This is a genomic window from Saccharothrix ecbatanensis (assembly GCF_014205015.1).
Taxonomy (GTDB): Bacteria; Actinomycetota; Actinomycetes; order Mycobacteriales; family Pseudonocardiaceae; genus Actinosynnema; species Actinosynnema ecbatanense.
Map to the genome: position 1 here is coordinate 8076318 of NZ_JACHMO010000001.1, position 227039 is coordinate 8303356.

General features: G+C 70.8%; 222 protein-coding genes, 4 tRNA genes, 5 pseudogenes and 1 riboswitch (2 of these 232 cut by a window edge). Of the genes and pseudogenes, 119 read left to right on the forward strand and 112 right to left on the reverse strand.

The window, feature by feature from the left end; translation table 11 throughout:
• The 4 genes from F4560_RS46355 to F4560_RS35635 all read right to left on the reverse strand — a co-directional run.
• On the reverse strand, positions 1-314 hold the start of the coding sequence (locus F4560_RS46355; protein WP_184927489.1) for an FtsK/SpoIIIE domain-containing protein. It extends 2452 nt beyond the left edge of the window; 314 of the gene's 2766 nt are visible here — the first part of the coding sequence; the start codon lies at positions 312-314; its stop codon lies off the left edge, out of view.
• Between the two features lies 1 nt (position 315).
• Entirely contained in the window at positions 316-567 is a 252-nt protein-coding gene (locus F4560_RS35625) for a hypothetical protein (protein ID WP_184927490.1), read from the reverse strand.
• 1 nt (position 568) lies between these two features.
• A complete protein-coding gene (locus F4560_RS35630; RefSeq protein ID WP_184927491.1) occupies positions 569-829 on the reverse strand; it encodes a hypothetical protein in 261 nt (86 codons plus the stop codon).
• A 136-nt stretch (positions 830-965) separates the two neighbouring features.
• Entirely contained in the window at positions 966-2258 is a 1293-nt protein-coding gene (locus F4560_RS35635; RefSeq protein ID WP_184927492.1) for a hypothetical protein, read from the reverse strand.
• A gap of 217 nt (positions 2259-2475) precedes the next feature.
• On the opposite strand from F4560_RS35635, the gene F4560_RS35640 reads away from it, so the two are divergent.
• On the forward strand, positions 2476-2829 hold the full coding sequence (locus tag F4560_RS35640) for a hypothetical protein (protein ID WP_184927493.1): 354 nt from the start codon (positions 2476-2478) through the stop codon (positions 2827-2829).
• An 89-nt stretch (positions 2830-2918) separates the two neighbouring features.
• Here the strand turns inward: F4560_RS35640 and F4560_RS35645 are convergent, their stop codons facing one another.
• The 4 genes from F4560_RS35645 to F4560_RS35660 form a co-directional block, all read right to left on the reverse strand.
• Positions 2919-3704 (reverse strand): alpha/beta fold hydrolase, encoded by a 786-nt coding sequence (locus F4560_RS35645; protein WP_184927494.1) that lies wholly within the window; start codon positions 3702-3704, stop codon positions 2919-2921.
• On the reverse strand, positions 3705-4313 hold the full coding sequence (locus tag F4560_RS35650; RefSeq protein ID WP_184927495.1) for a DUF4232 domain-containing protein: 609 nt from the start codon (positions 4311-4313) through the stop codon (positions 3705-3707). It lies immediately after the preceding gene.
• Positions 4314-4412: 99 nt separating this feature from the next.
• The gene (locus tag F4560_RS46360; RefSeq protein WP_184927496.1) at positions 4413-5474 is read right to left on the reverse strand and encodes a gamma-glutamylcyclotransferase; all 1062 of its coding nucleotides are present in this window, start codon (positions 5472-5474) and stop codon (positions 4413-4415) included.
• A gap of 62 nt (positions 5475-5536) precedes the next feature.
• Positions 5537-5908: a winged helix-turn-helix transcriptional regulator gene (locus tag F4560_RS35660; protein WP_184927497.1), complete on the reverse strand. Its 372-nt coding sequence runs from the start codon at positions 5906-5908 to the stop codon at positions 5537-5539.
• 94 nt (positions 5909-6002) lie between these two features.
• Between F4560_RS35660 and F4560_RS35665 the strand changes: the two genes are divergently transcribed.
• Both F4560_RS35665 and F4560_RS35670 read left to right on the forward strand, forming a co-directional pair.
• Positions 6003-6806 (forward strand): SDR family oxidoreductase, encoded by an 804-nt coding sequence (locus tag F4560_RS35665; protein ID WP_184927498.1) that lies wholly within the window; start codon positions 6003-6005, stop codon positions 6804-6806.
• 46 nt (positions 6807-6852) lie between these two features.
• The gene (locus F4560_RS35670; protein WP_184927499.1) at positions 6853-7284 is read left to right on the forward strand and encodes a nitroreductase family deazaflavin-dependent oxidoreductase; all 432 of its coding nucleotides are present in this window, start codon (positions 6853-6855) and stop codon (positions 7282-7284) included.
• Positions 7285-7354: 70 nt separating this feature from the next.
• On the opposite strand, the gene F4560_RS35675 is transcribed toward F4560_RS35670, so the two are convergent.
• Positions 7355-8191 (reverse strand): PhzF family protein, encoded by an 837-nt coding sequence (locus F4560_RS35675; protein WP_184927500.1) that lies wholly within the window; start codon positions 8189-8191, stop codon positions 7355-7357.
• A 76-nt stretch (positions 8192-8267) separates the two neighbouring features.
• Here F4560_RS35675 and F4560_RS35680 point away from each other — a divergent pair, with 76 nt between their 5' ends.
• On the forward strand, positions 8268-9083 hold the full coding sequence (locus F4560_RS35680) for a LysR family transcriptional regulator (RefSeq protein WP_184927501.1): 816 nt from the start codon (positions 8268-8270) through the stop codon (positions 9081-9083).
• Positions 9084-9119: 36 nt separating this feature from the next.
• Here the strand turns inward: F4560_RS35680 and F4560_RS35685 are convergent, their stop codons facing one another.
• From F4560_RS35685 to F4560_RS35695, 3 genes are all read right to left on the reverse strand, one after another.
• Positions 9120-10502: a GTPase domain-containing protein gene (locus F4560_RS35685; protein ID WP_184927502.1), complete on the reverse strand. Its 1383-nt coding sequence runs from the start codon at positions 10500-10502 to the stop codon at positions 9120-9122.
• Positions 10502-12313: a dynamin family protein gene (locus F4560_RS35690; RefSeq protein WP_184927503.1), complete on the reverse strand. Its 1812-nt coding sequence runs from the start codon at positions 12311-12313 to the stop codon at positions 10502-10504. Before F4560_RS35690 ends, F4560_RS35685 begins: the two co-directional genes overlap by 1 nt.
• A 108-nt stretch (positions 12314-12421) precedes the next feature.
• Positions 12422-13393, reverse strand: a complete 972-nt coding sequence (locus tag F4560_RS35695; RefSeq protein WP_184927504.1) for an IniB N-terminal domain-containing protein — start codon at positions 13391-13393, stop codon at positions 12422-12424.
• Between the two features lie 263 nt (positions 13394-13656).
• On the opposite strand from F4560_RS35695, the gene F4560_RS35700 reads away from it, so the two are divergent.
• Positions 13657-14928, forward strand: a complete 1272-nt coding sequence (locus tag F4560_RS35700) for an Hsp70 family protein (protein WP_184927505.1) — start codon at positions 13657-13659, stop codon at positions 14926-14928.
• A gap of 8 nt (positions 14929-14936) precedes the next feature.
• On the forward strand, positions 14937-17345 hold the full coding sequence (locus tag F4560_RS35705; protein WP_184927506.1) for a helix-turn-helix transcriptional regulator: 2409 nt from the start codon (positions 14937-14939) through the stop codon (positions 17343-17345).
• Positions 17346-17369: 24 nt separating this feature from the next.
• Here F4560_RS35705 and F4560_RS35710 read toward each other — a convergent pair whose 3' ends face one another.
• From F4560_RS35710 to F4560_RS35725, 4 genes are all read right to left on the reverse strand, one after another.
• Positions 17370-18272 (reverse strand): VOC family protein, encoded by a 903-nt coding sequence (locus F4560_RS35710; protein ID WP_184927507.1) that lies wholly within the window; start codon positions 18270-18272, stop codon positions 17370-17372.
• The gene (locus F4560_RS35715) at positions 18265-18780 is read right to left on the reverse strand and encodes an RNA polymerase sigma factor (protein WP_184927508.1); all 516 of its coding nucleotides are present in this window, start codon (positions 18778-18780) and stop codon (positions 18265-18267) included. Before F4560_RS35715 ends, F4560_RS35710 begins: the two co-directional genes overlap by 8 nt.
• A gap of 7 nt (positions 18781-18787) precedes the next feature.
• A complete protein-coding gene (locus F4560_RS35720) occupies positions 18788-19297 on the reverse strand; it encodes a DUF2165 domain-containing protein (protein WP_312869673.1) in 510 nt (169 codons plus the stop codon).
• A 71-nt stretch (positions 19298-19368) separates the two neighbouring features.
• Positions 19369-23427: a WD40 repeat domain-containing protein gene (locus F4560_RS35725; RefSeq protein WP_184927510.1), complete on the reverse strand. Its 4059-nt coding sequence runs from the start codon at positions 23425-23427 to the stop codon at positions 19369-19371.
• A 293-nt stretch (positions 23428-23720) separates the two neighbouring features.
• On the opposite strand from F4560_RS35725, the gene F4560_RS35730 reads away from it, so the two are divergent.
• The 3 genes from F4560_RS35730 to F4560_RS35740 all read left to right on the forward strand — a co-directional run bounded on the left by F4560_RS35730 (position 23721) and on the right by F4560_RS35740 (position 26051).
• Entirely contained in the window at positions 23721-23933 is a 213-nt protein-coding gene (locus F4560_RS35730) for a hypothetical protein (protein WP_184927511.1), read from the forward strand.
• Positions 23934-24066: 133 nt separating this feature from the next.
• The gene (locus F4560_RS35735; RefSeq protein WP_184927512.1) at positions 24067-25524 is read left to right on the forward strand and encodes a DNA-3-methyladenine glycosylase 2 family protein; all 1458 of its coding nucleotides are present in this window, start codon (positions 24067-24069) and stop codon (positions 25522-25524) included.
• A 32-nt stretch (positions 25525-25556) separates the two neighbouring features.
• Positions 25557-26051, forward strand: coding sequence for a methylated-DNA--[protein]-cysteine S-methyltransferase (locus tag F4560_RS35740; RefSeq protein ID WP_184927513.1), 495 nt, complete (start codon positions 25557-25559; stop codon positions 26049-26051).
• Here the strand turns inward: F4560_RS35740 and F4560_RS35745 are convergent.
• Positions 26022-26729, reverse strand: coding sequence for a DUF2306 domain-containing protein (locus F4560_RS35745; RefSeq protein ID WP_184927514.1), 708 nt, complete (start codon positions 26727-26729; stop codon positions 26022-26024). The two genes, F4560_RS35740 and F4560_RS35745, sit on opposite strands and share 30 nt — an antisense overlap.
• A 182-nt stretch (positions 26730-26911) precedes the next feature.
• Between F4560_RS35745 and F4560_RS35750 the strand changes: the two genes are divergently transcribed.
• From F4560_RS35750 to F4560_RS35760, 3 genes are read left to right on the forward strand one after another with little or no spacing between them, the layout of a single operon-like run.
• Entirely contained in the window at positions 26912-27496 is a 585-nt protein-coding gene (locus F4560_RS35750; protein ID WP_184927515.1) for an ArsR/SmtB family transcription factor, read from the forward strand.
• 2 nt (positions 27497-27498) lie between these two features.
• Complete coding sequence (locus F4560_RS35755) at positions 27499-28209, forward strand: SRPBCC family protein (RefSeq protein WP_184927516.1); 711 nt, start codon at positions 27499-27501, stop codon at positions 28207-28209.
• Positions 28206-29018 (forward strand): alpha/beta fold hydrolase, encoded by an 813-nt coding sequence (locus F4560_RS35760; protein ID WP_184927517.1) that lies wholly within the window; start codon positions 28206-28208, stop codon positions 29016-29018. The genes F4560_RS35755 and F4560_RS35760 overlap by 4 nt, the downstream gene beginning before the upstream one ends.
• A gap of 114 nt (positions 29019-29132) precedes the next feature.
• Here F4560_RS35760 and F4560_RS35765 read toward each other — a convergent pair whose 3' ends face one another.
• Entirely contained in the window at positions 29133-29966 is an 834-nt protein-coding gene (locus F4560_RS35765) for an SAM-dependent methyltransferase (protein ID WP_184927518.1), read from the reverse strand.
• A 215-nt stretch (positions 29967-30181) separates the two neighbouring features.
• On the opposite strand from F4560_RS35765, the gene F4560_RS35770 reads away from it, so the two are divergent.
• The 3 genes from F4560_RS35770 (at position 30182) to F4560_RS35780 (ending at position 31723) form a co-directional block, all read left to right on the forward strand.
• On the forward strand, positions 30182-31057 hold the full coding sequence (locus F4560_RS35770) for a Sco1979 family transcriptional regulator (RefSeq protein ID WP_184927519.1): 876 nt from the start codon (positions 30182-30184) through the stop codon (positions 31055-31057).
• A gap of 134 nt (positions 31058-31191) precedes the next feature.
• On the forward strand, positions 31192-31431 hold the full coding sequence (locus F4560_RS35775; RefSeq protein ID WP_184927520.1) for a DUF397 domain-containing protein: 240 nt from the start codon (positions 31192-31194) through the stop codon (positions 31429-31431).
• A complete protein-coding gene (locus F4560_RS35780; protein ID WP_184927521.1) occupies positions 31415-31723 on the forward strand; it encodes a hypothetical protein in 309 nt (102 codons plus the stop codon). The genes F4560_RS35775 and F4560_RS35780 overlap by 17 nt, the downstream gene beginning before the upstream one ends.
• A gap of 240 nt (positions 31724-31963) precedes the next feature.
• Here F4560_RS35780 and F4560_RS35785 read toward each other — a convergent pair whose 3' ends face one another.
• Positions 31964-32575 carry a TetR/AcrR family transcriptional regulator C-terminal domain-containing protein gene (locus tag F4560_RS35785; protein ID WP_184927522.1) on the reverse strand — a complete coding sequence of 204 codons (612 nt, stop codon included), beginning with the start codon at positions 32573-32575 and terminating at the stop codon, positions 31964-31966.
• An 89-nt stretch (positions 32576-32664) separates the two neighbouring features.
• Between F4560_RS35785 and F4560_RS35790 the strand changes: the two genes are divergently transcribed.
• Positions 32665-33207 carry a peroxiredoxin-like family protein gene (locus F4560_RS35790; protein WP_184927523.1) on the forward strand — a complete coding sequence of 181 codons (543 nt, stop codon included), beginning with the start codon at positions 32665-32667 and terminating at the stop codon, positions 33205-33207.
• 55 nt (positions 33208-33262) lie between these two features.
• Here the strand turns inward: F4560_RS35790 and F4560_RS35795 are convergent, their stop codons facing one another.
• Positions 33263-33889, reverse strand: a complete 627-nt coding sequence (locus tag F4560_RS35795) for an MBL fold metallo-hydrolase (protein ID WP_184927524.1) — start codon at positions 33887-33889, stop codon at positions 33263-33265.
• Between the two features lie 25 nt (positions 33890-33914).
• The gene (locus tag F4560_RS35800; protein WP_184927525.1) at positions 33915-34166 is read right to left on the reverse strand and encodes a transcriptional regulator; all 252 of its coding nucleotides are present in this window, start codon (positions 34164-34166) and stop codon (positions 33915-33917) included.
• A 163-nt stretch (positions 34167-34329) separates the two neighbouring features.
• Here F4560_RS35800 and F4560_RS35805 point away from each other — a divergent pair, with 163 nt between their 5' ends.
• A complete protein-coding gene (locus F4560_RS35805) occupies positions 34330-34659 on the forward strand; it encodes a helix-turn-helix domain-containing protein (protein WP_184927526.1) in 330 nt (109 codons plus the stop codon).
• Between the two features lie 143 nt (positions 34660-34802).
• On the opposite strand, the gene F4560_RS35810 is transcribed toward F4560_RS35805, so the two are convergent.
• The 9 genes from F4560_RS35810 to F4560_RS35850 form a co-directional block, all read right to left on the reverse strand.
• Positions 34803-36038, reverse strand: a complete 1236-nt coding sequence (locus tag F4560_RS35810) for an MFS transporter (protein ID WP_184927527.1) — start codon at positions 36036-36038, stop codon at positions 34803-34805.
• Complete coding sequence (locus tag F4560_RS35815) at positions 36035-37246, reverse strand: ATP-grasp domain-containing protein (protein WP_184927528.1); 1212 nt, start codon at positions 37244-37246, stop codon at positions 36035-36037. The genes F4560_RS35810 and F4560_RS35815 overlap by 4 nt, the downstream gene beginning before the upstream one ends.
• Positions 37243-38469: an ATP-grasp domain-containing protein gene (locus tag F4560_RS35820; protein ID WP_184927529.1), complete on the reverse strand. Its 1227-nt coding sequence runs from the start codon at positions 38467-38469 to the stop codon at positions 37243-37245. The genes F4560_RS35815 and F4560_RS35820 overlap by 4 nt, the downstream gene beginning before the upstream one ends.
• Positions 38470-38483: 14 nt before the next feature.
• On the reverse strand, positions 38484-39140 hold the full coding sequence (locus F4560_RS35825; RefSeq protein WP_184927530.1) for an HAD family hydrolase: 657 nt from the start codon (positions 39138-39140) through the stop codon (positions 38484-38486).
• Positions 39134-39775, reverse strand: a complete 642-nt coding sequence (locus tag F4560_RS35830; protein ID WP_184927531.1) for a CDP-alcohol phosphatidyltransferase family protein — start codon at positions 39773-39775, stop codon at positions 39134-39136. Before F4560_RS35830 ends, F4560_RS35825 begins: the two co-directional genes overlap by 7 nt.
• On the reverse strand, positions 39772-41628 hold the full coding sequence (locus F4560_RS35835) for an aminotransferase class I/II-fold pyridoxal phosphate-dependent enzyme (protein ID WP_184927532.1): 1857 nt from the start codon (positions 41626-41628) through the stop codon (positions 39772-39774). The genes F4560_RS35830 and F4560_RS35835 overlap by 4 nt, the downstream gene beginning before the upstream one ends.
• Before the next feature lie 64 nt (positions 41629-41692).
• On the reverse strand, positions 41693-42976 hold the full coding sequence (locus F4560_RS35840; RefSeq protein ID WP_184927533.1) for an FAD-dependent oxidoreductase: 1284 nt from the start codon (positions 42974-42976) through the stop codon (positions 41693-41695).
• On the reverse strand, positions 42973-43719 hold the full coding sequence (locus F4560_RS35845; RefSeq protein WP_184927534.1) for an AAC(3) family N-acetyltransferase: 747 nt from the start codon (positions 43717-43719) through the stop codon (positions 42973-42975). Before F4560_RS35845 ends, F4560_RS35840 begins: the two co-directional genes overlap by 4 nt.
• Positions 43720-44060: 341 nt before the next feature.
• Positions 44061-44133 (reverse strand) — tRNA-Arg (locus tag F4560_RS35850).
• Between the two features lie 203 nt (positions 44134-44336).
• Between F4560_RS35850 and F4560_RS35855 the strand changes: the two genes are divergently transcribed.
• Positions 44337-45194 (forward strand): hypothetical protein, encoded by an 858-nt coding sequence (locus F4560_RS35855; RefSeq protein WP_184927535.1) that lies wholly within the window; start codon positions 44337-44339, stop codon positions 45192-45194.
• Between the two features lie 10 nt (positions 45195-45204).
• The gene (locus tag F4560_RS35860; protein ID WP_221483755.1) at positions 45205-45951 is read left to right on the forward strand and encodes an FkbM family methyltransferase; all 747 of its coding nucleotides are present in this window, start codon (positions 45205-45207) and stop codon (positions 45949-45951) included.
• Positions 45952-46033: 82 nt separating this feature from the next.
• Here F4560_RS35860 and F4560_RS35865 read toward each other — a convergent pair whose 3' ends face one another.
• Positions 46034-49213 carry a penicillin acylase family protein gene (locus tag F4560_RS35865; protein WP_184927536.1) on the reverse strand — a complete coding sequence of 1060 codons (3180 nt, stop codon included), beginning with the start codon at positions 49211-49213 and terminating at the stop codon, positions 46034-46036.
• 147 nt (positions 49214-49360) lie between these two features.
• Here F4560_RS35865 and F4560_RS35870 point away from each other — a divergent pair, with 147 nt between their 5' ends.
• Complete coding sequence (locus tag F4560_RS35870) at positions 49361-49996, forward strand: peptidoglycan recognition protein family protein (protein ID WP_184927537.1); 636 nt, start codon at positions 49361-49363, stop codon at positions 49994-49996.
• 140 nt (positions 49997-50136) lie between these two features.
• Positions 50137-50784: a response regulator gene (locus F4560_RS35875; protein ID WP_184927538.1), complete on the forward strand. Its 648-nt coding sequence runs from the start codon at positions 50137-50139 to the stop codon at positions 50782-50784.
• Positions 50785-50817: 33 nt separating this feature from the next.
• Here the strand turns inward: F4560_RS35875 and F4560_RS35880 are convergent, their stop codons facing one another.
• Positions 50818-52335, reverse strand: coding sequence for a GGDEF domain-containing protein (locus tag F4560_RS35880; RefSeq protein ID WP_184927539.1), 1518 nt, complete (start codon positions 52333-52335; stop codon positions 50818-50820).
• A gap of 73 nt (positions 52336-52408) precedes the next feature.
• Complete coding sequence (gene bluB, locus F4560_RS35885) at positions 52409-53041, reverse strand: 5,6-dimethylbenzimidazole synthase (RefSeq protein WP_184927540.1); 633 nt, start codon at positions 53039-53041, stop codon at positions 52409-52411.
• A gap of 84 nt (positions 53042-53125) precedes the next feature.
• Between bluB and F4560_RS35890 the strand changes: the two genes are divergently transcribed.
• Positions 53126-53437 (forward strand): hypothetical protein, encoded by a 312-nt coding sequence (locus tag F4560_RS35890; protein ID WP_184927541.1) that lies wholly within the window; start codon positions 53126-53128, stop codon positions 53435-53437.
• A 125-nt stretch (positions 53438-53562) separates the two neighbouring features.
• Positions 53563-54618, forward strand: coding sequence for a MerR family transcriptional regulator (locus F4560_RS35895; protein ID WP_221485113.1), 1056 nt, complete (start codon positions 53563-53565; stop codon positions 54616-54618).
• Positions 54619-54629: 11 nt separating this feature from the next.
• On the opposite strand, the gene F4560_RS35900 is transcribed toward F4560_RS35895, so the two are convergent.
• Positions 54630-55289, reverse strand: coding sequence for a histidine phosphatase family protein (locus tag F4560_RS35900; RefSeq protein ID WP_184927543.1), 660 nt, complete (start codon positions 55287-55289; stop codon positions 54630-54632).
• Positions 55290-55343: 54 nt separating this feature from the next.
• On the opposite strand from F4560_RS35900, the gene F4560_RS35905 reads away from it, so the two are divergent.
• From F4560_RS35905 to F4560_RS35930, 6 genes are read left to right on the forward strand one after another with little or no spacing between them, the layout of a single operon-like run.
• Positions 55344-55664 (forward strand): EthD family reductase, encoded by a 321-nt coding sequence (locus F4560_RS35905; protein WP_184927544.1) that lies wholly within the window; start codon positions 55344-55346, stop codon positions 55662-55664.
• The gene (locus tag F4560_RS35910) at positions 55661-56491 is read left to right on the forward strand and encodes a 3-hydroxyacyl-CoA dehydrogenase family protein (protein ID WP_184927545.1); all 831 of its coding nucleotides are present in this window, start codon (positions 55661-55663) and stop codon (positions 56489-56491) included. Before F4560_RS35905 ends, F4560_RS35910 begins: the two co-directional genes overlap by 4 nt.
• 20 nt (positions 56492-56511) lie before the next feature.
• A complete protein-coding gene (locus F4560_RS35915; protein ID WP_184927546.1) occupies positions 56512-57642 on the forward strand; it encodes a GNAT family N-acetyltransferase in 1131 nt (376 codons plus the stop codon).
• An 11-nt stretch (positions 57643-57653) separates the two neighbouring features.
• Positions 57654-58304 (forward strand): trimeric intracellular cation channel family protein, encoded by a 651-nt coding sequence (locus F4560_RS35920; RefSeq protein ID WP_184927547.1) that lies wholly within the window; start codon positions 57654-57656, stop codon positions 58302-58304.
• 51 nt (positions 58305-58355) lie between these two features.
• Entirely contained in the window at positions 58356-59045 is a 690-nt protein-coding gene (locus tag F4560_RS35925) for a response regulator transcription factor (RefSeq protein WP_184927548.1), read from the forward strand.
• Positions 59042-60439 carry a sensor histidine kinase gene (locus tag F4560_RS35930; protein ID WP_184927549.1) on the forward strand — a complete coding sequence of 466 codons (1398 nt, stop codon included), beginning with the start codon at positions 59042-59044 and terminating at the stop codon, positions 60437-60439. Before F4560_RS35925 ends, F4560_RS35930 begins: the two co-directional genes overlap by 4 nt.
• Before the next feature lie 214 nt (positions 60440-60653).
• Here the strand turns inward: F4560_RS35930 and F4560_RS35935 are convergent, their stop codons facing one another.
• From F4560_RS35935 to F4560_RS35945, 3 genes are read right to left on the reverse strand one after another with little or no spacing between them, the layout of a single operon-like run.
• Positions 60654-61499 carry a carbohydrate ABC transporter permease gene (locus F4560_RS35935; RefSeq protein WP_221483756.1) on the reverse strand — a complete coding sequence of 282 codons (846 nt, stop codon included), beginning with the start codon at positions 61497-61499 and terminating at the stop codon, positions 60654-60656.
• 59 nt (positions 61500-61558) lie between these two features.
• Positions 61559-62524, reverse strand: a complete 966-nt coding sequence (locus tag F4560_RS35940) for a carbohydrate ABC transporter permease (protein ID WP_312869674.1) — start codon at positions 62522-62524, stop codon at positions 61559-61561.
• A gap of 4 nt (positions 62525-62528) precedes the next feature.
• Positions 62529-63827 carry an ABC transporter substrate-binding protein gene (locus tag F4560_RS35945; RefSeq protein ID WP_221483757.1) on the reverse strand — a complete coding sequence of 433 codons (1299 nt, stop codon included), beginning with the start codon at positions 63825-63827 and terminating at the stop codon, positions 62529-62531.
• Between the two features lie 260 nt (positions 63828-64087).
• Between F4560_RS35945 and F4560_RS35950 the strand changes: the two genes are divergently transcribed.
• From F4560_RS35950 to F4560_RS46365, 4 genes are all read left to right on the forward strand, one after another.
• Entirely contained in the window at positions 64088-66079 is a 1992-nt protein-coding gene (locus tag F4560_RS35950) for a beta-galactosidase (protein ID WP_184927550.1), read from the forward strand.
• A gap of 1 nt (position 66080) precedes the next feature.
• A complete protein-coding gene (locus F4560_RS35955) occupies positions 66081-66878 on the forward strand; it encodes a DeoR/GlpR family DNA-binding transcription regulator (protein ID WP_184927551.1) in 798 nt (265 codons plus the stop codon).
• Positions 66875-67966, forward strand: coding sequence for a galactose-1-phosphate uridylyltransferase (gene galT / locus F4560_RS35960; protein WP_184927552.1), 1092 nt, complete (start codon positions 66875-66877; stop codon positions 67964-67966). The genes F4560_RS35955 and galT overlap by 4 nt, the downstream gene beginning before the upstream one ends.
• Positions 67967-68064: 98 nt before the next feature.
• Positions 68065-70038 carry a trypsin-like peptidase domain-containing protein gene (locus tag F4560_RS46365; protein WP_312869675.1) on the forward strand — a complete coding sequence of 658 codons (1974 nt, stop codon included), beginning with the start codon at positions 68065-68067 and terminating at the stop codon, positions 70036-70038.
• An 87-nt stretch (positions 70039-70125) separates the two neighbouring features.
• On the opposite strand, the gene F4560_RS35970 is transcribed toward F4560_RS46365, so the two are convergent.
• The 4 genes from F4560_RS35970 to F4560_RS35985 form a co-directional block, all read right to left on the reverse strand.
• Positions 70126-70545 carry an Imm1 family immunity protein gene (locus F4560_RS35970; RefSeq protein ID WP_184927553.1) on the reverse strand — a complete coding sequence of 140 codons (420 nt, stop codon included), beginning with the start codon at positions 70543-70545 and terminating at the stop codon, positions 70126-70128.
• A complete protein-coding gene (locus F4560_RS35975) occupies positions 70533-71006 on the reverse strand; it encodes a DddA-like double-stranded DNA deaminase toxin (protein ID WP_281391975.1) in 474 nt (157 codons plus the stop codon). Before F4560_RS35975 ends, F4560_RS35970 begins: the two co-directional genes overlap by 13 nt.
• A gap of 428 nt (positions 71007-71434) precedes the next feature.
• Entirely contained in the window at positions 71435-71629 is a 195-nt protein-coding gene (locus tag F4560_RS35980; RefSeq protein ID WP_184927555.1) for a DUF397 domain-containing protein, read from the reverse strand.
• Complete coding sequence (locus F4560_RS35985; protein ID WP_184927556.1) at positions 71626-72498, reverse strand: helix-turn-helix domain-containing protein; 873 nt, start codon at positions 72496-72498, stop codon at positions 71626-71628. Before F4560_RS35985 ends, F4560_RS35980 begins: the two co-directional genes overlap by 4 nt.
• A gap of 146 nt (positions 72499-72644) precedes the next feature.
• On the opposite strand from F4560_RS35985, the gene F4560_RS35990 reads away from it, so the two are divergent.
• Both F4560_RS35990 and F4560_RS35995 read left to right on the forward strand, forming a co-directional pair.
• The gene (locus F4560_RS35990) at positions 72645-72890 is read left to right on the forward strand and encodes a hypothetical protein (RefSeq protein ID WP_184927557.1); all 246 of its coding nucleotides are present in this window, start codon (positions 72645-72647) and stop codon (positions 72888-72890) included.
• Positions 72891-72979: 89 nt separating this feature from the next.
• On the forward strand, positions 72980-73486 hold the full coding sequence (locus tag F4560_RS35995; protein WP_184927558.1) for a hypothetical protein: 507 nt from the start codon (positions 72980-72982) through the stop codon (positions 73484-73486).
• A gap of 11 nt (positions 73487-73497) precedes the next feature.
• Here F4560_RS35995 and F4560_RS36000 read toward each other — a convergent pair whose 3' ends face one another.
• Genes F4560_RS36000 through F4560_RS36020 form a run of 5 tightly spaced genes read right to left on the reverse strand, consistent with a single transcriptional unit; the run spans position 73498 to position 76844 of the window.
• On the reverse strand, positions 73498-73884 hold the full coding sequence (locus tag F4560_RS36000; protein ID WP_184927559.1) for a hypothetical protein: 387 nt from the start codon (positions 73882-73884) through the stop codon (positions 73498-73500).
• Positions 73881-74942 carry a molybdopterin-dependent oxidoreductase gene (locus F4560_RS36005; protein ID WP_184927560.1) on the reverse strand — a complete coding sequence of 354 codons (1062 nt, stop codon included), beginning with the start codon at positions 74940-74942 and terminating at the stop codon, positions 73881-73883. The genes F4560_RS36000 and F4560_RS36005 overlap by 4 nt, the downstream gene beginning before the upstream one ends.
• A complete protein-coding gene (locus tag F4560_RS36010) occupies positions 74939-75541 on the reverse strand; it encodes a methyltransferase domain-containing protein (RefSeq protein WP_184927561.1) in 603 nt (200 codons plus the stop codon). Before F4560_RS36010 ends, F4560_RS36005 begins: the two co-directional genes overlap by 4 nt.
• Complete coding sequence (locus tag F4560_RS36015) at positions 75538-76212, reverse strand: TIGR04282 family arsenosugar biosynthesis glycosyltransferase (protein ID WP_376775380.1); 675 nt, start codon at positions 76210-76212, stop codon at positions 75538-75540. Before F4560_RS36015 ends, F4560_RS36010 begins: the two co-directional genes overlap by 4 nt.
• Entirely contained in the window at positions 76209-76844 is a 636-nt protein-coding gene (locus F4560_RS36020) for a glycosyltransferase family 2 protein (RefSeq protein WP_184929594.1), read from the reverse strand. The genes F4560_RS36015 and F4560_RS36020 overlap by 4 nt, the downstream gene beginning before the upstream one ends.
• 152 nt (positions 76845-76996) lie before the next feature.
• Between F4560_RS36020 and F4560_RS36025 the strand changes: the two genes are divergently transcribed.
• Genes F4560_RS36025 through F4560_RS36035 form a run of 3 tightly spaced genes read left to right on the forward strand, consistent with a single transcriptional unit; the run spans position 76997 to position 79928 of the window.
• On the forward strand, positions 76997-78205 hold the full coding sequence (locus F4560_RS36025) for a hypothetical protein (protein ID WP_312869676.1): 1209 nt from the start codon (positions 76997-76999) through the stop codon (positions 78203-78205).
• 8 nt (positions 78206-78213) lie between these two features.
• On the forward strand, positions 78214-78909 hold the full coding sequence (locus F4560_RS36030; protein WP_184927562.1) for a response regulator transcription factor: 696 nt from the start codon (positions 78214-78216) through the stop codon (positions 78907-78909).
• Positions 78909-79928 (forward strand): sensor histidine kinase, encoded by a 1020-nt coding sequence (locus F4560_RS36035; RefSeq protein WP_184927563.1) that lies wholly within the window; start codon positions 78909-78911, stop codon positions 79926-79928. The genes F4560_RS36030 and F4560_RS36035 overlap by 1 nt, the downstream gene beginning before the upstream one ends.
• Here the strand turns inward: F4560_RS36035 and F4560_RS36040 are convergent.
• The gene (locus tag F4560_RS36040) at positions 79897-80916 is read right to left on the reverse strand and encodes an NAD-dependent epimerase/dehydratase family protein (protein WP_184927564.1); all 1020 of its coding nucleotides are present in this window, start codon (positions 80914-80916) and stop codon (positions 79897-79899) included. The genes F4560_RS36035 and F4560_RS36040 overlap by 32 nt on opposite strands.
• 95 nt (positions 80917-81011) lie before the next feature.
• On the opposite strand from F4560_RS36040, the gene F4560_RS36045 reads away from it, so the two are divergent.
• Together F4560_RS36045 and F4560_RS36050 are read left to right on the forward strand one after the other, a co-directional pair.
• Positions 81012-81512: a MogA/MoaB family molybdenum cofactor biosynthesis protein gene (locus F4560_RS36045; protein ID WP_033441321.1), complete on the forward strand. Its 501-nt coding sequence runs from the start codon at positions 81012-81014 to the stop codon at positions 81510-81512.
• On the forward strand, positions 81509-81721 hold the full coding sequence (locus F4560_RS36050; protein ID WP_184929754.1) for a hypothetical protein: 213 nt from the start codon (positions 81509-81511) through the stop codon (positions 81719-81721). Before F4560_RS36045 ends, F4560_RS36050 begins: the two co-directional genes overlap by 4 nt.
• A gap of 32 nt (positions 81722-81753) precedes the next feature.
• Here F4560_RS36050 and mscL read toward each other — a convergent pair whose 3' ends face one another.
• From mscL to F4560_RS36080, 6 genes are all read right to left on the reverse strand, one after another.
• On the reverse strand, positions 81754-82146 hold the full coding sequence (gene mscL, locus F4560_RS36055) for a large-conductance mechanosensitive channel protein MscL (RefSeq protein ID WP_184927565.1): 393 nt from the start codon (positions 82144-82146) through the stop codon (positions 81754-81756).
• Positions 82147-82207: 61 nt separating this feature from the next.
• Complete coding sequence (locus F4560_RS36060; RefSeq protein WP_184927566.1) at positions 82208-83134, reverse strand: RNA polymerase subunit sigma-70; 927 nt, start codon at positions 83132-83134, stop codon at positions 82208-82210.
• Positions 83134-83553 (reverse strand): glyoxalase superfamily protein, encoded by a 420-nt coding sequence (locus F4560_RS36065; protein ID WP_184927567.1) that lies wholly within the window; start codon positions 83551-83553, stop codon positions 83134-83136. Before F4560_RS36065 ends, F4560_RS36060 begins: the two co-directional genes overlap by 1 nt.
• Before the next feature lie 730 nt (positions 83554-84283).
• Positions 84284-84793 carry an SAF domain-containing protein gene (locus F4560_RS36070; protein WP_184927568.1) on the reverse strand — a complete coding sequence of 170 codons (510 nt, stop codon included), beginning with the start codon at positions 84791-84793 and terminating at the stop codon, positions 84284-84286.
• A gap of 127 nt (positions 84794-84920) precedes the next feature.
• On the reverse strand, positions 84921-85235 hold the full coding sequence (locus F4560_RS36075; protein ID WP_184927569.1) for an FmdB family zinc ribbon protein: 315 nt from the start codon (positions 85233-85235) through the stop codon (positions 84921-84923).
• Between the two features lie 101 nt (positions 85236-85336).
• Complete coding sequence (locus F4560_RS36080; protein WP_184927570.1) at positions 85337-85900, reverse strand: 5-formyltetrahydrofolate cyclo-ligase; 564 nt, start codon at positions 85898-85900, stop codon at positions 85337-85339.
• 38 nt (positions 85901-85938) lie between these two features.
• Between F4560_RS36080 and F4560_RS36085 the strand changes: the two genes are divergently transcribed.
• The 6 genes from F4560_RS36085 to F4560_RS36110 all read left to right on the forward strand — a co-directional run bounded on the left by F4560_RS36085 (position 85939) and on the right by F4560_RS36110 (position 91278).
• Complete coding sequence (locus F4560_RS36085) at positions 85939-86820, forward strand: UTP--glucose-1-phosphate uridylyltransferase (RefSeq protein WP_184927571.1); 882 nt, start codon at positions 85939-85941, stop codon at positions 86818-86820.
• Between the two features lie 14 nt (positions 86821-86834).
• Complete coding sequence (glp, locus tag F4560_RS36090; protein WP_184927572.1) at positions 86835-88058, forward strand: molybdotransferase-like divisome protein Glp; 1224 nt, start codon at positions 86835-86837, stop codon at positions 88056-88058.
• 17 nt (positions 88059-88075) lie between these two features.
• Positions 88076-88732, forward strand: coding sequence for a GNAT family N-acetyltransferase (locus F4560_RS36095; RefSeq protein ID WP_184927573.1), 657 nt, complete (start codon positions 88076-88078; stop codon positions 88730-88732).
• A gap of 158 nt (positions 88733-88890) precedes the next feature.
• The gene (gene sepX, locus F4560_RS36100; RefSeq protein ID WP_184927574.1) at positions 88891-89601 is read left to right on the forward strand and encodes a divisome protein SepX/GlpR; all 711 of its coding nucleotides are present in this window, start codon (positions 88891-88893) and stop codon (positions 89599-89601) included.
• A gap of 71 nt (positions 89602-89672) precedes the next feature.
• Positions 89673-89745, forward strand: a tRNA-Ala gene (locus F4560_RS36105).
• A 333-nt stretch (positions 89746-90078) separates the two neighbouring features.
• Positions 90079-91278 carry a coiled-coil domain-containing protein gene (locus tag F4560_RS36110; protein ID WP_184927575.1) on the forward strand — a complete coding sequence of 400 codons (1200 nt, stop codon included), beginning with the start codon at positions 90079-90081 and terminating at the stop codon, positions 91276-91278.
• A 193-nt stretch (positions 91279-91471) separates the two neighbouring features.
• Here F4560_RS36110 and F4560_RS46795 read toward each other — a convergent pair whose 3' ends face one another.
• Positions 91472-91684 carry a hypothetical protein gene (locus tag F4560_RS46795; protein ID WP_446692420.1) on the reverse strand — a complete coding sequence of 71 codons (213 nt, stop codon included), beginning with the start codon at positions 91682-91684 and terminating at the stop codon, positions 91472-91474.
• On the opposite strand from F4560_RS46795, the gene F4560_RS36115 reads away from it, so the two are divergent.
• The 4 genes from F4560_RS36115 to F4560_RS46370 all read left to right on the forward strand — a co-directional run bounded on the left by F4560_RS36115 (position 91683) and on the right by F4560_RS46370 (position 96609).
• Positions 91683-93656, forward strand: a complete 1974-nt coding sequence (locus F4560_RS36115; protein WP_446692421.1) for a serine/threonine-protein kinase — start codon at positions 91683-91685, stop codon at positions 93654-93656. The genes F4560_RS46795 and F4560_RS36115 overlap by 2 nt on opposite strands.
• The gene (locus tag F4560_RS36120) at positions 93653-94639 is read left to right on the forward strand and encodes a PP2C family protein-serine/threonine phosphatase (protein ID WP_221483759.1); all 987 of its coding nucleotides are present in this window, start codon (positions 93653-93655) and stop codon (positions 94637-94639) included. The genes F4560_RS36115 and F4560_RS36120 overlap by 4 nt, the downstream gene beginning before the upstream one ends.
• Positions 94636-95913: a VWA domain-containing protein gene (locus F4560_RS36125; protein ID WP_184927577.1), complete on the forward strand. Its 1278-nt coding sequence runs from the start codon at positions 94636-94638 to the stop codon at positions 95911-95913. Before F4560_RS36120 ends, F4560_RS36125 begins: the two co-directional genes overlap by 4 nt.
• Positions 95914-96063: 150 nt before the next feature.
• A complete protein-coding gene (locus F4560_RS46370; protein ID WP_312869677.1) occupies positions 96064-96609 on the forward strand; it encodes an FHA domain-containing protein in 546 nt (181 codons plus the stop codon).
• A 48-nt stretch (positions 96610-96657) separates the two neighbouring features.
• Here the strand turns inward: F4560_RS46370 and F4560_RS36135 are convergent, their stop codons facing one another.
• Positions 96658-97644, reverse strand: coding sequence for a glutamate ABC transporter substrate-binding protein (locus F4560_RS36135; protein WP_184927579.1), 987 nt, complete (start codon positions 97642-97644; stop codon positions 96658-96660).
• The gene (locus F4560_RS36140) at positions 97641-98957 is read right to left on the reverse strand and encodes a GlnX family signal transduction membrane protein (protein WP_184927580.1); all 1317 of its coding nucleotides are present in this window, start codon (positions 98955-98957) and stop codon (positions 97641-97643) included. The genes F4560_RS36135 and F4560_RS36140 overlap by 4 nt, the downstream gene beginning before the upstream one ends.
• Before the next feature lie 149 nt (positions 98958-99106).
• Here F4560_RS36140 and F4560_RS36145 point away from each other — a divergent pair, with 149 nt between their 5' ends.
• The 3 genes from F4560_RS36145 (at position 99107) to F4560_RS36155 (ending at position 104010) form a co-directional block, all read left to right on the forward strand.
• Positions 99107-102076, forward strand: coding sequence for a UvrD-helicase domain-containing protein (locus F4560_RS36145; RefSeq protein ID WP_184927581.1), 2970 nt, complete (start codon positions 99107-99109; stop codon positions 102074-102076).
• 47 nt (positions 102077-102123) lie between these two features.
• Positions 102124-102543 (forward strand): VOC family protein, encoded by a 420-nt coding sequence (locus tag F4560_RS36150; protein WP_184927582.1) that lies wholly within the window; start codon positions 102124-102126, stop codon positions 102541-102543.
• Positions 102544-102696: 153 nt separating this feature from the next.
• On the forward strand, positions 102697-104010 hold the full coding sequence (locus tag F4560_RS36155) for a carbohydrate-binding protein (RefSeq protein WP_184927583.1): 1314 nt from the start codon (positions 102697-102699) through the stop codon (positions 104008-104010).
• Between the two features lie 67 nt (positions 104011-104077).
• On the opposite strand, the gene F4560_RS36160 is transcribed toward F4560_RS36155, so the two are convergent.
• The gene (locus F4560_RS36160) at positions 104078-104785 is read right to left on the reverse strand and encodes an SDR family NAD(P)-dependent oxidoreductase (protein WP_312869679.1); all 708 of its coding nucleotides are present in this window, start codon (positions 104783-104785) and stop codon (positions 104078-104080) included.
• 66 nt (positions 104786-104851) lie between these two features.
• On the opposite strand from F4560_RS36160, the gene F4560_RS36165 reads away from it, so the two are divergent.
• Complete coding sequence (locus tag F4560_RS36165) at positions 104852-105412, forward strand: TetR/AcrR family transcriptional regulator (RefSeq protein ID WP_246477927.1); 561 nt, start codon at positions 104852-104854, stop codon at positions 105410-105412.
• Between the two features lie 16 nt (positions 105413-105428).
• On the forward strand, positions 105429-107399 hold the full coding sequence (locus F4560_RS36170; RefSeq protein WP_184927585.1) for a serine/threonine-protein kinase: 1971 nt from the start codon (positions 105429-105431) through the stop codon (positions 107397-107399).
• Positions 107400-107493: 94 nt separating this feature from the next.
• On the opposite strand, the gene F4560_RS36175 is transcribed toward F4560_RS36170, so the two are convergent.
• A complete protein-coding gene (locus tag F4560_RS36175) occupies positions 107494-107886 on the reverse strand; it encodes a DUF2000 domain-containing protein (protein WP_221483761.1) in 393 nt (130 codons plus the stop codon).
• Positions 107887-107991: 105 nt separating this feature from the next.
• Between F4560_RS36175 and F4560_RS36180 the strand changes: the two genes are divergently transcribed.
• Positions 107992-108450, forward strand: a complete 459-nt coding sequence (locus tag F4560_RS36180) for an Lrp/AsnC family transcriptional regulator (RefSeq protein ID WP_184927586.1) — start codon at positions 107992-107994, stop codon at positions 108448-108450.
• Positions 108451-108573: 123 nt separating this feature from the next.
• Positions 108574-109965, forward strand: coding sequence for a stress response protein (locus tag F4560_RS36185; RefSeq protein WP_184927587.1), 1392 nt, complete (start codon positions 108574-108576; stop codon positions 109963-109965).
• Here F4560_RS36185 and F4560_RS36190 read toward each other — a convergent pair.
• Entirely contained in the window at positions 109916-111487 is a 1572-nt protein-coding gene (locus F4560_RS36190) for a dolichyl-phosphate-mannose--protein mannosyltransferase (protein WP_184927588.1), read from the reverse strand. The genes F4560_RS36185 and F4560_RS36190 overlap by 50 nt on opposite strands.
• 24 nt (positions 111488-111511) lie before the next feature.
• Here F4560_RS36190 and rsmI point away from each other — a divergent pair, with 24 nt between their 5' ends.
• The 9 genes from rsmI (at position 111512) to F4560_RS36235 (ending at position 121999) form a co-directional block, all read left to right on the forward strand.
• The gene (rsmI, locus tag F4560_RS36195; RefSeq protein ID WP_312869680.1) at positions 111512-112357 is read left to right on the forward strand and encodes a 16S rRNA (cytidine(1402)-2'-O)-methyltransferase; all 846 of its coding nucleotides are present in this window, start codon (positions 111512-111514) and stop codon (positions 112355-112357) included.
• 197 nt (positions 112358-112554) lie between these two features.
• Positions 112555-114345 carry a methionine--tRNA ligase gene (gene metG, locus F4560_RS36200; RefSeq protein WP_184927590.1) on the forward strand — a complete coding sequence of 597 codons (1791 nt, stop codon included), beginning with the start codon at positions 112555-112557 and terminating at the stop codon, positions 114343-114345.
• A gap of 10 nt (positions 114346-114355) precedes the next feature.
• Positions 114356-115192 carry a TatD family hydrolase gene (locus F4560_RS36205; protein ID WP_184927591.1) on the forward strand — a complete coding sequence of 279 codons (837 nt, stop codon included), beginning with the start codon at positions 114356-114358 and terminating at the stop codon, positions 115190-115192.
• Between the two features lie 281 nt (positions 115193-115473).
• Entirely contained in the window at positions 115474-116904 is a 1431-nt protein-coding gene (locus F4560_RS36210; protein ID WP_184927592.1) for a resuscitation-promoting factor, read from the forward strand.
• A gap of 25 nt (positions 116905-116929) precedes the next feature.
• Positions 116930-117793: a 16S rRNA (adenine(1518)-N(6)/adenine(1519)-N(6))-dimethyltransferase RsmA gene (gene rsmA / locus F4560_RS36215; RefSeq protein WP_184929599.1), complete on the forward strand. Its 864-nt coding sequence runs from the start codon at positions 116930-116932 to the stop codon at positions 117791-117793.
• Positions 117794-117879: 86 nt separating this feature from the next.
• A riboswitch (SAM riboswitch) is annotated at positions 117880-117972 on the forward strand.
• A gap of 202 nt (positions 117973-118174) precedes the next feature.
• Positions 118175-119185: a methionine ABC transporter ATP-binding protein gene (locus F4560_RS36220; protein WP_184927593.1), complete on the forward strand. Its 1011-nt coding sequence runs from the start codon at positions 118175-118177 to the stop codon at positions 119183-119185.
• Complete coding sequence (locus tag F4560_RS36225; RefSeq protein ID WP_184927594.1) at positions 119182-119865, forward strand: methionine ABC transporter permease; 684 nt, start codon at positions 119182-119184, stop codon at positions 119863-119865. Before F4560_RS36220 ends, F4560_RS36225 begins: the two co-directional genes overlap by 4 nt.
• Positions 119866-119914: 49 nt before the next feature.
• Entirely contained in the window at positions 119915-120721 is an 807-nt protein-coding gene (locus tag F4560_RS36230; RefSeq protein ID WP_184927595.1) for a MetQ/NlpA family ABC transporter substrate-binding protein, read from the forward strand.
• A gap of 312 nt (positions 120722-121033) precedes the next feature.
• Positions 121034-121999, forward strand: a complete 966-nt coding sequence (locus F4560_RS36235) for a 4-(cytidine 5'-diphospho)-2-C-methyl-D-erythritol kinase (RefSeq protein WP_184927596.1) — start codon at positions 121034-121036, stop codon at positions 121997-121999.
• A 1-nt stretch (position 122000) separates the two neighbouring features.
• Here the strand turns inward: F4560_RS36235 and F4560_RS45120 are convergent, their stop codons facing one another.
• The gene (locus tag F4560_RS45120; RefSeq protein WP_246477928.1) at positions 122001-122423 is read right to left on the reverse strand and encodes a PASTA domain-containing protein; all 423 of its coding nucleotides are present in this window, start codon (positions 122421-122423) and stop codon (positions 122001-122003) included.
• Between the two features lie 118 nt (positions 122424-122541).
• On the opposite strand from F4560_RS45120, the gene F4560_RS36245 reads away from it, so the two are divergent.
• On the forward strand, positions 122542-124320 hold the full coding sequence (locus F4560_RS36245; RefSeq protein WP_184927597.1) for an ABC-F family ATP-binding cassette domain-containing protein: 1779 nt from the start codon (positions 122542-122544) through the stop codon (positions 124318-124320).
• Positions 124321-124550: 230 nt separating this feature from the next.
• Here the strand turns inward: F4560_RS36245 and F4560_RS46375 are convergent, their stop codons facing one another.
• On the reverse strand, positions 124551-125783 hold the full coding sequence (locus F4560_RS46375; protein WP_221483762.1) for a DivIVA domain-containing protein: 1233 nt from the start codon (positions 125781-125783) through the stop codon (positions 124551-124553).
• Positions 125784-125887: 104 nt separating this feature from the next.
• Between F4560_RS46375 and F4560_RS36265 the strand changes: the two genes are divergently transcribed.
• A complete protein-coding gene (locus tag F4560_RS36265) occupies positions 125888-127537 on the forward strand; it encodes a fatty acyl-AMP ligase (RefSeq protein ID WP_184927598.1) in 1650 nt (549 codons plus the stop codon).
• Between the two features lie 61 nt (positions 127538-127598).
• Positions 127599-128390, forward strand: a complete 792-nt coding sequence (locus F4560_RS36270; RefSeq protein ID WP_246477929.1) for a DUF3626 domain-containing protein — start codon at positions 127599-127601, stop codon at positions 128388-128390.
• 52 nt (positions 128391-128442) lie between these two features.
• Here the strand turns inward: F4560_RS36270 and pth are convergent, their stop codons facing one another.
• The 8 genes from pth to F4560_RS36310 form a co-directional block, all read right to left on the reverse strand.
• Positions 128443-129012, reverse strand: coding sequence for an aminoacyl-tRNA hydrolase (pth, locus tag F4560_RS36275; RefSeq protein WP_184927599.1), 570 nt, complete (start codon positions 129010-129012; stop codon positions 128443-128445).
• Positions 129002-129514, reverse strand: a complete 513-nt coding sequence (locus F4560_RS46380) for a DivIVA domain-containing protein (RefSeq protein ID WP_184927600.1) — start codon at positions 129512-129514, stop codon at positions 129002-129004. Before F4560_RS46380 ends, pth begins: the two co-directional genes overlap by 11 nt.
• A gap of 58 nt (positions 129515-129572) precedes the next feature.
• Positions 129573-130178, reverse strand: a complete 606-nt coding sequence (locus F4560_RS36285; RefSeq protein ID WP_184927601.1) for a 50S ribosomal protein L25/general stress protein Ctc — start codon at positions 130176-130178, stop codon at positions 129573-129575.
• A 407-nt stretch (positions 130179-130585) separates the two neighbouring features.
• Entirely contained in the window at positions 130586-131557 is a 972-nt protein-coding gene (locus F4560_RS36290) for a ribose-phosphate diphosphokinase (protein WP_184929602.1), read from the reverse strand.
• Between the two features lie 14 nt (positions 131558-131571).
• Positions 131572-133050: a bifunctional UDP-N-acetylglucosamine diphosphorylase/glucosamine-1-phosphate N-acetyltransferase GlmU gene (gene glmU, locus F4560_RS36295; protein ID WP_184927602.1), complete on the reverse strand. Its 1479-nt coding sequence runs from the start codon at positions 133048-133050 to the stop codon at positions 131572-131574.
• A 67-nt stretch (positions 133051-133117) separates the two neighbouring features.
• Positions 133118-134764, reverse strand: coding sequence for a GGDEF domain-containing protein (locus F4560_RS36300; protein WP_312869681.1), 1647 nt, complete (start codon positions 134762-134764; stop codon positions 133118-133120).
• A gap of 111 nt (positions 134765-134875) precedes the next feature.
• A tRNA-Gln gene (locus F4560_RS36305) sits at positions 134876-134946 on the reverse strand.
• 321 nt (positions 134947-135267) lie between these two features.
• Positions 135268-136413, reverse strand: coding sequence for an alpha/beta hydrolase family protein (locus F4560_RS36310; protein ID WP_184927603.1), 1146 nt, complete (start codon positions 136411-136413; stop codon positions 135268-135270).
• Positions 136414-136568: 155 nt separating this feature from the next.
• On the opposite strand from F4560_RS36310, the gene F4560_RS36315 reads away from it, so the two are divergent.
• Both F4560_RS36315 and F4560_RS36320 read left to right on the forward strand, forming a co-directional pair.
• Positions 136569-137528, forward strand: coding sequence for an acyl-CoA desaturase (locus F4560_RS36315; protein WP_184927604.1), 960 nt, complete (start codon positions 136569-136571; stop codon positions 137526-137528).
• A 114-nt stretch (positions 137529-137642) separates the two neighbouring features.
• A complete protein-coding gene (locus F4560_RS36320; RefSeq protein WP_184929604.1) occupies positions 137643-138236 on the forward strand; it encodes a TetR/AcrR family transcriptional regulator in 594 nt (197 codons plus the stop codon).
• A gap of 147 nt (positions 138237-138383) precedes the next feature.
• Here the strand turns inward: F4560_RS36320 and F4560_RS36325 are convergent, their stop codons facing one another.
• Entirely contained in the window at positions 138384-139523 is a 1140-nt protein-coding gene (locus F4560_RS36325; protein WP_184927605.1) for a PQQ-dependent sugar dehydrogenase, read from the reverse strand.
• Between the two features lie 37 nt (positions 139524-139560).
• A complete protein-coding gene (locus tag F4560_RS36330) occupies positions 139561-140085 on the reverse strand; it encodes a DUF4291 domain-containing protein (RefSeq protein WP_184927606.1) in 525 nt (174 codons plus the stop codon).
• Between the two features lie 229 nt (positions 140086-140314).
• Here F4560_RS36330 and F4560_RS36335 point away from each other — a divergent pair, with 229 nt between their 5' ends.
• The 5 genes from F4560_RS36335 (at position 140315) to F4560_RS36355 (ending at position 150702) form a co-directional block, all read left to right on the forward strand.
• Entirely contained in the window at positions 140315-141952 is a 1638-nt protein-coding gene (locus F4560_RS36335) for a transposase (RefSeq protein ID WP_184927607.1), read from the forward strand.
• Between the two features lie 40 nt (positions 141953-141992).
• Entirely contained in the window at positions 141993-145556 is a 3564-nt protein-coding gene (mfd, locus tag F4560_RS36340; RefSeq protein ID WP_184927608.1) for a transcription-repair coupling factor, read from the forward strand.
• A 13-nt stretch (positions 145557-145569) separates the two neighbouring features.
• Positions 145570-146514, forward strand: coding sequence for a SurA N-terminal domain-containing protein (locus F4560_RS36345; RefSeq protein WP_184927609.1), 945 nt, complete (start codon positions 145570-145572; stop codon positions 146512-146514).
• Positions 146511-147425, forward strand: a complete 915-nt coding sequence (locus F4560_RS36350; protein WP_184927610.1) for a nucleoside triphosphate pyrophosphohydrolase — start codon at positions 146511-146513, stop codon at positions 147423-147425. Before F4560_RS36345 ends, F4560_RS36350 begins: the two co-directional genes overlap by 4 nt.
• A gap of 94 nt (positions 147426-147519) precedes the next feature.
• Complete coding sequence (locus tag F4560_RS36355; RefSeq protein ID WP_184927611.1) at positions 147520-150702, forward strand: S41 family peptidase; 3183 nt, start codon at positions 147520-147522, stop codon at positions 150700-150702.
• A gap of 205 nt (positions 150703-150907) precedes the next feature.
• Here F4560_RS36355 and F4560_RS36360 read toward each other — a convergent pair.
• Positions 150908-151293 (reverse strand): annotated as a pseudogene (locus F4560_RS36360) (FTR1 family iron permease); the annotation flags it as partial.
• Positions 151294-151445: 152 nt separating this feature from the next.
• On the opposite strand from F4560_RS36360, the gene F4560_RS45160 reads away from it, so the two are divergent.
• Complete coding sequence (locus F4560_RS45160; protein WP_312869682.1) at positions 151446-152291, forward strand: lytic transglycosylase domain-containing protein; 846 nt, start codon at positions 151446-151448, stop codon at positions 152289-152291.
• Positions 152292-152419: 128 nt separating this feature from the next.
• Here F4560_RS45160 and F4560_RS36370 read toward each other — a convergent pair whose 3' ends face one another.
• The 3 genes from F4560_RS36370 to F4560_RS36380 all read right to left on the reverse strand — a co-directional run bounded on the left by F4560_RS36370 (position 152420) and on the right by F4560_RS36380 (position 154099).
• Complete coding sequence (locus F4560_RS36370; RefSeq protein WP_184927612.1) at positions 152420-152824, reverse strand: DUF6968 family protein; 405 nt, start codon at positions 152822-152824, stop codon at positions 152420-152422.
• Entirely contained in the window at positions 152821-153198 is a 378-nt protein-coding gene (locus F4560_RS36375; protein ID WP_184927613.1) for a tetratricopeptide repeat protein, read from the reverse strand. Before F4560_RS36375 ends, F4560_RS36370 begins: the two co-directional genes overlap by 4 nt.
• A 91-nt stretch (positions 153199-153289) precedes the next feature.
• Positions 153290-154099 (reverse strand): alpha/beta fold hydrolase, encoded by an 810-nt coding sequence (locus F4560_RS36380; protein WP_312869683.1) that lies wholly within the window; start codon positions 154097-154099, stop codon positions 153290-153292.
• Positions 154100-154205: 106 nt separating this feature from the next.
• On the opposite strand from F4560_RS36380, the gene eno reads away from it, so the two are divergent.
• From eno to F4560_RS36430, 10 genes are all read left to right on the forward strand, one after another.
• Positions 154206-155492, forward strand: a complete 1287-nt coding sequence (gene eno / locus F4560_RS36385) for a phosphopyruvate hydratase (protein ID WP_184927615.1) — start codon at positions 154206-154208, stop codon at positions 155490-155492.
• Between the two features lie 278 nt (positions 155493-155770).
• Complete coding sequence (locus F4560_RS36390; protein ID WP_184927616.1) at positions 155771-156136, forward strand: FtsB family cell division protein; 366 nt, start codon at positions 155771-155773, stop codon at positions 156134-156136.
• Positions 156133-156624, forward strand: a complete 492-nt coding sequence (locus F4560_RS36395; protein WP_184927617.1) for a DUF501 domain-containing protein — start codon at positions 156133-156135, stop codon at positions 156622-156624. Before F4560_RS36390 ends, F4560_RS36395 begins: the two co-directional genes overlap by 4 nt.
• Positions 156625-156787: 163 nt before the next feature.
• Positions 156788-158245, forward strand: a complete 1458-nt coding sequence (locus tag F4560_RS36400; protein WP_221483765.1) for a lytic transglycosylase domain-containing protein — start codon at positions 156788-156790, stop codon at positions 158243-158245.
• 120 nt (positions 158246-158365) lie between these two features.
• Complete coding sequence (locus F4560_RS36405; RefSeq protein ID WP_184927618.1) at positions 158366-159316, forward strand: Ppx/GppA phosphatase family protein; 951 nt, start codon at positions 158366-158368, stop codon at positions 159314-159316.
• A gap of 140 nt (positions 159317-159456) precedes the next feature.
• Positions 159457-161079: a peptide ABC transporter substrate-binding protein gene (locus tag F4560_RS36410; protein WP_184927619.1), complete on the forward strand. Its 1623-nt coding sequence runs from the start codon at positions 159457-159459 to the stop codon at positions 161077-161079.
• Between the two features lie 69 nt (positions 161080-161148).
• Complete coding sequence (locus tag F4560_RS36415) at positions 161149-162072, forward strand: ABC transporter permease (RefSeq protein ID WP_184927620.1); 924 nt, start codon at positions 161149-161151, stop codon at positions 162070-162072.
• Positions 162065-162964 carry an ABC transporter permease gene (locus tag F4560_RS36420; RefSeq protein WP_184927621.1) on the forward strand — a complete coding sequence of 300 codons (900 nt, stop codon included), beginning with the start codon at positions 162065-162067 and terminating at the stop codon, positions 162962-162964. Before F4560_RS36415 ends, F4560_RS36420 begins: the two co-directional genes overlap by 8 nt.
• Positions 162965-162980: 16 nt before the next feature.
• A complete protein-coding gene (locus tag F4560_RS36425; RefSeq protein ID WP_184927622.1) occupies positions 162981-163964 on the forward strand; it encodes an ABC transporter ATP-binding protein in 984 nt (327 codons plus the stop codon).
• Positions 163957-164952 (forward strand): ABC transporter ATP-binding protein, encoded by a 996-nt coding sequence (locus tag F4560_RS36430; RefSeq protein ID WP_184929606.1) that lies wholly within the window; start codon positions 163957-163959, stop codon positions 164950-164952. The genes F4560_RS36425 and F4560_RS36430 overlap by 8 nt, the downstream gene beginning before the upstream one ends.
• Before the next feature lie 117 nt (positions 164953-165069).
• On the opposite strand, the gene F4560_RS36435 is transcribed toward F4560_RS36430, so the two are convergent.
• Entirely contained in the window at positions 165070-165576 is a 507-nt protein-coding gene (locus F4560_RS36435; protein ID WP_184927623.1) for an RICIN domain-containing protein, read from the reverse strand.
• 165 nt (positions 165577-165741) lie between these two features.
• On the opposite strand from F4560_RS36435, the gene F4560_RS36440 reads away from it, so the two are divergent.
• The 3 genes from F4560_RS36440 to F4560_RS36450 are packed head-to-tail and all read left to right on the forward strand — an operon-like array spanning position 165742 to position 167928.
• A complete protein-coding gene (locus F4560_RS36440; protein WP_184927624.1) occupies positions 165742-166227 on the forward strand; it encodes a helix-turn-helix domain-containing protein in 486 nt (161 codons plus the stop codon).
• Positions 166169-166729, forward strand: a complete 561-nt coding sequence (locus tag F4560_RS36445) for a hypothetical protein (protein WP_184927625.1) — start codon at positions 166169-166171, stop codon at positions 166727-166729. Before F4560_RS36440 ends, F4560_RS36445 begins: the two co-directional genes overlap by 59 nt.
• On the forward strand, positions 166729-167928 hold the full coding sequence (locus tag F4560_RS36450) for an MAB_1171c family putative transporter (protein ID WP_184927626.1): 1200 nt from the start codon (positions 166729-166731) through the stop codon (positions 167926-167928). The genes F4560_RS36445 and F4560_RS36450 overlap by 1 nt, the downstream gene beginning before the upstream one ends.
• On the opposite strand, the gene F4560_RS36455 is transcribed toward F4560_RS36450, so the two are convergent.
• Complete coding sequence (locus F4560_RS36455) at positions 167925-169412, reverse strand: S10 family peptidase (RefSeq protein WP_184927627.1); 1488 nt, start codon at positions 169410-169412, stop codon at positions 167925-167927. The two genes, F4560_RS36450 and F4560_RS36455, sit on opposite strands and share 4 nt — an antisense overlap.
• Positions 169413-169442: 30 nt before the next feature.
• Between F4560_RS36455 and F4560_RS36460 the strand changes: the two genes are divergently transcribed.
• Positions 169443-170156: a uracil-DNA glycosylase gene (locus F4560_RS36460; RefSeq protein WP_184927628.1), complete on the forward strand. Its 714-nt coding sequence runs from the start codon at positions 169443-169445 to the stop codon at positions 170154-170156.
• A gap of 66 nt (positions 170157-170222) precedes the next feature.
• On the forward strand, positions 170223-170720 hold the full coding sequence (locus tag F4560_RS36465; protein WP_184927629.1) for an SMI1/KNR4 family protein: 498 nt from the start codon (positions 170223-170225) through the stop codon (positions 170718-170720).
• A gap of 14 nt (positions 170721-170734) precedes the next feature.
• On the opposite strand, the gene F4560_RS36470 is transcribed toward F4560_RS36465, so the two are convergent.
• Positions 170735-171166 (reverse strand): hypothetical protein, encoded by a 432-nt coding sequence (locus tag F4560_RS36470; protein ID WP_184927630.1) that lies wholly within the window; start codon positions 171164-171166, stop codon positions 170735-170737.
• A gap of 90 nt (positions 171167-171256) precedes the next feature.
• Between F4560_RS36470 and F4560_RS36475 the strand changes: the two genes are divergently transcribed.
• The 10 genes from F4560_RS36475 to F4560_RS36515 all read left to right on the forward strand — a co-directional run bounded on the left by F4560_RS36475 (position 171257) and on the right by F4560_RS36515 (position 179588).
• Entirely contained in the window at positions 171257-171913 is a 657-nt protein-coding gene (locus F4560_RS36475) for a DUF4129 domain-containing protein (RefSeq protein WP_184927631.1), read from the forward strand.
• Positions 171910-172374, forward strand: a complete 465-nt coding sequence (locus tag F4560_RS36480) for a hypothetical protein (protein WP_312869684.1) — start codon at positions 171910-171912, stop codon at positions 172372-172374. The genes F4560_RS36475 and F4560_RS36480 overlap by 4 nt, the downstream gene beginning before the upstream one ends.
• Positions 172375-172442: 68 nt before the next feature.
• Positions 172443-173387 carry an AAA family ATPase gene (locus F4560_RS36485; RefSeq protein WP_184929608.1) on the forward strand — a complete coding sequence of 315 codons (945 nt, stop codon included), beginning with the start codon at positions 172443-172445 and terminating at the stop codon, positions 173385-173387.
• Positions 173384-174787 carry a DUF58 domain-containing protein gene (locus F4560_RS36490; protein ID WP_184927632.1) on the forward strand — a complete coding sequence of 468 codons (1404 nt, stop codon included), beginning with the start codon at positions 173384-173386 and terminating at the stop codon, positions 174785-174787. The genes F4560_RS36485 and F4560_RS36490 overlap by 4 nt, the downstream gene beginning before the upstream one ends.
• A gap of 160 nt (positions 174788-174947) precedes the next feature.
• Positions 174948-175442 (forward strand): hypothetical protein, encoded by a 495-nt coding sequence (locus tag F4560_RS36495; protein ID WP_184927633.1) that lies wholly within the window; start codon positions 174948-174950, stop codon positions 175440-175442.
• A gap of 170 nt (positions 175443-175612) precedes the next feature.
• Positions 175613-176938: an NAD(P)/FAD-dependent oxidoreductase gene (locus F4560_RS36500; protein ID WP_184927634.1), complete on the forward strand. Its 1326-nt coding sequence runs from the start codon at positions 175613-175615 to the stop codon at positions 176936-176938.
• A 193-nt stretch (positions 176939-177131) separates the two neighbouring features.
• Positions 177132-177254, forward strand: a complete 123-nt coding sequence (locus tag F4560_RS45835; RefSeq protein ID WP_269321641.1) for a hypothetical protein — start codon at positions 177132-177134, stop codon at positions 177252-177254.
• Positions 177255-177257: 3 nt separating this feature from the next.
• Positions 177258-178376: an ATP-grasp domain-containing protein gene (locus F4560_RS36505; RefSeq protein ID WP_184927635.1), complete on the forward strand. Its 1119-nt coding sequence runs from the start codon at positions 177258-177260 to the stop codon at positions 178374-178376.
• Entirely contained in the window at positions 178357-179427 is a 1071-nt protein-coding gene (locus F4560_RS36510) for a SagB/ThcOx family dehydrogenase (RefSeq protein WP_184927636.1), read from the forward strand. The genes F4560_RS36505 and F4560_RS36510 overlap by 20 nt, the downstream gene beginning before the upstream one ends.
• Positions 179428-179514: 87 nt before the next feature.
• Positions 179515-179588: transfer RNA gene (locus F4560_RS36515), tRNA-Leu, on the forward strand.
• 175 nt (positions 179589-179763) lie between these two features.
• Here F4560_RS36515 and F4560_RS36520 read toward each other — a convergent pair.
• From F4560_RS36520 to F4560_RS36545, 6 genes are all read right to left on the reverse strand, one after another.
• On the reverse strand, positions 179764-181398 hold the full coding sequence (locus F4560_RS36520) for a DUF885 domain-containing protein (RefSeq protein WP_184927637.1): 1635 nt from the start codon (positions 181396-181398) through the stop codon (positions 179764-179766).
• A 54-nt stretch (positions 181399-181452) separates the two neighbouring features.
• On the reverse strand, positions 181453-182100 hold the full coding sequence (locus tag F4560_RS36525; protein WP_184927638.1) for a LuxR C-terminal-related transcriptional regulator: 648 nt from the start codon (positions 182098-182100) through the stop codon (positions 181453-181455).
• Entirely contained in the window at positions 182052-183332 is a 1281-nt protein-coding gene (locus F4560_RS36530) for a sensor histidine kinase (protein WP_184927639.1), read from the reverse strand. Before F4560_RS36530 ends, F4560_RS36525 begins: the two co-directional genes overlap by 49 nt.
• A gap of 88 nt (positions 183333-183420) precedes the next feature.
• On the reverse strand, positions 183421-184593 hold the full coding sequence (locus F4560_RS36535) for a polysaccharide deacetylase family protein (protein WP_184927640.1): 1173 nt from the start codon (positions 184591-184593) through the stop codon (positions 183421-183423).
• Between the two features lie 63 nt (positions 184594-184656).
• A complete protein-coding gene (locus F4560_RS36540) occupies positions 184657-185364 on the reverse strand; it encodes a class F sortase (protein WP_312869686.1) in 708 nt (235 codons plus the stop codon).
• Complete coding sequence (locus F4560_RS36545; protein ID WP_184927641.1) at positions 185361-186779, reverse strand: collagen binding domain-containing protein; 1419 nt, start codon at positions 186777-186779, stop codon at positions 185361-185363. The genes F4560_RS36540 and F4560_RS36545 overlap by 4 nt, the downstream gene beginning before the upstream one ends.
• Before the next feature lie 231 nt (positions 186780-187010).
• On the opposite strand from F4560_RS36545, the gene F4560_RS36550 reads away from it, so the two are divergent.
• Positions 187011-187811: a Bax inhibitor-1/YccA family protein gene (locus F4560_RS36550; RefSeq protein WP_184927642.1), complete on the forward strand. Its 801-nt coding sequence runs from the start codon at positions 187011-187013 to the stop codon at positions 187809-187811.
• A 180-nt stretch (positions 187812-187991) separates the two neighbouring features.
• Here the strand turns inward: F4560_RS36550 and F4560_RS36555 are convergent, their stop codons facing one another.
• From F4560_RS36555 to F4560_RS36565, 3 genes are read right to left on the reverse strand one after another with little or no spacing between them, the layout of a single operon-like run.
• Positions 187992-188204: a hypothetical protein gene (locus F4560_RS36555; RefSeq protein ID WP_184927643.1), complete on the reverse strand. Its 213-nt coding sequence runs from the start codon at positions 188202-188204 to the stop codon at positions 187992-187994.
• A gap of 54 nt (positions 188205-188258) precedes the next feature.
• Positions 188259-189479 (reverse strand): acetyl-CoA C-acetyltransferase, encoded by a 1221-nt coding sequence (locus tag F4560_RS36560; protein ID WP_184927644.1) that lies wholly within the window; start codon positions 189477-189479, stop codon positions 188259-188261.
• A gap of 56 nt (positions 189480-189535) precedes the next feature.
• Positions 189536-190315 carry an SGNH/GDSL hydrolase family protein gene (locus F4560_RS36565; RefSeq protein ID WP_184927645.1) on the reverse strand — a complete coding sequence of 260 codons (780 nt, stop codon included), beginning with the start codon at positions 190313-190315 and terminating at the stop codon, positions 189536-189538.
• A 96-nt stretch (positions 190316-190411) separates the two neighbouring features.
• Here F4560_RS36565 and F4560_RS36570 point away from each other — a divergent pair, with 96 nt between their 5' ends.
• From F4560_RS36570 to F4560_RS36580, 3 genes are all read left to right on the forward strand, one after another.
• The gene (locus F4560_RS36570) at positions 190412-191782 is read left to right on the forward strand and encodes a cystathionine beta-synthase (RefSeq protein WP_184927646.1); all 1371 of its coding nucleotides are present in this window, start codon (positions 190412-190414) and stop codon (positions 191780-191782) included.
• Positions 191783-191889: 107 nt separating this feature from the next.
• The gene (locus tag F4560_RS36575) at positions 191890-193041 is read left to right on the forward strand and encodes an RDD family protein (RefSeq protein ID WP_184927647.1); all 1152 of its coding nucleotides are present in this window, start codon (positions 191890-191892) and stop codon (positions 193039-193041) included.
• A 126-nt stretch (positions 193042-193167) separates the two neighbouring features.
• Positions 193168-194319, forward strand: a complete 1152-nt coding sequence (locus F4560_RS36580) for a cystathionine gamma-synthase (RefSeq protein ID WP_184927648.1) — start codon at positions 193168-193170, stop codon at positions 194317-194319.
• A 300-nt stretch (positions 194320-194619) separates the two neighbouring features.
• Here F4560_RS36580 and F4560_RS36585 read toward each other — a convergent pair whose 3' ends face one another.
• The 3 genes from F4560_RS36585 to hppD all read right to left on the reverse strand — a co-directional run bounded on the left by F4560_RS36585 (position 194620) and on the right by hppD (position 196534).
• On the reverse strand, positions 194620-194892 hold the full coding sequence (locus F4560_RS36585) for a DUF2277 domain-containing protein (RefSeq protein ID WP_184927649.1): 273 nt from the start codon (positions 194890-194892) through the stop codon (positions 194620-194622).
• Positions 194893-194914: 22 nt separating this feature from the next.
• Entirely contained in the window at positions 194915-195145 is a 231-nt protein-coding gene (locus tag F4560_RS36590; protein ID WP_184927650.1) for a hypothetical protein, read from the reverse strand.
• Between the two features lie 207 nt (positions 195146-195352).
• Positions 195353-196534 (reverse strand): 4-hydroxyphenylpyruvate dioxygenase, encoded by a 1182-nt coding sequence (gene hppD / locus F4560_RS36595; RefSeq protein ID WP_184927651.1) that lies wholly within the window; start codon positions 196532-196534, stop codon positions 195353-195355.
• 74 nt (positions 196535-196608) lie between these two features.
• Here hppD and F4560_RS36600 point away from each other — a divergent pair, with 74 nt between their 5' ends.
• A complete protein-coding gene (locus F4560_RS36600; protein ID WP_051772821.1) occupies positions 196609-197103 on the forward strand; it encodes an Lrp/AsnC family transcriptional regulator in 495 nt (164 codons plus the stop codon).
• An 82-nt stretch (positions 197104-197185) separates the two neighbouring features.
• Here F4560_RS36600 and greA read toward each other — a convergent pair whose 3' ends face one another.
• Both greA and F4560_RS36610 read right to left on the reverse strand, forming a co-directional pair.
• Positions 197186-197680, reverse strand: coding sequence for a transcription elongation factor GreA (gene greA, locus F4560_RS36605; RefSeq protein WP_184927652.1), 495 nt, complete (start codon positions 197678-197680; stop codon positions 197186-197188).
• 185 nt (positions 197681-197865) lie between these two features.
• Positions 197866-198276 carry a DUF4307 domain-containing protein gene (locus tag F4560_RS36610; RefSeq protein WP_184927653.1) on the reverse strand — a complete coding sequence of 137 codons (411 nt, stop codon included), beginning with the start codon at positions 198274-198276 and terminating at the stop codon, positions 197866-197868.
• 110 nt (positions 198277-198386) lie between these two features.
• Here F4560_RS36610 and mca point away from each other — a divergent pair, with 110 nt between their 5' ends.
• Positions 198387-199268: a mycothiol conjugate amidase Mca gene (mca, locus tag F4560_RS36615; protein ID WP_184927654.1), complete on the forward strand. Its 882-nt coding sequence runs from the start codon at positions 198387-198389 to the stop codon at positions 199266-199268.
• A 14-nt stretch (positions 199269-199282) separates the two neighbouring features.
• Positions 199283-199519 (forward strand): hypothetical protein, encoded by a 237-nt coding sequence (locus F4560_RS36620; protein WP_312869889.1) that lies wholly within the window; start codon positions 199283-199285, stop codon positions 199517-199519.
• A gap of 18 nt (positions 199520-199537) precedes the next feature.
• Here the strand turns inward: F4560_RS36620 and F4560_RS36625 are convergent.
• Positions 199538-200260, reverse strand: a pseudogene (locus F4560_RS36625) (metallophosphoesterase); the annotation flags it as partial.
• Between the two features lie 81 nt (positions 200261-200341).
• Between F4560_RS36625 and F4560_RS36630 the strand changes: the two are divergent.
• Positions 200342-200791, forward strand: a pseudogene (locus tag F4560_RS36630) (DUF255 domain-containing protein); the annotation flags it as partial.
• Between the two features lie 137 nt (positions 200792-200928).
• Here F4560_RS36630 and F4560_RS45840 read toward each other — a convergent pair.
• Positions 200929-201039, reverse strand: a pseudogene (locus F4560_RS45840) (metallophosphoesterase); the annotation flags it as partial.
• Between the two features lie 377 nt (positions 201040-201416).
• On the opposite strand from F4560_RS45840, the gene F4560_RS36635 reads away from it, so the two are divergent.
• From F4560_RS36635 to abmR, 3 genes are all read left to right on the forward strand, one after another.
• The gene (locus F4560_RS36635; protein WP_184927656.1) at positions 201417-202205 is read left to right on the forward strand and encodes a hypothetical protein; all 789 of its coding nucleotides are present in this window, start codon (positions 201417-201419) and stop codon (positions 202203-202205) included.
• A gap of 32 nt (positions 202206-202237) precedes the next feature.
• Complete coding sequence (locus F4560_RS36640; protein ID WP_184927657.1) at positions 202238-204205, forward strand: thioredoxin domain-containing protein; 1968 nt, start codon at positions 202238-202240, stop codon at positions 204203-204205.
• A gap of 78 nt (positions 204206-204283) precedes the next feature.
• Positions 204284-204841, forward strand: a complete 558-nt coding sequence (gene abmR, locus F4560_RS36645) for an ATP-binding transcription factor AbmR (protein ID WP_184927658.1) — start codon at positions 204284-204286, stop codon at positions 204839-204841.
• Positions 204842-205053: 212 nt separating this feature from the next.
• Here abmR and F4560_RS36650 read toward each other — a convergent pair whose 3' ends face one another.
• The 3 genes from F4560_RS36650 to trhA all read right to left on the reverse strand — a co-directional run bounded on the left by F4560_RS36650 (position 205054) and on the right by trhA (position 206943).
• Entirely contained in the window at positions 205054-205515 is a 462-nt protein-coding gene (locus tag F4560_RS36650; RefSeq protein WP_184927659.1) for a DUF4265 domain-containing protein, read from the reverse strand.
• A gap of 53 nt (positions 205516-205568) precedes the next feature.
• Positions 205569-205991, reverse strand: coding sequence for an NUDIX hydrolase (locus tag F4560_RS36655; protein ID WP_184927660.1), 423 nt, complete (start codon positions 205989-205991; stop codon positions 205569-205571).
• Positions 205992-206265: 274 nt separating this feature from the next.
• Positions 206266-206943 (reverse strand): PAQR family membrane homeostasis protein TrhA, encoded by a 678-nt coding sequence (gene trhA, locus F4560_RS36660; protein WP_184927661.1) that lies wholly within the window; start codon positions 206941-206943, stop codon positions 206266-206268.
• 82 nt (positions 206944-207025) lie between these two features.
• Between trhA and F4560_RS36665 the strand changes: the two genes are divergently transcribed.
• Positions 207026-207805, forward strand: a complete 780-nt coding sequence (locus F4560_RS36665) for an isoprenyl transferase (RefSeq protein WP_184927662.1) — start codon at positions 207026-207028, stop codon at positions 207803-207805.
• Positions 207806-207902: 97 nt separating this feature from the next.
• Here the strand turns inward: F4560_RS36665 and F4560_RS36670 are convergent, their stop codons facing one another.
• Both F4560_RS36670 and F4560_RS36675 read right to left on the reverse strand, forming a co-directional pair.
• A complete protein-coding gene (locus F4560_RS36670) occupies positions 207903-208244 on the reverse strand; it encodes a hypothetical protein (protein WP_184927663.1) in 342 nt (113 codons plus the stop codon).
• Between the two features lie 342 nt (positions 208245-208586).
• Positions 208587-208925 carry a hypothetical protein gene (locus tag F4560_RS36675; RefSeq protein ID WP_184927664.1) on the reverse strand — a complete coding sequence of 113 codons (339 nt, stop codon included), beginning with the start codon at positions 208923-208925 and terminating at the stop codon, positions 208587-208589.
• Between the two features lie 234 nt (positions 208926-209159).
• Here F4560_RS36675 and F4560_RS36680 point away from each other — a divergent pair, with 234 nt between their 5' ends.
• Both F4560_RS36680 and phoH2 read left to right on the forward strand, forming a co-directional pair.
• Positions 209160-210398 (forward strand): DUF885 domain-containing protein, encoded by a 1239-nt coding sequence (locus tag F4560_RS36680; protein ID WP_184927665.1) that lies wholly within the window; start codon positions 209160-209162, stop codon positions 210396-210398.
• Between the two features lie 493 nt (positions 210399-210891).
• On the forward strand, positions 210892-212181 hold the full coding sequence (gene phoH2, locus F4560_RS36685; RefSeq protein ID WP_184929611.1) for an RNA 5'-3' helicase PhoH2: 1290 nt from the start codon (positions 210892-210894) through the stop codon (positions 212179-212181).
• A 144-nt stretch (positions 212182-212325) separates the two neighbouring features.
• On the opposite strand, the gene F4560_RS36690 is transcribed toward phoH2, so the two are convergent.
• From F4560_RS36690 to pdxR, 6 genes and pseudogenes are all read right to left on the reverse strand, one after another.
• A complete protein-coding gene (locus F4560_RS36690) occupies positions 212326-213033 on the reverse strand; it encodes a Pr6Pr family membrane protein (RefSeq protein WP_184927666.1) in 708 nt (235 codons plus the stop codon).
• 32 nt (positions 213034-213065) lie between these two features.
• Positions 213066-213833 carry an ABC transporter permease gene (locus F4560_RS36695; protein WP_184927667.1) on the reverse strand — a complete coding sequence of 256 codons (768 nt, stop codon included), beginning with the start codon at positions 213831-213833 and terminating at the stop codon, positions 213066-213068.
• Positions 213830-214783 carry an ABC transporter ATP-binding protein gene (locus tag F4560_RS36700; protein ID WP_184927668.1) on the reverse strand — a complete coding sequence of 318 codons (954 nt, stop codon included), beginning with the start codon at positions 214781-214783 and terminating at the stop codon, positions 213830-213832. The genes F4560_RS36695 and F4560_RS36700 overlap by 4 nt, the downstream gene beginning before the upstream one ends.
• 110 nt (positions 214784-214893) lie before the next feature.
• Positions 214894-216333: a GuaB1 family IMP dehydrogenase-related protein gene (locus tag F4560_RS36705; protein WP_184927669.1), complete on the reverse strand. Its 1440-nt coding sequence runs from the start codon at positions 216331-216333 to the stop codon at positions 214894-214896.
• A 401-nt stretch (positions 216334-216734) separates the two neighbouring features.
• Entirely contained in the window at positions 216735-218261 is a 1527-nt protein-coding gene (locus F4560_RS36710; protein WP_184927670.1) for an ATP-dependent DNA ligase, read from the reverse strand.
• A 121-nt stretch (positions 218262-218382) separates the two neighbouring features.
• Positions 218383-219558, reverse strand: a pseudogene (gene pdxR / locus F4560_RS36715) (MocR-like pyridoxine biosynthesis transcription factor PdxR); the annotation flags it as partial.
• Here pdxR and F4560_RS45165 point away from each other — a divergent pair.
• Positions 219482-219658: a hypothetical protein gene (locus F4560_RS45165; RefSeq protein ID WP_246477930.1), complete on the forward strand. Its 177-nt coding sequence runs from the start codon at positions 219482-219484 to the stop codon at positions 219656-219658. The pseudogene pdxR and the gene F4560_RS45165 sit on opposite strands and share 77 nt — an antisense overlap.
• A 68-nt stretch (positions 219659-219726) precedes the next feature.
• On the forward strand, positions 219727-220704 hold the full coding sequence (locus tag F4560_RS36720) for a DMT family transporter (RefSeq protein ID WP_184927671.1): 978 nt from the start codon (positions 219727-219729) through the stop codon (positions 220702-220704).
• Positions 220705-220766: 62 nt separating this feature from the next.
• Here F4560_RS36720 and F4560_RS36725 read toward each other — a convergent pair whose 3' ends face one another.
• The gene (locus tag F4560_RS36725) at positions 220767-222161 is read right to left on the reverse strand and encodes a class II fumarate hydratase (protein WP_184927672.1); all 1395 of its coding nucleotides are present in this window, start codon (positions 222159-222161) and stop codon (positions 220767-220769) included.
• An 80-nt stretch (positions 222162-222241) separates the two neighbouring features.
• Between F4560_RS36725 and F4560_RS36730 the strand changes: the two genes are divergently transcribed.
• Positions 222242-223213 carry an NAD(P)/FAD-dependent oxidoreductase gene (locus F4560_RS36730; RefSeq protein WP_184927673.1) on the forward strand — a complete coding sequence of 324 codons (972 nt, stop codon included), beginning with the start codon at positions 222242-222244 and terminating at the stop codon, positions 223211-223213.
• Between the two features lie 43 nt (positions 223214-223256).
• Here the strand turns inward: F4560_RS36730 and F4560_RS45845 are convergent, their stop codons facing one another.
• The 6 genes from F4560_RS45845 to xseA all read right to left on the reverse strand — a co-directional run.
• Positions 223257-223730 (reverse strand): L,D-transpeptidase, encoded by a 474-nt coding sequence (locus F4560_RS45845; protein ID WP_312869688.1) that lies wholly within the window; start codon positions 223728-223730, stop codon positions 223257-223259.
• A 313-nt stretch (positions 223731-224043) separates the two neighbouring features.
• Positions 224044-224811: a S1 family peptidase gene (locus F4560_RS36740; RefSeq protein WP_184927674.1), complete on the reverse strand. Its 768-nt coding sequence runs from the start codon at positions 224809-224811 to the stop codon at positions 224044-224046.
• A 136-nt stretch (positions 224812-224947) separates the two neighbouring features.
• The gene (gene glpX / locus F4560_RS36745; protein WP_184927675.1) at positions 224948-226003 is read right to left on the reverse strand and encodes a class II fructose-bisphosphatase; all 1056 of its coding nucleotides are present in this window, start codon (positions 226001-226003) and stop codon (positions 224948-224950) included.
• 54 nt (positions 226004-226057) lie between these two features.
• The gene (locus F4560_RS36750; protein WP_184927676.1) at positions 226058-226267 is read right to left on the reverse strand and encodes an exodeoxyribonuclease VII small subunit; all 210 of its coding nucleotides are present in this window, start codon (positions 226265-226267) and stop codon (positions 226058-226060) included.
• Complete coding sequence (locus F4560_RS36755; protein ID WP_184927677.1) at positions 226264-226671, reverse strand: sugar ABC transporter substrate-binding protein; 408 nt, start codon at positions 226669-226671, stop codon at positions 226264-226266. The genes F4560_RS36750 and F4560_RS36755 overlap by 4 nt, the downstream gene beginning before the upstream one ends.
• Positions 226652-227039 carry the final stretch of an exodeoxyribonuclease VII large subunit gene (gene xseA / locus F4560_RS36760; RefSeq protein WP_184927678.1) on the reverse strand. The gene runs 944 nt beyond the window's last position, so 388 of the gene's 1332 nt are visible here — the last part of the coding sequence; the start codon falls outside the window, past its right edge; its stop codon occupies positions 226652-226654. Before xseA ends, F4560_RS36755 begins: the two co-directional genes overlap by 20 nt.

The following is a 227039-nucleotide window of genomic DNA, read 5'->3' on the forward strand; positions in this document are numbered from 1 at the left end:
ACCGCGTCGACCAGGCCGGTCAACGCGTCCGGCCCGTGCTCCGACCAGTCGCGGAACGCGGCCACCCGGTCGATCAGCGCCTGCGCCACCTGCTGCCGGAACAGCGGGTTCGCCAACGCCTCCGCCAGCAGCGGATCTTCCTTCGCGCGGTCGATCCCCTGCCCGCGCACCATCACCTCGACCATGTCGCGGGCGCGTTCGGCGGCGAGTTGGCGCTGCTCGCGCGAGGCGTTGCCCAACGCGGCGGCGACGGCCCTGCGGAACTCCTCGAAGGAGCTCTCGATCCTCTTCCGGCGCTCGTCACGCCTGCTCACGTCACAGCTCCACGGCTAGGCGTTGGACCAGTTCCAGGCTGCCGACGATCAGCTCGAGCTCGTCGGCGAACAGCTCACCCGCCTTCACGAACCCGGCGGGCACCAGGGACTCGTGGTGGTCGGCGCTCGCCGAGACCAGGATGTCGACCGCCTCGTCCAACGCGTGCTGGGCCTCCCGGACGCTGCGATAGGCGTCCCGGAGTAACTCGCAGCTCTGGTCGAGCGCGAGCCTGATCTCGCCTACCGAGGTCACGTCACAACCTGGAATTGATGCTCTCGGCCTGGGAAATCCCGGCGCCGAGGTGCTGTTGCAAGTCGGAGACGCCGCTGACCACCTCGGCGAACCGGGCGTTCGCCTGCTCCACGTCGGCCTGGACGCTGCCCTGGGTGGCTGTGCTCAGCAGGGCTTGCGCGTCTTCGGCCAGGTCGGCGGCCTGTTGCAGGGCGTTGACGCTCTGGCCCGCCTTGTCGACGGCCTGGGCGATCGCGGCGCGGACCTCTTCGATGCTGGCCATGTCGGATCCCGACCCCTCCCGCAAAGCGTTTGCGTTCCTATAGTTGAAAGTAGTACCTAAAGAATCACGATTCACAAGCAAGATCGGCTGACCGGGTGGCGTCGAAATCCACTCGATCGGGTCAGCGTTGTCGATCTCAGTCCGGCGCCGTCCACACGAATGCCGAGGCCGGTGTCGCTGTCAGTTCCAGCGCGGCGATCCCGGCAGGTGGCACGGGTGTCGCCGACCAGCGGATCGAGCCGGAACCGTCCGACCACTCGACCGCGGACCATCCCGAACGGCCCAGTGACGCCACCGCGTCGTGTAGCGCGACCGTGGGCGAATTAACGCTCGATCCAAGGTCGATGTGCACGCTCAGTAGGTGCCCATGAGGAGCCACTCGGGTGATCTTGCCATTGCGCGTGACCCGGCTCGCTACCGCCCGTGCCTGCCATTCGGCGCCCGCGGACCGGTCCGCGGCCACGTCGACGCGCAAGGACAGCCGCGTGCCGGGTTCGGGCACGTCGGCAGGGTCCGCGGCGGCGTCCGCACCGGGATTCGCGGCGGGGTTGACAGTGGGGTCTGCGGCGGGATTCGCGGCGGGATTGACGGCAGGGTCCGCGGCGGGATTCGCAGTGGGGTTGCCGGTGGCGTCCGCAGCCGGGTTCGCAGCCGGGTTCGCGGCGGGGTTGACGGCAGGGTCTGCGGCCGGGTTCGCAGCGGGGTTGCCGTCGGGGTCCGCCGTGGGGCTCGCAGTGGGGTTGCCGGCGGGGTCCGCCGTGGGGTTCGCAGTGGGGTTGCCGGCGGGGTCCGTGGTGCGGTGGGCCGCGGTGGGCCGCGGTTCGCCCGGCTCGGATCTGTACTCGGCGTGGCCCGCGTGGCCCGCGTGGCCCGCGTGGCCAGGGTCGGTGTGGCGCGGGTCTGCGTGGCCCGGGTCGGTGTGGCGCGGGTCTGCGTGGCGTGGGTCGGTGTGGCGTGGGTCGGTGTGGCGCGGGTCGGTTTGGCGCGGGTCGGTGGGTCGCGAGTCGTTGGGCTGGGAGGCCTTGTGCGGTGAGGCTTTCTGTTGGGGGTCGCCGCCGGCCCACGCCTCCACCAACAACCGCTCGCCGCCCGGCACCGGTCCGTCCAGCAGGGCCGGGTCCTCCAGCACCGTCCACGCGGTCGGCGGCTCGCAGGCGACCCGCGGCGTGGGGAACTCGTCGCCCAGTCGGCGGACGAACGTGCGGACCGCCCGGGCGAGCGCGCCCGCCACGTTCTGCGTCACGCGTTCGCCGCTGACCCCGCTGATCGTCACCGACCAGCAGCCGGGTTCCTCGTCGGAGCAGTCGACGGCGCGCACGACCCGCCCGCGGACCTGGCGCAGCAGTCCGGCGCAGGCGGCGCGCGCCTGCTGCTCGTCGTCCGCCGCCACCACCGCGGTGATCAGCAATTCCAGGTCTTCTTCAACCATCGCGACGGATTCTCCACGACGGCGCTGTGGCGCGTGTGGGTGCCACCGGTGTCACCCACAAGCAGGGGCTTCCGCACACCCCTTGTGATGTCCGCTGATCAGGACGTTTCCGCCGGTTCAAACCAGCCGTCACACGATGCGGTCTGCACCGTCCGACAGCCCGCCGACCAAGGTAACGATGTGGGCGCAGGGCCAACCCATTCAAGGAGGTTCCACAATGCGCAGCATTATCCGAGCCATCGCCGCGGGGGCTCTCTCGCTCCCGATCATCATCGGCGCCGCGGGCATCGCCTCGGCCGACGTCGAATACGGCCAGGACCACGTGGCCGCCACCCATTATGGCGCCGCGGTCTACGACCAGGCTTCGGGCGCCGACGACTACGGCAACGCGTACTTCTACGAGGCGTGGCAGGTCGCCGGCCCGGACGGTGCGGGCTCGGCGTTCACGGTGTCGTGGGTGTTCGACGGCAGCGCGGGCCACGTCGACGGGTACTCCTGGGCGGATGGCCACGGTGCCTGGACAGGCGGGACCGAGGCCTACGCCGACAGCCCGGACTACTACGAAGAGTGATCCGTGACGACGACTGATCCTTGACAGGTCGGGTGGGACGGTGCCGCGTGGACCGTCCCACCTGACCGCCCTTTCCGGGCAGGTCGAGTTCAGGGCAGGTCGAGCACCCGGTGGACGAACTCGACCACGTCGGCCAGGACTTCGTCGGAGTTGATCTCGTTGAACACCTCGTGCCGGGCGCCGGGGTAGACGCGCTCCTCGAACAGCAGGCCGCGCAGGCGGTCGGTGCCGGTTCGGGTGTCGGCCAGGGGCACCAGGTCGTCGGCGTCGCCGTGCAGCCACAACGTCGGCAGGTGTTCCAGCGCCGGCCCGTAGTTGACGTCGTCGATCGCGCGTTCCAACGCCTCCAACGTCTCCCGCCGGTACGGGCCGTGCCACACCAACGGGTCGGCCGCGTACCGCTTGCCCACTTCCGCGTCGCGCGACAGCACGTCCGGGTCCAGCGGCACGTCCGGAATCTCCTTGCGGCCCAACAGGTCCAGCCCCTGCCAGGTGCCCAGCACCGGCGCCGACAGCACCAGCGCGGACAACGGGTTCCGCTGGGCGTACCGGGCCGCGACCAGGCCGCCCTCCGCGTGCCCGATCAGCACCGTCGGCAGGTCGGACGACGCCGAGCTGATCGTCGCGCCGACGTCCGCGACCACGCCGTCGAAGTCGGTGATCAGCGCCCGTTCGCCCTCGGACCGGCCGTGCCCGACGTGGTCGGCCGCCACGACCAGCGCGCCCGCCCCCACCAGCGCCTCGGCGACGTGCGCGTATCTGCCGCTGTGCTCGCCGTACCCGTGCACGAGCACGGCCAGCCAGCCGGCGTCCAGGTTGGGCCAGGTGCGGACCGCGAGTTCACCGGCGTGGCCGGGGACGTTCGACTCGATCACCTAGCCAGCGTAGAACGCGCTGATCTCGATCTTCCCGCCGCCGCACACCGGACCCAGGTTCCACGCGAGGCTCACCGGCTGCGTCTCGTCCGGCGGGATCGCGGCGGCGCTCGTCGCCTCGGGCTGGCACGGGCCCTCCACCGGCTCGTCACCGGTCGGCACCACGGTCCAGTGCAGGTTCGCCGCCGCCGCCGTGCCGGGCGCGACGGTCACCGGCGACGGACCGGGGTCCGGCTTGCGCTGGAGGTTCGTCGGCACCGGGTTGCCCGCCGCGTCGAGCAGTTGCAGGCCGCTGTAGCCGTTGAGCGTGCACGGCGCCGACCCGTTGTTGGTCACCACGAGCTTGCCGTACCGGTTGCCCGCGCCGGCGTCGGTCGTCTGGACCGATCCGGCCAGCACCGCGGCCGTGCACCTGGTCGACCCCGCGGCCGTCGTGGCCTGCGTCGGCGGCACCGGCTGCTCCGACGCCGGCGGGGCCGTCCCGGCGGTCGTCGTGGAGGCCGTCTCCGTCTCCGAGGAGGGCGCCATGACCTGGTCGGCCGTCGGTTGGGGGCTCCCGCACGCGGTGAGCGCGACCGTCAGGGCGCCGTACGCCACGAGTCGCCTCATGTCCACCTCCTGGCTCGGATTCGTGGTCCTTATCAGGAGGACGTACCCAACCCGGGATCGGTTGGGTGGGTCGGCGAAGAATTCACCGGATCGGGCGCATCATGGGCGGTTCTCGACCCAACCGTCCGGGAGCACCGGCATCCGGCCCACCTCGGCCGTCCACACGTAGGTCCAGCAGACCTGCCCGTCGGGCAGCGTGACGCGCACCCGGCGGTACTCGTCGCCCTCGTACTCGTCCAGCACGGGCAGGGCGTCCTCGGGGTTCTCCAGCCGCAGCACGTGCCCCGGCACGCCCGGTCCGTCGCCGGGGCGCAGCGCCGGGTAGCCGCGGCCGGTGTCGTGCACCGTGCCGGGCAGCGCGGCGGGCTCCGGGTCGCCGGTCACGAACGGCGCCACCAGGTGCCACGCGCCCATCCCCGGCTGGAGGGTGCCGTAGGTGAAGAGGCGGTCCGGCCAGTCGTCGGGCGTCGGCTCGCCGTGCACCGGGGTCACGTCAAGGCCGTCGTTGGCGGCGGGCCGTCCGCCCAGCCGTCGCGCGCCGCGCTGGTCCACGTCGGCGCAGCGCACGGGCTTGTCGTTGATCAGGAGCGGCATCCGCCTGGTGCCCGCTCCGGTGTACGCGAGCACGGAGTCGACCACGCCGCCGTCGAACAACGTCACCCGGCCGGTGTGCACCCGGACGAGCCGGTACCGCAGGCCGCGGCCCTCGCAGCGGTCGAGCACCCGCAGCTGTTCGGCGGTGGCGAACCACACCGCGTGCTCTTCTTCGACGCCGGGCGCCGCCGCGAGGGTGGCCGGCCGCTGGCCGTCGGTCTTGCGCAGTCCCGCGGCCCAGACGGCGGCGAGGCCGGTGCACCGGGCCCTCAGCACGACCGCCGGGCCGGTCAGTCCGAGTTCGTCCCGCAGCCACGTGACCTTGGCCGGGTTGGCGTTGGAGCCGTAGGCCAGCACCGGCATCCGGCCCGTGAGGGGCGGTTCGCCGTGCGCCGCGAGCCAGTCGTCCAGGTCCTGCCCGTCCGGGGCGACGCGCCACCCGGAATCGGCGCCGGGGTCGGGCGTGACCGGCCAGCCTTCGCCGTTGAGGTGCACGAAGCAGTGTCCCGGCCGAGCTCCCGGATAGGGCTCGGCCGGGTGACTATCGTCCGTGAAGGGCTGAGTCATGAATCCCATCCTGGCAAACCACACCTCGAATTCACCCGGTGTTGGGTTCGGGAGGTGACGTGTCACACGTTCTGGCGCCGCGCGTCGTAGTCGTCCTGCGCGGCGCGGAAGTTCGGCACGTTCTCCTCGATCCACCCGAACAGGTCGCTGATCCGCTTCGCCGCCTGGGTGCCCAGCGGGGTGAGGGAGTAGTCCACCCGCGGCGGGATCACCGGGTGCACCTCGCGGTGCACCAGCCCGTCCCGCTCCAGCGCCTGCAACGTCTGGGCCAGCATCTTCTCGCTCACCCCGGCGACTTCCCGGCGCAGCTCGCCGAACCTCAGCGTGCCGCCCAGGAGCTTGGCGAGCACCAGGCTGCCCCACTGCCCGGTCGCGTGGTTGGCGATCACCCGGGACGGGCAGTTGTGGTCGTACACGTCACCTCGGTTCTCCATGGCACCGACTCTACCTGGATGCTTTCCGAGCAGTTAGTACCTGACATTCAGGTAGGTACTGTCGAATAGTTAGCGAGAGATCTAGCTTGGCCCCATGAAGACCTTGATCACCGGTGCTACCGGCCAGCTCGGCTCCCTGATCCTCAAGCACGCCCTCACCCGCATCCCGGCCGACCGGCTCGCGGTGTCCGTCCGCGAACCGGAGAAGGCGGAAGGCCTCGGCGTCGAGGTCCGGCACGGCGACTTCGCCGGCCCGCTCACCGACACGTTCGCCGGGGTGGACACGCTGCTGCTGGTGTCCGTCGACGGGCCGGACGAAGTCCGCATCGGACTGCACCGGAACGCCGTGCGCGCGGCGGCGGAGGCGGGCGTGCGGCACATCGTCTACACGTCGGTGACCGACGCGGACACCTCGCCGCTCAGCCTGGCCGGGGTGCACAAGGCGACCGAAGAGGAGATCCGGGCCACCGGCATCCCGTTCACGTTCCTGCGCAACGGCATGTACCACGAGAACTACCTCCCGCAGGCCCCCGGCCCGATCGTCAGGGCCGCCGGCGACGGGCGGGTCGCGAGCGCGGCCCGCGACGACTACGCGGTGGCCGCGGCCGTCGTGCTGAGCACCCCCGGCCACGAGAACGCGGTCTACGAGCTGACCGGCTCGCGGGCGTGGAGCTTCGACGAGCTGGCCGGACTCGCGGGCACCACGCACGTGAAGGTGAGCCAGGAGGAGCGCGTCGCCGGTCTGAAGGGCTTCGGCCTGCCCGACTTCGTCGCCGAGCTGCTCGCCGACATCGAGGTCAACATCGGCCGCGGCGTGCTCGCGGACGTGCGGCCCGACCTGGAGAAGCTGATCGGCCGCGCGCCCACCACGATCGAGGACGCCGTCGGGAACAGGTGACCTCGCGCGGCGTGCCGGGTGCGCGTGGTGTGGGTAGCGTCGGGGTATGGCAGTAGTGGACAGCCCCGTCGGCTGGGTGAAGAAGCACATCCAGAAGTACGTCGAGTCGGGCGGCGCGGAAGGCCACGAGTGGCGGCCGGGCGTCTTCACGCTCCTGCTGACCACGACCGGCCGGAAGTCCGGTGAACCACGCCGCACCGCGTTGATCTACCAGCCCTACGGTGACGCGTACGTGGTCGTGGCGTCGCACGGCGGCGCTCCGGAACACCCCTCCTGGTACCGGAACCTGCTCGCGGAGAACCGGGCCGAGGTGCAGGTCGGCCCGGACGTCTTCCCCACCACGGCGCGCACCGCCACCGGTGAGGAGCGGGCGAAGCTGTGGAAGCTGATGACCGAGGTGTGGCCGGACTACGACGGCTACGTGAAGAAGACCGACCGCGAGATCCCAGTGGTGGTGCTGGAGCGCGCCCAGTCCTGACCGGGCTCAGTCCTGACCGGGTTCAGCTCTGACCGGGTTCGGTGCCGACCGGGTTCAGCTCTGATCGGGTTCAGTCGGGGATGGGCACGGCCGCGCCCGTCACCGTGACCCGCGGGTCGTCCGGTGACACCCCGATCGTCAGCACGCTGGGTCGGCCCATGTCGTCGCCCTGGTGGATGGTGATCGTCCTCGGCCCGGTGACCTCGCCGATCGTCCGCAGGTAGCCGCCGAACGCCGCCGCGGCGGCCCCGGTCGCCGGGTCCTCCACGACCCCGCCGACCGGGAACGGGTCGCGCGCGTCGAAGACGTCGTCGGAGCGCTGGTGCACCAGTTGCGCGGTCAGCGCGTCGTTGGCCCGCAGCAGGTCGCCCAGCGCGTCGAACTCGTAGTCCAGCGAGGCCAACCGCTCCCGCGTCCGCACCGCCAGCACCAGGTGCCGCGCGCCGCCGGACGCCCAGTGCACGGGGTAGCGCGGGTCGAGGTCGTCGGCGGACCACCGCAGTGCCCGCAACGCCTCGGCGACGTCCGACTCCGGCGCGGGCGTGGAGGACGTCGGCACGCTGGTCAGGGTCGCCGTGCCCGGCGTCGCGGCGATCTCCACCAGCCCGGCCTTGGTGTGGAACCGCAGAGTGCCGGGCCGTTCCAGGGCGACGGCGGTGGCCACGGTGGCGTGACCGCAGAACGGGACCTCCGCCAACGGGCTGAAGTACCGCAGGTCGAAGTCGTGCCCGCCGGTCCGGGGGAACGCGAAGGCGGTCTCCGAGTAGCCGAGGTCGGCGGCGATCTCCAGCATCCGGGCGTCGTCGAGCCCGGTAGCGTCCAGCACGACACCGGCCGGGTTGCCGCCCGCCGGGTCGGTGGTGAAGGCGCTGTAGCGCAGTACTGCCGGGTGAAGTGCGTCGTTCATGGGCACAGCGTCCGCCACCACCCGGCATCGAGTCCAACGATTCCCTGTGATGCGTTCGATCGGTATTGTCGATCCAGTGGACACCCGCCTCCTGCGCACACTCCTGGTGCTCGCGCGCACGGGCAGCTTCACCGCCACCGCGGCGGAGCTGCACCTCGTGCAATCCACGGTGACGAGCCAGGTCAAAGCCCTGGAACGGCACCTCGGCGCACGCCTGTTCGACCGGCTGCCCAGCGGCGCCCGGCTGACCGAGGCCGGCCGGCAGGCCGTCGAGCACGCCAGGGAGGTGCTGTCGGCCGAACAACGCCTGCGCGACGCGGTGCGCGGCAGCACCGCCGTGGAGGGCGACGTGCGGATAGCCGCACCCGAGTCGGTCTGCGCCTACCGGCTGCCGCAGCGGATCGCGGACGTCGCCCTGCGCTGGCCGGGCATCTCCGTGCACCTCTCGCCGTCGGGCACCCGGCAGGCGATCACCGGTGTCCGCAACGGCACGCTGGACCTGGCGCTGGTGCTGGAGGACGCGGTGGTCGCGCCGGGTCTGAAGGTGACCGCGATCGGGGCCGAGCCGATCGAGCTGGTGTCCGCGCCGGGCGTGCTGCTGGACGAGCGGTACTTCCTGCTGGAGGAGGGCTGCTCGTACAGCGACCGGTTCGTGCGGGAGCTGTCCGCGACGCCGAGCATCACCCGGTTCGGCAGCATCGAGGCCGTCCGGTCGTGCGTGGTGGCGGGGCTGGGCTGGACCGTGCTGCCGCGCGTGGCGGTCGCCGAGCAGTTGGACGCCGGCACGCTCCAGCGCGTGCGCGAACTGCCCGACAGCACGCTGTTCCTGGTCACGGACCCGCGTCGGACGCCGTCGGCGGCGGTCCAAGCGGTGGCCGCCGCCCTGAACTGACAGCCCTCAACCGACAGCCCAGAACCCGACAGCCGCTCAACCGAGCTGGGCGAGCATGCCCTCGCAGCTGCGCACGACCACGGACGCGGCCCGCCGTTGCCCGTGGTCCAGCGCCGGGTCAACGGAGTGGTCGCGCCACCGGCCCAGCGTGTCCAGCACGGCGTGCCGCAGCTCGCTCCCGGTCGGCTCGTAGTCCATGCCCAGCCGCACCACCGGGTTCGTGCCCAGGCCGCCGACCAGCCGGGACGCCTCGGCGTCCAGCTCGCCCGGCAGCCGGATCCGCCCGCCCTGCAACGACGCCAGCAGCCGCAGCTCCCGGAAGTCGTGGGTGGTGGCCAGAATCCGCTCGACCGCGGTGGCCAGGCCGATCGAACCGGGCCGCGGCTCGGCGCGCAGCACCACGTCCAGGCCCAGCAACGCGGACCGCGCCTTCAGCACCTCGCGGCGTTCGGTGAAGTAGATGCCGACCGAGTCGCGCAGCTCGCCCAGACCGCTGCGCTGCACCAGCTGCCCGGTCAGCTTCACCTGCGTGTCGAAGCCCTGCCGGATCAGCGTGGTCGTCAGCCGCACGCCGAAGAGGCCGAACCGGTCCACCAGGCCGTGCCGCGCCGCCGGGTCCAGCCGGACCGGGAAGTCCTCGGCCACGAACCGGTCCGCGGACAGCAGGTGGTCCTCCAACTCGGTGCGCGCCAACGAAGCCAGCGACGCGAGCGCGGTGAACTCGTCCGGCCGCACCGTTCGCGCGGCCACCGCGAGCAGCCCCGCCACCGCGACCACGTTCTGGCACAACGGGGTCACGGTCGCCTCGCGCCGGTAGCGGCGGGCGATCTGCTTGGCCGACGACAGCGCGTCGATCCGGCCGCCGCCGATCTCGTCCGCCCGCGCCAGCACCAGCACGGTGTTCACCGGCGCGGCCCGTGCCACCGGGTGGTCGTGCGCGGTCTGGAGGTACCGCACGTCCGTGCTGTGCATGTGCCTGGTCAGGTAGAGCACCGCGTCGGCCTCGCCGTAGACCTGCTCGACCGGCGCCTCCGCCGGCGTGTCGATCAGGATCAGGTCGCGCAGCGAGCGGGACGGCCACTCGACCAGCACGCGTTCGGCGTCCGGCGCGTCCACGAACGCCTTGCCGTCACGGCGGGTCACCGGCACCTCGTACGGGCCGACGTGTGCCTTCGCCCGCGGTCCGTCCTGGTACCAGGTGGTCGCGCCGGTCGGCACGAACTCCTCGCCGATCAACGCGCTGACCACCGTCGACTTGCCCGACCGCGGCGCGCCCGCGACGGCGACGCGCACCGGTTCGGTGAACCGGGCCTGGTGCCCGCGCAGCCACGCGACCGCCCGCGGGCTGTCCCGGTAGATCGCCAGGGCGTCTTCGAGCAGCGCCCAGACCTCGTCCTCCAGCGTGGTGCCGTCGAGCATCAGGCGCTGATCCCCAGTGGCGGCGCCTGACCTCCCGCGAGTGCCTGGACCCGCTGGTAGAGCGCGACGAGGTGGTCGAGTTCGCGCTTGGCCTCCAGGCTGCGGCGCTCGCGTTCGGAGTTGTCGTCCTGGACGGCGCGGCGCGCGCTGCGGGCCGATTCCAGCAGGGTCTCCTGCAACTCCTCGGCCAGCGTGGAGAAGTGGTTGCGCAGGCTGCGCTGGATGTGCCGGCCCGCGTCACGGCAGTCCTTGCTGAACTTGATGAAGAAGTCGTCCACGTGCCGGGCGGCGGCGGCCTTCGCGGCGGCCTGCCTGCGGCGCAACCGCTGGTCGCTCTCGTCGATGATCGACTTGCCGCCGAAGAGCGCGCCCGCGCCGAGCGAGATGGCGTTGATCAGCGGCATGCCGGCGAGGCTGGTGGCGAGGCCGAACATCAGCACGCCGCCGTAGGAGCCCTTCAGGCCCGTGAACGCCTTCTGCATCACGTTGAACTTCTCGATCACCGGCTTCTCCATCGGCGACACGCGGTCCAGCACGTCGTCCGGGAAGATCGACTCGGGCAGCAGGTCGTCCCGGACCACCGGGAAGCTCTTCGCGACCTTCTCCGCCACCCACCCCGACCGGTCCAGCAGCCAGGCGAAGTTCGTCGTGGCGGCCTCCGTGAGGTTGTCCTCCAGCCAGGACTCGAACTGCTCCCAGCCCAGCGCCGGATCGGCCGTCTCGAACGTCTTGTCCACCTCGCGCATGATCTTGCGGGTCCGGTCGCGCAGGTCGTACTCGATGTCGGACACGAGGTCGGCCATCTCGTCGGCCAGCACCGTCTGCCAGCGCGCGGACCGGCGGCGCAGCTCGTCGATGCGGCGCTGGGCCTCGTTGAGCGCGGCGATGGTGTTCTCCGGCCCCTTCTTCGAGCCGCGGGCGGTCAGCTCCTCGCGCACCGGCGCCACCAGCTGCTTGATCGCCGACGCGGCGGTGACGGCGACCGTGCGGCGGGCCAGCAGGTCGGCGGCGGCCACGATGTCCTGCCGCACGCACGCCAGCAGCTCGGGGAACCCGGACTCGGCGTTGAGCGCCTTGTCGCCGGTCTTGGCCGCGCGCAGCCGCAGCGCGGCGGACACCGGGATCAGCTTCGCGGCCACGCCCGCGCGGGCCAGGTGCGCCCGGTTGCGCTCGACCACGCGCCGCCACTGCGCCGCGATGTCGATCTTCGTCAGCACCACGATCACGTTGGGGCAGGACGTCATGACCTGCTTCAGCAGCTCCAGCTCGGAGCCGGTCAGCTCGGCCGTCGCGTCGGACACCATCAGCACCGCGTCGGCCTGGAGGAGCGCGGCGAACGTGCTCGCGGTGTGCGCGGGCCGCAGGTCGCCGACGCCCGGCGTGTCGATCAGCACCAGGCCGGAGTCGAGCAGGGCCCGCGGGATGCCGATCTCGGCGCGCACCAGGTCACCGCCGCCGTGGTCCTCGCTCACCCGGCTGGCCAGCTGGTCGATCGGCACGGGGATGCGTTCGGTGGGGGTGTTCGCGATGGACGCGCCGCGCACGAGGGCGGCGGACGGCGTCTCCGCGTGCTGCACGAACGTGGGAACGGTGGTGGTGGCGTCGTCGCCGACCGGGCACACCGGCGCGTTCACCATCGCGTTCACGAGCTGGCTCTTGCCCTGTCCCGGCTCGCCGATCACGAGCACGCGGAGCTTGGGGTCCAGCTGCCGGGCGCGCTTCTCGCGCAACCGTTCGGCCAGGTCGGGCCGGTTGTGCGCAGCGCAAGCCCGGATCGTGTCGTCTAGCACGTCGAGCCAGGGCGCGGACATCACTCGGCAGAGTGTGCCGGTAAAACCCGTTCGGGTGAAAGCCCCGGGCACCGGCGAGGGCCGGCGCCGTCCAGTGGACAGCACCGGCCCTCCGGTGGTGGATCAGTCTCAGAAGAGCAGGTCGTCCACGCCGAGGCCGTCCACGACCGGCAGGTCGAGACCGTCCACGGTGCCGGTGACGTTGCTCACCACGCCGCCGACACCAGCGGTGTCCGCGACGCCCGCGACGGTGTCCGTGACACCGGACAGCGGCGCGGCGCCGTGGGTCTCGAACTGCGCCGAACCCTGCGCGGAGCCGGAGACGCCCAGGGAGTCGCTGACGTCGCCGACGACCGGCAGGTTGCCGAGGTCGCCCACACCGCCGAGGTCGCCGACGCCGGGCAGGTCCCCGACGACGGGCAGGTCACCGGTGAGGCCACCGGTCACGTTGCCGACCACGCCGGTCAGCGTGTCGACGGTGCCGAACGCGGTGCTGGTCAGGCCATCCGCGTCCGGCAGCGAGCCGGCGACCCCACCGGCCGTGGCGAGGGCACCGTCCAGCGTGCCGGTCGCCGTGCCGGCCAGGCCGTCCACCGGGCCGGAAACGGTGGACAACGTGCCGTCCAGGGTGTCGGTCACGTCACCCACCGCGGAGAAGTCGCCCTCGATCGAGAGCTTCGAGTGGGCCGCGAAGTCGAGCAGACCCCCGTGGCTCGACACGCCGCTGAACACGGCCAGGTTGTCGGCGTCCGCGGTCAGTCGGCCCGCTACGGCGGCCTTCACGTCGCCCGCGCTGACCGCACCCGACGTCGCGAGCTGGTCGGCCACGGTCCTGAGCTGGAAGATCGCACTGGCCGGGCCGGCGTCGAGCACGTCGATCGGCAGGTCTTCGAGGACCGAGCCGTCGAGAGCGGGCAGGCTCCCGGTCGGCACGTAGTCGAGGACCAGCGGGATGACTTCCTGCACGTCCAGAGCGCTGATGTCGCTCAGGCCCGCCTTCGCCAGGGTGCCCGCCGCGTCGGACCGGAAGTCGGCCAGGGCGGTCGGGTCGCTGAGCAGGTCGAGGACGAAGTCGTGCAGCGTGGTGGGGCTGGAGCCCATGATGGAGTTCTCCTGGTCGAATCGGACGCGGGGAGCGGGACCGGCAGGGGTGGGTCCGGCCCTGGTGATCAAGGTATGGGCGGGGGGATCACCCGCCATCGGGGATTACTCCCAGTAGATGCCGCAACCCCAATGGGGTGGTTCTCGTTCACTCCCTAGGGGGTTAGGGGATGGCCTTGTGACCTTTCCGTAACCCGTGTAGGTACTGCCCGTACTTCGGATCAAGCGCGTACTTCGATCAGGCGAATGAGGAGGCGTACGAGTTGCCGTATGTCCTCGGGGTCGACGTCGGCACCACGCGCACCGCGGCGGCGGTGTGCAGGCTGGGCGGCGCCGGACGGGCCGAACCCGAGCCGGTCGGCCTCGGCGGTCCCGGCGGCGGCGTGGCGTCGGCGCTGCACCTGACCTCGGACGGCGTGTTCGCGGTCGGCGAGCCGGGCGACCCCCGGTGGACCGCCACCGGCTTCAGCCGCCGCGTCGGCGACACCGTCCCGATCGTGCTCGGCCCGGAGACCGCGGGCGCGCAGCGGTGCGCGGCCGAAGAGCTGACCGCGCTCATGGTCATGTGGGTGGCCGACCAGGTGGCCGCCCGTGAAGGCGAACGGCCCGCGCACATCGTGCTGGCGCATTCCCCCGGTTGGGGGTCGCACGCCAAGGGGCTCATGCACCGGGCGCTGCGGTCGGTCGGGGTGGAGGCGTCGTTGGTGCCGGAGCCGGTCGCGGCGGCCGAGAACCACGCGTTCAGCCGGTCGTTCGCCGGGTCGCTCGGCGTGTTCAGCCTGGGCAGCCACGCGTTCAGCGCGTCCGTCGTCGGGCGGGGGTTCGAGCTGGTCAACTCCGTCGAAGGGGTCGACCAGGCGGCCGGCGTCGATTTCGACGACGCCGTGTTCTCCCACGTCCGGGCGTCACTCGGGCGGGCGCTGGCCGAGTTGGACGCCGACGACCCGCGCACCCGCGGCCTGTTCGGGCGGCTGCGGCGGGACTGCGAGGCGGCCAAGCGGGCGCTGTCCGGCACGGTGGAGACGTCGATCTCCGTGCACCTGCCGTCCGGGCCGGTGGACGTGCCGATCACCAGGGCGAAGTTCGAGGAGCTGATCCGGCCGTCGGTGGACCAGGCCGTGGCCGCGTTCGCCCGGGTCGCCACGGGCGTGGAGATGACTGTGCTGGTCGGCGGCAGCGCCCGGATCCCGCTGATCGCGGCGTCGGCGCCGGGCCGGGTGGTGCTGGAGGCCGCGCCGGAGACGTCGGTGGTGAGGGGCGCGGCGCTCGCGGCCCGCCGGCTGGTGCTGGGGCCGGACCGGGAACCCGAGCCCATCGAGACTTCGATCATGCTGCGGGACGACGACCCGTCGCTGAGGTTCCCCGTGGGCGGCCTGGACGCGGCGGACGCGGAGTTCACCGCCCCGCCGCCCCGGCCGCCCGTCGACATCACACCGCTGGACCTGCCGGAACGACGCTCGGTGAAGCGCGTCGTGCGCGGCCTCGCGTTGACCGGTGGGCAGCGTCGTGCCCGTGACTCAGAGGATGGCCGTTGAGCCCGAGCATGACCGCGCGCCCCGTGTTGTCCCGGCACGTCTCGCAGGTCCTGGAGGTCGTCACGGCGGCAGCCACCGGCTCCGGGGCCGTCGTGCGACTCGGGATCGTCGCGCCGGGCGGCTACGGCAAGACCACCGTGCTGCGGGAGGTCGAGCGGGCGTTCGAGGACGCCGGCACGTCCGCCGCCGTCGTGGACGACGCGCACCTGCTGCCGGACGCCGACCTGCTGGCCCTCCGCGCCCGGGTCGAACGCGGTGACGAGAGCGTCGTGGTCGCCTACCGGCCCTGGCCTCGGTCGCGGGCGCTGGCGGCGTTGGCCGAGTCGCTCGGGCGGGCGCGCCCGTCGTTGATGCTGGAGCCGTTCACCCGCGAGCAGGTGCGGGCGGTGCTGCCCGCGTCCGCGCGGGGGCTCGTGGACTTCGTGCACCAGCAGACCGGCGGCGTGCCGCGGTTCGTGCGGCGGCTGGCCGGGCTGACCGCGGCCGAGGTGCCGCCGGACGTGGTGGCGTCGTTCCGGGCCGACCTGGACTGGCTGGACCCCGACGTGCAGAAGTACCTGCTGGCGGCCGAGGCCGGCGCGGCGCTGCGGCTGGATCTGCTCGGCGGGCTGCTCGGCGGTGACGCGGACGCGGTCGGCGACGTGATCGAGGCGGGCCGGGCCACCGGGCTGGTCGCGGCCGACGGGACGTTGCCGCCGATCGCGCGGACGGCGGTGGCCGCGTTGAGCCGGACGGACCGGCGGATCGCGGTGCGGCAGCGGCTGGCCGAACTGCAACTGCGGTCCGGCGGTCCGGTGCTGGAGCTGGTCCGGCCGTTGATCGACCTCGGCGAGACCGGCGTCGGCACGGGCGGTCAGGCGGGCGTCGCCGGGCCGGAACTGGCGGCGGCGTTCCGGGCGGCGGCCGACGAGGCCCTGGCCACCGACCCGGCGTTGGCCGAACGGCTGTTGGCGGCCATCGGCACGCCGAGCGCCGAGGTGGCCGTGCGGCGGGCGACCGCGGCGGCGATGGCGGGGGACCTCGACGCGGCGATGCGGCTGGCGGACCACGTGATCTCCAGTGGCGACACGGAACACCGGGGCACGGCGGCGGAGGTCGCGGCGATCGCGTTGGCGCACCGGGGGCAGTTGGCGCGCAGCACCGAGTTGCACCGCTGGTCGCCGAGTTCCACCTCGGCGGCGTTCGCGGTGATCGGTCAGGTCGGGACCGGGCGGCTGCCCGCGGAGGCGTTGCCCGTCGCGCCGCCGACCATGCTCGAAGGCGGCGCTTCCCTTATGGCACAAGGGGTTGTCGAGTCGGTCACGTCGTCCGCGACCACCTCACTGTCCACTTTGGTCCGTGCGGCGGGGTTGCTGGAGCCGGCCGGGAAGGCCGTGCTGCTGCCGGACACGCCCGCCGCGTTGGCCGCGCTGGTGGCGTTGCACAGCGGTGAGCCGGGGGTCGCCGAATCCGTGCTGGACCGGGCGGCGGCGACGTCGTCGGGCGGCGCGCTGATGGCCGTGCGGCACCGGCTGCTGCGGGGCTGGATCGCGATGCAGCGCGGCAACCTCGCGCAGGCGCGGGAGACGTTGGTGGCGCTGCGGAAGGTCGGGCGGCCGTTGGAGCCGCGCGACTGGCTGTTCGCGGTGGCGCTGGAGATCGGCATCGCCCGGCGCAACAGCGACCTGGCCACGTTGAAGCGCACGTGGGAGCAGGCGTGCGAGGCGGTGCTGCGGCATCCCGTCGACCTGTTCACGTTCCTGCCGCTGGGCGAGTTCGCCACCGCCGCCGCCCGGCTGCGCGACCAGCACCGGCTGGCGCCGCACCTGCTCGCGGCGCGGAACCTGTTGCGGGACTTGGGTGATCCGAGCCTGTGGGCCGTGCCGCTGCACTGGAGCGCGCTGCACGCGGCGATCATCGCCGAGGAGACGTCGGTCGCCGAGGAGCACGCGGCCTCGCTGGCGGCGTGCCGGGACCGGAGCAGGTACGCCGGTATCGTGTCGGTCGCGGCGGAGAGCTGGCTGGACGTGCTGGCGGGCAAGGTGGACGCCGACCAGGTGGAGGAGTCCGCGCGCGGGCTGCACGCCGTCGGCCAGTGGTGGGACGCCTCCCGCCTGGCCGGTCAGGCCGCGATAAGGACGTCGGATCGCCAGGCGATGGTGCGGCTGCTCGACTGCGCGCGGCTGCTCCAGGGCCGGCCGACGGGCGCGGCGCGCAAGCAGCCCGAGCCGGTGGTGGAGGCGGACGCCGGGAAGCTCAGCGACCGCGAGCGCGAGGTGGCCGAACTGGTCGTCGGCGGCCTGACGTACAAGCAGGTCGGCGACCGGCTGTTCATCTCGGCGAAGACGGTCGAGCACCACATGGCCCGGATCCGGCAGCGGCTGGGCTGCGGCAGCCGGGCGGAGCTGCTGGACCAGCTCCGCCAGATCGTCGGCTAGCGCCTACTGCCTAGTGCCGGCCCCTCATTGCTGCCACAGCCAGAACTCGACGCCCTGGTTGTCCACGCATTCGCTGGAGAGCCCGTACGGCTGCCGTTCGGGCTCCTTGGCCGTGCCGCCCTGCTCACGCACCCTGGCCATGGCGGACGCCAGGTCGTCGACCGAGTACATCAGCTTCCAGCCGGCCCACCGCTGCCCGCCCCACAGCCCGGACATGGGCAGCCCTGCGCCCTCGACGCCCCAGCCGCGCTCGGCGTTCCCGGGCGGGAACCGCCAGCCCAGCACGGCGCCGTAGAACCGCTTCGCGGCCTCGTCGTCCGGCACGGTGAGCGTGTAGTAGCCGACTTCGCCGTGCTTCGGCTGCGCTTCCCCGCCAGTTGTCCCGCCCGCAGGAGCCCCGGACTGAGCAGCCCCGGTCTGGGCGGCCACCATCCACCGGTACCCGAACGGGTCCAGCACGGTCCCGCTGTACCCGTGCCCGGTGTCCGCGGCGGGCCGCAGAAGGGAGCCGCCCTCCTCCACCGCCTTCCGCACCGCCCCGTCCACGTCCGGCACCTCGATCCGGTGCATGGGCTGGACGCCGTTCCGGCCCGGCGCGATGTGCCCGTACTCGGGCGACTCGTCCGCCAGCATCAGCACCGAGTCCCCGATGGCGATCTCCGCGTGGCCGACCGACCCGTCGGGCATCACCACCTCCTCGCCACGCCGGACGGCCCCGAAGACCTCCACGTAGTACTCGACGGCGGCCCTGGTGTCCCGGACGGCCAGATAGGGGACCACGGTCCCGTACGTCTCCATGACAGCTCGCACGTCTCCTCCTCCGATCAGCACTTCCCGCTCCAACCGCTCGCGCAACCGGGCGGCGAAACCGGGATCCGGATCGACGGCCCGGTCGGGCAGCCGAAGCCCTTCGAACGGGTCAGTCATCGCAACCCCCGGTCCACGCGCGGCGGAACGCGACCCTGGCCCGGACCAGCAGGGCCTCGGTCGCGTGCACGGTGCGGCCCATCACCCCGGCCACCTCGGGCACCGGCAGGCCGTCCAGGTAGCGCAGCGTCAGCGCGCACCGGTGGTGGGCGCCCAGCGACTCCAGCACCTGCCGGGCCTGGATGGCGTCGAGCTCGACGTCCCACGGGTCCTCCACCCCGGGCTCGTCGCGGACCAGCCGGAAGCCGCGTTCCTCCCGCTCCCGCCGCCGCCAGTGGTCGACCAGCTTGTGCCGCGCGATCCCGATCAACCAGCCGACGCCGATCGGACCCGTCCCGGGCTTGCGCGCCGACTGCACGGCCGCCAGGAACGTCTCCGACGTCAGCTCCTCCGCCTGCGTCCGGTCGCCGCACCTGGCCAGCAGGTACCCGTACACCTGCGGTAGCGCGGTGTCGTAGAGGTCCAGCAGCGCGAACGCCGGATCCGGACGAGCCTGCGGTGAGCTCACACCCCCATCATCGCTCGGGCGCGGCACTCTCCGACGGGTGAACGGCGCGCGATTTCGTGCCGTGCAGCAGGACGAGGCACAGAGCGGCGATCACGAAGTTCTGGAACGCGGCCGACAGCCCGTTCCAGTCCTTCGACTGCCACATGACGAACCACTCGCCGCCGATCGCGATGAACCCGCCCCCGAACAGCAGCACCTGCATCACCCAGCCGGTGGACGACAGCCGCCGCGCGGTCTCCTCCCGGCCGCGCAGCCAGGCGCCCAGCCCGGCCAGCAGGACCAGCGCCGTGACCGTCTCCCACGCGATGATCATCAAGTACGCGATGGTCACGAGCGTCGGGTTGGTGATCGCGCGCCACGCCGTGTTGGGCGAGCCGAACGTGGTGTCCATCGCGAACACGTGTTGGACGAACGCGTGGTTGGTGTCGTAGTCGGTGATGTTCCCGAACGCCACGAAACTCATGTACAGCGCGGTGATGCCGGTCAGCGCCGTGATCGCCGCCTGCGGGCTCCCCACCCTGGCAAGTAAACGCATGATCTGTAGAACCTAGTCACGATCGGGTGGTTGTCCATCGATTCAGGGGCGATTCAGGGGCACGGGGGTTCGTAGTCGAGCTGGGGCAGGTGCTCGCTCCACCGCTCCTCCGGCAGCACGCCCTTCGTCTTGGCGCAGATTCGCCCGATCGAGTGTTCGAGGTCGAGGTCCCACACCCGCACCGTGCTGTCGGAGCTGGTGGACGCCAGGGTCCGGCCGTCCGGGCCGAACGCGAGGTCGCGCAGCCCGCCGTCGTGCCCGGTCAGCACCTGCCCGAGCGGCGCGGCGCGGCGCAGGTCGTGCACGTCCCACAGCCGGATCGAGCGGTCCTCGCCGCCGCTGGCCAGGGTCTGCCCGTCCGGGCTGAAGGCCACCGCCACCGCGCCCTCGACGTGGCCGGAGAGCGGCGCGCCGATCGGCTTCACCCGGCTCGGCGCGGTCAGGTCCCACAGCCGGATCGTCCGGTCGTCGCCCGCGGTGGCCAGGGTGCGGCCGTCGGGGCTGATGTCGCCCGCCCGGACGGCCGCGGTGTGCCCGGTCAGCGGTTGCCCGAGCGGCTGCGCGGTGGCCGGGTCGTCGACGTCCCACAGCCGCACGGTCTGGTCCGCGCCCGCCGTGACCAGCGTGTTGCCGTCCGGTGTGAACCCGGCGTAGTGCACGTACTCGCCGTGGCCGACGAGCGGTCGCCCGAGCGGCTTCGGGCGCTCCCGGTCCTCGATGTCCCACAGCTGCACGGACTCGTCGTCGTGCCCGGTGACCAGCACCTTGCCGTCCGGCCGGAACGCCACCGGCGAGCTGTACCGGGTGCCCACGGCGATCGGCTCGCCCAGCGGCCGTGGGCGGTCCGGGTCGGCGAAGTCCCACAGCCGCACCGTCTTGTCGCTCACCGTGGCCAGCGTCCGCCCGTCGTCGCTCAACGCGAGCGACCACACGCCCGCGCCGTGCGTGAACACGGCGGACGACTCGGGGGTGCGCGGGTCGGTCGTGTCCCACGTCCGGATCGAGTGGTCCTCGCTCGCCGACACCAGCCGGTGGCCGTCGGGCGTGAAGCGGGGGCCGACCGTGCGACCCGAGTGGCCGACGAGCACCCCGCGCGGCAACGACCACAGCCGGACGACGGCGTCGTGGCTGCCGGTGGCCAGGGAGGCGCCGTCCGGGCTGAACGACACCGCGTACGCGATGCCGTTGCGCCCGGCCAGGGGCTCGCCGAGCGGCACGGCGCGCGCCGGGTCGGTGATGTTCCACATCCGGGTGGTGCCGTCCGCGCCGGCTGCCGCGAGGACCCGGCCGCCAGGGCTGAACGCCACCGACCACACCCCCTCGGTGTGGTCGGTCAGCGGCCGGCCGAGCGGCTTGGGCAGCGCCGGGTCCGCCATGTCGAACAGCCGGACGTGGTGGTCCTCGCTGCCGCTCGCCAGCACTCGGCCGTCCGGGCTGAACGCCAGCGAGCGGACCGTGTTGTCGAACCCGGTGACCGGCTCGCCCAACGGCCTGGGGTTGTACCGGTCCCGCATGTCGAACACCACCACGGTCCGGTCGTCGCCGCCGGTCGCGAGCAGCGTGCCGTCGTGGTTGAACGCCACCGACCGGACCTGCCCGGTGTGCCGGCCGAGCGGTTCGCCCAGCCGCTTCGGCGCGGCCGGGTCGGACACGTCCCACAGGCGGGCCGTGTTGTCGCCGTTGGCGGTGACCAGCGTCCGCGAGTCCGGGGTGAACGCGAGCAGGTAGATGGTGCCGTTGTCGCCGTTCAAGGGCTCACCGAGCGAACGCGGGCGTTCCGGGTCGCCGACGTCCCACAGCCGGACCGTCTTGTCGTCGCCCGCGGTGGCCAGCGTGCGGCCGTCCGGGCTGAACACCGCCGACGTCACCCAGCTGGTGTGGCCGGCGAGCGGCGAGCCGAACGCCTTCGGGTCGTCCGGGTCGCGCAGGTCCCACAGCCGGACGGTCTGGTCGAAGCTGGCGGTGGCGAGGGTTTTGCCGTCGGGCGAGAACGACGTCAGGTACACCGGCCCGGTGTGCCCGGTCAGCGGCATCGCCAGCGGCGAGGTCTGGGTGGACAGCAGCCGGGTGCGCACGTCGCGGTCGTCGGGCCGCATCCGGTGCGCCACCAGGGCGAGCTGCGCGGACAGCGACGGGTCGGTCTCCTTCAGTCGGTCCGCCTCGGCCACCACCTGCCGGAACACCGCGTCATCGCGCTGCCGGACCGCCAGCACCGCGGCGGTGGCGGCGATCAGCGCGAGCACGACCACGCACGCCACCGCCGCGCGTCTGCCCCACGCGGCACGCCGGCGGGACTGCATCGACACGGCCAGGAAGTCCTGGGCGGTGCCGGTCAGGCCCTGGGGACCGGCCGCGTCCGCCCAGTGCCGCGCCGTCTCCAGCCGGGCGCCCCGGTAGAGCAGCGACGAGTCGCGGTCCTGGCCCGACCACGTCGCCGCGTCCTCCTCCAGCCGTTGCCGCAGCAGCTGCCCCTCCCGGTCCTGGTCGATCCAGCTGCGCAGCCGCGGCCACGCCTGGAGCAGCGCCTCGTGGGTGATCTCCACCGAACCGGCGTCGAGCGTGACCAGCCGGGCGCGGGCCAGCACCTCCAGCGCCTCCTCGCCCGCGGCCCGGTTCGCGGCCTGCTCGACCAGCTCGTGCCGGGTCGACCGGCGGCGGGTGTCCTGGGTGTCCTCGCCGACGCGCACCAGGCGCAGCAGCAACGGCCGCGCGGCCTGCTGGGCGTCCGGCGCGAGCTCCGCCCACGCCCGTTCGGCGGTCGCCGCGACCGCGCCCTGGATGCCGCCCGCCGAGCGGTAGCCCGCGATGGTCAGCTTGCCCGCCTGCCGGCGCTGCCACGTGGCCAGCAGGGCGTGCGACAGCAGCGGCAACGCGCCCGCGTCGTACGCGCCCTGCCCGGCCCTGGCCTGCGCCCGGCCGCTGCGCACGCCGAGGTCGCGCAGCATCAGCTCGATCAGGCCCGGCTCCAGTTGCAGGCCGGCAGCCTTCGCCGGCCGCGACACCGCCTCGCGCAACTCGGCCGACGTCATCGGCCCGAGCACCATCTGCCGGTCCTGCAACGCGTCCGCGAGCTCCGGGAACGCCAGGCAGCGGCCGTAGAAGTCGGCACGCACGCCCACCAGCACCACCGCGGGCGGCATGCCGCCGGGGACGGCCGGCGTGCAGGCCACGTGCAGCGCCTGCACGAACACCTGCACCCGGTTCTCGTCCGAGGAGAGCGTGAACGCCTCCTCGAACTGGTCGATCACGATCACCACCCGGTCGCCGCCGTGCCGCTCGGCGTAAGCCGCGAACGCCGCCCGGATCTGCGCGGCGAACCGCAGCACGCCCATCAGCGTCTGCCCGAGGAACGTGTCGGGACCGTGCCCGGACGCCACCAGGTCCTGGTCCATCCCGTCCAGGGTGAGTGCCATGTCCAGGATGTCGGCCAATTCCGGCACTTCCCGGACCAATTCGCGCACCGGGTCCGCGCCCGGCGTGATGACGACCGAAGGCCATTTCGTGGAACCGTGAATCGCCAAGGCGCCGTCCTGAATGGACGGGATCACGCCCGCGCGCACCAATGACGATTTGCCGGCGCCCGAAGCCCCTACCAGCATCACGATTCCGCCGGTTTCCGCGGCACTGCCCAACCGGGACACCAACGCGGCGGTGCTGCGTTCCCGGCCGAAGAACCAGCTGGAATCCTCCGGCTGGAACGCGGCCAATCCCCGGTACGGGCACACGCCGATGCCGTCGGAACTCGGCGGGTCCTCGTCCTCGCCCGCCGACGCCGGGCTGGCCAGCGCCTCCTCCCACAGCGCGCGCCACGCGTCCAGGTCGTACAGACCGGCCGCGGGCGGCTGCGGACGGGTCTTGCGGGCCTCGCCGATCAAGACTTCGAGCACTACGGAGAGTGCCGAGAACCGGGCCGGCACGTTCCGCCCGCGGCGCCAGTCGCTGACCCGCTGGGCGGTCGCCCGGACGGGCCGACCCCGCTCGTCCGTGCGCCGGGCACGGCCGACCGACTCGGTCACCTTCTTCAGCGGTGGGTCGCCCGCTTCCGCGTAGAGCAGCGCGAACCGCTCCGCGAACACGACGCGGGGACCCGACCCCTGACCGGAACCAGCCATCCGCGGCGTGCCTCCTCAGGTCCGGTGTTCCGGACCGGAAAACCGGATGTGAGCGCGTGAACAGGTCGTTTGCCGACCGGTGGTGCTCTGGGCAGTCCACCCTAACGACTTGCGCTGCCAAGCTGACCAGGACGTTCCGGTGACGTCGTCAAGTTGTGCGAAGGGACCGGTCAAAGTGGTTTCGCAGGCAACTACCGCGAGTGGCAGCGCGTTCTCCGCTGAGGAGTCCTGGGGGTCTTCTCAGCAGTGTTCGCCGAACCGGCCCGGTCGGTGGAACGGTGCGGCGACCTGCCATGCCGACCGGGGTTGACGGTGAGTGGGCCGGCCGCGCGCCGGTCACGGCCCGTGAGGACCGGGGCTTTCCCGGTGAAGCACGGGTCTGCCGGATCCTGCGGACGGTGCTGGACGCGCAGCGGCGCGACCGGTCCGAGGTGAGGCTGGACCTGCTGGCCCGGCTCGCCGGCCCGCCGGTCGTCCCGGTGTCTGCTTCCCGGTGCTTCGACTAGACCCGGCGCGCGACCCCTCGGGTAGTGCCGCACTCCGTTGTGTGGCGCTACCGGGTCGGGCGCCGCGGTGCTGTTTTCCTCCCTGTCGTATTTCCGCCGGCCATCGGCCCGTCCGGTGACCGATGCTGGTCCGGTGCACGAAGACGCGGAACGCTGTGTCCGAGCCGTCCGGTCCAAAGACGCCCGGTTCGACGGGTGGTTCTTCACCGCCGTCCTGACCACCCGGATCTATTGCCGGCCGAGTTGTCCGGTGGTGCCGCCCAAGGTGGAGAACATGCGGTTCTACCCGAGTGCGGCGGCGGCCCAACAAGCCGGATTCCGGGCGTGCAAACGGTGCCGCCCGGACGCGTCACCCGGATCTCCGTTGTGGAACCACCGCGCGGACTCGGTGGCGAAGGCCATGCGGCTGATCGCGGACGGTGTGGTGGACCGCGACGGCGTGCCGGGCCTGGCCGTCCGACTCGGGTACAGCGTGCGGCAGGTCGAACGGCTGCTGCTCTCCGAACTGGGCGCCGGGCCGCTGGCGTTGGCCAGGGCGCAACGCGCGCAGACGGCGCGGCTGCTGATCGAGACGACCTCGCTGCCGATGGCCGAGGTCGCTTCGGCCGCCGGGTTCGCCAGCGTGCGGGCGTTCAACGAGACCGTGCGCGAGGTGTTCGGGCTGTCGCCGACCGAGCTGCGCACCCGTCGACGTCCCGCGCCGGACACGCCCGGCGTGCTGTCGCTGCGGCTGCCGTTCCGCGCGCCGCTGCGGCCGGACAACCTGTTCGGCCACCTCGCGGCGACCGGCGTGCCGGGGGTGGAGGAGTGGCGTGACGGCGCGTACCGGCGGACCCTGCGGCTGCCGCACGGGCACGCGGTGGTGTCGTTGAGCCCTCAGACCGACCACGTGGCGTGCAAGCTGGCGTTGAGCGACCTGCGGGACCTGTCGATCGCCATCGCCCGGTGCCGCCGGCTGCTCGACCTCGACGCCGACCCGGTCGCGGTGGACGACGAACTGCGGTCCGACCCGCTGCTCGCGTCCGTGGTGGACGAGGCGCCTGGACGGCGGGTGCCCGGCACGGTGGACGCCGCCGAGTTCGCGGTCCGCGCGGTCCTCGGGCAACAGGTGTCCACGGCCGCCGCCCGCACCCACGCCCGTCGACTGGTGGAGGCGGTGGGCGACAAGATCGAGGACGTCGGCCTCACCCACCTGTTCCCGACGCCGTCCGCCCTGGCCGACCTCGATCCGGCCGTGCTCGCCATGCCGCGGTCCCGCAAGATCGCGTTCCGCGCGTTGGTGGAGGCGCTGGCCGACGGTTCGCTCGACCTGGGCGTCGGCGCGGACTGGGCGAAGGCGCGGTCGGATCTGTCGGCGCTGCCCGGATTCGGGCCGTGGACGGTGGAGGTGATCGCGATGCGGGCGCTGGGCGATCCCGACGCGTTCCTCCCCACCGACCTCGGCATCCGGATCGCCTCCCGCGCGCTCGGCCTGCCCGACACCCCCGCCGCCCTCGTGCGGCGTGCCCAGCGGTGGCGCCCCTGGCGGGCGTACGCCGTCCAATACCTCTGGGCCACCGGTGACCACGCGGTCAACCGGCTGCCCGCCTGAAGGGACAATCACCCCATGTTCGGACACCGCAGATGAGCCACACCACGGTCGACAGCCCCGTCGGACAGCTGACGCTGGTCGCGCACGACGGCGTGCTGTCCGGGCTGTACATGACCGGGCAGCGGTACCGGCCCGCCGACGACGCGTTCGGCCCCGAGGACCCCTCGTTCTTCGGGGACGTGATCACGCAGGTCGCCGAGTACTTCGACGGCACGCGGACGTCGTTCGACCTGCCGCTGGACCTGATCGGGACGCCGTTCCAGCGGACCGTGTGGGAGGCGCTGCTCGAGATCCCCTACGGCGAGACCGTGTCGTACGGGGAGCTGGCCCAGCGGCTCGGCCGGCCCTCGGCGGCACGCGCGGTCGGGCTGGCCAACGGCCGCAACCCGATCGGGATCATCGTGCCGTGCCACCGGGTGGTGGGGTCGAGCGGCGACCTCACCGGGTACGGCGGCGGGCTGGAGCGCAAGCGGCACCTGCTCGACTTCGAGCAGGGGTCACACGCCGACCGGCTCCCGCTCGGCTGAGGACACGGGGGCGCGGCGCTTGCGGGCGCCGCCCCGTTCCACCAGCCACCACTCGGCGATCAGCGCCGGGACGACCCACCCGAACCACGCGGCGAAACCGGCGATCGCCTGCGTCATGGCGATCGTGCTGCCGCCGAACGTGGTGTCGAGCCGCGGAATGAGCGTGATCGACGCGACGGTGCCCCAGATCCGGTTGCTCATGATCGACGCGGTGAGCGCGAAGCTCCGGATCATCCACCGCCGGTGGTCGGCGAACCGCTTCTGCCGGGCCATCCGGTAGCCCACCACGGTGAACGTGAGCCACAGCGAGCCCATCAGCACGGTGCCGGTCTGGTTGAGCGGCCCGAACGGCGAGACCGTCCCGATGGCCACCGCCAGCACACCGCCCGGCAGCACACCGCCGAACACGTAGACCCGCCCGAGCCGCCGGTGCGCCACCGGGTGCCGCTGCCGGAACCAGGGCCAGACCTGGAGGACGCAGGTCAGGATGGCGACCGAGCCGAAGATCACGTGCGCCACCAGCGCCGGGAAGTACCACGCGTAGTCGCCGGGCTGCTGAACCCGCGAGTCGGCCGGGTCGAGGGTCAGGTACGGCGGCAGCGAGAAGGCCACGAACGCCACCACCACGAACGCGAACGGCGCCACCCAAGGACGCCGGTACCACTTCGTCTTCGCCATGGACCGCACTCTCCGCGCGCCCGCTGACGAGCCGCGCACCAACCGCGCACCGCCACCGCGCCCCCGGCCCCGCGCACCGCCCCAGCCCGCCGCCCGCCGCCTCCGCGCACCGCCGCCGTCCGCGCGTCACCGACAAGTCAAACTGTCTTGACAAATAAAATCGTCGGTGAGAAGGTTCTCCCATGCTTGACGTGGAAGTGATCGAGGACCCGGCGACAGCCGAGGTCTCGCTGGACCCGGTGCGGGCCCGGCTGCTGGCCGAGCTGGCCGAGCCGAACTCGGCGACCATGCTGGCGGCGAAGGTGGGCCTGCCCCGGCAGAAGGTCAACTACCACCTGCGCACCCTGGAGCAGCACGGCCTGGTCGAGCTGGCCGAGGAGCGTCGGAAGGGCAACATGACCGAACGCGTCATGCGCGCCACCGCCGCGTCCTACGTCATCTCGCCCACCGCGCTCGCCGCCGTCCAGCCGGATCCCGAGCGCGCCCCCGACCGGCTGTCCGCCCGGTGGCTGCTGGCCGTCGCCGCACGGCTGGTCCGCGACGTCGGCAACCTCATCACCGGCGCCGCCAAGGCGGACAAGAAGGTGGCCACCTTCGCGCTCGACGGTGAGATCCGCTTCGCGACCGCTGCCGACCGAGCGGCCTTCGCCGAGGAGCTGGCCACCGCCGTCACCACGCTGGTCGCCAAGTACCACGACGAATCGGCAGCCGGCGGGCGGGCGCACCGCGTCGTCGTCGCCGTCCACCCCAGCATCCCCAAGGAGTGACGATGGGTCACGCGTTCGAGGGCGTCGACGAGGTCGAGCTGGCCGGCGTCACGCCGGATCAGGTCTGGGAGGCCATCGCCACCGGCCCCGGCATCGACTCGTGGTTCATGGGCGCCAACGAGGTCGAGCCCGGCGCGGTGGTGAAGCAGGCCTTCGTCCAGTACCAGGCCGCGCACCCGGTCACCGCCTGGGAACCCGGCAAGCGCCTGGCCTACGGCGGCGAGAAGGGGCCCGACGGCCGGTTCATCGCCTACGAGTTCCTGATCGAGGGCCGGGACCAGGGCAGCACCGTCGTCCGCATGGTCGCCAGCGGCTTCCTGCCAGGTGACGACTGGGCGGACGAGTTCGAGGCCATGACGGCCGGTGGCGCGATGTTCTGGAACACCTTGGTCACCTACCTCCGCCACTTCGCCGGCCGCACCGCCCGTCCCGTCACGGTCGTCGGACCGTCCATCGAGGACTGGCCCGCGATGTGGACGAGGCTCGGCCGCAAGCTCGGCCTCGACGCCGCCCCCGGCGCCGGCGACCGCGTCGACCTGGACGACGGGGTCGTCTACTACGCCAACTCGCAGACCGTCGGCATCCGCACGGAGAACGCGATGTACCGCTTCTTCCAAGGACTCAACGGCGCCTTGATCGCCATGCACCACGTGTTCACCGACGACCACCGCGACGAGCGGACCTGGTCGACCTGGATGGGAGACCTGTCATGATCGCCACCGATGTCAAGGGACACGCCGTCTCCGAGGACGGCACCAAGATCGCCTACACGCGCGTCGGGTCCGGACCGGCGCTGGTCGTCGTGGACGGCGCGATGTGCTACCGCGAGTTCGGGCCGTCCAAGGCCCTGGCGGAGGCGTTGTCCGAGCACTTCACCGTCTACACGTACGACCGGCGCGGCCGGGGTGAGAGCGGCACGGGCGCCGAGTACGACGTCCGGCGCGAGGTCGAGGACATCGCCGCGCTGATCGAGGTGGCCGGCGGGTCGGCGCACCTGTTCGGCATGTCCTCCGGCGGCACGCTGGTCGCCGAGGCGGCGCACCGGGGCGTGGCTGCCGGGCGGATCGCGATCTACGAGTCCCCGATGATCCTCGACGGCACGCGCGCCCCGATGGACGCCGACCTCCCGGCCCGGGTGGAACGCGCGGTGGCGGAAGGACGTCCGGGCGACGCGGTGAAGATGTTCATGCGTTACGTCGGCACGCCGGGCTTCTTCGTGGTGGCGCTCCAGCTCACCCCGATGTGGAAGAAGCTGAAGGGCGTCGCGCCCACGCTGCCGAACGACTTCGCGGTCGTCGGCGAGTTCCAGCACGGCACGCCGCCGGCCGCCGACCGGTGGGCCGGCGCCGAGGTGCCCGCGCTGGTGATCGCCGGCGGCAAGAGCCCGGACTACCTGCGCAACGCGCAGCAGCACCTGGCCGCGGCCCTGCCGCAGGGCGAGCTGACCGTCCTGCCCGGGCAGACCCACATGGTCAAGCCGAAGGCGACGGTCCCGGTGCTGGTCGAGTTCTTCCAGCGCTGAGAGCGGTTCCGGGCAGGGCGAAACCCGGTGGTGGGCGAGGACGCCGTCCACCACCGGAGTGTCCACATCGGACTCCGGCTCGCGCCGCCCCCGCGGGGCACGAGCCGGAACCCGTCACGGCTTGCGGGCCACGCCGCCGGCGATGCAGTAGCTGACCGCGTCCAGCTCCTTGAGCCGCGGCCCGTCCGGCCACCAGTCCGCGCAGATCACCAGGCCCGGCTCGACCAGCTCCAGGCCGTCGAACAGCCGGTGCAGCTCGGCCATCGTGGCGAACCGCCCGCTACCCATCGCCGAGTGCAGGAACGTCTCCTCCATCCGCCGCGCGATCGCCGAGTGCTCCTCGGTCTCCGGGTCGAGGAAGTGCGAGATCGCCACGTACGAACCGGACGGCAGCGCCTCGATGTACTCGGCCATGATCTCCGCCGACGTCGGCGAATCACCGTTGTAGTGGTGCAGCGTGCCAAGCTGGAACAGCGCCATCGGCTCGTCGAAGTCGATGTGCCTGCGCACGATCTCGTCTTCCAGGATGTCCTGCGGCTTGAAGATGTCCGCCGCCGAGAAGTGCGTCTGGTCGTTCTCCTCCAGCAGCGCCCGGCCGTGTGCCAGTACCACTGGGTCGTTGTCGACGTACACGACTCGTGCGTCCGGGTTAATCCGTTGCGCCACCTGGTGTGTGTTCTCCGCGGTGGGCAGACCGGACCCGCAGTCCAGGAACTGGTTGATGCCCGTCTGGCTCGCGACGAACCGGGTGGCCCGGATCAGGAAGCTCCGGTTGTCCACCGCGAGGGTCGCCGCTTCGGGCGCGACCTCCTGCACGCGCCGCAGCACCTCGCGGTCGATCTCGTAGTTGTCCTTGCCGTTGAGGAACGCGTCGTAAACCCTGGCGATACTGGCTTTTGTGGTGTCGATGTAGACGGGGGCGGCGGCGTCCGAGGACGTACCCGGCATTGTGGTGACCTCGCATTACGGGGGAAGTAGGACTGGTGGCTGTGCACCGCGTCACAGTCCGCTTAGCGTAAGGGTATGGGCTGGGCGCATGAGCGGACCGCGTGCGGCTGACCGGGCAAGATCATGGGTGTACGTTCAGTGACGATGCGAGTTCGCCCGCCCCAGGCGCAACCGCTGTTCGGGTGGACAGGCATGACGGTCGGGAGGATCGGCAGATGGCGACTGGCGAACCCGCGCCGGAGCGGGAGAGCGGCCCCACCGCGTTGCGCATCGTGCTCGGGGCCCAGCTGCGCCGGCTGCGCGAGGCCGCGGAGATCAGCCGGGCGGACGCGGGCTACGCGATCCGCGGCTCCGAGTCCAAGATCAGCCGGATGGAGCTGGGGCGCGTCGGTCTGAAGGAACGCGACGTGAGCGACCTGCTGACCATGTACGGGATGAACGACGAGGACGCCAAGGCGAAGTTCCTGGAGATGGTCCGCCGGTCGAACTCACCGGGGTGGTGGCACCGCTACACCGACCTGATGCCGGACTGGTTCCAGGACTACGTCGGCCTGGAGGAGGCGGCGTCCCGGATCCTGACCTACGAGACGCACTTCGTGCCCGGTCTGCTCCAGACCGAGGAGTACGCGATGGCGATCTCCAGCCATGGTCGCCCGGAGTTGGCCACGCCCGCGGTGCGGCGGCGGGTGTCGTTGCGGATGCAGCGGCAGAAGGTCCTCGCCCGCCCGGGTGCTCCGCGGGTGTGGGCGGTGATCGACGAATCGGTGCTGCACCGGCCGATGGGCGGCCGTCGGGTGCTGCGCGATCAGATCGACTATTTGCTCAGCGTGACCAAGGACGGGCCTGTCACTCTTCAAATCATTCCCTTCGCGTTGAGCGGTTACGCAGCGGAAGGGCCGTTCACGATGCTTCGGTTCAGTGAGTCCGACCTGCCGGACATCGTCTACCTCGAACACCTCGCCGGCGCGCTCTACCTGGACAAACTCGAAGAACTCGAAATCTACAGCCGGGCTTTCGACCGGCTGACGGTCGACGCGGAGACGCCCGATCGCAGCCGTCAGCTGCTCACGAAGATGCGAGCCGACCTCTAATCTTCCTCCTTTCGAATGAGATTCGCGGCTTGCATCTGCACGTGCATTTACCCGTGCGGCCACTCAGTGCTACGGTCCGTGCACAGTCAGATGCACGTGCAGCTGCACCACTCGCGGTTGGAGGGCTGATGTCGATGGCCAGCAAGGTTCACAACGGCATGTCCGCTGCAGACTTGTCCGGCGTGACATGGCGCAAGAGCGTCCGCAGTGGCGCGCTCGGCAACTGCGTCGAACTCGCCGTGCTCCAAGGTGACGCCATCGCCATGCGCAACTCCCGCTTCCCCGACGGTCCCGCGCTCGTCTACACCAGGGCGGAGATCGCGGCCTTCGTGGCCGGTGCCAGGGACGGTGAGTTCGATGACCTCCTCAACTGATTACTCCACCCGCACCACGTTCCAGCTGCGTGAGCTGATAGCGCGGGGTTTCCAGTTCCTCCACCCGCGCGACGCGAGGGGGGAGCTGGCGGCGGTGGTCGGCGTGCGCGCGCACGACGCCGTCATCGACGTGGTGCGACTGCACACCGAGGACGACGCGCTCGCGATGCGGATGCCCGCCGACGAGGTGAACGTGTTGTCCCCCAGCCGCTTCTCGTGGCGTCGCCACGGGCCGGCCACGCACGTGCTCGAAGAACTGCTCGAACTGCCCGACGAAGATCGCACCGTCTGACGGTCGGATTCCCCTTACCGGGCAATGGCTTTGTCAGGCACACTTCAAGTCTTCCCGTCCACTTCCGCGGTGGTGGACGGGTCGAGGGGTTTCGGTCCCCCTCAACGGCGAACCTGACCTGGAGACGCAGCGGGAGTCGGCTCCGCGCCGGTTGTCGACACCACGCTCGGAGCGCAACTCCGTGTTCGTCGCGTTGTACGGCGCGGAGGTCGAGGTCGGCTTCGACCTCCGCGCCGGCCACTAAGGGCGGCGCAGGCCGGCGAGCACGACTTCCAGGCCTCGGCGGAACTCCACGTCGGACGGGATTCCCCTGGCCACGTCGGCGGTTTCGGCCAGCAGCGGGTACTCCTCGCCCAGTCCGGCCATGGCCTCGGTGGCCTGGCCGACCAGCGGGCTCCGGTACTCCAGCTCGGTCGCGCCGATCAGGTAGGCGATCACCGCGCGCATCGCGATCACCCGGTCCTCGCCGGTGAACCCGGCCCTGGTGAGCACCCCGAGCACGGCCTCGCTCCACCGCAGCAGGAGCGGGCACCGGTGCCGGTGCGTCATGGTGAGCGGCACCGCGTTGGGGTGTTGGACGATCGCCGCGCGGACCCGTTCGACCAGCACGGCGATCTGCTTGTCCCACAACGCCTTCTTCGGCGGCTCGACATCCACCAGGGAAAGGATGTGATCGACCGCAACGGCTTCCAGCTCGCCCCGGTCGGCCACATACCGGTACAGCGACATGGTGCCCACGCCGAGTTCGGCGGCGACGGCGCGCATCGACAGCGCGGCCAGGCCGTCACGGTCGAGCACGGCGAGCGTGGCGGCGGCGAGCGCTTGGTGCGTGAGTGACTTCGGTCTTGGCATGGCGCTTGACAGCGTACAAGGTACGCGTACGCTACGGTAAGCGTACAGCGCACGCCTACGCTGCCGTTGACGTCGGAGGGGGAACGAACGTGAAGGTCAGCGCACGTGAATGGGAGGCCGTCCTGGGCGGCACGGTGCGGGTGCCCGACCCGGACCGACTGGTGCACCTCCAGTTCCGCCGCTTCGCCGGGTGCCCGGTGTGCAACCTGCACCTGAGGTCGGTCGTCCAGCGGCACGACGAGATCGACGCGCACGGGATCACCGAGGTCGTGGTGTTCCACTCGACGGCGGACGAGTTGCGCCCGTACGTCGCCGACTTCCCGTTCGCCGTGATCGGTGATCCGGACAAGCGGCTCTACGTGGAGTTCGGCGTGGAATCCGCGCGACGCTCAGTGCTCGACCCGCGGGCGTGGGGCGCGATGGTGTTCGGCATCGTCCGCGACCTCGGTCCGGTGCTGCGCGGCCGGCGTCCGCTGCCCAAGCCGACCGGCGGGCGACTGGGGCTGCCGGCCGACTTCCTCATCGCGCCGGACGGTCTGGTCGTCGCCGAGAAGCTGGGGCAGCACGCGTACGACCAGTGGTCGGTGGACGAACTGCTCACCCATGCGCAGGCTCTGACCAGCAAGAACTGACTTGTCCACAGGGTTGTCCCCAGCTGTGGACGGATCGAACACCCGTTCGATCGGCCTAGCGGACCAGTCGCAGGAGGTCGGGATCGCGCAGCGGGCGGCCGTGGCCGAACAGGACCAGCTTCGGCCGCAGCTCGGCGAGCCGGCGCATGGACGCCCGGTTGCGGAGGTCGTCGTAGCTGAGGAACTTCGGGGGCGCGCCGAGGCGCAGGACGTTGACGAACACGTCACCGCAGAGCAGCACGCCGTCGTGGTCGCGCCAGAGGGCGATGTGGCCGGGGGAGTGGCCGGGGACGTCGAGCACGGTGAACCCGGCGACCTCGTCGCCTTCGGTGAGGCCGCGGGCGACGGGGTGTGGCGCCGGCATCCGCATCCGCGACACCACCGCCGCCGCGAAGCCCGAGCCGGTGACGGGTGTCGCGGTGGCCACCGCCGCGGCGTCCTTCCGCCCGATCCACAGCGGCACGTCGTACCGCTCGCAGACCGCGTGGCTGGCGCCGAAGTGGTCCGGGTGGGCGTGCGTGACGACGTGGGCGGCGAGCGTGCGGCCGTCGAGTTGGCGGGTGATCCGGCGGCGGGCGGAGCGCGTTCCGGCGTCCACCAGCACGTCCTCCACCAGGTAGGCGTTCACCAGGTGCGGAGGACGGCCGAGGAGCAGGTGGACGCCGGGAGCCAACTGACGCACGTCGCCGATCGTAACCGCTAGTGGCTCAGTGTGACGGGTCGGCGACGTCGTCGCGGGTGGGCACCACCTCGAAGAGGTCGTCGAACTGCATCGGCGCGAGGGCCGTCAACGCGCCGCCGATGAACGCCGGGCCGGGCTGGAGTTCACCGGCGAGGACGCGTGCGACCGTGGACCGGTTGACGTCCATCGCCTTGGCCAGGGCGTAGTCCGACGTGAACCCCGCGAGTCGCGCGGACTTGCTGAAGGCGTCGGTGCGGAGCTTGATCTTTTTCGGCATGATCCGCCTTGTGTTGTGCGCACCCAACCAGTGGTGTGTGCGCACAACACTAGCGGTGTGTGGTGCATTCGCAACTAATGTTGTTCGCGCACAACACGCAGGTCAGGCCTACCTGGGGGGAGTGCACAACACGCGTTGCGCCGACGCGCGTACGATGACGCGGGTGACCACAGACGAGAGCGCGGACTCGACTTGGTGGGAGTGGGTCGAGCGCCAACTCGAAGACCGCGCCATGACCACGGCCGACCTCAGCGAGCGGACCGGCCTTGACCGCAGCTGCTTCACCAGGTGGCGCAAGGGCGAACGCCCCACCATGGACACCGCGCGCCTGGTGGCCAAGGCGTTCGGCATGAGCCCGCTGGAGGTCATGGTGAAGGCGCACCTGATCAGCGCCCAGGAAGCCCGCCTCAGCACCTCGGCCCCCGACCCGGCGGCGCTCACGGACCAGCAACTGCTGGCCGAACTGGGCCGCCGCCTGAAGCGCACACCCTGAAGCGCCGCCTCCGGAAACGGACGCGCCCCACGGGTACGTCCCGACATGGACTTCACGAAGGTCCGCTCCGTCGAGGCCCGCAGTAGCCGACCGCGATCATGCGTTGTGCGCACCCGACCAGTGGTGGGTGCGCACAACACAGCTCACGGGCTTGCCGACGCGAAATCGTTCCGCCGGGTCCGCGCGGATCTGATCCAGGAGAACACGGCGGGCACGGCGAGCACGGCGGACACCCCGCACATGATCAGCATCAGGTGCTGCGCGCCCAACGCCGTGCCGAACAGCGACAACAGGACACCCGCGACCGGCGTGGCGGCGAGCACGGCGGCGACGAAGAACCCGAGCGCGCCGCCGACGGCGTCCGCCGGCAGGTAGTCCAGTCGCCTCGTGCGCAACCAGATCGTGAACACGGTGACTCCGGCCGTCCACAGGACGTAGGCGACGGTGAAGACGACCAAGGTCGGCGCGAGTGCCATCGCCGGACCGCTCGCGACCAGCGCGACACCGGCGCCCGCGACCACGGTGCCGATGGACGTCCTGCGGAGCAGCCGTTTCGTGAGCAGTGCGGCCACGAGGCTCATCACGCTCGCCGCGCCCGCCACCACGCCGGTCATGGACGGCGCGGCGTCGAAATCGCCGACGACGATCACCGGGAGCGCACCCAGGGCGAGACCGGCCACGAGGTTCACGATGACGGTCAGCGACACCAGCGACATCAACGGCTTGCTGCCCAGCACGACCCGTGCGCCGTCGACGAGGTTGCGCAGCGGCGACCCGGCCACAGGGCTACGGCGCACTTCCAGGGACCTGAGCGCGGCGAACGTCGCCACCGCCGCGACCACGAGCACACCCGCGATCAGCACGACGCCACCGGACAGACCCGGCCACAGCAGCAGTGCGCCACCCAGCGCGGGACCCGCCGTGAACGACAGTTGTTGCGCCACCTGCACCCTCGACTGGGCGTCCGGCATGAGCGGGCTCGGCACGCATCTCGCGAGCACGGTCTCCGTCGCGATCACCGCGTGCCCGTTGAGCAGGGTCATCACGGCGGACGCGGCCATCAGCGCCACCGGCTCCGCGACCACCGCCACCACCAGGAGGACACCCGCCCTGGCGAGGTCGTTGACCAGGAACTGCCTCCTGATCGGAAACCGGTCCACCAGCACGCCGAGGACGGGCAGCGCCATGACCCGGGGCAGCCACTGCACGGCGAACGCCAGCCCGGACAACTGGACGCTGCCCGTGGTCGCGTAGATGACCACGGGGATCAGGTACGTCGACATCTGATCGGCGAGCAGGCCGAGGAACCGCGCGGCGATCAGTCGTTGCACGGCGCGCGCGGTCGTGCCCGGAGTCTCCCGCACGGCCGTGGGGTTCACGCCAGCACTAACGAGTCGTTGAGCCAGGCCATGGCGTGCTCGATTTCGTCCAGCACGACGCGGCGGCTGTCCCCGACGACGACCATCGCGGCCACGCAGTCCACGCTGGACGACGAGTCGGTCAGCTCGGTGCCGACCACGACACGCAGGTCGTAGTCCTTCACGGCGGGCAACGGGCACACGCTCGGCACGGACGTGACGACACCGGGACGGGGCGGCGCCAGCAGCCACCCGGCCTGCGTGTGCGGCGCCGCGGCCGGCGTCGGCATGCGGTCACCGGTGCCGAACGTGTGCCGGACGTACCACTCCAGCATGTCGACCCCGAACGCCTGGATGAGCATGTCCCTGATCTTGCCGCCGCCCACGCGGCAGCCGATCTCGTTGAAGACCAGCTCACCCTCGGGAGTGCGGAACACCTCGGCGTGGAACAGGCTCACGTTCGGCGTCGGCAACGCCCTGATGGCGCTCGTGGTCAGCTCGACGAGGGCGGCTCGGTACGGGTCGTCGGGTTCGAGCGCCGACGACACCAGCGGGTCACCCGACTCGAACGCGAGCCCGTTGGTGATCTGCGACGGCCAGCACAACCGCACCTCGCCGTCACGCACGCAGCCGTCGACCGTGTACATCTCGTTGGGCACAAAGCGTTCCGCGATCAGGTGCGCGGGCTGGTCGGTCTTGATCGGACACCCGGGGCCGAGGAACCGCTCCAGCTCAAGCTGGTCCCGCAGCACGTGCACGTCGATGGACGACGCGCCGGTGCGGGGCTTCACCACCACGGGGTAGTCGTGGCGACGGGTGAACTCGATGAGGTCCGTCGCGCTGTCGACCGCGCCGTACGCGGTCACCGGCACGCCCGCCGCGCTGAGCACCTGCTTCATCACCAGTTTGTCGCGGTAGGCGGTGGCGCTGTGCACACCTTGCCCCGGCAGTCCCCACGCCGCCCGCAGCGTGGCGGCCCGCAGGATGTCGAACTCGGACATGGCGAGCACCGCGTCGAAGCGGTAGGTGTCGTGCAGGCGGTAGGCGTGGAACTCGACCATCGCCGTGCTGGTGTAGTCGTCCAGCGCCACGATCTCCGCGTACCCCTCCGGCTCGACGGGGGGCAGCGCGCCCGCGCGGGTCAGTAGCACCAGTTCGTGCTCGTCGTCGATCCACTCGCGGTAGGGCACCCGGTCGAGCACGTAGCGGTTGAGGATGAGGATCTTCATGTCGGGAATTCCTGCCAGTCGAAGGACAACGCCCGCACGGCGTCGTTCGCACGCTCAGCCGCTACCGCCGAGTTCTCGCCCGTGGCGATGACCGAGGCCACCCGGTCGCGGTTGGACCCGTTGCTCTCGTACGTCACGCCGACTCCCTTGTACAGTCGCACTTCCGCCACGTCCGGCCGTGCCAGCACGTCGTCCACGCCCTGGATCGAACGCAACCGACCACTCGGCGGCGCCACGGCGAACGCGATGGCCGCGCCACCCGTTCCCGTGCCCGGCTCTCCCGGCGGCAGCCCGAGATGGGCGCGCACGAGCTCCGTGGTCAGGTCCACGCCGATCGCCAGCCGCACCAGTTCCGGGATGCGGTCGCCCGCGAGCCGCGGGTTGACCTCGATGATCTTCGTCTGATCGCCGGAGAGCCGGAGTTCGACGTGCGCGGCGCCCCACTCGAGGCCGAGCACGCGCAAGGCCGTCAACGCCGCGACCGCCGCCTGTCGGTGCACGGACTCCGGTTCCGGCGCGGGCACCAGGTGCCCGAGCTCGACGAAGTACGGCTCCGGTCCGATCACCTTCCTGGTGACGGCGACGGCGCGGCCACTCACGACCTCGACCGAGAACTCGGCGCCGTGGATGTACTCCTCGACCTGCACCAGCGGTCGCACCGCGAGCCCGACGTACTCGCCGACGGCCAGGATCAGCCGTGCCTGGTCCCGCACCTCCTCCTCGGTGGCGCAGAGCTTCACGAACGCGCTGCCGGTCAGGTGCACCGGCTTCACGACCACGGGGAAACCCAGCTCGGCCGCCCGCTTGGCGACGAGCACCGGGTCGTCGCCGACGACGTGCCCGACCGTCAGTTCCGGCGCGCGGTCCCGCAGCACGTCGCGCATCTCCGGCTTGTCGCGGCACCGCGCGACGGCGTCCGGATCCGGCCCCGGCACACCGAAGACCAGCGCGGCGCGGGCGGCGATCTCCATCGTGTACTCGTAGAAGGACGCGATCCCCCGCAGTTCGTACTCTTCCGCCAGCTCACCGCACGCACGCAAGACCTCGTCGAGGTCGAACGTCGCGCACTTCACGACCGGCACCCCGAGTTCGGCGTAGCGGTCCAGCAGCCCCGCGGGGAGGTCTGCCGCCATCTGGCTCAGCAGCACCGGTTGGACGCCGCACTCCCGCATCCGCACGGCCGCCGACTCACCCGCGCCGGTGCGCGGGGTCTCGACGATCACACACGCGTCCGGCTTCACGACGCGCCTCCGGCGAGCGCCACGAGGTCGGCGCACCCGAGCACCGCCAGGTCTGGGTCGACCCGCACGGCGGTGCCCTGAAAACGGCCGGGGTCGGGACCGATGCCGACGAAGGGGAGGCCGAGCGCGGCGGCGGCCTCGGCGTCCCACGCGCCGTCGCCGACCGACACCGCCCGCTCGTGCGCCGCCCGGCCGACCGCCGCGGCCACGATCTCCACGCGGCTGAGGTGGTCGCTCGCGGTCACGACCGGGAACTTCTCGGCGGCGGGCCCGAGGTGCGCGAGCTTCATCGCGGTGACGCCGGCCATCCCACCCGTCGCCACCACGGCCGTGCAAGAGTCCGATTCGGACAGTTCGGCGATCAGCCGCGCCGCACCGGGCACCTCCTCCAGCGGATCTCGCGCGAGTTCCTCGCCGAAGTACTCGGTGAGCAACGAGTCCAACCGCGCCAGTTCCTCCGGCGAGACACCGCGACCGACACCGGCCTCGAACAGCTCGTCGAGGATGCCCGAGTCCGTGTGGTGCCGGAACCGGTCCCAGCCGCCGGTCACCACGGGCACCGGGAAGTGCGCGTACGCGCGCACCAGCGCGGCCTGGTGCTGGCGCACGCTGAGCAGCAGGGTGCCGTCGATGTCCAGCACGACCGTCACCATGGTCCACCTCCGTCAAGGACGATCAGCATTGGCGCCGCTACGACGCAGAAAGCGGTGAAAACGTACACACCCCAGCCGGTGATCTTCGGCACCGACAGCGAGGAGACGTGCAGCACCGCACAGCACACGACCACGGCGTAGAGGACGACTGGCAACGCGGAACCGAGCAACGGCGTGGCCAGCACCACCAGCGCTATCGCCGGGGTGTTGTGCACGATCGGCAGACCGCGGTAGCGGCCGGACACGTCGAGTCCCACCACGTTGAAGTAGGCGAGCCGGACCGCGCCGGCCACCGCCACCGCCAGCGCGCCCGGCCAGTACTGCGGCGCGAACCCGCCCGCGGCCAGCAGCACCATGGCCGGGTTGATCCCGCCGCTCACCAGGTCGGCGAGCGAGTCGAGCTGACCACCGAACTCACGGGTCAGCTGCGCGCGGCCCGCCGTGGCACGCGCTACGCGGCCGTCCCACCAGTCGCACAGCACCGCGAGCAGCGTCATCGCGACCGCGAGCTCGACCCGGCCGATCGCGGCGAACGCGGTGCCGCAGATCGCGAGCACCAACCCGCCGAGCGTCAGCAGGTTGGCGGGATCGGCGACAACGGCGCCGATGCCCGGCCGGCGGAGGTCGCCGCTCACGCCGGCACGACCAGCCGGTGACTGTCGTCCGCCGTGAGCCGCGCCATCCCGTCGAGCAGCCGGTAGTTCTCCTCGGCGGTCCGGGACGCGATGCGCAGGAACCGGTGACCGTCCGCCATCGACTTCCCGGCGCAGTGCTTCACCATGGTGCCGTAGAAGGTGAACAGGTCCTCGGCGAGTGCGCGCCCGTCCATCGCCCCGGTCAGCTCGACCATCACGAAGTTCGCGTCCGGTCGCCACGCGGTGATGCCGTCGATGTCGACCAGGCCGTGGTAGAGCTGGTCGCGCTCGACGCGCACCTGGCGGCAGCTGAGGGTGAAGTCGTCCAGGAACCTCGGCAGCAGCCGCAGGAACGACTCGGCGAACCCGTTGACGTTCCAGATCGGCAGGTCGGCCCGGACGGCGTCCACGAAGTCGGTGTCGGCCGACGCGAGGTAGCCGAGCCGCAACCCGCCGATCCCGTACACCTTGCTCATGCTCTTGAGGATCACGAGGTTCGGGTGCTGGTCCAGCTCACCGGCGAGCGTCTGCCGAGCCGGGTCCGCGCAGAAGTCCACGAAGGACTCGTCCAGCAGCAGGGTGCAGCCCGCCGACGCCAGCTCGCGGCACAGCCTGCGCAGGTCGGCGGCGGGCACCGCCAGCGAAGTCGGGTTGTTCGGGCTGACCACGATCGCCAGTTTGGCGCCGCACCGCCGCGCCTCGGCGGCCAACGCGTCGACGTCCAGCTCGAACGACGGCCTCGGCAGCTCGTGCCGGACCAGGCGACCGGGCCCGACGCTGTTCTCGTACTCGTTGAACCCCGGCACCGGGATGATCACCGGGCCGGACGTGACGCGGACCAGCGCGCGGATCAGCTCCGAACCGCCGTTGGCGACCGCGAGCCGGTCCTCGTCGAGACCGAGGGCGAGGGACGCGAGCCGGGCCAGCTCCCGTTGCCCGCTCGGGTAGTGCGCGATGAGGTGGTCCATGTCCCGTGCCAGCGCCCGTTTCAGACCGCGCGGCGGGAAGTGCAGGTTGTACAGCAACGCGTGGTCGATCACGGGGTACCGCCAGTAACTGCCGTAGATCTCGTTGAGCCTGCGCAGTTGTGCCTTGCGGTCGGTGAGCTGGAACTCGGCCCGGTCGCGGTCGGTGTGGTCGTCGATCTCGAACCACTGCTCGGCCGGCCACACGACCTGGTGGAACTCGAACCGGCCCCGCTCGATGGAGCGTCGGAACACCGACTCGTAGTAGTCGCCGGTGTTTCCGGCGGCGATGGCCGCGTCCAGGTCCGGGACCAGCTCTTCGACGAGGTACTCCCGGCGGAGCAAGGAGATGTTGACGGTCTTGAACGTGCCGTCGAAGTCGAAGTCGTCGCCCTGGTTCGGCTTGTCGAACAGGCGGGCGACGCGCCCGGTCGGGTCCGCGGTGACGACCGTGCCGTCCATCGTGGACGACCACGGCGAGGTGGCGATCACGTTGCCGGCCGGCCTGGTCAGCAACGACCGCAGCAGGTGGCCGCGGTAGACGATGTCGGCTTCGAGCAGCAGCACGTCCTCGGTGAGGTGCTCGCGGGCCAGCCAGAGCGAGTAGATGTTGTTGGTCGTGCGGAAGTCCTCCGACATGACGTACGTGACGTCGATGCCGGCGAAGCGGGCGCCGACCGCCTCCCGGATCTGTTCGTGCATGTGGCCGACCACGATCACGGCGGTTTCGACGCCGACGGCCGCGAGGTTCTCCAACGTCCGGTGCAGGATCGCCTTGTCGGCGATCTCGATGAGCGGCTTCGGGCTGGCACGGGTGGACAGACCGAGGCGGTTTCCCCTGCCTGCGGCCAGGATGATGGCTCGGGTGGGTGTCGTGGCTGTAGTCAAGAGTCTTCTCCGTGAGCGCGCGGACGGGCCGCAGGCGCACCTGCCGGCGGCGACAACGATTTCGTCAGACGATGGCGGGGCGGCGCAGTGTCGAGGTGATGACGGACGCGACGTCGTGCTGGTAGAGCCAGACACCGTCCGCCCGGCCGCGGAAGCGCGGCTCGCCACCGACCGCGGAGGACACCCGCAGCCCGCAACCGAGCCCGAACGCGACGAGTTCCGGCACGGACCGCCCGGACTCGTCGACGAGGTGCCCGTCGGCGTCGACCGCGTGGCCGTCCGCCGTGGTCAGCAGGCGCAGCGACTCGCCGTCCCGTCCGGTGACGGGCGGGACGGCGCCGTCGAACCCGGTCGCCGCGACCACGAGGTCCGCGGCCGCCAGCACGTCGGTGTACGTCCGACGTGGGGCGTCCGGGGTGATCGGCAGCACGTCGAGCGTCGAGGGCCGCGTACCGGCCAAGCCCATCGTGCGGGCCGCGAGGTCCTTCGCCCTGCCGCGCAGGCCGCTGTACCGGTTGACCCTGCCGCTCAACGGGCACACGTCCTCGGTGTCGAACGGGTAGCCCTCGGCGGCCGCCATGGCGGTGCTGGTGTAGAACAACCGCAGCGGGCTGCGGTGGAGCACCGTGACGTGCGGACGCTCGCCGAGTAGTTCCTCCTCCAGCAACAGATGTGCGACCGACCAGGCGCTGTGCGCGCCGCCGACGACGACCACGCGCGGGTTCGGACCCAGCGCGGCGAGTTCGGCGCGGCGGTCGATCAGGGCCGAGGAGTGCACCGACTTGTCGAGGTAGTGCCACAGGTTCAGGTCATCGCGCAGCTTGATCCGGTCCAGCGGACGGGGCTGCCCGCCGGTGGCGACGACCACGGTGCGCGCCGTCGCGGTGTCCGCCGCCCCGGTGGCCTCGTCGACCATCCGCACCTCGGCCCCGCCCGCCGGCAGCAGCCGGATGGCGTCGACCCGGGTGCCCAGGCGGACGTCACCGCCGGGGTGCGAGGCAATCGCTTCCCCCACAACGGTTCCGAGCTCGCGCAGGTACTCGCCCACCACCGGCAGCGGCGGCGTCGTGCCTGCCAACGCCCGCACGGCGGCCACTGACGAGTGGTCCCGCAGAGCGGCGAGCCGGGGGTCGACGCCATCGTCGTCCAGCGCCTCCAGGAACGCCCCGCCGAGCGAGTTGGCTTCGATCCGGTAGTGCGCCAGCGATCCCGCGCCGAGCTGCGCGGACCGCTCGACCAGCAGGACGCCGGGCGCCAGGAACGCGTCAAGTGCGTTGTGCCGCATGGCGTGCACGAAAAGGCCGGTGCCCGCCGGACCGCCACCGCAGACGATCAGATCGTGGATCACGCGACGGTCTCCAGCACGCGGTTGGCGAGCAGCCAGCTCACCGCGAGGTCGACGAACGGTCGTTGCGGGAACAGGACGGCCTCGCCGTCACCGACCTTGCCCGTGCGGGCTTCGGGCAGGCGGTCGAGACACCACCGGCCCATCGGTTCGAAGTCCTCTTCGTACAGCTCGATGTCGTCGCAGGTCGTCCACTGGACGCGGCCTTCGCGCCGCACGGGCACCGACCTGGTGAGCGTTCTGCGGCCCGCGTAGTCGGCCCGGTTCTCGGCGAGGTGGAACGACGTGTTCTTCGCGAAACCGATGCCCAGCAACAACACCCATCCGTCCACGTCGTAGATCCGCGCCAACGGCGATCCCTCGCCGAAGCGGTAGGCCGGCGTGTGCTCGCCGACGATGTGCGCGGCCTTCGGTCCGCTAGCCGCGAACGAGTTCTGCGGATGCGGACTGCGCAGCACGTCCCGTCCGGTGCGGAAGCACTCGGCAACGGCCCCCATGCCACGGGTGGCCGTGCGCGCTTCGTCGTAGGCGGGCAACTCTTCCCGGATCGTGTCCCACCATTCCCGCGGCGCGGGCGGGTTGCGCCAGGTCGCCGGATCGGACAGTTGCCCCGAGAACGTCGGCATCACCAGCGTCCCAGCGGTTCCGACAGCCGTTTCGAGCGCGGTGACCACGGCGTGCGCGCCACCGCAGACCCAACCGAGAGCGCTCAGCGACGAGTGCACGAGGAGGGTGCTCCCCTCCACCACGCCAAGTGCACGCAGATCGCGTTCTAACGAGCGTGCCGTGACAACAGCAGCATCCTCCACCAATGGCTTCTCCCCCCGTGGCCATCTGTGTGTAACCAAACGTTTACCGCACGCATTGGTGCACCGCAAGCGAGTCGTGAAATCGAACAATGCGGGACTTCGAAGTTGTCCGGACAGCGTGATCGCCGGTAACGGACCGTAGCCGGGAGGGTGGCCTGGCGGGTGGCTCACATGGAGCTCGGGCAGGGCGGGTCCCGGCTGACGGCGACTGCCGTAAAAGATCAGGCCCCGAGCGCGTTTCCGCTGCTCAGGGCCTGATTCACCCGGCGAAAGGTGAGTGCCCCCGGCAGGATTCGAACCTGCGACACACGGTTTAGGAAACCGATGCTCTATCCCCTGAGCTACGAGGGCGCGTGGGCAGCCTACCGGGTCGCCGGAGCGGGTTCGGGTGGTGGGGTTGTCACTCGGTGGGCGTAGGAGTGCGCACCTTGGGTTAGCTGACGACGTCAGCACATCGGCTGTCCGGGGGAAGTGGGCGACCTCATCTGTTCCGCATCGGTCCAGTGAGGTACAGAAGGGGACATCCGGGCATCCCCTCCGACGAAAGCCATCCCATGAGCAGTAGACCCTGGCCTGACTTCCGTCCCGGCCCGCTGGGCTCCCTCGCCGCCTGGTGGCGTCGGCGCCGCACCCGCGACCAGGACGAGCAGTACACGTTCGTCCCCACGCCGACCGCTCACCAGCACCCGTTCGAGACGCCGCTCCCCAGCGCGGTCTACGGCCTCGACTTCCGCGCCCGGATGACGATCCACTGGCGGGTCGACCTCACCACCGGCTCACGGCACGCGGCACCGCGCAGCGCCGCCGTCAACGACATCATCCACCGCGCCAAGACCCTCACCGAACGGTCGATGCTCGTCCACCACGCACCGCTCCAGCACCAACTCGGCGCGGAGCTGGCCGCTGAACGGCAGGTCGACGGGACGCACGTCTGGGCCCGCGCGGACGGGATCGAGCTGACGGTCGACGAAGCCGACATGGAGATGGCCCGCAAGCACATCGAACTCCTCCAGAGCACCACCATGCGCCAAGCCGAGCGGGACGCCGAGCGCGCCGAGATCAAGTACCTCCGCGACGAGGTCCTGACCGACCTCTCCACCGCCACGATCTGGTGGCTGGTCCGCAACGGCTACGAGGTGGAGCAGGCCGTCGCCCTGAGCCGGCACCTCGCCGAACTCGTCGGCATCGCCTCCCAGCGCCGCGACCACCACTGGGCCGACACGCTGGTCACGTCCTTCGAAAGCGCTCTGCCCCGCTTGGACGACGGCCACCGCGCCGACGTCCGCCTGCACCTGGCCAAAGCACTCGGCATCTACGGCGGCTCGACCGTGGCCGCCGAGTTCGCGGCCCAGGTCGGCCTCCAGAACGGCGCGAAGCCCCTGACTCAGCCGGAAATACCACCCAGTCCCTAACCTGGTCCCCGTGACCCACAACCTGACCGAGGTGCGCGGCGCGGCCGTGGCGGGCGCGTTGCGCGTCCTCGCCCGGCTGACGCCGTTCGTCGAACCCGAGCTGATCGGCCTGCGCGACGTGGTGCGACCCGGTGACGTGTGCGTCGACATCGGCGCCGCGCTCGGCCTCTACACCGTGTCGCTGTCGCGCCTGGTCGGTCCACACGGGACTGTTCACAGCGTCGAGCCGCTGGTGTTCGCGCACCCGACGCTGTCGTACCTGCTCCGCCCGCGCGAGGCCCGCAACGTGGTGCGGCACTCAGTCGCGCTCGGCGCCAGCGAGGGCCAGGACGTGATGAGCGTCCCGGTCCGCCACGGCTCGCCGATCACCGGACGCTCGTTCCTCACCACCGGCGCGGACGGGCTCGGCTCCAACGCCGAGTTCGCCGACCACCTCGAAGTCCTCGTCCGCACGGACACCCTGGACCGGTTCTGCGCGGCCAACGCGATCGACCGGCTGGACTTCGTCAAGGCCGACGTGGAAGGCGCGGAACTCCGCGTGCTGCAAGGCGGTTCCGCGACCATCGAGAGGTTTCGACCGAAACTTCTCCTGGAGATCGAGGAACGGCACGTGCGGCGCTTCGGCTACCGCGCCAAGGACGTCCAGGACTGGCTCGCCGACTACGGCTACCGGATGCACGTCTGGCGCCGGAACACCTGGCGCCGCACCGACCGGATCGACGACCGCGTGCGCAACTACCTGTTCCAGCCACGGTGATCGAAGCCGAGGAAGGCAGAACACGGTGAAAGCGGAAGACCCCGGTCCCTGGGGGTGGACCGGGGTCTTCCTGTGGGCCGGTCTACGTCACGTAGACCTCAAGTTCGTAAACTGAGTATCCGTAACCCGTCGCCCGTTGGATACCCGTCATTCGTACGAATCGTGCCGCACCAGGGGCGAACGACGCAAGATCCCGGCCGCCATCACCCACGGATGTCGTATGAACCGTGCGCCACGTGCTGCCGTCGGTCGACAGCTCTATGCGATATGCCCTGGCATACGCGGCTTCCCAGGACAGCGCGACCCGGCCGACGGTGCGCGTCGCGCCCAGGTCCACCTGCAACCACTGCTGATCGGACCAGTCGCTGGCCCACCGCGTGTCCGGCTTGCCGTCGACCGCGTTGGACGGCGGCGACGGGTACCAGCCCCGCTCGTGGCTGCTGGCGGTCGCGGTGGCGCCGGCCGCGAGGTTGGCCAGGTTCGTACCGCGGCGGGACGGGAACTGGACGACCTGCTGGTACGTGGGCCGGTTCTGCCAGTTCACCTTGTCGTGCGTGATGCCGCCCATGGACCGGTGGATGATGGTGTCCGCGCACCACTGGTCGCCCGCCGCGCAGGACGCGTCACCGGGGTACACCGAGGTCGCGGGCTTGGCTGCCGCCGCACGCAGGCTGTCCAGCAGCACCTGACGGCACGCGGTGAGCGAGCCGCCGCCGCAGTACTTGGCGCCGAGCGGACCGTCCACACGATCGCCGAGCACCGCCCGCAGGTCCTTGTCGACATAGCTCCACCAGCCGTACTGGAACGAGGAGCCCTTGTGCGGCGCGGCGCCGTGCGCGTCCGACGGCGGCTCGTCCACCTGGATGGCACGTGTCAGCTGACCGTGGAGGCCGTCACCCAGTCCGGGCTTGAACTGCGCCTCCACCAGCATCGGCCACCACGCGTCCAGCACCCGGATCGCCTCGGCGTGCCCGTACGCCTTGCTGCCGCGTGACGTCTCCTTGCGCAGCGAGCCGGACCGTTGCCAGTCACGCAGCTTCGTCACCGCCGACGCCAACGCCGGATCGGTCACCGCGGCCGTGTCGATCACCCGCAGGAGGTCCGGCAGCACCTGTTCGGCCCGCAGGTCGGCCACGCCCGCCTCGGCCATCGCGCGCGTCAACGACGCCCGCGTGACGGGACCGCGTGCGATCAGCGCACGCACCCGGTCGTCCAGCAGGTCGCCGCGGTGCACGGAGCCGTTGCCGTAGCCCGCCGCCGAGAAGTCCGCCGCCTGCTTGTTGTTCCAGCTGATGTAGTAGTCCTGGTTGATCGAGTTCGGGTGCTGCGCGAACGGCGTGTAGGTCGCCGTGTTGCGGTCGGCGTTCCAGCCCTCCCACTCGTACGCGGGCTCGGCCTTCACCGGCAGGTGCGGGTCCACGGACGCCTTGCGCACGGGGTTCGCGCCGGAGTTGAAGTACGCGGTGTCGCGGGAGTCCACGTAGAACCAGTTGAACGCGTACCCGATGTGCTCGGCGGCACGCTGGAAGTCGGCCGCAGACCTGATCGCGTCGGGGTCGTTGAACTCCTGGAACCCGACGATCGAGTCCACCTCGTGCAGGTAGGTCGACCGCAGGGACGTGTACGCGACGAACTTCCCGTCCACCTTCGCGCGGCTCTGCACCAGACCGTACTTCGTGCGGTACATGACGAGCGTGTACGAGCCGGCGGGCGTCGGATCGGCCACCGTGGGCTTCCAGGAGTTCTTGCGCTCCAACCGTTCCATCGGCAGGCACTGCCCGTGGTACCGGTAGTGCAGGGACGACGCGGTAGGCGCACCCGACGGCTCGCACAGCTCCACGGCGTACGTGTCGGTGATGTCCTGACCGGCGGACGTCGCGCTCCACGAGTAGTCCATACCGCGCCCGAGCTGCACGTACATCGAAACGCCCGCGAACGACACGCCCCGCGCACGCAGGCCCGGACCGTGCAGCTCCTGCAACATCAGCAGCTGCGGCGCGAAGTACCCGGTCTGCGGGCCCCACACGGCGATCGGGTTGCCGGTGTCGGTGTGCGCGCCGGACACCACCAGCGCGTTGGACATGCCCTGCTTCTTGCTCAGCAGGTCACGCGGCAGCACGCCGTCGGCGAAAAGTCCTTCCACCGCCTTGAGATCCGCCGGAACATCCACAGTGGACTGAAGAGCTGACGTCTGGTTGTGGACCATCGGCTCGGGCGTCACCACGCCACCGTCCGGCAGCGCCACGCCCTGGGGTGACGCGGGCGTCGTCCCGTACGGGAAGCGCTGGCCGTTGTGCAGGGTGAGGACCGCCTCGGGGTCGTTCTGCTCGCGGAACGACCGCCACACCTGCTCGCCCGCCGCCGCGCCGTACCGGTTCTGCGCGGCCAGCTTCACCAGCGCGTTCTGCACCTCGCCGCCACCGCCCGCGCCGAACAGCCCGCCCACCACGGCGGCGATCGCGACCAGGTCGGTCGGCTGGAACGGCTTGATGTCGTTCCAGTTGGTGATCGCGTCGGCGTGCCCGGTGAGCACGTACTCGCCCGGGAACGTCCGGCTGCTCACCGACGCGGTGATGTACGCGTTGATGCCCGCGATGTAGTCCTTGACGTCCTGCAACGCCTGCGCGCCGCGCGGACCCTGGGACGCGACCTGGTCGATCTGCGCCTGGAGGTCGGCCTCGGTGTACGGGATCTGGTTGTAGAAGCTCTGCTCCAACGCGCGGTTGCCCTCGGCGCCGCCCGCGAACCCGGACAGCTGGCCGCGGCCGAGGTGGCGGAACAGGTCCATCAGCCACAGCCGGTCCTGCGCGGCGGCGTACCCCGCGCCGAACTCGGTCCCCGATCGGGTGGTTCCGTAGATGTGCGGCATGCCGATGGCCTTGTCACGCACGATCGTGACGTCCGAGCGGGGTTTGATCGTGCTCTCGACCTGGTCCGCGGGCACGCCGAACGAGGCGTCGTTGAAGAAGGTGCCCAGCTGCTCGTTGGTCAGGCCGCCGTACCCGGAGGCGAGCGAGTCGTAGCGGCCGAGCTGGTCGGCGGAGTGCGCCGGACGGGTGCCGAACGCCTGGTGGGCCAGGATCTCGGCGAGCGTCGCGTTCCCGTTCTGACCGGGCGGCAGCACGTCGTGGCACTGGCCGAGGCAGTGGTCGTCCGGCGTGAACGCGGTGGTCTTGACCTGCGCCTGAGCGGCGGCGGGGACGGTGAGGACGGCCGCGGTGAGGAGGGTGACCACGGCTAGCGATCGGGCGGCTCTCCGCATCGCGCGAAGCTCCTTCCAGGCAGGGATCGTGTGACGCACGTTACTGTCAAGTACGGATTTGCGAAAGTCCTTCGCGTTTGAAATTCCTGGACGCCGTTCGGGTGTGAACTCTTGACCTATCGACCAGACATTGGGAAAAAGGTCAACATGATGCGACGTCGATCGCTGCTCACCGGCCTGGCCGGCGCGGGTGTGCTCGCGGGTCTTGGCGCGTCCCCCGCCTTCGCGGCCTCGCCCGTCCTGCCCATCCGGAGTTGCGCCGACTGGGGCGCACGGCCGCCGTCCTCGTCTCCGACCGTTGTGAACGAACGGCCGGTCCGGATCCTCATCCACCACACCGCGTCCGCGAACGTCGAGGACTACTCGCAGGCCGGGGCGTACGCCAACGCGCGGTGGATCCAGAACCTGCACATGGACACCAATGGCTGGATCGACTCCGGCCAGCACTTCACCAACAGCCGGGGCGGGTTCCTGATGGAGGGCAGGCACGGCAGCCTGAACGCTCTGCGCCGTGGCGACCGGGTCGTCGTCGGCGCGCACTGCCCCGGCCAGAACACCGCCGCCATCGGGATCGAGAACGAAGGCCTCTACATGGACGTGGAGCCGCCGACGTTGCAGTGGGACACGCTGGTCTCGTTCTGCGTGTACACGTGTGAGCAGTACGGGATCTCGCCGTCGGCGATCCAGGGCCATAGGGACTACCGGGACACCCTCTGTCCGGGCGACAAGCTCTACGCCCTGTTGCCGCGCCTGCGCCAGGAAGTTGCGCGGGTGCTGGGCTGACCTCGGTTATTTCCTGGCAACTGTGAACGGGCGGCGCCCGCGTCTTTCCGTGGTGAGATAACGGTGAATTAACATCAGCTTGCGTGTTCGTGCGCGATGCTGGGCAAGTACGAACACGAAACGCCAATGCGGGAGGCGTCGTGATCAAGGTGATGCTGGCCGATGACGAAGACCTCGTCCGGTCGGGCCTTCGCATGATCCTCAACAGCGCCGGCGACATCGAAGTCGTGGCCGAGTGCGACGACGGGCATCTGGTGGCCGACCTGGCCCGCCGGCACCGCCCGCACGTCGTGCTGCTGGACATCCGGATGCGGTCGAACGACGGGTTGATGGCGTTGCGCAGGCTGCGCACCCTTCCCGACCCGCCGAAGATCGCCATGCTGACCACGTTCGACGTCGACGAGTACGTGTCCGAGGCGCTGCGGCTGGGCGCGTCGGGGTTCCTGCTCAAGGACACCGAGCCGGAGCAGCTGGTGCGTGCGGTGCGCGATCTCGCCCTGGGCGGCGCGGTGCTCGACCCGGGTGTGGCGGCTCGGGTGCTGGCGGCGGTCGCGGACGGTGAGCGTGCCGCGGAGCCCGCGCGCCGGCTGCTGGCGTCGTTGTCCGAACGTGAGCGCGAGGTGCTCGTCCTGATCGGACAGGGCATGTCGAACGCCGAGATCGGCAACACGCTGCACCTGTCCGAGGCCACCGTGAAGGGTTACGTCTCGTCGGTGCTCGGCAAGATCGGCGCGGTGAACCGGGTGCAGGCCGCCCTGGTCGCCTTCCGCGGCGGCCTGATCGCCTAAGCCCTGCCTGATCGCCTAAGCCCTTAAGCCCCTCTAAGCGCCCGACACGGTTTCGGCGGGCACGTCGACGTAGGGCTCGACTTCGACGCGGTTGCGGCCATGGCGTTTCGCGCGGTAAAGCGCCATGTCCGCGGCCGCGAACAGCTGGTCCAGCTTGGCCGGGCCGGCGGCCACGCCGATGCTCACCGTCGGCCGTCGGGTCGTGCCGAGGACGACGGTCCAGTCGTGACCGTCCACTGCCGCCCGGATGCGTTCGGCGACCGTCGGGCCGACCTCCGCCGAGTTGCCGCCGGGATCGCCGAGCAGCACCACGAACTCGTCACCGGCCCACCGCGCCACCAGGTCGGCGGACCGGCACTCGCGCCGCAGCAACTGGGCGATCTCGCGCAACGTCGCGTCACCCGCCGCGTGTCCGGCGTCGTCGTTCACGCCCTTGAACCGGTCCACGTCCACCAGCACCAGCCACGGCACCCGGCCCCGCGCGGCCGTGCTCTCCAGCAGGCCGGCCGCCGCGCGCTCCAGCCCGAGCCGGTTCGCCAGGCCCGTCAACGGGTCGCGCGCCGCCGCCTCCTGCGCCGCGACCGCCATCCGCTGCGCCTGCACCGCCACCCGGCGCTGCTCCAACGCCTGCGCCAGACCTTCCTGGAGGGTTTCGGTCGCCGTCTTGCCGGCCGCGACCGAGCACCGCAGCGCCGTCGCCTCGCCGACGTGGTCGCCCATCTCCGCGCAGATGTCCGCAAGGTCGAGCGAGAACCGCAGCAGCAGCGAAGGGTCGTTGATGGACTCGGCCGCGGCGACCGCCCGGCTGGCCAGCGTGCGGGCCTCGATCAGCTCGCCCTGCTCGCGCCGGACCACCGCCAGCACCCAGCCGGCCACCGCCGTCGCCCACTTGTCCCCGGCGTCCCGACCCTGCCGCAACGTCTCGGCAGCGTTCTCCTCGGCCTGCTCCAACTCGCCGACACCCGCCAGCGAACGGCTGTACGCGGCGAGCAGCGCCCGCCGCATCTGCTCGTCCTTGGCCAGTTCCAGGCCCTCTTTGAGGTACTCGCGCGCCTCCGCGAAGATCGCCGGCGCGCGGTCGGGAGGTGACGAGATGGCGCGGAAGTTCAACGTGCCGCCGAGGCCTTGGAGGCAGTGGCCCAGCACCTCGACCCCGGCCTCCGACCGTTCCGCCGCCTTGCGCGCGACCTGCACCGAGAGCCGGAGCATGTCGACCGCGGCACGCCGGTTGCCGATGCCCTCCAGCAGGTAGGCCAGCGCGTGCATCGCCTGCGCGGCGGCCGGGTTGTCCGCGTGCTCGCCGTCGAGGTCCGTCCAGCCCTCCGCGGCCAGCTCCAGGGCCAGCGGGATGCGGCCGAGCCGCCACGCCAGCTTGGCCCGGTTCACCAGGACGGCCGAGCGCTGCCACCGGTCCGCGCCGGGCGGCACCCGGCTGACCACCTGGTCGAAGAGGGTGTTGGCCTCCGGTAGGCGGCCAGCGTTCAGCAACGCCTTGACCTCAAGGTCGAGTTGCGGCACCTGCCCCGCTACCAGCGGATCTCGCTGCTCCACTCGTGCTGACACTCCATTCCGACTCGGCGAGGCGGTACGCGGGCCCGCTCGCCGCCGGCACGGCTACCACAGGCTACCGGCCCGAACGCCGGGTGTACCGCTCCTCGTGCAGTACGTCCTCAAGGGGCAGACGGTTCCGCCAACCGTGGCGTTCCAGGTCGGGCGTCTCCGGGAGGGAGGCGACGGGTCCAAGGCACAGCCACGCCACCGGCCGCAGCCGCGACGGGATGTCCAGCAGCCGGCGCAGCATGTCCTCGCGGTAGAAGCTCACCCAGCCGACGCCCAGGCCCTCGGCGGTCGCGGCGAGCCACAGGTTCTGGATGGCCAGGCACACCGAGTACAGGCCGGCGTCGGCGATCGCGTGCCGGCCGAGCACGGCGGGGGAGCCGCGGTCCGGGTCGTACGTGACGACCACGCCGACCGTCGACTCCAGGATGCCCTCCACCTTGATCTTGGCGAACAGCTCGGCCTGGCGCGGGTCCAGCTCGGCCGCGAAGACGCTGCGCTCGGCCTGGACGTGGTCGCGGAACGCGCGGCGGGTGTGCTCGTCGCGCACGACGACGAAGTCCCACGGCTGGGACAGGCCCACGCTGGGCGCGGCGTGCGCGGCGGTGAGCACCCGGCGCAGCACCTCGGGCGGGATCGGGGCGCCGGTGAACTCGCCCCTGGTGTCCCTCCGGCGGTGCAGGACGTCGTAGAAGCTCATTCGGAGGATCGTGCCTCACGCGATCCGGTGAACCTCACCGCCGAGGACGTGGCGTGTGTCTCAACTGGGCTTCAATGGCCGGTCATGGTCGGAACTCTGCAAGGGTCCGCGCTCGGCTTCGCGGGCGGTGTCGGCGTGACCGTGCTGGCCGCGAACTGGCCGGTGTTCGCGCTGGTCCTGCTCGTGGTGGTGGTGACGGTCGTCTCGTGGTGGACGACCGTGCTCGGCGCGGTGCTGACCGCCGTGCAGTGCTGGGGCCTGTACGCGAGCTTCGTCGTCGGCCACGAGGGGAACCTGACGCCGGACTGGTCCGCGTTGGCGGTGCTGGTCGTCGCGAGCACGGTGTCGCTCAGCGGCCTGGCCCGGGACCCGGCGCCCTCACCCGCCCGTTCCTGACCGTCCTCTTCGGACCCCCGGCGCTCCTTGGCGGTTCGGCTGTTGACCTTCACCCTGGGTGAAGCGTCACGGTGGGGTCGGCCGGGCCACGGACCCGGCCGAGGGAGGGGTGGGACGTGGAGCTGATGACCATCGGGGCGTTCGCGCGGGCCTGCCGCCTGTCGCCCAAGGCGTTGCGGCTCTACGACGAGCTGGGCCTGCTGACACCCGCCCACGTCGACCCGTTGACGGGCTACCGGCGGTACGCGCCGGACCAGCTCGACCGGGCTCGGCTGGTGGCGTGGCTGCGCCGGCTCGGCATGCCGCTGGCCCGCATCCGGCAGGTGTGCTCGCTCGACCCGGCGGACGCCGCCGACGAGGTGCGCGCCTACTGGGCACAGGTCGAGGCGGACACCGCGGCCCGGCGCAGCCTCGCCACCTCCCTCGTGGAGCGACTGTCCGGGAAGGACACGACCATGACCCTCGCACTCAGGTACGCCCTGCGCACCGACCGCGGACTCGTCCGGGACTCGAACCAGGATGTCGGCTACGCGGGTGAGCGGCTGCTCGCCGTGGCCGACGGGTTCGGCTCCCGAGGCGAACCGCTCAGCTCGATGGCCATCGACGCGCTCGCCCCGCTGGACACCGCGATCCCGGCGGGGGAGCTGCTGAACACGTTGGCGGACGCCGTGCACCGGGCCGGGACGGCGGTCGGCGACTACCTGTCCGCCCACCCCGGCGAGGAGTGCAGCGGGACCACGGTGACCGCGCTGGTGCTGTCCGGGTCGCGGCTCGGGCTGGTGCACGTCGGCGACGCGCGGGTGTACCTCCTGCGCGGCGGCGAGCTGTTCCGCATCACGCACGACCACACGGCGGTGCAGTCGCTGATCGCCGAGGGCCGGCTGACCGAGGAGGAGGCGATGAGCCACCCGCAGCGGTCGATGCTGGTGCGCGCGCTGCACGGCAAGGCGGTGCAGCCGGACCTCGCGCTGCACGACGCCCTGCCGGGTGACCGGTACCTGCTGTGCTCGGACGGCCTGCACACCGTGGTGCCGCAGGCGGACGTGCTGGAGGTGCTGGTGTCCGCCGCCGAACCGGAGGAGGCGACGTGGCGGCTGGTCGACCTGGCCAACGCGAACGGCGGTCCGGACAACGTGGTCTGCGTGGTCGCCGACGTGGTGCCCGACGTGGCCGCCGCATAAGCAGTCGTCGCTTAAAAGGTCGCGATCGGGCCCTGCGTCTCGCCGTCCGGCGAAGGTCGCCACTGGTCGAACGGCCGGTCCAGGTGCCAGGTCTTGCCGTCGTTGGTGAGGACCCGGTCTTCGCAGGTCTCCAGGTTCGACAGGGACTCGAACAGCTCGATGCTCCACCCGAACAGGCGACGGCACAGCAGGCGGATGGTCAGGCCGTGCGAGACCACCAGGGCCGTCGACGGGTGGGCCGGGTCGCGCATCCGGGTTTCCAGGTCGGTCAGGAACGCGGCGAGCCGGTCGTCCACGTCCGCGCCCGACTCGCCGTTCGGCAGCCGGAAGAAGAAGTGCCCGAACGCGTGCCGCTGGTGCTTGAGCACCTCCTGCTGCACCGGGTCCTGGAGGTTGCCCCAGTCCTGCTCGCGCAGCCTCGGCTCGGCCACCGTGCGTTCGGCCTGATCACCGAGGTCGAGGCCGCGGAGGGTGGCCCTGGTCCGCACGTACGGGCTCACGTAGACGGCCGCCGGGTCGCCGTTCAGCAGGTCCTTGATCCGCGGGCCGGCGGCCTTGGCCTCCTGTTCGCCCAGCTCCGTCAAGGGGAGGGCGTGGTCGGGGACGCGGCAGTACGCCAACTCGTCGACGTTGCCCAGGCTCTGGCCGTGCCGCAGCAGGATGATCCGCACCGGCCCATGGTGCCGGTGTTACAGTCGCACGCGAAACCGGACGGAAGGTGTCACATGGTCAAGTATGTCGCCCTGTACCGGAAACCGGCCGACGTCGAGGCGTTCGACGAGGCCTACTTCACGTCCCACCTGCCGTTGGTGGAGCAGACGCCCGGACTGCTGCGGGCCGAGGTCGCGAAGGTCACGCGGGTCTTCGTCCCCGGCTTCTTCGGTGAGCACGAGCTGCACATGACGGCGGAGATGTACTTCGAGTCCACCCAGGCGATGAAGGACGCGTTCGGGTCGCCCGAGTGGCAGGCCGCCGGGGCGAACCTCTCCGAGATCGGTGGCATGGAGCTGGTGGCCATGTTCGCGGCGGAGGTCGTGGACCGATGATCTCGGTGGTGATCGGCGGCGGCACGATGGGCGCCGGTGTGGCCCACCTGTTCCTCGCGGGCGGGCACGAGGTGGTGCTGGTCGAGGCCGGTGCGGATCGGGCGTTGGCCGCACGGCGGGCTGTCGAGGCGTCCTTGGCCAAGGCGGCGGACCGGGGCAAGCTCGACGCCGTCCCGCACGAGCTGCTGAAGCACCTGACCGTCGTGGAACGGCTGGACGACGTGGGCGCGGGGGCGTCGCTCGTGGTCGAGGCCGTGCCCGAGGACATCGAGCTGAAGCGCCAGGTGCTCAAGGCCGCCGCAAACGCTTGCCCCGACGCGGTGCTGGCGTCCAACACGTCGTCGCTGTCGATCTCGGCGCTGGCCGAAGGGCTGCCCGGCGAACGCGTGCTGGGCATGCACTTCTTCAACCCCGTGCCGGTGCAGCAGTTGGTCGAGCTGGTGCGCCACGACGGGGTGTCCGCCGAGGTCGTGGCCCGCGTGCGCGGCTGGGCGGAAGAGCTCGGCAAGACCGTCATCGAGGTGCGGGACGCGCCGGGCTTCGCCACTTCACGGCTCGGGGTCGCGGTCGGCATGGAGGCGATCCGGATGCTCGAAGAGGGCGTGGCGAGCGCCGAGGACATCGACACCGGCATGCGGCTCGGCTACGGCTGGCCGATGGGACCGCTGCGGCTGACGGACCTCGTCGGGCTGGACGTCCGGCTGGCCATCGCCGAACACCTGGCCGCCGAACTCGGCCCCCGCTTCGAGCCGCCCGCGCTGCTGCGGGACAAGGTCGCCGCCGGTCACCTGGGGCGGAAGACCGGTCAGGGCTTCTTCACCTGGTAGGACCTGGTAGGCAGGACGACGTGCTGATCCGCGAACTCACCGAAGCCGACGTCGAGGACGCCGACCGGTTGCGCCGGGTGGCGTTCGGCGCCGTCAGCGGGCCGTCGTTGCGGCCCGGACGGCGCGGGCTGGCCGCCGAGCTGGACGGGCGGACCGCGGGCGTCCTCACGATCAAGGAGTTCCACCAGTTCTACGGCGGCTCCACCGTGCCCATGGGTGGTGTCGGCGGGGTGGCCGTCGACCCGTACGCACGAGGCCGTGGGGTGGGCGGTGCGCTGCTCGACGCGGCGTTGCGGGACATGCGGGAGCACGGCCAGCCGCTGTCCGCGCTCTACGCGACCGTGCCGGCCGTCTACCGATCGCGCGGGTGGGAACGGGCGGGGGTGCTGGAGTGGCTGGACTTCCCCCTCGACCGGATGCCGGCGGCCGACCGGATTCCCTCCCGGCCTCTGGTCGAAGGTGATCTCCAGGGCATGCACGCCTGCTACAACGACGTCGCGTCCACGGTGAACGGGCTCATCGACCGCAGCGCGCCCACTTTCGACCTGGCCGACGTGCTCAAGCTGGACGTCGTGTCGGTGGTGCCCGGTCACGACGGCGAGGTGCGCGGGTACCTCGCGGCCGAACGCGGCCCGGACGGGTTGAAGGTGTTCGACCTGGTCGGACGGGATGTCGTCACGCAACTCGGGCTGCTGCGCGAGCTGGGCAGCTGGGCCGGGGTGCTGGACCGGGCCTCGGTCCGGGTCACCGATCCCGCCGTCACGGGCCTGCTGACCAACCAGGCGATCTCGTTCACCGTCACCACGTCCGCGTGGCTGCTGCGGGTGGTGGACCTGCCGGCGGCGGTCGCGGCCCGGGGCTGGCCGGCGGCGGAGTGGGTGAAGCCCGCGGCGGTGGATCTCGACGTGGTCGACGAGCGCGCGCCGTGGCACGCGGGTCGGCAGCGGCTGGTCGTCGAGGACGGTCGGGTGTGGGTGGAGCCCGGTGGCAGCGGCGCCGTGCGGCTGCACGCGCGTGCGCTCGGGCCGTGGTTCAGCGGCATGCAGGACAGCCACGCGCTGCGCCGCGCCGGGTTGCTGGACGGTGACGCGGCGTTGCTGGACCGGCTGGTCGGCGCACCTGGCGTGCCGCGGCTGGCGGACTACTTCTAACCTGACCAGCCGTGCTGCTCGCCGTGCTGGAACTGGTCGGGATCGCCGCGTTCGCCGCCTCCGGGGCGGTGGCGGCGGTGCGGGCGCGGCTGGACGTGTTCGGGGTCATCGTGCTGGGCCTGACCACCGCGTTGGGCGGCGGGATCGTGCGGGACGTGCTGCTCGGCGTGCACCCGCCGGCGGCGCTGGTGAGCTGGCCCTACCTCGCCGTCGCCGGGGTCACCGGACTGGTGGTCTTCTGGTTTCACCCGACCGTGGCGAAGTTGTGGCGGGCGGTGCTGCTGCTGGACGCGATCGGGCTCGGCCTGTTCGTCACGGCGGGCACGACCACGGCTCTCAAGCTGGGCGTTCCGCCGTACGCGGCGTGCCTGATCGGGATGACGACGGGCATCGGCGGCGGGGCGCTGCGGGACGTGCTGCTGCGCGAGATCCCGCTGGTCCTGCGCCGGGAGATCTACGCGGTGGCGGCGTTGTGCGGGGCGGTCGTGGTGGCTCTGGGCGACTACCTCCGCCTGCCCCCGGTGCCCGTCGCGCTGGTCGGGTCGGCGTTGATCGTCGGGCTGCGGCTGGTGGCGATGTGGCGGCGTTGGAACGCCCCGGTGGCCCGTGATGTCAACGGCGATGTCAACGGCGATGTCAACGGCGAAAAACTTGACGGGTAGCTCACACTCCCTTCTCAGGCGGCTCTCAGGACCACGAGCAAGACTGGCCCCATGCGCATCCTCGTTGTCGACGACGACAGGGCCGTGCGTGAGTCGCTTCGTCGCTCACTGCAATTCAACGGCTACCAGGTGGACCTGGCCGGCGACGGCCAGCAGGCTCTCGAGTCCGTCGTCTCCCAACGTCCCGACGCGATGGTGCTGGACGTGATGATGCCCCGGCTCGACGGGTTGGAGGTGTGCCGCCGGCTGCGCAGCACCGGCGACGACCTGCCGATCCTCGTGCTGACGGCCCGTGACGCGGTGTCCGACCGGGTGTCCGGGCTGGACGCCGGCGCGGACGACTACCTGCCGAAGCCGTTCGCTTTGGAGGAGTTGCTGGCCCGGCTACGCGCGCTGCTGCGGCGGGCCGCCTCGGACGCGGAGGAGCCGGCGGGCATCACGTTGCGGTTCGCCGACCTGGAGCTCGACCCGAGCACCCGGGACGTGCGGCGCGGTGAACGTCCGATCAGCCTCACCCGGACCGAGTTCGCGTTGCTGGAGCTGTTCCTTGGGCATCCGAAGCAGGTGCTGACCAGGGGGCGGATCCTGGAGGACGTCTGGGGCTACGACTTCCCGACGTCGGGCAACGCGTTGGAGGTCTACGTCGGGTACCTGCGGCGGAAGACCGAGGCCGAGGGCGAGCCCCGGCTGCTGCACACCGTGCGTGGCGTGGGGTACGTGCTGCGGGAGACGCCTCCGTGATCGGTGCCGCCAACGGGCGACTCCAACGGGTGTCGCTGCGGGCACGGGTGACCCTGCTCGCCGCGTTCTGCGTCGCCGGGGCGGTCGCGGTCGTGTCGCTCGGCGCGTACATGACGGTGAGCCGGAACCTGCACGACCAGATGGACGAGAACCTGCGGCAGCGGGCCGAGGCGGCGGTCAACGCGCCGAAGGTCAACAACGACGTCACCGAGATCCCCGGCGCGTTCCTGGCCGCCGGGGACGTGCGGATCGGCGTGCTGGACGTGAGCGGGCGGATCCTCTACCCGAAGGGCACGATCGCGCCGCCGACCCACCCGGCCGACCTGGACGTGGCGCGCGGGCAGCGGTCGGAGAACTTCTGGACCGACGAGCGCACCGACTTCCGGGTGATCGCGGTGCCGTACGGGGACGGTCAGGCGATGCTGATCGCCCAGTCCACCAAGCCGTTGAACGTGTCGCTGGGCAAGCTGTCCGTGGTGTTGTTCGTGATCAGCGGGTTGGGGGTGCTGGTCGCGGCGGCGGCTGGAACGGCGGTCGCGCGGACCGGGCTGCGGCCCGTGCAGCGGCTGACGGAGGCCACCGAGCGGGTCGCGATGACGGGTGACCTGCGGCCGATCCCGGTGTCGGGTGACGACGAGCTGGCGCTGTTGTCGCAGCGGTTCAACGCGATGCTCGGCGCGGTGGCGGAGTCTCAGGAGCGACAACGGCGGCTGGTCGCGGACGCGGGTCATGAGCTGCGCACGCCGTTGACGTCGATGCGGACGAACCTGGAGCTGCTGCTGGCGTCGGAGAAGCCTGGCTCGCCGACGTTGTCCGACGAGGACAAGGCGGAGATCAACGCCGACGTGCGGGCGCAGCTGGACGAGCTGACCACGTTGATCGGGGACCTGGTGGAGTTGGCGCGGGAGGACGCGCCTCAGGTCGTGCACGAGCCGGTGGACCTGGTCGAGGTGGTGGAGCGCGCGCTGGACCGGGCTAAGCGGCGTGCGACGGACGTGCGGTTCGTGGTGGAGTTGCAGCCGTGGTCGCTGCTGGGTGATTCGAGCGCGCTGGAACGTGCCGTGCTGAACCTCCTCGACAACGCCGTGAAGTTCAGCCCTTCAAGCGGCGTGGTCCGCTTGAGCCTGAAGCAGCTCGGCGACGGAAGCGCGGTGGTCGAGGTCGCGGACTCCGGCCCCGGCATCGCCGACGCCGACCTGCCGCACGTCTTCGAACGCTTCTACCGCTCCTCCGAGGCCCGCACCCTCCCCGGCTCCGGCCTGGGCCTCGCGATCGTCAAGCAAGTAGCCGAACGCCACGGCGGCATGGCCTACGTCGGCCGAGCCCCCGAGGGCGGCGCCATGTTCACCCTCCGCCTCCCCGGCCGCCCCAGCCCCGTCCCCACCTCCCACTAACCGCGCGAGTCGAACCCTCAGGTCCCGCGTGTCGAACCCCCAGACCCCGTGAGTCCTACGTTCAGGACCCGTGAGTCCTACGTTCGGAACCCCCGAGTTCAACGCTCAGTACAAGATCGTTTGTTCTGAGCGTTGAACTCGGGGGTCCTGAACGTAGGACACGGTGGTCCTGAAGGTACGACTCACGCGTTCTGAACGTAGGACTCGCGCGGGGTCAGCCTTTGGTGGAGCCGAGGGTCAGGCCGCCGATGAACTGGCGTTGCAGGACGAAGAAGACGACGAGGGTGGGTAGGGCGACTAGTAGGGAGCCCGCCGCGACCAGGTTGTTGTCCACGAAGAACGTGCCCTTGAGGTTCTGCAACGCGGACGTGATCGGCATCTTCTCGCCGGTCTGGATCAGCACCAACGCCCACAGGAAGTCGTTGTAGATCCAGGTGAACTCCAACGTCGCCAACGCCGCCAGCGCGGGACGGCACAGCGGCAGGATCACCTGCCAGTACTGCCGGAACACCCCCGCGCCGTCCACCCGGGCCGCCTCGGTGAGCTCGTGCGGGATCGTCTTCATGTAGTTGCTCAGCACGAACACGCAGAACCCGGACTGGAACGCCACGTGGATCAGCACCAGACCCACCTGCGAGTCCAGCAGCGCACCGCTGTCGCTCAACCACTCCGGCAACGGCGTGAGCAGGTACAGCCGCCACAACGGCGTCACGATCACCTGCTGCGGCAACAGGTTGCCCGCCGTGAACAGCATCAGCAGCACCAGGTTGAACTTGAAGCTGAACCGCGACACCCCGAACGCCACCATCGAGCTGAACAACAGCACCACCACCAACGCGGGCAGCGTCACGATCAGCGTGTTCAGGTAGTAGTGCGGCAGGTCCGCCTGCGTCCACGCGTTGCTGAAGTTGTCCAGCGTCAGGCCCTCGGCGACCGAGAAGTACCCGTTGCGGGCGGTGTCGTCGTACGTGCGCAGCGACGCGTACAGAGCCCAGATCAACGGGGTGAGAGTCACCAGGCACGTGACGATCAGGAACGCGTGCAAGGCGATGCGAGGCAAGGAAACACGGCGCGAAGAAGCGCGCGCCGAAGAAGCGCGGGGCACAGAAACGCGGGACTTCACGCCCGTTCCTCCTCGCGGAACACCTGGAACAGGTAGGTGATGATGAACCCGAGCGAGATCAGCAGCAGGACCACCGCCAGCGCGGAACCCCACCCGATCCGGCTCGACTCACCGATGATGTTGTCGGTCACCAGCACGGACAGCAGTTCCAGCCCGTTGCGCCCCTTGTTGATCACGTACACGATGTCGAACGCCCGCAGGCCCTCGATCACGGTGACCACGAGCACCACCACGTTCACCGGCTTGAGCACCGGGAACGTCACCTGGAAGAACGTCTGCCGCGCGTTCGCGCCGTCCAGCGCGGCGGCCTCCTTCAACGCCGGGTCCACCGCCTTCAGCCCGGCCAGGTACAGCAGCATGATGTACCCGGTGTGCCGCCACCCGGCCGCCACCAGCACCGCGTACAGGTTGATGTCCGGATCGCCCAGCCAGTTCACCGGATCGGACGTCGCGGTGCCGAGCACGTTGTTCAGCAGCCCTTGCTCGGGCTGGTAGATCAGCTGCCAGATGAACCCGACCAGAGCCAGCGACAGCACCATCGGCAGGTACAGCGCGCTCTGGTACAGCCGCCCGAACCGCAGTTGCCGGTCCAGCAGCACGGCCAGCAGCAGCCCGGCCACCGTCGGCACCACGATCAGGAACAGCAGCCAGATGAGGTTGTTCCGGACCGCGGGCCAGAACCGCGGGTACCGGGTGAAGATGTCGACGTAGTTCTGGAAGCCGACCCAGTCGATGTCCTCGAACCCGCCGATGCCGTCCCACGAGCTGAACGACAGCGCGATCGAGCCCATCGCGGGCACCCACACGAGCGCGAGGTGCAGCAGCGACGGGATGCCGAGCATCAGGCCGAGCACGAGCTTGTCACGGGGCGCGAGCGCGGTGGCGCGACGCCTGCCGCGCCGGGGCGACGGGGAGGGGTCCGTCGTCCCGGCGGGCTCCGGGGGAGACTGCAAGGCGGTCACGCGGTCACTCCGTGAAGATCGTCTTCGCCTGGTCGGCCATGCCCTTGAGGATCGTGTCGATGTCGTCCGGGTTCTGGATGAACGCGTTGATCCCGTTGGTCGCCGCGTCGCTGGCGAACCGCGGGTCGGTGTCGCGGTCCAGGAACTGCGTGATGTGCGCGGCTTCCTTGATGACCTGCGCGGCCTTCTTCTGCAACGAGTTGTAGCCGGACGTGTCGGCCTTGTTCGACGCGGCGATCTGCGTCGGGTCGGCCTTGAGGTACGCCAGCTGCGCGGCGGGCGTGGACATGAACTCCAGCAGCTTGGCCGCGCCCTCGGGGTTGCCGGGCTTCTTGGACATCATGTAGCCGTCGATCGGGGCTTCCACGGTGTCCTGCCCGTGCTCCGGGTTGATCTCCGGGTACGGGAAGAAGTCGAGGTCTTCCTCCTTGCCCTTGAACTGCTGCGCGACGAACGTGCCGAGCAGGAACATGCCCGACTTGCCCTGCTGGAGCGACTGCGCGGCCTCCTGCCACTCCCGGCCGAGCGCGTTCTCCTGGTGGAACGGCAGCAGCCGCTTCCAGGTGTCGAACACCTCGCGCACCTTGGCGCCCTGCCAGTCCTCCTTGCCGGCCATCAGGTCGACGTGGAACTGGTAGCCGTTGATGCGGAAGTTCAGCTGGTCGAACGTGCCCATGCCGGGCCAGCCCTGCTTCTGCGCGAACGCGATCGGCGCCAGGCCGTCGGCCTTCATCTTCGTGGACAGCGCGACCATCTCGTCCAGCGTCTTCGGCACCGTGTACCCGCGCTGCTGCCACACGCTCTTCAGGTAGAACATGCCCCACGGGTACTGCACGAACGGGATCAGGTACTGCTTGCCGTCCGAGGCGGTGGACGCCTCCTTCAGCCCGGGCTCGTAGCCCGACGAGACCTTCGACCACACGTCGCTCAGGTCGCCGGTCAGGCCCTTCTCGGCGAAGAACCGCATCCGGTAGCCGGCGAACCAGGACAGCACGTCGTCCGGCTTGCCCTGGAGGTAGTTGTTGATCTGCTCCTGGTACTGCTCGTGCTGCTTGGTGTTGATCGAGACCTTCAGGCCCGACTCGCCCTCGAAGGACTTCAGCACCGCCGTGATCGCGTCCTTCGGCACCTGGTCGGACTGGTTGTTGCCGAACGACACCGTGTCGGTGGCGCCGCCGCCGCCGTCACCGGAGCCGCAGGCGGCCAGTCCGGGGACCGCGGCGACGCCGGCGCCCGCCAGGACTGCCTTCAGCAGGGCGCGGCGGCCCATGAGCGGATGGGGACTGGCGGAGAACCTCGTCATCGTCGCTCCTACGGGTGACACTCGACCGAACTGACCGAACACCGAACACCAAGTCCAACAAGATTGCCCACAATGTGGTGTGCGGCACATCCCCTGTCAAGCCCTGTTACCTAGCCGTTAATGCCGCTGGACCTTGCTGAATCGAGCCGGACTGGTGTAGCACCAAGACGTTTCGATCTTGTACCGCCGAACAGAGGTAAACGAGCGATTTTGTTGGACTGTGTTGACGTTTGCCATGACGGTCAGTCACGCTTGCGCGCATGACGACGTGGCCTGATGGCGTGCGCGGCCTGGCCTGGGGCGCCGACTACAACCCCGAGCAGTGGCCGGAGGAGGTCTGGGCGGAGGACATCGAGCTGATGCGCCGGGCGGGGGTGAACCTCGTCAGCGTCGGCATCTTCTCGTGGGCCCTGCTGGAGGTCGAGGAGGGCCGGTACGAGTTCGACTGGCTCGACCGGATCCTGGATCAGCTGCACGCGGGCGGTGTGCGGGTCGACCTGGCCACCGCGACCGCCGCGCCGCCGCCCTGGCTGACCACGGCGTACCCCGAGATGCTGCCGGAGACCGCCGACGGCGTCCGCCTCGCGCACGGCTCGCGCCAGTCCTACTGCCCGAGTTCGCCGGTCTACCGGACGAAGGCCGTCGCGCTGGCCCGCGCGCTGGCCGAGCGGTACCGCGACCACCCGGCGCTGTCCGCGTGGCACGTCGGCAACGAGTACGGCTGCCACGTCTCGCGCTGCTACTGCGACCGGTGCGCCGTGGCGTTCCGCGCCTGGTTGCAGGCCCGCCACGGGACCCTGGACGTGCTGAACGAGGCGTGGGGCACGGCGTTCTGGAGCCAGCGCTACACCGCGTGGGACCAGATCCTGCCGCCGCGCGCGACGCCGTCGTCCAACAACCCGGGCCAGCTGCTGGACTTCGACCGGTTCTCGTCCGACGCCCTGCTGGAGCTGTACAAGGCCGAGCGGGACGTGCTGAACGAGGTCACGCCGGGCGTTCCGGTCACCACGAACTTCATGGCCGCCTCGTTCTCCCAGCTGGACTACTGGAAGTGGGCCGCCGAGGTCGACTTCGTGTCCAACGACCACTACACGTTCGGCGAGAACCCGGACCGGCACATCGACCTCGCCTACTCCGCGGACCTGGTGCGCGGCCTCGCGGGCGGCAAGCCGTGGCTGCTGATGGAGCACTCCACGTCGGCGGTGAACTGGCAGCCGCGCAACATCGCCAAGCAGCCCGGTGAGCTGCGGCGCAACTCGTTCACGCACATGGCGCGCGGCGCGGACGGCACGCTGTTCTTCCAGTGGCGGCAGTCGCGGGCGGGCGCCGAGCGCTACCACTCGGCGATGGTGCCGCACGCCGGTCCGGACACGAAGGTGTTCCGCGAGGTCGAGCAGGTCGGGGCGGAGTACCAGCGGATCGCCGAGATCGTCGGGTCCACTGTGGACGCTTCGGTGGCGGTGGTCTTCGACTGGGAGTCGTGGTGGGCGCTCAACCAGCCCGCGCACCCGACGGTCGACGTCTCGTACCAGGCAACGGTTTTCGCGCTGTACCGGGCGTTGTGGCGGGCCGGGGTGACGGTGGACTTCGTGCCGCCGGGCGCGGACCTGTCGAAGTACCGGCTGGTGCTGCTCCCGGCGCTGTACGCGGTCGACGACGCGACGCCGTACGAGGAGTACGTCGCGGGCGGCGGGCACCTGTTCGTCACCTACCTGTCCGGCGTCACGGACACGCGCGGCCACGTGCACCTCGGCGGCTACCCCGGCGCGTTCCGCGACCTGCTCGGCGTGCGGACGGAGGAGTTCTTCCCGTTGCGCGCGGGCGAAGTGGTGGCGCTGGACGACGGCTCGTCGGCCACGGTCTGGACCGAGCACGTGCACGCGAACGGCGCGAAGGTCGTCGCCTCCTACGTCGACGGCCAACTCCCCGGTGTGCCCGCCGTGACGCGGAACGACCACGGCGACGGCGTGGCCTGGTACCTGGCGTGCGGCCTGACCGGTGACGGGCTGGACCGGCTGGTCCGCGGCGCGTTGGACCACGCGGGTGTCGCTACCGGGGCGCAAGACGTCGAGGTGGTGCGCCGCACCGGTGAGGTGGCCGGAGCCGCCGTATCGTGGCTGGTCGCGGTGAACCACGGGGACAGCGACGCCGAGCTGTCCGCGGTGGGCGTGGAGCTGCTGTCCGGCGCGCGTGCGTCGGGCCGCGTGGTCGTGCCCGCCGGTGGCGTGGTCGTGGTCAGGGAAGAGGTGTGACGTGCTGGCACGTCAGCGGCAAGCGGTGATCCTGGAAGAGGTCCGGCGCACCGGCGCGGTGCGGGTGAGCGACCTGGTCGTCCGGCTGGGCGTCTCGGACATGACCGTGCGCCGCGACCTCGACGTGCTGGCCGCACGCGGTCTGGTGGAGAAGGTCTACGGCGGCGCCACCTCCGTGGTCGGCCGCAGCACCGACGAGCCGGGGTTCGAGGCCAAGTCGGTCCGGCAACTGCCGGAGAAGGAGGCCATCGCCGCGTTCGCCGCCGGTCTGGTGCGCCCCGGCACGGCCATCGGGCTGTCCGCGGGCACCACGACGTGGACGCTGGCCAGGTTCCTGGACGACATACCGGACCTGACCGTGGTGACCAACTCGATCCGGGTCGCCGACGTGCTCCAGCAGAGCGGGCGCACGGACCGCACGGTGGTGCTCACCGGCGGGGTGCGGACGCCGTCGGACGCTTTAGTCGGGCCGGTCGCCGTGCAGGCGCTGCGGTCGCTGCACCTGGACGTGGTGTTCCTGGGCGTGCACGGCATGGCCGAGCGCTCCGGCTTCACCACGCCCAACCTGAACGAGAGCGAGACGGACCGTGCGCTGGTGGACGCCGCCGGCCGGGTCGTCGTGGTCGCGGACCACACCAAGTGGGGCACCGTCGGCATCTCCACCATCGCCGCGCTGGACGAGGCGGACGTGCTGGTGACCGACGAGGGATTGCCCGAGGCCGCGCGGACGGTCCTCGGTGAGCAAGTCGTCGAATTGGTCCTGGCGCACGTGCCGGGACGCGGAGAGGAACTGGCGTGAGGCGCACCGCGGGGAAACTTGCGGATGGTCGGGAGATCATCTACTTCGACGACACCCCGGACCCGCCGCCGCGTGACGCGGTGGACACCCGTGACCTGCCGCGCACGCAGGCGCTGTCGGAGGTGCGGCGGGACCCGTTGACCGGCGAGTGGGTGGCGATGGCCGCGCACCGGCAGACGCGCACGTACAAGCCGCCGGCCGACCTGTGCCCGCTGTGCCCGTCGACGCCGGGCAAGCCGACCGAGATCCCCGAGTCGTCGTACGACGTGGCGGTGTTCGAGAACCGGTTCCCGTCGTTCGCGCCCAACACGCCCGAGTTGCCGTCCACTGTGGACGGTATGCCGATGGTGGCGCGGGCTGCCGGTCGCGGTCGGTGCGAGGTCGTGTGCTTCACGTCGGACCACAACATGTCGTTCGGCTCGTTGCCGGCTTCGCGGGTGCGGACGGTGGTGGACGCGTGGGCGGACCGCACGGAGGCGTTGAACGCGACGCCGGGGGTCGAGCAGGTCTTCCCGTTCGAGAACCGCGGTGAAGAGATCGGCGTGACGCTGCACCACCCGCACGGGCAGATCTACGGCTACCCCTTCGTGACGCCGAAGACCGAGCGGATGCTGGCCGCCGCGGCGGACTACCAGGCGTCACACGGCCGTCCACTGATGGGTGACATTCTGGCGGCCGAGCGGGCCGCCGGGACACGGGTCGTCGCGGAGAGCGAGCACTGGACGGCGTTCGTGCCCGCCGCCGCACGCTGGCCGGTCGAGGTGCACGTCGTGCCACACCGCCAGGTGCCCGACCTGCCCGCGTTGACGGACGCCGAACGGGACGACTTCGCCGCGTTCTACCTGACCGTGCTGCACCGGCTGGACGCCCTCTACCAGCGCCCATTGCCGTACATCGCGGCGTGGCACCAGGCTCCCGTGCGGGTCGGCCGTGACCTGTCGTGGCTGCACCTGCAGGTGTTCTCGGTGCTCCGGGCGCCCGACAAGCTCAAGTACCTGGCGGGCTCGGAGTCCGGCATGGGCGTCTGGATCAACGACGCTACGCCCGAACAGATCGCCGAACGGCTGCGCGCGGCGGTATCCGGGTGACGGTGTCCGGGTGACGGCTCCGAAATTCGCTCCGACTCACAACTGATGCCCAGTTTCGTTTAAGGCTGCTCTCAGGCGGGCACCGCACAGTTGTGGACATGACCGAGAACGAGCAGCCGAAGCAGCCACACCAGTCTCCGCCGGCCGAGCAGCAGAGCCCGTGGGCACGTGGGGGCGCCGGTTCCGGTCATGAGGACGCCGGCTTCCAGCAGCAGGGTGCTGGTCAGCCGGACACCGGTGGCGTCGGCGCCGTGCAGGGCGGCCCCGACGTGCCGGAGTCCACCGGAGCGCGGGGTGCCTGGCAGGGAGGCCCGGCGCGGTCGGAGGACGTGGCCGACGGATCGGCGGCAGGGGTCGATCGGTCGGCAGCCGGGTCGGCGGGTGCTCCGCAGGGGAGCACCGGCCGCCCGGCCGATCTTCAAGCGGGTGTCGAGTCCCAGGCAGGTGAGTCCCAGGCGGGTCTTGGGTCCCAGACCGGGAGCGTCGCCGACCAGGCCGCTTCGGGTGTGGTCGGCGCACCCCCGGACCGGACCCTCTACCCGGACAGCGTCACCGCGACACCGGCCTCGGCCGGTCACTCCTCGAACTTCGGCTCGCCGGCTGCTCCTGCAATGGGCGCCGGCGTGCCTGGACCCGGGTCGTCGGCTGCCTCAGGCGCCGGCCACTCGGAGAACTTCGGCTCACCGGGCGCTCCTCAGTCGAGCGCGGGTCAGCCGGGAACCGGTCAGCAGGGTGCCGTGCAGGGCGGCGTCGGCTCGACCGGAGCAGGTGTGGCGGGCGGCGTGCAGGGCGCCGCCGGCCAGGCCGGGACCGGCGGGTTCGGCGCTGTGCAGGGCGGCGCCGGCCTGCCGGGTTCCGGGTCGGAGGCGTGGCACGCCGCCTACCAGCGCCCAGAACACGGACAGCAGGGCCAGCAGGGACAGGGACAGGGGCAGCAGGGCTACCCCGGCGCGTCCGGCCCGTACTACGCGCAGCCAGGACAGGTCCCGGAACAGCCGCGGCAACGGGGGCGCAGCAAGGTCGTCGCCGGTGTCGCCGCGCTCGTGCTCGCCGTCGGCGGTGTCGCGGGCGGGGTCGGCGGCTACGTCGGGTACCAGGCGGCCGAGTCGGCCGGGCCGGTGACCAACGCGCTCAACCAGGCCCCGCCCGCCCGGCACACGTCCGACGCGCCTGAGGGCTCCATCGAGCAGGTGGCCCTGAAGGTGCTGCCGACGGTGGTCCAGGTGCAGGTCACGGGCGGTGCGGGGTCGGGCTTCACGCTCAGTTCCGACGGCCTGGTGCTGACCAACAACCACGTGGTCGAGTCCGCCGCGGACGGCGGTCCCATCAAGGTGCAGCTCCAGGACGGCCGCTCGTTCGACGCGAAGATCGTCGGCCGGGACCCGTCGTCCGACCTGGCCGTGCTGAAGATGGAGGACGTCTCCGGCCTGCCCACCGCCGAACTCGGCAACTCCGGTGACCTGAAGATCGGCCAGCAGGTGGTCGCCGTCGGCTCCCCGTTCGACCTCAACGGCACGGTCACGTCCGGGATCGTGAGCTCGCTGAACCGCCCGGTCCGCGCCGGCGGCCAGAAGGGCACCCCGGACACCGTGCTCAACGCCATCCAGACCGACGCCGCGATCAACCCCGGCAACTCGGGCGGCCCGCTGGTGAACATGCAGGGCCAGGTCGTCGGCATCAACTCGGCCATCTACAGCCCGAACTCCGGTGAGGCCACGCAGGGCGGCTCGGTCGGCATCGGCTTCGCCATCCCGGTCGACCAGGCCCGCCGCACCGCCAAGGAGCTGTCCGAGACCGGCAAGGCCACCCAGACCGTGCTCGGTGTGCAGGTCGGCGACGCCCCGGAAGGCGGCGCGGTGGTCCGCGACGTGAGCGCGGGCGGCGCGGCCGAGGCGGCGGGCATCAAGAACGGCGACGTGATCACCAAGTTCGGCGACCGGCAGGTGGAGACCTCGGACACCCTCGTAGCCGCCGTCCGCTCCCGCGCGCCGGGCGAGAAGGTGCAGGTCACCATCGGCAAGGACCGCACGGTCGAGGTGACGCTCGGCAGCCAGACCGTCGAGCCCCGCTAGACCCCCAGACCCCGGCTCACGTGCCCCGAGCCGGTCGACGAGGCCGCATACCGACAGGCAGCCCTTCACCTGTCGGCGTGCGGCCTCCTACTTGCCGCCGTCGACGGGACGCAGGCGCGGGTCGTCGCCCGGGATGCGGCCACCGTGGTCGAGGTAGGCGACAAGCAAGGCGATCACGGTCTCGCGCGGCACGACCTGCCAGGCCGGGATCTCCTGGGTGTGGGCGATGTAGTCGAAGAGGACATCTCCGGTGGCGTCCGGGTCTCCGACGGTCGCTCGTGGCGGGTCGGCCATCTCCTGGACGAAACCGGTGTCCGGACCGAGGCCGACGTACAGCATCGGCAGGCCGTACGGGTCCTCGGTGATGCTGATCTCGGCGATCGACGGGACCGGTCCGTCGGTCAGCTGCGTAAGCCGGTCGACCAGATCGGCCAGCTCGTCGTGCGTGGCGACCGTCAACGGCGCGCTGCCCGTCTCGTGGTCGAAGATCGCGCTCAACGTTGCCACGGTGGTCGCAGCCCTCCCTGGATCGTCCGCTCGTACCCATCCGAACCGTAGATCGTCAGCGTCGATCCCTCGGGCAGGATTATGCCCACCAGGATCTCGCAGCCGAACCGGCCGGCGCAGGGCCGGTTGTTGATCGCGACCGAGGCGTGCCGGATTCCGGTGTTGCGCATGTGCATCGCCAGCTTGGTCTCGACGTGCGACGCCGCCATCGGTATGCCCGGTTGTGGCAGCGGAATCGTCTGGAGGAACTGCCCTACGGCCGTCGCGTCCGGTCCCGCTCCGCTCTGAATCGGCTGGACCGCGCCGTCGGGTGCGACCCACCGGCCGTGAGTTTTCTGCCCGGTGCTTGCCACCACAGTCGATGGCAGGTCTCGACGCAATTCCTCGACACGTCCGGGCGGGAGTGGTGGCGGCGGTTCGGCGACAGGCGGCGTTGTCGGGGCCTGTCGGCGGCTGCGCAATGCGTGGTGAGGCCGGCGGCGCGGCCGGAGCCGGGGCAGCAGTCCCCACGACCGCGTCGAGGACGGCTTGGGCGTGGTCCATGCCTTTGGTCAAGGTTTTCCAGAGGTCTCGGACTCCGTCGACCACCTTTTGGAGGTGGGCTAGGACGGCGTCCTTGTCGCCCGTGGTGTCGCCCATCAAGGCGTAGCCGAGGATCGCGTGGGCGTCCTCGGCCAGATCGCCGGCGGCACCCAAGGCGTCCTTGCACTCCGATGCCTTGTCACACGCGGCGGCCACGCCGGCCGCCACCTCGCCCAGCGACGCCACCCTGCCCCCCCGCGTTGCAAGTCTCGGCAATTCCACCCTGTCGCGGGCACGGTGCGTGAACCCGAGATGACGAACGGCCCCGGCTGCACGTGGCTGGCCGGGGCCGTTCTGTCGGTGGCTGTCAGGCGTCGAGCCGGTCCGCCTTGATCACGTTGAGGAACGCGGCGAATGCCGGGCCTGATACCCGCAGGTGACCCGCCTGTGGGTTCTTCGAGTCCCGCAGTCCGACGATCGGCGCGCCGGGCCGGGCGATTTCGACGCACTCCCCGCTTCCGGCGGACCGGCTGGACTTTCGCCAGGCCCAAGTGTCGCTCATGTTGCTAGCTCCCTCCGGATGGTGTCGATCAGCGACAGCGACTCCTGTTCGGGCAGTGCCAGCTCCAATAGCCGTTCACCGACCGCCGTGTAACTGTCGATGACGTCAGTATCGTCGTGGTACCTGCCGCCGGACAGGTCTTCCAGGTAGACGACGCCAGGATCACGATCGATCGGGAACCCGAGTTGAACGAATCCGCCGTGGAACCCGGGATGCGCGCCCACGCCAGGCGGTAGCACTCGGATCGTCACGTTGTCCCGTTCGGCGAGCGTGAGCAGGTAGGCGAGCTGTTCGGCCGCCACGTCCGGGCCGCCGACCTCCTTGCGCAGGACACCTTCGTCAACAACGGTGACGACGTCCAGACGAGGGTCGACACGGTCCAGGGCTTCTTGTCGCCGCATCCGAAGATCGACGATCTCGCCTACCCGGTCGTCCGACAGTTCGCTGCCGTAGTGCCCTCGGACCGCCGCCGTGGCGTACCGGCGGCACTGGAGGATTCCGCGTACGACAACCGGGTCGTAGGTGAAGACGCGGCTCGCGCCCTGTTCCAGGCCGACGTACATGTCGAAGCCGCGCGGAAGCTTCATCGCGGCCACGTCCAGCTCCACGATCGGGCCGCCGGTCCGGATGCTGGCGACCAGGTCTTGCAGGTGCGGGACGAGTTCGGGCACGCCGTAGAACGGCAGCAGGATCTCGACGTCGATCAGCCTGGGCAGGTTGCGCCCGTTCTCCAAGTGCGTGATCCGCGTAGCCACGCAGTCGAGCCGCTTCGCCGCATCGGACTGGTTCTTCTTGGCTGCCTCTCGCAGCCGCTTCAGCTCGAACGCGACGTAGCGGCGGACGACTGTCGGTGTGGTCGACAGAGCCACGTGACCCTCCCTGGCGGCAACGTTCACCCGGACGATGGACTAGCGCAGTAAGACCTTACTTCCTAAGCTTCAACCCAGTCGGGTCAAACCCCGTCAGTCGTGTCAAGTCTGCCGTATGGCCTAATCCATCGTGAAGCGGGGTGGTCATGAGCTCGTCGCAGTGGTGGGACGACCACGACACCGGCACGGGTGGGCGGCCCAGGCCGGGAGTTCGCGTGCTGCTGCGTGACAGCCGACGAGGCACGGTCCAGCCGTACGAGGGCTGCTGGAAGTCCGTGACCTTCCCGGTCCTCGTCGACTGGACAGGTCAGACGCTGATGCTCGCGGTCCGCGACGTCACGGTGTTGACCGCGGACGTGAAACACGCCTCCAGCGCGGCAGCCACGGCGTGAGCCGCCCGCACCTGAACGGAAAGCAGCCGACAGGAGAGGAATCGAAGGATGCCGACGAAGGCGCACAGTGAGGGACAGGTGGGAACGTCGTGAGTTGGTCGGGCACGCAGATCGTCACGAGCGTGGGGATGCGGCTGCACGAGGGGACGTCGATCGACCTTCGCGGCAGCCTGGACACCCAGGCTTTCCTCACGATCGGGGACAGCGTGGAGATCGTGCTGGGCGAGTCCCACGTGCGAATCCTGCGTGACCAGGCCGCGGCGGCGCTGGGGGACATGGCGAGGATCGAGGCGGCCGAGGACATCGTGGGCGACGCCTGCCACGCCGGGGCTCAGGCGCTCACCGCCGCCGCCCTGGCGCGGAAGAAGGCCGAATCCGCCAGGACGGCCGGCGCCGACGAACAGGCCGAGTTGGCGGAACAGGCCGCCGCACGTGCCGCCGAAGCTGCGGAGCGAGCCCAGGTCGCCGTCGACGCGGCGGCCGAGGCGATGGGCCTGGCCGACGAGGCCGCCGAAGCAGCCAGGGTCGCGGCGTCGGCGGCCGAGGCGGCGGGCCGGGAGCCCTCCGGCGGGAACGCCGAACGCACACCGCAATGACAGGCCGCCCTTCACCTGTCGGCGTGCGGCCTCATCAGCGTCACGACCAGGACGCCCAGCCAGGTCACGGCCACCGCCACCAGCAGCCCGACCAGGTAGTCCCGGTCGTTCAGCCCGGGGTTGGACGGGCCCGCGAACGGCCGCCACAGCAGGGGGACGGCCAGTGCGAGCAGCACGCCGGTGAGCAGTCCGCCGACCTGGACGGGCGCGCGCCACCGTTTCGGCACCCGGCGGGCGATGAGAAGTCCGAGCCCGCCGAAGAGGGGCGCGAGCAGCAGGTCGTGCACGACCGGGCCGCCGATGAACCACAACGCCAGGTCCAGGTCGAGCAGCGGCAGGAGCAGGAACGCGCCCCACGCGCCCATGGCGACGCCGAGCGCACCGATCAACCACCTCATCGGACGACCTCCAGTCGGGTGACCCACTTCGTCTGCGTCACGCCCGGTCGGCTCGGCGCGATCAACCGGCACGGGTAGCCGTGGTCCAGCGGCAGGGTCTCGCCGTCGACCTTCAACGCCAGCAAGGTCAACGGGTCGCGGGCGTGGAGCGCCGGCAGCGTGCTGGACCGGTAGATCCCGTCACGCTCCAGTGACTCGACCCGGACGTCACCCGGCTCGACCCCGGCCAACGCCAGCAGGTCGCGCACCGGCACCCCGGTCCACGTCGCCGCCGCGCTCCACCCCTCGACGCACGCGATCGGCAGCTCCGCCGTGGTCTGCGGCAACGCTTCCAGTTCGGCCAGGGAGAACCGCCGGTCGCCGACGGCAAGCCGCCAAGACGAGTCCACAATGGACACACCAGCGGCGGCAGCGGTGCGGTTGACGGGAAGCGCCGCTGAACGGCTGCTCAACACCGACACAGACCGCAGCCACGGCACCGTGCCACCCACCGTGGCGAGCACCGCGACCGCCGCCGCACCGCCCGTGGTGAGCAGGAACCCACGCCTGCTGAGCGTGCCCCTTCGCACCTCCTCGGCGGGCGTGCGCATGAGCGGCAGCTTGACCGCGATGTGCACGAGCAGCGCGCCGACCGCGATCCACGCCACCGCGTAGTGCGCGGGCGGGAAGAAGAACTGCCACGGGTAGTTCTGCGTGGCGTTGAACAGCCCGGTGACCAGCTCGAAGAACGACGCGCCGAGCAGCACCAGGATCGACCCGCGTTCCAGCGCGTGCGGCACGGACTTCACCAGCGGTCGCTCGAACAGCTTCGGGTACACCGTCCACAGCTTGGCCAGCAGCAACGGGATCGCGGCCACCCCGGAGGCGACGTGCACGCCCTGCGTGATCCGGTACAGGCCGACCGGGCGGGTCGGCCAGGCGAACCACCCCGGTGGGTGCTGGATGTAGTGGCTGAGCAGCCCCGTGACGAAGCACAGGCCGAAGGCGACGCCCAGCCAGATGCCGATCCGGGTGGCCGTGTGCGGGCTCGACTCGCGCGTGGGCGTCGGGATCTTCACGACCGCACCAACTCCGTGAACCAGCGGCCGTCACGCGCGGTCAGCCACCGCGGCTTGAGACCGGCACGCGCGGCGGTGGGCGTGACGGCCGTGGCGTCGACCCTGGCCCAGTCGAACCAGGCACCGCCGTCAACCCGCGCCCGCTCCCGGCGCAGCCCACAACCCGGCGGCTCGACCTCGACCAGCACGCTCCCACGCCCGTGCAGCAGCCCGCGGGCCCGGCGCAAAAGCACGACCGGGTCACCGCCGATGCCGATGTTGCCGTCCGCGAGCAGCACGTGCGCCCACCGACCCGCACCGGGTAACCGGCCGAACACGTCACGGTGCAGCGCCGCGCCGCCTCGGGTGCGGGTGAGCGCGACGGCCACCGGCGAGTTGTCCACACCCAGGGCGACGATCCCGCGCCGCGCCAGTGCCGCGACCATCCGGCCGGGGCCGCAGCCGAGGTCGATGGTCGGGCCGTGGCAGGCGTCGAGCAGCACGTGGTCGGCGGCGTTCGCGTCCTCGTGCCACCGGTCGACGGGGAGCGGCACGTCATCGCCTCCGTCCAGTTCGAGCCGGCACTCCGCGCCGCTCAGACCGACGTCGAACGCCGTCACCGCAGCACACCGAGGTGGGCCAGGGCGGCGGCGAAGCGGGTGCGCGGCACGGCGGCGGCGACCTGGCGGGCGGTGGCCATGTCGTCCACATCGGACAAAACCGGCAGCACGCCGGTGTCGTGGCCGTCCAGCGCCAGCAGGGTGCGCGCGCCGGTGTCGGGCCGGGACATCGGCACGTCGCGCAGGCGCCGGGCGAGCGACGGGTCGTTGAGGCCGAGCGCCCACCAGCCGCCGTCGGCCGCCGGACCCAGCACCGCGTCGTGCCCGGCCAGCCGGTCGATCGACTCGGCGAGCAGCGGCGGGGTGACCTGAGGGGTGTCCATGCCGATCTGGAACACCGGCAGGCCGTGCGCGGCGTGGGTGTCGGCGTGCGCGTTGGCCAGGCGGTCGGCGAACGTCGCGCCGCGCTGCGCGATGACGGTGCAGTCCCGCAGCACGGCGGCGATCTCCGCCGAACGGCACGCCTCGTGCAGCGAGCCGGTCAGGGCCACGACCGGCCGCACCCGAGGTGTGCGGAGGACTGCGTCGAGGGTGTCCAGCAGCGCGGCGGCGGCGATGTCGGCCGCCTCACCGGGCGTCGCGGGCGGGCAGAGCCGGGTCTTGGCCAGGCCGGGCACGGGGGCCTTGGCGACCACCAGCAGGCTCGCCCGGATCGTCGAAAGCCCGCTCACCGGAGCACCGCCGCCATGTCCCGCACGGCACGCACGGTGCCGCGAACGGAGCCGGACACCTTGGACTTCGTGCCCGCCGCACGCGGCCCGTAGTGCACGTCCCGCTCGACCACGCGCCACCCGGCCGCCGCCGCACGCAGCAGCAGTTCCAGCGGGTAGCCGAACGCGCGGTCCTCGACGGCCAGGTCAAGCAGGTCCTGCCGGCGGAACGCGCGCATCGGCGCGATGTCCCGCACCGGCAGCCCTTTGCGCCGCAACAACGCGGCCAGCACCGCGTTCCCGGCCCGCGCGTGCCACGGCCAGCTGCCCGCGTCCGGCACCCGACGCCCTACGACCAGGTCGGCCCCCGCGAGCAACGCCACCAGGCCGGGGAGTTCACGCGGGTCCAGCGAGCCGTCGGCGTCGAGCACGCACACCACCTCGGAGCGCGCGTGCTCGATCCCGGTGTGCACGGCCGCGCCGTACCCCGGCCGGGGCTCGTGCACCACCTCCGCGCCGAGCGACCGGGCGACGTCCGGCGAGCCGTCCCGCGATCCGTTGTCCACCACCAGCGGCCGGTAGCCGGCGGGCATGGCCCGCAGCACGCCCGGCAGGGCCGCCGCCTCGTCCAGGCAGGGGAGCACCACGTCGATTTCGTCCACGAGTACCAGGGTGGTCCGTCTTGGACGGAAGGAAACCGTTGTGCCGCTTACCGAATCCTGACGTGTGAACGAGTTCTTACGGACCGCTGACGGATGACGCCGTGAACGCGCCGACCCGGTGCCGCGGGCCCTACGGTGGGTGTGTGCTCCGTGTCCTGGCCGCCGTGGCCCTGGTCGCCTCGGCCGCTGTGGTCGGTGTGCTCCTGGGCGGTGAGCGCACGTTCGCGGGCGCGCCGCCGCTGTTCGCCGGCTGGTTCCCGCACGTCGGCATCGGCACGCCGTTGGCCGTGCTGGTCGCGCTGCTGGTGGTGGTGTGGGGTCCGGGTCTGGCGGGACGGCTGCCGTGGCGGGCGGCGTTGGGCGCGGGGTACGCGACGGCGGTGGCGTGGATCTTCTCGCTGGCCCTGGTGGACGGGTGGGACCGCGGGTTCAGCGGGCGGCTGACCACGTCCGACGAGTACCTGCACGAGGTGCCGGGCGTGACGGACGTGGGCGTCATGCTGCGCGAGTTCTCGTCGCGGATCCTCGACTTCCAGCCCGACTCTTGGACCGTGCACGTGTCGGGGCACCCGCCGGGCGCGCTGCTGGTGTTCGTGGGGCTGGACCGGGTCGGGTTGTCCGGTGGCGCGTGGGCTGCGGCTTTGGTGGTGCTGGTGGGCGCGTTGACGGCGGTCGCGGTGCCGGTGACGGTGCGTGCGCTGGTGTCCGAGGAGCACGCGCGGGCCGTGCTGCCGTTCGTGGCGCTGTTCCCCGGCGCGGTGTGGATCGGGGTGTCGGCGGACGGGCTGTTCGCCGGGGTGACGGCGTGCGGGATCGCGTTGTTGGCGACACGGCGTGCGCTGGCGGGTGGTGTGGTGCTCGGCTTCTCCGTGTTCCTGTCGTACGGGCTGGTGCTGATCGGCGTGCTCGCGTTGGTCGTGTTGTGGCCCGACTGGCGGCGGATCGGCGTGGCCGTGCTGGGCGCCGTGGGGGTGGTGGCGGTGTTCGCGGCGCTCGGGTTCTGGTGGCTGGACGGCTACCACCTCGTGGTCGAGCGGTACTACCAGGGCATCGCGTCGTCCCGTTCCTACGGGTACTGGGTCTGGGCGAACCTGGCCGCCGCCGTGTTCGCGTGCGGTTTCGCGCCATTTGCCGCCCGGTGGCGTGGGCCGGCCCTCACACTGGCTGCTGCCGCGGCGGTGGCCATCCTGGTGGCCGACGTGTCCGGTTTGAGCAAGGCCGAGGTGGAGCGGATCTGGCTGCCGTTCACCGTGTGGCTGGTGGTGCTCGTGCCGGACCGGCGACGGCCGTGGCTGGCGGCGCAAGCGGTGACCGCGTTGGCGGTCAACCACCTCCTGTTGACCAACTGGTGAGGCGCGACATGGATGTGACGACCGGGCGGGTCCTCGTCGTGGACGACGACGTGACCGTGCGCGATGTGGTGCGCCGGTACCTGGAGCTGGCCGGGCATGAGGTGGAGCTGGTCGGTGACGGCGAGAGCGCGCTGCGCCGGTTCGCCGAGCGCGAGCCGGACGTGGTGGTGCTGGATCTGATGCTGCCCGGCGTGGACGGGCTGGAGGTGTGCCGCCGGCTGCGGGTGCGCAGCGCGGTGCCGGTCGTGATGCTGACCGCGCTGGGCGAGGAGGAGGACCGGATCGCCGGGCTCCAGCTCGGCGCGGACGACTACGTGACCAAGCCGTTCAGCCCGCGTGAGCTGGCGTTGCGCGTCACGTCGGTGCTGCGCCGGTCGCGGGTGGCGGCGTCGCGGTCGGCGTCGGTGCTGGAGGACGCCGGGCTGCGGGTGGACGTCGGCGCGCGCTCGGCCTGGCTGGACGGGCGCGAGCTGTCGCTGACCACCCGCGAGTTCGACCTGCTGGTGTTCTTCCTGACCCACCGCGGCACGGCGTTCAGCCGGAGCGAGCTGCTGTCGCGGGTGTGGGGCTGGGAGTTCGGCGACCAGTCCACCGTGACCGTCCACGTGCGACGGTTGCGGGAGAAGGTGGAGGTCGACTCGGCCCGGCCGGTGCGGATCTCGACCGTGTGGGGCGTGGGCTACCGGTACGACGGCGGTGCGTGATGCTGGTCGAGATCTACCACATCCTGCCGTTCGCGGTGCTGTTCTCGCTGCCGTTGGCGCTGCTCGGGGCGGTGGTGCTGCGGCGGTTGTCGAGCGGGTCGCTGGCCACCGCGCTGACCGTGCTGGCGATCGTGCCGGTGGTGGCGACCATCGGCGGGGTGCTCGCGGTGAGCGGGTTCATGTTCACCCCGATCCTCACCACGACCGTGCTGGTGTGCCTGCTGGTCGCGTTGGTGACGGTGCCTACGGCGGTGCTGCTCGGTCGGGCGTTGGCGCGGCGGAGCGTGTGGGAGAGCGAGGCGCGGGAGCGGGAACGTGCGGCGGAGGCGTCCCGGCGTGAGCTGGTCGCGTGGATCAGCCACGACCTGCGCACGCCGTTGGCCGGTATCCGGGCGATGGCCGAGGCGCTGGCGGACGGCGTGGTGGCGCGGCGGGACGAGGTGGCCGAGTACGCGGGGCGGATCTCCACCGAGGCCGAGGCGTTGTCCGGGATGGTGGACGACCTGTTCGAGCTGTCCCGGATCACCGCGGGCGCGTTGCGGCTGACGTTGTCCGAGGTGCCGTTGGCGGACGTGGTGAGCGAGGTCGTGGCGGCGGAGAGCCCGGTGGCGTCGCGCAAGGGCGTGCGGCTGCGGGCCGACGCGGCGACGTGGCCGGTGGTGCTGGGCAGCGATCCGGAACTGGCGCGGGTGGTGCGCAACCTGCTGTCCAACGCGATCCGGCACACGCCGCCGGACGGGACGGTGGCCGTGCGGGTGGACGTGGACGGGTCGTCGGCGCTGCTGCGGGTGGACGACGGGTGCGGCGGCATCCCGGAGGCCGACCTGCCCCGGGTGTTCGACGTGGCGTTCCGCGGCACGCCGCACCGGCAGCCGGTCGGCGGCGGGCTGGGGTTGGCGATCGCGCGGGGCCTGGTGGAGGCGCACCAGGGCACGATCGACGCCCGCAACCACGGGCGCGGCTGCCGGTTCGAGGTGCGGCTGCCGCTCAGCGCAGGGGGTCCGCTGCGAACTGCTTGACGCCCGCCGCGAAGGACGTGGCGGCGTGGAAGCCGAGTCGTTCACGTGCCCTGGCCGGGTCCGCGACGACGTGCCGGACGTCGGCCGGTCGTGCGCCACCGACGATCCGTGGCTTGGGGCCGCCGTACGCGTCCGCGAGGTGGGTGGCGAGGTCGCCGACGGTGTGCGGCTCGCCGGAGCAGACGTTCAGTGCGGTGAGCGTGCCGGGTGTGCCGGGCTGGTGGACGGCCAGGACGTTGGCCCGCGCCACGTCGGTGACGTGCACGAAATCACGTCGCTGCCGGCCGTCTTCGAGGACGGTGGGCGCCTCACCGCGTTCGAGCGCGCTGCGGAACAGGCTCGCCACGCCCGCGTACGGGGTGTTCTTGGGCATCCTCGGGCCGTACACGTTGTGGTACCTCAGCGCCCACACGTCGCCGCCCGTCTGGCGTGCCCACGCCGCCGCGTAGTGCTCCTGGGCGAGTTTGCTGGCCGCGTAGGTGCTCCGGGGGTCCAGTGGGGCGTCTTCGGGGACCAGGCGCGGTTCCAGGGGGTTGCCGCAGTGCGGGCAGGGCGGTTCGTAGCGGCCCTGGTCGAGGTCGGCCTGGCGGCGTGGCGCGGCCCGGACGACGCCGTGCTCGGCGCACTCGTAGCGGCCCTCGCCGTACACGACCATCGACGACGCCATGACCAGGTGTTTCACGCCTTTCTCGTGCATCGCGGCGAGCAGCACGGCGGTGCCCAGGTCGTTGTTCAGCGCGTACAGCGGCGCGTCGGACGGGTCGAGCCCGTGGCCGACGACGGCCGCCTGGTGGCAGACCACGTCCACTCCGTCGAGGAGGTTTTTCACCGTGTCGAGGTCGGTGACGTCGCGGGCCTCGTCCGGTCGGGTCCGGTGGGCCTGGGGGAGGTAGGCGTCGAGCACGACGACGTCGTGGTCCTGGGCGGTCAGGTGGTCGGCGATGTGTGACCCGATGAACCCGGCCCCGCCGGTGAGGAGAACGCGCACGTCACCGAAGTTAGGGGTGGTTCGGCGGGATTGCCCGGCGCGGCAGCGTGACGTCACGGAACCGTCAGATCCGCCGATTGGCTACGGTGACGCTCATGGAACGCAGCGCGCAGCGACTGGGACGCGCCCTTGTCGTGATCGTGGACGACCGGGTGGCGCACGGTGAGCACGACGACAGCACAGGACCGCTGGTCACCGAGTTGCTGGAGGAAGCAGGGTTCATCGTCGACGGGACCGTCGCGGTGGAGGGCGAGGTCGTGGGCATCCGCGCCGCGCTGAACACCGCGGTCATCGGTGGTGTCGACCTCGTCGTCACCGTCGGCGGCACGGGCGTGTCGCCACGCGACGTCACGCCGGACGCCACACAGGGCGTGCTCGACCGGCCGATCGCCGGGATCGCCGAGGCGCTCCGGGCCTCCGGGTTGGCGGCGGGCGCCGTCGACGCGGGCATCTCGCGGGGGCTGGTCGGCGTGTCCGGCAGCACCCTCGTGGTGAACCTGGCCGGCTCGCGTTCGGCCGTGCGTGACGGCATGGCGACGTTGTCGGCGCTGGTGCCCTACGTGATCGACCAACTGTCGGGACTCGACGAAGCGTGACCGATCCCGACGACGCCGACACCGCCTCCTCAGCTGCCGCGGCGGCATCCGACACGGCTGCTGCCGCGTCGGAGGAGGCGGCGCGGCGTCGCCGGCTGGCCGAGGTGTTCGGCGACGTGCTGCCCGAGGGTTCGTCGGACGAGCCGACCCCGACCGGGCGCGACGACCGCTGGTACGAGGAGAACCGCCCGCCGCACCACGGCGGTTAGCGAGGCGATCGCCCCGGCCCGAGCCGGTGTGGTCAGAGCTGCCGCTGGGAGGCGAGCAGGTCGCGGATCTCCTTGAGCAGTTCGACGTCGGTCGGCTCGGAGGGACCGGCCTCCTCGCCGCGCTTCCGGCGAGCCTTGAGCTTGTTCATCGGCAGCACGAAGATGAAGTAGACGACCGCCGCGACGATCAGGAAGTTGATCGCCGCGGTGATGATCGCGCCGAAGTCGATGATCGTCTTGTCGCTCTTGCCGAGCTTCACGGCCAGGCCGTTGACGTTGCTGCCGCCGAACATCGCGATGATCGGGTTGATCAGGTGCGACGTGAGTGCGGTGACGATGCTGGTGAACGCCGCGCCGATGACCACCGCCACCGCGAGGTCCACCACGTTGCCGCGCATCAGGAAGTCCTTGAAGCCCTTGATCACTGTTGCTCCTCCGTTTGGGGGTATGGGGGCCAGCGGAGGGTAACGGGTAAGGGCACGCTGGTCACTCTCCGGGTATTTGTGTCGCGGGAAGCCCGAAGAGGTCGAACATCGCCGGGCCGAACGTGGTGATCTCCGCGATCCGGTCGCCTTCGACGCGGAGCACGTCCAGCTTGAACGCGCGGAACACCGTGTCGCCGTGTCTGCGCAGGTAGCTGGCGGCGGAGGGCATCCGATTGGCGCTGGTCGGCACGAGCAGCCAGTCACCTTCCCGGTCCGGTCCGAAGCTGCGGGCGAGCAGTTGGGCGACCTGGTCGACGCCCTCGAAGCACAGCGGAGCCGGCGGCATGGTGATCCGCAGGTCCTCGGCGGCCACCGCGACGGCAGCCGCCGCGTCACAGCGCTGGTGGGCGTCGATGAACCGGCTCAGCAGTTCGCGTTCGCGCGGGCTGGGTTCGCGGGCGGTCCAGTCGTTGCGGTGGGACGGCAGGTGCTGTCGCATCGTGGCGCGGGCGCGCTGGAGCGCGCTGTTGGCCGCGGGCACGCTGATGTCCAGCAGGTCGGCCGTCTCCTGCGCGGTCATGCCCAGCACCTCACGTGCCAACAACGCCCCCCGCTGCCGCGCCGGGAGAACTTGGAGGGCCGCCAGGAAGGCGAGTTCCACGGTCTCCCGCGCGACCGCGATCACGTCCGGTTCGTCGTCGGTCGGTGCGACCTGGTCGAGCAGGCGGTCCGGGTACGGGGTGAGCCAGCTGATCTCGGTCTGGGTCTTGGGCGCGCGGGCCTTGGCCCTGATCAGGTCCACGCAGGTGTTGGTGGCGATCTTGTAGAGCCAGGCGCGGACGTTCGTGCCGTCGAACTTGTCCCACGAGCGCCAAGCCCGAAGAAACACCTCCTGCACCGCGTCCTCGGCCTCTTCGTAGGAGGCGAGCATCCGGTAGCAGTGGACGTGCAGCTCGCGTCGGTGCTGCCGGGTGGCCTGCTCGAACATCAGCGAGCGGACCGCTTGACCTGCTGGATGGCCCAGGTGTTGCCGTCCGGGTCGTCGAAGAAGATGAACGAGCCGTAGTCCTGGTCCTGAGGGTCCGGGCCGGGAGTCATCGTGCCGTTCTCGAAGTGCTGCGGACCGGAGTTGGCGACGCCGTTCGCTTCGAGGTGGGCGTGGGCGGCCTGGATGTCGGAGACGACGAGCTGGCAGCCCTTGAGCGAGCCGGGGGTGTGGCTGAGGCCCATGCCGTGGCCGAAGACGATGGAGCAGGCCGAGCCGGGTGGGGTGACCTGGACGACGCGGAACGAGTCGCCCGCGCTGTGGTCGGTGTCGACGGTGAAGCCGAGCGTGTCGGCGTAGAAGGCCTTGGCGCGGTCAACGTCGGACACGGGGACGATGACGACTTCCAGCTTCCAGTCCACGGTGCTCTCCTAGGTCGGGGTCAGGGGCGGGCCTCGCGCCCACCCTGTAGTGCCTTGTACCCGGTGGAACGACAGGCGCGCCGAAAACTCATCGGTGAACCGATGACAAACCCGCCCGCCCAGCTCACACCGCATCAACCCACCCTCAAACCCCCCTCGCCCCGCCCACCCCCCACCCCGCGCCCACCCCCCGCCCCACCGGCCACCGTTCGCTCGCACCGCCCGGCGACTCGCCCGCACCGGCCGCCTTACAGGTGCTGGGCGGGTGCGGGTGCGAGAGCCGGGCAGCGGGTGAGGGCGGGGACGGGGTGCGGGCTGGGCCGGGTGCACGCCGGGTCGGGCGGTCGGTGGCTCGGGGGTCGGCGGGCGGGGAGAGGTCGGACGGCGAGGGTGGAGGCGGCAGATGGCCGGGGTCACGTAACCGGGGCTGGCCGAGGGGCGGGCGTGGGCCGGCCTGAGCGGGCGGGACTGGAGGAGCCAGGCGTGGGCGAGGGTGGGCGATCGAGCGCGAAGGGCGGCTCTCGCCTGGCCCTGCTTGGCCCCGCTTGGACCCCGACCTGGCCCGCTTGACCCGGCTCCCGGCTCACTCCAGACCCTGGGCGCGGGCAGGGGGTGCCGGCGGTGGGCGCGGGCGGTGGGCGCGGGCGGTGGGTGGTGGTGTTGGGCGCGGGCGGTGGGCGCGGGCGGTGGGTGGTGGGTGGTGGGTGGTGGTGTTGGGTGGTGGTTGCTGTCAGCGCAAGGTCACCGCCACTGGGTTGGCCAAGGACTCGGCGGCGATTCGGTGGGCTGCCTCACGGTTCGCTGAGATCACCACCACCTCGCCCTCCCGCACCGCGACCACCGAGGCGTCCGCTGCCAGGACATGCGACTCCGCGCCGACGACGTCCACCCGGCTCCCCGGCCGCAGCATCCCGATCACCCAGGCGTCGGCCAACCGCACGGCCACCGACGACATCTCCGGATCGACCGCAGTCAGACGGGCGTCGGTGAGGGGTTCGCCGGCTCTTGCCGCGCCTACCAGTCCGCGGCCTAAGGCGTCCGTCTCGGAGACCGTTCCGGCGGGTGACAGGGACGGTGGCATGGCGACCAACCGGACGTCGTCCGCGCCCAGCGGCACACCCGGCGCCAAGTCGTGGGCGGCTACGAGAACGTCGACCGTCGGGCTGCCCGGCAACAAGGCCAGACCCACGGCTACCAGGGCCAGCAGGCCCGCCAAGATCCTTCTGAGGTGGAGGAGCATGGGGTCGACGTTAGGGACGGATCAAGGTTGGAGACAGCACGAACCCCCGAGCTGTGGACAACTCGGGGGCCTGTGGACAACTAAGCGACTAACTCAGCGACCAACTATCAGCGACCAACTAAGCGACTCAGGACGCGGCGGCGGCCGGCGTGGAAGTCGAAGTAGAGGTCGAAGTGGAAGAAGAAGTAGAAGTAGAAGTAGAAGTCGACTCGGTCTTCGCGGGAGCCGACTCGGTCTTCGCGGCAGCCGGAGCGCCCGAGGACGACGAACGGCTGTCAGTCCGGTAGAACCCGCTGCCCTTGAACACGACACCGACCGCGCCGTACAGCTTGCGCAGCCTGCCGGAGCACTCCGGGCACTCGGTCAACGCGGAGTCCGAGAAGGACTGCACCGCGTCGAACCGGTGGTCGCACTCGGTGCAGGCGTACTGGTAGGTCGGCACGGTGGGCCCTCCACGAGTCCTGGTTGGCACTCCTCCGTCACGAGTGCCAACCACGATGATGCGCCACCTGGCATACGTGGCGCAAATATCACAGGTCAACGTCACAACGGCAGTCGAACCAGCCCCGATCCGGGCGTCAACACCGCATCCATCCGGACGTCGTGCGGTTCGGCGGGCAGGGACGGCACGAACTCCTCGTCCCGCACAAGCGCCACCAGCGGACCTGTGGACAACGTCAAAGCACGGTCGTAGTAGCCGCCGCCCTTGCCCAGCCGCACCCCGGAGTGGTCCACGGCCAACGCCGGAACCAGCACCAACGCCGCCGACCCGACCGCCGCCGCACCCAGCAACGGCCCCACCGGCTCCCGCAACCCGTACGCCCCCGGACGCAACTCCCCGGTGTGCAGGGCCCAGTCCAACGACGACTCGACAACCACCGGCAGCAGCACCCGCAACCCGTGCGACCGCAGCGCCTCCACCATCTCCAAAGACCCCGGCTCGTAAGCCGAAGCGACATAAGCACAAACGGTCTGACCGGGTGAAACGGCAAAAGCATCAACGGCCGTCAGCACTTCGGCCGCCATCGAAGGCACGACACCCCTACGCCGCGCGGCCCGCAGCCGTGTGCGCAGCGTGTTCTTCCGATCACTTACATCGGACGTCATGGCAGGTCACCCTAAGCGCGCCGTTACGCTCGCAGGTCATGAGCGCCTTCCAGACAGCAATCGTGCCCGCGGCAGGCCTGGGCACGCGCTTCCTCCCGACCACCAAAGCGGTGCCCAAGGAGCTGCTGCCGGTCGTCGACACCCCGGGCATCGAACTCGTCGCCGCCGAAGCCGCCGAAGCGGGCGCGACGAGGCTCGTGATCGTGACCTCACCCGGCAAGGACGCGGTCGCGGAGTACTTCCGCCCGCAGCCCGAGCTGGAGGCGACGCTCGAAGAACGCGGCAAGACGGACCTGGTCGCGAAGGTCCGCCGCGCGCAGAACCTGCTCACCGTGGAGACCGCCGTCCAGGACCAGGCCCTCGGCCTCGGTCACGCGGTCGGCTGCGCCGAGGGCAACCTGACCGGCGAGGACGAGGCAGTCGCCGTCCTCCTGCCGGACGACCTCGTGCTGCCCACGGGCGTGCTCAAGAAGATGGCCGCCGTCCGCGAGAAGCTCGGCGGCAGCGTGCTGTGCGCGTTCGACATCCCCAAGGACCAGATCTCCGCGTACGGCGTCTTCGACGTCCGGGACACCGCTGACGACGACGTCAAGAAGGTCGTCGGCATGGTCGAGAAGCCGAAGCCCGAGGACGCGCCGTCCACGTTCGCCGCAGCCGGCCGCTACCTGCTGGACCGGGTGATCTTCGACGCGCTCAAGCGCATCACGCCGGGCGCGGGCGGCGAGCTCCAGCTCACCGACGCCATCGCGCTGCTGATCAACGAGGGCCACCCCGTGCACGTCGTCGTGCATCGCGGTGGGCGACACGACCTGGGCAATCCGGGTGGATTCCTGAAAGCTGCGGTTGACTTCGCACTTGAACACCCGGACTACGGGCCCGAGCTGGGGGTGTGGTTGCGGGAACGCCTCGGCAACTCCTGAACGAGGGTCGACACATGAGGTCAGTGGATGAGCAGCTCGCCAGGGTGGTAGCCGCCGCGGTGCGGCCCGCCCCCGTGCGCGTGGCGATCTCCGAGTCGCAGGGTCTGCTCTGCGCCGAGGAGGTCGTCGCCGAGCGCGCGTTGCCGGGGTTCGACCAGGCGGCGGTGGACGGCTACGCGGTGCGCAGCGTCGACGTGCAGGCGGCCAATGAAGAACCGGTGCAGCTCCCCGTCGTGGGTGAGATCCCGGCCGGATCGCGCCAGCCGAGGAGGTTGCAGCCGGGCCAGGCGGTTCGGGTCGCCACCGGAGCGCCGCTGCCCACGTTGGCCGACGCCGTGGTGCCGCTCGGCTACACCGACGGGCACGCGGTGAAGGTCACCGTGCAGCGTTCGGTGCCGTCCGCGGCGTTCGTCCGGCGCACCGGCGAGGACGTGCAGACCGGTGACGTCGCGGTCCGCCGCGGCTCGGCCATCGGCGCCGCCCAGGTCGGCCTGCTCGCGGCGGTCGGCCGGAACAAGGTGCTGGTCCACCCGAGGCCGCGGGTGTCGGTGATCTCGCTCGGCGAGGAGCTGGTCGACGTCGACCGCACCCCGGGCCAGGGGCAGGTGTACGACGTCAACTCCTACGCGCTGGCCGCCGCCGCACGGGACGCGGGCGCCGAGGTGAGCCGGGTCGGCATCCAGTCCACTGACCCGCGCCGGATGCGCGAGGTCGTCGAAGGTCGGCTGCTGCTGTCCGAGATCGTGGTCGTCGCGGGTGGCGTCGGGGGCGTCATCGGCGACGAGGTGCGGGCGGCGCTGGCCGATCTCGGCGACGTCGACGTGACCCGGGTGGCCATGCACCCCGGCTCGGTGCAGGGCTTCGGCCGCCTCGGGCCGGACGCGGTGCCGACGTTCCTGCTGCCCGCGAACCCGATGAGCGCCTTGGTCGTTTTCGAAGTGCTGGTGCGTCCGCTGATCCGGGCCGCGCTGGGCAAGCGCAACCCGTACCGGCGGGCGGTCAGCGCGCGGCTGCTGTCGCCGTTGACGTCGACCAAGGGCCGGCGCGGCTACCTGCGCGGCCAGCTGCTGCGCGACGCGGACAACGGCGAGTACCTGGTGCAGCCGCTGGGTACCTCCGGGTCGCACCTGCTGGCGTCGTTGGCCGAGGCGAACTGCCTGATCATGGTCGACGAGGACGTCACGGACGTGTCGGTCGGCGAAGAGGTCACGGTGTGCTTCCTGGCCCAAAGAGGATGAAGCAGGGTTGGGGATAGATGAGTCACGCGTGGGAAGGCGGTCGCCATCCCGGCTGGCCCGCGCGGCTCGGACCGCTCCGGGTGGCCGCCGGTCTGGTGGCGCTGCGCCCGCCGAAGCTGTTCGACGCCACGGCGTGGTCCCGCACCAGGCTCCGCGACCAGGCGCACCTGGAGGCTTGGGAACCGACCGCGGTCGAGGGCTGGCAGGAGCGCAACGCGCCGCTGGCGTGGCCCGCGCAGTGGTCGTCGCTCAAGTCCATGGCCCGGCGAGGCCAGGCGCTGCCGTTCGTGATCACCGTGGACGGCGTGCTGGCCGGGCAGATCACCGTGGGCAACGTCGTGCGCGGCTCGCTGCGCTCCGCGTGGGTCGGCTACTGGGTGGCGGCCGACCGGGCGCGCGGCGGCGTGGCCACGGCGGCGCTGGCGCTGGTCGTGGACCACTGCTTCGGTGACGCCGGCCTGCACCGGCTGGAGGCGACCGTCCGGCCGGAGAACCAGGCCAGCCTGCGGGTGCTCGCCAAGGCCGGTTTCCGCGAGGAGGGCCTGTTCCTGAGGTACCTGGACGTGGCCGGCGCCTGGCGGGACCACCTGTGCTTCGCGATGACCGCCGAAGAGGCCGCGCCAGAGGGACTGGTACGCCGGTTGGTCGCACGGGGATACGCCCGAACTGCCTGATCAGGGGGCCATGCGGCTTATTCGTATCACCCAAAAGTGGGTGATACACCACACTTTGGTACGTACGCCGGTCGGCGTGCCTCCGAGACAGGTGTGACTGTTGTGACTAGCGTGGCACGTGCACCGAGCGCGTCGCGGGGTAGGGGGAGGTGACGGGGATGCCCAGCTCGCTGATCGTCGTGGGACTGGTCGTGGCCTGGTTGGTCGTCCTCGTGCCGATGGTCGCGCGCAAGCGCGCCGACGCGACGCGCGGCAGCATGGAGGAGGAGTACGACGCCATGCCCGAGGTCGACACGGAGTTCGAAGCCGAGTTCGAGGACTACGACGAGTACGACGACGAGCCGGACGAGTACGTCCCGCCCAGGGTGTTCCGCCCGGGTCGTGGCGGCTACGACCCGGAGACCGCGGCGATCGTGGCGCAGGCGAAGTACGCCTTCCGCCGCCGCGTCGTCGGCACGCTGCTGCTGACCGCGTTGGTCACCGGCGTGATCGCGGGCGTGCTCTACCCGCTGGCGTGGTGGGCCCACGCGGCGGTGGACGCGACGCTCGTCGCCTACCTCGGCTACCTGCGCCGCCAGGTGCGGATCGAGGAGGACATCCGCGCGCGCCGCCAGTCCCGGACGGCACAGGCCCGCCGCCGTTCCGCGCGCCAGTCCGGCGGGGCGCAGCCGCACCTCGTCACCGAGCAGTCCGCGCCCTCGGCCGAGGGCGAAACGTCCCGTGACCAGCCCCGCCTGGCCCCGCAGCCCCGGTTCCAGCACCAGGTCCGCCCCGGCACCGTCGTGGTTGACGTGGACGACGAGGACCCGGTGTTCGTGGAGCTCGACGGCCCCGAAGCGCTCCCGTACCGGCGGGCGTCCGGCGAGTAGCGGGGGGTGGCAAAACCACCCCCCGGCTCCTGATATGCTTCCTCCCGCACGACGGCAAGACAACAGAACACGGGGCTGTAGCGCAGTTGGTAGCGCGACTCGTTCGCATCGAGTAGGTCAGGGGTTCGATTCCCCTCAGCTCCACAACTGAACGTAGTACGAGGATCGCCCGCTACCTGCGGTAGGTAGCGGGCGATCCTGCGTTGAGGCGGCCGCATGGTCGCCTGGCCATTGGTCGCAGGCCCGTCCTTGAAGAAGTAATCAGCCGTGCAGGCTTATTAACGGGGTTGTGCACAAGTGTGGGGATGACTACGGCTCAAACCCGTCGAGGTATTCACCGAACTCCTCGAAGCCGATGCTTCGACCGCCTCTAGGAGCGAAAAGGTCCTTGGCGGGCAGGGGTTCGGATAGTCTGCGAAGACGCTCACGGAGTCGTTGACGCGGATGGTTGTACAGGATCGTTCGAATGGACGTGCGTTGACGGACAACGAAGCCGGCGCGTTAGCCAGGGCCCTCGACCGGCACCAGGTCGACGCGACCGCCATGGCCAACGCGCTCGTCGAACTCGACGGGCACCCGGGGCACCGGCTCTTCAGCTCCACCTTGTCCTCGGGGATCACCGCCGAGAGGTGGGCCGTGGCCGAGGTGATCTTCGCTGGCTTGTGGCGGGACTTCGACACCTACCGCGCGGTGCTCGACGCCGCCGAACGGGTTCGGGGGCGGCGCTCCAAGCTCGGGCCGGCGGAGGTCGCCGAACTGCGACAACTGCTCGTCGAACCGTCCGTCGAGGTGTCCCGGCGGGCCGTGCCGCTGCCTGAGCGCGGGTTGACCGGGGCCGCCGAGCAGATCGAGTCGATCACCCTCGCGGCGTTGGCGGCCCGGATGAACGACGCGTACCGGCAGGTCAGCGAGCTGGCCGTGCGGTGCGACGAGCTGAACTCCACCACCCTCAAGACTCTCGCGCCGCTGCTGGAGCAGGCACGACGACTCGCCGAAGACGACGCCGCGCTGGAACTGGAGCCGGCCCCGGTGGTGCTGCGAGTCCGCGAGATCGAACAGCTCGCGGGCAACGACCCGCTCGCGTTGGCCGACCGATCGCTCGACGACACCCTGGCCCGGCTCAGGGCCGAGCTCGCCGAGGAACGCGCGCGGGTCGACCGGATGCTCGTGCTGCGGGAACGCTGGGAGCAGGTGCGGGCCGAACTCGTCGATGCCACGGCAGCACTCGCCGACCTGAGGGTGGCCACCGCAGACGACTACGCGGCCGCCGCCGAGCGGGTCGTCGGCGACTTGCCCGCCCTGCCGGTCGACCGGGCACCGCGACTACAGGCCGCGGTAGCGCGGCTGGACGACCTGAGCTGGGCCAAGCGCGACGCCGGGGCCATCGACGTGCGGCGTGATCTCGCGGCCGCCGACGCGGAACTGCGCGCGGCACGTCAGCTGGCCACGGGGTTGTTGGAGCGGCGCGAGGAACTGCGCGGACGATTCGGCGCTTACCAGGCCCGAGCTGTTCGGCTGGGGTTGGCCGAAGAGGGCGCGGTGATGGCCGTCGCCGAGCGGATCAAGGCGACGTTGTGGCGGCGGCCGTCCGATCTGGCCGCTGCCACCAGGGACTTGGCGGACTTTCGCCGGCTGCTCGTCGAGCCCGGCACGGACACCGGAGGCAGGTCGGCATGAGCCAGAAGGATCGTTGCGCGCAGCCGGGTTGTGGCGGTGCGATCGATGGCGGTTACTGCGATACGTGTGGGATGGCGGGTGCGGCGCCGGTGAGCGCGCCCACGCCGGTGCCGGTAAGCGTGCCTGCGCCGGTGTCACAACCGGTGTCGAGTGTGTGTTCGCAGCCGGGTTGTGGCGGTGCGATCGACGGCGGCTACTGCGACACGTGCGGGATGGCCGGTGTGGCCTCCACCGGATCGGAGACCGCCGCCGAATCGGAGACCGCCGTCTCGTCCTCGGTCACCATCCCCAGCGGGCTCAGCGGCCGCGCGTCGCGCCGGACCGGCGCCACCTCCACCGCGCATGCCTCGTCCCGGCGTGGTGGCGGTCTCGGCGCGGGGCTCGTCGACGTCCCCTCGGTGCCCATGGTCGACCCCGTCGCGGCCATCCTCAAAGACCCGCAGGTCGCCGAGAGCAAGCGGTACTGCGGCAAGTGCGACCAGCCCGTCGGCCGCGGCAAGGACGGGAAACCCGGACGGCTGCGTGGTTTCTGCCCCACCGACGGCACCCCGTTCAACTTCGTGCCGTCGCTCGCCGAGGGAACGCTCGTCGGCGGTCAGTACCTCGTCCAGGGCTGCCTCGCGCACGGCGGGCTCGGCTGGATCTACCTCGCCACCGACCGCAACGTCAACGACCGGTGGGTCGTGCTCAAGGGACTGCTCGACGTCGACGACCCGGCCGCGCGGGCGGCCGCCGAGGCCGAGCGGCGGTTCCTCGCCGAGGTGAACCACCCGAACATCGTCATGATCCACAATTTCGTGGAGCACCCCGACGACGACGGCAAACCCATCGGCTACATCGTGATGGAGTACGTCGGCGGCTCGTCGCTGCGCAAGCTCGTGGAGGACCGCGGCAAGGCGGTCGGCCAGCGCCTCGCGCCGCTGCCGCTGCCCCAAGTCATCTCCTACGGCTTGGAGATCCTGCCCGCGCTCGGCTACCTGCACGGCCAGGGTTTGGCCTACTGCGACCTCAAACCGGACAACGTGATCCAGTACGAACGCCGGCTCAAGCTGATCGACATGGGCGCGGTCGTGCCGTTCGGGAACGCCGACGGCTTCGACTGGTACGGCACGCCCGGCTACCAGGCGCCGGACTTCGAGTCCGAGGGACCGTCGCCGGCCGCCGACATCCACACCGTCGGGCGCACGCTCATGGTGATGGCGCTGGGCACGTCGCCGTTGCGCGGCGGCAAGCCGGTGCCGTTGCCCGACCCGGCGGCCGAGCGGCTGCTCGCCGAGCACGAGTCGTTCCACCGGGTGTTGCTGCGCGCAACCGACCCCGATCCGAAGCGGCGCTTCGCCTCCGCCGAGGAGATGGCCGATCAGCTGACCGGCGTGCTGCGGGAGGTGCTCGCCGCCGAGGACGGCAAAGCGCGCCCCGGCGTGTCCACGGTGTTCGGTCCGTCGCCATCGGTGTTCGGCATCGGCCTGCTGGGCGACGTGGGCAGCCCCGGCCGCCCCGACCCGGTGGCGGTCGCCCCGACGCTGCCGGTTCCGCTCGTGGACACGACCGACTCGGCGGCCGGGCTGCTCGCCACGGCGTCGTCGGCGGCGCCTGAGGAGATCCTGCGTCTCGCGGCCGTCACCCCGACGCCCAGCGTCGAACTGCGGCTGCGGGTGGTTCGCGCGCACCTGGAAGTCGGCGACGTCGGTTCGGCGCAGAAAGCGTTGCAGCGTCTGCGAACCGACTTACCCGGTGACTGGCGCTGTGATTGGTTCACCGGGGTAGCGGCCTTGACCGCCGGTGACGCGCGGGCCGCGACCACCGCGTTCGACACCGTGCTCGCGACGCTGCCCGGCGAGTCCGCGCCGAAGCTGGCACTGGCCGCGGCGGCGGAGTGCGCCGGCGACGACGCTGTGGCCGGCCGCTACTACCTCCAGGTCAACCGGCCGAATCCGGACATCGCCGACGCGGCGTTCGGCCAGGCGCGGGTGGCGTTGCGCGCCGGTCGGCCCGAGGTGGCGCTGGCCGCGCTGGACACGATCGCGCCGACGTCGAGCCAGTACGTGACCGCGCAGACCGTCGCGGTGCGGGTGATGATCGGCGGTTCGGTCGACGAGGGCGTGCTGCGTGCGGCCGCCGACCGGGTCGGCAGGCTCACCCTGGACCAGGCCACGGGGCACGAGGTGCGCGCATCGGTGTTCAGGGCCGCGTTACCGCTGGTCACGGCGACCAACGGGGCTCGCCCGCCGCTGCTCGGCAGTTCTTGGACCGAGCACGGCGTACGGGCCGCGTTGGAGACCGAGCTACGGGCGGGTGCCCGGCTGGCCACCGACGAGGCCACCAGGGTCGACCTGGTCGACCTGGCCAACGCCATCCGGCCGGTGTCATGGGTGTGAACGCACTGGCCGGCAGTTGCCCGGCGTGCGCCGAACCGGTCGGGCTGGGGGATCGGTTCTGCGAGGCGTGCGGCACTCCGTTGCTGCGCAAGGGCAGCACCTCCGCCGAGGCCGCCACGAAGGACGTCGTGCGTAAGTGCCCGGCGTGCGGCGCGGTGAGCGGGACCGCGACCGAGTACTGCGACGAGTGCGGGTTGCGCCTGCCGGACCCGGCCGATCGGACGACCATCGACCTCGGCGCCTTGGCCGGGGTCAGCGACCGGGGCCTGGTGCACCACCGCAACGAGGACGCGATCGCGCTCGGCCGTCTGCTCGACGGCACCACCGCCGCTGTGGTGTGTGACGGTGTGTCCACCACGCGCCAACCCGAACGAGCCGCGCGAGCGGCGTCCGAGGCGGCGCTGGCGGTGCTGCTCGGTGTGGACGCGCCGGTGGAACCGGTCGCCCGCGTCCGCGCGGCGGTGGAGGCGGCAGGTACCGCTGTGGCCACTTTGGACGGTTCGAATCCCTCGCCGGACGGACCGTCCTGCACGCTCGTCGCCGCCTACGTCGCCGGCGGCGAGGTGACCGTCGGCTGGGTCGGTGACAGTCGGGCGTACTGGCTCGCCGGCCCGGACGGCCGCTTGCTCACCCGCGACCACTCGTGGGCCGCCGAGGTCGTCGCGGAAGGGCTCATGGACGAGGCGGCCGCGTTCGCCGACCGCCGCGCGCACACGATCACCCGCTGGCTGGGCCCGGACACGCGGCCTGATCCCGACGTCGTCTCCGTGCCCCACGACGGCGCGGGCACCCTGCTCGTCTGCTCGGACGGTCTGTGGAACGAGGTGCCGGAGGCCGGACGGATCGGCGAGTTCGCGGCGGGTGCGGGGGATGGGGCGACACCACTGGCCGTCGCCAACCGGCTCACCGAGGTCGCGCTGGCCGCCGGCGGCCGGGACAACATCAGCGTCGTCGTCATCCCTTTGGAAGGAGTACAGGTATGAGTGCAGAAGCAGAGTTCGTCGTCACCGTCGACCAGAACGCCTACCTTTCGGTGGGGGCGACCAGGGTGGACGCGGTCGTGGCGGTGACCGCCACCGGGGACGCGACCCCCGCGGTGCCCACCGCGGCGCTGGAGCTGCTGATCATCGACACCTCCGGGTCGATGCAGGGCGACCGGATCGCCTCGGCGCGCGCGGCCACCGCGGTCGCGATCGAGCAGTTGCGCGACGGTGTGCTGTTCGCCGTGATCTCCGGCGCGACCAGCGCGCGGCAGGTCTACCCGAAGCGGGGCGCGGCGCGGGCCGACCCCCAGACCAGGGCCGAGGCCGTCACGGCGGTGCGCAAGCTCTCCGCGGGCGGGGGCACCGCGTTCTCCAACTGGCTGACTCTCGCGCGGCAGATCGCCGAGCAGCACCCGGGGGCGATCCGGCACGCGCTGCTGCTCACCGACGGCCAGAACGGCGACGGTCGCGGTGTGCTGGAGCAGACCATCGAAGAGTGCATCGGCGTGTTCAGCTGTGACTGCCGCGGCGTCGGCACCGACTGGAACGTCGCGGAGGTGCGCAAGATCGCATCCGCGTTGCTGGGCACGGTGGACATCGTGGCGAAGCCGGAGAACCTGGCCGCCGACTTCCACGCGATCATGAACTCCGCGATGGGCAAACGGGTCGCGGACGTGTCGTTGCGGCTGTGGACGCCGAAGGGCGCGCAGGTCAAGTTCGTCAAGCAGGTCGCGCCGGAGGTCGAGGACCTGACCGCGAAGCGGGTGCAGACCGGGCCGCTGCACGGCGACTACCCGTTGGGCGCGTGGGGCGCGGAGAGCCGCGAGTACCACGTGTGCGTCGAGGTGCCCACGCAGGCGATCGGCGCGGAGATGCTCGCCTGCCGGGCGATGGTGGTCCGCGGCGGTTCCACGGAAACCCTTGCGCAGGGCCTGGTCCGGGCCGTGTGGACCGACGACGACGCGTTGTCGGCCAAGGTCAGCAGGAAGGTCGCGCACTACACCGGGCAGTCGGAGTACGCGGACGCGGTCGAGCACGGGCTCGCCGCCCGTCGCGACGGTGACGAGCGCACGGCCACGATGCGTCTCGGTCGCGCGGTCGCGCTGGCCACCGCGGCGGGCGACCGGGAGAAGCTCGAGATGTTGGCGAAGGTGGTCGACGTGGACGACGCCGCGACCGGGACCGTGCGGTTGAAGAGCAAGGTCTCCGACGAAGCCGAGATGGAGCTGGACATCCGATCGCGGCGGACCAGCCGGGTCCGCGGCGAGGGCTGAGCCGTGCCGGTATGCGCGGCCGGGCACGATTCGACGGCCACCGACTACTGCGACGTCTGCGGCCTCGTGCTCGGGGCCGCCCCGCCACCGCTTCCGGAATCGTCGGGACCTACGGCGTCCGGACCTGCGGCGTCGGCATCGGTGGTTCCGGTGGCTTCGGCGCCGGTGGCCGGGATGACCTGCGCCGGCTGCGGGGTGCCGAGGGAGGGCAGGTTCTGCGAGGAGTGCGGGTTCGACAACGACCTGCCCGCGCCTCCGCCACGGTCCGTCGCGGCCGAGCCGGCGCAGTCGTCGCTCTGGACGGCCGTGGTGCGGGCGGACCGCGCGTGGTTCGACGAGGTCCGCCGCCGTGAGGGTTCGGAGGCGGCGGACATGGACTTCCCGCTCTACTGCCCGGAACGCCGGTTCGAGCTGGACCGCGAGCAGGTCGCGATCGGCAGGCGAAGCCGCTCGCGCGGCACCAACCCGGAGATCGACCTCGGCAGCCCGCCGCTGGATCCGGGGGTGTCCTCGCAGCACGCCGTGCTGGTGGCCCGATCCGACGGCGGCTGGGACGTCGTCGACCTCGGTTCGACCAACGGCACCTCGGTCGGTGACACGACGGACGTGATCGAGCCCAACACCCCGGTCGAGGTGCCGGCCGGGGTGCCGATCCGGCTCGGCGCGTGGACCGTGATCACCCTGGAACGGCACTAGCTCGTGCGTGGCGATTCGGGTGAGCACCCGAATCGCCACGCACGACCCTCAGTCGCGGTAGCGGGCCGACGGGATCGGCGGCACCGGGTTCAGCTGGGCGCCCAGCCACTTCCGGGCGCTCGCGGCGAGACTGCCGTTGGCGCGGTCGCGTTCGAGCAGCCTGTTGACGAAGCGCACCAGGTCCGGCTGCTGGGGGTGCATCCCGACGCCGTAGTAGGCGTTGGCCAGTGGCCGGCCGACGACCCTGGTCTGCGGGTCCTGCGCGGCCATGCCGGCGAGGATGCCGTCGTCGCTGGACACCGCGTCGACCTTGCCCTGCTGCAACGCGACCATGCAGTGGGGGATGCCTGCCAGCGTCACCACGTCCAGTCCGAACTCGGGCTTGCGCAGCACGACCTCGGTGGTGGAGCCGATCGACGTGCAGACCTTCTTGCCCGCCAGCTGCTCGATCCCGTCCACACCCGACTTCGCCGGGACCAGCAGTCGCTGCGTCGCCTCGTAGTAGCCGGTGGAGAACTCCACCGCGCGTTGCCGGTCGCAGGTCGCGCTGAACGTGTTGACCACGACGTCGACCTGGCCCTGCTCGATCAGGAGCGTCCGGTCGGCGACGTCGCGCACGACGTACTGGACCTTGTCCGGATCGCCGAGGATCGCCGCGGCGATCATGCGGACGATGTCGATGTCGGCGCCTTCGAGCTGCCCGGTCTGCGGGTTGCGGTAGCCGAGCAGGTACTTGCCCTGGTCGACGCCCGCGATCAGCCGGCCGCGTTGCTGGATCTTCTCCATGGTCGAGCCGGACGGCATGGCGCCGGGCGACGGCAACGCCTCCAACGGGCGCAGGCTGTCCTTGATGGTGCCGCACTCCCCTTGCTTCGCCGCCGGCGCCTTGGTGTCCGCGCCGTCGGTGGTCACGGCCACGGAATCGGTGCCGTGCAACGAAGGCAGGGCAATACTGCCCACCGACAACACCGCCGCGACGGCGAGAACGACCACCGGCCGCCGGATGTCGATCTTGACTTTCGCCGGACCGGTCATCGGTACTCCTCCACTCGGCGTGCGATCCCGATCCCGAATCCGACAGCCGCCAGCGCGAACAACACCGCGGGGCCGAACCCGAGCAACGTCGTCGCGTCGCTCGCGTCACCGGTCGCGGCGGACAGCCGGGCACGCGCGGTGTCACCCGCGTCGCCGACGGCCTTGTCCAGCGCGGTGAAAGCGGAACCCGAGCCGGACGGGTCCGTGCCGACGGCGGCCTGGACGGCGTCGGCGTAACGGCCCTCGTCGTCGGCCGCCCGCAGGTCCTTGTGCGCTTTGACCCAGTTGTCGGTCGCCGTTCGGATGGCGGCGACGTCCACCCCGTTGTCCCCGGCGACGGCCAGCGGTCCGCCATCGACCAGCAACCGGTCGATCCGGTCGGTGAAACCGGCGTCGGACGCGCTGCCGCCGCTGCGGGCGACCAGCACGAGGCTCTCGTTGCTGCGGGCCTGGAGGACGAGCGTGCCGGCCTCGTCCAGCGCGGTCGCGGCGTCGCTGGCCTCGTTGGCGTCGGCCAGGGCGGTGTTGGTGGACACCGTGGCCGCCACCCACCACATCAGCCCGGCCACGACCGCGAGGATCGCGGCGGCGACGCCGAGGTTCAGCCTGCGGCGGGTCCGCCGGAACTCCTTCCGGGAGAAGTCGAGTGCGATGAACAGCAGTGCCAGCCCGAACACGACGACCGCGATCGGCAGCGCACTGGCCCGCTGGTAATCGGCGTTCAGCGCGCTCACCTCGCTGTGGCGCAAGGACTCGGCCGCGGGCAGCAGCTCGGTGCGCATTTGCGCGGACGCCTGCGCCAGGTACGACTGGCCGAGTGGCAGCCCCTGCCGGTTGTACGTGCGCGCCGTCTCGATCAGCCCGGTGTAGTTGGGCAGCCCGGTGATCATGGTGTCCAGCGGCTTCGCGGCCGGATCGTCCGGCGTGATCAGCCGGGACGCCTCCGCGAGTCCCCGGCCGGCGCGGGCGATGTCGGCGTCGTAGCGGGTGCGGATCGCGGGCGGCTCCTGGCCGGACGAGACGTAGCCGCTGGTGGCCATCGCGTCGGCGTCCGCGAGCGCCTGGTAGATCTCGCCCGCGGCTTGCGCCAACGACGCGTCGCGGTTGCCCGCTTCGTCGATCGCGCCGACCCGCGAGGTGCCGCCGACCAGGCTGATCACGGCGGTGATCAGGCTCGCGAGCGTCAACACCACGCCGATGCGGCGTAGCTGCGCGGGCGTGCGCGGCCCGGTCCACTGCGAAAGACGGGACCGCTGAGTCCCGGTCGCACCACCGGCCGACGGTAACGCGGCGGCCGGAATCTGCGTCGTCATGGGTACCCCCTTGGCAAGCTTCCGATCTTAACCGGCCGAGGGTGACCACCACCCGAGCTCGGTGAAGCTCCCCGTGGTGTTTTGTGGGGTGTTCCGTCCGCGACGGGCCAGTGCGGGTGCGGTGTCGATCAATCACTACGATCCGGCCGGTGCGCTTCGTGGCGGATCTCCACATCCACTCCAAGTACTCCCGGGCCTGTAGCCGCGACTGCGATCTCGAACACCTGACCTGGTGGGCCCGGCGCAAGGGGATCTCGCTGGTCGGCACCGGCGACTTCACCCACCCCGCCTGGTACGACCACCTGACCGAGAACCTGGTCGAAGCCTCCCCGGGCCTGTTCCGGCTGCGCGCCGACCTGGACCGCGACATCGACCGCAGGCTCCCGCCGTCACTGGCGACGACACCGGTCCGCTTCATGCTGTCGGTGGAGATCTCCACCATCTACAAGCGGGGTGACCGGACCCGCAAGGTGCACCACCTCGTCTACATGCCGGACCTCCAGTCGGCGGCGCGCTTCAACGCCCGGCTGGCCAAGATCGGCAACATCGGGTCGGACGGGCGGCCGATCCTCGGGCTGGACTCGCGCGACCTGCTGGAGATCACGCTGGAGTGCGGCGGCTACCTCGTGCCCGCGCACGTCTGGACGCCGTGGTTCGCGGTGCTCGGGTCGAAGTCCGGGTTCGACGCCATCGACGACTGCTACGTCGACCTCGCGTCCCACATCTTCGCCGTGGAGACCGGCCTGTCGTCCGACCCCGCGATGAACTGGCGGGTGTCCGGCCTGGACAAGTACCGCCTGGTCAGCAACTCCGACGCGCACTCGCCGCCCGCTCTGGGCCGTGAGGCGACGGTGTTCGACACGGACCTGGACTACTACTCCGTGCGGCGCGCGCTGGAGACGGGCGACGGGTTCGCCGGGTCCCTCGAGTTCTTCCCCGAGGAGGGCAAGTACCACGTCGACGGGCACCGCAAGTGCGGCGTTCGGATGGAACCGCGGGAAACGCTGGCGCACAACGGGATCTGCCCCGAGTGCCGCAAGCCGTTGACGGTCGGGGTGCTCAGCCGGGTGGAGGAGCTGGCCGACCGGGAGTCCGGGTCGCCACCGGCCGCCGCCGCCGGGTTCACCAGCCTGGTACCGCTGCCGGAGATCGTGGGCGAGATCGTCGGCACCGGGCCGAAGAGCAAGAAGGTGCAGACCGAGATCGACCGGCTGACGTCGGCGCTGGGGCCGGAACTCGTGATCCTCCAGGACGTTCCGGTGGACGACATCGCGGCGCACTCGACGTTGCTGGGCGAGGCGGTGGCCCGGCTCCGGCGCGGTGAGGTGGTGCGCGACTCGGGGTACGACGGCGAGTACGGCGTGATCCGGGTGTTCGAGCCGGGGGAGCTGGAACGGCGGCGGTCCGCGTTCTCGCTGTTCGACTACGCCGCGCCGGTCAAGTCCACTGTGGAGCGTCCGCGGCCGGTGGCCGTCGAGCCCGTGACGCCGGCACCCGTGGCCCCGGTCGTGGTCACGGGATCGCTGTTGGACGGGCTGGACCCGGAGCAGCGGGCGGCGGCCGAGGTGGACGGCGGGCCGTTGCTGATCATCGCCGGGCCGGGCACGGGCAAGACGCGCACGTTGACGCACCGGATCGCGGACCTCGTCACGTCGCGGGGCGTGCCGGCGAGCGAATGCCTGGCGATCACGTTCACCCGCCGTGCGGCGGAGGAGATGGCCGAACGCCTCGCCGTGCTCACGCCGGGGGTCCGCGACCTGACGATCGCCACGTTTCACTCGCTCGGTGTGCTGATCCTGCGTGAACACCACTCGTCCGTGGGATTGTCGGCATCGTTCGGCGTCGCGGATCCCGACCGGCAGGTGGAGGTGGCGCTGTCCGTCGTCGCGGACGCCAAGGAGGCACGGGCGCTGGTCGTCTCCGGTGACGAGCGGTACAAGAAGGCGCTGCGGGCACTCGATCTGGTGGACTTCGAAGACCTGATCTCCTTGCCGCTGGCGTTGCTGGAGGACTCGCCCGACCTGGTCGCCGCCTACCGTTCGCGGTGGCGCTGGGTGTCCGTGGACGAGTACCAGGACGTCGACGAGCAGCAGTACCGACTGCTCAGGCTGCTCACCCCGCCGGACGGCAACCTGACCGCGATCGGTGACCCCGACCAGGCGATCTACCGGTTCCGGGGCGCCGACGTCGGCTTCTTCCTGCGGTTCCGGGAGGACTTCCCCGCGGCCCGGACCGTGCACCTGACCAGGAACTACCGGTCGTCGGCGGCCGTCGTCACGGGTGCGCTGGAGGTGATCGCGCCGTCGTCCCTCGTCCCGGGTCGGGAGCTGCGTCCCATGGTGGACCACGGTTCCGCGCCGATCGGCGTGCACCACGCGTCGTCGGAGGCGGCCGAGGCGGCGTTCGTGGCGCGGACCATCGAGCAGGTGCTGGGCGGCGCGTCGTTCCACGCGTTCGACAGCGGGCGGGTGGCGTCCGACGGCACGCAGGGCCTGGGGTTCTCCGACTTCGCGGTGCTGTGCCGGACGGACCGGCAGTCACGGGCGCTGGTCGACGCGCTGACCCAGTCCGGCCTCCCGTTCCAGAAGCGCTCGCACGACCGCCTGGCCGACCGTCCCGGCGTGGCGCGGATCGCGAACGACCTCAAGTACGCCTCCGGCGACACGGTCCTGGAACGCGTGCGTGCCGTCGCCGGCGACGACCACACCGCCTACGAACTGCTGAAACCCTTGGCCGCCACCTGCGACACCGACTTCGAACGCTTCCACACCGCGCTCGCGCTGGGCGTCGAGGTCGACACCTGGGACCCGCGGGCGGACCGGATCTCCCTGCTCACCCTCCACGCGTCGAAGGGCTTGGAGTTCCCGGTCGTGTTCATCGTCGGGTGTGCGGACGGTCTGCTGCCGATGCGCTGGCCGGGCACCGACGACGAGGAGGCCGTGGACGAGGAACGCCGCCTTCTCTTCGTGGGCATGACAAGGGCGCAACGACACCTGTACCTCAGTCACACCACCGGGCGACCCCGATCCCCGTTCCTCAACGCGCTCAAGGCCTACGACCAGATCGGTGACGCGCAGCCGCGCCGCAAGCGCAAGGGCACCCAGCTGAGCCTGCTGTAGCAGTCTGAGACCCGGAACTGTCGGACCCCTTGGCTACGGTCGACCCCATGGCACACACCATCGGCTTGTCCCTCGACTGCCACCACCCGACCCGGCTCGCCGAGTTCTGGAAGCTCGCCCTCGGCTACGAGGACGAACCGCCGCCCCTGCCGTTCAAGACGAGGCAGGAGTGGGCGGCGCAGTTCGACGACCCCGACGACGACCAGGACGACGGGGCCTGGCTCCACGACCCGGCAGGCGTCGGTCCGAAGATGTTCCTGCAACAGGTGAAGGAGCCGAAGACCGAGAAGATCCGGCTCCACCTGGACGTCCGGGTGAGTCTGGAAGCGTCCAAAGCGGACCGCTGGCCGACGATCCAGGGCAAGGTCGCCCAGCTGGTGGAGGCAGGCGGTCGCGTGGTGGGGGAGCACCCGGAGCACCACGTCGTCATGGCCGACCCGGAAGGCAACGAGTTCTGCGTCTGCTGAAGGCGCCCGCGAACGCGATCACAAGATCACGAGTGGACTGGACCATAACGTGACGTTATGACTCGACTGGCATATCCGCCCGGCTCTCCCGCCGCATAGCGTCGGTGTCACGGCCCCGCATCCCGTGTCACCACCCTGCAAGGAGACCAGCGGATGACTCGACGCACCGTCGCCGCTGTCGCCGTGGCGCTGCTGGGCGCTGCCGGTCTGGCAGCAGCCCTCACCACCACCGCGACCGCTGACCCACCACCGACCACGACCGCCGACAGCGGCATGGTCGCCGCCATGGCGCGCGACCTGCGCCTGACCCCTGAGCAGGCCCGTGCCCGCATCGACCGGGAGGCCACCGCGGCCCGCACCGAGAACACCCTCAAGGCACGCCTCGGCCCGGACTTCGCGGGCGCCTGGCTGAACGCCGACGCCACCGAACTGGTCGTCGGCGTCACCACCGCGTCGCAGATCCAGGCCGTCGAGGCGGCGGGCGCGCGGCCGGCGGTGGTCGGGCGTTCCCTTGCCGACCTGGACGCGCTCAAGGTCGAGCTCGACCGGAACGCCCGCAACGCGCCCGGGTCGGTGCCCGGCTGGTACGTCGACACGCCCACCAACACCGTCGTCGTCCTGGCCAGGGACGTCGTCGACGCGAAGGCGTTTGTGCTGGCCAGCGGCCTCCACGAGGCGGACGTGCGGATCGAGCGGTCCGCCGAGCGCCCCCGCCCGCTGATCGACGTGATCGGCGGCAACGCCTACTACATCGGCAGCGGCTCCCGGTGCTCGGTCGGGTTCGCGGTCAACGGCGGGTTCGTGACCGCCGGGCACTGCGGCCGGACGGGCGCGTCCACCACCCAGCCCAGCGGCACGTTCGCCGGGTCCAGCTTCCCCGGCAACGACTACGCCTGGGTCCGCACGGCCGCCGGCAACACGGGCCGTCCGCTGGTCAACCGCTACCCCGGCACGGTGCCGGTGGCGGGCTCCACCGAGGCCCCGGTGGGCGCCTCGGTCTGCCGCTCCGGCTCCACGACGGGCTGGCGCTGCGGCACCATCCAGCAGAAGAACGCCTCGGTGACCTACCCCGAGGGCACGATCACCGGCCTGACCCGCACGAACGCCTGCGCCGAACCCGGCGACTCCGGCGGCTCGTGGCTGACCGGTGACCAGGCGCAGGGCGTCACCTCCGGCGGCTCCGGGAACTGCACGTCCGGCGGGACGATCTACTTCCAGCCGGTCAACGAGATCCTCCAGGTCTACGGCCTCCAGTTGGTCGTCAGCGGCGGCACGCCCCCGACCAGCACCACGTCGCCGACCACGACCACGACGGACCCCGGCCAGACGACCTGGCAGCCAGGCGTCGCGTACGCGACCGGCTCCCTCGTGACGTACGGCGGCGTCGGGTACAGGTGCTTGCAGGGGCACACGTCCCAACCAGGCTGGGATCCGCCGACGGTGCCGGCCCTGTGGCAGCGCGTGTGAGTGGCTAGCGGCGGGCGCACACGCGCGGAGGTCCGGCTCGGGCAACGGCGAGCCGGACCTCGTCGCGTCACAAGTGGGCGCCGCCGGTCGCGTCGAGCCACGCGCCCGTCATCCAGCGCGCGTTGTCGGACGCCACGAACGAGACCACGTCGGCGATGTCGTCGGCGAAGCCGATCCGCCCCAACGCCGAGCGCGCCGCCATCGCCGCCTCCGCGTCCGGGTTCCCTCGCAGCCACGACGCGTTCTGGTCGGTGTCCACCACTCCCGGCGCGACGGTGTTCACCGTGATCCCGCGCGGCCCGAGGTGTAGCGCCAGCGTGCGCGTGAACGTGTCCAGCGCCCCCTTCGTCATCGAGTACGCGATCCCCGTCGGCATCGCGATCCGCGTCGCGCCGGACGAGATGTTCACGATCCGCCCACCGTCCCGGAGCAACGGCAGCGCGCGCTGCACCAGGAAGAACGGGGCCCGCACGTTCACCGCGAACACCTCGTCGAACGCCTCGGGCGTCACGTCCTCGATGGGCGCCGGAAGGCCGATCGCGGCGTTGTTCACCAGCACGTCCAACGGCGGCAGCGCCGCTACCAGCGCGTCGAGTTCATCGGGCAACGACGCCCGCACCGCGAACGCCCTGCCTCCGGCCTCCTCCACCACCGAGGCCGCCGCCGCGTCGTCCCTCGCGTAGTGGACGACAACCCGCATCCCGTCCGCCGCCAACCTCAGGGCGATCGCCCGGCCGATCCCGCGGCTCGCTCCGGTCACCAATGCCGTCTTCACCAGCACTCCAATCTGTAACAACCACTACAGAAGGCGAACTGTAGCGGACGCTATAAAATGAGCCGCATGGTGGGGCGCAAGCGTGGGTTCGACCGGGACGACGTGCTGGACCAGGTCACGCGAGCCTTCTGGCGGAACGGCTTCCAGGCGACCTCGGTCGCCGACCTCACCGGGACCACCGGCGTGAACCCACCGAGCCTCTACGCGGCGTTCGGCGACAAACGCACCCTCTTCGCCGAGGCCGTGTCCCGCTACCAGGCGACCTACGGCGCGTTCACCAAGCGCGCCCTCGAAGAGGAGCCCACCGCACGCCATGCCGTGGAGCGGATCCTGAACGAGGCCGCGATCGAGTACACGACGCCGGAGCGGCCCAAGGGCTGCCTGATCCTCAGCTCCCCCGAGCTGCACGACCTGCGTGACCAGGCCAGGCAGGCGTTCGAGGCCAAGATCCGGCACGACGTCGCCACCGGCGCGCTGCCCGCCGGCGCCGACGCGCACCGCCTCGCCCTGTTCGTCGCGGCCACCGTCCGGGGGATGTCGTCGCTGGCCCGGGACGGCGCCACGCGGGAAGAACTGCGCGACGTTGCCCGGACGGCGCTGTCGGCGTGGCCCGCACCCGTACCCTGAGAGTCGACGAGAAGGGGTGGTGCGGGTCGTGGAGCTGGCCGAGTCGCTGCTGGCGTGGCTGCACGACTTGTTCGGTGTGCCCCTCTGCCCCGGCGACTGGGCCTGGACGGCGACCGCGTTCGGCGCCCTGATCGGCGTGCTGCCGACGGTCGCCGCGCTGCTGGCGATCACCGTCCGGCGGGTGGTCGGCAACTCCTACGGCCCGGTCACCGGCGCGATCTTCGCCGTGCTCGGCGTGGTGAGCACGCTGGTGGTGCCGTGGATGGCGTTCTCGGCCACGTTCAAGCTGCTCCGAGGCCGCGGCCTGCCGGGCACGGGCTCGCTGGACTCCGCGCCGTGCCTGGCGTTCACCCAGTTCGACTACCTGGTCAAGGCGCCGCCGTTCGTGGAGGCGATTACCGGTCGGGACCTGGAGTACGTGATCGCGGCCGGTGCGACGGCGGCCCTGGCGCTGCTGTGCCTGCTGTTCGTGATGCTCCAGGCGGGTTCGGCGTTCCGGCTGGGCCCGAGCTGGCCGCGCCGGGTGTTCTGGCCGCCGTTCGTGGTGCTGCTGGTGTCCACGTCGGCACTGCCGGTCACGCTGGTGGGCCACCTGCTGCTCGGGTTCTTTCCGATCTCGTTGCTGGGCTCCCTCGTGGTGCGGGTTTTCGGGTTGACTACCGCCATGCTGAACCGCCCCGGTCGCGATCGCGGGAACCAGAGCCCGCAACCCGCGGTGTCGAGAACGCCGCCGCCGCAGCAGCCGTCCCCCCAGTCGAAGCCGCAGTCCCACCAGCCGCAGTCCCACCAGCACCAGTCCCAGCCCCATCAGCAGCAGCCGCACCAGCCTTCGCAGGGGCAGCCACCCCCGTACAAGGTGGAGAAGCCGCCGCCCTACCAGCCCGCGCACATCCCCCCGTACCAGCCGATCCCGCCCTACCGGCCGACCCCGCCGCAGCGGCACTACCCGCCGACGCGGGTCGCCGACGTGCCGGTGGAAGCGCCCAAGCCGACCCGCGTGGAACAGCCCGCGCCGCTCGCCGACACCCCCGGCCCGCTGCCGTTCGGGCCGGGCGGCACAGGGGGCAGCGGCACCGGCGGGGCGACGAGCGCGCAGAAGGCCGCGTCGGACTCCGGCACGGTGTGGAACCCGGCCGGTGGACGGTTCCGGCGGATCCGTCAGCTCGGACGCGGTGGGTTCGGCACGGTGTGGCTGGCGGTGGACGAGCAGCTGGCCCGCACGGTCGCGGTGAAGCTCGCGCACGCCCCGGACAACGAGACCGAGCAGCGCATGGTGCGTGAAGCGCGCGCTCTGGCCGCCGTGCGGCACCCGAACTGCGTGCGGGTGTTCGACATCGTCCAAGACCCGGACGGCCTGGCGATCATCATGGAGTACATCGACGGCCAGCCGCTGTCCGACGTGGTGCTCAAGAACGGCATGCTCGCCGACACGCTCGCCGCCAGGCTCTGGGTGAACATGGCCGACGCGCTGGCCGCCGCGCACGAGCAGGGCGTCCTGCACCGGGACGTGAAGCCGTCCAACGTCATCGTCGACACCCAGGGCACCGCGCACCTGATCGACTTCGGCATCGCCCGGTCGAAGGGCGACAGCACGCTCACGGCCACCGGGATGATGGTCGGCACGCCGGACTTCCTCGCCCCGGAAACCGCGCGCGGCGAGGCGGCGAGCCCGGCGTCGGACGCCTGGCAGTTGGCCGCCACGGTCAGCTACGCCCTCACCGGCCACCCGCCGCGCGGGTCGCGGGAGAACCCGATCTCGTCGCTGATGGCCGCCGCGCAGGGCGAGCCGTGCGTGAAGCTGCCCCAGCACAGCGCCCACTCCCGGCTGCTCACCACCGCGTTGGACCCCGACCCGGCCAAGCGGCCGACGTTGGCCGCGATCCGGAACGAGCTGAGCGGTTGGCTGTCGCAGGCCGGGTTGAGCAAGGAAGGCCCGGTCACGAGGATGATCGACCGACCGGAACCGCCGACGCGCCCCGTGCGCTGAGTTCTGCGGCGCTGAGTTCTGCGGCGCTGAGTTCTGCGGCGACGGGTCCGAAGGCGGCGGGTTTTGCGGCGGCGGGCCGGTCCGCCGCCGTTCGTCACCCCATCAGGGGCAGCTTGCGGGTCAGCCTGCTCACCTCGGCACGCGGGCCGTAGAGGGCGACGGCGACGAACTCCGGGTCCTCGGTCCGCGACAGGGCTTCGAGGTATTCGGGGTAGGTGCGGGACCGGCGGGCGACCTCGGTGAACCCGATCTTCAGCACGCCGTCCGCGCGGTGCAGGGCTTTGAGCGTGTCGGCGGACGCGGTCAGCACCGGCACCGGGTGGGTGTTCAGGCCGAGGTGGACGGCGCCGTCGGCGTCCTTGGCGTCATCGCCGAGCAGGTCGGGCAGGCGGGCGCCGAGGGTGAGGCCGAGGACGACGGCGGCGTTGGCGGCGAGGTTGGGCGGCAGGTCGTCGCGCAGGATCAGGGCCAGTTTGGTGGGCAGCACGATCGGATCCATTTCGTTCGGTGGAATAGGTCCACACTTATCCATCTGAACGATGTGGTCCAGCATCTCCGAACTTCGTTCGGCGTGGTCTGCCATGATCGAGAGGTGGACGAACTTGATTCGGCGATCGTCGGGAATCTGCAACTGGATGCGCGGCTGACCAACCGCGAGCTGGCCAGGCGTCTGGGCGTGGCGCCGTCGACGTGCCTGGAACGCGTGCGCGCCCTACGCGAGCGAGGCGTGATCAAGGGCTACCACGCGAACGTGGACCTGGCCGCCCTGAACCGCCCGGTCCAGGCCTTCGTAGCCGCCCGCCTGCGCCCGATGAGCCGCGTGGTGATCGACAACTTCAAGGCGGCCATCGGCGCCCTCCCCGAAGTGACCGCGATGTACGTGGTGGCGGGCGACGACGACTTCCTCATCCACTTGGCCGTGCAGGACCTGGAACACCTGCACGCCTTCCTCATCGACCGCCTGAGCGAACGCCGTGAGGTCATCAGCTTCCGCAGCTCGGTGATCTACGAGAGCATCCGAAATCCCGTGCTCACCGAGCTGCCGGGCTGAACTCGTGGAACTACACCCGGCTGCGCCGAACGGGTGGATGAGGGCTGCGCAGGTAACAAGTCCTCCCTCGTTGCCGAACTACGGCTTGATTCGTTTTAACAGAACCGTCAGCGAGGTGGCTTGGTGTCGTCCGAGGAAAGCTGGCACGCGGCGCGGTTGATTCCCACGTCGGGCATCAACGGCGCGGATGAACAAGAACGTCGGGCGACCTCCGCATTGCTGGCGGTGATGTCCGCCGTGCGCGAATTCGGCCGAGCTCTGACGCAGCCGCTGGGCGCGCCCGCCGCATCGGTGCAGACGTTCATCGAGGTGCCGTTCGAACTTGACGGCCGCAAGCTCATCCCCGACGGATTGATCCGGGTGGTGCGCGGGCAGCGTTCGTGGACCGCGTTGGTCGAAGTGAAGACCGGTGCGAACGAATTGCAGGCCGAACAGCTCGACAACTACCTGGACGTCGCCCGGGACCGCGGTTTCGACGCGGTGATCACCATCTCGAACGAGATCCCGGCGCTCCCGGGCCAGCACCCGACGGCGGTCGACCGGCGGAAGCTGAAGAAGGTCGCCCTGCACCACTGGTCGTGGACCGAGGTGCTGTGCGAAGCCGTGATGCAGAAGGAGCACCGGGGCGTGGCGGACGCCGACCAGGCCTGGATCCTCGGCGAGCTGATCCGGTACCTGGAACACCCGCGATCAGGCGCGATGGCGTTCGAGGACATGGGTGCGGCGTGGGTTCCGCTGCGGGAGTCCATCCAGGCCGGGACGCTGCGCGCGACCGACAAGACCGCCCCTGAAGTCGCGTTGCGCTTCGACGCGCTGGTGCGGTTCGCGTGCCTCCAGCTCGGTCGCAGGCTGGGCGCGGAGGTGATGCCGGCGCTGACCCGGAAGGAGCTCGCCGAGCCGCAGACGCGGGTCGCCAAGCAGGTCGGCCAGCTCGTCGCCGAGGGGCGGTTGACCGCGGGCATCCACATTCCCGGCACGGTCGGTGTGCTCCAGGTGACGGCGGACCTGCGCGCCGGACAGGTCGCGTGCCACGTCGACCTGGACGGGCCACGGGAAGGCAGGCCCACGACCCGCGTCAACTGGCTGGTGCGGCAGTTGAAGGACGCGCCGGACACCGTTCGCCTGGAGGCTTTCGCATTGCACGGCCGAGGCGCGGGCGCATCGGAACTGATGCGCACCGTCAAGGAGAACCCGATGGTTCTGGTGGTGGACCCCGCGAAGGAGATCCGCGGATTCCGGGTCGCCAACTCGGCCGTTCTGGGCAGCAAGCGCGGAACCGGGAGGAATTCGTTCATCGATTCCGTGCTCGCCGCCGTGACGGGTTTCTACGAAGAGGTCGTGCAGAACCTCAAGCCGTGGGCAGCGGCGCCGCCGCGGATCCGGCCGGAGGAAGCGTTCGCGCCGCCGGTAGAGGTTCCTCCGGCCCTCGTCTCCACCGCGCCGTCCTCGCAGGACGGGCCCGAGGTCAATTCCAGGACGGAAGCCATTTCTGAGCGTCCCACGTTTCCGGGGTGATCGGTATGCCGTTGAGGATCGGCCACAGCCACACGAAGTTGGCCACGACCAGGCCCACGTAGAGCGCCACGGCGAGCAGGCCGGTGCCGCGGCGTTCCTTGCCGTCCGTCCGCTTCCCCAGCATCTCGCCCAACGCCAACGCGATGCCCAGCACCAGGAACGGCGCCATCGGCGTCACGTAGAAGAAGTACATCTGCCGGTCGATGTTCAGGAACCACGGCAGGAAGCCCGCGCCGTACCCGACCAGCACCGCCGCGTAACGCCAGTCCAGCCGGGTGATCGCCTGCCACAGCGCCCACGCCAGCATCGGGAACGCCAGCCACCACATCGCGGGCGTCCCGATCAGCATGATCGCGCCCACGCACGTCGCCCCGCCGCAGCCCTGCACCGCGCCCTCGAAGTAGTAGAGCATCGGCCGCAGGCCCATCGGCCACGTCCACGGCTTCGACTCCCACGGGTGCTTGTTCGTCTCCGACGTCACGAGTTCGGTGTGGAAGTTGTAGACGTTGGTGCTGTAGTACCAGAGCGCCCGCAACGGGTCGGGGACCCACGAGTCGTCCGGCAGCTTCCCGCCGACCACGTGCCGGTCGATCGCCGTCTCCGACGCGAACCACGCCCACCACGTCGCCAGGTACGCCAGGACCGGGATCACCAGCAGCGCGAACAGCGACGGCAGCAGGTCCTTCGCGAACGACCCCAGCCACGGCCGCTCCACCCCGGCGGCACGGCGGGCGGTGGCGCTCCAGAGCACCGACAGCACGCCGAAGAACGCGATGTACCAGAGGCCGGACCACTTCACGCCGCACGCCAGACCCAGCGCGACGCCACCGGCGAACCGCCACCAGCGGAAGCCCAGCCACGGGCCCAGCGGCGAGGTCGTCGCCCAGCCCTCGCGCACCGCGACGGCCAGCCGTGACCGCACCTGGTCCCGGTCCACCACCAGGCACGCGAACGCCACCACCACGAAGAACGCCAGGAAGATGTCCAGCATCCCCATCCGCGACTGCACGTGGCTCACGCCGTCCGCGATCAGCAGCACACCGGCGATCGCGCCGATCAGGTCGGACCGCGTCAGCCGCCGGGCGATTCGCACCACCAGCAGGATCGTCAACGTGCCCACGACCGCCGACGCGAACCGCCAGCCCACGCCGTCGTAGCCGAACAGCCACTCGCCGACCGCGATCAACTGCTTGCCCAGCGGCGGGTGGACGATCAGCTCGTAGCCGGGGTTGTCCTCGTACCCGCCGTTGCGCAACACCCCCGCGCCCTGCGGCACGTAGTGCTTCTCGTCGAAGATCGGGGTGCCCTTGTCGGTCGGGAACCCGAGGTTCCAGAACCGGACCACGCCGCCGATCAGGGCCACGGTCAGCGTGATGAGCCAGCCCCGCAGGGCGTTGCTCAGGGGGCCGGGTTCGAGCTGGCGTGCCCGCTCTTCGCGGTCGTTGCCCGGAGGAGGGCTCGCCGGCGGAACCTCGCCGGCCTCGACCACGTCGTCTGCGGACTGCGGTGCGATCAGGCTCACGTCGCCGATCGTAGGGTGAGAGGTGTGAGACCTGTATCTGGATCAGGCCGTTTGGTGCTGGCCGCTACTCCGCTCGGTGACGTCCGGGACGCTTCGGCGCGCCTGGTGGACGCCTTGGGGACGGCCGAAGTGATCGCGGCGGAGGACACCCGGAGACTTCGGTCGTTGGCGTCGGCGCTGGGGGTGACCCTGTCGGGGCGGGTCGTCAGCTTCTACGACCAGGTCGAGACGGCCCGGCTGCCGAAGCTGCTGGAGGCCCTGCACGAGGGGCAGACGGTGGTGCTGGTGACCGACGCCGGCATGCCCAGCGTGTCCGACCCCGGCTACCGGCTCGTGGCGGCGTGCGTGGCGGAGGACATCCGCGTCACGTGCCTGCCCGGGCCGTCCGCCGTGACGACCGCGCTGGCGTTGTCGGGGCTGCCGTCGGACCGCTTCTGCTTCGACGGCTTCCCGCCGCGCAAGCAGGGTGAGCGGCTCCGGTGGTTCGCGGCGTTGGCGACCGAGCCCCGGACGTGCGTCTTCTTCGAATCACCCCATCGGCTGGCGGACACCCTCGCCGACGCCGCTTCGGTGTTGGGCAACGACCGGCGGGCGGCGGTGTGCCGGGAGTTGACCAAGACGTATGAGGAGGTCAAGCGGGGCGGGCTCGGCGAGCTGGCCGAGTGGGCGGCCGAGGGGGTGCGGGGTGAGATCACGGTGGTGCTGGCGCCCGCCGAGACCCGCGACACGCCGCCGATGGAGACGCTGGTCGCCGAGGTGAAGCAGCGGGTGGCCGCCGGGGAACGGACCAAGACGGCGGCGGCGGAGGTCGCGGAGGCGGCGGGCGTGAGCAAGAAGGCCCTCTACGACGCGGTGATCAGCAAGGGCTGAGCTGGGCGGTTCGTACGGTGGACGAAGTCCCGCTCGCCGCGACTGCGTGCTCCGAACCAGCACGCCGGTGTCCGGGATCGGTCGTGCGACGGACGTTCGAGGGGACGTGCACCCGTCCGGGTGGGTGACGTCTCCGGCCGGCGCTGACCTGCCCGACCCGCGAAAACCCGCTGGAACCACCTCCGTAGGCTTGGCCCATGAGTGCCTCCGTGCTGACCGCGGTGGCGTGGCCCTACGCCAACGGCCCCCGCCACATCGGTCACGTCTCCGGTTTCGGTGTCCCCTCCGACGTGTTCTCCCGCTACATGCGCATGTCGGGCAACCGGGTGCTGATGGTCTCCGGCTCGGACGAGCACGGCACGCCCATCTCGGTCCAGGCCGAGAAGGAGGGCATGTCCACCCGAGAGCTCGTGGACAAGTACCACCGGGTCATCGCGAACGACCTGCACGGCCTCGGCCTGTCCTACGACCTGTTCACCCGGACCACCACCGGCAACCACTACAAAGTGGTCCAGGAGCTGTTCCTCGCCCTCTGGCGCAACGGCTACGTCATCCCCAAGACCGAGATGGGCGCGATCAGCCCGTCCACCGGCCGCACCCTGCCCGACCGCTACATCGAGGGCACCTGCCCGATCTGCGGCTACGACGGCGCCCGCGGCGACCAGTGCGACAACTGCGGCAACCAGCTCGACCCCATCGACCTGAAGAACCCGCGCTCCCGCATCAACGGCGAGGTGCCGAAGTTCGTCGAGACCGAGCACCTGTTCCTCGACCTCCCGCAGTTCATCGACGCGCTCGGCGGCTGGTTCCAGACCCGCACCGAGTGGCGCCCGAACGTGCTCAAGTTCAGCCAGAACCTCATCGCCGACCTGCGTCCGCGCGCCATCACCCGCGACCTGGACTGGGGCATCCCCATCCCGCTCGACGGCTGGAGCGAGCAGCCGATGAAGCGCTTCTACGTGTGGTTCGACGCGGTCATCGGCTACCTCAGCGCGTCGGTCGAGTGGGCCCGCCGGTCGGGGAACCCGGACGCCTGGAAGGAGTTCTGGACCGGCGACGCCCAGGGCTACTACTTCATGGGCAAGGACAACATCGTCTTCCACTCGCTGATCTGGCCCTCCCTGCTCCTCGGGCAGAACGGCCAGGGCGCGAAGGGCGGGCAGCCGGGCGCGTTCGGCGCGCTGAACCTGCCCACCGAAGTGGTGTCGAGCGAGTTCCTCACCATGAGCGGCTCGAAGTTCTCCACCTCGCGCGGCACGGTCATCTACGTGACGGACTTCCTGAAGGAGTTCGGCCCGGACGCGCTGCGCTACTTCATCTCGGTCGCCGGCCCGGAGAACCAGGACACCGACTTCACCTGGGACGAGTTCGTCCGCCGGACCAACTTCGAGCTGGCCAACGAGTGGGGCAACCTGGTCAACCGGTCGATCTCGATGGCGCACAAGAACGTGGGCGCGATCCCGAAGCCGACCAACCCCACCCAGGCCGACCACGAGCTGCTCGAACTGAGCCGCAAGGCGTTCGACGTGGTGGGCGCGAACCTGCGCCGCTCGCGGTTCAAGCAGGCGTCCGGCGAGGCGATGAAGGTCGTCGGCGCGGCCAACCGCTACCTGTCCGACCAGGAGCCGTGGAAGCTCAAGGACGACCCGGAGCGCCGCGACACCGTGCTGCACACCGCGTTGCAGGTCGTTCAGGACGCGAACGCCCTCCTCACCCCGTTCCTGCCGCACTCGGCGCAGAAGGTGCACGAGGCGTTGGGCGGCACGGGCGTGTGGGCGGCGCAGCCGGAGATCACCGAGGTCGAGGACCTGGACGTGCCGGACCGCGGGTACCCGGTGCTGACCGGCGACTACGCGGGCGAGCAGGCGACGTGGGCGTCCACGCCCATCGAGGTGGGCCGGCCGCTGGCCAAGCCCGCGCCGCTGTTCGCCAAGCTCGACCCGGAGCTGGGCGAGACCGGCCCCGAGTGGGCCCCGATCGTCAAGTAGTCCCAGCCGGATGACGAAACGCCGTGGCGAACGGCCACCGGTCCCGGAGACCCTTCCGGCGCCGGTGGTCGACGCCCACACCCACCTGGACGCGTGCGGCGCGGAGACGCCCGAACAGGTCCGCGAGATCCTGGACCGGGCCGCGCAGGCCGGCGTCGACCGCGTGATCACCGTCGCGGACGACCTGAAGTCCGCGCACTGGGCCGCCGAAGCCGCCACCTGGGACGACCGGGTGTTCGCCGCAGTCGCCCTGCACCCGACCCGCACGTCCACGTTCGGCGAGGCGGAGCAGACCGAGCTGGCGAAGCTCGCGGAGCGGCCGAGGGTCGTCGCGATCGGCGAGACCGGTCTGGACTACTACTGGGACTACGCCCCGAAAAGCGCCCAGCACGAGGCGTTCCGGTGGCACATCGACCTCGCCAAGCGGGTCGGCAAGGCGTTGATGATCCACGACCGGGACGCGCACGACGACATCCTCGATGTGCTGGACACCGAAGGCGCGCCGTCCACAGTGGTCTTCCACTGCTTCTCCGGCGACCTCTCCTTCGCGCGCGCGTGCGTGGAGCGCGGTTTCGTGCTGTCGTTCGCGGGCGCGGTGACGTTCCGCAACGCCCAAGCCCTCAGGGAAGCCGCCCGCTGGGTGCCGGAAGACCACATCCTGGTCGAGACGGACGCGCCGTTCCTGACCCCTCACCCGTACCGGGGTCGCCCGAACGAACCGTATTGCGCGAACTACACGCTCCGGGACTTGGCGACACTGCGTGACGTAGATCCGGCCGATCTTGCGTCAAAGATCACCCGAACCGCCGAACGGACCTTCGGTCTTCGTGACGTGGCGGAGTCGTAATCCTCCTTACGACGAATGGCGGACACACTTGCTCCGCTAACGGAGTGGCTGAGGTCACAACGTTTCCGAGGGTGTTTGCACAACCCCCGGACACCCGTTACGGTCCCGTGACCGTGCCCCGAGTTCCAATTCGGGGCGCACCCGCAGTCGGGGCGGGTCACATAGACACCAGAAGCGAGAAGACGAGCGGACGCACAGGAGTTGCCGGAGATCACCAGCTGACCACCGACATCGAACGTGCGCGTAGCCGGACTTCGCGCCTTCAGGAGGTATGGCACCCCGTGAACTCGTTCAACGAGGACACCGACTGGTTTACGCCCGTGCAGGTGGCGCCGACAGGCGTCGACGTCCTGGACAGACCCGGACCGCCGTCCGAGTGGGACACCGCGGTGTTCGCCATCACGCCGGACGACGTGCTCGACGTGCTCGGCCCGGACGCGGACGAACTGCTGGCCGGCGCGAACGTCGACGTCGACGAGCTGATCCGGCTGATCAACGCCGAGACCACGCTCCTCCCCCCGATCATCATCCCCGACGAGGTCTCCCAGGACCGGGTCGCGAGCGGCTTGGCGGCAGAGCTGCCGAGCGCCCCGCCCGCCGCGCTGGTCGAGGCCGCGGGGAAGTGGAAGCGCCGCTTCCTGAAGGCCGCGGTCCTCACCGTGCTGGTGACCGTCTCCGGCGGTGGCGCCACCGCGATCGCGATGGACAAGTCCGTCACGGTCGACGTCGACGGCGAAGCCAAGACCGTCCGGACCTACGAGTCCACCGTGGGTGAGATCCTCGCCGACGAGGGCATCACGATCGGCGATCACGACGTGCTCAGCCCGTCACCCCAGACGAAGGTCAGCGACGGCGGGAAGATCTCGCTGGACCGCGGCCGGCTGGTGAAGATGACGGTCGACGGCGAGCAGCGCGAGGGCTGGGTCCGCTCGGTCACCGTGGACGAGGCGCTGGACCAGCTCCAGGTGCCCGACGAAGGCGCGTGGGTCTCCCACGACCGCGGCATGGACGTGCCGCTCCAGGGCATCGCGCTGGAGGTCAAGAGCCTCAAGACCGTCACGGTCTACGACGGCGGCAACGCGCCCCGGCAGCTGCAGACCACGGCGGTGACCGTGGACGAGCTGATGAAGGCCGAGAACCTGTCGCTCGGGCCGGACGACAAGCTCGAAACGGCGCTGGACCTCAAGGTCACGAACGGCGCCGAGGTGCACATCACCCGCACCGGCGTGTCGGTGATCAACGCGACGGAGGCCATCCAGCCGCCCGTCGAGGAGATCAAAGACGACACGATGATGAAGGGCCAGAAAGAGGTCCTGGAGCCGGGTGTGCCCGGTGAGCAGATCGTCACCTACCGCGTCACGGTGAAGAACGGCGCCGAGATCGGCCGCGAGAAGCTGGGCGCGAAGGTCACCAAGGAGCCGGTCGCCAAGAAGGTCAAGGTCGGCACCAAGCTGCCGCCCGACGGCGAGGTGTGGGACCGGCTGGCCAACTGCGAGGCCACCGGCAACTGGGCCATCAACACCGGCAACGGCTACTACGGCGGCCTCCAGTTCAACAAGGGCACGTGGGACGCCTACGGCGGCAGCCAGTACGCCGCGTACCCGCACCAGGCCTCGCGTGAGCAGCAGATCGCGATCGCGACCAAGCTCCGCGACGCCCGCGGCGGCTACTCCGCCTGGCCCCACTGCCAGCAAAAGCTCGGCTTGCCGTAAGAATGCGTTTGTGACTGAGGATTCGATGTCGGCCGGGTCGGGGAGTTCGCTCCTCGGCCCGGCCGATGTCCGTCGGCTGGCGGCCGAGCTGGACATCCGCCCCACCAAGAAGCTCGGCCAGAACTTCGTGCACGACCCCAACACGGTGCGGCGCATCGTGTCCGCGGCCGGGCTGCGCGCCGACGACGTGGTGCTGGAGGTCGGCCCCGGCCTGGGTTCGCTGACGTTGGCGTTGCTGCCGTCGTGCCGCGCGCTGGTGGCCGTGGAGATCGACGGGGTGCTGGCGGACCGCCTGCCGGTGACGGTGGCGGAGCGCGCGCCTGGGCTCGCCGACCGGTTGAGCGTGGTGCACGCCGATGCGATGCGCGTCACACCGTCCGACATGCCCGTGGAGCCGACCGCCCTCGTCGCGAACCTGCCCTACAACATCGCGGTGCCCGTGGTGCTGCACCTGCTGGCCGAGCTGCCGTCGTTGCGCACCGGGCTGGTGATGGTGCAGTCCGAGGTCGCCGACCGGATGGCCGCCGGACCGGGCAGCAAGGTCTACGGCGTGCCCAGCGTCAAACTCGCCTGGTACGCGGACGCGCGGCGGGCCGGTCCGGTGCCGCGCTCGGTGTTCTGGCCGGTTCCCAACGTGGACTCCGCGCTGGTCGCGTTCGAACGTCACCCACCGCTGTCCACTGTGGATCAGAAACAGCTGTTCTCGTTGGTGGACGCGGCTTTCGCGCAGCGGCGCAAGATGCTCCGGGGCGCGTTGTCCGGTTGGGCCGGTTCGGCGGCCGAGGCGCAGCGCTTGCTCGTCGAGGCGGGCGTCGATCCGGCGGTGCGCGGCGAACAACTGGACGTCAGGGACTTCATCCGGATAGCCGAGGCCGCTGCCGCTCGATAGACGATGATCTTTCGGCCGAAAGTGTGATTTGCCGGACGATCCCGTTTCAGGCTTGCGTCGATCGGGTCTCGTCAGGTCTACTCGTGTTGCCATCCCGAGCGGCTGAGAGACCTGGCTCTACGACGCCGCAGCAACCACCCCTCCACGGGGGCAGGTGCTTCCGCCAGGATCGATGGAGGATCACGTGCCCAGGATGCGAATGCTCACCCGCCGGCGGGTAGTCGACCACGGCCGCCGCACGTCTTCGGCCTGTCGCAGCTCCTCCTAGCCCTAGGCGCTTTCGAATCTCCCTGCGTCCTTCCGCGGGACACCCTTCTGAGCTGAGCCGCCGGTCCGGCACGCCCTGAGCGTGCCCGGCCGCATGCAGTCGTGGAGCGAAACGTGATCACTGTCGAGAACCTCACCAAGACCTTCCCCGGGAGTACCGGGCAGGTTCGCGCGCTGGACGGCGTGAACCTGGACGTCGCCGCGGGCACCGTCCTCGGCGTCGTCGGCCCCAGCGGTTCGGGCAAGTCCACGCTCGCCCGGTGCGTCGGGCTGCTGGAGCGCCCGGACAGCGGCTCGATCCGCGTCGACGGCACCGACCTCGTCTCGCTCGACGGCATCGCGCTGCGTGCCGCCCGCCGGCAGATCGGCGTTGTGCCGCAAGGGGATTCCCTGCTCCGCCAGCGCACCGCCGCGGGCAACGTCGCGCTGCCGCTTGAGGCCGCGGGCGTCGCCGGGCCGCAGCGCCGCAACCGCGTCGCCGAACTCCTCGACCTGGTCGGCCTGACCGACAAGGCGGGCTCGTACCCCGACCAGCTGTCCGGTGGCCAGCGCCAGCGGATCGCGGTCGCCCGCGCGCTCGCCGCGTCGCCATCCGTGCTGTTGGCCGACGAGCCGACGTCCGCGCTCGACCCCGACACCACCGGCTCGGTGCTCGCCGTGCTGGACCGCGCGCGGGCCGAGCTGGGCGTCACGGTGCTCGTGGTCACGCACGACATGGGCGTGGTCCGGCGGATTTGCGACGACGTCGCGGTGCTGGAGAACGGCCGGGTCGTGGAGCACGGCAAGGTGCTCGACCTGGTGTCGGACGCCGCGAGCCGCACGGCCTCGTCGCTGCTGCCCGCCGTGGACCAGAACCCGGCGCTTGAGGGTTCGTTCGACCGGGTGGCGGACATCGTGCTGGTCGGCTTCGCGGCCGTCGGCGCGCTGCTGCCCGAGGCGACCAGCCGGTTCGGCGTCGACCTGAACCTGTTGGGCGGCGGCCTGACCAGGCTGGGGGAGACCCCGGTCGCGCGGTTCCGGGTCGGGCTGAAGGGCGAGCGCGCGGACTCGGCGCTGGAGTGGATCTCGGAGGCGGGCGGCTCGGTGCGGCGGACCCTGTCGGGTCCCCAGGGAGTAGCTGCGTGAGGTCTGCGACACCCTGGTCGGAGGTCTTCGACCAACTGCTCGTGGCTACCGGCGAGACGTTGTACATGGTGGTGGTCTCGACCGTCATCGCGGTTCTGCTCGGCACACCCGTCGGCATCTGGCTCCAGCTCACCGCTCCCGGTGGGCTGAGGCCGCGGCCGGTGCTCCACAAGGTCCTCGGGTTCGTGGTGGACCTCGGCCGTTCCATGCCGTTCCTGGTGCTGCTGGTCGTGCTCACGTCGTTGACGAGGCTGTTGCTCAGCAGCACGATCGGGCCCACGGCGGCGATCGTGCCGCTGTCGGTCGGCGCGATCCCGTTCGTCGGCAGGCTGGTGCAGAACGTGCTGTCCGAGGTGCACGTGTCGGTGGTGGAGGCCGCCGTCACGACCGGGTCGTCCACGCTGCGGATCGTGCGCAGCGTGCTGCTCCGCGAGTCGGCTCCCGCCCTGGTCAACGCCGTCGGCGTGACCGCGATCGCGTTGCTCGGCTACTCGGCGATGGCCGGTGTGGTCGGTGGCGGCGGTCTCGGCGACCTCGCCGTGCGGATGGGCTACCAGCGGTTCAACGACCGTTATCTGTGGAGCACGGTCGTCGTGCTGGCCGTCATCGCCACCGCGATCCAGCTCGTCACCAACCGTGTCGCGCGCGGCGTCGACCGCCGTCGCACCACTTCTGTCTGATTTCTTTCTGTCTGAATTTTCGTAGTAGGACTCTCCCAAAAGGAACGACATGCGTATTCGTGCTGCCCTCGTCGCCGTGCTGCTGACCGCAGTGGGCTGCGGAAGTGGCGACACCGGCGCCGCCTCGGACCCGAACGCGGCCCTGAGGATCGGCGTCAGCCCTGTTCCGCACGCGCAGGTGCTGCGGTACGTGGCGGACAACCTGGCCGCGTCGAAGGGCTTGAAGGTCGAGGTCGTGGAGTTCACCGACTACGTGCAGCCGAACACCGCGCTGGTGGACGGTTCGCTGGACGGGAACTACTTCCAGACCGTGCCGTACCTGGACACGTTCAAGGCCGAGAGCGGCGCGGCGCTGGAGTGGATCGGCCCCGTGCACATCGAGCCGCTCGGCGTGTACTCGAAGAAGCACAAGGCGTTGGCCGACCTGCCGTCCGGTGCGCGGGTGGCCGTGGCGAACGACGCGACGAACGAGGCGCGCGGGCTGAAGCTGCTCCAGGACAACGGCCTGATCAAGGTGAAGCCGGGCACGGAGAAGACGGCGACGATCCGGGACATCGCGGAGAACCCGCGTGGTCTGGAGTTCGTGGAGCTGGAGGCGGCGCAGCTGCCCCGGTCGCTGGACGACACCGATGCGGCTGTGGTCAATGGCAACTACGCCATCGACGCCGGCCTCAAGCCCGCGTCGGACGCGTTGGCGCTGGAGCGTGCCGAGGGCAACCCGAACGCGAACGGGCTGGTGACGCGGGTCGAGCTGAAGGACGACCAGCGGGTGAAGGACCTGCTCGCACTGCTCCAGTCGCAGGAGGTCAAGGACTACATCAAGGAGACGTTCTCGGGCTCCGTGCTCGCCGTCTGACGCTTCGGCCGGCTCGATGTTCGGCCGGACGTCCGCCGGTCCGGTCCGCCGGTCCGGCGCTCTGGTGGTCCGGCGGTTCGGCCGCCATCGGCCGGAATCGCTTTCGCAGGGGTCCTCGCCAAGGGGACCCCTGCTTTGATCTTGCCGGCTTTGGTCGGCGGAGGCGCGGGGTCGGCACTGGGCTGTGGACAACTCGTGGACCTGTGGACAACTGTGGGCGGTCGGTCGGCGGCAGCGGTAAGAATAGTGTTCAGCACCAGGTCAGGGGTCGGTAGGAGCGGGCTACCCGGAAACGCCCGTACGCTTCATGGCGTGCTCGCTGTCGTCCCACCCCCGGTCACCGTCCGCGTCCCGGCCAAGGTCAACCTGCACCTGGCTGTAGGCGATCTTCGCTCGGACGGCTACCACGACCTCGTGACGATCTTCCAGGCCTTGTCGCTGACCGACGAGGTCACCGTCGCCATCGCCGACGACCCCGGGGTCGAGGTGCACGGCGAAGGCGCCGACGCCGTGCCCACCGGCGCGTCCAACCTCGCCTGGCGGGCGGTGCGGGTGCTGGCCGAGCACGTCGGCCGCGACCCCGACGACCCGAAGGTCCGGGTCGTGATCCGCAAGGCCATCCCGGTCGCCGGCGGCATGGCGGGCGGCAGCGCGGACGCGGCGGCGACGCTCGTCGGGCTGGCCTCCCTCTGGCGGCTGGAGATCAGCCGGGACGACCTGGCCACGCTGGCGGGCAAGATCGGCGCGGACGTCCCGTTCGGCATCTACGGCGGCACCGCGTTGGGCACCGACCGGGGCGACAGGATCGTCCCCGTGCTGTCCCGTCACACGTTCCACTGGGTGCTCGCGTTCGACCGGCGCGGCCTGCCCACGCCCGAGGTGTTCGACGAGCTGGACCGGCTGCGCGCGGACGGCGATCCGCCTCGGGTCGGTGAGGCGGAGGCCGTGCTGGAAGGCCTGGCGTCCGGCGACCCGCGTCAGCTCGCGCTGCTGCTGGGCAACGACCTTCAGGCCGCCGCCGTGTCGCTGCGGCCCAACCTGCGCCGCACGTTGCGCGCGGGCGTGAACGCGGGCGCGTTGGCCGGCATGGTGTCCGGATCGGGGCCGACCTGCGCGTTCCTGTGCACCGACGGCGACGCGGCGGTGCGGGTGGCGGCCGAACTGGCGGGCGCGGGTGTGTGCCGGACGGTGCGCGTGGCGCAGGGCCCGGTCCACGGCGCGCGCGTCATCGGCACCGAAGAGGCACCCCGGCCGATCCCGCCCGAGGTGCACGCGTGACCTACTCGTCGTTCTTCTTGGCCGACAGCAGCACCTCGGTGTCGCAGGGGACGACCTGCCCGGCGGCCGGGGTCTGCGCGGTCGTGGTCCAGTTCCGGTCCAGGGCCAGCACTCGCCCCTGACCGGTGGCATCCTGTTCACGGAGCTTGTAGAGGCCCGCGGCCTGCATGGTGTCCTGCGCGGTCTGGTGGATCATGCCGACGACGTTCGGGACGGTGCAGGTCTTCCCGGCCGGCGCGGGCGTCGTGGCTGCCGGTTCGGTAGCTGCCGGTGCTGTGGCCGCCGGTTCAGTGGCCGCCGGTTCAGTGGCTGCCGGTGTTGTGGCGGCGGGCACGGTGACCGTCGTGGTGGCCGGCGGTGTGGTGCCACACCCCGCGACCACCAGGGCCGTCAACGCGCCGGCGACCCACTTCAGCTGTGACATCGGACTCCCTGGCTCGGTTACAGGCGGTACGTCGAGTCGGGGCGGACCGTCGTTACCGGCGCGGTAGCTAGGCTGGCGTACTGCGCATACCCCTGTCTCTCGATGAAGGTGCTGGTACATGGCCAACTTGGTCAACTTGGAGGCTGTCTCCAAGTCGTTCGGCGTGCGTCCCCTACTCGACGGCGTGTCCTTGGGCGTCGGCGAAGGCGACCGCATCGGCGTCGTGGGCCTCAACGGCGGCGGCAAGACGACGCTGCTGGAGGTCCTGGCCGGGCTCGCCGAACCGGACGAGGGGCGGGTCAGCCAGAACCGTGGGCTGCGGATGGCGGTCGTCACGCAGCGCACCGAACTGGCCGAGGGCTCGACCGTGCGAAACGCCGTGATCGACCCGCTCGGGTTCGACGCCGAGCACGAGTGGGCGGCCGACGCGCGGGTGCGGTCCATCCTCGACGGTCTCGGCATCACCGGGTTCGGGCTGGACTCGCCGGTGGGCACGATGTCCGGTGGCGAGCGGCGGCGGGTGGCGCTGGCGGCGGCGTTGGTGCAGGACCTGGACCTGGTCGTGCTGGACGAGCCGACCAACCACCTGGACGTCGAGGGTGTGCGGTGGCTGGCCGAGCACCTGCTGGCCCGGCGCACGGCGCTCGTCGTGGTGACACACGACCGGTGGTTTTTGGATACTGTATGCAGCCGCACGTGGGAAGTCGTCAACGGCAAGGTCGAGCAGTACGAGGGCGGCTACGCGGACTGGATCTTCGCCCGCGCCGAGCGCGCCCGGCTGGCCGACACGGTCGAGGAGAAGCGCCGCAACCTGGCCCGCAAGGAGCTGGCGTGGCTGCGCCGCGGCGCGCCCGCCCGCACGTCCAAGCCCCGCTACCGGATCGAGGCCGCGGAAGAGCTGATCTCCGACGTGCCGCCACCGCGTGACTCGGTCGAGCTGATGGCGTTCGCCAAGCGCCGGCTCGGGCGCACGGTGCTGGAGCTGGAGGACGCGACGCTGACCGTGCCCGGCCGGACGCTGGTGCGCGACCTGACGTGGCGGATCGGGCCGGGCGACCGGGTCGGGATCGTCGGCGTGAACGGCTCGGGCAAGACGTCGCTGCTGAAGGCGTTGGCCGGTGAGCGCGAGCTGGAGACCGGTCGGCGGATCCAGGGCCAGACGGTGAAGCTCGCGCACCTGAGCCAGGAGCTGCACGACCTGGACGGGTCGATGCGCGTGCTGGAGGCCGTGGAGGAGATCGCGCGGCGGGTGGTGCTGGGCAAGCAGGAGATGTCCGCGTCGCAGCTGGCCGAGCGGTTCGGGTTCTCGTCGCAGAAGCAGTGGACGCCGGTCGGCGACCTGTCCGGTGGTGAGCGGCGGCGGTTGCAGCTGTGCCGGCTGCTGATGGCCGAGCCGAACGTGCTGCTGCTGGACGAGCCGACGAACGACCTGGACATCGACACGTTGCAGCAGCTCGAAGACCTGCTGGACTCGTGGCCGGGGACGTTGGTGGTGATCTCGCACGACCGGTACCTGGTGGAGCGGGTGTGCGACCAGGTGGTGGCGTTGTTCGGCGAGGGCGGGCTGACCGACCTGCCCGGCGGGATCGACGAGTACCTGCGGCGGCGGGACCGGCAGAAGGAGGCCGAGGCGGGGGCGCCCAAGGCGACTTTGTCGGCGTCGGCGGCGCCGTCGTCGGCCGCCGACCAGCGTGCGGCGCGCAAGGAGCTGTCGCGGCTGGAACGGCGGTTCGAGGCGTTGCAGAAGAAGGAAGCGCAGCTCCACGCGGCGTTGGCGGAGGCGTCCACCGATCCGGAGCGCCTGATGGCGTTGGACGCCGAGCTGAAGGCCGTCATGGTCGAGGTGGAGAGCGTCGAGACCCAGTGGCTGGCCGCAGCCGAGAACGCCGAAGGCTGACCCACCCACCCACCCACCCGCGAGTCGAACCCCCAGGCCCCGCGTGTCGAACACTCAGGCCCCGTGAGTCCTACGTTCAGGACCCGTGAGTCCTACGTTCGGAACCCCCGAATTCAACGCTCAGTACAAGATCGTTTGTTCTGAGCGTTGAACTCGGGGGTCCTGAACGTAGGACACGGTGGTTCTGAAGGTACGACTCGCGCGTTCTGAACGTAGGACTCACGCGGGGGTTAGCGGCCTCGGCGGCGGAGTTCGGTGACGAGCAGGGGCATGAGCTCGTCGACGAACGCGCAGTCGTAGCCCTGGCCGGCGATCAAGGACGTGGCGAACTTCATCTCGGCCACCTCCGCCGAAGACGCGCCGACCATGCCGTCCAACGCGATGCCGACCTCCTCCAACATCCGGTCCACCTGCGACGTCCGGTACCCGCACTGCGCCGGCCCCGCCACCGGGATCTTGATCAGGCGCAGCTGCTTCCACGACGTGACCGGCGGCAGCGAGACGGGCCGCAGCGAACCGGGCCTCGGCGGGTCGTCGACCAGCTGCTTCTCCACCCGCGCCAGGAACGCGTCGACCTCGGTCTCGTCGTACCCGCGCCGACCGAACATCGGCCGGCTGAACCGGGCCTCACGCACCTCGCGCGCGGACAGGTCGTCCTGCCCCAGCAACGTGTTCTCGATCCGGTCCAGGAACTTGTCGACCTGGGTCTCGTGGTACCCGCGTCGACCGCGTGGCGGTTTCCCGAAGGCAGCGGTGCGGACGTCCCGGGCGGTCAACGGGCGGGTGCCAGGCCCCGGACGCGGGCGCACGGGCGGCAACACCGCGACCGGGCGCTCCAACGCCACCAGGGGCGAGCGCTCCAACGTCACCACGACCAGGTCGAGGAACGTGTCCACGTCGTCCTCGTCGTACCCGATCTGCCCGGGCGGGGCGTAGCTGAACTCGTGGTCCTGCACCTGCTGCGCGGTCAGGTGGTCCCGGCCCGCCAGCGTGTTCTCGATCCGGTCGAGGAACGCGTCGATCTCGCCCTCGTGGTACCCGCGGTTCCCCGGTCTCGGCTTGTGGAACCGCACCGCCCGCACGTCCTGCGGTGTCAGCCCGGCCGCCGCGGGACGCATCCCGGTCGACGTGGCGTGAGCGCCCTGAGCAGGTGCGGAGGCCTGCTGCCGCTGCGGCGTCGACCCGAGGGTGTCGGCGACGAGGTCCATGAACGCGTCGACCTCGATCGCGTGGTAACCGGGCCGGCCGGGTCTGAACCGCACCGTTCGCACGTCGTGCTCGGACACGTTGTCCCGGCCCAGCAAGGTTTCCTCGATGCGGTCGAGGAAGGAGTCCACCTGCCCCTCGTCGTACCCGGGCCGGCCCGGCGGCGGGCGGTGGAAGGCGACCTGCCGCAGATCCTGCGCGCCCAACAGCGGCGCCGGATGTGCCGGCAGGTGCGTGCGCGCGTCGAACCCGGTCACCCATTACCTCCTTCGTGTGCGTACCGGGGAGTATCGCCGGATGGTGGCCCGGTCGTTTCGCCCTATTGGCTCAATGCTTGGAAGATCGCTCTACCCTTGTCGACATGAGCCGGTTCGTGGACACGATGGTGGCAACCGCTTCGGGTGCCGGAGGACAGAAGCGGGGCATGACCACGGGGGAGCCGAACGCTCCCGTCCGCCGGTCGTGGGCGGAGGTGCACGAGCAGGCCACCCGCATGGCCGGCGCCCTCGTGGCCGACGGGGTCGCGCGGGGTGAGTCGGTCGCGGTCCTCGCCGGCGACCCGGCCGTGATCGCGCCCGCCGTGCAGGCCACGTGGCTGGTCGGCGGCAGCATGACCATGCTGCACCAGCCGACGGCCCGCACCGACCTGGCCGAGTGGGCCGCGGACACGCTGCGCGTGCTGCGCATGATCAACGCGAAGCTGGTGCTGCTCGGCGCGCCGTTCGACGCGCTGTCGGGCGTCCTGGACGAGCACGGCGTCGCCTACCGCAAGCTGGACGAGCTGAGCGGTGAGCCGCTGGAAGCGCCCGTCGACGTCGACGAGGACATGCCCGCGCTGCTCCAGCTCACCAGCGGATCCACTGCGGACCCGAAGGCCGTCCGCATCACGCACGGCAACCTGTGGTCCAACGCCAAAGCCATGGAGACGGCCGCCGAACTCGACCCGGAGACCGACCGGATGGTCTCCTGGCTGCCGCTGTTCCACGACATGGGGATGGTCGGCTTCCTGACCGTGCCCATGCTGTTCGGCATCGACCTGGTCAAGGTCACGCCGGTCGACTTCCTCACCCGGCCCACCCTGTGGCCGGACCTGATCAGCCGTTACCAGGGCACCATCACCGCCGCGCCGAACTTCGCCTACGCCTTCGCCGCCCGGCGGATGAAGGGCGTGGACGACGGTGCGTTCGACCTGTCGAAGCTGCGGATCGCGCTCAACGGCGCCGAGCCGATCGACCCGGTCGCGGTGAAGGCGTTCACCGACGCGGGCGAGCGGTTCGGGCTGCGGCCGGAGTGCGTGCTTTGCGCGTACGGCATGGCGGAGACGACGCTGGGCGTGGCGTTCGCGCCGGTGTTCACCGGCATCGCGGTCGACGTGGTGGACCCGGAGGAGCTGGAGGCGGGTCACCGTGCCGTGCCGGTGCCGGCGGACAGCCCCAACGCGCGGGCGTTCCCGCTGCTCGGGCCGCCGCTGCCGGGGCTGGAGGTGCAGGTGGTCGACTCCGAGGGCGCGGTGCTGGGCGAACGCGAGGTCGGGCAGCTGCGGGTGCGCGGTGAGGCCGTGACGCCCGGCTACCTCACCGTGGACGGCCCGCTGGACACCCAGGACGCCGACGGCTGGCTGGACACCGGTGACGAGGGTTATGTCGCGGACGGCCAGGTCGTCGTGTGCGGGCGGCGCAAGGACGTGATCATCATGGGCGGTCGCAACATCTACCCGACGGACATCGAGCGCGCGGCGGCGGCTGTCGAGGGTGTGCGTGCGGGCAACGCGATGGCCGTGCGGTTGGACGCGGGCACGCGGCGTGAGCGGTTCGCCGTGGTGGTCGAGTCGAAGCTGGCGGGCGAGGACGACGCGGTGCGGGCGTTGAGCAAGGAGATCAGCGCGCGGGTCATGGACGCGGTCAGCGTGCGCCCGTACTCGGTGGTCGTGCTGAAGCCCGGCAGCCTGCCCAAGACCCCGTCCGGCAAGCTCCGCCGCTCCGCCGCGGCCGCTCTGGTGCCCGCCGGCTGAGAGGTGACGGGCCGAGATGTCGCGCGCTGACTCGTCACGGGCTCGCATGCCACCGGCTGGCATGCCACCGGCTGAACGCGCGCTTCGGCACGTGGAGGCGCGGTCGACCGGAACACCGCTCGACCGCGCCTTGCGCGTCACCCTCCACTTCCACCCCGAACGAGTGGTCGCCGCCCTCGCCGGCACGGGGCGTTACGTGTCGCAGTTCGTCACCGGGACGGGCAACGGCGGGCTGACCGCGTTCGCCGGGGGTGACCGGTGGCGGTGGGAGAGCCGGATCTTCGGCGGCGCGTACGACGAGGCGTCACCGGAGGACCGGCCGGTGTACGGCGGGCTGAACTTCCGCCTCAGCCCGTACGGCGCGGCGCCGCGGTTCGGTTCGGCGCACCTGCGGCTCACCGAAGGCGCTCTGGCGCGCACCACGTTCTGCTACCCGGACAGCTTCCTGGAGCCCGAGCACTTCGGCACGGCGGACCGCATGGCGTTGATCGGGATCGCGCGGGCGGACGACCGCGACCCGCTGGACGACTACGTCGAGGCGCACGTCCACGGCCCGGTGTCGGTGGAGGCGGACGTGGAGGCGCTGGTGCTCGACCCGGGCTACCGCGGCACGGCGGTGGAGGAAGCCGCGTCACGCCTGCCGTGCGCGGTCGAGTGGCATCCGGGGTTCCGGCTGCACGTGGACCAGCTGCGGGGGCACGGCGACTACCGGGGACAGCGGTACGTCGACCTGGGGCTGGAGATCGCGGTGGACGGCGTGCTCACCCCGAAGGTCCTCGGCGACGTCCGTGACCGCCACGACCCGCAGGACCTGAAGAAGGTCTGGCACCTGCTGGCCCGCTTCGGTCGGTGAAGCCGTTCGGTGAAGCCCGATCAGCGGAAATTGTGCCCAGTGGAACTTGTTCTCAGTGGAACTTGTTCTGGGCGGCTTCCAGCCCGAGTTCGAGCAACGCCTCCACGGCGTCCGCCGCACGGTCGAGCTCGAAGGCCAGTTCCTTGCGCTCCACGAGCGAGAAGTCACGCAGCACGTAGTCGGCCGGGTCCATCCGGCCCGGCGGCCGGTCCACCCCGAACCGCACCCGGTGGTAGTCCTTGGTGCCCAGCGACTTGGTGATCGACCGGAGCCCGTTGTGCCCGTTCTCCCCGCCGCCGAGCTTCAGCCGCACCGTGCCGAACGGCAGGTCCAGCTCGTCGTGCACGACGATGATCGACGCGGGCGTCGCCTTGTAGAAGTTCGCCGTCCCCGCGACCGGCCCGCCGGAGGTGTTCATGTAGCCGCGCGGCTTGGCCAGCACGACCCGGCGCCCGGCCAACCGGCCTTCCAGCACCTCCGCGCCGCCTTTGTGCGCCTTGAACTTCCCGCCCACCCGCGAAGCCAGCTCGTCCAGCACCAGGAACCCGACGTTGTGCCGGTTGCCCTCGTACTTGGGGCCGGAGTTGCCCAGCCCGACGACCAGGGCCACGTCATCGACCACGGAACCGCAACTCCTGCTCAAGCTCGTCCAACAGGGCGTCCACCGCGCGCACCTGGTACCCGCGCCGCAGTCCGGACGTGGTGGTGAACCTGGTGTGGCGCACCTCGCTGGAGGTCATCCGCCCCCGGCCGTCCAGCGTCGCGGCGGCCCGACCGAGGAACGCGTCGACTTCGCCGCGATCGTAGCCGTTGGCGGACTTGGGGAGTTTCACCGCCATGAGGGCGTCCCCGGTCTGGAGGGTCGTCGGCGGCACGTGCCCGGACCGGAGCTGGTGCTCTGCAGCGGCCAGGAAGTCGTCCACGGCCCGCTGGTCGTACCCGCCCGCGATCTCGGTGAACACGATCGTCCGCACCTGGTCGGGGTGCAGCCGGGAGCGTCCGGCGAGGGCGTCGGCGATGCGCAGGAGGAACGCGTCCACCTGCGCCGGGTCGTAGCCCTTGCCGCGCTTGCGGGGGAACGTGGTGGAGCGCACCTGCGCCGGGGTGAGGAACGGGAACGGCACGCCACCCCAGCCGTGTGGCGGGGGAGGCGTGCCGTTCGAGTTGCCCGACGTGATGGGCTCAGCCTTCTTCGGTGGCCTCGGTGTCGGCGGCCTCGGCCTCGCCGCCGTCCATGTCGGCGGCCGTCGGCGCGGCGTTGATCGCGAGGACCATCGCGTCGCCGTCGGTCACCAGCGTGGTGCCGGCGGGCAGGATCAGGTCGGACGCGTGCACCTGGGTGCCCGCGCCGAGACCGGCGATGGAGTACTCCACCTGCTCGGGGATGTTCAGCGCGTCGGCCTCGACCTGCACCGAGGTGAGGTCCTGGGTGAGGAGGGTCGCCGCGGCGGCGTCGCCGGTGAGGACGATCGGCACCTCGACGGTGACCTTCTCACCCCGCTGCACGAGCAGCAGGTCGACGTGCTCGATGTAGTTCTTGATGGGGTGCGTGGTGACAGTCTTGGTCAGTGCCAGCTCGGTGGAGGACTCGATGTCCAGCGTGAGAACTGCGTTCTGACCGTGCTCGCGGACAACACGGGCGAACTCGAGCGCCGGCAGGGCCAGGTGCTTCGGGTCGGAACCGTGGCCGTAGAGCACCGCGGGGATCTTGCCGGCGCGGCGGGTGCGGCGGGCGGCGCCCTTGCCGAACTCGGTGCGCTGCTCTGCGGCGAGACGGACCTCGGACACGGTGGGGCTCTCCTAACGGTCTGGCCAGGTATACGTCGGCGGGTACGTCGGGCGGGGCGAAGCGGGGGTTGGCCTGCGGCGGCGGGCGGCGCGGAGGGTGAACACGCGCGGCATCACAACCGCCGCGTCGATCACGCCGAGCGTGATGCTCGCCCTCGCCGAGGCAACCTGAACAGTGTAGGACGACCCGCTCGACTAGGCCTAATCGGGGTTCGCTAGCGGGCCTGAACGCCCCCGCTCGCGCCGTCCTGAGCGTTGAATTCGGGGGTCCTGAACGTAGGACACGGTGGTCCTGAAGGTACGACTCACGGGTTCTGAACGTAGGACTCACGGGTTCTGAACGTAGGACTCACGCGGAACGACCGGGCGGCGGAAGGCCGGCCGGTCGTTCCGCGGGGCGTGGAGCGTCAGGCGTTGCCGTCGAAGAGCGAGGTGACGGAGCCGTCCTCGAAGACCTCCTGGATCACGCGGGCCAGGAGGGGTGCGATCGGCAGCACGGTCATCGCGTCGAACCGCTTCTCCGCCGGGATCGGCAGGGTGTCGGTGAACACGACCTCACGCGCGCCGCAGTTCTGGAGGCGCTCCACGGCCGGGCCGGACAGCACCGGGTGGGTGGCCGCGATGACCACGTCCGACGCGCCCTCGGCGAGCAGCTGGTCCACCGCCTTGGTGATGGTGCCGCCGGTGTCGATCATGTCGTCGATGACCACGCACAGCCGGCCCTCGACCTGGCCGACCACCCGGTTCGCCACGACCTCGTTCGGTCGCATCGGGTCGCGGGTCTTGTGGATGAACGCGATCGGCGTGCCGCCCAGCGTGTCCGCCCACTTCTCGGCCAGCTTGGTGCGGCCGGCGTCCGGCGAGACGACCGTCAGGTCACGCCCGGCGTACTTGCCCCGGATGTGCTCGGCCAGCAGCGGCATGGCCCAGAGGTGGTCCACCGGGCCGTCGAAGAAGCCCTGGATCTGCGACGTGTGCAGGTCGACCGACACCAGCCGGTCCGCGCCCGCGGTCTTGAACATGTCCGCGACCAGGCGTGCCGAGATCGGCTCGCGCCCGCGGTGCTTCTTGTCCTGCCGCGCGTACGGGTAGAACGGCATGATCACGGTGATCCGCTTCGCGGACGCCCGCTTCAGCGCGTCCACCATGATCAGCTGCTCCATGAGCCACTGGTTGATCGGCGCGCAGTGGGACTGGATGACGAAGGCGTCGCAACCGCGCACGCTTTCCTCGAATCGCACGAAGATCTCGCCGTTGGCGAAGTCGTACGCCGACTGCGGGGTGACCGAGACGTTGAGGTGCTTGGCCACCTGCTCGGTCAGCTCGGGATACGCGCGCCCGCCGAAGAGCATCAAATTCTTCTTGGGTGTCCCGGACATCGTGGGGTTCACGGTCAGCGCCCTTCTTCGGTTGTGCCTGCATTCTCGGGCGTCTGGGCACGTTCCGCCGCTTCGGCGGCGGCCGTGCCCGGCCTCCGGGAGACCACCCAGCCTTCGAGGTTCCGCTGCGGGCCGCCGGACACCGCCAGCGCCCCGGGCGGCACGTCACGCCGCACCACGGTCCCCGCACCGGTGTACGCGCCGTCCCCCACGGTGACCGGCGCGACGAACATGTTGTCCGAGCCCGTGCGGCAGTGCGACCCGATCACGGTCCGGTGCTTCTTCACACCGTCGTAGTTCACCGTGACGCTGGCCGCGCCGATGTTGGAGTGCTCGCCGATCGTGGTGTCGCCGATGTAGCTCAGGTGCGGCACCTTGCTGCCGACGCCGATGTCCGAGTTCTTGACCTCGACGAACCCGCCGATCTTGCCGTCCGCGCCGAGCCGCGTGCCCGGCCGCAGGTACGAGAACGGGCCGACGGACGCGCCCGCGCCGATCTCCGCGCCGGAGCCGTGCGTGCGGACCACGGAAGCGCCCGGCCCGATCACGCACGCGGACAGCGTGGTGTCCGGTCCGACGACCGCGCCCTCGCCGACCGTCGTGCCCGCGCGCAGCTGCACGCCCGGCTCGATCAGCACGTCGCGGTCGAGCCGCACGTCCGCGTCCAGCCACGTGCTGGCCGGGTCGACCACCGTGACGCCGGCCCGCATCGCCCGCTCCACCAGCCGGCGGTTCAGCTCCGCGCCCAGCCGGGCCAGCTGCACGCGGTCGTTCACGCCTTCGACCAGCCACTCGTCGGACGTCACCAGGGCGCCCACGCGCCGACCGTCGCCGCGCGCGATGGTCAGCACGTCGGTCAGGTACAGCTCGCCCTGGGCGTTGTCGGTGGACAGCCGGGAGAGCCCGTCGCGCAGCACGGCCGCGTCGAACGCGTACACCCCCGAGTTGATCTCGCTGATCTCCCGCTGCGCGGGTGTGGCGTCCTTCTGCTCCACGATCGCCTCGACCGAGCCGTCGGCCGAGCGCACGATCCGCCCGTACCCGGTGGGGTCGGCCACCACGGCGGTCAGCACGGTCACCGCGTTGCCCCGCCCGCCGTGCTCGGCCAGCAGCCCGAGCAATGTGTCGGAGTCGAGCAGCGGCACGTCGCCGTACGTCACCACGACCGTGCCGGACAGGTCGGCCGGAAGTTCGGCCAGGCCGCAGCCGACCGCGTGCCCGGTGCCCTTCTGCTCCTCCTGCACCGCCACGGTGACCTTGCGGTCCAGCGCGGTGGACACGTGGTCGAGGTGTTCGGCGACCGCCGCGCGGCCGTGGCCGACGACGACCGCGAGGTGGTCAGGGCCGGTCCCGGCGGCGGCACGCACGGCGTGCTCCACCAGGGATCGGCCGGCGATGCGGTGCAACACCTTCGGAGTGGCTGAGCGCATGCGGGTGCCTTCGCCCGCTGCGAGGACGATCGTGCTGACTGGGGTGGGGACACCCTCGAGCATCAGCGCTCTCCCTAGCTGAGTGCGTGCTTTCAGCGGGAGGGGCCTGGCTTCCCGCCAGGTGCTGATACTAAGCGTCTGAGGAAGGCTCGACTTCCACCGCGGCAACCTGGCAGCCACCCCGGCGTTTCGCCACGTACATCGCCGAGTCGGCCCGTGCCAGCGCCGCGTGCGCCGTCTCGCGCGGGCGCACGGAGATCACGCCCACGGACAGCGTCACCCCTCTGGACAGGTCGGATGGCAAGCCGGCGACGGCATCCACGGCCCGGCCGAGGGCCGCCTCGGCGGCGTGCAGCGGAGCGCCGGGCAGCAGCACGACGAACTCGTCGCCGCCGTACCGGGCCACCAGGTCGTCACCCCGCAACGCCTGCCGGAGTGTGCTCGCAATCACGCGCAGGACGTCGTCGCCCTCGGCGTGCGAGTGCTTGTCGTTGACCACCTTGAACCCGTCGAGGTCGACCAGGGCGATGGCCATCGGGTGGGTCTGCGCGCCGATCAGCCCGGCCAGCCGGTCGTCCAGCGCGCGCCGGTTCGGCAGCCCGGTCAGCGGGTCCTGCAACGCCTGCTGCGCGATCGCGCCGTGCGCCCGGGTCAGCCGCTCGTGGTCGCGCCGGGTGAGCAGGGTGGCGGTGCGGGCCTCCTGCATCAGCCACAGCTCCACCTCCAGCGCGTTGGCGTAGGTCTGCAACGCGGAGATGGTGCGCTCGCCGTGCGGGCCGGACATGTTGGCGTACTCGCGGGTCAGGCACAGCATGAGGGTGGGCTCGGAGGTGTCTTTCTCCAGCCGCTCGCGGGCGTCGTGCAGGACCTGCAACGCCTGCTGGGGCAGGTCCTCCATGTCCAGGCAGCGGGCCAGCGCGATGGACACGATGATCAGCTCGCGGGCGTACATGGCCAGCTCGCGCAGCGACCACAGCCGCGCGATGTGCTCCGCGCCGGGCTTGGCCAGCGCGTGCGCCGCGCCTATCACCGGCACCTGCTCGGCGGCCGTCCGGTCCCGCCGGCCGGGGTGCAGCGACTCCCGGAACGGTCCCTCGACGGCGGTGGCGATGGCGGACGCGGTGGCGAACCGCTCGGTGGCCTCGCCGAAGTTGTCCACCCGCTCCAGCCGCAGGCCCCAGCCGATCAGCAGCCGGGTCCGGTTGAGCAGGTGCACGTAGATCTGGTGCGGGTTGGCGCTGTCCCGGATCGCGTTGTGCGCCCGCGCCAGCACGTCGTCCGCCATCTCGTAGACGCCCAGCTGGGTGAGCACGAGCCCGGTCGACCCCAGCGCGGACGCGAGCAGCCGGTCCCAGGTGCGCTTGTCCATCATCGGGTCGGGGGCGAGGTCTTCCTCCAGCATCGCCAGGCCGCCCGCGACCTCGCTCAACGCCTTGTCCTCGAACCCGCCCATCAGGTAACGGCGACCGCGCAGCGCGTGCGCCTCGGCCTCCAGCACCAGCAGGCCGTGCCGCCGGGTGTGCGCCAGCATCTCGTCCAGGACGCTGTCGGACAGGTCGACCAGGCCGGGGGTGACGATCCGGACCACCGCCGCCGCGCGCAGGAGCTGGCCGACGATCCGCGGCTCGCCCCGGCCCTGTGCCTCGGCCAGGATCTCGTCGACCTCGTGCGCCGCGTCGAGCTGGTCGGACAGGTGGCTGCTCTGGGCCACGGCCACGAGTTCGCTCGCGCGGCCGACCAGCCACGCGTCGGACATCTCGTGGAGCGCCGGCGCCACGTTGTCCTGCTCGTCGACCGCTTGCTCGTGCAGCGACTCACACCCCCATGCAGACGCAGGGCGTCCATGCAGACGCAGGGCGGCCGGGACCTTCGTGGCCCGGCCCTCTCGCTCCGCCACCAGGATTCGAACCTGGACCATCGGAACCAAAATCCGAGGTGCTGCCTTTACACCATGGCGGAACGGTCGGGGCTCGCCCCGACCGCGCGAACACATGTTGTCACGACTCTCCCAAGAAGGTCAGCAGCACCACTCAAGTGGCGGCAACCGGTGGGTAACTCGATCATGACAGTCCGTGTTATCGCTGGTCAGGAAAGTGTATCGCAGGGCTTAGGTCACAGTCGGATGAACGTGGCATGCCCGCATGTCGACACTGAGCGGCGCTGGAAGCGGGTTCCGGGGCGGTGCGCGGGCATGATGTCGTCCGAAACAATCATCGATTCAACTACCACCCGTAGTCGGCCGCGCACTATCGGGTTGTCGGACTCGGAACTCCGACGCCGCTATCGGACGCCGGCGACCGAATCGAGAAAGTCGGACACCGTGCGCTCGTACGCCTCTGGGTCGACGTTCCACGCCGCCGTGTGCTCCGCCGCGGGCACCTCGACGTAGCGGAGGGGCCAGTCGAGCCGGCCCGCCGCCGCGGCCAGGTCGCGGGACGGCTGGACCGGCACGGTGCCGTCCGCACCGCCGTGGAACAGCAGGGTCGGGGGCCGGTGCGCGGGCGGGTGCGCGGCCAGGTCGAACCGGCTGAACTCCAGGTCGACCCGCCAGTCCGAGACGAGCTCGGCGATCGGGACGAGCTGCTCCGGGACGCCCCGGTTGCCCGACTGCATCTCCAGCGTCTTCGTCCAGCTCACGACGGGTGCGTCCAGCACGACCGCGGCCACGTCGACCGCCTCCGCCGACCGCGCCAGGAACTGGCCGACGATCGCGCCGCCCATGGACCACCCGTACAGCACGACGTTCCGCGCGCCGCGCCTCTCGGCGTACTTCACGGCCGCCTCGACATCGCGCCATTCGGTGTCGCCCAGGTGGTACAGACCGTCCGGTGACGCCGGAGCGCCCTCGTCGTTCCGGTACGTGATGGCGAGAACGGGTAACCCGAGTTCGTGCAGTGCCGGCATGACGCGCAAGGCCTCGGCCCTCGAGCCGCCCCTACCGTGCACCGCGACGACCCACGTGGACGATGTCGCGGGCACCAGCCATGCCGGTGCGTCACCCAATTCGGTCGGAATTCGCACTTCCGTGTACTCCAGGTCGTGCGCCTCGGCGGGGTCGGTGGTCCACACCGCCGTCTCCATCCGCACCAGCGTGCCGTCCGGGGGCGCAGCGCCCTCCAGTTCGCGCACCACCGTGCCGGCGGACCGACCCGTCACCTGACCGACCTTCGCGCCGCCTCCCGGCCACACGAGCCCCCATGTGCCCGGCAGCACAGTGACCCTGGACTCCACCAGCGCGACGGACCCGGACGCCGAAGACGTGACGGTGTCGCGGTAGCCCGGACGGGCGTTCTCCGGTTCGAGCAGCTCGCCGCTGTAGTACCAGCCGAACCCCAGCAAACCGCCGCTGATCAGCAACAACACCACTGCCAGTGAGACGAGCGCGACGCGCAGCCGACGTCTGCGGCGAACGTTCGGTGACCCCATTGCCGAATGATGCCCCGCCGGTGATCGACACGCCCGGCTTGCTGAGAACACGCCATGACTTTCGCCCCGGCTATGGCGGGACCACATCCGCCTAACTTACGCTGCCGTAAGTTACGGTCCCGTAGGTAGCCCCGAACACACAACGAGGTACATGTATGACCAGCACCCTGGAGAGCAGGTCCACGCCGCAAGGGCCCGAGGATCGCGGACCCAAGCCGATCATCGACGGACGGCGTGGGCACGTCGAGCAGTTCAGCGTGTACGTGTTCGTCATCGTGCCGTTCCTGGCTTTGCTCGCGGCCGTTCCGCTCGCTTGGGGCTGGGGGCTGGGCTGGGTGGACGTCGCGCTTTTCGTGGCGTTCTACTACGTGGCCGGCCTCGGCGTGACGATCGGTTTCCACCGGTACTTCACGCACGGCTCTTTCAAGGCAAACCGCGCGCTCAAGATCGGCCTCGCCATCGCGGGCATGATGGCGCTGCAGGGCCCCGTGATCGTGTGGGTCGCCGACCACCGCCGTCACCACGCCTTCTCCGACCGCGAGGGCGACCCGCACTCGCCGTGGCTGTTCGGCAGCGGCCCGGTCGCGCTGGCCAAGGGCTTCTGGCACGCCCACATGGGCTGGCTGTTCGACCGCGACCAGACCAACGCCCAGCGCTTCGCACCCGACCTGCTGGCCGACAAGGACCTGGTCCGCGTCGACAAGCTGTTCCCGCTGTGGACCACCATCAGCCTGCTCGCGCCCGCCCTCATCGGCGGCCTGGTCACCATGTCGTGGTCCGGCGCGCTGTCGGCGTTCTTCTGGGCCGGCCTGGTCCGGGTGGCGTTCCTGCACCACGTGACGTGGTCGGTCAACTCGATCTGCCACATGGTCGGCGACCGCCCGTTCGCGGCGCGCGACCGGTCCGCCAACGTCTGGGCGCTGGCGATCCTGAGCTTCGGCGAGTCGTGGCACAACCTGCACCACGCCGACCCGACGAGCGCCCGGCACGGCGTGAAGCGCGGTCAGATCGACACGTCCGCGCGGCTCATCTGGCTGTTCGAGAAGTTCGGCTGGGCGACGAACGTGCGGTGGCCGAACCCGGAGCGACTGGCCCGCATCACCGCCAAGAAGTGACCATCCGCCCTGCCTTCACCTGCCCCTCGCCTCGCCGGCGAGGGGCAGGTGTTTAGGGTGGCGTGGATGGCGGGGAGACGGCGCGGCGACGAGACACCGGTGCCACGCGTGCGGATGACCGGCAAGGAGCGGCGCGAGCAGCTGCTCGACGTCGCTCGGGCGTTGTTCGCCGAGAAGGGTTTCGAGGTCACCTCCGTCGAGGAGATCGCGCACCGGGCGGGTGTGTCCAAGCCCGTGGTGTACGAGCACTTCGGCGGCAAGGAAGGCATCTACGCGGTCGTGGTGGACCGCGAGATGCAGTACCTGATGGACCACATCGTCAACGCGCTGTCCGGCGGGCACCCGCGTGAGCTGCTGGAACAGGCGGCGTGCGCGCTGCTGGACTACATCGAGGGATCGTCGGACGGCTTCCGGATCCTCGTGCGCGACTCGCCCGTGGCGTCGTCCACCGGCACGTTCTCGTCGTTGCTGAACGACATCGCGTCCCAGGTGGAGTCGATCCTGGGCGCGCACTTCTCCCGCCAGGGCTATGACCGCAAGCTGGCCGCCCTGTACTCGCAGGCGTTGGTGGGCATGGTCGCCCTGACCGGGCAGTGGTGGCTGGAAGTCCGCAAGCCGAAGAAGGACGAGGTGGCCGCCCACCTGGTCAACCTGGCCTGGAAGGGCCTGTCCCACATGGACCACAAACCCCGCCTCCGCACCCGCTGACCCCACGCGTCGCGTGAGTCCTACATTCCGGTCCCGTGAGTCCTACATTCGGAACACCCGAGTTCAACGCTCAGAACGCGGACGCCTGTCGTGAGCGTTGAATTCGGGGTACGCGAACGTAGGACTCACGCGTTCTGAACGTAGGACTCACGCGGTGGGGGCGGTCACTTTGAGGATCTTGTCGTCGGTGCCGTTCGACGTGGTCACGTAGAGGGCGCCGTCGGGGCCCAGTTCGGCGCCCCGCAGGCGGCCGTGGGCGTCGTCCAGTTCCGGCGGGATCGCCACGGAACCCACCTTGCCGTCCTGGCCGACCGTGAACAGCAGCACCTTCGAGCCCTTCAGCGCCGTCACGGCCAGCACGCCGTTCAACGCGCCCCACTGCTCGCCGACGAGGAACGCGGCGTCGCAGATCGCCTCCGTCGAATCACCGGACGACCACACGGCGGGCACGGCGTCCGGGAACCGTTCGAGGTCCGTCATCGGCACGTCCTCGTCGTAGCCGCCCACCGCGCCGCCCTGCGACGGGTCCCAGCCGTAGTTGGCCCCCGGCTCGAGCACGTTGACCTCGTCGTCGACGTCCGGCCCGTGCTCGGCGGTGAACACCACGCCGTCCGGCCGGATCGCGACACCCTGGATGTTGCGGTGCCCGTAGGTGTAGATCCGGTCGCCGAACGGGTTCCCGGCCACGCCCTCACCGGTGTTCAGGTCGACCCGCAGCACCTTGCCGCCGAGGCTGGACTTGTCCTGCGCGACGTTCCCCCGCGCCGTGTCCCCGGTGCCGACGAGCAGGTGGCCCTCGCGGTCCAGCGCCATCCGACACCCCGAATGCCGACCGCTCGGGTTGGTCGGCAGCCCCGCGACCAGCGGATCTTTCACCCGGGTCGCCTTCGTGCCGGCCAGCTCCCACGTCACCAGCCGCACGTCCGACGCGGTGTTGAAGCACGTGGTGAACCGCCTGCTGGTGGCGAAGTCCGGGTGCACGACCAGGCTCATCAGCCCGCCCTCGCCCCGTGCCGCGACGTCACCGAGATCGGCCTCGACGTCGGTGGCCCGGCCGTCCGAGACCAACGAGATCCGCCCCGGCCGCTGCGGCACGAGCATCCGCCCGTCGGGCAGGAACCCCACGTCCCACGGGTGGCTCAACCCGGCCACCACCACCTCGACCCGCAACCCCTCGGGCGCCGGAGTCCCCGGCGCACTTCCCCCGGAGCCGTCCGACGAACACCCGGCCAACGCCGGAGACCCGGCCAACACCGCCACGGCAGCGAACCCGACAACGCGACGCATGCGGATCAGCATGCCCACCAACGTGTGTGCTCGCCGTTCACGTTCTTGGGTAGGGCCGTTCGACCGGCAGCAGCGCCCGCGCGCCGTCCAGGTCACCGGCCCGTGCCAGGTCGCGGACCTCGTGGGCCAGTGCCGTCACGTCGGTCAGCCCTACGATCCACTCGTCCACGTACCGGCGTGATGCGTCACCCGCCAGCCCCAACTGCAACGACCGGTAGGGCAGCTGGTTCAGGTGCAGGTCGCGCTCCGGGTCCCACTGCACCCGCACGTCCGGCTTCCGCCCGACGCCCTCGTCGCTGGGCACGGCCTCCCGCACCGCCTGGTCGAACCCCGATCGGGTGATCCGCACCGCCAGCACGCACTCCTGGTCCGGCTTCGTCCCCCATCCGGACCGGTACATCATCCAGAGGAACGACGGCTTGATCCACGTCATCCGGCCGACCTTGAACGGCGGCACGAACCGGCCCGCGGCCAGCGCCGGACCGGCCACGACAGGCGAGTACGCCTGGTACACGGTGAGGTGCCGATCGTCGTAGTCGGCTCTGATCTCCCTGATCTCCACGTACCCAGCGTCACGCCCCCGTCAACCGAAATCACGGGGCACCCGGACCGGGAGGCCCGTAGGCTGGCGAACGAGAACCCCTCCGGTGGACGTTCAGTCCCGGGCAGGGGTCTGTCTCGTCTAGGTCATCGAGGTCGATGTGGTGAGTGCGAACGCGGTTGGCAAGGCGTTGCGGCACGAACGGGTGATCTTCCCCATGTTCGTTCATACGTTCGATAGCGTGGGCTGTATGGGGGTTGTCAGGCCGAGTCGGTCGATCGCGGCGTCGTATGTCGTGCCGGGGCCGTCGGGTGTGTCGGTCCGGGATCGTCTCAGGGGCCTGACGGTCGAGGACGAGCGGGTGTTGCGTCTGTTGGGGCGGCATCTGGGGTCGTTGGCTTCCGGCGACCTCAAGGTCCGGTGCGCGGACGGTTCGGGGCATTCCGCCGGGCGGTGGGCGGCGCGCAAGCGGGAGCTGACGTCAGGGTCGTCGTCGCGGTGGGCGGGGAGCATCACCAAGTCCACGCACGATCAGTGGGCGTTGGCGCGACGGTGCCGGGCTGCGCATGTGCGGGCTCTGGAGACCGGGGTGGCGATGATCCGACACCGTCTGTCGTTGCCGGTGGGGGCACCCGGCGGGAAAGGCGCGCCCGGCGGCTACCGGTCGAAGCACGAGTGGTTCGTCAAATCACGACGCCTGGCGGCGTTGGCGGATCGACTCACTGCGGTCCAGGGAGATCTAGGAGCGGGGCGGGTCCGGGTTGTGCGAGGTGGGCGACGTCTGCTCAACACCCGCCATCACCTGGGCGAGGCCGGGTTGTCCGGGCAGCAGTGGCGGGCGCGGTGGGAGGCGGCACGCTGGTTCCTGTCGGCGGACGGCGAGTCGGGTAAACGCGGGGGCAACGAGACGATCCGCGTCACGCTCGACGGCGAGGTGTCGATCAGGCTGCCCGCGCCGCTGGCGCACTTGGCGAACGCGCGGCACGGCCGGTACGTCCTGGCGTCGTCCGTGGAGTTCCGGCACCGCGGCGGGGAGTGGGCCGACCAGGTCGGGAACGACCTGGCGGTGGCTTACCGCGTGCACCACGACGCGGACCGTGGCCGCTGGTACATCACGGCCTCCTGGCAGCGCCCGCCCACGCCCGCCATCCCGTGGGACACAGCCCGCGCGGCCGGGGTGGTCGGCGTGGACTTCAACGCGGACCACCTCGCCTGCCACCGGCTCGATCGGCACGGCAACCCGGTCGGCGGGCCGCACCGGTTCTTCTTCGACCTGTCCGGCACCGCTGCCCACCGTGACGCCCAGATCCGCCACGCCCTCACCCGCCTTCTGCACTGGGCCGAGCAGACCGGCGTCACCGCGATCGCGGTCGAGGACCTGGACTTCTCCACCGAGAAGACCCGGGAGAAACACGGCCGCCGAAAGCGGTTCCGGCAACTGATCTCCGGCATGCCCACCGGCAAGCTCAAGGCCCGACTGGTGTCGATGGCCGCCGTAACCGGCATTGCGATCGTCGCGGTCGACCCCGCGTACACCAGCAGGTGGGGCGACCAGCACTGGCGCAAGCCGCTGACCACCGGCAAGCGCACCATGACCCGTCACGACGCGGCTGCGGTCGCGATCGGACGACGCGCCCTCGGTCACCCGATCCGGCGACGGACGGCACCGCCCCACGACGACCGGAGTGATCGTCGCGGGCATCGGACCGCCCAGACCGCACCAGGTGACCGCAGGCGTGACGGAAACCGCCCGCCCACCACGGACCACGCCCACCGAAGCGTGCCGCCGAACGGGACGAGAACGCGGCGACCCAGCACATCCACCACCGTTCGGGATGTGCGCAGTGACCAGCAGCGGGTCCAAGACCCACTCCTGCTTGCTGACTAGGAACGGTCTGTCCGCGTTCACCCCCAGGGGAGCCACCGCAATGCCCCAGCCCGGCCCGTTGTCCGGCCTGCTGACCGCTGTCCTGCCCGACAAGGCCCTGCGCGCCCTCGCCGATTCGGTCGGCGTGCCCGACCTCGAACTGGAAGGCCCCCCGGCGGCACGTCCGCTGGTCGCGGCGGCCCTCTCGAACAGCGCGCCCGTGCTGGCGGTCACCGCCACCGGCCGCGAGGCGGACGACCTGAAGGCCGTCCTATGCGACCTCATCGGCCCGGACCAGGTCGCCCTGTTCCCGTCGTGGGAGACGCTGCCGCACGAGCGCCTGTCCCCCCGCGCGGACACGGTCGGGGCTCGGCTCCAGGTGCTGCGCCGGCTGGCCCACCCCGAGGGCAACCCGCTGAAGGTCGTCGTCACGACGGTCCGCAGCCTGATCCAGCCGATGGCGCCCGGCCTCGGCGACCTCACGCCCGTGCACCTGACCGTGGGCTCCGAGCACGACTTCGAGGCGCTGCTCGAGAACCTGGTCGAGGTCGCCTACACCCGCGTCGACATGGTCGAGAAGCGCGGCGAGTTCGCGGTCCGCGGCGGCATCCTGGACGTGTTCCCGCCGACCGCCGAACACCCGCTGCGGGTCGAGTTCTGGGGCGACGAGGTCAGCGAGATCCGCCCCTTCTCGGTCGCCGACCAGCGGTCCCTGCCGCAGGAGGTCGACGCGTTCACCGCGGCCCCGTGCCGCGAGCTGCTGCTGACCGAGCAGGTCAAGGGCAAGGCCGCCGTGCTGGCCGAACAGCACGCCGCCGACGCCCACCTGCACGAACTGCTGGAGAAGGTCGCCAACGGCATCCCGGCCGAAGGCATGGAAGCCCTCATCCCGGCGCTCTGCGAGGGCGAGCTCCAGCTCCTGACCGACGTCGTCCCCGAGGGCACGCACGTCGTCCTCAACGACCCGGAGAAGATCCGGGCGCGCGCCCGTGACCTGGTGCGCACCGGCCAGGAGTTCCTGGAGGCCTCCTGGATGGCGGCGGCCGGCGGCGGCCAGAGCCCCATCGACCTGGACGCCAGCGCCTACCACAGCCTCGCCGACGTGGCGCAGTCCGCGCGGGCCGGCAACCGGCCGTGGTGGACGCTCAGCCAGCTCACCACCGAGGGCGAGGACGTCGTCCGGCTGGAGCTGAAGCACGTCGAGGCCTACCAGGGCGACATCGAACGGGCGTTCGCCGACCTGCGCGCGCACACCGTCTCCGGCGGCACGGCGGTCCTCGTCGTCCCCGGCTCGGGCACCGCCCAGCGGGCCACCGAGCAGCTGCGCGAAGCGGACGTCAACGTCGTCCTGCGGGACGTCCTCGACACCGTGCCCAAGCAGGGCGCCGTCACGGTCGTCCGCGGCGCGCTGGAGGACGGCTTCTCGCTGCCCGAGCTGGCGCTGGTCGTGCTCACCGAGACCGACCTCACCGGCGGGCGGCACGGCACGTCCACCAAGGACATGCGCCGCATGCCCAGCCGCCGCCGCAACGCGGTGGACCCGCTGGCCCTGCGCGCCGGCGACTACGTCGTGCACGAGCAGCACGGCATCGGCAAGTACGTCGAGATGGTGCAGCGCACGGTGGCCGGCGCGACCCGCGAGTACCTGGTCCTGGAGTACGGCTCCAGCAAGCGCGGCCAGCCCGGCGACCGCCTGTTCGTGCCGACCGACCAGCTGGACGAGGTCTCCCGCTACGTCGGCGGCGAGCTGCCCACGCTGAACAAGCTGGGCGGCAGCGACTGGAAGAACACCAAGGCCAAGGCGAAGAAGGCGGTCAAGCAGATCGCCGCCGAGCTGGTGCAGCTCTACGCCGCCCGCCAGGCCGCGCCCGGTCACGCGTTCGCGCAGGACACGCCGTGGCAGCGCGAGCTGGAGGACGCGTTCCCGTTCACCGAGACGCTCGACCAGATGGCGGCGATCGACGAGGTCAAGGCCGACATGGAGCGCACGGTCCCGATGGACCGGGTGATCTGCGGCGACGTCGGCTACGGCAAGACCGAGATCGCCGTGCGGGCCGCGTTCAAGGCGGTGCAGGACGGCAAGCAGGTCGTGGTGCTCGTGCCGACGACCCTGCTCGCCCAGCAGCACCTGAACACGTTCGCCGACCGGATGCGCGCGTTCCCGGTGAACGTCAAGGGCCTGTCCCGGTTCACCGACGCGCTGGAGGCCGAGCAGACCATCACGGGCCTGGCCGAGGGCGACGTGGACATCGTCATCGGCACGCACCGCCTGCTCCAGAAGGGCCTGCGCTACAAGGACCTCGGCCTGGTCATCGTGGACGAGGAGCAGCGGTTCGGCGTCGAGCACAAGGAGCACATCAAGGCGCTCCGCACGCACGTGGACGTGCTCACGATGTCCGCCACGCCGATCCCGCGAACGCTGGAGATGTCGCTGGCGGGCATCCGCGAGATGTCCACGATCCTCACCCCGCCCGAGGAGCGGCACCCGATCCTGACCTACGTCGGCGGCTACGACGACAAGCAGGTCGGCGCGGCCATCCGGCGCGAGCTGCTGCGCGACGGCCAGGTCTTCTACGTGCACAACCGGGTGTCCTCGATCGAACGCGCCGCCCGGCACATCCGCGAGCTTGTCCCCGAGGCCCGCGTGATCACCGCGCACGGCCAGATGAACGAGGACAAGCTGGAGAAGATCATCCAGGGCTTCTGGGAGAACGAGTACGACGTGCTCGTGTGCACCACGATCGTCGAGACCGGCCTGGACATCTCCAACGCCAACACGCTCATCGTGGAACGCGGCGACATGCTCGGCCTGGCCCAGCTGCACCAGCTGCGCGGACGCGTCGGCCGTGGCCGGGAACGCGGCTACGCCTACTTCCTGTACCCGCCCGAGTCGCCGCTGACCGAGCACGCGCACGACCGGCTGGCCACGATCGCGCAGAACACCGAGCTGGGCGCGGGCATGGCGGTGGCCATGAAGGACCTGGAGATCCGCGGCGCGGGCAACATCCTCGGCGCCGAGCAGTCCGGCCACATCGCGGGCGTCGGCTTCGACCTGTACGTGCGGCTCGTCGGCGAGGCCGTGGAGGCGTTCCGCAAGCACGCCGGCGCGGAGGGCGAGCTGGAGGAGGAGCTGGCCGACGTCCGCGTCGACCTGCCGGTGGACGCGCACATCCCGCACGACTACGTGCCCGGCGAACGCCTCCGGCTGGAGGCGTACCGCAAGATCGCCGCCGCGGGCGACGCCGAGTCGCTCCAGAGCGTCTGGGACGAGCTGAAGGACCGTTACGGCACCCCGCCGCTGCCCGTCGAACGGCTGCTCGCGGTGGCCCGGTTCCGGCAGACGTGCCGCGCGCACGGCGTCACGGAGGTCGCCACCCAGGGCACGACCATCCGCTTCGCGCCGCTGGAGCTGAAGGACAGCCAGATGGTGCGGATGCGCCGGCTGTTCCCCAAGGCGGTCCACAAGCCGACCACCAACACGGTCAGCCTGCCTCGGCCGACCGAGGGCGCGGCCGGCGGCCGGATGGGCGCACCCGAGTTGCGCGACCAGGAGCTGCTGGACTGGTGCGCCGGATTCCTGGAGTCGTTGGCGGGGACTCCCGTGAGCGGCGTCACGCGGACATGAGAAGGTACTGGTCGTGAGGACTGTGCAGAGGCGCTTCACCCTGATCGGCGCGGCTGTCACCGCGGTGGCACTGCTGGTGGCGGGCTGTGGCAACGGCCCGGCCCACGTCGGCTCGGCCGCGATCGTCGGCGACACCGTGCTGCCGCTGGAGCAGGTGCAGCAGCGGCTGGAGATCGTGCTCAAGAAGGAGCCCGAGGCCCAGAAGCTGCACGACCAGCGCAAACTCGACCAGGTCGCCCGTCAGCTGGTCACGCTCGGCGTGCAGCACGAGCTGATCGGCCTGGCCGCGCAGCGCGAGGGCGTCACGGTGTCCGAGGAGGCCGTGGCCGAGTCGGTCGCGCAGGCCGGCGGCGCGGACGTGGCCTCGCAGAACACCGTCTACGACGCGGTGACCTTCCGCGAGCGGGCCAAGGACCAGCTGCTGCTGGTCGAGCTGGCGCGCAAGTACGCGGACCGGATGGAAGTCACGTTCGACTACTTCTTCGCCAAGGACAACGCCGAGGCGGTCGAGAAGGCCAAGCAGGTGGCGAAGGACCCGGCGAAGATGGCCGAGTTCGTCGCCGACGCGCCGCAGAGCGCCGACGGCCAGGCGCTGTCCCGGAAGGGCCAGCGGGTGCGGTCGGCCGACTCGCCGCAGGCCGCCCAGTCGCCGCTGTTCGGCGTGCCGGCGGGCAGCGTGGTGGCGTTCGCGCCGGACCCGAGCAGCGCGCAGTGGATCGTCGCCTACGTGACGGACCGCAAGACGGACGTGCGGACGTCCGGCGAGTCGTCCACCGGGCAGCTCACGCCGCAGCTGCTGGAGCAGATCGGGCTGCGGCTCGTGCAGTCGCTCGCGGGCGACCCGGAGATCCAGATCAACCCGCGGTACGGGAAGTGGGACGGCACCGCGATCGCGCTCGCGCCCAGCGAGGGCGAGATGAGCGGCTACCAGGCGACCGTTCCGCAGACGTCCCCGTGACCGTTGTCGTCGTAGGCTCCACCCCGGTACTTCCCGCCGCCGCGCTGCCCGCACTGCGGAGCGCGGCGGTGGTGTACGCGGGGGAGGGCGTGGAGGCCGCGCTGTGGTCGGCCGAACCGGTCGCCGGGTTCTCGGCCGGCCCGTCGGTCGTCCTGCTGACCACGAACCCCGACGAACCGGCGGCGCGCGAGCTGATCTCGGCCGGCGCCCCGGTGATCCGCACCCCGGCCGTGCCGCTGCTGGACGCGGCGGCCGTGATGGACCGGCTGCGGTCGCCCGGCGGGTGCCCGTGGGACGCCGAGCAGGACCACAAGTCGCTGCGGCAGTACCTGGTCGAGGAGACCTACGAGCTGCTGGAGGCCATCGAGGACGGCGACCGGGCGGCGTTGCGGGAAGAGCTGGGCGACGTGCTGTTGCAGGTCCTGTTCCACGCCCGGATCGCGGCGGAGGACGCCCAGGAGCCGTTCGGCATCGACGAGGTCGCCGGTGACCTGGTCGCCAAGCTGGTCGGCCGGCACCCGCACGTGTTCTCCGGCCACGACCCGGCGGTGCACGACGCGACGTCCCAGCAGCACCGGTGGGAAGAGCTGAAGCAGGTCGAGAAGCAGCGGGAATCCAGCGTGGACGGGGTGGCCGCCGGGCAGCCCGCGGTGGCGTTGGCCGCCAAGCTCGCGCAGCGGGTGGCGCGGGCCGGGTTCCCGGTGGACCTGCTGCCCGAGGGCGACGACACCGGCATGACGCTGTTCGCGGTGGCGGCGCTGGCGAAGCTGGCCGGCGAGGACCCGGAGACCGAGCTGCGGGCGGTGGCGCGTCGGTTCGAGGCGAACGTGCGCGCCGCCGAGCGATCCGCCCGCGCGGCCGGTGTGACGGCGTTGACGGCGGCCGACTGGCGCGCCCACTGGCCTGCCTGAGCGTTCCCCGGTCCGGTGACGTCCGGGCGCGATGCCGCAGTGAAGCTTCCGGCCCGCCTCAACCGGGAGTGAACGGCGCGCTAACGTCGAGAGGGTGACCGAGGCCTACCTCCGCTTCCCGCACCTGCACGGCGATCTAGTGACGTTCGTGGCCGAGGACGACGTGTGGCTCGCCCCGCTGGACGGCGGCCGGGCCTGGCGGGTGACCGCCGACCAGGTGCCGGTGTCCTTCCCCCGCTTCGACCCGACCGGCACGCGACTCGCCTGGACCAGCCGCCGTGACGGCGCGCCCGAGGTCCACCTGGCGCCGGTGGAGGGCGGCGAGGCCACCCGGCTCACCTACTGGGGCGACTACTCGACCTCCGTGCGCGGCTGGACGTCCGCCGGCGAGGTCGTCGCGGTGACGGCCACCGGCCAGGCGTCGTCCAACCGGCAGTGGGCGCACGCCGTGCCCACCGACGGCGGCCCGTCACGCCGGCTGCCGTTCGGCTGGGTGGACGACGTGTCGTTCGGCCCGTCCGGCCAGGTCGTCACCACCTCCGTCTATGGCCACGACCCCGCGTGGTGGAAGCGCTACCGGGGTGGCGCGGCGGGCAAGTTGTGGGTGGACGACGACGGTGACGGCGAGTTCGTCCGCATCCTGCCCGAGCTGACGTCCTCGCTGACGTCGCCGATGTGGATCGGGGACCGGATCGCGTTCCTGTCCGACCACGACGGCGTCGGCAGCGTGTACTCGGTCCTCCCGGACGGGACGGACGTGCGTCGGCACACCGGGCAGCAGGACTTCTACGCGCGGGTGGCGTCGAGCGACGGCGAGCGGATCGTCTGGCAGCAGGCGGGCGAGCTGTGGCTGCTCGACGACCTCGACGGCGCGTCACCGCGTCGGCTGGAGATCGTGCTGGGAGGCCCCCGCACGGCCCGCCGGCCGCGTCCGGTGTCGTCCCGCCCGGAGGACTTCCACCCGGACAAGACCGGCCGCGCGAGCGTGGTCGAGGTGCGCGGCACCGTGCACTGGGTGACGCACAGGGACGGTCCGGTGCGCGCGTTGGCCGAACAGCCCGGCGTGCGGGCACGGCTGCCGCGCGTCGTCGGCGACAACGTCGTGTGGGTGACGGACGCGGACGGCGAGGAGGGCCTGGAGTTCTCGCCGGTCGGCGGCGTGGAGCCGGGCAACGAGCCGCGCCGCGTGGCCGTCGGCAAGCTCGGACGCGTGCTGGAGATGGCCGTCGCGCCGGACGCCCGCCGCCTCGCCGTCGCCACGCACGACGGGCGGCTGCTGCTGGTGGACGTCGAGTCCGGCGAGGTGCGTGAAGTCCTGAAGGGGGCGAACCCGCACGTCAGCGACCTGGCGTTCTCCCCGGACTCGAACTGGCTTGCCTGGTCGCACCCCGGTCCGCGCCCGCTCCAGCACATCCGGATGACCAACACCACCGACCTGTCCGTGGTGGACGTGACGCCGCTGCGGTTCTCCGACTTCTCGCCCACGTTCACCGAGGACGGCCGCTACCTGGCGTTCCTGTCGGTCCGCAGCTTCGACCCGGTGTACGACGCGCACGTGTTCGACCTGTCGTTCCCGACCGGCTGCCGGCCCTACCTGCTGCCGTTGGCCGCGACCACGCCGTCGCCGTTCGACCCGCTGCGCCTGGGCCGGTCCGTCGGGGACGACTCGCACGACAAGGACAAGGACAAGGACGACGAGAACCCGATCACGGTGGTCGACCTGGAGGGGTTGGCCGACCGGGTGGTGACGGTGCCGGTCGCCGCGGCCAGCTACTCGGCGCTGACCGCGGCGAAGGGCGGGCTGCTGTGGCTGCGGTCGCCGTTGCGCGGGGTGCTGGGGGACAACCTGGCCGGCCCGACCGCACGTCCGCCGCGGGCGTCGCTGGAGCGGTTCGACCTGGCCAAGTCGCGCACCGAGACGCTGGAGGACGGCGTGGACGCGTTCGACGTGGCCGGTGACGGGCAGCGGATGGTCGTGCAGGACCGCGGCGACCTGCGGGTGGTGCCGACGGACCGGAAGGTCGACTCGGACGACAGCGACTCGGTGGACGTCGACCTGTCCCGGATCCGGGTGGTGGTGGACCGGGCGGCCGAGTGGCGGCAGTCGTACGCGGAGGCCGGGCGGCTGATGCGGGACCACTTCTGGCGCACCGACATGGGCGGCGTGGACTGGGCGGGCGTGCTGGAGCGCTACCGGCCGCTGGTGGACCGGCTCGGCAGCTACAGCGACCTGGTGGACCTGCTGTGGGAGGTCCAGGGCGAGTTGGGGACGTCGCACGCTTACGTCATGCCTGCTCACGGTGGGGCGCGTGGACGTGCGGTGGGGCTGCTCGGCGCGGACCTGGAACGGGACGAGGCGGGCGCGTGGCGGGTCGTGCGGGTGATTCCTGGGGAGACGTCGGACCCGGCGGCGCGGTCGCCGTTGGCGGCTCCCGGGGTCGCGGTGCGGGCGGGTGACGCGATCGTGGCGGTCGACGGGCGGCAGGTCGACCCGTTGACCGGCCCCGCGCCGCTGCTGGTCGGTGCGGCGGGGAAGCCGGTGGAGCTGACCGTGCGGCCGGGTGGTGGCGGTGAGCCGCGTCGGGTCGTGGTGGTGCCGTTGCGGGACGACGAGCCGCTGCGTTACCACGCTTGGGTGGCCGACCGGCGGGCGCGCGTGCACGAGCTGACCGATGGGCGGGTCGGGTACCTGCACGTGCCGGACATGATGGGCGCCGGCTGGGCGCAGCTGCACCGGGACCTGCGGGTGGAGCTGGCGCGTGAGGCGGTGGTGCTGGACGTGCGGGAGAACGGCGGCGGGCACACGTCCGAGCTGGTGGTGGAGAAGCTGGGGCGCAAGATCATCGGTTGGTCGGTGGCGCGTGGGTACACGACGGCCGTGAGCTACCCCGGTGACGCGCCGCGCGGGCCGGTGGTGGCGATCGCGGACGAGTTCGCCGGGTCCGACGGGGACATCGTGAACGTGGCGATCAAGGAGATGGGCATCGGTCCGGTCGTCGGCACCCGGACGTGGGGCGGGGTGATCGGGATCGACATGCAGTACAGCCTGGTGGACGGGACCTTGGTGACGCAGCCGCGTTACGCGACGTGGTTCGCCGGGCCGGGGTGGGACGTGGAGAACCACGGCGTGGACCCGGACGTGGAGGTCGTGATCACCCCGCAGGACCGCGTGGCCGGCCGCGACCCCCAGCTGGACACCGCCGTCCGCCTGGCCCTCGCGGCCCTCTCCACCCACCCGGCCGCCACCCCACCCCAACTCCCACCCCTAACCCCGTGAGTCCTACGTTCGCGACCCGTGAGTCCTACGTTCGGAACGCGTGAGTCCTACGTTCGCGACCCCCGAGTTCAACGCTCAGTACAAGATCGTTTGTTCTGAGCGTTGAATTCGGGGGTCCTGAACGTAGGACACGGTGGTCCTGAAGGTACGACTCGCGCGTTCTGAACGTAGGACTCACGCGGAGGAGGGTGTCGCCCCGGTGGCCGCCCTCGCGCCCGACGGCGAGGAAGGCGAGCGTGACGACGGCCGCCGGGCCGATCTCCAACGCCCGGTCCAGCTTGCCGCGAAGCTCGGCGGCGATCGTGCGGGCCGTGGCGCGCATCCAGAAGATCATGCCGGTGACGAACGCCACCGCGAGCAGCGACATGCCGCCGCCGAACGCCTCCTGCTGCTCGAACGTCATCGTGGCGGTGGTGAACGTGACGATCGCGCCGACACGATCGACAGCGCGACGGCCGCGCCGACGCCCAGCCAGACGTGCGGCAATCGGGACCGGCGGTCGGTCTTGACCAGCAACGCGACCAGGATGCCGACGACCCGGGCTGCTTCCAGTCCTTCGCGCAGCCCGATGAGCCCGTTGCCGAGAAGCACGGCGGCCGTCCTCACGCGGAGTCAACTAAGGCTGCTCTGCGCTGTCACGTCTAGTGGGACAAACAGCACTTAACCCCGCATAACAGGCACTCGGGACGTATCGCCGCGCGAAGTGGCCTCGGGCACTCATGGCGAGCACGTAGCCTGGGGCGGTGGTCGTCCCGCCGCCGTCGAAGACCGAGCCTCGCCCTCCGGGGCGCGGCGATGCCGGCAACCTCGTCGGACGCCTGGCGCTGGTGCTCCTCCTGCTCGCTTTCGTGGCGGGCGGGGCGTGGGCGCTGGGCGCGTTGAACAGGTCCTCGCCGAGGCCCGCCGCCGATCCGCCGTTCCCCGTGCCGTTCCAGGAAGTGCAGCCCGGTGCCGCCGCGCCGGGTGCGGCCGGTCAGGTGCCGACGCCAGGCTCCGGCGACCCGGAGGCCGCGACGGTCGAACCGCTGGACGCGTGGGCGGCGTCGTTGTCCAAGAAGATCGACGTCCCGGCGCGTGCGCTGCGGGCGTATGCCGTGGCGGACCTGATGATGCGGACCCAGGACCCGTCGTGCCGGATCTCGTGGGCGACGCTGGCCGGTATCGGTCGGATCGAGTCGCACCACGGCACCATCGGCGGTCGGCGTCTGGACGAGGCCGGTCGGCCGTCGAGCCCGATCGTCGGTATCCCGCTGGACGGCTCACCGGGCGTGAAGGCGATCGCCGACAGCGACGGTGGCGTGCTGGACGGTGACACGACGTGGGACCGGGCGGTGGGTCCGATGCAGTTCATCCCGACGACTTGGGCGCGTTACGCGGTGCGTGCGAACGGGGACGGCCAGAGCCCTGATCCGCAGAACATCGACGACGCAGCGCTGGCCGCGGCGCGGTACCTGTGTTCGGGTGGACGTGATCTGGGCACCGGCGAGGGCTGGTGGAATGCGGTGCTGGACTACAACAACTCGACCGAGTACGGGCAGAACGTGTACAGCGGCGCCGACGCGTATGCGCGCGCCAGCCTCAACACCTGAGTGCCCACCGCCAAGATAAAGACAGGGGTCCCCTGGACGGGACGCCCGCGAAGCATGTGTGGTCGCGCGAAGCAGGTGGGCGCGCGAAGCATGTGTGGTCGCGCGGCCGGGCAACTTGGTGCGGTCGATCAGGCCGGGTGGTGCTGGTCGGGACCGGCGTGGTCGTTGGCACCGGGGGCCTGCGTGGGCGGGTTCGTGGGTCGGGTCGTGGTCGGAGTGACCGTGAGGCCCAGGTCCGGGAGGCCCAGCCAGTCGAGGTCCACCGAGGCCGCCGTGGCACGGTCCGCCAGCTTCAGTCGCACGCGGTACACGCTGAGCAGTAGGGCTTGCAGTGAGTCGACGCCGAACGACGCGCCGACGGTCTCGTCACCCAACCCCACGATCTGGTGCGGGCAGCACCAGTCGCCGTTGGTGCTCAGCGGATCGGGGTGGGGTCTGCCGAAGCGGATCACGACAGGAGTCCGGGCGCCGTCCCCGGCTACGCACTCCAGGCGCCGTTCGGCCACGACCTCACCGAGCCGGTAAGCCGTCATCGGTCGCGCTCTACCGCCAGACGCGCGCTGACCTCGCCCAACGCCTCCTGGTACTCCGGTGACGGGTTCATCGCCGCCGCCATCCGCAGCTGCGTCAACGCCTCGGTCAACCGGTTCTGCCGCTGCAACGTCCGCCCCAACGCGAACCGCGCGTAGTGGTCGCTGGGATCGAACTCCAGCACCTTCAGGAACGCCGCCTCGGCACGCTTGAACTGGGCCGAACCCAGGTAGGCCCGACCCGCGAGCAGCTGCACGCTCGCCCGCTCCGGCGCCGCTTCGAGCACGACTCGCAGCTCGCGCAGCGCCTCCAGTGGTCGGCGGTCCGCGAGCAGCGCCTCGGCTCGGCGGAACGCCTCGAAGGTGCTGTCCGTCATAGTTCGATCAACGCTACCCGCGCACCCCGCCCCGGTTCGACAGCCGACCGGATGACGGAATCGGCGTGTCACCACATGGGCTGCCCACGAGTCACCCCACCAGTGCGGCGTGCAGCCGGTCGAGCACCGGCTTGATCGACGAGGGTTGCTCCACATGGGCGTTGTGCCCCACGCCAGGCAGGACTATTCCACCCGCCTGCGCCGCCGGCAGGTGCTCCGGCGGGCACATGTGGTCCGTCTCGCCCGCCGCCAGCACGACCGGCGCCTTCGCCACCGCCAGCAACCCCGCCACGTCCGGCGCGCCCACCCCGAACGCCGCCGGATCCAGCGCCGCCCTCCACCCGTCCACCTCGCCGACCCCGCCCGAGCTGCCGGACCTTCCCGAGCCGACCGGCTCACCAGACCCGACTACCCCCGCCGAGCCGCCCGCACCAGCCACGGCGCCTACCTCAACCACACCGTCCTCCAACGGCACCCCCGCCAGCTTCCCGGCCCACACCGAAGCTTCCGCCCGAGTCCCGAACACCCGCGCCGGCCGCACCGCCATAGAAGCCGCCCGCTCCAACTCCTCCGCCGTCCACCGCAGCTTGATCCCCACCCCGCCCACGGCCCGCACGTCGACCCCGAACCACCCGCTCGCCAGCGTCAACGCCACCACACCACCCAACGAGTGCCCCAGCACCGCCACCGGCCCACCAGGGACCACCGCCGCCACCGCCGCCGCCAACGCGCCGAACGAATACCGGTCCAAAGCAGCCGACCGACCGTGCCCCGGCAAGTCCACCGCCATCCACGACCCGGGCCACGACTCCGCGACCCCACGCCACACCGACCCGGTCGCACCAAGCCCGTGCAGCAGCACCAGCAACGGCCCGTCCCCACCCCGCGTCACGTGAACCACGCGTGAAACCCCTTCCCGGTGACGCCCCGCCGAGCGAGCCGGGGCCGTCCCACACCTTGCACCAACTAGGCTCGTCACAGGTACGCAGTCTGACGAGGGAGCGCACGTGGCGGTCATCGAGCAGGTCGGCGCCCGCGAGATCCTGGACTCGCGCGGCAACCCGACCGTCGAGGTTGAGGTCGCGCTGGACGATGGCACGCTGGAACGCGCCGCGGTGCCGTCCGGCGCGTCGACCGGTGAGCACGAGGCGGTCGAGCTGCGCGACCGCGACCCCCGCCGCTACCTCGGCCGGGGAGTGGAACGCGCCGTCACGGCCGTGCTCGACGAAATCGGTCCGGAACTGGTCGGCATCGAGGCCGTCGAACAGCGCGTGGTGGACCAGAAGCTGGTCGACCTGGACGGCACCCCGGACAAGTCCCGCCTGGGCGCGAACGCCATCCTCGGCGTGTCGCTCGCGGTGGCGAAGGCGGCGGCGACGTCCAGCGGCCTGGAGCTGTTCCGGTACATCGGCGGCCCGAACGCGCACGTCCTGCCCGTGCCGATGCTCAACATCCTCAACGGCGGCGCGCACGCCGACACCGAAGTGGACATCCAGGAGTTCATGATCGCGCCCATCGGCGCGGAGAGCTTCCGCGAGGCCCTGCGCTGGGGCGCCGAGGTGTACCACGCGCTGAAGGCGGTCCTGAAGTCGAAGGGCCTGTCCACCGGCCTGGGCGACGAGGGCGGCTTCGCGCCCGCGCTGGCCAACAACCGCGCCGCGCTCGACCTGATCCTGGTCGCGATCGAGAAGGCCGGTTACACCCCCGGCCGCGACATCGCGCTCGCCCTGGACGTGGCCGCCACCGAGTTCCACTCCGACGGCGCCTACACGTTCGAGAAGTCCAAGCGCAGCGCCGAGCAGATGACCGGCTACTACACGGAGCTGGTCGACGCCTACCCGCTGGTGTCGATCGAGGACCCGCTGTCCGAGGACGACTGGGACGGCTGGGTGCAGCTCACCGCCGAGCTGGGCGAACGCGTGCAGATCGTCGGCGACGACCTGTTCGTGACCAACCCGGAGCGGCTGGAGGAGGGCATCTCCCGGCGTGCGGCGAACGCGCTGCTGGTGAAGGTCAACCAGATCGGCACGCTGTCCGAGACGCTGGACGCGGTCGCCCTGGCCACCTCGTACGGCTACAAGTCGATGATGTCGCACCGCTCCGGCGAAACCGAGGACACCACGATCGCCGACCTCGCGGTGGCCACCGGCGTCGGCCAGATCAAGACCGGCGCGCCCGCCCGCGGTGAGCGCACGGCCAAGTACAACCAGCTCCTGCGCATCGAGGAGGCCCTGGGCGACGCCGCGCGGTACGCCGGCGACCTGGCCTTCCCGCGGTACACGCCGGAGAGCTGATGGCGCCGCGGGAACGGGCCCCTCGACGTGGCCGGGACGCCACGTCGAGAGTCAGCCCTGCCGCCGGTCGGGACCGCGGGTCCGGCGACCGCCGAGCAGGGGATCGCACCGCGGCGGGTCGCAGGGCGGACGGTAAAACCGCTGGTCGTACGGCCTCCAGCGCGGCCGACCGCAAGACCGACAAGGGCCGCGCGAGGCCCCAGGCGAGGCCGACGGCGCGCAAGCCGCAGTCGAAGGCCCGGACCAGGGCGGGCGCGGGCACCGGTGGCGCGTTCGGCATGACCGGCACCCGGCGTGCCGCGCTGCTGGCGATGGTGGTGTGCGCGCTCGCGCTGAGCATCGCCGTGCCCCTGAGGACGTACCTGGCGCAACGCGAGGAGCTGCGCGAGGTAACGGCGTCGCACGAGACCCTGCGAGTCGAGGTGGCCCAGCTGGAGCAGCGCAAGCGCGAACTGGCGGACCCGGCGCACGTGGAGGCCGAGGCACGTCGCCGGCTGCATTACGTGCGGCCCGGCGAGACGCCCTACATCGTGCAGCTCCCCGGTGACGCGGAGCGTGAGATCGACGAACAACGACCGGCCGCGAAACCGGCCCAGGACAAGGCGTGGTACGAGCAACTGTGGGATTCGGCGGCGGCGCGATGACGGTCAGTGACGAGGACAGGGCGGCGGTGGCGGCGCAGCTGGGGCGCGCGCCGCGGGGCATGCGGGAGGTCGCCGCGCGGTGCCCCAGCGGGCACCCGGCGGTCGTGCAGACCAACCCGCGCTTGGAGGACGGCACCCCGTTCCCGACCCTGTACTACCTGACCTGCTCGCGGTTGAACTCGTACGTCAGCCGGCTGGAGGGCGCCGGGCTGATGAAGGAGATGACCGACCGGTTGGCCACGGATGAACAGTTGGCCGAGCACTACCGCCGGGCGCACGAGATGTACTTGGCTGAGCGCGACGCGATCGAACCGCTCGGGACGACCGTCACCGCGGGCGGCATGCCGGACCGGGTCAAGTGCCTGCACGTCCACGTGGCGCACTCGCTGGCAGCGGGCCGGGGGGTGAACCCGTTCGGCGACGAGGCCCTGGACAGGCTCACGGAATGGTGGCCGAGCGGTGACTGCGCGTCAACAGTGAAAAAGTGACCTAACGGGCAGTTCTTCGGACATCCACAGGCACGTAAGAGTGACACCGCCGTTCGGATCAGGCACTCTGGGTCGAGGCCGGGTAACGACTATTGGGGAGTTCGTGGCTGTGCCGAAGAGCAAACGTCGTGTGCGGAAGAGGACCAAGGTCCATCCGGGCACGATGACGCCACGGCAATGGGGTTTCGCCGCGACGGCGACCGCCGCGATGCTCATCCCCGCCCTGCTGCACGGCGCCACACCGGTCGACTGGGTCAACCTGTCGAGCAGGTCCGGGGTCGAGGCCATTCCCCCCGGTCCCGGTGACGTGCTGGGCACGCTGTCGCTGAAGGACCGGGGCGCCCTGGGCGCCACCGGCCGACTGCCCGAGACGGACGAGCTGAGCGCGGCGCTGCTCGACGACGCCGACGACCCGTCCGAGTTCGAGGACGAACTGCCCCCGCTGGACGGCGGCTACCTGCGCGAAGGGCAGCACGGCATCCCCGGCGTCATGCTCGAGGCCTACATGCGCGCGGCGGACCGGCTGGCCCGCACCACGCCCGGCTGCAAGCTGGACTGGCCGTTGCTGGCGAGCATCGGCCGGATTGAGTCCGGGCACGCGCACGGCGGCAGGGTCGCCGAGGACGGCACCACGGTCAAGCCCATCGTGGGGCCGGTGCTGGACGGCGGGCCCGGTGTGGCGGCGATCCGGGACACGGACGGCGGCCGGTTCGACGGCGACCGGACCTGGGACCGGGCCGTGGGCCCGATGCAGTTCATCCCGTCCACCTGGGCCGGTTACGAGGCCGACGGCAACGGCGACGGGCAGAAGAACCCGAACAACATTTACGACGCCACCATCGGCGCGGGCAATTACCTGTGCGCGTACGGCGCGGACCTGAGCGATCCGGTGCAGCGCGCGCGGTCGGTGTTCCGGTACAACCACTCCGAGGAGTACGTCCGGACGGTGTTGTTCTGGGCGGATGCCTACTCGAAGGGCGTCACCCCGCTGCCGGACGTGGTCGGCTCGGACGACGACTACGGGCCCGGCGTGACCCCCGGCAACCCGGAGCAGCCCGGCACCACGCCGCCCGGCACGACCCCTCCGGGCACGACGCTGCCCGGCACCACGACGCCGCCGTCGCAGGGCACGACGAACCCGCCGACGAGCACGACGCGTCCGGGGACGACGGTTCCGCTGACTCCGACGCCGTGCCCGACCCCGACGACGACGCCGACGGAGACCACGACCACCACGCCGACGACGACGCCCACGACGACACCCTCCGTGCCGCCGGGCTGCCCGACGCCGACCACCACCACGCCGCCCACGACGACGACCACGCCGGTGCCGACGACCACCGAGGCCCCGGCGACGACCACCGAGCCCCCGGCGACGACTTCCGAGCCGCAGGCGACCACATCGTCCGCCGCCGCCACCCCGGAACCGACGACGCCGCAGGCCACCACCTCTGAGCGCACGACGCCGGAGGGCACGACGCCGGAGGGCACGACGCCGGAGGGCACGACGCCGGAGGGCACCACTCCGGCGGGGACCACGGCGGACAGCGGCACGACCTCCGGCGACCAGGCCTCGTCCGCCGAGCCGTCGCCGACCACGTCGTCCATGCAGCCGAACTGAGCCCTCCCGGTCCGTTCACCCAGCCCTGCCGACGCCAGGCCCGCGCACGTCACGGGTCAGGCGGGTGGTGCGGCGACTAGTGTTCGGGGCAGCACCCACCGGCAGGGAAGGAACCCGGGCATGGCACGCGTGGCCGCGATCGATTGCGGGACCAACTCGATCCGCCTGCTGGTCGCCGACGTGACCACTTCGGACAGTGGCGAGCGGTCGCTGCGCGACGTGCACCGCGAGATGCGGGTCGTCCGGCTGGGCCAAGGGGTCGACGCCACCGGCGAGCTGCACCCCGACGCCATCGCCCGCACCCGCGCCGCGCTCGTCGACTACACGAACATCCTGCGCCGCAAGGGAACCGAGCGCGTCCGCATGGTCGCCACCTCCGCCACCCGCGACGCCGCCAACAAAGACCGGTTCTTCGACATGACCCGCGAAGTCCTGGGCGTCGAAGCCGAAGTCATCACCGGCGACGAGGAAGCCCGCCTCTCCTTCACCGGCGCCGTGTCCGATCTGGACCCGGGCGAAGGCCCCTTCCTCGTCTCCGACATCGGCGGCGGGTCGACCGAACTCGTCCTCGGCGCCTGGAACGGCGTGCTCGGCGACGTCGAGGCCGCCCGGTCCGTCGACATCGGCTGCGTGCGGCTCACCGAACGCTGCCTGCGCGGCGACCCGCCGACCGAAGCCGACGTCGAGGAGGCCGTCCGGGTCACGAGGGACATCCTCGCCGAGGCGTTCGAAGCGGTGCCCACGGCGAAGACCAACACCTGGATCGGCGTCGCCGGCACCGTCACCACCCTCGTCGCGCTCACCAAGGACCTGCCCCAGTACGACCCGGCGGAGATCCACCTGGCCCGGATCGGCCTCGACCGGATCCGCGAGACCACCGCCAAGCTGCTCACGATGAGTCACGACGAGCGCGCCGCGTTGGGCCCGATGCACCCCGGCCGCGTGGACGTGATCTGCGGCGGCGCGTTGATCGTCCGCACGCTGGCCGACCACCTGGAGTCGCGCGGAGTGACGGAACTCGTCTCCAGCGAGCACGACATCCTCGACGGCATCGCCTTCTCCCTCGCCTGAAGCTGTCAACTGGGATTGATCGTGATCAAGCCGTGACGCCGTCACCGGTATGGCCCAGCTCACTGTCGCAATAGCGTTCCTCCCACGCTTTGAAAGCGGTCGACTCTGTTCGGTTAACCCCGATCAGGTGGGAGGACCCAATGTCACGTGCACGATTAGTCCCAGCGGCCGTCGCGGTCGCTTTGGTCGCGACCGCCTGCGGCGCCGCGGACACCCCGGCGGCCTCGAACACCGATGCCGCAATCACCATCTTCAACACCGAGCCGGAGAACCCGCTCGTCCCCGGCAACACCACCGAGGCCGGCGGCAGCCGCGTCCTCGACCCGATGTTCACCGGCCTGGTCGAGTACCGCGCGGAGGACGCGCAGCCGGTGAACGCGATGGCCGAGTCGATCGAGACCACCGACTCCAAGGTCTTCACCGTCAAGATCAAGCAGGGCTGGCTGTTCCACGACGGCAGCCCGGTCACCGCGAAGAGCTTCGTGGACTCCTGGAACTGGACCGCCTACGGGCCCAACGCCACCCAGGGCGCCAGCTTCTTCTCCCAGATCGACGGCTTCGCGGCCGTCCACCCCAAGGACCCGGACGGCCGCGACGGCCCGCAGGAAGCGCCCGCCCCGACGGCGGAAACCCTGTCCGGCCTGGAAGTCGTGGACGACCACACGTTCAAGATCACCCTGTCCGAGCCGTTCGCCGTGTTCCCGGTGACCATCGGCTACGAGGTGTTCGCGCCGCTGCCGGAGGCGTTCTTCAAGGACCGCCTGGCCTTCGAGAAGCACCCGATCGGCAACGGGCCTTTCAAGTACGTCTCGCGCACGGTCGGCAGCGACATCAAGCTGACCCGCAACGACGACTACAAGGGCACCGACAAACCGAAGTTCAAGGACCTGACGCTCAAGGTCTACCAGAGCCGTGAATCGGCCTACGCCGACCTCGTGGCGAACAACCTGGACTTCCTGGAGGAGCTGCCGCCCAACGCGTTGGCCGGCAAGCAGTACGAGACCGACCTGGGCGAACGCGCGGTGCAGCGCGAGACGCTGAACATGCAGACCATCGCGTTCCCGTTCTACCTCAAGCCCTACGACAACGTCGAACTCCGCCGCGCGATCTCCATGTCGATCAACCGCGACGAGATCAGCAAGGTCATCTTCGAGGGCACCCGCAAGCCGGCCGACGGCTGGGTGCACCCGCTGATGAAGGGCTACAAGCCAGGTCAGTGCGGCGAGTACTGCGAGTACAACCCGGAGAAGGCCAAGGCGGCGCTGGCGAAGTCCGGCTACACCGGTGAGATCGTGCTGCTGTCCAACACCGACGGCGGGCACACGGAATGGGCCGAGGCGGTGGCCAACAGCATCAAGAACACCCTCGGTGTCGAGGCCAGGTTCGCGCCGTCGACCAGCTTCGGCGAGTTCCGGCAGAAGGTGAACGCGCACGAGATGACGGGCATGTACCGGGCGGGCTGGATCGCCGACTACCCGTCGATCGAGAACTGGCTCACGCCGCTGTACCGGACCGGCTCGTCCTCGAACGACGGCGGCTACTCGAACCCGGCGTTCGACGCGAAGCTCGCCGAGGCCGACAAGGCGGCCAGCGAGGAGAAGGCGATCGAGCTGTACCTCGAAGCCGAGCGGATCCTCGCGGAGGACCTGCCGATGATCCCGCTGTGGACGCAGAACACCATCGCCGGCCGCTCCGACCGGCTCAAGGTGGCGAACCTCGACCCGTTCCGCAGGCTGGACCTCTACACGGTGGAAGTCGCGTAGCACCAGGGGTTCCGCACGGGCCGGTCCGGGTTCCAGACCCGGACCGGCCCCGGCCGAGGGGAGTGCGCGTTGGGGCGTTACGTCCTGCGCAGGCTTTTGCAGATGGTGCCGGTGTTCCTCGGCACCACGTTCCTGATCTACGCCCTGGTGTGGGCGGTGCCGGGCGACCCGTTCGAGGGCAAGTGCGGCGAACGGGACTGCCCGGCGTCGTACGTGGCGGCGATGCGGGACAAGTTCAACCTGGACGACCCGCTGCTCGTGCAGTACGGGAAGTACCTGCTCGGGCTCTTCCAGGGCGACTTCGGCGTCACGTCGTCGGGGCTGGAGGTCTCGGGCCGGATCGCGGCGGCGTTCCCGGTGACGGTGAAGCTCGCCGTGGTGGCACTGCTGATCGAAGCCGTCATCGGCATCACCGCGGGTGTCGTCTCGGGCCTGCGCAACCGCGGGTTCCTGGACAGCCTGGTGCTGGTGTCCACGCTGTTCCTGATCTCCATCCCGGTGTTCGTCACCGGGTACGTGGTGCAGCTGGTGTTCGGGCTGCAACTCGGGTGGATCTCGCCGACGGTCAACTCGCCGACGTTCGGCAACCTCATCGTGCCCGGGTTCGTGCTGGCGAGCCTCTCGATGGCTTACGTGGCAAGGCTTTCGCGCGCCAGCATCTCGGAGAACCGGCGGGCCGACTACGTGCGCACGGCGTTGGCGAAGGGCCAGCCGACGCACCGGGTGGTGGGCGTGCACCTGCTGCGGAACTCGCTGATCCCGGTGGTCACGTTCCTCGGCACGGACCTCGGCGCGTTCCTGGGCGGCGCGATCGTGACCGAGGGGATCTTCAACGTCCCTGGTGTCGGAGGGCTGGTGTTCCGGTCGATCTTGACAAAGGACGGCGCGATGGTGACCGGCGTGGTCACCGTGCTGGTGTTGGTGTACCTGCTCATGACGTTGCTGGTGGACCTGCTGTACGCGGTCTTGGACCCGAGGATCCGCTATGACTAGTCAGATCGCTTCACTGGTGGCGGAACAGCCGCGCGGGCTGTTCGGGGACGCCTGGCACACGTTGCGGCGGCGGCCGTTGTTCTGGGTGTCCGTGTCGTTGATCATGCTGATGCTGTCGATGGCGCTGTTCCCGGGGCTGTTCTCGTCCGGGGACCCGAACCTGGCGGAGCTGTCACGGTCGCGTGGCGCGCCGTCGGCGCAGGCCTGGTTCGGGTACGACAACCAGGGCTACGACATCTACACGCGCGTCGTCTACGGGGCACGGGCGTCGATCGTCGTCGGGGTGCTGGCGACGCTGGGCGTGGTGCTGGTCGGGGCGTCCGTGGGGATGCTGGCCGGGTTCTACGGCGGGTGGTTGGACGCCGTGGTGTCGCGGATCGCGGACGTGTTCGTGGGTGTGCCGTTCGTGCTTGGCGCGATCGTCATCCTCACCACGTTGAACGCCGGCGGCAACGCGGGGCCGGTGCGGATCGTGGCGCAGGTGGTGCTGTCGATCTCGGTGCTGTCGTGGCCGGTGGCGATGCGGATCATGCGGTCCACGGCGATCGCGGCCAAGCAGCAGGACTACGTGAAGGCCGCTCGGGCGTTGGGCGCGTCGTCGGCGCGGATCATCGGCAAGCACATGCTGCCCAACTGCGTCGCGCCCGTGCTGGTGTACTCCACGATCGCCCTGGGGGCGTTCATCGGCGCCGAGGCGACCTTGTCGTACCTCGGGATCGGGCTGCGGCAGCCGGTCGTGTCGTGGGGCGTGATGATCAACAGTGCCAAGGACTACCTGCGGGTCGCGCCGCACGCGTTGCTGTTCCCGGCCGGTTTCCTGACCGCGACCGTGCTGGCGTTCGTCATGCTGGGTGACGCGGTGCGTGAAGCCCTCGACCCGAAGCTGCGTTGATTGCTGGGAGGCTTTTGTGCTGCTGGAGGTCGAGGACCTGCACGTGGAGTTCCGGACGCGGGACGGGGTGGCGCGCGTGCTGAACGGCGTGAGCTACCACGTGTCGGCCGGCGAGACGTTGGCCGTGCTGGGCGAGTCCGGGTCGGGGAAGAGCGTGACCGCGCAGGCGATCATGGGCATCCTCGACACGCCACCCGCTTTCGTGACGCGCGGATCGGTGCGGTTCCACGGTGAGGAGCTGCTGTCGGCGTCCGCGGAACGTCGTCGTGCCGTGCGCGCCTCGGGTGTGGCGATGATCTTCCAGGACGCGTTGTCCGCGCTGAACCCGGTGTTCACGGTGGGGTTCCAGATCGAGGAGCAGCTGCGGATCCGGCGCGGGATGAGCCGTGCCGACGCGCGGGCGCGGGCGATCGAGCTGCTGGACCTGGTGCGGATTCCCCTTGCGCGGCAACGCGTCCGGGACTACCCGCACCAGTTCTCGGGCGGGATGCGGCAGCGGGCGATGATCGCGATGTCGTTGGCGCTGGACCCCGAGGTGCTGATCGCGGACGAGCCGACGACCGCGCTGGACGTGACCGTGCAGGCGCAGATCATGGACCTGCTGGCGGAGATCCAGCGCGAGCGGCAGATGGGGTTGATCCTGATCACGCACGACCTCGGGGTGGTCGCGGAGGTGGCGGACCGGATCGTGGTGATGTACGCGGGGCGGATCGTGGAGCACGCCGACGCGGTGTCGCTGTTCCGCTCGCCGGGGCACCCGTACACGGCGGCGTTGATGCGTTCGCTGCCCCGGTTGGACTCGAAGGGCACGGCCCTGGAGACGATCCGCGGGCTGCCGCCGAGCCTGCTGCGGATCCCGTCGGGATGCCCGTTCCACCCCCGGTGCCCGCGCGCGGAGGACATCTGCGCTTCGCACGTGCCGTCGGCGGTGCGGCTCGGGTTCGGGCGGACCAGCGCGTGCCACTTCGCGGAGGAGATCGTCGGTGGTACCCGTGCCTGAACTGCTCGAAGTGGTGGACCTGGTGAAGCACTTCCCGGTGACGCGGGGGGTGGCGTTCCGGCGGACGGTCGGGCACGTGCGGGCGGTGGACGGCGTGTCGTTCACGTTGGGCGCGGGGGAGACGCTGGGCGTGGTCGGCGAGTCGGGGTGCGGCAAGTCGACCCTGGCCCAGGTCCTGATGCGGCTGGAACCGCCCACGTCCGGGTCGGCGCACTTCGAGGGCGAGCCGATGTTCTCGCTCCGGGGCGGCGCGCTGCGTCGGTGGCGGCGCGAGATGCAGATCGTGTTGCAGGACCCGTACACCTCCCTGAACCCGCGGATGACCGTGGGCGACATCGTGGGCGAGCCGTTCGAGATCCACCCGGAGGTCGCCCCCAAGTCGTCCCGGGCCGGGCGGGTGCGGGAACTGCTGGACGTCGTGGGCCTGAACCCCGAACACCTCAACCGGTACCCGCACCAGTTCTCGGGCGGGCAGCGGCAGCGGATCGGGATCGCGCGGGCGTTGGCGTTGAAGCCGAAGGTGATCGTGTGCGACGAGCCGGTGTCGGCGCTGGACGTGTCGATCCAGGCCCAGGTGATGAACCTGCTCGCGGAGCTCCAGGGCGAGTTCGGGCTGTCGTACGTGTTCATCGCGCACGACCTGTCGGTGGTGCGGCACCTGTCGGACCGGGTGGCGGTGATGTACCTGGGGAAGATCGTGGAGATCGGCACCGAGGAGCAGATCTACCGGCATCCCACGCACCCGTACACGCAGGCGCTGCTGTCGGCGGTGCCGGTGGCCGACCCCACGCTGCGGGGCAGGCGTGACGTGATCCGGCTGACCGGCGACGTGCCGTCCCCGGTGGACCCGCCCTCCGGCTGCCGCTTCCGCACGCGGTGCTGGAAGGCGCAGGACGTGTGCGCGACCGAGGAACCGGCGTTGGTGGAACGCGTCGGCGGGCACCCGAGCGCCTGCCACTTCGCGGAGGAACGCTCGGTCGTGCCCTGATTCGCAGTACCCCGGGTGGCCGGCCGCACGCGGGCACGAGCCGGCCACCTCGTGCCGGACGACGACGGCCCCCGGCGCGGTGAGCGCGCCGGGGGCCGTTCGGAGACTCCGATCAGGTCAGAAGAAGCTCCAGTACTGGTCGGCGAAGTTGCCGCAGCTGTACTGGACGACCTGTGCCCGCTCCGCGGTGCCCTGCACCAGCAGGCACTTGTTGCTGTTGACGTTCTGCAGCTGGTAGCGGGCGCTTCCCTTGTCGATCAGCCGCCAGTACTGGTCGACCAAGTCGGCGCAGGCGGTCTGCATGGCGGGGGACGAGTCGCTCGTGCCCTGCACCAGCAGGCACTTGTAGCTGTTGGCGTTGCGCAGCTGGTAGCGCGCGTTGCCCTTGTCGATGAACGACCAGTACTGGTCGTTGAAGTAGGCGCAGTTGGTCTGGATGACGGGCGCGCGCTCGGCGGTGCCCTGGACCAGCAGGCACTTCTTGCTGTTGGCGTTCTGCACCAGGTACAGGGACTGCGCGGTCGGCGGCGTGCTCACCGCCGAAGCGGTCACCGCCGCCGCGCCGTCGGCGGACCGAGCGGTGGCGGCCGTGGCGGACGGACTCGTGAGCAACACCGCGACCATGCCGACGAGTGCGAGAACTAAGCTTGTCAGACGCTTTGACATGACATCCCCCTCATGTTGTCGGAGCGTGACCAACATAGCGAACATGCAGGTCAGCTCGTCAACTAAAGTTTAATGAACGCGACGTGACCCTGGTCACGTCGCCTGCGGGCATGAGGAGGTCGGGTGACACCACCGAGCGGGCGGCGCACCCTGGCGCAGGCGCTGACCACGTTGATCGGGAAGAAGGCCGAGCGCGACGGCGAAGCCTCGGTCGCCGACCAGGTGATCGGCGAGGCCATCGGCAAGTCCCGGACCACGGTGTGGAAGCTGCGAACCGGGCAGGAGGTCAACCCCAAGATCGAGACGTTGGAGGCGCTGGCCCGCTACTTCGGTGTCCGGGTGGGCTACTTCCTCGACGAGGACAGCGCCGCGATCGCCGACGACCAGCTGGACTCCCTCGTCGCGGCGCGCCGCCTCCAGGAGACGGCGGAGAAGCACGGCGTGCGCGGCATCAACGCCCGCCTCGGTAGCCTGTCCCCGGACAGTCTCGCCGCGGTCGCGCGGCTGATCGAGCAACTTGGCGAATCCGAAGGGCAGCGGCCGTTCCCGCATGGAGAAGCGACCCCGTCCGGAACGGACCGACCTGACCGCTCTGCGCCGGCGGATTGAACGGGAGCTGGACTCGCTCGACTGGCCGACCCCGTTCGACTTCGACGGGCTCCTCGACCAGATCGGCGCCAAGCGGGGCAAGCCGATCGGCCTGTTCGCCGCGGAACTGCCCGCGGACGGACCGGGCGGGCTGGTCATCGAGCGGGCGGACGACCTGGTCATCGTGTTCGACGACCGCCTGCCGCCCTTGCAGCAGGAGCACATCATCCTGCACGAGGCCGCGCACGTGCTGTTCGGCCACCGCGGCACGTCGCTCGACGACCTCGGCGGGGAGGGCTTGACCGAGCTCGACCCCGACGTGGTCGAGCAGGCCCAGCGGTTCGCGCAGCGGGACGGCTACTCGAACGCGGAGGAAGCCGAAGCGGAGGTCGCCGCGGGACTGATGTGGCTGCGCGTCGGCGCGGCGCGGTGCATGACGCCACCGCGGTTCGACCTGCCGGAGGTCGCCGCCGCGAACGCGCGTTTCGCCGCGGCTCTGACGAGGAGACGGCGGACCACCTGATGCCCACGGTCGTGACCGTCGCGATCACCGCCGCGTTGTGCCTGGCCTTCATGGTCCGATCGCTGACGCGCAACCCCGCCAACGGCGCGCTGCGGGCCGCGTGCCTGTCGACGTTGGCGTTCCTGCTCGCCATGTACACGGTGCTGATCACGGCCGGCGCCGAAGCGGCGGATCCCATTCCCGCGGTGGTCTGGGCGGTCTCCGTCGGCCAGCACGTGCTGATCATGGCGGGCCTGTGCCTGGCCATGGCCGTCCTCCTGCACTCGATCCACCTGCCGGCGGTGGCCACCGCCCTGGTCAGGCGTCACGGCGCGGTGCTGCTCGCGGCGATCGCGATCGCGGTCGTCTTCGCCTCCCTCGCACCGCCTCCCGACTACACGGCGGGGTTCGTCGCCGAGTACGCGACCGCGCCGATCTCGTCGCTGTACCTGCTCGTCTTCGCCCTCTACTCGATGGCGATGATCGCGACCATCGCCTGGCTCTCCTGGCGGTGGTCCCGCCTGGCGGACGGTCCGTGGATCCGCCGTGGGCTGCTCGTCGGCGCGGTGGGGAGTTCCGCGGGGGTCGGGTACTGCGGGGTCAAGGCCGCCTACATCGCGCTGGCTCGGCTGGACGTCGCCCCGCCCGTGCCCGAGCAGGTGGTGACGCACCCGCTGATCCTGGTCAGCGTCCCCCTCGGGCTCGTCGGGCTGACGGTTCCCGGGTGGGGTCCGTGGCTGACCGCGGTGAACCGGTGGGCGGTCTGGTACCGGGCACACCACCAGCTGCACCCGCTGTGGGCGGCCCTGACCGAGGACCTGCCCCACGTGCGGATGCCGTTGGGCACGTCCAGGCTCGGCAGGTGGCTGGGAGCCGCGTGGGACGACCGGTGGGCGCCCCACGCGCGCGACATGGACCTGAGGTTGCACCTGCGGGTCGTGCAGATCTGGGACGCCCGCCGGGCGTTGCAGGGCTACTGCGATCCGGCCGTCTACGAGCAGGAGCTGCGACGGGGCGCCGAGCGGGACCGCACGGGCGACGCGGTCGTCGCCCGTGCGGAGGCGGCCATGTTGGCGGCGGCGTTGCGCCGCCACCGGCGGGGAGACCCGGTCGTCGGCGACAAGTCCCGCGTTCCCCTCGGGACCGATGCGGCGGACCTGGCGGCCAACGTCCTCTGGCTGAGCCGGGTCTCCCAGGCATTCGCCCGGAACCGCTACTAGCGGTCAGCGGCGGACTGGACGAATTCGGCCAGGTCCTTCGACTGCTGGACCCTGCTTGGCTCATGGACGTACATCATGTGCCCGGCGGGGTAGTACGCGGCTTCGATGTTGGCGTGCAGCTCGTCCGGAATCTGAAGGTGCGCCACCACGTGCTCGGCCGCGTAGTACGGCGTCGCACCGTCGAAGTGCCCGTATGCGATGTGCACTCGAAGGTGCGGGTTGGCGCGCATCGCCGACGCCAGCTTGTTCGCCACCGTCACGTGCACCCCCTCGAACTCCTTGAACGACCAAGGCCGCACGTTCATCGTCAAGATTTCGTACGGCAAGTCGTTCTCGTACTCCAACTCCGCCCGCACGTAATGGTTCAACGCCGCCGTGTAAGGCCCGAGGATCGCCGAGTACGACGGGTCCTCGCTGAAGGTCTCCCGGCCGTAATCCGCGTCCGGCCCGGTGAACCGCGAGTCCAGCCGCCCGACGACCTTCCGCTCCGACCGCAGCAACTCGGTGAAGAACCGCACGTGCTCGACCCGCAGGTTCACCCGGTCCACGTAGTCCTCGCTCAGACCGGTGAGCCGGGCCAGCCGCGCGACGATGTCCGCACGTTCCTCAGTGGACAGTCGGTTCCCGCGCGCCAGCGCCCACGGATAATCCCGTGACGCGAACTCCTCGGCCTCCGCCAGCACGTCCTCAAGCGGACGCGACCCGTGCAGCCCGTGGTAGTGCGCGATCGCCGCGTACGTCGGCAGGAACAACGTGTGCGGCAGGTCGTTGCCCTCGCTGAAGTCCAGCGTGGCGAAGTCCAGCACCGACGAGATCAGCATCAACCCGTTGAGGTACATGCCGTACCGGGACTGGAGGTACTCGGCCAACCCGGCCGCCCGCGTCGTCCCGTACGACTCGCCGGCCAGGAACTTCGGCGACATCCACCGCCCGTTGCGCGACGTCCACAGCCGGATCACCTCGCCGACCGACTCCAGGTCGCCCTGGAACCCGTGGTACTCGCCGGGCTTCTCGCCCTTGACCGCCCGCGAGTACCCGGTGGACACCGGGTCGATGAACACGAGGTCGCTGTGCGCGAGCAGCGTCTCGGCGTTGTCGACCAGGTCGTACGGCGGCGGCGCCATGGCGCCCACGTCACCGGACACCACCCGGCGCGGCCCGAGCAGCCCGAGGTGCAGCCACACGCTGGACGACCCCGGCCCGCCGTTGAACGCGAACGTCACCGGCCGCTTCGCCGGGTCCGCCCCGTCCAGCGTGTACGCGGTGAGGAAGACCTCGGCCTTCGGCTGGTGGCCGTCGAACTTGCCCTCCGTCAGCACCTCCTGCCGCAGCACCACCCGACCGGTGGTCGTGGTGTAGTTCAGCTTGCGGCGCTTGACGGTGATGCTGTGCTGGGTGGTGACGAGGTCGTCGACCGGGAGGTCCCGCTCGTCGCCGGGTTTGTCCTTGGCGGCCTGCTCGTCGCCGTTGTCCTTGTCGGTCATGGTCGAACTCTACGATCGGAGTCGCGTTCCTTGCTCCCGCTGTCCGCTCTTGACGAACGGGTTACCAATTGCCGCACGTGCCCGCGGTTGGTGGCGTGGCGCGAGGAGGTGGCGCGGGTCAAGCGGGCGGCGTTCCGGGATCAGGACTACTGGGGACGCCCGGTGCCCGGCTTCGGCCCGGCCGACGCGTCACTGGCGATCATCGGCCTGGCGCCGGCCGCGCACGGCGCGAACCGCACCGGCCGCATGTTCACCGGTGATCGTTCGGGGGACTTCCTGTACGCGGCGATGCACGCGGTCGGGCTGGCGACGCAGCCGACGGCGACCCACATCGGCGACGGCCTGGAGCTGATCGGCACCCGCATCACGGCCCCGGTGAAGTGCGCGCCGCCGGAGAACAAGCCGACCCCGGAGGAACGCGACAACTGCCGTCCGTGGCTGATCCGGGAGCTCGAACTGCTCCGCCCGACCCTGCGCGCGGTGCTCGTGCTGGGCGCGTTCGGCTGGCAGGCAGCGCTCCCCGTGCTGGCCGCGTGCTGGCAGATCCCCCGCCCACGTCCGGTGTTCGGACACGGGGTCAGGATCACGCTGGAGGCCCAGGACGACGGCCCGCCCCTGCACCTGTTCGGCTGCTACCACGTGAGCCAGCAGAACACGTTCACCGGTCGGCTGACGCCCGAGATGCTCGAATCGGTGCTGCTCAAGGCCCGACAGGCGGCGGGAATCGGAGCGCCACCCCGGTGAATCACCTCCGCGGCACAACATCCTCACCGGGCCGGCCGAGCCGGGTGATCGCCTATTGTCCGGCTCATGGGGGCGATCGAGGGTGAGTTCTGGAGCGCCGACACCCACGGCGTGCAGGCTCCGCTGACTGACGAAGCGGTGCGGGAGGCCGAGCGGGTTCTCGGTGTGGTGCTGCCCGCCGTGTTGATCGAACTGCTCCGCGTCCAGAACGGCGGCGGCGTGGTGTCCGGTCGATCCGCGTACCCGACGAACACGCCCGCGTCATGGGCGCCGGACCACGTGCCGTTCGAGGGCCTGATGGGCATCGGCTCCACCGGGGACGCGCTGACGATCCTGCACACGCCGTACCTGGTGCGGGAGTGGGGCTTGCCCGAACGCGTCGTCCTGCTCACCGGTGACGGGCACTGGTGGATCGCACTGGATTACCGGGTGTGCGGTCCGGCCGGTGAACCGTCGGTCGTCTGGCTCGACGCCGAGATGGACGAAGACCTGACCCTCGCCCCCTCCTTCCAGTCGTTCGTCGAAGCCCTGGCACCGGCCGCTGCGTTCGGTGAATCCGGGTAGTTTCAGGCGGCTGGTCAGCCGTACAGGTGACGGTGGACGGCGGGGTCGTTGGCGAGCACGAAGTCGACCACCTGCCAGAACTCCGGCAGACGCGGGTGGGTCAGGCCGTCCTCCCGGGACAGCCGCACGCCGTGGACGTCGCCGCCTGACCCGTCCATGCACGCCTGGACCAGGGTCGCCGCCGGTTGCGGGTTGCCCTCGACCGGGCCGACGCGGCACCCGAACGTCACGTGGTCGTCGGTGGAACCGGTGCCCCAAGTGCCCAGGATGACGTCGATCCACGTCTCGTGCGGCTGGTCACGGTGGTGGTAGGAGTTGGCGAAGTACACGGCGTGCGCGTCTCCGTCGCGGTGGATGAAGTTCCACGCCCGCTCGATCGGCGCGTTGCAGCACCCGCACTCGTACTGCCTCGTCTGCCGTTCGTCGGGATCCATCGTCAAGGCCACCGGTGCACCCTAGCCACGTCCGATAGGCCAGTCGGCGGCCTTCCCCGGAAACCGCACGCGGCGGCCCCGGCCGGCAGGCATCCTTGGCTCATGAAGCCCCGGCTCGCGCTCGTCCTCGCGGTGGGGTCGGCGCTCGCGCTGGTCGCTCTCGCCGCGCGCGGGACGTCGCCGGTCCGGTACCAGGAACGGCCTTTCGCCGCCGACGAGAAGCCCCCGCCGCCCACCGAGTCGGACACCTCCCTCGACACCGACCTGGGCGGATCGACGGTGGCCGGGTCGTTCCTCGCCCTCACCATCGTGCTGATCGTGGTGGCGGTGGTCGCGGTCGTCGCGCTGCTGATCTCGTTCGGCATGTTCCGGTGGAAGCGGCGGCGTGGGGTGGGGATCGCGGTCGACGCGCCGGAAGTGGGGGACGGCAGCGCGGAGCCGCCGGCGATCTTCGTCCGCCGTGCGACGGAAGCGCTCGACGAGTTGCGCGACCAGGGCGGTCCACCCGGTGACGCGGTCATCGCCGCCTGGCTCAGCCTCGAACGGGCCGCCGAGGACAGTGGCGTGCCACGCCAAGGCCACCAGACGCCCACCGAGTTCACCGGCGACCTGCTGCGCCGCTACGAAGTGGACGAAGGCGCCGCGGGCACGCTCAAGCACGTCTACCAACGGGCGCGGTTCGGGACGGCGGAGGTGACCGCGGCGGACGCCCGCACGGCCACCGAGGCGTTGGAGCAGATCGTCCGGGACCTCCGGTGAGCCCGCTGGCCGGCATGGCCCGCGCGACAACGCTGGGAGTCGCCGTCGCCGCCGTCACCGCGTTCGTCCTGGTCCGCGTCGGCGCGCCGTGGCACTGGGCGGTGCTGATCGCGTTGCCCGTCGGCGCGTTGGCCCTGTTCGCCGCACGCCTGCCGCGCGCGACGGACGTCGTCTGGGCGCCCCTGCCCGCGACCATCTCCACCGCCACGTTCGTCCAGGCCAGCACGCTCGCGAGTCGGCTCGCCGAGGCCGCCGTGGACCAGGACCGGTTCGTCACCCGCGTCCAGCCCCGGCTGCGACGGCTCGCGGAGGCGCGGTTGCGGCAGCAGCACGGCGTGCACAGCCTCCAGGACCCGAGGGCGCGCGACCTGCTCGGCGCCGACCTGCACCGCCTGCTCACCGACCCGACCGCACCGCTGCCCGAGCCGTCGAAGCTCGCCGACCTCTTGGAGAACCTGTGACCCCGGGCAACGAAGCGACCCCCGGCGCCGAAACCGGCAACGGACCCGGAAGCGAGAAGGTCGAGACGATCGCGGCCGAGGCGAAAGCGGTGCTCGCCGCCGTCGGCACCGTCGTCGTGGGTCGGGAACGGTCGTTGCGGCTGGCGCTGGCGGCCGTTCTCGCGGGCGGCCACGTGCTGCTGGAGGACGTGCCCGGCCTGGGCAAGACGCTGATGGCCCGGTCGCTGGCGCAGGCGTTGAAGCTCGACTTCAAGCGCCTCCAGTGCACCCCCGACCTGCTGCCCGCCGACGTCACCGGCTCGTTCCTCTACAACCCGGGCGACCGCGAGTTCACGTTCCGCGAAGGACCGCTGTTCACCGGCCTCCTGCTGGCCGACGAGATCAACCGGACGCCCCCGAAGACCCAGTCCGCGCTGCTGGAAGCCATGCAGGAACGGCAGGTCACGGTCGAGGGCCGCACGTTCCCGCTGCCCCGCCCGTTCCACGTGCTGGCGACCGCGAACCCGGTGGAGTACGAGGGCACCTACCCGCTGCCCGAGGCGCAGCTGGACCGGTTCCTGCTCCGGCTCGACATCGGCTACCCGCCGCCCGCCGAAGAGGTCGAGGTGCTGCGCCGCAGGCTCACCCGGCAGCGCGAGGAGACCGAGGTGGAGGCGGTGCTGGACGCGGAACGGCTGCGGCGGCTCCAGCACGGCGTGGAACAGGTGTCGGTGGACGACGACGTGCTCCGGTACTGCGTGGACCTCGCGTCCGCGAGCCGGAAGCACAACGCCGTCGAGGTCGGGGCGTCACCGCGCGGCGCGCAGGCGTTGGTGCTGGTGGCACGAGCTCTGGCGGTGCTCGACGGGCGGGACTTCGTGCTGCCGGAGGACGTCAAGGAGTGCGCCGTCGCCGCCCTCGCGCACCGCATCACGCTGCGTCCGGAGACGTGGACGTCCGGCGTCACCGGCGTGGAGGTCGTGACCGAGCTGCTCGGCCGCGTGGCCGGGCCGGCGAGCACCCGTTCGTCATGACGAGGGCGCAGCGGCTACGCGAAGCGTTCACCAGCGGGCGAGGGGCGCACTGGCACCCGACCGACGCGCTGGTGCGCGGTCTGGCGCTCGGCGTCGGGATGGTGGTGCTCGGCGGGCTGCTGCACGAGGTGGAGCTGGTCCTGTTCGGCGCGCCGCTGCTGATCTCCACGCTGCTCGCCCTGATCACGCCCGTCACGGGCACCCCGACGGTCAAGGTCCACGGGCTGCCGCGCACGGGTGAGATCGGGGCGGCCAAGTCCATCGTCGAGGTCGACCCGGGCACGGGCGCCGAGGTGCTGGCGATCCGGCTGCCGGACCCCGTGGCCGGCGGTATCGGCGTGGTGCACCTGATGCCCGCGACGGCGCGGGAGATCGACGTCGTGCTGCGGCGTGACGCGTGGGGCGAGGGTGTCGACCTGCGGCCGGACCACCTGGTGGCGGGGCCGGACGCGTTGTTCGTGCACGGTCCGATCACCGCCGTCGAACGCGGTCGGGTGATCCTGCCGCCGGTGGAGGCGTTGCCCGCCGGTCTGCTGCCCGCGCGGGCCGTGGGACTGGTCGGCGCGCACCGGGCACGGCGGCCGGGCGACTCGGTGGAGCTGCGCGACATCCGGGCGTTCCAGCCGGGCGACCGGCTGCGGCGGATCGACTGGCGGGTGTCGTTGCGGACCAGCGCGATGGCGGGCACCGCCGAGGGCACGTACCTGCACGTCCGCGAGCACCACGCGGAGGCGGACGCGGACGTGGTGCTGGCGTTGGACACTCGGCAGGACGTCGGCGCGGAGCTGGGGGAATGGGCGACGCCGGCGCGTGCGACGACGGTTCACCCGCTGGGCCGGTCGCTCGGGGAGTGGTCGCTGGCGTCGCGCGGGACGACCGTTCGGCCGGGCGGCAGTCTCGACCTGGCGGTGCGGGCGGCGGCGTCGTTGGGGGCCGGGTACCTGCGGCAGGGCGACCGGGTGGGCCTGGTCGACCTGGGCCGGCCGCAGCTGGGCGCGCGTCCGGGCGTCGGGCGGCGGCAGTTGCTGCGGCTGCGCAACCAGCTCGTGGTGTGCGCGCGGTCGGCGGGGTGGGCTCAGCGGCCCGTGCTGCGGCCCGAGCAGGTGCCGCACGGGGCGCTGGTGGTGGTGCTGTCGCCGTTCCTGGACGCCGAGGTGGTGGAGTTGGCGGTGCACGCCGCGCGGCGCGGGAACCTCGTGCTGGCGGTGGACGTGCTGCCGCAGCCGTTGCGGCCCGATCCGGAGGCGCGGTGGGGTGTGAGCGCGTTGAAGGTGATCCGGCTGGAGCACGACGTGCGGCTGGAGGCGATGCGGCAGCACGGCGTGGCCGTGGTGCCGTGGGGCGCGCCGATCGCGGGCGTGCTGCGTCAGGCCCGCACCGAACGGCGGCTGTCCAGATGACCCAGCCCGCGCCCCCGACCGCGCCCCCGACGCGAGCGTCGAACTCGGGGTACCTGAGCGTTCGACTCGCGGGGCCTGAACGTTCGACTCGCGCGTTCCGAGCGTTGAACTCGGGGGTTCCGAACGTAGGACTCACGCGTTCTGAACGTAGGACTCACTGGTGAGGGGCGGGGTGCCCGGATGGGTGCTGCGGGCGGCCATCGCGGTCGCCGCAGGCGCGGTGGGCGGAGTGCTGGCGGTCCACGGGGTCGAGTGGCCGGCCCTGGCGCTGTACGGGCTCCTGGTGGCCGCCGCGGTGGCGATCCCGGCGTCCGCCGCGGTCGCGCTGATCATCGGCTACCCGGCGGCGGCGATGGCGTTCGTGAGCGACGACCGGTCCTGGGCGGGCGTGTTCGCGCTGGTCGTGCTCCTGCACCTGGTCCACGTCCTGGCCGCCTATGCGGCAATAGTCCCGATCGGATCACGCGTTCACCCGGAAGCACTAAAGGCGCCCGCGAAGAGGTTCGCCACCGTTCAACTCTGCGTGCTGGCGCTCGGCGCGGTCGTCATCCTGTTGCCGGGCGGCCGAACGGACGCGGCGGTCGAGATCGCGGGCCTCGCGTGCGCGATCGGACTGGTCCTCGGGGTGGTCCTCCTGATGCGCCGAAAAGGCTGAGAAACGCGCCGTCCGACCTCAGTCCGAGCTGAACGTCTGTATCGTTCCTCTCAGCACGTTCACCATGATCTGCTGGTCAGCGCCGGCGTGTCCGTCATCACCCGGCGACTGTGGTCACAACAGGGCCGATCGATGCGCGGGAAAGCCCCCTCCGGTGCGACCATATGTGTATGGCTGCTGTGAAGTCGCAACCCACACGGATCGTGATTGTCGGCGGTGGGTACGTCGGCATGTACACCGCGCTGGGATTGCAGAAGAAGCTGCGTTCCGGCGAGGCATCCGTCACGGTGATCGACCCCCAGCCCCACATGACCTACCAGCCGTTCCTCCCCGAGGCGGCGGCCGGCTCCATCGAGCCCCGCCACGTCGTGGTGCCGCTGCGCAAGGTCCTCAAGCGCTGCCACGTGGTCACCGGTCGTGCCACCCGCATCGAGCACGAGCGCAAGGCCGTCACGGTCGAGCTCGCCGACGGCCACGTCGAGGAGTTCGAGTACGACGTGCTCGTCTCGGCGCTGGGCAACATCTCGCGCACCCTCCCCATCCCGGGGCTGGCCGAGGTCGGCATCGGCATGAAGACCATCGGCGAGGCCATCTACCTCCGCAACCACGTGCTGTCGCGGCTCGACCAGGCGTCCAGCACGAAGGACCCGGAACTGCGCAAGCGGTTGCTGAGCTTCGTGGTCATCGGCGGCGGTTTCGCGGGCATCGAGACGCTGGCGGAGCTGGAGGACATGGCCCGCTACGCGCTTCGCTACTACGAGAACCTCAAGCAAGAGGACATGCACTGGGTGCTGGTCGAGGCCACCGGCCGGATCATGCCCGAGGTGAGCGCCCGGCTCGGCGCGTGGACCGTCGAGCAGCTCGAGAAGCGCGGCATCAAGTGCTACCTCGACACGCGCGTCAAGAGCATGGAGGGCGGCCACGTCGTCCTCGACGACGGCACCGAGTTCGACTCGGACACCATCATCTGGACCGCGGGCATGAAGGCCAACCCCATGCTGCGCAACACCGACCTGCCGCTGGACGAGCGCGGCCGGGTGCGGTGCACGGCGGCCACGCAGGTCGTCGGCCTGCCGGGCGTGTGGGCGGCGGGCGACTGCTCGGCCATCCCGGACCTGTCGCAGACCGAAGAGGACCCGACGGCCGTGTGCGCGCCCAACGCGCAGCACGCCATCCGCCAGTCGAAGCTGATGACCAAGAACATCATCGCCACGCTGCGCGGCAAGCCGACCAAGGACTACCACCACAAGTACGTGGGCTCGGTCGCCGGCCTCGGCCTCTACAAGGGCGTGGCGGACGTGTACGGCGTGCGGATCAAGGGCGTCCTCGCCTGGCTCCTGCACCGCGCCTACCACGTGATGTTCATGCCCACGTTCAACCGCAAGTTCCGGGTGTTCGTGGACTGGACGCAGGCGCTGTTCTCCGGCCGCGAGGTCGTCGCGCTGGGCCAGATCCACGAGCCGAAGGCCGAGTTCGACCGCGCCACCAAGAGTTGACGCGAACGGCCGCCTGTCTGCTGCGCCGTTCGGCACGGTGGGCGGGCGGCCGTCCGGACCAGCCATCTCAGTAGAGCCCCCGGACGGCCTAGCGACACGCCGGTAACCTTGACATTGCGTAACGTGAACCCGAGAATACAGCTGGTGTATCGCCTGAATGTGTGATGCATCAGTGGGGAGAGAGGTGACCGCGATGTCTCTCGAGGAGCTGGCCGCACAGCTTCGCCGCGGTGAGATCGAGGATCGTACCCTGGCGGAGTACTCCGCGGAGTACGCCACCGCCGAAAAGCGTTTTTGCAGCAAGAAAGACGACTGAGTCATGCCCGTCTCCGGTTGGGGGAACGAGCTCGTCCCCCCAACCGAGGCAGCCAGACCCGCGAAACCCACCCCGCTGCTGCTCCAAGGTCAGGACTACCTGTTCCGGTCGCAGCCGAAGTGCCTGGACTTCCAGGAACAGGTGCACCGCCTGGGGATGGTCGACGAGGGTGACGGCAGCCCGGTGCCCTGCGTGCTGGTGCTCGCCCGCGCCGCCGACATGGAGATGAACGAACTCTCCATCGCGCTCGCCGAACGCGGCATCCGGATGGCCCGCATCGACGCCGACCGCTCCGTCGACCTGCCGCTCACCGTCTACACCGACCAGCCGCTGCTGGAACTCGACCGCTGGCTGCTGCGCCCGTTGCTGGTGTGGCGCAGGCACTTCGAACTCACCGCGGTCCCGCTCGAACCGGGCACGCTGGCCGCCGCCTACGCCGTGGACCAGTGGGGCGCGGTCGCCGACTGGCTGTCCAGCCGGGGCGACTGGGCGCACGTCAACCCGAGCCGCAACACCTCCCACCTGAACCGGCTGACGCAGCTCGCCGACGCCTCCGCGTTCGGCCTGCGCGTGCCGCGCACCACGGTCACCACCCGACCCGGCCGCACCAGGCCGGGCGGCGCGCAGTGCATCGTCAAGACTTCCGGCCGGCACCTGCTGGAACCACGCCCCGGCATGCAGCACGGCCTGTTCCCGCGCCCGCTGGAGACCAGCCGGTCCGGCGACGTGCCCGAGTCCGCGCCGGTGATCGTCCAGGAGTACGTGCCGTCGGACACCGAGCTGCGCGTGTTCGTCGTGGGCGAGCGGTGCCTCGCGTTCCAGGTGGACAAGCTGGACCCGGCGCAGCTGTGGGTGGACCCGGAGGCGGTCCGCGTCACGCCGGTCGACGTGCCGTCCGGGCTGACCGACCGGCTGCTCGCGCTGGCCAGGCACTGGCGGCTCCAGGTGGCCGCGTTCGACCTGCTGGTCTCGGGCGGCGACCACGTGTTCCTGGAGGTCAACGTCAACTGCGACTGGCGGTGGTTCGAGCACCGGGCGGGGGACGCGCGGGTGTCGGCGGCGGTGCACGACTGGGTGGCGGCGCGCTTCAAGGAGCTCCTGGGTGCGGGCAAAGGTCGCTGAGCACGCGACGCTGTTCTACCAGGACGGCGCCGTCGTGTGGGACGACTACCTCCACCACCGTCAGTTCGCCATCAGCGAGACCGCGGAACTGCTGTGCCGCAAGTTCACCGAGTTCACCGACGTCGACGCGCTGCTCGCGCCGCTCGGCGAGGAGGACCGGGCCGCGCTGCGCAAGGTGCTGGACGAGCTGGTCGACGCCGGTGTGCTGATCGTGGAGGGCTCGCCCCGGCACGAGGAGGAACGCCGGCTGCTGGCCGGCTGGAGCACCTGGGGCGTCTCCGCCCGGCACTTCCACTTCGCCAGCCGCACCCTCGCCGACGCGCCGTACCAGGGTTCCGACGAGCACGACGCGGTGCTGGACGCCAAGCTCGTGACGTCGCCGCCGCCCCCGCCGTTCCGCAGTCTGGGTGGCGCCGTCGTGCCGCTGCCGCCGTTGCCGGACGAACCCGAGTGGGCCGGGTCGGGGCTGTTCGACGTGCTGCTGGAGCGGCGCACCACCCGTGAGTTCGGCACGTCCGGTGTGCCGCTCGACCGGGTCGGCGAGCTGCTGGCGGTGTTGGCCGGGCCGTCGCCCGCTCGGTCCCGGATCGGGCGGTCCGGCACGGTGTTCAAGACCAGCCCGTCCGGCGGCGGGCGGCACCCGGTCGAGCTGTACGCGCACGTGCGGGACGTGCCGGGGCTGGAACCCGGCTGGCACCACTACGACGGGCTCGCGCACGCGCTTGAGCCCATCGGAGTGTGCTGGGGGCCGGACGAGATGGCCGCGGCGGCGGGGGACCAGGACTGGGTCGGGCAGGCCCCGTTGGTCCTCGCGTACACCGGCGTGCTCGAACGGACTAGATGGCGTTACGACACCTCACGTGCATACCGTGTTGTGCAAATGGACGTAGGACATCTATCCCAAACGGCTTATCTGGTTGCTACGGCAATGGGCCTGGGTATCGGCTTCACCGCAGCATTGCGGGATGAGCTGGTCGAACAAGCACTCGACTGTGATGCTTATCACGAGGTTGTACTCGGCCTGAGCGCCTTGGGTCCATTACCCGAATGAGCGCAATAGCGGATCGCATTGAGCCGTGCGGGGGACTTCTTCCAAACCTGCCCCACGAACGCTCGGTAACGGCTTAGGCTCCCCGCTGCCCCCGTAGCCCAACCGGTAGAGGCAGGCTCCTTAAAAGAGTCACAGTACGGGTTCGAATCCCGTCGGGGGCACGTTCGGTGCCGCATTGGCTTCACCCATCTGCCGGGTGAACACGAACCCGCATGCGCGGATCGTCAGTCACCTGAGTCACCCGATCGGACCCGCGAAGTGGTCCGGGAAGCCGTCCCGTGAACCGGCATACCCGAACGGACCACTCGCGGTGTCCGACCGGCTGACTCGCGCGGGTCAGGGGTTGTGGGTGCGCACCCAGTCCGAGACGACCTCGTCCAGCACGGCGAGCGGCAGCGGGCCGCCGCCCAGCACCACGTCGTGGAACGCCCGGATGTCGAAGCGGTCGCCCAGCGCCGCCTCGGCCGCCGCCCGGATCCGCAGGATCTCCAGCCGGCCCACCATGTACGCCAGCGCCTGGCCCGGCGCGGCGATGTACCGGTCGACCTCGTTCTCGATCTCGACCAGCGCCATCGGCGTGTGCTCGCTCAGGTACTCCACGCCCTGCGCCCGGCTCCAGCCGTACGCGTGCAGTCCGGTGTCCACGACCAGCCGCCCGGCGCGCAGCGAGTCCATCGCCAGCATCCCGAGCCGCGCCACGTCGTCCGAGTACAGACCCATCTCGTCGGCCAGTCGCTCGGTGTAGAGGCCCCAGCCCTCCAGGTACGCCGTCACGCCCGCGATCCGGCGCAGCATCGGCAGGTCGGTCAGCTGCTGGGCCAGCGTGATCTGGAAGTGGTGCCCCGGCACGGCCTCGTGGAACGCGATCACCTCGGCCTGGTACCGGAACCGCTCCTCCACCCGGTGGGTGTTCGCGTAGTACGTGCCCGGCCGCAGCCCGTCCGGCGACGGCGGGGCGTAGTACGCGGTCGGGGCGCCCGGCGCGTCGGCGGCCGGCACCGGCTCCACCTGGCAGCGCTGCTCCGGCACCCGGCCGAACCAGCGCGGCGCGGCCTCTTCGGCCCTGGTCACCGCCTCACGAGCGGCGTCGATCAGCTCGTCCTCGCTGTTCCAGCGCAACGCCGGGTCGGTGCGCATCCGTTCCAGCACCGCCGCCACGTCGGACGTGCCGAAGACCCGTTCACCCAGCTCGGCGAGCTCCCGCGCCACGCCCGCCATCACGTCGAGACCGGTCTGGTGCAGCTCGGCGGGCGTGCGGTCGGTCGTCGTCTGGACCCGCGCCAGCGCCGCGTACATCGCCTCGCCGCCGGGCAGCAGGTTCAGGCCGACCTCGTCGGTGGACCGGCCCTTGATCCCCGCGATCACGTCCCGGTAGGCGGCGAACGCGGGCCGCACCACGTCGGCCAGCACCCGTTCGCGTTCGGCGGTGAACTCCTCGCCGCCCGCGGGTCGGGCCAACGGGTCCTCGTCGGCGACGAGGTAGCGGTCGATGTGGGCCACGGCGGCGTCCACCAGGTGCTGCACGGGCGTGCGGCCCGCAGTGGCGCCGGCGAGCTGTCGTTCGGCGACCCGGCGCAGGAACTCGGGCACGGCGGCCAGCCGGTCCAGGTACGCGCGCTCGGACTCCGGTCCCGACACCGAGGTCATCGGCATGACGGTCAGCAGCTCGCCCGCCGGCGCGAAGAACGAGTCGGTGATCGTGTACTCCACGCCGCGCGCGTCGATCAGGTCCACCGCCGCCCGCGCCTGCTGGACGATCACCGCGCGCGTCACCGGGTCGTCGTCCGCGGGCAGGGCGTGCGCCCGTTCCACGATGTCCAGGGCTCGTGCCCGGGTCGCTTCGTCCGTCTCGACCCGGTAGTCGGTGAGCAGGTGGTCGTATCCGGGCACGCCGTACACCGTGGCTGCCAACGGCATCTGCGTGAACATCAGGTCGAGCAGTTCGTCGGCCAACTCCGCCGTCGTACCCATGCGCACCCCCGGGTCGTCGTCAAAACCAGGATGGTACTTAGCCTAAGAAACGATTTACACCCCGTCCAAATAGGCCAGCACGGCGAGCACCCGCCGGTTGTCGTCCCCGGACAACGGGAGGTCCAACTTGCCGAAGATGTTCGCGATGTGTTTGCCGACCGCTTTCTCCGTGACGAACAGCCGGCCGGCGATCGCGCCGTTGGAACGGCCCTCGGCCATCAGCGAGAGCACTTCCCGTTCACGGGGCGTCAACGTGGCCAGCGGCTGGTCCCGCGCGCCCCGGGCGAGCAGCTGGGTGATGACCTCGGGGTCCATCGCGGTGCCGCCCGCGGCGACCCGCCGAATGGCGTCCACGAACTGCCGGACGTCCGACACCCGGTCTTTGAGCAGGTAACCGACCGCGCCGCCGCGGTCGGACAGCAGTTCCCGCGCGTACAGCTGCTCGACGTACTGGGAAAGGACCAGGATCGGCAGGCCCGGCACCCTTTTGCGGGCCTCGATGGCGGCCCGCAGACCCTCGTCGGTGAACGTCGGCGGCAGCCGGACGTCGACCACCGCCACGTCCGGGCGGTGGTCGACCAGGGCCTTGAGCAGGGCGGGACCGGAGTCGACCGCTTCCACCACGTCGAAGTCGTACGCCTGGAGGAGCCGGATCAGGCCGTCCCGGAGGAGGACGAGGTCTTCACCGAGGACAACGCGCACGGCAGCTCCATGGTCACGATGGTCGGCCCGCCGACCGGGCTCGCGATGCCGAGTGTGCCGTCGAACGCGGCCAGCCGGCGCTCGATTCCGCGCAATCCGCCGTTCTCCGTCGCCACCGCGCCACCGTGCCCGTCGTCGCCGATCATCAGCGAGAGCCTGCCGTCCTCGTGCCGCACGCGCACCCACGCACCGGTCGCGCCGCTGTGCTTGGCCACGTTCGTCAACGTCTCCGCCACCGCGAAGTAGGCCGCCGACTCGACCGGCGCCTCCGGCCGTCCGGTCAGCTCGATGTCCACTTCCACCGGCAGCGGGTGCGCCAGCGCCAACGCGCGCAGCGCGCCGTCCAGCCCCCGGTCCGCCAGCACCGGCGGGTGGATGCCGCGGACCAGGTCCCGCAGCTCCGCCAACGCCTGGGTGGACGACTGGCGTGCCTCGGCCAGCAGCTCTTGTGCCGCCCGCGGGTCACGGGCCATCAGTTCCTCGGCCATGCCCAGGTTCATGCCCAACGCGACCAGCCTCGCCTGCGCGCCGTCGTGCAGGTCCCGTTCGATCCGGCGCAGCTCGGCGGCCTGCGCGTCCACCGTGTCGGCCCGTGAGTCGGCCAGCACCCGCACCCGGTTGGTCAACGTGGCCTTGGTGCTCGGCGCGAGCAGCCACTTCACGACCGTGGCGTGCAGCCGGGCGGCGCGGGGCGTGGCCCACCAGGCCAGCACCAGGAAGGCGATGCCCAACAGGGGCGCCAGCACGAAGTTGCCCGGGGTGTCGTACCTGACCATGACGTACTCGACCGACCTGCCGTTGTCGAGCCAGATCAGCGGCATCACGAACCCGAGCACGCCGTTGACCCAGAACGCGACCGGCATCATGCCGCAGAAAATCCCCACGAACGCGTTGACCGGAAGGAACGCCATGTCGCGCCACGTCGCCGGGTCGGTGGCGATGGTGCGGACCCTGGTCATCGGGCCCCGGTTCTCCGGCAGCCGGTAGGGCGCCGGGATCTCCACCCCCAGCACCCGGGACGCCCACCAGCGGAAGAAACCGGTGTAACGGCGGGCCAGCGCGGTGAACAGCAGCAGGAACGGCACGCCGATGGTCACCAGGATCAGCGGGTAGGCGTTCAGCTGGAGCGGGACCAGCAGCAGGCCCGCCACGCACAGCGGTGTCCGTGCCAGCCCCAGCGCGGCCTGCGTCAGCCGGGTGCGGGCCTCGCGTACGAGGTCGTGGTCCGTCATGGCCCCGATTCTTCCGGCCTGCCACAGCCAAATCGGTGGGTCTAACCCCCCAATCCCGGCGGACCCCGGCTTACCGACCGCCGGACCGTCAGTTCCGGGCGGCGGGCATCCGCCTCAACTGCTCCAGCACCACCGGGTCCTGCAACTGCATCCACTGGATGACCTCGGTGTACGTGGCGCACGCCGTCTCCGGCCGCACGCACACCTCGCTCAGGAACCCCTCCACCGCATTGCTGAACGCGCCGCCGGCCCACTCGTTGAAGTGGTTGCCGATCACGATCGGCGCCCGGTTGCCGTTGAACGCCGCCTGGTACACCGACCGGTACGTGTCCAGCACGATCCGGGTGTAGTCGGCGGCCTTCTCCGGCTCGTCCTTCGCGCCGTTGAGCGCGTACCAGAGGTTGAAGTCCATCATCACGACCTGCTTGCCCAGCGCGGGCACGCGCACCTCCGGCATGGGGAACTCCCACATCCCGTCCCGCACGAACGGCCACACCACACCGAGGCTCACGTGACTGGTGTCGTACGCCAGGCCGTGTGCGCGCATTGCCGGGAACGCCTGCCCCCAGTCACCCTCCAGGCACGGCGTCCGCCCGCCGCGCACGGCCGCCGGGTCCAGCTTGAACCCCCGCTGCCGGGCCTTCTCCACGATCATGAAGAACTGGTCGATCTCGGAGTTCCACTGGTCGGTGTTCCAAGTGCCGACGTTCGGCTCGTCGCCGACGCAGAAGTGCCCGTTGTAGTGCGTGCCGATCTCGTGCCCGGCGTCGATGGCCGCGTTCAGGTACCCGATCCGCAGGTCGACGTCCGCGCGGCTGCCGCCGAACCCGATGGACGAATCGCCCTGGTCGTGGCCGGGCCCGGTGTACATCGCGGCGTCCTCGTCCGCGACCATGTACACGCCGGATAAGAGCCCGGTGACGTGCGCGTTCGCTTGCTGGGCCAACGGCATGATCCGGTCCCAGTGCGGCTTGGACGCCGCGCCGTCGAACGAGAACAGCACGAACTGCGGCGGCTTCTCACCCGGCAGCATCCGCCGCATCCACGACGGCGGCGTCGCGGACGGCGGCACGGTCAGCGGGGCGGCCGACGGGGTGGCCGTGCCCGCGCTACCAGTGGTCGTGCGCGGTGCCATCGGCAGCGGCGCGGCCAGTTCGCCCACGTCGTTGCCCGGTTCGGGTTCCCGTGCGCCCAGCACGGCCAACACCACCAGGGTGAGTGCCAGCGCCACACCCGTGCTGAGCCGACCCCATCGCTTCACACCAACAATGACGACGCGGGGTAGCCGGAGGTTGCCTGTTCGTTACAACCTTGCCGAGGTGGATCAGGCGATCGGGGTGGCGATCACGACCTGGTTCTCCTCGTACCCGGTGTCGCCGCCGACCCACCGGCCGCCGCACGTCACCAGCACCAGCCGGTGCCCGCCGCGCGGCCCGAACAACTCCACCGCGCGCGCCGGCAGGGCCTCCTTGCGGACCGCCTCGACCCGGCTGACCTGGAACCGGAACGACTTGCCCGCCGTGTCGACCACGGTCACGTGCTGCCCGACCGCCGCCCGCCACAACTCGTCGAACGGCCCGGTCATGCCCTTCCAGTTCACGTGTCCGGCCAGCACCGTCGCGCCCTCGGCGGCGCCGAGGTCCACGCCCCACCACGTCGCCTCGCCGACACCCTCGGGCACCGGCAGCACGCCGTCGGCGGTCACCTCCTCGCGCACCAGCGTGGCCAACCCGCCCGCCGGCAGCCGCACCGTTCCCGGCTGCTGCTGCGGCGGCGCGACAGGAGGCGGCGGCGGGGGAGCGGGCGTTGCCGTAGTGGTGGTCGCGGGTGCCTGGGGTGGGTTCGCACCCACCGGCATCCCGGCCAGGTCCACGCCACGCCCTGAGAGCGCGCTGTCGCCCAACGGGTGCGGCACCACGGCGTCACCGGGGATGGCCGAGCCCGCCAGCACGACGTCGGGCGAATGGGTCACGACGAGCGCGGCGGAGGCGAGCAGAGCCGCCACCGCCACGCCCGTCAGCAGAGCCTTCACCGGCGTGCGGTCGCCCGTCGCCGGGCCAGCAGGCCGACCAGGGCCGCGCCGACCAGCACCACGCCGCCGAACCCGACCAGGCCCCCGGTGGACGCCTCGGTGGTGAACGACGCCTTCGCCACCACCCCGGCGCCTTCCGAGCCCGCCGGGATCGTGATGGGCACGATCGGTTTGTCCGGCTTGTTGGTCAACGCCAGCGCCAGCGTCTGCCCCGGCTCGACCTTCCCGCACACCTTGGGCGGCGCGTTGGGATCGAAGAACTCCTCATACCCCTTGACCGGCGCCACCTCGATCACGCAGATCTCCTGAGGCGTGCGGAGGTCGGGCACGACCGCGGTGCCGTCGGCGGCGGTCTGGAGCACGATCGGCTGACCCTCGGGGCCGGTCAACGCGGTGTCGTCCTGCCGCTTCGCGGGCGACGAGCCGTCGGCCGCCGTCACCCGCAGCGCCACGCCCGCGATCGCCTTGCCGGTCTCCTCGTCCGTCTTGGCGACCTTGACCGCGCCGGGGGCCGTCTTCGCCGTCGTCGCCGCGTTCGCGGCCAGCTTCTTCTCGCCGCCCGTGGTGACGATCCGCTGCATCGCCGTGTTGTTCTGCGGGACCTGGACCTTCGGCCGGTCCGCCGGGCTGTCCAGCTTCACCGAGAACGACGGGTTCGGCCCGGTCGGCACCACCTTCACCGAGAGCGCCCCGCCGTCGGTCGGTGTGACCAGGTCGCCGGTCGGCGTGCCGCCCTCCAGCTCGGCGTCGGTCAGCTCCACCGTGACCGGCACGCCGGCGACCTGTGCGCCGTCGGGTTTGGTGATGTCCACCACCCACGTGTCGGGCGTGCCGATGATCTGCTCCTTGGTCGGCGCGCTCACCTTCGCCGCCCACGGCCCGCGGTTGGCCTTCGCGTCGTCACGCAGCCGGTTCACGGCCTGCTGGGACTGCCCGAAGTTCGCCAGCTGGGCGTAGTGGAACGCCTCGTCGTACGCGATCTCCTGGAAGCCCTTGGTCGGGTCGAGGTGGACGCCGTGCTCGGGATCCGGGTAGGCCGTCCACGAGTGCAGCAGGTGCGCCAGCGCGGCGGCCTCGTCCGCCGACTGGGTGCCCGAGTAGCGCAGCAGCAGGTAGGAGATGTTCGCCGCGACCTCGTGGGACAGCGGCACACCGCCCTTGGACAGCAGTTCGTCGCCGTCCTTGTACTCCTGGCTGCTGTCCGGCGCGAGCAGCGAGTACTGCACGCACCACACGCGTTGACCGCGCCACTCGTAGGACCCGAGCCAGTCACCGCCGGGCGGCTTGCCGTGGTAGCCCTGTGCCGGGACCTCGTGCCCGAGGCCTTCCTTGACCTCCGCGCCGGCCGCGCCGGGGACGGTCAACATGGCCACGCCCGCCGCGAGCGCCGCGGCGGCGAGTCGTTTCCAACCCATGATCTTCCACTACCCCTCGGCGCGTCTGTGGAGAGCTGCCGGGCTGAGCCTTACGGCTACGGGATCATGCCGACAAGCCCCCAGCGGGGTGGAGCCCCGACTACGCTCCGCAGCGCGGGTGGTGGATTCGAGATCGACAGCCCGAGTAAAGTCGCTTTTACCCGACGGGAACCGATCGACTCGTGTGGTCGTTGAACCCGTGACGGCGTCAGCACGCCACAGGAGGACGAGGTGCGTACCACCAGCAACCCCGCGTTCCGCAACCTGCCGACCAGCGGCGGTAGCGGTAACTACGCAGGCTTCGGCCAACCCAACGAGGCGCAGCAGTACGGCGGCTACCAGGGTGCTCCGCCGACCACTGGCGAGCGCCCCATCACGATCGACGACGTGGTCACCAAGACCGCCACGACGCTCGGTGTGGCACTGCTCACCGGCTTCGTCTCGGCGTGGCTGGTGCTCTCCGGCCAGATCTCGCCGTTCGCGCTCATGCTCCCGGGCATGATCATCGGCCTGGTCCTGGCCTTGATCATCATCTTCAAGAACCTCGCCAGCGGGCCGATGGTGCTCGCCTACTCGGCCGCCGAGGGTGTGTTCCTGGGCGCCATCACCGGCGTCTTCGAGAGCATGTTCCCCGGCATCGCGTGGCAGGCGATCCTCGGCACGTTCGGTGTGTTCGGCGCGATGCTCGTGGTCTACAAGACGGGCGCGATCCGCGTCACGCCGCGCCTGACCAAGTGGATCATCGGCGCCACCGTCGGCGCGGTCGTGCTCATGCTCGGCAACCTGGTCATGGGCATGTTCGGCGTGAACATGGGCCTGCGTGACGGCGGCACCCTGGCGATCATCTTCAGCCTGGTGGTCATCGGCATCGCGGCGTTCAGCTTCCTGCTGGACTTCGAGGCGGCCAACGAGATGATCCGCGGCGGGCTGCCGGCCAAGTACGCCTGGCTGGCCGCGTTCGGCCTGATGACCACGCTCGTCTGGCTGTACCTGGAGATCCTCCGCCTGCTGTCGTACTTCCAGAACGACTAGCAACACCCAGCACCACACGAAGGGCGCCCCGGCACTCCGCCAGGGCGCCCTTCGCCTTCCCCCGTGAGTCCTACGTTCAGACCCCGCGAGTCCTACGTTCAGGACCACCGTGTCCTACGTTCAGGACCCCCGAATTCAACGCTCAGAACACCGGGCGAGGTCGGGGTCGCGGGTCGGGGGTCAGTCGCGCCAGCCGCCGTCGTCCTCCATCGCCGAGCCGACTTCGACCAGGCACGGCACGCACAACGCCCCACCCGGCGTCCGGACCACGAACTCCGGCGGCACCGAGTGGGCGCACGCCGCCTGGAAGTACACCTCCGAGGCCTGGTCCACGGAGAACGCGTGGCACAGCCGGTCGTACCCGCTGTGCCACCACACGTACGGCATCGTCACCCCGACCTCCCTACTTTTAGGTAGGACGCGCGGTAACAGTAACCGTGACGCGATTCAGCTCAGTCGTTCGACCACCATCGCCATGCCCTGGCCGCCGCCGACGCACATCGTCTCCAGCCCGAACTGCTTGTCGTGGAACTGGAGCGCGTTGACCAGCGTCGTGGTGATCCGCGCGCCGGTCATCCCGAACGGGTGACCCACGGCGATCGCGCCGCCGTTGACGTTCAGCCGGTCCAGGTCGATCCCCAGGTCCCGGTACGACGGGATGACCTGCGCCGCGAACGCCTCGTTGATCTCCACCAGGTCGATGTCCGACACCGACAGCCCGGCCAGCGCCAACGCCCGCCGCGACGCCTCGACCGGCCCGAGTCCCATGATCTCCGGCGACAACCCGGACACCCCCGTCGACACGATCCGCGCCAACGGCGTGATGCCCAGCTCCCGCGCCTTCACGTCGCTCATGATCACCAACGCCGCCGCGCCGTCGTTCAACGGGCAGCAGTTGGCCGCAGTCACCCGCCCGTCCGGCCGGAACACCGGCTTCAGCCCCGACACGCCCTCGATCGTCACGCCCGGCCGCGGGCCGTCGTCGGCCGACACCACCGTGCCGTCCGGCAGCGTGACCGGCGTGATCTCACGCGCCCAGAACCCGTTGGCGATGGCCTTCTCGGCGAGGTTCTGCGACCGCACGCCGAACTGGTCCATCTCCTCGCGCGACACGCCCTTCGTCAGCGCCAGGTTCTCCGCCGTCTGCCCCATCGAGACGTAGATGTCCGGCAGCTGCCCGTTCTCCCGCGGGTCCACCCACCCGGACGCGCCGGACTGGGCCACCGCGGCCGTCCGCGCCTCGGCGTCGGCGAACAACGGGTTGTGCGTCTCCGGCCACGAGTCGGACGACCCGCGCGCGAACCGCGACACCGTCTCCGCGCCGGCGCTGATGAACACGTCGCCCTCGCCGGCCTTGATCGCGTGCAGCGCCATGCGGGTCGTCTGCACGCTGGACGCGCAGTACCGCGTGACGGTCGTCGCCGGCAACCGGTCGAACCCGGCCAGCACGGACACCACGCGGCCCAGGTTGAAGCCCTGCTCGCCGCCGGGCAGGCCGCAGCCGAGCATGAGGTCGTCGATGTCGGCCGGGTCGAGCTGCGGCACCTTCGCCAGCGCGGCGTGGAGGACCTGGACGGTCAGGTCGTCGGCGCGCATGTCCTTTAGCGAACCCTTGCCAGCGCGCCCGATGGGCGACCTGGCGGTGGAGACGATCACGGCCTCAGGCATTACGGAACTCCTTCGTTTCGCCGCAGTGGGTGACGTGCAGCCTAGTTAACGCCCGTTCAGCGCGGCCGGCACTCGTGACGAACGACGCCGCACAGCGGAGCCAGCAGGATCGACGTCGTCGCCTCGTACCCGGCCGCGCTGGGGTGGAACTGGTCACGGCTGAAGTAGTCCACCCGCCGCGCGTGGAACTCCGCCGCCAGCAGGTCGCCCATCGCCACCGCCACCCCGCCGGCCCGCTCCACCTCGACCCGCTGGGCCCGCGCCAGCCCCCGCGACCACGTTCGCGCCACCGACCGCAGCGGCTCGCCGATCGGCCGCACCGTGCCCAGGTCCGGGCACGTGCCGACGACCACCCCGACCCCCGCCGCACGCAGCCGCCGCACCTCCACGCCCAGCAACGCCGCCGACACCGGCACCGACAGCCGCGTGGTCACGTCGTTCGCCCCGATGATCACCAACGCCACGTCCGGCGGGTCCGCCACCACCCGGTCCACCTGCGCGGACAGGTCACGCGTCGTCGAACCCGAGATCGCGTACGTCTCCAGCCGCACCGGCGCCCCGACCTCCTCGGCCAGCCCGGTCGCCAGCACCACGCCCGGCAGCTCGGCCGGATCGTCCACGCCCAGGCCCGCGGCCATCGAATCGCCGAGCACGGCGAACCGCAGCGGCGTGCCGTCACCCGCCCCGTACACCCCGTCGGCACGCGGCGGCGGCGCGTCCAGCACCCCGATCACCACCCGCGCCCGCCGTGACTGCTCGGTGAACAGCCCGTACGCCACGCCGGTCAGCCCGCCCAGCGCCCCCGCCACCACCGCCAGAAGCCGGAACCCCCGCATCGAGACCCCTTCCCGAAGTCCCCATCGTCCACCGGGCCGACCGCCGCGGCGCCCATATACGCTCAGCGAGTCATCTCAAGAAGTGGAAGGTCCGTCGTGGAGTACGTCGAGAGCGTCGTAGACCTGGTCGGTAACACGCCGCTGGTGAAGCTGAACGCGGTGGCCGAAGGGCTCCAGCCGCTCATCCTGGCCAAGGTCGAGTACCTCAACCCCGGTGGCAGCGTGAAGGACCGCATCGCGCTGCGCATGGTGGAAGCGGCCGAACGCAGCGGCGAGCTCAAGCCCGGCGGCACGATCGTCGAGCCCACGTCCGGCAACACCGGCGTCGGCCTGGCGCTCGTGGCCCAGCGCAAGGGCTACAAGTGCGTCTTCGTCTGCCCGGACAAGGTCAGCGTGGACAAGCGCAACGTGCTCAAGGCGTACGGCGCCGAGGTCGTGGTGTGCCCGACCGCGGTCGCGCCGGAGCACCCCGACTCGTACTACAACGTGTCCGACCGCCTGGTCGCCGAGATCCCCGGCGCGTGGAAGCCCAACCAGTACGCCAACCCGGAGAACCCGGCCAGCCACTACCACGGCACCGGACCCGAGCTGTGGCGGCAGACCGAGGGCCGGATCACGCACTTCGTCGCGGGCGTCGGCACCGGCGGCACCATCTCCGGCACCGGCAGGTACCTCAAGGAGGTCTCCGAGGGCCGCGTGAAGATCATCGGCGCGGACCCGGAGGGCTCGGTGTACTCCGGCGGCAGCGGCCGGCCGTACCTGGTGGAGGGCGTCGGCGAGGACTTCTGGCCGGACGCCTACGACCGCACGGTGTGCGACGAGATCGTGGCCGTGTCCGACGGCGACTCGTTCGAGCTCACCCGGCGGCTGGCCCGCGAGGAAGGCCTCCTCGTCGGCGGCTCGTGCGGCATGGCCGTCGCGGCGGCGTTGCGGGTGGCCGAGAAGGCCGGTCCGGACGACGTGATCGTGGTGCTGCTGCCCGACGGCGGACGCGGCTACCTGTCGAGCGTGTTCAACGACAAGTGGATGGCGCAGTACGGCTTCCTGTCGCCCGACACGTCCGGCGCGACGGTCGGGGATGTGTTGCGGCGCAAGGACGGCACCATGCCGGACCTCGTGCACGGCCATCCCAATGAGACGGTCGCCGAGGCGGTCGCGATCATGCGCGAGTACGGCGTGTCGCAGATGCCCGTCGTCAACGCCGAGCCGCCGGTGATGGCCGCCGAGGTCGCCGGCGCGGTCAACGAGCGGGACCTGCTCGACGCGTTGTTCACCGGCAAGGCGCAGCTGACCGACCGGCTCGACCGGCACATGTCGTTGAAACTCCCGACGATCGGCGCGGGCGAGTCGATCACCTCCGCGATGCAGGCACTGTCCTCAGCGGACGGTGCGCTGGTGCTGGAGGACGGCAAGCCCGCCGGCGTCGTCACCCGGCAGGACATCCTGGGTTTCCTCGCTGGTCGCTGAACGGGACGCGCGTTGTCCGGTTGCCGGTCGACAGGACTGCGCCATCCGCTAGCGTGGGCCACCGACTCATACGCCTACGGCCCGTGCCAAGGGGGTTGGAAACTCCGATGAACGCTCCGCAGCCGCCAGAGAACCAGCAGTTCGGCGGTCAAAACCAGCAGGAGCAGGGGCAGGGTGCCCAGCCCCCGAACGCCGACGCGACCCAGGTCGTGCCGAGCGGTAGCCAGCCCCCTGCTTTCCCTCCGCCGGAGGCGACCCAGGTCGTGTCCGCCGGCCAGCAGCCCGCGTCGAACCCGGACGCCACGCAGGTCGTGTCGCCGGGCGCGACCCAGCAGCCGCAGTCCAACCCCTACGGCCAGCCGCAGCAGCAGCCGGGCTCGGGCGCGTTCCCGGCCCAGCAGCCGCCCGGCTACGGCCAGCAGCCGCCCGCGCAGTACGGGCAGCAACAGCAGTTCGGCCAGCAGCCTTACGGGCAGCCCGGCCAGCCCGGCCAGCCCGCCCAACAGCAGCAGCCGTACGGCCAGCAGCCACCGTCCAACCCGTACGGTCAGCCGCCGGCGAACCCGTACGCCCAACAGCAGCAGCAGCCGAACCCATACGGCCAGCAGCCGCCGGCGAACCCGTACGGCCAGCCCGCCCAGCAGCAGCAGGCGTGGGGCGCGCAGCCCGGCTACGGCCAGCCCGCCGCCTTCCCACCGCCGGCCGGCGGGTACGCGGAGTGGGGCACCCGCGCGGTCGGCGCGTTGATCGACTACGCCGCGCCCGGCCTCATCGTCGGCGTCCTGGTCTTCGTGGGCATCATGGCCGGAGACCCGACGATCTCGATCATCCTGGGTCTCGTCGCCTGGGTCGGCCTCATCGGCTTCATGATCTACAACTCCTGGTACCTGGCCGGCACCACCGGCCAGTCCATGGGGAAGAAGATCGCGAAGGTCAAGCTGATCAAGGAGGAGACGGGGCAGCCGATCGGCTTCGGCAACGCCTTCGTCCGCCACCTGTGCCACACCGTCGACTCGATCGCGTGCTACGTGGGTTGGTTCGCGCCGCTGTGGGAGCTCAAGAAGCAGACGTGGGCCGACAAGATCATGGGCACCGTCGTGGTGAACGCCCCGGAGGCCGCGGCCCCCGGCGGCTACCCCGGCGGTGGCGGTTACGGGCAGCAGCAGCCGAACCCCTACGGGCAGCCGCCCGCGTCCAACCCGTACGGGCAGCCGCAGCAGCAGAACCCGTACGGCCAGCAGCCGCCCCAGCAGTGGTGACCGGCTGAGCGGTATCGATTCACCTTTTCGACCTGTTCCACGCCGTGTTCCACGGCTTTTCCGCGACCGCCCGTCGGCCCTCCAGCCGGCGGGCGGTCGTCGTTTCCGCCGCCGTACCCTGGACACATGACGGACACCGGCCACTACGGTTTCGCGACCAGGGCTATCCACGCCGGGCAGGACCCCGACCCGACGACGGGCTCGGTCATCGTGCCGATCCACGCCACGTCCACGTACGCCCAGGACGGCGTCGGCGGACTGCGCGGCGGCTTCGAGTACTCCCGCACCGGCAACCCCACGAGGGCTGCGTTGGAGGAGTGCCTGGCGGCTCTCGAAGGCGGCCGACACGGCCGCGCGTTCGCCTCGGGCATGGGCGCTACGGACACGGCGTTGCGGGCGATGTGCCGCCCCGGCGACCACGTCATCATCCCGGACGACGCGTACGGCGGCACGTTCCGGTTGATCGACAAGGTGTTCTCGCAGTGGGGCGTCGAGCACACGCCGGTGGCGCTGTCCGACGTGGACGCCGTGCGCGCGGCCGTGCGGCCGAACACCAAGGTCATCTGGATCGAGACGCCGACCAACCCGCTGCTGAACATCGCCGACATCGCCGTGCTCGCGCAGGTGGCGCACTCGGCCGGCGCGCGGCTCGTGGTCGACAACACGTTCGCCTCGCCGTACCTCCAGAGCCCGTTGGAGCTGGGCGCGGACGTGGTGCTGCACTCGACCACCAAGTACGTGGGCGGGCACTCGGACGTCGTCGGCGGTGCGCTGATCACGTCGGACGACGACCTCGACGCCCAGTTCGGCTTCCTCCAGAACGGCGCGGGCGCGGTGCCGGGGCCGTTCGACGCGTGGCTGACGTTGCGCGGGATCAAGACGCTCGAAGTGCGCATGGAGAAGCACTCGGACAACGCCGAGAAGATCACCGAGGCGCTGCTCCGGCACCCCAAGGTGGGCCGCGTGTACTACCCGGGCCTGCCCGACCACCCGGGTCACGAGGTCGCGGCGAAGCAGATGCGCCGGTTCGGCGGCATGGTGTCGTTCCTGGTCAAGGGTGGTGAGGAGGAGGCCCTTCGGGTCTGCTCGCGCACCAAGCTGTTCACGTTGGCCGAGTCGCTCGGCGGCGTCGAGTCGCTGATCGAGCACCCGGGCCGGATGACCCACGCCAGCACCGCCGGCTCGCTCCTGCAGGTCCCCGCCGACCTGGTCCGCATCTCGGTGGGCATCGAATCGGCCGACGACCTGGTAGCCGACCTCACCGCCGCCCTCGACTAACCCGCGAGTCGAACCCCCAGGTCCCGCGTGTCGAACCTCCAGACCCCGTGAGTCCTACGTTCAGGACCCCTGAATTCAACGCTCAGAACACCGCGAACCCCGCGCTCAGCCGACCCGAGCGCGGGGTTCGTGGTGTTCGACCGGACGGCTCGAGTGTTCCGAGCGTTGAATTCGGGGGTCGCGAACGTAGGACTCACGGGGCCTGAGTGTTCGACACGCGGGGTCTGGGGGTTCGACACGCGGGGTCTGGGGGTTCGACACGCGGGACCTGGGGGTTCGACTCGCGCGGGGGTTCGCGGGTTAGCGGGGGCCGTAGCGGACGGCGGCACGTTCCTTCGCCTTGGCGGCCTCGACCTCACGGTCACGCGGCGGGGCCTTCGTGACCAGCGAGTCCAGCAGCACGCGGGTGGCCTCGGCGACCGCCTCGACGGCGATGTCGAACGCCTCCTGGTTCGCCGCCGCCGGATGGGTCGACCCGCTCACCTTGCGCACGTACTGCACGGCAGCCGCACGGATCTCGTCCTCGGACGCCGGCGGCTCGAAGTTGTGGAGCACCCTGATGTTGCGACACATGGCTCTACTATCGCCCAAGTCGTCAAGGCTTGACGTCGTACCGCGCGTTCTCCACCCGCGGCACGACGGGCAGGTCGTGGCCGTTCACGCACCCGCCGACGAACTCCACCACACCGTCGCGCTCCACGAACCGACCGCTCTCCGCACACCCCGCGTGGGCCACGGTGAAGAAGGCCGCGCCGGTCAACGCCACGGCCGTGGCCATCGCTCCGACGAGCGGGATCACCGCGGTGACCCGTGCCGCGAGCGCCATGCCACCCTCCAGGTGAATGCTCTGTGAGATGCCCCCGCTCCGAGAGTACCGGTCCCGGCGCACCTGGTAGGGCATCATCAGCGTTCCGACCGGAACGGGCCGGCCAGGGGGCGCCCGGACCGGCCCGTTGTCGGCACAACGTCGGAGGCGGCCCCGACAGTTCCTGGAACCGCCGAACCGTCGAACCGCCGAACCGCCCGTCAACCGCTAGAGGTTGCCCCGACGGTCCTGCTCACGCTCGATCGCCTCGAACAACGCCTTGAAGTTGCCCTTGCCGAACCCGAGCGACCCGTGCCGCTCGATCAGCTCGTAGAACACCGTCGGCCGGTCGCCCGTCGGCTTGGTGAAGATCTGGAGCAGGTAGCCGTCCTCGTCCCGGTCGACCAGGATCCGGTGCTCCTTCAGCACCTCGATCGGCACGCGCACCTCACCGATGCGCGCCCGCAGCTCCGGGTCGTCGTAGTACGAGTCGGGCGTCTCCAGGAACTCCACCCCCGCCGCACGCATCGCGGTCAACGTCGCCACGATGTCGTTCGTCGCCAGCGCGATGTGCTGCACCCCGGCGCCCGAGTAGAACTCCAGGTACTCGTCGATCTGCGACTTCTTCTTCGCCACGGCCGGCTCGTTGAGCGGGAACTTCACCCGGTGGTTGCCGTTGGAGACGACCTTGCTCATCAACGCCGAGTAGTCGGTGGCGATGTCGTCGCCGACGAACTCCGCCATGTTCACGAAGCCCATCACCCGGTTGTAGAACTCGACCCAGTGGTCCATCCGGCCGAGCTCGACGTTGCCCACGCAGTGGTCGACCGCCTGGAACAACCGCTTCGGCGCACCTTCCGGCCGCACGACCGTGCTCTTCCGCGCCTCGTATCCGGGCAGGTAAGGGCCGGTGTAGCGGGACCGGTCGACGAGCGTGTGGCGGGTCTCGCCGTACGTCGCGATGGCGGCGACGCGGACGGTGCCGTGCTCGTCGGTGAGGTCGTGCGGCTCTTCGAGGACGGTCGCGCCCTGCGTCCGCGCGTGCGCGATGCAACGGTCGACGTCGGCGACCTCCAGCGCGAGGTCCACCACGCCGTCACCGTGCTTGCGGTGGTGGTCGAGGAACGGGCTGTCCGGCCGCACGCCCCCGTTGATCACGAACCGCGCCGAGCCGGACTTCAGCACGAAGGACTTGTGGTCCCGCTGCCCGGTCTCCGGCCCCGAGTACGCGACGAGCTCCATCCCGAACGCCACCTGGTAGAACCAAGCGGTCTGGGTCGCGTTGCCGACCACGAAGACCACGGCGTCCAACGAGCGGACGGGGAACGGGTCGCGCGTCCCGTCGTAGTCGACCAGGCCCACGAGTTGGCGGAGCTGGTCGTAGCTCACGTCGTCAAGCTGCTGCGTCATACTCCACAGGATGTGCACGCTGGTCAGGGTGAGCAACAGTCATCAGTTCCACTGGACGTTTTGTACAGTGAACCATGCCCTCGGACCCGCAAACTGAACACTCTGACCAGGCCGTCGACGCTCTGGACGCACGGCTGTTGCTGCTGCTCACCGACGAGCCGAGGCTGGGCGTGCTGGAGTGCTCACGACGGCTGGGCGTGGCGCGCGGCACCGTGCAGGCCCGGCTGGACCGGCTGGTGGCGCGCGGTGTGCTGACCGGGTTCCCGCCCGCGCTGGACCTGGCCGCGATGGGCTACGGGCTGACCGCGTTCGCCGTGCTGGAGATCGCCCAGGGACGCCGGCACGAGGTGTCGGAAGGCCTGGCCGCGATCAACGAGGTGTGCGAGGTGCACGCCACCACCGGGCCGGGCGACCTGTTCGTGCGGGTGGTGGCGAGGTCGAACGCCGACCTCCAGCGGGTGATCGACTCGATCGTGGACGTGCCGGGCGTGCAGCGCCTGTCCACGTCGATCGCCCTCTCCACACCTGTCCCGCCGCGGGTCCGCCCGCTGCTGGAGCACGTCGTCTGACAGCACGTGGTCTGACAGCACGTGGTCTGACAGCAGAAGGGCGGCCACCCCGCGTGGTGGCCGCCCTCCCGATGTCTTGGGGTCAGCCGGAGTACGGCACGGCCTTGATCAGTGTGACCTTCATCGTGCTGCCGTTGGGCAGTTCGTACTGGCGCTTCTCGCCCTCCTTGGCGCCGAGCAACGCCTTGCCCAGCGGGGACGAGGGGGAGTAGACCTCCAGGGCTCCGTGCGCGCCCTCCTCACGGGTGGCGAGTAGGAACTCCTCGGTCTCGTCATCACCGTCGTAACGCACAGTGAGCACCATGCCGGGTGCCGCGACACCCGAGACCGTGGGCGCCTCGCCGACCTTGGCGACCCTCAACAGCTCCTGCAACTGCCGGATGCGGGCCTCCTGCTTGCCCTGCTCCTCACGGGCCGCGTGGTACCCGCCGTTCTCGCGGAGGTCACCCTCTTCGCGACGCGCGTTGATCTCCGCAGCAATGACCGGGCGATTCTCGATCATCTCGTCCAGCTCTCCCTTGAGCCGGTCGTAGGCCTCCTGGGTCAGCCAGGTCACCTCAGTGTCGCTCACGGTCACCAACTCCTTGTCTTGCTCCGGCCCACGGCGTGGGCTGGCAGTTCCCGGGCGCGCCAGCCCGGAACGGAAAAACACGGCCCGCGTCGGGGCCGTGCTGATAGGCCAGAGTAACACGCAGACAACGTTCAGCGACGGCGTTTTGTTCCCGGATCCGCCACTAAACCCCCAGATCACCCGCTTGGCCGCTACCTCGTGGACAGGTACGCCGGAACCTGGTAGGAGCAGCCGAACACCTCACCGGTGACCGGGGGTTTGGACGTTCTGAGCACCGTCGTCGCGCGCACGGTGTCGGCGCCGGGCCGCACCAGGACTTCCCGCCGGCCCGCCTCGTCGCCGTCCTGGGAACGCGCGCGCACGATGCACACGACGGCCTGCTCCGGCGTCTGCCGGACCACCTCGAAAGTGATCTCCACCGCGCTGTCGTCCAGCACTTCGAACGCGGTCTGCTTGGCTTCGACGGGCATGGTGCCGAGGTTGCGGTAGCCGACCCACGCGACCAGGCCTCCCACCAGCACCGCGATCACGGGGAGTGACCAACGGGCCCAGCGGGGCAACGGACGCCGGGGTGTGCCGTACCGGCCCTCGGGCAGTGCCACTTGCCGACGCCTTCCTGCCCGTGGGGAACAATGTCGCTCGACTGTCGCGTTGAGTGTCGCAGGGGCTGGACCGGTCCGGTCCGGCAGGGGCAAGGAGGAACACCACCGTCATGGTTGAGAAGCTGCGCCTGATGGCGGTGCACGCGCACCCCGACGACGAGTCCAGCAAGGGTGCCGCGACGATGGCCCGCTACGTCGCCGAGGGCCACGAGGTGATGGTCGTGACCTGCACCGGAGGCGAGGCGGGCAGCATTCTGAACCCCGCCATGGACCGTCCCGAGGTGCTCGCGGACATGAGCGGGGTCCGGCGTGCCGAGATGGCTCGTGCGGCCGAGATCCTGGGCGTCCAGCACCGCTGGCTGGGTTTCGTGGACTCGGGCCTGCCCGAGGGCGACCCGCTGCCGCCGCTGCCCGAGGGCTGCTTCGCCCTCGTGCCGCTGGAGGAGTCCACGCCGCCGCTGGTCGAGGTGATCCGCGAGTTCCGCCCGCACGTCATCGTCACGTACGACGAGAACGGCGGCTACCCGCACCCCGACCACATCCGCTGCCACGAGGTGTCGATCGCCGCGTTCGACGCGGCCGGCGACCCGGAGCGCTACCCCGACCGGGGTGAGCCGTGGCAGCCGCTGAAGCTGTACTACTCGCACGGGTTCTCGCGCGCGAAGCTGACGGCGTTCCACGAGGCGCTCATCGCGGAGGGCGAGGAGTCCCCGTACGCCGAGTGGCTGGCGGGCTGGGACAAGGACAAGCCGGACGTCATCGAGCGGGTCACCACCCGGGTCGAGTGCGCCGACTACTTCCCGGTGCGCGACGAGGCGCTGAAGGCCCACGCCACCCAGATCGACCCCGAGAGCCGCTGGTTCGCCGTGCCGCTGGAGATGCAGCGCTCGGTGTGGCCGACGGAGGAGTACGAGCTGGCGCGGTCGCTGGTCGACAGCACCGTGCCCGAGGACGACCTGTTCGCGGGCGTCCGGGAGAGGGTGAGCGCGTGACCTCGTTCGACCCGATTCCGTGGGAGCAGACCACCGCGGTCGTGCTGGCTTCGCAGCCGTCCACGGAAAAGGACCCGGGCGGCCAGCAGGAGGACTTCGGCAAGTCCTCCCCGCTGGGCCTGCTCATCCTGGTGCTGTTCTTCATCGCGGTGGTCTTCCTGGTCAAGTCGATGAACAAGCACCTGCGGAAGCTGCCCGCGTCGTTCGACAAGACCGAGGCGAAGACCGACGACAACGGCAAGAAGGAGTAGGTCCGGGGCCTACTGCCGGTACCAGGCGCGGCGGGCGGGCACGGACACGATCTCGCGTTCGGGGTAGCGCAGGGCGGTGAGCCTGCCGCCGAACACGCAGCCCGTGTCCAGGCACAACGTCCCGTTCACCCATTCCGGCTCCTCGACCGGAGTGTGTCCGTAGAGGACCATCGCGGCGCCCCGGTAGTCCCGCGCCCACGGGTAGCGGACGGGGAACCCCCGGGAGTCGTGCCGGCCGGTGCTCACGCCCCACAACGCCAACGACCGCGTCCGCGCCGACTCGCGGCCGTGGTAGCTCTCGGGCAGGCCGGCGTGCGCGATGACGAGCCTGCCGCCGTCCAGCACGAAGTGCGGCACCAGCGAGTCGCAGAACGCCAGCGCCTCGGCGCGGAACTCCGGCGTCTCCCGGGCCAGTTGCTCCATCGACTGCTCCAGTCCGTGGTTGAGCTGGACGGCGTGGCCCTTCAGCGCGCGCACCAGCTTCTCCTCGTGGTTCCCGCGCACGGAGACCGCGTTGCCCGCCGCGACCATGGCCATGGCCAGCCGCAGCACGCCGGGGGTGTCCGGGCCGCGGTCCACGAGATCGCCGACGAACACCACCTTGCGCCCGTCCGGGTGGACGCCGTCGGTGGAATAGCCCAGTTCACGCAGCAGGTGGACCAGCTCGACGTGGCAGCCGTGCACGTCACCGATCACGTCGAACGGGCCGGTCTCGTGCCGCAGGTCGTGCGGTAAGGGTTCGTCGGAGGACACCATGCGCACAGTCTGATCGACCGGTCGCGCGATCATGAACGAATTGCGGCCCGGAATTGCCGTGGAGCCATGACGAACCGGCTCGCGTCCTCGACCAGCCCGTATCTGCTCCAGCACGCGGACAACCCGGTGGACTGGTGGCCGTGGTCGCCGGAGGCGACCGCGGCGTACATGAACGAGCACTTCGTCAACGTGAAGGTGGACCGCGAGGAGCGGCCGGACGTGGACGCGGTGTACATGGCGGTCACGCAGGCGCTCAGCGGGCATGGTGGGTGGCCGATGACGTGCTTCCTCACGTCCGACGGCGAGCCGTTCTACGCGGGCACGTACTTCCCGCCGTCGCCGCGCCACGGCATGCCGTCGTTCCGCCAGGTGCTGGAGGCCATCGACCACGCGTGGCGCGAGCAGGGCGACGAGGTGCGCGAGTCGGCGGCGGGGATCGTGTCGCAGCCGGCGTTCAAGCCGCTGCCGCAGTCCACTGTGGACGACGACGTGCCGGCGGGCGCGGTGGTGTCGTTGCTGCGTGACATCCACCGGGTCGTGCGGCACGACGTGCGAGCAGGTGAGGACGAGGTCGGGGGCGACGAGCACGCCCGCGCCGGCGTCACCCACCCGCGTTAACCAGCTCACGCGCTCCCGGTAGCTCGCGCGCACGAGACCGCGTTGCCGGCAGCCACCATGGCCATCGCGAGCCGCAGCACGCCCGGCGTGTCCGGGCCGCGGTCCACGAGATCGCCCAGGAACGTCACCTTGCGGCCCTTCGGGTGCTCGTCCGGGTGCTACATCCGGACAGTCTGGTCGACCGGTCCGGCCGTTGTGGAGCCATCTGGAGAACCCCTGAGGCCTGTCGCGACACGAACCCCTTGCGGGGACGGCGCTCGGGTTGGAGGGGGCCGATGCGGTGGACGCGCGGTGGGAGCACGGGGCGAAGATGCGGTCGCTTGCTCAAAGCCGAAGGGACCGGCCGGTTCGTGATGGTCGACCCGGTGATCCGTGGCTACAGTGAAAAGAAGGAACTGTGACCGGTCGCGGGCGACCACGACCTGTACGGCCAGAACGCCTTTGAGCGCGACATGCGCGACACGCCGTTGCACACTGGCTGAAGGCCCGCGCACACGGGCGGGAAGGGCTGATCGGCACCCTGATGACCGATACCGACGACTTCATGGTCGAGAGGGCCACGCTGATGGCCGAGGGCGACCTGCTGCGGGTGCGGGCCAGGGAGAGCTTTCGCGCCGACCGCGTCGACGAGGCGTTCGCGGACTATGACCGGATCGACGAGATCGCCCAGCGCTACCGGGAGCTGCTGCCCGAGGTGACCGTGGCCCGGTGTCCGCACAGCGGAGCGCTGGTGCGCTGGCCGATCGAGACGGCCGGTTTGGATGGTTGGTTCTGGGAATACCTGGCGGCCACCCGCCGGCCGCCGGCTGATCTGCCGCCGACCTGGCTTGCGATGAGCGGGGCGATGCGGCTCCGAAAACCGGTGGAACATCCGCCGTACGCTGTGGTGCCCGGCCCGGACGTGCCGTTCGTGGTGCCGCGAATCCTGCGTGGTCCGGGCGTCCGGGCGGTGCTCAGCGAGGTGTCGGTCGGGGTGCACACCGGCTGGGTGATCAGTTACTTCGGGCCGCCGCCCGTGGGAGTGCGCCTGGTCAATCTGTGGGGGACCAACACCTACAGGGTGGGGCGGGACGGCGTCGGCGAAGGCTGGGACTGGGACATCCCGGGAGTGTCGCAGTACGACTTCGAGTTGACCGAGTGGCTGCGTTCCGGCGCGTTGTTGTGGATCGCGCCGGGTGACGCGTCGGCGACGCTTCGGGAGGGCCCGGGTGGCTGCCCGTACACGAAGCTGCGAGGCAGGCAGAAGATCACGGTCATCTCGAACGGCGTGGTTCAGCGGGTGGCGGAGTTCGTCGGCAACGGAGCGGGCTGAGGGCCCGAGCGAGCGGGAACTACCGTGGAGCCATGACGAACCGGCTCGCGTCCTCGACCAGCCCGTATCTGCTCCAGCACGCGGACAACCCGGTGGACTGGTGGCCGTGGTCGCCGGAGGCCTTCGAGGAGGCCCGCGAACGGGGTGTGCCGGTGCTGCTCTCGGTCGGGTACGCGGCGTGCCACTGGTGCCACGTGATGGCGCACGAGTCGTTCGAGGACGAGGCGACCGCGGCGTACATGAACGAGCACTTCGTCAACGTGAAGGTGGACCGCGAGGAGCGGCCGGACGTGGACGCGGTGTACATGGCGGTCACGCAGGCGCTCAGCGGGCATGGTGGGTGGCCGATGACGTGCTTCCTCACGTCCGACGGCGAGCCGTTCTACGCGGGCACGTACTTCCCGCCGTCGCCGCGCCACGGCATGCCGTCGTTCCGCCAGGTGCTGGAGGCCATCGACCACGCGTGGCGTGAGCAGGGCGACGAGGTGCGCGAGTCGGCGGCGGGGATCGTGTCGCAGCTGGCGTTCAAGCCGCTGCCGCAGTCCACTGTGGACGACGACGTGCTGGCGGGCGCGGTGGTGTCGTTGCTGGGCCACTTCGACCGGTCCAACGGCGGGTTCGGCGGCGCGCCGAAGTTCCCGCCGTCGATGGTGCTGGAGTTCCTGCTGCGGCACCACGAGCGGACCGGGTCGGTGGAGGCGCTGTCGATGGCGCGGGCGACGTGCGACGCGATGGCGAACGGCGGGCTGTACGACCAGCTCGCGGGCGGGTTCGCGCGGTACAGCGTGGACGCGGCGTGGGTGGTGCCGCACTTCGAGAAGATGTTGTACGACAACGCGCTGCTGCTGCGCGTCTACACGCACCTGAGCCGCCGTGCCGACAACCCGCGGTACCGGGCGGTGGTGCGTGAGACGGCCGAGTTCCTGCTCCGGGACCTGGGCACGCCGGAGGGCGGGTTCGCGGCGTCGCTGGACGCGGACACCGAGGGCGTCGAGGGGTCGACGTACGTGTGGACGCCCGCGCAGTTGGTCGAGGTGCTGGGGATGGCGGCCGGAGCGCGCGCTGCGGAGCTTTACGGCGTGACGGACGAGGGCACGTTCGAGCACGGTTCGTCGACGTTGCGGATGTTCGGCACACCGGACCCGGAGATCGCCGCCAAGCTGTTGGAGGCACGGGACCGACGGCCGCAGCCAGGGCGTGACGACAAGGTCGTGACGGCGTGGAACGGGTTGGCGATCGCGGCGCTGGCCGAGGCGGGTGCGGTGTTCGGCGAGCCGAGGTGGGTGGAGGCCGCGGCGCGGGCGGCGTCGTTGGTGCTGGACGTGCACCTGGTCGACGGGCGGCTGCTGCGCACGTCGCGCAACGGTGTCGTGGGCACGGCGGCGGGGGTGCTGGAGGACTACGGCTGCTTCGCCGACGGCCTGTTGGCGCTGCACCAGGCTACGGGGGAGGTGCGGTGGTTCACCGTGGCCGGTGAGCTGCTGGACACCGCGCTGGCCAGGTTCGCGGGGGACGAGCCCGGCGTCTACTACGACACGGCGGACGACGCGGAGGCGTTGGTGCAGCGGCCGTCAGACCCGTCGGACAACGCGAGCCCGTCCGGTGCGTCTTCGTTGGCTTCGGCGCTGGTGACGGCGTCGGTGCTGGGCGGTCCTTCGACCTACCGTGACGCGGCCGAGGCAGCCGTGGCCCGAGCCGGACTGCTGGCCGCCCGTGAGCCCCGGTTCGCCGGGAACTGGCTGGCCGTGGCGGAGGCGATGGCGCTGGGGCCGGTGCAGGTCGCGGTGGTCGGGGACGCATCCGACCTGGTCACGGCCGCGTGGACCGGCGTGCATGGTGGAGGCGTCGTGGTGGCGGGCGCCCCGGACTCCGCGCCGTTGCTCGCCGACCGGCCTCTGGTGGACGGCGCACCGGCGGCCTACGTGTGCCGCGGCTACGTCTGCGACCGACCGGTGACGTCCGTGGAAGACCTGACCGCCGCCCTCGCCGTCCACCGCTAGCGAACCCACCTTGTACCGCCGTGTAAGCGGCGTAACGTCGGCATGGACGTAATCATGTAATCAAGGTGGGTGGTTCCGATGCGACGTGGATGGGGAGGCCGGGGCGGGTGGCAGCAGGCCGACCAGCCGCCGGCGGACGACGCGGCGGGCTGGTTCGGCGGGAGGCTGCCCGACGACTGGTTCACCGAGGCGCCGGTGGTCACGGTGGACCGTGAGGAGATCCTGGTAGTCGGCACCCTGCCGCCGCTCGCCGGTGAGTTCGCCGACGACGCGGAACGTTCGGCAGCCGAATCGGGCCGGATCAGCCGGTTCCGTGAGCAGACCAGGGATGAACGGATCGAGATAGCGCGCCAAGCCGAGCACCGTTACCAGCGCAAGGTCGCCTGGGGTGCGCGGATCGGCGGCACGGAGGAACTGTTCACGACGCTGTCCGTGCCGGTGATGACGCGCTTGCGGCAGCCCGAGCGCAAGGTGCTCGACACCCTCGTGGCAGCCGGCGTCGCAAGGTCCCGTTCAGAGGCCCTGGCGTGGGCGGTCAGGCTGGTGGGCGAGCACGCCGACACCTGGCTCACCGACCTCCGCGAAGCGATGACCAGGGTGGACGACCTCCGCGCCCAAGGCCCCGACCGGGCCTGAGCCGACCCGTTCAGGCGAAACCGCCGTCCCCGACCCTGCCGGGGACGGCCGTGCCCTGCCCGACCAAGCCGCGTGACCGCGCGATCGTCCCGACTGGTGCCGCCGCCGAGCTGCTTCACGCCGTCGCAGGCGGCTTGAATTGATCCCATACAGCAGAATTCAGCAGCGCCAACGCTCGCCTTATGGCAGGTGGTGCTGCTTGTGGGATCGCTTTACCGATCGTTGTTGCTGTGGTGTGCTGCTATCGAGGCTTCTTCGAGCACTGCTCCTACCTTCGCAACCACCAGGAGAAGCGCGGCTCTTGCTGATGCGTAGTCCGCCTCGGGTGGGACGTCGACGGCCCACAATTTGCCTGCCGAGGCGGTTTCCCATGAGCAACCGAGTTGTTGCAGGACGGCTTCTATCGGGGCTACTGCGTCTTGACCGGGAATGTTGATCTGAACAGTGGAGTGTCCAGATCTCGCGAGAAGTTCCTCGAAGACCAACTCTCGTCGGTCGTGATCGGCTCGAACCCGCACGGTATCGCCGAAGGCCACACCTTGGACGAAGAACGGGATGTTGCGCACCTGTACGACCATCCGCGTAGTTGTCTTCTCCGTCCACAGCCTCTCCGCGGACGCTGCGGCGAACCCCGATTCGGTCCCGTCCCGCAGGTCAAAGGCAACCTTGAACATCCGGCGCTTGCTCGGCGGTGCCGCAGCTTCGTGGTCGGGAGGGCGTGGCTGAGTCACAGCAGGTTCACGCCATCATGAGCGCGAGTGTGCAATGTGGGCTCGAACGCGTCGGTGATTCGGATCGCGTAGGCAGGCGCCATTTCCTCACGTACCTCGTCCAGCGCCATCCAACGGATCTCCGCCGCTTCGTCCGTTGCGCGGCTCGGAGCGTCGAGCGGCGTGCAGCGGTAGACCAGAGCGACGATGCCTCGCTGCATGTTCTTGTAGACGCCGGTAAGACGTTCGACCTGGACTGAAATTCCAGTCTCCTCCAGGACCTCTCGCCTGACGCCCTCCTCGAACGTTTCGTCCATCTCCAGAACTCCGCCGGGTGGCTCCCAGTGGTCGTTGTCCCTGCGGCGGATGACCAGCACTTCTCCCGAATCGTTGACCACGATTCCGGCGACGCTGACCGAATGACGAGGCGTGTCGGCCATTCTCCCGCTTTCGTCGCTGAGTGGACTTGTGGGCGACATGGACACGTCGAAAGCTGCGGGAGCGGGTGATCGTGCGGCCTCGGCGGTACCTGGCTGATGGCCGGTCGGTGGAGGTGGCCACGTCGTACATCCCTGGGTCGATCGCCAAGGAGCGGCAAGGTCAAGCCGTGGCCTGAAGCTCGGATGCGGGCGGTTCAGCCGGCGCTGCCGGCTGAGTGCAAGGTTGACGGCCTGATCATGGGAAACGACCACCAACCAACCGCATAACCGCTGGTCAGGAGTAGATCGCGAACCAGATGGCGACGTAGTGGCACAGCGCCGCCAACACCGTCGCCGCGTGGAAGAACTCGTGGTAGCCGAAGACGGCCGGCCAAGGGTTGGGCCAACGGGTCGCGTAGAACACCGCGCCGACCGTGTACAGCAGGCCGCCCACCAGCAACAGGACCAGGGCCGCCACACCCACGTGGTGGAGGAGGTCGGGGAGGACGAAGACCGCCACCCAGCCCAGGGCGATGTAGATCGGCACGCCGAGCCACCTCGGTGCGTGCGGCCACGCGAGTTTCAGCGTCACGCCGCCCAGGGCGCCGGCCCACACGACCAGCAGCACCACGTTGCCGGTGCCGGGGTCCATCGCGAGCAGCGCGAACGGCGTGTAGGTGCCCGCGATGAACACGAAGATCATCGAGTGGTCGAGCCGTTTCATCCACGTCCGCGCCCGCACGCTGACCCAGTTCACCCGGTGGTACAGCGCGCTCACCCCGAACAGGCCCAGCACCGTCGCCCCGTACACGGACGTGGCCAGCGCGGCCTTCCCGGACACGGTCGCCGCCGCCAGGGCGATCAGCGTCGCGCCCGTCGCCACGGACACGACGAACGACCAGAGGTGCAGCCAGCCACGCAGCCGTGGCCGCAGCGCGGGCTCGGGCGGCTGGGGATGCGTCGACGTGGTCACCTGCCCGAGGTTACGGGAGCGTCGCCGACGAGGTCAGCACACGAAGGCGTGACCGCGCCCACCCGGCGTACGCTCTTCCAGCGTGGGTCTTCGCGAACGGGTCAAGAGCGTCCTGCTCAAAGGTTACGAGTTCCGGCTCAACCGCTGGCTCGACGGCAAGCAACGACCACGCCACGTCGGCGTGGTGCTCGACGGCAACCGCCGCTGGGCGAAGGAAGCGGGTTTCACCGATGTCGCGCACGGCCACCGCGCGGGCGCGCGCAAGATCCTCGAACTGCTGACCTGGTGCCGCGAGGCCGAGGTCGAGGTGGTGACGCTGTGGATGCTGTCCACGGACAACCTCGACCGACCGGCCGAAGAGCTGGAACCGCTGCTCGACATCATCGCCGACATCGTGGACGAGCTGGCCGAGCCCGGTAACCCGTGGCGCGTCCGGCACGTCGGCGCGCTGGACATGCTGCCCACCGAGACCGCCGCCCGCCTGTCCGCCGCGGCGCTGCGCACCAAGGGCCGCACCGGCCTGGAGGTCAACGTCGCGGTCGGCTACGGCGGCCGGCAGGAGATCGCGGACGCGGTCCGCAAGCTCCTCCAGAAGCACGCCGAGTCCGGCGGCACGATCGAGGAGCTGGCCGAGGTCCTGGACGTCGACCACATCGCCGAACACCTCTACACGTCCGGCCAGCCCGACCCGGACCTGCTCATCCGCACCTCGGGCGAGCAGCGGCTGTCCGGGTTCATGCTGTGGCAGTCCGCGCACTCCGAGTTCTGGTTCTGCGAGGCCTACTGGCCGGAGTTCCGCCGCACCGACTTCCTGCGAGCCCTGCGCGACTACGCGGTCCGGCACCGCCGCTTCGGCTCGTAGCCCGCCCGCGTCCCGGTTCACGGAAGACCCCGACTACGCCCAAGGGCGGCGCACCCCGTGCAGGGGAGCGCCGCCCTTGGCGGACATCAGCGTGGACTCAGTTGCCTGCGCCCTGGCCGTGCGTGTCGTTGTCGTCGTTGTCCGTGTTGATGCAGTAGCTCTCGTCGTTGTTCGAGAGGATCGGGATCGCGATCACGTTGACCTCGACCTCGCAGACGTTGATGTTGCTCAGCAGGTCGGAGTCCTGCGCGAAGTTGATCAGGCCGAACTGGTCGGCGTAGTCGCCGTCCTCCGCGTCCTCCTGGTAGTTGTTCTCCAGTTCACCGATGGCGGTGTTGACGTCGCCCTGACCGTCCCAGTGCGGGGTGGCGAACGCGGGAGAGCCAAGCATCATGAGGCCAGCCGCGGCGATGGCGACGGCGCCTGCCTTCTTCAACATGTAGAACACACTCCTCTAGTGGGGAATTGATGTGACGCCCAGAACCTCGTCCGTACATTCCGGAGCATTCGGGGAGTCTGGCGGCTCAGGCGGTTTGCCCTCGCCTCGGTAATTTACCGACTTGCCTTGCGGATTGCACCAGGTCGACACCATCGTGTGAACGTCACATTTTCGATTTGGTTATCGGACCTGTTCAGGGCAACACCACCGCGTCACGTGACGCCCATTGAAGCTATTGCCGGACGGGGTATTTCAACGGTGGTGCGCACGTCCTGATCGGTCCCACCGGCTGTCGCGCGGTGGATCGGGCGTGTCGATCTGGCGGGCGGAACGTCGGTGGAGTCAGCCGTTGTCGTCGTTGTCGGTGTTGATGCAGACGACCTCGTCGTTGTTCGACAGGATCGGCACGGCGAGGACGTTGACCTCGACGTTGCAGATGTTGATGTTGCTCAGCACGTCGGAGTCCTCGGCGAAGTTGATCAGGCCGGTCTGGTGGACGTGGGCGCCGTCGTCATCGTCTTCCGGGATCCACGGCTGCCAATGGCCGTCCCCCGAGTGACCGTGACCGGGTGCGTATCCGTCACCGTGGTCGTCGGGCTCACCCGTCACGGCGAATGCCGGAGCGCCGACCATCATCAGACCGGTCACGATCGCGGCGACCCTGCTCGCCTTCTTCAGCACTTCAACACTCCTCTTTGTGGGATTCCCCGTCGGTCCTGTGGTGCCGGGAAGCCCGGATGTGGGTTGTCTGACGGGCAAACTACCGAACCGCTGGTCCCGACTGGATCTCAATAACACCATTGTGTGATCCACTGATGGTTGGTATCCCTCGTTACGGTGTCTTTCCCCGTCATGATTCGTCGTGGGCGTTCCCGTGTGGTAGTCCGCCAGGTCATCTCGTATGGTCTTCAGTCCGTGGATGGCGACACGATCGTGCGCGAGTACCTGCTGCTCTGTTTGCGGCTGGACCGCCTGTCGCCCGGCCTGGTCGACTCGTTCACCGGAGACCGGGCGCTGCGCCGCGCCGTCGACACCGAGCCGAGGCCGCACCCGGTCGCGCTGGCCGGCCGCGCCACGCTGCTGCGCCGCGAACTGCGTGACGTCGACCTCGAACCGGACCGCCGGCGGTTCCTCGACGCCCACCTGGTGGCGGCCGAGACCACCGCGCGCAAGCTCGCCGGCGTGCGGATCGGCTTCGTGGACGAGGTGCGGGCGTACTTCCAGGTCGACATCCGCCCCGGCCACCCCGACACCTACCGCCGCGCGCACCTCCAGCTGGACGAGGTGCTGCCCGGCCACGGCTCGGTGGCCGAACGGCTCGCCGACCACCGCGCCCTGGACGCGGTGCCGCCGCACCGGCTCAAGGCCGCCGTGCACGCCCTGTCCAGCGCGCTGCGCGACCGTGTAAGACAGCGGTTCGAGCTGCCCGCGAACGAGGTCGTGGAGTACGAGGTCGTCACCGACAAGCCGTGGAGCGGCTTCAACTACTACCTGGGCGACTTCCGCTCACGGGTGGCGATCAACGCCGACCTGGGCCACCGGATGTCGAACCTGCCGCACCTCGTCGCGCACGAGTCCTACCCCGGCCACCACACCGAGCACTGCCGCAAGGAGGTCGGCCTGGTCGGCAAGCGCGGCCACGCCGAGCAGTCCCTGTTCCTGATCAACTCGCCGCAGTGCCTGACCGCCGAGGGCATGGCCGAGCTGGGCCTGCACGCCGTCGTCGGAGCCGGCTGGGGGCGGTGGACCGAGGACGTCATGGCCGACCTGGGCCTGAGGATGGACGGCGACCTGGCCGAACGCGTCGAGGGCGCGCTGTCCGGGCTGCTCACCGTGCGGCAGGACGCGGCCCTGATGTTGCACGACCAGCGCGCCCATCCGGACGACGTGGTGGCGTTCCTGTGCCGCTGGCTGCTCGTTCCGGAACGCCGTGCCCGCCACATGCTGCGCTTCCTCGGTGACCCTCTGTGGCGGGCGTACACGACGACGTACGTGGAAGGCGTTCGACTTGTCCGCGCCTGGTTGGACTTGCGTGCACCGACGGACACTCTGGGTGACAGGTATTTGAGACTTCTCGATGAACCCTTGACACCGGCCACGTTGACGGAGGAAGTCCGGGCGGGGGTGTCCTGGCTGTCCCGCGACCCAGGGTGACGACACTCGCCACCTTCGGCCGTATGGGCTCTGAGCTGCGTGGACGACCCGGTGTTGCGCCGATGTGACGGTTGCTTGTCGCCCGCGGGCACCCCAAGTGGCCGTCTTTCGGCTGTTTTGCGACGAAGTGACGAATTGACGAATCACCTGTGTGGCTGCCTGCATAAGAGGGACCAGCGGAGGTAACTTCCGGTTGGCGGGCCGCGTCCACTGCGGGCCGCGCAGGGAGGCCCTGATCGTGGCTGTCGTCGAGTTGCCGGTTCCGCCGGCGGTGATGAGCGCGAGGGGGCCGGCACCCGGCCCTCGTGGTCGGCACGCCTGAGCTAGCGGGGCGTGCCGGTCGATCGGGGTGGTGCCTGGCCCAGCGAGGAGCGGACGCGGGTGCCGCGTTCGTGAGGGAGTTGCCGTGAACGCACGACGACCCGCGAGCCGTTCCTCAGGCTCATCGCGCAGCACTTCCCGGCGCCGTGGCGCGCCGACGAACCACACGTACGTGGTGGACACGTCCGTGCTGCTCTCCGACCCCCTGGCCACCACGCGGTTCGCCGAGCACGAGGTCGTGCTGCCGCTCGTGGTGATCAGCGAGCTGGAGGGCAAGCGGCACCACCCCGAGCTCGGCTGGTTCGCCCGGGAGGCGTTGCGACTGCTCGACGACCTGAGGCTCCGGCACGGCAGGCTGGACCACCCCGTGCCGATCGGCGACCAAGGCGGCACCTTGCGCGTCGAGCTCAACCACTCCGACCCGGAGGTGCTGCCCGCGGGCTTCCGCACGGACTCCAACGACGCCCGCATACTGGCCTGCGCGCTCAACCTCGCGGCCGAGGGCGACATCGTCACGCTGGTCACCAAGGACATGCCCCTGCGCGTCAAGGCCGGCGCCGTCGGCCTCGCCGCGGAGGAGTACCGCGCCCACGACGTCACTTTGTCCGGTTACTCCGGAATGTCCGACGTGGACGTGGACCAGTCCGTGGTGGACGCGCTGTACCGCGAGAACGTGATCGACCCGTCGCTGTTCGACCTCGGCCACGTGGCGGAACTGCCCTGCCACAGCGGGTTGCGCATGTTGGCGGGCACGTCGAGCGCGCTCGGCCGGGTCACGCCGGACAAGCAGATCAGGCTGGTCCGCGGCGACCGCGAGGCGTTCGGGGTGCACGGTCGGTCGGCCGAGCAGCGCGTGGCGCTGGACCTGCTGCTCGACACCGAGGTCGGCATCGTCTCGCTGGGCGGACGGGCCGGCACCGGCAAGTCGGCGCTCGCGCTGTGCGCGGGCCTGGAGGCGGTCATGGAACGCCGCCAGCACCGCAAGGTCGTCGTGTTCCGCCCGCTGTACGCGGTGGGCGGGCAGGAGCTGGGGTACCTGCCCGGGTCCGAGAGCGAGAAGATGCAGCCGTGGGCGCAGGCGGTGTTCGACACGCTCGGCGCGCTGGTCAGCCAGGACGTGGTCGAGGAGGTCATGGACCGCGGCATGCTGGAGGTCATGCCGCTGACCCACATCCGCGGCCGGTCGCTGCACGACTCGTTCGTGATCGTGGACGAGGCGCAGTCGCTGGAGCGGAACGTGCTGCTCACCGTGCTGTCGCGGCTGGGGACCAACTCGCGGGTGGTGCTGACGCACGACGTGGCGCAGCGCGACAACCTGCGCGTGGGGCGGCACGACGGCGTCGCGGCGGTCATCGAGAAGCTGAAGGGACATCCGCTGTTCGCGCACGTCACGTTGACGCGGTCGGAGCGTTCGCCGATCGCCGCGCTGGTCACCGAGATGCTGGAGGACTACGCGTCCTGACGGTCTGACGGCTCGATGGTCTGACGGCTCGATGGTCTGACGGCTCGATGGTCTGACGGCTCGACGGTCTGACGGCTCGACGGTCTGACGGTCTGACGGCGATGCCGCCCCGGTCACAGCGACCGGGGCGGCATCTGTCCGTGGTCAGGCTGGTGTGGGCTTGAGCTTGGCGTCCAGCGCCTTCGCGATCACCGCGAGGACGGCGGCGACCACCAGCACCAGCAGCGCGTTGCGGAACGCGGCGCCGAACCCCAGCTCGGTCACGTCGAGGAACGGGTACGGGTACCAGTCGGTGATCGCGCCGTGGACGAACGTGTAGGCGATCCACAGGACCGGCCAGATGGACAGCGCCTTGGCGACGGAAGCCCAGTCGACCCGCGGCCGGGGGCCGAACAGCAGCCAGCCGAGCACGGCCATCAGCGGCGCGAGGCGGTGGAAGCCGAGGTTCACCCACCAGGCCGCGCCGACCGGGTGCACCAGCCGCGCGAGCAGGAGGTCGAACACGACGCCGGTGATCGTGATGCCCAGCAGGGCGTCCAGCCGCGCCACCCGCCAGCCACGACCGTCCCGGCGGGGGTTCAGCGCCAGCGTGAGGGCCACGGCGAGCACGAACACGTTGCTCTGGACGGTGAAGTAGCTGAACAGGCGCAGCAGGCGCACACCGAGCGGCGCCTGCGTTTCGGCGTGACCGGAGTTGACGTCCGCCCCGCCGGTGATCAGCAGCACCAGTTGCGTGATCAGCGCCGCGGCGATCATGGCCGCCAACAACGCGTGCCACACACGTGAGCCGGTGCTCCAGGCCGTGGACGGCCGTGGTGCGTCGGTGTTCGCGTGCGCGGCCTCTGTGCTCATCGCCCGATCATGCGGTCGGGCCCGCGGTCCTGCTAGTCGAGCGCCCGACGCATGAAGCCGCGCATGCCCAGCGCGCCGAAGCCCAGGATCGCCGCGATCAGCACCACGAAGCACACCCACAGCGGCATGTGCTCGACGTTCGGCACCAGCACGGCACGCATGCCCTCGCTGACGTAGGTGAGCGGGTTGAGCGCACACAGCACCTGGAACCAGCGCAGGTTGCCCAACGCCGGCCACGGGAACTGGGCCGAGCCGGTGAACAGCAGCGGCGTCAGGATCACCGCGAACATCACGGTGATGTGCCGCGGCGACACCGACGTGCCGATGACCATGCCCACCGCCGCGCCCGCCAGCGAGCCCAGGATGATCACCAGCAGGGCCACGGGCAGCCCGGACACCGGCCAGCTGACGTCCAGCATGACGAACCCGATCGGGATCATCAGCACCGCCGCGAGCAGCCCGCGCAACGCGCCGAACACCATCTTCTCCACCGCCACCAGCGGGATCGGGATGGGCGCCAGCAGCCGGTCCTCGATCTCGCGCGTCCACGAGAAGTCCAGCACCAGCGGCAGCGTCGTGTTCTGCAACGCGCCCAGGAACCCGTTCATCGCCACGATGCCGGGCAGCAGGACGGCGGCGAAATCGGCCTGCACGTACCCGATGTCGCCGAGCACCTTGGCGAAGATGAACAGGATGAAGAACGGCTGGATGATCACCTGCGCGAGGAAGCTCGGCAGCTCCCGGCCGGTGACGAAGATGTCCCGCCACAGGATGGCGTTGAACGTGCGCAGCGACGTCATCGCAGCTCCCGGCCGGTCAGGTGGATGAAGACGTCTTCCAGGCTCGGCGTGCCGATGGACAGGTCCGTGACCGGCGTGCCGAGCCGTTCGAGGGTCCGCAGGACCTCGGGCAGCGCCACGGCGGGCGCGACGTCGGTGTAGAGGCGGAACATCTCCTGCACGTGCTCCACGCGTTGCACGCCCTCGACCTTGGCCAGCCCTTCCGTCACCGGATCGGGTCCGGCGCCGTTCAGGGCGACGGTGACGCTGAGTGTCGTGCTGCCGGGCAGGGTCTTGGTCAACTCGCCGGGGGAGTCCAGCGCGAGCAGCTTGCCGTGGTCGACGATGCCGACCCGGTCGCACAGCTTCTGCGCCTCGTCCATGTCGTGCGTGGTGAGCACGACCGTGACGCCGTCCGCGCGCAGGGTGGTCACCCGGTCGTGCACGAACAGCCTCGCCTGCGGGTCCAGGCCCGTCGACGGCTCGTCCAGGAACAGCACCTTCGGCCGGTGCATCAGCGAGCGGGCGATCATCAGCCGCTGCGCCTGGCCGCCGGAGAGCTTGTCCACCAGGCTGTTCGCGTGGTCCGTGAGGCCCATCCGGGCCAGGACCTCGTCGGCCAGCCTGGTCCGTTCCGCGCGGCCGATGCCGTGGTAGGCGGCGTGGAACAGCAGGTTCTGCCGGACGTTCAGCGCCCGGTCCAGGTTGTTGCGCTGAGGGACCACGGCGAGCAGTTGACGTGCCCGCTGGGAGTCCGCGACCACGTCGACGCCCTCCACCAGGGCCTGGCCGGACGTCGGCCGGACCCTGGTGGTCAGGACGCCCACGGTGGTCGTCTTGCCCGCGCCGTTCGGGCCGAGCAGCCCGAACACCTCACCCCTGCGGACCGCGAAGCTCAGCCCGTCCACCGCCGGTTTCTGGCCCTTTTTGTAGACCTTCACCAGGTCCGTCACCACTACGGCTTCGTCCACCTGGCCAGCCTAATCGGGTGGTCCGTTCACCCGGGGTCGACGTTTCACCCTGGGTCGCCGTGCACTCGGGTTCGACGTTCACTCGGGTCGCCGTTCACTCGGGTCGCCGTTCACCAGCCCGACGGGAGTGGACGGCCTTCGGCGAACCCGGCGGCGCTCTGGATGCCGAGCGTCGCCTTGGCGTGGAACTCCTCCAAGGTCTGGGCGCCGGCGTAGGTGCAGGCGCTGCGGACGCCGGCCGTGATGGAGTCGAGCAGGTCCTCGACGCCGGGGCGGATCGGGTCCAGGCGCATGCGGGAGGTGGAGATGCCCTCCTCGAACAGGCCCTTCTTGGCCCGGTCGAAGACGTTGTCCGTGCGGGTGCGCGCGGACACGGCCCGCTTGGACGCCATGCCGAAGGACTCCTTGTAGAGGCGGCCCTGTTCGTCGCGCTGGAGGTCGCCGGGGGATTCGTAGGTGCCGGCGAACCAGGAGCCGACCATGGCGCTCGCGGCGCCGGCGGCGAGGGCGAGTGCCACGTCGCGCGGGTGGCGGACGCCGCCGTCGGCCCAGACGTGCTTGCCGAGCCTTCGGGCTTCCGCGGCGCACTCCGCGACGGCGGAGAACTGCGGGCGGCCGACGCCGGTCATCATGCGGGTGGTGCACATGGCGCCGGGGCCGACGCCGACCTTGACGATGTCCGCGCCCGCTTCGACCAGGTCGCGGACGCCTTCGGCGGTGACGACGTTGCCGGCGACGACCGGGACGGTGGGGCGGGCCTCGCGGACGGCCTTGAGGGCCGCGATCATCTTTTCCTGGTGGCCGTGGGCGGTGTCCACGACGAGGGTGTCGACGCCGGCGGCGAGGAGTTGCTCGGCTTTGGCGGTGATGTCGCCGTTGACGCCGATGGCGGCGGCGACGCGGAGCCTGTTGGCGTGGTCGAGGGCGGGTTGGTAGACGTCGGAGCGGAGGGCGCCCAGGCTGGTCATCACGCCCTTGAGGCGGCCGTCGGCGTCGACGCCCAGTGCGACCTGCTGGGTGCCGCCGTGGAGCCGTTCGAAGACTTCACGCGGTGGGGTGTCCAACGGAAGGGTGACGATCCGGTCGTCGGCCACATCGTGCAACCGCGTGAACCGATCAACGCCCGCGCACGCCGCCTCGTCCACGATGCCCTTGGGCCGGCCGTCGTCGTCGACCACCACTACCGCGCCGTGGGCGCGCTTGTGGAGGAGGTTGACGGCGTCGGCGACCGAGTCGTCGGGGTGGAGGGTCAGCGGCGTGTCCCAGACGGGGTGGCGGGCCTTCACCCACTGGACGATCTCGGCGACCGCTTGCGGCGCCACGTCCTGGGGCAGCACCACCAGCCCACCGCGCCGGGCCACGGTCTCCGCCATCCGCCGTCCCGCCACCGCGGTCATGTTCGCGACCACGATCGGGATCGTCGCCCCCGTGCCGTCCGAGGTCGACAGGTCGACGCCGAACCTCGACTCGACGGCCGACCGGCCGGGCACGAGGAAGACGTCGTCGTAGGTCAGGTCGTAGCTGGGCCGATGCCCTTCAATGAACCGCACGAGACCTTGATACCCGCGTCAGCCCGAATTCGCCCCGGTTGTGGGCACCAAAGCGCGATCGCTACGGGGTCTGCGGTTGTGGGTTCGTCCAAAGCCGCACTACGGCGGCTCCGTTCGGGGCTCGGCTTGTGACCAGCCTGGTGGTAGGCAGCCTGGTGCGAGCGCGGTGGTGGCCAGCTCGGGTGGTGGGCGTGCGGTGGGGTCGCGGTGGGGTCGCGGTGGGTGAGTGCGGTCGGGCGGAGACGCCGGAGCCACCAGGTGCGGCGCGCTGTCAGTGCAAGCTCGATGGCGGGTTGGCGGGTTGGCGGGTGGGTGTTCGAGGGGTGTGGCGGGGTTGGTTGGTCTCCGTCTCGTTCAACCGAGTGGCGGTAACAGTGTTTCCGTACATTTTCGAGCGATGATCACCCGATTGTGTCGTCCGGGACCGCTGCACGTCGCGGCAAGAGGGCGCGGACCGTGTCGATGGTGTCCGCCTCGCCCGCGTCCTTGTCCGGTCGGTACCGCAGGACCCGGGCGAACCTCAGTGCCACCCCGCCAGGATATCGAGTGCTGACCTGCGCCCCGTCCAATTCGATCTCTATCACCAGTTCGGGTCTGACCATCACGGCCCAGTCCGACTTCTCCGTCGCGATCGCCATCAGCTCGCGCGTCTGCCACGCCAGCAACTCGTCCGTCATCCCCTTGAACGTCTTCCCCACCATGATCGGCGGCCCGCCATCCGGATCCCGCGCCCCCAAGTGGAGGTTCGACAGCAACCCCTTCCGCCGCCCACTGCCCCACTCGACTCCCAGCACCACCAGGTCCAGTGTGTGCACCGGCTTCACCTTCTGCCACGCCCGCCCACGCCGCCCCGCCGCGTACACCGACTCCAGCGCCTTCACCATCACGCCCTCGTGCCCGGCGTCCAGTGACTCCGTCAGAACCTCCGCCGCCAGGTCATCCGTCGGCGCCACCACACCGGGAATGACGTGCGAGCCCGCCACCGCGCGCAACGCGTCCAAGCGCACCCGCAGCGGTTCGTCCAGCAGATCGACCCCGTCCACATGCAGGCAGTCGAAGAAGAACGGACTCAGCAGCAGCTCCCGAACGTCCTGCGCCCCGAATCTGCTCATCGTCTCCTGGAACGGCCGCGGCTTGCCGTCGTCGTTCAACGCCAGCGTCTCACCGTCCAACACCACCGACCGGCAAGGCAGCCCGCGCACCAACGCCACCAGCTCCGGCACCGTCCCGGTGATCTCCCGCAACGTCCGGGTGAAGATGCGGACCTCGTCCCCCGACCGGTGCACCTGGATCCGCGCGCCGTCGAGCTTGTGCTCCACCACGCACGCCCCCAACTCGGCCAACGCGTCCGGCAGCGACTCCGCCGGCGACGCCAGCATCGGCCGCACCGGTCGCCCGACCTCCAACCGGAACGCCGCCAACGCCTCCTCGCCGGTCATCGCGGCCACGGCCGTCTCGGGCAGTGAGCCGGACAGCATGAACGCCCGCCGCACCACCTCGCCGGGCACGTCGGCAGCCCGGGCGATCGCGTCCAGCATCACCCCTTCGAGTGCACCTTGACGCAGTTCCCCGGTCAGCAGCCGACGCAGGAAGTCCTGTTCGGCCTCGGTGGCTCTGCTGAACAGATCGGTCAGCAGAGCCGTGCGTCTGGCCGTCGACCCCTTGCCGCTCGTCGACGCGATCGCGCCCAACGCCGCGTCCACATCGGACACCGTCAGCGAAGGCGACGCCGCCGGCGGAACGGCCAGGTCGAACACGGTCCGCCAGCCCGCGCCGATGCGCCCCTGGCTGGGCGCCCCGACCAGGAACGACACCACCGCGGACGTCGTCATCCGGCGCACCAGCTCGGCCAGGGCGGCGACCTTGGCCAGGCGGGAACGCGTCGCCGCCACCACGGCGGACGTCTCGACGACTTCGCTGAACAACACGCCGACCATGGTGCACCCGACCCCCGACAAAAACCGGCCGAGACCCGTCAGACGGCCGCGCGAGCTCCCGGACGGCCTCCCGCAACCGGTCCGGCGTCAGCGCCGCATACCCGAGGACCAAGCCGGGGAACGTCGGCGTGCGGGCGTAGTTCGCCAAGGCCAGGGCGTTGACGCCACGCCGGGCCAGCCGGGCCTGCAACGCCGAGTCGTCGGTCCCCTCCGGCAGCCGCACGACCACGTGCAGACCGGCCGCCACACCGATCGGCTCCCAGTCCGGCAGCACGCTCCGCAACTCGTCCAGCAACGCATCGCGCCGCGCCCGGTACAGCTGACGCGTCCGCCGCAGGTGCCGGTCGTACCCTCCGGTCCCGAGCAGCCGGGCGAACGCCGCTTGGTGCAACGTGCCGGTGCCGAGGTCGTCCAAACGCTTGCGGTCCACCACGACATCGCGCAGGGCGGGCGGCAGCACCAACCACCCCAGCCGCAACGCGGGCGCCAAGACCTTGCTCGCACTGCCCTGGTACACCACCCGCGTCGGGTCGAGCGCCTGCATCGCACCCAGCGCCGGCCGATCGTAACGGTGCTCGGCGTCGTAGTCGTCCTCCACCACCACTCCGTCGCACGCACGCGCCCAGTCCAACAGTGCGCGGCGACGCGTCGGGTGCAGCACGACTCCCAGCGGGAACTGGTGCGCGGCCGTGACGAAAACCGCCCGACAGTCCACTCCGGACAGCAAGTCGACGCGAAGCCCTTTGTCGTCAACGGGGACAGGGTGGATGGTCAAGCCGTGTGACGCCAACATCTCCGCCGCGCCGGGGTGGCTCGGTTCCTCGACCGCCACACTGCGGTGCCCGGCCACCTGCAACACCCGACCCAGCAACGAAATCCCCTCGGCCGCGCCGTTCGTGACAACCACCTCGGACGGTCGCGCCGCCACCGCCCGCACCCGGCCCAGGTAGTCGGCCAGCTCCCGCCGCAACGGCCCGAAACCGGCCGGATCCGGGTAGCCGAGGTCGTCGGTGGACAGGTCCGCCAACGCCGACTTCTGCGCCTGCAACCACTCCTCGCGCGGGAACGCGCTCAACGCGGGCACACCCGGCCTGAGGTCGTACCGGAACTTGGGCGCGGGTTCGGGCTCGTCGGCGACCGCGCCGGGCCACGTGCAGGTGGCCGTGACGGTGGTGCCCGAGCCGCGCCGCGCGGTCAGGTAGCCCTCGCCGATGAGCTGCTCGTACGCGGACGTGACGGTGCCGCGGGCGACGCCGAGCTGGGCCGCCAGGTCACGGCTGGACGGCAGGCGGGTGCCCGGTGCGAGCCGCCCGTCCCGCACCGCGCGGCGCAGCTCGGACTCCACCGCGCGCCTGCCGTTCGCGGTGGGGAGGAGGAGTTCCCGGTAAGTGGTCCAGTTGGTAGGCATTGAAGTGGAGCTTAAGCCTGGACCACTCAACGCGCAGAGTCGTCGTTCATGAGGACCACGAAGAGCGCGATCGCATCCGGTGCCCTGACATCGGTGATCGTGGGCGCGTCCGTGCCGGTGACCGGCATGCTCCAGGCGTATCCGCTGCTCACGGGGCAGGCGATGCGGTACGCGTTGGGCGCGGTGGTGCTGCTCGGGTGGATCCGACTGAGGGGTGGGCGGCTGCCGGTGCCGAGCCGGCGGGACTGGCCGGCGCTGATCGGGCTGGTGACGACCGGGATGCTCGGCTTCACGGCGTGCGTGCTGTACGCGCAGCGGTACGCCGAGCCGGGGTTCGTCGCGGCCATGCTCGGCGCGAGCCCGTTGGTGTTGGCGCTGGCCGTGCCGCTGGTGGCGGGGCGGAAACCGGCCGTGCCCGCGGTGGTGGGCGCTGTGGTCGTGGTCGGCGGGGTGGTGGTGCTGTCCGGCGGCGGGTCGTGGCACGGGCCCGGGTTGGTGCTCGCGCTGTTGACGATGGCGGGCGAGGTGTCGTTCACGCTGTTCGCGGTGGGTGTGGTGCGGCGGCTGGGCGGGGTGGCGGTGGCGACGTGGACGTGCCTGATCGCGGCGGTGGCGGGTGGGGTGTTGGGGACGGTGTTCGGCGGGTGGCAGGTGCCGACGGTGCGGGAGGGCTTGGCGCTGGCCGTGCTCGGGGTCGTGCTGACGGCCTTGGCGTTCGGGCTCTGGTACTTCGCGGTGGCGCGGTTGGGTGCGGACCGGGCCGGGGTGCTGATCGGGTTGATGCCGGTGGCGGGGCTGGGGGCGTCGGTCGCGTTGGGGGCGCAGGAGCTGACGGCGATGGCGTTGGTGGGCGCGGTGGCGGTGGCGTGCGGCTGTGTGATCGGGCTGCGGGGGCAGACGGCCGCCGACCGACCGCCCCAGACAGCACCGAACGCCCAGGCAACGCCGACTGCGCAGGCAGCGCCGACCACGCAGGCAGCGCCGGCTGCCCCAGACGGCGCCGAAAGCCCAGCTCGCGCGTTCTGAGCGTTGAATTCAGGGGTTCTGAACGTAGGACTCGCGGGTCCTGAACGTAGGACTCGCGGGGGTTATTGGTTGCCGCGGGCCATGCGGAGGACGTCGAGGGCCTCGTCCAGTTGGGCTTCGGTGAGCTTGGCGGGCACGTGGCCGCGTTCCAGGACCACCTCGCGGATGGTCTTGCGCTCCTTGAGGGACTGCTTGGCGATCGATGCGGCCTCTTCGTAGCCGAGGTAGCGGTTCAGGGGGGTGACGATGGACGGGGACGACTCGGCGTACTCCCGCATCTGCTCCACCTGCGGCGCGGCGCCGACGAGGACCTTGTCGGCCAGGAGGCGGGCGACGGCGGCGAGGAGGCGGGACGACTCCAGGACGTTGCGGGCGATCACGGGCAGCATCACGTTCAGCTGGAAGTTGCCCTGGGACCCCGCGAACGCCACCGCCGCGTCGTTGCCGATCACCTGCGCCACCACCATCATCGTGGCTTCGGAGATCACCGGGTTCACCTTGCCCGGCATGATCGACGAGCCCGGCTGGAGGTCCGGCAGCGCCAGCTCGCCCAGGCCGGTGCGCGGCCCGGAGCCGAGCCAGCGCAGGTCGTTCGCGATCTTGTACAGGCCCACGGCGGTGGCCCGCAGCTGCCCCGAGATCTCCACCACGCCGTCCTGCGTGGCCTGCGCCTCGAAGTGGTCGCGCGCCTCGGTCAGGGGCAGCCCGGTCACCGACGCCAGCTCGGCGGAGACGGCGGCGCCGAAGCCCGCCGGCGCGTTCAGGCCGCTGCCCACGGCCGTGCCGCCGATGGGCAACTCGGCCAGGCGGGGAAGCGACGACGTCAGCCGTTCGACGCCGTAACGCACCTGGGTCGCCCACGCGCCCGCCTCCTGGCCCAGCGTGATGGGCACGGCGTCCATCAGGTGCGTGCGACCGGACTTCACCAGGGACGTCCAGTCCGCGGCACGGGCGTCCAACACCGTGACCAGGTGCTCCAGCGCCGGGATCACGTCCCGCGCCACCGCCTCCGTCGCCGCGACCCGCAACGTCGTCGGGAACGTGTCGTTGGACGACTGCGACGCGTTGACGTGGTCGTTCGGGTGCACCTCACGGCCCAGCGCGCGGGTGGCCAGGGTGGCGATGACCTCGTTCGCGTTCATGTTCGACGACGTGCCGGACCCGGTCTGGAACACGTCCACCGGGAAGTGGGCGTCGTGCCCGCCCGCCGCGACGGCGTCGGCGGCCGACGCGATGGCCGAAGCGACTTCGGGTTCCAGTACCCCCAGCCGCTCGTTCACCCGTGCCGCGGCGGCCTTCAGCAGGCCGAGCGCGCGGATCTGGGCGCGCTCCAGGCCCCGTCCCGAGATGGGGAAGTTCTCCACCGCTCGCTGCGTCTGCGCACGCCACAGCGCGTCGACCGGCACCCTGACCTCGCCCATGGTGTCGTGCTCGACGCGGTACTCCTGTTCTGCCATGTCACCGAGTTTGGACCGGCTCGCCCCGTTCGGCCCAACACAGGGTGGGAAGAGTGGGCTCGAACACCTAAGGTCGAAGGATGGAGCTTGAGGTCGACCTGCTCATCGTCGGTGCGGGCCCGACGGGGTTGTTCGGGGCGTACTACGCGGGATTCCGGGACCTGTCGGTGGCGATCGTCGACGCGCTGCCCGAGGCGGGCGGCCAGATCACCGCGATGTACCCGGAGAAGATGATCTACGACGTGGCCGGGTTCCCGGCGATCCGCGGCCGGGAGCTGGTGACGGCGCTCGTGCAGCAGGCCGACCAGTGGAAGCCGACGTACCTGCTCGGCCGCCAGGCCCGGACGATGTCCGATGTGGACGGTCGGCTGGAGGTCGGTCTCGCCGACGGTGGCGTGGTGCGCGCCGGCGCGGTGCTGATCACGGCCGGGATCGGCGAGTTCCGGCCGCGTCCGCTGCCGGCGGGCGACGGGTGGCTGGACCGCGGCATGGTGCACTTCGTGCCCAAGCTGAACGTGCACACCGGCCAGGACGTGGTGGTCGTCGGCGGCGGCGACTCGGCGTTCGACTGGGCGCTCGCGCTGCACCCGATCGCGGCCAGCGTCACGCTGGTGCACCGCCGTGCGACGTTCCGCGCCCACCCGCCGACCGTGCGGCAGGTGCGCGACCTCGGCGTGGAGATCATCACCGACGCCGAGGTGCTGGAACTGCGCGGCGACCCGGACCTGGCCGAGGTGGAGGTGGCCGTCAAGGGCGGCGACCGCAAGGTGCTGCCCGCGCAGGCGGTCGTCGCGGCCCTCGGCTTCACCGCCGACCTGGGGCCGATCGAGTCGTGGGGCCTGGAGCTCGACCACCGGGCGGTGCTGGTGGACACCACCATGCGCACCGCCCGGGACCGCGTCTACGCGGCGGGCGACGTGGCCCAGTACCCCGGCAAGGTCAAGCTCATCGCCACCGGCTTCGGCGAGGCCGCCACCGCGGTCAACAACATCGCCGTGCTGCTCAACCCGGCGGCCCACCTGTTCCCGGGGCACTCCAGCAACGCCGGGTGACGTCGCGTCCGACACAGCTGGGGCGCGACCGGCTCGCGACCGGCTACGGGGCGACCTGGACCTGGTCGCCGACCTGGAGCGTGTCGAAGTAGGTCGACGCCGCCTCGCGGGACAGGTGGATGCAGCCGTGCGACTCCTGCGTGAGGCTGCCCTCGTGGAACGCGATGCCGCTGCTGGTGAAGTACGTCGAGAACGGCATCGGCCCGTTGTAGGGGATGCTCCAGTCGTCGCGGACCTTCCACAGCACCGGGAAGTAGCCCACGGGCGTCTCGTAGCCGGGCTGGCCGGACGTGGTCGGCACCGGTCCGTAGCTGATCTTGCCCCCGCTGATCAGCCACGACTGGTTGGTCGACAGCTGGACGCACGCGCCCTCGGTGATGTCGCACGGCGTGCCGGGCACGGTGACCGGCGGGGGCGGCGGCGCGGGCTGCGGCTCCGGGCTCTTCGAGGTGGGCTCGGGTGCCGGCTCGGGTGCGGGCGCAGGAACGGGCGCGGGGGCCGGTTCCTGCGTCGGCACGGGCGTCTCCGAGGTCGGCGCCTCGGTGGCTGACGGCGCAGCCGAAGGCGAGACCGAAGATGATGTCGTCGGCGACGGAGCCGGTCCGGACGCCTGCTCCGACGTCCCGCAGGCCGTTGCCAGGAAAGCGATTGCAACCAGTGCTGCCACGCGCATCGCGCACCCCCCAGGATCATGCTGTTTCTGACCCTGGAGACGCCGCCGCGAAGCGTCCGGTTGCCATCCGCCGGATAACGAATCGATCAGGGCCGCCCCACTCGGAAGTGGGACGGCCCTTCGAACGGACGAACGGACGAACGGACGAGCCGGTGGGCTAGACCGCGCCCGCGTACTGGCTGATCCACGAGCGGAACGCCGGCACGTCCATGTAGATCGACGGGCCGGTGGCGCAGGTGGAGCTGCTGTTGCCCGCGCGGCTGGTGGCGCCGATCAGCTGCCACACGCCGTTCACGGACTTGACCTGCGGGCCGCCCGAGTCGCCGTAGCAGGCGCCCGAGTTGCCGTTCGGGTTGTTGGTGCAGATCTCCACCGAGCCGTAGATGCCCAGGCACCGGCTGTCCGACACGATGGACGTGTTCAGCTCCTGCAACGTGATCGGCGCGCCACAGCCGCCACGCGGAGCGCAGGTCTGGCCCCACCCGATGATGCGGGTGGCGGTGCCGGCCGCGCCCGAAGTCGACGCCACCGAGATCGGCGTCTGGCCCACCGAGGTGGCCAGGCGCACGAGCGCGATGTCGTACGACCCGTGGGTGATGATCTGCGCGCCGGACGCGACCGTGCCGCCGCTGGTGCGGTTGGTCGTGCCGATGCGGGCCCGGATGGAGGACGCCGACCGGCCCTGCACGCAGTGCTTGGCCGTGACGACCCAGTTGGCCTTGATCAGCGAGCCGCCGCAGAAGTGGCTGCCCGTGGTGCTTTGCAGGGACACCATGAACGAGTAGGTCTGCGTCGCGTTGCCGCCACCCACGATGAACGGGGTGATGTCGCCGTCGGACGCCGGGGCCGCCGCCGCCCCGGCCGCCGTGGCGAAAGCAGCTCCTACCGCCACCGCGAAGGCGGTGAACAGGGTACGAACCTTCATCGCTTCCTCTCCGTCCCCGGCGCAGGGATGCTCGGGGACGGATCGGAAACTAGGGAGGATCGCTCGTTGATCACCACAGCCGATCGGCCGGTAACGCTTGGTTGACCGTTGACAGCACGCTGTGGCGAATGGAGCACTACGGGAGCGGCGGGAGGGCGTCCTCGCCGGTGGGCGGGATGTCGAAGTCCACCGACGCGTACTCGCGCAGCTTGGTGAGCCGGTGGAAACCGTCGATCATCCGGACCGTGCCGGACTTCGACCGCATTACGATCGACTGGGTCGTGCAGCCGCCCGCCCGGTAGTGCACGCCGCGCACCAGGTCGCCGTCCGTGACGCCGGTCGCGCAGAAGAACACGTTGTCGCCGCGCACCAGGTCGTCGGTCAGCAGCACTCGGTCCAGGTCGTGGCCGGCGTCCAGCGCCTTCTGCCGCTCGGCGTCGTCCTTCGGCCACAGCTTGGCCTGGATCGCGCCGCCCATGCACTTCAGCGCCGCCGCCGCGATGATGCCCTCCGGCGTGCCGCCGATGCCGACCAGCAGGTCGATGCCGGTGTTCGGGCGGGCCGCCGAGATCGCGCCCGCCACGTCGCCGTCGGAGATGAAGTGGATCCGGGCGCCCGCCGCGCGCACGTCCCGCACCAGCGTCTCGTGCCGCGGCCGGTCCAGGATGCACACCGTCACGTCGGACACGTCGCTGTGCTTGGCCTTCGCCACCCGGCGGATGTTCTCCCCGATCGGGGCGGTGATGTCGATGACGTCCGCCGCTTCCGGGCCGGTCGCCAGCTTCTCCATGTAGAACACGGCCGACGGGTCGAACATCGCGCCGCGCTCGGCCACCGCGAGCACCGCCAGCGCGTTCGGCATGCCCTTGGCCATCAGCGTGGTGCCGTCGATCGGGTCGACCGCGACATCGCAGTCGGCGCCCTCGCCGTTGCCGACTTCCTCGCCGTTGAACAGCATGGGCGCCTCGTCCTTCTCGCCCTCGCCGATCACCACGACACCGCGCATGGTGACGGTGCCGATCAGCTTGCGCATGGCGTCCACCGCCGCGCCGTCGCCGCCGTTCTTGTCGCCGCGGCCCACCCAGCGCCCGGCCGCCATCGCGGCGGCCTCGGTCACCCGGACGAGTTCCAGCGCGAGGTTCCGATCAGGTGCCTCGCGGCGGCGCTCGGACGGGCTGCTGCCTGTGACCATGACGTTCCTCCTGCGACTGCGATTACCGGCGGGTAGACCAATCCTCGCACGTCATCAGCCTTCGGCCACGTCCTCCTCGGTCACACTGAGTGCTTGATCGATCCGTTCCCGGGCGCCCGCGAGCTGCCGTTCGCAGGTCTTCGCCAGGGCCTCGCCGCGTTCCCACAGCGCCAGCGACTCCTCCAGCGACAGGCCGCCCGCCTCCAGCCTGCGGACCACCTCCACCAACTCGTCCCTGGCCTGCTCGTAGCCCGGCTCGCTCACGTGGACAACTTCCCCAATCGGTTCTGGACGTGCACCACGACGGTCGCGACCGCCTGGTCGTAGCCGATGAAAGCCTCGGCGAACTCCGCTCCGTCACCCTCGCGCACCGCGTCGTCGATCCGGTGCTCGGCGGCGGCGACACGCCTGCGGTGGACCGAGCCGTGGCCCAGCCACCACGTCATGCCGGCGTAGCGGGAGGTGGCCTCGGACAGGTCGTGTAACCGGCTGACCAGCGTCTGCCCGCCCGCCTGGCAGCCGGCGACCAGTGACAGCCAGCAGTCGGCGGCGGCCTGGTCGGCGGACTGGGCGCGGGTGCGCACCGCCTGGGCGCCCTCGTCGTCGGCTCTTGCCGCGGCGGCCATCGTCAACGGCAGGAACGTGGGCTCACGTGCCGGGTTCGGCACCACCGCCTCCTTCCGCTGCCTGATCGCCGACCGCTGCCTGACCGACTGCCTGACCGACCGCTGCCTGATCGCTGTTCTCGCCGGTCACGAGCGCGTGCACGGCGCCGTCGGCCACGCGCACCCGCAACCGGGCGCCGGCGGGAGCCTGGGACGTCGACCGGAGCACGCCGTCGACCCCGTCGGGGGTCACGAGCTGGACCACCGCGTACCCGCGCGCCAGCGTGGCGGCAGGCCCGAGGGTCGTCAAGCGCGCCGTGGTGGCGATCAGCCCGGACGTTTCTGAATCGAGACGGTTCCGCACCGCGCGGCGGGCGCGTTCACGCAGTCGGTCGATGTCCTCCGCGCGCCGGTCCAGCGGGCCGTGCGGG

Bases quoted from the DNA above. Each gene is read 5' to 3' on its own strand.
- F4560_RS35630 (WP_184927491.1), bottom strand. From the start codon at position 829: ATGGCCAGCATCGAAGAGGTCCGCGCCGCGATCGCCCAGGCCGTCGAC.
- F4560_RS35635 (WP_184927492.1), bottom strand. From the start codon at position 2,258: ATGGTTGAAGAAGACCTGGAATTGCTGATCACCGCGGTGGTGGCGGCG.
- F4560_RS35640 (WP_184927493.1), top strand. From the start codon at position 2,476: ATGCGCAGCATTATCCGAGCCATCGCCGCGGGGGCTCTCTCGCTCCCG.
- F4560_RS35650 (WP_184927495.1), bottom strand. From the start codon at position 4,313: ATGAGGCGACTCGTGGCGTACGGCGCCCTGACGGTCGCGCTCACCGCG.
- F4560_RS46360 (WP_184927496.1), bottom strand. From the start codon at position 5,474: ATGACTCAGCCCTTCACGGACGATAGTCACCCGGCCGAGCCCTATCCG.
- F4560_RS35660 (WP_184927497.1), bottom strand. From the start codon at position 5,908: ATGGAGAACCGAGGTGACGTGTACGACCACAACTGCCCGTCCCGGGTG.
- F4560_RS35665 (WP_184927498.1), top strand. From the start codon at position 6,003: ATGAAGACCTTGATCACCGGTGCTACCGGCCAGCTCGGCTCCCTGATC.
- F4560_RS35670 (WP_184927499.1), top strand. From the start codon at position 6,853: ATGGCAGTAGTGGACAGCCCCGTCGGCTGGGTGAAGAAGCACATCCAG.
- F4560_RS35675 (WP_184927500.1), bottom strand. From the start codon at position 8,191: ATGAACGACGCACTTCACCCGGCAGTACTGCGCTACAGCGCCTTCACC.
- F4560_RS35685 (WP_184927502.1), bottom strand. From the start codon at position 10,502: ATGCTCGACGGCACCACGCTGGAGGACGAGGTCTGGGCGCTGCTCGAA.
- F4560_RS35690 (WP_184927503.1), bottom strand. From the start codon at position 12,313: ATGTCCGCGCCCTGGCTCGACGTGCTAGACGACACGATCCGGGCTTGC.
- F4560_RS35695 (WP_184927504.1), bottom strand. From the start codon at position 13,393: ATGGGCTCCAGCCCCACCACGCTGCACGACTTCGTCCTCGACCTGCTC.
- F4560_RS35705 (WP_184927506.1), top strand. From the start codon at position 14,937: ATGACCGCGCGCCCCGTGTTGTCCCGGCACGTCTCGCAGGTCCTGGAG.
- F4560_RS35710 (WP_184927507.1), bottom strand. From the start codon at position 18,272: ATGACTGACCCGTTCGAAGGGCTTCGGCTGCCCGACCGGGCCGTCGAT.
- F4560_RS35725 (WP_184927510.1), bottom strand. From the start codon at position 23,427: ATGGCTGGTTCCGGTCAGGGGTCGGGTCCCCGCGTCGTGTTCGCGGAG.
- F4560_RS35730 (WP_184927511.1), top strand. From the start codon at position 23,721: ATGCCGACCGGGGTTGACGGTGAGTGGGCCGGCCGCGCGCCGGTCACG.
- F4560_RS35740 (WP_184927513.1), top strand. From the start codon at position 25,557: ATGAGCCACACCACGGTCGACAGCCCCGTCGGACAGCTGACGCTGGTC.
- F4560_RS35745 (WP_184927514.1), bottom strand. From the start codon at position 26,729: ATGGCGAAGACGAAGTGGTACCGGCGTCCTTGGGTGGCGCCGTTCGCG.
- F4560_RS35750 (WP_184927515.1), top strand. From the start codon at position 26,912: ATGCTTGACGTGGAAGTGATCGAGGACCCGGCGACAGCCGAGGTCTCG.
- F4560_RS35755 (WP_184927516.1), top strand. From the start codon at position 27,499: ATGGGTCACGCGTTCGAGGGCGTCGACGAGGTCGAGCTGGCCGGCGTC.
- F4560_RS35760 (WP_184927517.1), top strand. From the start codon at position 28,206: ATGATCGCCACCGATGTCAAGGGACACGCCGTCTCCGAGGACGGCACC.
- F4560_RS35765 (WP_184927518.1), bottom strand. From the start codon at position 29,966: ATGCCGGGTACGTCCTCGGACGCCGCCGCCCCCGTCTACATCGACACC.
- F4560_RS35770 (WP_184927519.1), top strand. From the start codon at position 30,182: ATGGCGACTGGCGAACCCGCGCCGGAGCGGGAGAGCGGCCCCACCGCG.
- F4560_RS35775 (WP_184927520.1), top strand. From the start codon at position 31,192: ATGGCCAGCAAGGTTCACAACGGCATGTCCGCTGCAGACTTGTCCGGC.
- F4560_RS35780 (WP_184927521.1), top strand. From the start codon at position 31,415: ATGACCTCCTCAACTGATTACTCCACCCGCACCACGTTCCAGCTGCGT.
- F4560_RS35785 (WP_184927522.1), bottom strand. From the start codon at position 32,575: ATGCCAAGACCGAAGTCACTCACGCACCAAGCGCTCGCCGCCGCCACG.
- F4560_RS35800 (WP_184927525.1), bottom strand. From the start codon at position 34,166: ATGCCGAAAAAGATCAAGCTCCGCACCGACGCCTTCAGCAAGTCCGCG.
- F4560_RS35815 (WP_184927528.1), bottom strand. From the start codon at position 37,246: ATGAAGATCCTCATCCTCAACCGCTACGTGCTCGACCGGGTGCCCTAC.
- F4560_RS35825 (WP_184927530.1), bottom strand. From the start codon at position 39,140: ATGGTGACGGTCGTGCTGGACATCGACGGCACCCTGCTGCTCAGCGTG.
- F4560_RS35855 (WP_184927535.1), top strand. From the start codon at position 44,337: ATGAGCAGTAGACCCTGGCCTGACTTCCGTCCCGGCCCGCTGGGCTCC.
- F4560_RS35865 (WP_184927536.1), bottom strand. From the start codon at position 49,213: ATGCGGAGAGCCGCCCGATCGCTAGCCGTGGTCACCCTCCTCACCGCG.
- F4560_RS35870 (WP_184927537.1), top strand. From the start codon at position 49,361: ATGATGCGACGTCGATCGCTGCTCACCGGCCTGGCCGGCGCGGGTGTG.
- bluB (WP_184927540.1), bottom strand. From the start codon at position 53,041: ATGAGCTTCTACGACGTCCTGCACCGCCGGAGGGACACCAGGGGCGAG.
- F4560_RS35890 (WP_184927541.1), top strand. From the start codon at position 53,126: ATGGTCGGAACTCTGCAAGGGTCCGCGCTCGGCTTCGCGGGCGGTGTC.
- F4560_RS35895 (WP_221485113.1), top strand. From the start codon at position 53,563: ATGACCATCGGGGCGTTCGCGCGGGCCTGCCGCCTGTCGCCCAAGGCG.
- F4560_RS35905 (WP_184927544.1), top strand. From the start codon at position 55,344: ATGGTCAAGTATGTCGCCCTGTACCGGAAACCGGCCGACGTCGAGGCG.
- F4560_RS35910 (WP_184927545.1), top strand. From the start codon at position 55,661: ATGATCTCGGTGGTGATCGGCGGCGGCACGATGGGCGCCGGTGTGGCC.
- F4560_RS35925 (WP_184927548.1), top strand. From the start codon at position 58,356: ATGCGCATCCTCGTTGTCGACGACGACAGGGCCGTGCGTGAGTCGCTT.
- F4560_RS35945 (WP_221483757.1), bottom strand. From the start codon at position 63,827: ATGACGAGGTTCTCCGCCAGTCCCCATCCGCTCATGGGCCGCCGCGCC.
- F4560_RS35950 (WP_184927550.1), top strand. From the start codon at position 64,088: ATGACGACGTGGCCTGATGGCGTGCGCGGCCTGGCCTGGGGCGCCGAC.
- F4560_RS46365 (WP_312869675.1), top strand. From the start codon at position 68,065: ATGACCGAGAACGAGCAGCCGAAGCAGCCACACCAGTCTCCGCCGGCC.
- F4560_RS35980 (WP_184927555.1), bottom strand. From the start codon at position 71,629: ATGAGCGACACTTGGGCCTGGCGAAAGTCCAGCCGGTCCGCCGGAAGC.
- F4560_RS35990 (WP_184927557.1), top strand. From the start codon at position 72,645: ATGAGCTCGTCGCAGTGGTGGGACGACCACGACACCGGCACGGGTGGG.
- F4560_RS36000 (WP_184927559.1), bottom strand. From the start codon at position 73,884: ATGAGGTGGTTGATCGGTGCGCTCGGCGTCGCCATGGGCGCGTGGGGC.
- F4560_RS36030 (WP_184927562.1), top strand. From the start codon at position 78,214: ATGGATGTGACGACCGGGCGGGTCCTCGTCGTGGACGACGACGTGACC.
- F4560_RS36035 (WP_184927563.1), top strand. From the start codon at position 78,909: ATGCTGGTCGAGATCTACCACATCCTGCCGTTCGCGGTGCTGTTCTCG.
- F4560_RS36045 (WP_033441321.1), top strand. From the start codon at position 81,012: ATGGAACGCAGCGCGCAGCGACTGGGACGCGCCCTTGTCGTGATCGTG.
- F4560_RS36060 (WP_184927566.1), bottom strand. From the start codon at position 83,134: ATGTTCGAGCAGGCCACCCGGCAGCACCGACGCGAGCTGCACGTCCAC.
- F4560_RS36070 (WP_184927568.1), bottom strand. From the start codon at position 84,793: ATGCTCCTCCACCTCAGAAGGATCTTGGCGGGCCTGCTGGCCCTGGTA.
- F4560_RS36080 (WP_184927570.1), bottom strand. From the start codon at position 85,900: ATGACGTCCGATGTAAGTGATCGGAAGAACACGCTGCGCACACGGCTG.
- F4560_RS36085 (WP_184927571.1), top strand. From the start codon at position 85,939: ATGAGCGCCTTCCAGACAGCAATCGTGCCCGCGGCAGGCCTGGGCACG.
- glp (WP_184927572.1), top strand. From the start codon at position 86,835: ATGAGGTCAGTGGATGAGCAGCTCGCCAGGGTGGTAGCCGCCGCGGTG.
- F4560_RS36095 (WP_184927573.1), top strand. From the start codon at position 88,076: ATGAGTCACGCGTGGGAAGGCGGTCGCCATCCCGGCTGGCCCGCGCGG.
- sepX (WP_184927574.1), top strand. From the start codon at position 88,891: ATGCCCAGCTCGCTGATCGTCGTGGGACTGGTCGTGGCCTGGTTGGTC.
- F4560_RS36115 (WP_446692421.1), top strand. From the start codon at position 91,683: ATGGTCGACCCCGTCGCGGCCATCCTCAAAGACCCGCAGGTCGCCGAG.
- F4560_RS46795 (WP_446692420.1), bottom strand. From the start codon at position 91,684: ATGGGCACCGAGGGGACGTCGACGAGCCCCGCGCCGAGACCGCCACCA.
- F4560_RS36125 (WP_184927577.1), top strand. From the start codon at position 94,636: ATGAGTGCAGAAGCAGAGTTCGTCGTCACCGTCGACCAGAACGCCTAC.
- F4560_RS36135 (WP_184927579.1), bottom strand. From the start codon at position 97,644: ATGACCGGTCCGGCGAAAGTCAAGATCGACATCCGGCGGCCGGTGGTC.
- F4560_RS36140 (WP_184927580.1), bottom strand. From the start codon at position 98,957: ATGACGACGCAGATTCCGGCCGCCGCGTTACCGTCGGCCGGTGGTGCG.
- F4560_RS36150 (WP_184927582.1), top strand. From the start codon at position 102,124: ATGGCACACACCATCGGCTTGTCCCTCGACTGCCACCACCCGACCCGG.
- F4560_RS36155 (WP_184927583.1), top strand. From the start codon at position 102,697: ATGACTCGACGCACCGTCGCCGCTGTCGCCGTGGCGCTGCTGGGCGCT.
- F4560_RS36165 (WP_246477927.1), top strand. From the start codon at position 104,852: ATGGTGGGGCGCAAGCGTGGGTTCGACCGGGACGACGTGCTGGACCAG.
- metG (WP_184927590.1), top strand. From the start codon at position 112,555: ATGAGTGCCTCCGTGCTGACCGCGGTGGCGTGGCCCTACGCCAACGGC.
- F4560_RS36205 (WP_184927591.1), top strand. From the start codon at position 114,356: ATGACGAAACGCCGTGGCGAACGGCCACCGGTCCCGGAGACCCTTCCG.
- rsmA (WP_184929599.1), top strand. From the start codon at position 116,930: ATGTCGGCCGGGTCGGGGAGTTCGCTCCTCGGCCCGGCCGATGTCCGT.
- F4560_RS36230 (WP_184927595.1), top strand. From the start codon at position 119,915: ATGCGTATTCGTGCTGCCCTCGTCGCCGTGCTGCTGACCGCAGTGGGC.
- F4560_RS45120 (WP_246477928.1), bottom strand. From the start codon at position 122,423: ATGTCACAGCTGAAGTGGGTCGCCGGCGCGTTGACGGCCCTGGTGGTC.
- F4560_RS36245 (WP_184927597.1), top strand. From the start codon at position 122,542: ATGGCCAACTTGGTCAACTTGGAGGCTGTCTCCAAGTCGTTCGGCGTG.
- F4560_RS36265 (WP_184927598.1), top strand. From the start codon at position 125,888: ATGAGCCGGTTCGTGGACACGATGGTGGCAACCGCTTCGGGTGCCGGA.
- F4560_RS36270 (WP_246477929.1), top strand. From the start codon at position 127,599: ATGCCACCGGCTGAACGCGCGCTTCGGCACGTGGAGGCGCGGTCGACC.
- F4560_RS36290 (WP_184929602.1), bottom strand. From the start codon at position 131,557: ATGTCCGGGACACCCAAGAAGAATTTGATGCTCTTCGGCGGGCGCGCG.
- glmU (WP_184927602.1), bottom strand. From the start codon at position 133,050: ATGCTCGAGGGTGTCCCCACCCCAGTCAGCACGATCGTCCTCGCAGCG.
- F4560_RS36310 (WP_184927603.1), bottom strand. From the start codon at position 136,413: ATGGGGTCACCGAACGTTCGCCGCAGACGTCGGCTGCGCGTCGCGCTC.
- F4560_RS36315 (WP_184927604.1), top strand. From the start codon at position 136,569: ATGACCAGCACCCTGGAGAGCAGGTCCACGCCGCAAGGGCCCGAGGAT.
- F4560_RS36320 (WP_184929604.1), top strand. From the start codon at position 137,643: ATGACCGGCAAGGAGCGGCGCGAGCAGCTGCTCGACGTCGCTCGGGCG.
- F4560_RS36325 (WP_184927605.1), bottom strand. From the start codon at position 139,523: ATGCGTCGCGTTGTCGGGTTCGCTGCCGTGGCGGTGTTGGCCGGGTCT.
- F4560_RS36335 (WP_184927607.1), top strand. From the start codon at position 140,315: ATGGGGGTTGTCAGGCCGAGTCGGTCGATCGCGGCGTCGTATGTCGTG.
- mfd (WP_184927608.1), top strand. From the start codon at position 141,993: ATGCCCCAGCCCGGCCCGTTGTCCGGCCTGCTGACCGCTGTCCTGCCC.
- F4560_RS36370 (WP_184927612.1), bottom strand. From the start codon at position 152,824: ATGACGGCTTACCGGCTCGGTGAGGTCGTGGCCGAACGGCGCCTGGAG.
- F4560_RS36375 (WP_184927613.1), bottom strand. From the start codon at position 153,198: ATGACGGACAGCACCTTCGAGGCGTTCCGCCGAGCCGAGGCGCTGCTC.
- F4560_RS36390 (WP_184927616.1), top strand. From the start codon at position 155,771: ATGACCGGCACCCGGCGTGCCGCGCTGCTGGCGATGGTGGTGTGCGCG.
- F4560_RS36395 (WP_184927617.1), top strand. From the start codon at position 156,133: ATGACGGTCAGTGACGAGGACAGGGCGGCGGTGGCGGCGCAGCTGGGG.
- F4560_RS36400 (WP_221483765.1), top strand. From the start codon at position 156,788: ATGACGCCACGGCAATGGGGTTTCGCCGCGACGGCGACCGCCGCGATG.
- F4560_RS36405 (WP_184927618.1), top strand. From the start codon at position 158,366: ATGGCACGCGTGGCCGCGATCGATTGCGGGACCAACTCGATCCGCCTG.
- F4560_RS36410 (WP_184927619.1), top strand. From the start codon at position 159,457: ATGTCACGTGCACGATTAGTCCCAGCGGCCGTCGCGGTCGCTTTGGTC.
- F4560_RS36420 (WP_184927621.1), top strand. From the start codon at position 162,065: ATGACTAGTCAGATCGCTTCACTGGTGGCGGAACAGCCGCGCGGGCTG.
- F4560_RS36435 (WP_184927623.1), bottom strand. From the start codon at position 165,576: ATGGTCGCGGTGTTGCTCACGAGTCCGTCCGCCACGGCCGCCACCGCT.
- F4560_RS36445 (WP_184927625.1), top strand. From the start codon at position 166,169: ATGGAGAAGCGACCCCGTCCGGAACGGACCGACCTGACCGCTCTGCGC.
- F4560_RS36450 (WP_184927626.1), top strand. From the start codon at position 166,729: ATGCCCACGGTCGTGACCGTCGCGATCACCGCCGCGTTGTGCCTGGCC.
- F4560_RS36455 (WP_184927627.1), bottom strand. From the start codon at position 169,412: ATGACCGACAAGGACAACGGCGACGAGCAGGCCGCCAAGGACAAACCC.
- F4560_RS36465 (WP_184927629.1), top strand. From the start codon at position 170,223: ATGGGGGCGATCGAGGGTGAGTTCTGGAGCGCCGACACCCACGGCGTG.
- F4560_RS36475 (WP_184927631.1), top strand. From the start codon at position 171,257: ATGAAGCCCCGGCTCGCGCTCGTCCTCGCGGTGGGGTCGGCGCTCGCG.
- F4560_RS36490 (WP_184927632.1), top strand. From the start codon at position 173,384: ATGACGAGGGCGCAGCGGCTACGCGAAGCGTTCACCAGCGGGCGAGGG.
- F4560_RS36500 (WP_184927634.1), top strand. From the start codon at position 175,613: ATGGCTGCTGTGAAGTCGCAACCCACACGGATCGTGATTGTCGGCGGT.
- F4560_RS45835 (WP_269321641.1), top strand. From the start codon at position 177,132: ATGTCTCTCGAGGAGCTGGCCGCACAGCTTCGCCGCGGTGAGATCGAG.
- F4560_RS36505 (WP_184927635.1), top strand. From the start codon at position 177,258: ATGCCCGTCTCCGGTTGGGGGAACGAGCTCGTCCCCCCAACCGAGGCA.
- F4560_RS36520 (WP_184927637.1), bottom strand. From the start codon at position 181,398: ATGGGTACGACGGCGGAGTTGGCCGACGAACTGCTCGACCTGATGTTC.
- F4560_RS36530 (WP_184927639.1), bottom strand. From the start codon at position 183,332: ATGACGGACCACGACCTCGTACGCGAGGCCCGCACCCGGCTGACGCAG.
- F4560_RS36545 (WP_184927641.1), bottom strand. From the start codon at position 186,779: ATGGGTTGGAAACGACTCGCCGCCGCGGCGCTCGCGGCGGGCGTGGCC.
- F4560_RS36560 (WP_184927644.1), bottom strand. From the start codon at position 189,479: ATGCCTGAGGCCGTGATCGTCTCCACCGCCAGGTCGCCCATCGGGCGC.
- F4560_RS36565 (WP_184927645.1), bottom strand. From the start codon at position 190,315: ATGCGGGGGTTCCGGCTTCTGGCGGTGGTGGCGGGGGCGCTGGGCGGG.
- F4560_RS36575 (WP_184927647.1), top strand. From the start codon at position 191,890: ATGAACGCTCCGCAGCCGCCAGAGAACCAGCAGTTCGGCGGTCAAAAC.
- F4560_RS36580 (WP_184927648.1), top strand. From the start codon at position 193,168: ATGACGGACACCGGCCACTACGGTTTCGCGACCAGGGCTATCCACGCC.
- F4560_RS36585 (WP_184927649.1), bottom strand. From the start codon at position 194,892: ATGTGTCGCAACATCAGGGTGCTCCACAACTTCGAGCCGCCGGCGTCC.
- F4560_RS36590 (WP_184927650.1), bottom strand. From the start codon at position 195,145: ATGGCGCTCGCGGCACGGGTCACCGCGGTGATCCCGCTCGTCGGAGCG.
- hppD (WP_184927651.1), bottom strand. From the start codon at position 196,534: ATGACGCAGCAGCTTGACGACGTGAGCTACGACCAGCTCCGCCAACTC.
- F4560_RS36600 (WP_051772821.1), top strand. From the start codon at position 196,609: ATGCCCTCGGACCCGCAAACTGAACACTCTGACCAGGCCGTCGACGCT.
- mca (WP_184927654.1), top strand. From the start codon at position 198,387: ATGGTTGAGAAGCTGCGCCTGATGGCGGTGCACGCGCACCCCGACGAC.
- F4560_RS36635 (WP_184927656.1), top strand. From the start codon at position 201,417: ATGACCGATACCGACGACTTCATGGTCGAGAGGGCCACGCTGATGGCC.
- F4560_RS36640 (WP_184927657.1), top strand. From the start codon at position 202,238: ATGACGAACCGGCTCGCGTCCTCGACCAGCCCGTATCTGCTCCAGCAC.
- abmR (WP_184927658.1), top strand. From the start codon at position 204,284: ATGCGACGTGGATGGGGAGGCCGGGGCGGGTGGCAGCAGGCCGACCAG.
- F4560_RS36650 (WP_184927659.1), bottom strand. From the start codon at position 205,515: ATGTTCAAGGTTGCCTTTGACCTGCGGGACGGGACCGAATCGGGGTTC.
- F4560_RS36655 (WP_184927660.1), bottom strand. From the start codon at position 205,991: ATGGCCGACACGCCTCGTCATTCGGTCAGCGTCGCCGGAATCGTGGTC.
- F4560_RS36670 (WP_184927663.1), bottom strand. From the start codon at position 208,244: ATGTTGAAGAAGGCAGGCGCCGTCGCCATCGCCGCGGCTGGCCTCATG.
- F4560_RS36690 (WP_184927666.1), bottom strand. From the start codon at position 213,033: ATGAGCACAGAGGCCGCGCACGCGAACACCGACGCACCACGGCCGTCC.
- F4560_RS36695 (WP_184927667.1), bottom strand. From the start codon at position 213,833: ATGACGTCGCTGCGCACGTTCAACGCCATCCTGTGGCGGGACATCTTC.
- F4560_RS45165 (WP_246477930.1), top strand. From the start codon at position 219,482: ATGAGCTGCTCGTACGCGGACGTGACGGTGCCGCGGGCGACGCCGAGC.
- F4560_RS36720 (WP_184927671.1), top strand. From the start codon at position 219,727: ATGAGGACCACGAAGAGCGCGATCGCATCCGGTGCCCTGACATCGGTG.
- F4560_RS36725 (WP_184927672.1), bottom strand. From the start codon at position 222,161: ATGGCAGAACAGGAGTACCGCGTCGAGCACGACACCATGGGCGAGGTC.
- F4560_RS36730 (WP_184927673.1), top strand. From the start codon at position 222,242: ATGGAGCTTGAGGTCGACCTGCTCATCGTCGGTGCGGGCCCGACGGGG.
- F4560_RS36740 (WP_184927674.1), bottom strand. From the start codon at position 224,811: ATGAAGGTTCGTACCCTGTTCACCGCCTTCGCGGTGGCGGTAGGAGCT.
- glpX (WP_184927675.1), bottom strand. From the start codon at position 226,003: ATGGTCACAGGCAGCAGCCCGTCCGAGCGCCGCCGCGAGGCACCTGAT.